Annotated in this window: 218 protein-coding genes, 2 tRNA genes, 1 other RNA gene and 2 pseudogenes (2 of these 223 cut by a window edge); 102 read left to right on the top strand and 121 right to left on the bottom strand. The window is 64.4% G+C overall.

The window, feature by feature from the left end; genetic code table 11:
* The 5 genes from F3H96_RS10275 to F3H96_RS10255 form a co-directional block, all read left to right on the top strand.
* Positions 1-667 carry the 3' portion of an inositol monophosphatase family protein gene (locus F3H96_RS10275; RefSeq protein ID WP_149791821.1) on the top strand. It extends 134 nt beyond the left edge of the window, so 667 of the gene's 801 nt are visible here — the last part of the coding sequence; its start codon lies beyond the left edge, outside the window; it ends in the stop codon at positions 665-667.
* A 142-nt stretch (positions 668-809) separates the two neighbouring features.
* Positions 810-1,502, top strand: a complete 693-nt coding sequence (locus tag F3H96_RS10270; protein WP_149791820.1) for a hemolysin III family protein — start codon at positions 810-812, stop codon at positions 1,500-1,502.
* Positions 1,503-1,624: 122 nt separating this feature from the next.
* Complete coding sequence (locus F3H96_RS10265; RefSeq protein ID WP_149791819.1) at positions 1,625-2,647, top strand: MotA/TolQ/ExbB proton channel family protein; 1,023 nt, start codon at positions 1,625-1,627, stop codon at positions 2,645-2,647.
* A 1-nt stretch (position 2,648) separates the two neighbouring features.
* The gene (locus F3H96_RS10260; RefSeq protein ID WP_149791818.1) at positions 2,649-3,677 is read left to right on the top strand and encodes a peptidoglycan -binding protein; all 1,029 of its coding nucleotides are present in this window, start codon (positions 2,649-2,651) and stop codon (positions 3,675-3,677) included.
* Positions 3,678-3,928: 251 nt separating this feature from the next.
* Positions 3,929-4,354, top strand: coding sequence for a hypothetical protein (locus F3H96_RS10255; protein WP_149791817.1), 426 nt, complete (start codon positions 3,929-3,931; stop codon positions 4,352-4,354).
* A 90-nt stretch (positions 4,355-4,444) separates the two neighbouring features.
* Here F3H96_RS10255 and F3H96_RS10250 read toward each other — a convergent pair whose 3' ends face one another.
* Complete coding sequence (locus tag F3H96_RS10250) at positions 4,445-4,798, bottom strand: DUF1304 domain-containing protein (protein WP_149791816.1); 354 nt, start codon at positions 4,796-4,798, stop codon at positions 4,445-4,447.
* 145 nt (positions 4,799-4,943) lie between these two features.
* Here F3H96_RS10250 and F3H96_RS10245 point away from each other — a divergent pair, with 145 nt between their 5' ends.
* Together F3H96_RS10245 and F3H96_RS10240 are read left to right on the top strand one after the other, a co-directional pair.
* Positions 4,944-6,428, top strand: coding sequence for a carboxypeptidase M32 (locus tag F3H96_RS10245; RefSeq protein WP_149791815.1), 1,485 nt, complete (start codon positions 4,944-4,946; stop codon positions 6,426-6,428).
* Positions 6,429-6,598: 170 nt separating this feature from the next.
* The gene (locus F3H96_RS10240; protein ID WP_188131345.1) at positions 6,599-8,632 is read left to right on the top strand and encodes a DUF3857 domain-containing transglutaminase family protein; all 2,034 of its coding nucleotides are present in this window, start codon (positions 6,599-6,601) and stop codon (positions 8,630-8,632) included.
* A gap of 51 nt (positions 8,633-8,683) precedes the next feature.
* On the opposite strand, the gene F3H96_RS10235 is transcribed toward F3H96_RS10240, so the two are convergent.
* Positions 8,684-10,486 carry an ABC transporter transmembrane domain-containing protein gene (locus F3H96_RS10235; protein WP_149791813.1) on the bottom strand — a complete coding sequence of 601 codons (1,803 nt, stop codon included), beginning with the start codon at positions 10,484-10,486 and terminating at the stop codon, positions 8,684-8,686.
* Positions 10,487-10,691: 205 nt separating this feature from the next.
* Here F3H96_RS10235 and rpmE point away from each other — a divergent pair, with 205 nt between their 5' ends.
* On the top strand, positions 10,692-10,913 hold the full coding sequence (gene rpmE / locus F3H96_RS10230) for a 50S ribosomal protein L31 (RefSeq protein WP_027166741.1): 222 nt from the start codon (positions 10,692-10,694) through the stop codon (positions 10,911-10,913).
* Positions 10,914-11,238: 325 nt separating this feature from the next.
* Here the strand turns inward: rpmE and F3H96_RS10220 are convergent, their stop codons facing one another.
* Positions 11,239-11,880, bottom strand: a complete 642-nt coding sequence (locus tag F3H96_RS10220; protein ID WP_149791811.1) for a TetR/AcrR family transcriptional regulator — start codon at positions 11,878-11,880, stop codon at positions 11,239-11,241.
* A gap of 128 nt (positions 11,881-12,008) precedes the next feature.
* Between F3H96_RS10220 and F3H96_RS10215 the strand changes: the two genes are divergently transcribed.
* The gene (locus tag F3H96_RS10215; protein WP_149791810.1) at positions 12,009-12,485 is read left to right on the top strand and encodes a DUF1772 domain-containing protein; all 477 of its coding nucleotides are present in this window, start codon (positions 12,009-12,011) and stop codon (positions 12,483-12,485) included.
* A gap of 34 nt (positions 12,486-12,519) precedes the next feature.
* Here the strand turns inward: F3H96_RS10215 and F3H96_RS10210 are convergent, their stop codons facing one another.
* The 3 genes from F3H96_RS10210 to F3H96_RS10200 form a co-directional block, all read right to left on the bottom strand.
* Entirely contained in the window at positions 12,520-12,855 is a 336-nt protein-coding gene (locus F3H96_RS10210; RefSeq protein ID WP_149791809.1) for a SelT/SelW/SelH family protein, read from the bottom strand.
* Between the two features lie 12 nt (positions 12,856-12,867).
* A complete protein-coding gene (locus F3H96_RS10205) occupies positions 12,868-13,617 on the bottom strand; it encodes a YebC/PmpR family DNA-binding transcriptional regulator (protein ID WP_149791808.1) in 750 nt (249 codons plus the stop codon).
* A 202-nt stretch (positions 13,618-13,819) separates the two neighbouring features.
* Positions 13,820-14,143, bottom strand: coding sequence for a helix-turn-helix domain-containing protein (locus tag F3H96_RS10200; protein WP_149791807.1), 324 nt, complete (start codon positions 14,141-14,143; stop codon positions 13,820-13,822).
* Between the two features lie 51 nt (positions 14,144-14,194).
* On the opposite strand from F3H96_RS10200, the gene F3H96_RS10195 reads away from it, so the two are divergent.
* The 4 genes from F3H96_RS10195 to F3H96_RS10180 are packed head-to-tail and all read left to right on the top strand — an operon-like array spanning position 14,195 to position 16,010.
* On the top strand, positions 14,195-14,677 hold the full coding sequence (locus F3H96_RS10195; protein WP_149791806.1) for an SRPBCC domain-containing protein: 483 nt from the start codon (positions 14,195-14,197) through the stop codon (positions 14,675-14,677).
* 45 nt (positions 14,678-14,722) lie between these two features.
* Positions 14,723-15,115: a VOC family protein gene (locus tag F3H96_RS10190; protein ID WP_149791805.1), complete on the top strand. Its 393-nt coding sequence runs from the start codon at positions 14,723-14,725 to the stop codon at positions 15,113-15,115.
* A 29-nt stretch (positions 15,116-15,144) separates the two neighbouring features.
* Positions 15,145-15,507, top strand: a complete 363-nt coding sequence (locus F3H96_RS10185; RefSeq protein WP_149791804.1) for a hypothetical protein — start codon at positions 15,145-15,147, stop codon at positions 15,505-15,507.
* 23 nt (positions 15,508-15,530) lie between these two features.
* Positions 15,531-16,010: an SRPBCC family protein gene (locus F3H96_RS10180; protein ID WP_149791803.1), complete on the top strand. Its 480-nt coding sequence runs from the start codon at positions 15,531-15,533 to the stop codon at positions 16,008-16,010.
* 208 nt (positions 16,011-16,218) lie between these two features.
* On the opposite strand, the gene F3H96_RS10175 is transcribed toward F3H96_RS10180, so the two are convergent.
* From F3H96_RS10175 to ssrS, 4 genes are all read right to left on the bottom strand, one after another.
* On the bottom strand, positions 16,219-16,986 hold the full coding sequence (locus F3H96_RS10175; protein ID WP_149791802.1) for a TerC family protein: 768 nt from the start codon (positions 16,984-16,986) through the stop codon (positions 16,219-16,221).
* Positions 16,987-17,056: 70 nt separating this feature from the next.
* Entirely contained in the window at positions 17,057-17,881 is an 825-nt protein-coding gene (locus F3H96_RS10170; protein ID WP_149791801.1) for a YmdB family metallophosphoesterase, read from the bottom strand.
* 77 nt (positions 17,882-17,958) lie between these two features.
* A complete protein-coding gene (locus tag F3H96_RS10165; RefSeq protein WP_149791800.1) occupies positions 17,959-18,546 on the bottom strand; it encodes a 5-formyltetrahydrofolate cyclo-ligase in 588 nt (195 codons plus the stop codon).
* A gap of 82 nt (positions 18,547-18,628) precedes the next feature.
* Positions 18,629-18,784, bottom strand: a non-coding RNA gene (gene ssrS / locus F3H96_RS10160) — 6S RNA.
* A gap of 139 nt (positions 18,785-18,923) precedes the next feature.
* On the opposite strand from ssrS, the gene F3H96_RS10155 reads away from it, so the two are divergent.
* The 4 genes from F3H96_RS10155 (at position 18,924) to msrB (ending at position 22,443) form a co-directional block, all read left to right on the top strand.
* Positions 18,924-19,763, top strand: a complete 840-nt coding sequence (locus F3H96_RS10155) for a MoxR family ATPase (protein WP_149791799.1) — start codon at positions 18,924-18,926, stop codon at positions 19,761-19,763.
* 178 nt (positions 19,764-19,941) lie between these two features.
* Positions 19,942-20,388 carry a GNAT family N-acetyltransferase gene (locus F3H96_RS10150; protein WP_149791798.1) on the top strand — a complete coding sequence of 149 codons (447 nt, stop codon included), beginning with the start codon at positions 19,942-19,944 and terminating at the stop codon, positions 20,386-20,388.
* A 6-nt stretch (positions 20,389-20,394) separates the two neighbouring features.
* The gene (locus tag F3H96_RS10145; RefSeq protein ID WP_149791797.1) at positions 20,395-21,585 is read left to right on the top strand and encodes a VWA domain-containing protein; all 1,191 of its coding nucleotides are present in this window, start codon (positions 20,395-20,397) and stop codon (positions 21,583-21,585) included.
* A 453-nt stretch (positions 21,586-22,038) separates the two neighbouring features.
* The gene (gene msrB, locus F3H96_RS10140) at positions 22,039-22,443 is read left to right on the top strand and encodes a peptide-methionine (R)-S-oxide reductase MsrB (protein ID WP_149791796.1); all 405 of its coding nucleotides are present in this window, start codon (positions 22,039-22,041) and stop codon (positions 22,441-22,443) included.
* Positions 22,444-22,500: 57 nt separating this feature from the next.
* On the opposite strand, the gene F3H96_RS10135 is transcribed toward msrB, so the two are convergent.
* Positions 22,501-22,830, bottom strand: coding sequence for a hypothetical protein (locus F3H96_RS10135; RefSeq protein ID WP_149791795.1), 330 nt, complete (start codon positions 22,828-22,830; stop codon positions 22,501-22,503).
* A 165-nt stretch (positions 22,831-22,995) separates the two neighbouring features.
* Between F3H96_RS10135 and F3H96_RS10130 the strand changes: the two genes are divergently transcribed.
* The gene (locus F3H96_RS10130; protein WP_149791933.1) at positions 22,996-23,505 is read left to right on the top strand and encodes an arsenate reductase ArsC; all 510 of its coding nucleotides are present in this window, start codon (positions 22,996-22,998) and stop codon (positions 23,503-23,505) included.
* Between the two features lie 34 nt (positions 23,506-23,539).
* Here the strand turns inward: F3H96_RS10130 and F3H96_RS10125 are convergent, their stop codons facing one another.
* The 10 genes and pseudogenes from F3H96_RS10125 to F3H96_RS10080 all read right to left on the bottom strand — a co-directional run bounded on the left by F3H96_RS10125 (position 23,540) and on the right by F3H96_RS10080 (position 35,201).
* On the bottom strand, positions 23,540-23,986 hold the full coding sequence (locus F3H96_RS10125) for a hypothetical protein (RefSeq protein ID WP_149791794.1): 447 nt from the start codon (positions 23,984-23,986) through the stop codon (positions 23,540-23,542).
* A 21-nt stretch (positions 23,987-24,007) separates the two neighbouring features.
* Complete coding sequence (locus F3H96_RS10120) at positions 24,008-24,268, bottom strand: DUF2312 domain-containing protein (RefSeq protein WP_095767239.1); 261 nt, start codon at positions 24,266-24,268, stop codon at positions 24,008-24,010.
* Between the two features lie 151 nt (positions 24,269-24,419).
* Positions 24,420-27,878 carry a pyruvate carboxylase gene (pyc, locus tag F3H96_RS10115; protein WP_149791793.1) on the bottom strand — a complete coding sequence of 1,153 codons (3,459 nt, stop codon included), beginning with the start codon at positions 27,876-27,878 and terminating at the stop codon, positions 24,420-24,422.
* A gap of 274 nt (positions 27,879-28,152) precedes the next feature.
* Positions 28,153-29,268 (bottom strand): branched-chain amino acid ABC transporter substrate-binding protein, encoded by a 1,116-nt coding sequence (locus F3H96_RS10110; protein ID WP_149791792.1) that lies wholly within the window; start codon positions 29,266-29,268, stop codon positions 28,153-28,155.
* A gap of 137 nt (positions 29,269-29,405) precedes the next feature.
* Entirely contained in the window at positions 29,406-29,753 is a 348-nt protein-coding gene (locus F3H96_RS10105) for a DUF6867 family protein (RefSeq protein WP_149791791.1), read from the bottom strand.
* Positions 29,754-29,767: 14 nt separating this feature from the next.
* Positions 29,768-30,496, bottom strand: coding sequence for an ABC transporter ATP-binding protein (locus F3H96_RS10100; RefSeq protein WP_149791790.1), 729 nt, complete (start codon positions 30,494-30,496; stop codon positions 29,768-29,770).
* A complete protein-coding gene (locus F3H96_RS10095; RefSeq protein WP_149791789.1) occupies positions 30,496-31,893 on the bottom strand; it encodes an ATP-binding cassette domain-containing protein in 1,398 nt (465 codons plus the stop codon). The genes F3H96_RS10100 and F3H96_RS10095 overlap by 1 nt, the downstream gene beginning before the upstream one ends.
* Positions 31,893-33,425: pseudogene (gene livM, locus F3H96_RS10090) on the bottom strand (high-affinity branched-chain amino acid ABC transporter permease LivM); the annotation flags it as partial. The pseudogene livM and the gene F3H96_RS10095, both read right to left, overlap by 1 nt.
* Positions 33,426-33,493: 68 nt before the next feature.
* Positions 33,494-34,396, bottom strand: coding sequence for a branched-chain amino acid ABC transporter permease LivH (locus F3H96_RS10085; RefSeq protein WP_149791787.1), 903 nt, complete (start codon positions 34,394-34,396; stop codon positions 33,494-33,496).
* A gap of 418 nt (positions 34,397-34,814) precedes the next feature.
* A complete protein-coding gene (locus F3H96_RS10080) occupies positions 34,815-35,201 on the bottom strand; it encodes an ectoine synthase (protein ID WP_149791786.1) in 387 nt (128 codons plus the stop codon).
* Between the two features lie 174 nt (positions 35,202-35,375).
* Between F3H96_RS10080 and F3H96_RS10075 the strand changes: the two genes are divergently transcribed.
* The gene (locus F3H96_RS10075; protein ID WP_149791785.1) at positions 35,376-36,248 is read left to right on the top strand and encodes a LysR substrate-binding domain-containing protein; all 873 of its coding nucleotides are present in this window, start codon (positions 35,376-35,378) and stop codon (positions 36,246-36,248) included.
* Between the two features lie 33 nt (positions 36,249-36,281).
* Here F3H96_RS10075 and F3H96_RS10070 read toward each other — a convergent pair whose 3' ends face one another.
* Genes F3H96_RS10070 through F3H96_RS10060 form a run of 3 tightly spaced genes read right to left on the bottom strand, consistent with a single transcriptional unit; the run spans position 36,282 to position 39,554 of the window.
* On the bottom strand, positions 36,282-37,283 hold the full coding sequence (locus F3H96_RS10070; protein WP_149791784.1) for a 4-hydroxyproline epimerase: 1,002 nt from the start codon (positions 37,281-37,283) through the stop codon (positions 36,282-36,284).
* A gap of 16 nt (positions 37,284-37,299) precedes the next feature.
* Positions 37,300-38,607 carry an FAD-binding oxidoreductase gene (locus F3H96_RS10065; protein ID WP_149791783.1) on the bottom strand — a complete coding sequence of 436 codons (1,308 nt, stop codon included), beginning with the start codon at positions 38,605-38,607 and terminating at the stop codon, positions 37,300-37,302.
* Positions 38,608-38,621: 14 nt separating this feature from the next.
* Positions 38,622-39,554, bottom strand: a complete 933-nt coding sequence (locus tag F3H96_RS10060) for a dihydrodipicolinate synthase family protein (RefSeq protein ID WP_149791782.1) — start codon at positions 39,552-39,554, stop codon at positions 38,622-38,624.
* Between the two features lie 69 nt (positions 39,555-39,623).
* On the opposite strand from F3H96_RS10060, the gene F3H96_RS10055 reads away from it, so the two are divergent.
* Positions 39,624-40,328 carry a GntR family transcriptional regulator gene (locus F3H96_RS10055; protein WP_244619952.1) on the top strand — a complete coding sequence of 235 codons (705 nt, stop codon included), beginning with the start codon at positions 39,624-39,626 and terminating at the stop codon, positions 40,326-40,328.
* A 23-nt stretch (positions 40,329-40,351) separates the two neighbouring features.
* Here F3H96_RS10055 and F3H96_RS10050 read toward each other — a convergent pair whose 3' ends face one another.
* The 3 genes from F3H96_RS10050 to F3H96_RS10040 form a co-directional block, all read right to left on the bottom strand.
* Entirely contained in the window at positions 40,352-40,669 is a 318-nt protein-coding gene (locus tag F3H96_RS10050; protein ID WP_244619951.1) for a hypothetical protein, read from the bottom strand.
* Positions 40,670-40,935: 266 nt separating this feature from the next.
* Positions 40,936-41,238 carry a hypothetical protein gene (locus tag F3H96_RS10045; RefSeq protein ID WP_149791781.1) on the bottom strand — a complete coding sequence of 101 codons (303 nt, stop codon included), beginning with the start codon at positions 41,236-41,238 and terminating at the stop codon, positions 40,936-40,938.
* Between the two features lie 330 nt (positions 41,239-41,568).
* Complete coding sequence (locus F3H96_RS10040) at positions 41,569-43,065, bottom strand: CoA-acylating methylmalonate-semialdehyde dehydrogenase (RefSeq protein WP_149791780.1); 1,497 nt, start codon at positions 43,063-43,065, stop codon at positions 41,569-41,571.
* A gap of 379 nt (positions 43,066-43,444) precedes the next feature.
* Between F3H96_RS10040 and F3H96_RS10030 the strand changes: the two genes are divergently transcribed.
* A complete protein-coding gene (locus F3H96_RS10030) occupies positions 43,445-44,326 on the top strand; it encodes a LysR family transcriptional regulator (protein ID WP_149791779.1) in 882 nt (293 codons plus the stop codon).
* 413 nt (positions 44,327-44,739) lie between these two features.
* On the opposite strand, the gene F3H96_RS10025 is transcribed toward F3H96_RS10030, so the two are convergent.
* A complete protein-coding gene (locus F3H96_RS10025; RefSeq protein ID WP_149791778.1) occupies positions 44,740-45,315 on the bottom strand; it encodes a hypothetical protein in 576 nt (191 codons plus the stop codon).
* Between the two features lie 150 nt (positions 45,316-45,465).
* Between F3H96_RS10025 and F3H96_RS10020 the strand changes: the two genes are divergently transcribed.
* Together F3H96_RS10020 and F3H96_RS10015 are read left to right on the top strand one after the other, a co-directional pair.
* Complete coding sequence (locus tag F3H96_RS10020) at positions 45,466-45,906, top strand: hypothetical protein (protein WP_149791777.1); 441 nt, start codon at positions 45,466-45,468, stop codon at positions 45,904-45,906.
* Positions 45,903-48,056, top strand: a complete 2,154-nt coding sequence (locus F3H96_RS10015; protein ID WP_149791776.1) for a phosphatidylserine/phosphatidylglycerophosphate/cardiolipin synthase family protein — start codon at positions 45,903-45,905, stop codon at positions 48,054-48,056. Before F3H96_RS10020 ends, F3H96_RS10015 begins: the two co-directional genes overlap by 4 nt.
* A gap of 206 nt (positions 48,057-48,262) precedes the next feature.
* On the opposite strand, the gene F3H96_RS10010 is transcribed toward F3H96_RS10015, so the two are convergent.
* From F3H96_RS10010 to rnk, 3 genes are read right to left on the bottom strand one after another with little or no spacing between them, the layout of a single operon-like run.
* Complete coding sequence (locus F3H96_RS10010) at positions 48,263-49,525, bottom strand: D-amino acid dehydrogenase (RefSeq protein WP_149791775.1); 1,263 nt, start codon at positions 49,523-49,525, stop codon at positions 48,263-48,265.
* 21 nt (positions 49,526-49,546) lie between these two features.
* The gene (locus F3H96_RS10005; RefSeq protein ID WP_149791774.1) at positions 49,547-50,083 is read right to left on the bottom strand and encodes a nucleoside-diphosphate kinase; all 537 of its coding nucleotides are present in this window, start codon (positions 50,081-50,083) and stop codon (positions 49,547-49,549) included.
* Positions 50,080-50,499 carry a nucleoside diphosphate kinase regulator gene (gene rnk, locus F3H96_RS10000; RefSeq protein ID WP_149791773.1) on the bottom strand — a complete coding sequence of 140 codons (420 nt, stop codon included), beginning with the start codon at positions 50,497-50,499 and terminating at the stop codon, positions 50,080-50,082. Before rnk ends, F3H96_RS10005 begins: the two co-directional genes overlap by 4 nt.
* A 282-nt stretch (positions 50,500-50,781) precedes the next feature.
* Between rnk and F3H96_RS31035 the strand changes: the two are divergent.
* Together F3H96_RS31035 and F3H96_RS09995 are read left to right on the top strand one after the other, a co-directional pair.
* Positions 50,782-50,977: pseudogene (locus tag F3H96_RS31035) on the top strand (IS1 family transposase); the annotation flags it as partial.
* A gap of 103 nt (positions 50,978-51,080) precedes the next feature.
* Positions 51,081-51,410, top strand: coding sequence for a hypothetical protein (locus F3H96_RS09995; RefSeq protein WP_149791772.1), 330 nt, complete (start codon positions 51,081-51,083; stop codon positions 51,408-51,410).
* A gap of 119 nt (positions 51,411-51,529) precedes the next feature.
* On the opposite strand, the gene alr is transcribed toward F3H96_RS09995, so the two are convergent.
* From alr to rsfS, 7 genes are all read right to left on the bottom strand, one after another.
* Positions 51,530-52,681, bottom strand: coding sequence for an alanine racemase (gene alr / locus F3H96_RS09990; RefSeq protein ID WP_149791771.1), 1,152 nt, complete (start codon positions 52,679-52,681; stop codon positions 51,530-51,532).
* A gap of 403 nt (positions 52,682-53,084) precedes the next feature.
* Positions 53,085-53,603 carry an RNA pyrophosphohydrolase gene (locus F3H96_RS09980; RefSeq protein WP_149791770.1) on the bottom strand — a complete coding sequence of 173 codons (519 nt, stop codon included), beginning with the start codon at positions 53,601-53,603 and terminating at the stop codon, positions 53,085-53,087.
* Between the two features lie 33 nt (positions 53,604-53,636).
* Positions 53,637-54,818, bottom strand: a complete 1,182-nt coding sequence (locus tag F3H96_RS09975; RefSeq protein ID WP_149791769.1) for a divergent polysaccharide deacetylase family protein — start codon at positions 54,816-54,818, stop codon at positions 53,637-53,639.
* A gap of 210 nt (positions 54,819-55,028) precedes the next feature.
* Positions 55,029-56,360 carry a S41 family peptidase gene (locus F3H96_RS09970; protein ID WP_188131344.1) on the bottom strand — a complete coding sequence of 444 codons (1,332 nt, stop codon included), beginning with the start codon at positions 56,358-56,360 and terminating at the stop codon, positions 55,029-55,031.
* Between the two features lies 1 nt (position 56,361).
* Positions 56,362-57,696: a murein hydrolase activator EnvC gene (locus F3H96_RS09965; protein WP_149791768.1), complete on the bottom strand. Its 1,335-nt coding sequence runs from the start codon at positions 57,694-57,696 to the stop codon at positions 56,362-56,364.
* A 144-nt stretch (positions 57,697-57,840) separates the two neighbouring features.
* On the bottom strand, positions 57,841-58,323 hold the full coding sequence (gene rlmH / locus F3H96_RS09960) for a 23S rRNA (pseudouridine(1915)-N(3))-methyltransferase RlmH (protein ID WP_149791767.1): 483 nt from the start codon (positions 58,321-58,323) through the stop codon (positions 57,841-57,843).
* Positions 58,324-58,386: 63 nt separating this feature from the next.
* Positions 58,387-58,764, bottom strand: a complete 378-nt coding sequence (gene rsfS / locus F3H96_RS09955) for a ribosome silencing factor (RefSeq protein WP_149791766.1) — start codon at positions 58,762-58,764, stop codon at positions 58,387-58,389.
* A gap of 245 nt (positions 58,765-59,009) precedes the next feature.
* Here rsfS and F3H96_RS09950 point away from each other — a divergent pair, with 245 nt between their 5' ends.
* Positions 59,010-59,861, top strand: coding sequence for a mechanosensitive ion channel family protein (locus F3H96_RS09950; protein ID WP_149791765.1), 852 nt, complete (start codon positions 59,010-59,012; stop codon positions 59,859-59,861).
* A 60-nt stretch (positions 59,862-59,921) separates the two neighbouring features.
* On the opposite strand, the gene F3H96_RS09945 is transcribed toward F3H96_RS09950, so the two are convergent.
* The 5 genes from F3H96_RS09945 to obgE form a co-directional block, all read right to left on the bottom strand.
* Positions 59,922-61,208 carry an MFS transporter gene (locus F3H96_RS09945; protein WP_149791764.1) on the bottom strand — a complete coding sequence of 429 codons (1,287 nt, stop codon included), beginning with the start codon at positions 61,206-61,208 and terminating at the stop codon, positions 59,922-59,924.
* 94 nt (positions 61,209-61,302) lie between these two features.
* Positions 61,303-61,890, bottom strand: a complete 588-nt coding sequence (locus F3H96_RS09940) for a nicotinate-nucleotide adenylyltransferase (protein ID WP_149791928.1) — start codon at positions 61,888-61,890, stop codon at positions 61,303-61,305.
* 250 nt (positions 61,891-62,140) lie between these two features.
* The gene (locus F3H96_RS09930; protein ID WP_149791762.1) at positions 62,141-63,427 is read right to left on the bottom strand and encodes a glutamate-5-semialdehyde dehydrogenase; all 1,287 of its coding nucleotides are present in this window, start codon (positions 63,425-63,427) and stop codon (positions 62,141-62,143) included.
* A gap of 105 nt (positions 63,428-63,532) precedes the next feature.
* On the bottom strand, positions 63,533-64,672 hold the full coding sequence (gene proB, locus F3H96_RS09925; RefSeq protein WP_149791761.1) for a glutamate 5-kinase: 1,140 nt from the start codon (positions 64,670-64,672) through the stop codon (positions 63,533-63,535).
* 2 nt (positions 64,673-64,674) lie between these two features.
* Positions 64,675-65,706 (bottom strand): GTPase ObgE, encoded by a 1,032-nt coding sequence (gene obgE, locus F3H96_RS09920; protein WP_149791760.1) that lies wholly within the window; start codon positions 65,704-65,706, stop codon positions 64,675-64,677.
* A 362-nt stretch (positions 65,707-66,068) separates the two neighbouring features.
* Between obgE and F3H96_RS09915 the strand changes: the two genes are divergently transcribed.
* Positions 66,069-66,932, top strand: coding sequence for an endonuclease/exonuclease/phosphatase family protein (locus tag F3H96_RS09915; RefSeq protein WP_149791759.1), 864 nt, complete (start codon positions 66,069-66,071; stop codon positions 66,930-66,932).
* Between the two features lie 239 nt (positions 66,933-67,171).
* Here the strand turns inward: F3H96_RS09915 and F3H96_RS09910 are convergent, their stop codons facing one another.
* The 3 genes from F3H96_RS09910 to rplU all read right to left on the bottom strand — a co-directional run bounded on the left by F3H96_RS09910 (position 67,172) and on the right by rplU (position 68,981).
* Positions 67,172-67,759, bottom strand: a complete 588-nt coding sequence (locus F3H96_RS09910) for a GNAT family protein (RefSeq protein WP_188131343.1) — start codon at positions 67,757-67,759, stop codon at positions 67,172-67,174.
* Between the two features lie 123 nt (positions 67,760-67,882).
* Positions 67,883-68,152 (bottom strand): 50S ribosomal protein L27, encoded by a 270-nt coding sequence (gene rpmA, locus F3H96_RS09905; protein WP_149791757.1) that lies wholly within the window; start codon positions 68,150-68,152, stop codon positions 67,883-67,885.
* 118 nt (positions 68,153-68,270) lie between these two features.
* Entirely contained in the window at positions 68,271-68,981 is a 711-nt protein-coding gene (gene rplU, locus F3H96_RS09900) for a 50S ribosomal protein L21 (protein WP_149791756.1), read from the bottom strand.
* Positions 68,982-69,342: 361 nt separating this feature from the next.
* Between rplU and F3H96_RS09895 the strand changes: the two genes are divergently transcribed.
* Positions 69,343-69,432: transfer RNA gene (locus tag F3H96_RS09895), tRNA-Ser, on the top strand.
* A gap of 951 nt (positions 69,433-70,383) precedes the next feature.
* Here F3H96_RS09895 and F3H96_RS09890 read toward each other — a convergent pair.
* Positions 70,384-70,806 (bottom strand): hypothetical protein, encoded by a 423-nt coding sequence (locus F3H96_RS09890; protein ID WP_149791755.1) that lies wholly within the window; start codon positions 70,804-70,806, stop codon positions 70,384-70,386.
* Positions 70,807-71,046: 240 nt separating this feature from the next.
* Positions 71,047-71,394 (bottom strand): hypothetical protein, encoded by a 348-nt coding sequence (locus F3H96_RS09885; protein WP_149791754.1) that lies wholly within the window; start codon positions 71,392-71,394, stop codon positions 71,047-71,049.
* 310 nt (positions 71,395-71,704) lie between these two features.
* On the opposite strand from F3H96_RS09885, the gene F3H96_RS09880 reads away from it, so the two are divergent.
* The 3 genes from F3H96_RS09880 to F3H96_RS31500 all read left to right on the top strand — a co-directional run bounded on the left by F3H96_RS09880 (position 71,705) and on the right by F3H96_RS31500 (position 73,935).
* Complete coding sequence (locus tag F3H96_RS09880; RefSeq protein WP_149791927.1) at positions 71,705-72,379, top strand: peroxiredoxin-like family protein; 675 nt, start codon at positions 71,705-71,707, stop codon at positions 72,377-72,379.
* A 576-nt stretch (positions 72,380-72,955) separates the two neighbouring features.
* Positions 72,956-73,405, top strand: coding sequence for a hypothetical protein (locus F3H96_RS30450; RefSeq protein ID WP_188131351.1), 450 nt, complete (start codon positions 72,956-72,958; stop codon positions 73,403-73,405).
* On the top strand, positions 73,324-73,935 hold the full coding sequence (locus F3H96_RS31500) for a DUF1186 domain-containing protein (RefSeq protein WP_348530054.1): 612 nt from the start codon (positions 73,324-73,326) through the stop codon (positions 73,933-73,935). The genes F3H96_RS30450 and F3H96_RS31500 overlap by 82 nt, the downstream gene beginning before the upstream one ends.
* Before the next feature lie 22 nt (positions 73,936-73,957).
* Here F3H96_RS31500 and recQ read toward each other — a convergent pair whose 3' ends face one another.
* The gene (gene recQ / locus F3H96_RS09870; protein ID WP_149791925.1) at positions 73,958-75,799 is read right to left on the bottom strand and encodes a DNA helicase RecQ; all 1,842 of its coding nucleotides are present in this window, start codon (positions 75,797-75,799) and stop codon (positions 73,958-73,960) included.
* A gap of 251 nt (positions 75,800-76,050) precedes the next feature.
* Between recQ and F3H96_RS09865 the strand changes: the two genes are divergently transcribed.
* Complete coding sequence (locus tag F3H96_RS09865) at positions 76,051-76,677, top strand: LysE family translocator (protein WP_149791753.1); 627 nt, start codon at positions 76,051-76,053, stop codon at positions 76,675-76,677.
* A 160-nt stretch (positions 76,678-76,837) separates the two neighbouring features.
* Here the strand turns inward: F3H96_RS09865 and F3H96_RS09860 are convergent, their stop codons facing one another.
* From F3H96_RS09860 to uxaC, 8 genes are read right to left on the bottom strand one after another with little or no spacing between them, the layout of a single operon-like run.
* On the bottom strand, positions 76,838-77,212 hold the full coding sequence (locus F3H96_RS09860) for a cupin domain-containing protein (RefSeq protein ID WP_149791752.1): 375 nt from the start codon (positions 77,210-77,212) through the stop codon (positions 76,838-76,840).
* Positions 77,213-77,246: 34 nt separating this feature from the next.
* Positions 77,247-78,014 (bottom strand): 2-dehydro-3-deoxy-D-gluconate 5-dehydrogenase KduD, encoded by a 768-nt coding sequence (kduD, locus tag F3H96_RS09855; protein WP_149791751.1) that lies wholly within the window; start codon positions 78,012-78,014, stop codon positions 77,247-77,249.
* Positions 78,011-78,862: a 5-dehydro-4-deoxy-D-glucuronate isomerase gene (gene kduI / locus F3H96_RS09850; protein WP_149791750.1), complete on the bottom strand. Its 852-nt coding sequence runs from the start codon at positions 78,860-78,862 to the stop codon at positions 78,011-78,013. Before kduI ends, kduD begins: the two co-directional genes overlap by 4 nt.
* A 19-nt stretch (positions 78,863-78,881) precedes the next feature.
* Entirely contained in the window at positions 78,882-79,655 is a 774-nt protein-coding gene (locus tag F3H96_RS09845) for a FadR/GntR family transcriptional regulator (RefSeq protein WP_149791749.1), read from the bottom strand.
* A gap of 11 nt (positions 79,656-79,666) precedes the next feature.
* On the bottom strand, positions 79,667-80,947 hold the full coding sequence (locus tag F3H96_RS09840) for a TRAP transporter large permease (protein ID WP_149791748.1): 1,281 nt from the start codon (positions 80,945-80,947) through the stop codon (positions 79,667-79,669).
* Positions 80,948-80,950: 3 nt separating this feature from the next.
* Positions 80,951-81,490: a TRAP transporter small permease gene (locus tag F3H96_RS09835; RefSeq protein ID WP_149791747.1), complete on the bottom strand. Its 540-nt coding sequence runs from the start codon at positions 81,488-81,490 to the stop codon at positions 80,951-80,953.
* Between the two features lie 47 nt (positions 81,491-81,537).
* Complete coding sequence (locus F3H96_RS09830) at positions 81,538-82,515, bottom strand: TRAP transporter substrate-binding protein (RefSeq protein ID WP_149791746.1); 978 nt, start codon at positions 82,513-82,515, stop codon at positions 81,538-81,540.
* A 34-nt stretch (positions 82,516-82,549) separates the two neighbouring features.
* Positions 82,550-83,953 carry a glucuronate isomerase gene (uxaC, locus tag F3H96_RS09825; RefSeq protein WP_149791745.1) on the bottom strand — a complete coding sequence of 468 codons (1,404 nt, stop codon included), beginning with the start codon at positions 83,951-83,953 and terminating at the stop codon, positions 82,550-82,552.
* Positions 83,954-84,130: 177 nt separating this feature from the next.
* On the opposite strand from uxaC, the gene F3H96_RS09820 reads away from it, so the two are divergent.
* Positions 84,131-85,645 (top strand): mannitol dehydrogenase family protein, encoded by a 1,515-nt coding sequence (locus F3H96_RS09820; RefSeq protein ID WP_149791744.1) that lies wholly within the window; start codon positions 84,131-84,133, stop codon positions 85,643-85,645.
* Here F3H96_RS09820 and lepB read toward each other — a convergent pair whose 3' ends face one another.
* The 9 genes from lepB to F3H96_RS09775 form a co-directional block, all read right to left on the bottom strand.
* Positions 85,646-86,620, bottom strand: coding sequence for a signal peptidase I (gene lepB / locus F3H96_RS09815; protein ID WP_348530053.1), 975 nt, complete (start codon positions 86,618-86,620; stop codon positions 85,646-85,648).
* An 86-nt stretch (positions 86,621-86,706) separates the two neighbouring features.
* Positions 86,707-87,114 carry a F0F1 ATP synthase subunit epsilon gene (locus tag F3H96_RS09810; protein WP_149791743.1) on the bottom strand — a complete coding sequence of 136 codons (408 nt, stop codon included), beginning with the start codon at positions 87,112-87,114 and terminating at the stop codon, positions 86,707-86,709.
* A 99-nt stretch (positions 87,115-87,213) separates the two neighbouring features.
* Positions 87,214-88,797, bottom strand: coding sequence for a F0F1 ATP synthase subunit beta (atpD, locus tag F3H96_RS09805; RefSeq protein ID WP_149791742.1), 1,584 nt, complete (start codon positions 88,795-88,797; stop codon positions 87,214-87,216).
* Between the two features lie 64 nt (positions 88,798-88,861).
* Positions 88,862-89,749 carry a F0F1 ATP synthase subunit gamma gene (locus F3H96_RS09800; RefSeq protein ID WP_149791741.1) on the bottom strand — a complete coding sequence of 296 codons (888 nt, stop codon included), beginning with the start codon at positions 89,747-89,749 and terminating at the stop codon, positions 88,862-88,864.
* A 34-nt stretch (positions 89,750-89,783) separates the two neighbouring features.
* Entirely contained in the window at positions 89,784-91,313 is a 1,530-nt protein-coding gene (atpA, locus tag F3H96_RS09795; protein WP_149791740.1) for a F0F1 ATP synthase subunit alpha, read from the bottom strand.
* Positions 91,313-91,873: a F0F1 ATP synthase subunit delta gene (locus F3H96_RS09790; RefSeq protein ID WP_149791739.1), complete on the bottom strand. Its 561-nt coding sequence runs from the start codon at positions 91,871-91,873 to the stop codon at positions 91,313-91,315. The genes atpA and F3H96_RS09790 overlap by 1 nt, the downstream gene beginning before the upstream one ends.
* Positions 91,874-92,119: 246 nt before the next feature.
* Positions 92,120-92,515: a DUF4345 family protein gene (locus tag F3H96_RS09785; RefSeq protein ID WP_149791738.1), complete on the bottom strand. Its 396-nt coding sequence runs from the start codon at positions 92,513-92,515 to the stop codon at positions 92,120-92,122.
* Between the two features lie 94 nt (positions 92,516-92,609).
* Positions 92,610-93,305, bottom strand: a complete 696-nt coding sequence (locus F3H96_RS09780) for an aspartate/glutamate racemase family protein (protein WP_149791737.1) — start codon at positions 93,303-93,305, stop codon at positions 92,610-92,612.
* Positions 93,306-93,338: 33 nt separating this feature from the next.
* Positions 93,339-95,522, bottom strand: a complete 2,184-nt coding sequence (locus F3H96_RS09775; protein ID WP_149791736.1) for a primosomal protein N' — start codon at positions 95,520-95,522, stop codon at positions 93,339-93,341.
* 90 nt (positions 95,523-95,612) lie between these two features.
* Between F3H96_RS09775 and fsa the strand changes: the two genes are divergently transcribed.
* A complete protein-coding gene (fsa, locus tag F3H96_RS09770; protein ID WP_149791735.1) occupies positions 95,613-96,269 on the top strand; it encodes a fructose-6-phosphate aldolase in 657 nt (218 codons plus the stop codon).
* A gap of 85 nt (positions 96,270-96,354) precedes the next feature.
* Here fsa and lptE read toward each other — a convergent pair whose 3' ends face one another.
* Both lptE and leuS read right to left on the bottom strand, forming a co-directional pair.
* Positions 96,355-96,933 carry an LPS assembly lipoprotein LptE gene (lptE, locus tag F3H96_RS09765; RefSeq protein WP_149791734.1) on the bottom strand — a complete coding sequence of 193 codons (579 nt, stop codon included), beginning with the start codon at positions 96,931-96,933 and terminating at the stop codon, positions 96,355-96,357.
* Positions 96,920-99,547 carry a leucine--tRNA ligase gene (leuS, locus tag F3H96_RS09760; RefSeq protein ID WP_149791733.1) on the bottom strand — a complete coding sequence of 876 codons (2,628 nt, stop codon included), beginning with the start codon at positions 99,545-99,547 and terminating at the stop codon, positions 96,920-96,922. The genes lptE and leuS overlap by 14 nt, the downstream gene beginning before the upstream one ends.
* Before the next feature lie 149 nt (positions 99,548-99,696).
* On the opposite strand from leuS, the gene F3H96_RS09755 reads away from it, so the two are divergent.
* The 5 genes from F3H96_RS09755 (at position 99,697) to F3H96_RS09735 (ending at position 102,809) form a co-directional block, all read left to right on the top strand.
* A complete protein-coding gene (locus F3H96_RS09755; RefSeq protein ID WP_149791732.1) occupies positions 99,697-100,359 on the top strand; it encodes a YggS family pyridoxal phosphate-dependent enzyme in 663 nt (220 codons plus the stop codon).
* Between the two features lie 81 nt (positions 100,360-100,440).
* The gene (locus F3H96_RS09750; protein ID WP_149791731.1) at positions 100,441-100,695 is read left to right on the top strand and encodes a type II toxin-antitoxin system Phd/YefM family antitoxin; all 255 of its coding nucleotides are present in this window, start codon (positions 100,441-100,443) and stop codon (positions 100,693-100,695) included.
* Positions 100,695-101,084, top strand: a complete 390-nt coding sequence (locus tag F3H96_RS09745; protein WP_149791730.1) for a type II toxin-antitoxin system VapC family toxin — start codon at positions 100,695-100,697, stop codon at positions 101,082-101,084. Before F3H96_RS09750 ends, F3H96_RS09745 begins: the two co-directional genes overlap by 1 nt.
* A gap of 130 nt (positions 101,085-101,214) precedes the next feature.
* The gene (locus tag F3H96_RS09740) at positions 101,215-101,619 is read left to right on the top strand and encodes a hypothetical protein (protein WP_149791729.1); all 405 of its coding nucleotides are present in this window, start codon (positions 101,215-101,217) and stop codon (positions 101,617-101,619) included.
* 140 nt (positions 101,620-101,759) lie between these two features.
* Complete coding sequence (locus F3H96_RS09735) at positions 101,760-102,809, top strand: aldo/keto reductase (protein ID WP_149791728.1); 1,050 nt, start codon at positions 101,760-101,762, stop codon at positions 102,807-102,809.
* Positions 102,810-102,874: 65 nt separating this feature from the next.
* Here the strand turns inward: F3H96_RS09735 and F3H96_RS09730 are convergent, their stop codons facing one another.
* Complete coding sequence (locus F3H96_RS09730) at positions 102,875-103,780, bottom strand: LysR family transcriptional regulator (protein WP_149791727.1); 906 nt, start codon at positions 103,778-103,780, stop codon at positions 102,875-102,877.
* A 122-nt stretch (positions 103,781-103,902) separates the two neighbouring features.
* On the opposite strand from F3H96_RS09730, the gene F3H96_RS09725 reads away from it, so the two are divergent.
* Both F3H96_RS09725 and F3H96_RS09720 read left to right on the top strand, forming a co-directional pair.
* The gene (locus F3H96_RS09725; RefSeq protein ID WP_149791726.1) at positions 103,903-105,090 is read left to right on the top strand and encodes an MFS transporter; all 1,188 of its coding nucleotides are present in this window, start codon (positions 103,903-103,905) and stop codon (positions 105,088-105,090) included.
* Between the two features lie 39 nt (positions 105,091-105,129).
* Positions 105,130-106,164, top strand: a complete 1,035-nt coding sequence (locus F3H96_RS09720; RefSeq protein ID WP_149791725.1) for an aldo/keto reductase — start codon at positions 105,130-105,132, stop codon at positions 106,162-106,164.
* 275 nt (positions 106,165-106,439) lie between these two features.
* Here the strand turns inward: F3H96_RS09720 and F3H96_RS09715 are convergent, their stop codons facing one another.
* A complete protein-coding gene (locus F3H96_RS09715; RefSeq protein ID WP_149791724.1) occupies positions 106,440-106,712 on the bottom strand; it encodes an usg protein in 273 nt (90 codons plus the stop codon).
* A gap of 304 nt (positions 106,713-107,016) precedes the next feature.
* Between F3H96_RS09715 and acs the strand changes: the two genes are divergently transcribed.
* Positions 107,017-108,972: an acetate--CoA ligase gene (gene acs, locus F3H96_RS09710; protein WP_149791723.1), complete on the top strand. Its 1,956-nt coding sequence runs from the start codon at positions 107,017-107,019 to the stop codon at positions 108,970-108,972.
* Positions 108,972-109,721 carry an MOSC domain-containing protein gene (locus F3H96_RS09705; protein ID WP_149791722.1) on the top strand — a complete coding sequence of 250 codons (750 nt, stop codon included), beginning with the start codon at positions 108,972-108,974 and terminating at the stop codon, positions 109,719-109,721. The genes acs and F3H96_RS09705 overlap by 1 nt, the downstream gene beginning before the upstream one ends.
* Positions 109,722-109,723: 2 nt before the next feature.
* Here F3H96_RS09705 and F3H96_RS09700 read toward each other — a convergent pair whose 3' ends face one another.
* The 3 genes from F3H96_RS09700 to F3H96_RS09690 all read right to left on the bottom strand — a co-directional run bounded on the left by F3H96_RS09700 (position 109,724) and on the right by F3H96_RS09690 (position 113,960).
* A complete protein-coding gene (locus tag F3H96_RS09700) occupies positions 109,724-110,992 on the bottom strand; it encodes a cyclopropane-fatty-acyl-phospholipid synthase family protein (protein WP_149791721.1) in 1,269 nt (422 codons plus the stop codon).
* A 415-nt stretch (positions 110,993-111,407) separates the two neighbouring features.
* The gene (locus F3H96_RS09695) at positions 111,408-112,769 is read right to left on the bottom strand and encodes a pilus assembly protein (protein ID WP_149791720.1); all 1,362 of its coding nucleotides are present in this window, start codon (positions 112,767-112,769) and stop codon (positions 111,408-111,410) included.
* 321 nt (positions 112,770-113,090) lie between these two features.
* Positions 113,091-113,960: a transglutaminase family protein gene (locus F3H96_RS09690; RefSeq protein ID WP_149791719.1), complete on the bottom strand. Its 870-nt coding sequence runs from the start codon at positions 113,958-113,960 to the stop codon at positions 113,091-113,093.
* 170 nt (positions 113,961-114,130) lie between these two features.
* Here F3H96_RS09690 and F3H96_RS09685 point away from each other — a divergent pair, with 170 nt between their 5' ends.
* On the top strand, positions 114,131-114,796 hold the full coding sequence (locus tag F3H96_RS09685) for an HAD-IA family hydrolase (RefSeq protein ID WP_149791718.1): 666 nt from the start codon (positions 114,131-114,133) through the stop codon (positions 114,794-114,796).
* Positions 114,797-115,032: 236 nt separating this feature from the next.
* Here the strand turns inward: F3H96_RS09685 and F3H96_RS09680 are convergent, their stop codons facing one another.
* Positions 115,033-115,245 carry a DUF1674 domain-containing protein gene (locus F3H96_RS09680; RefSeq protein WP_149791717.1) on the bottom strand — a complete coding sequence of 71 codons (213 nt, stop codon included), beginning with the start codon at positions 115,243-115,245 and terminating at the stop codon, positions 115,033-115,035.
* A gap of 113 nt (positions 115,246-115,358) precedes the next feature.
* Between F3H96_RS09680 and htpX the strand changes: the two genes are divergently transcribed.
* On the top strand, positions 115,359-116,393 hold the full coding sequence (htpX, locus tag F3H96_RS09675) for a zinc metalloprotease HtpX (protein ID WP_149791716.1): 1,035 nt from the start codon (positions 115,359-115,361) through the stop codon (positions 116,391-116,393).
* Entirely contained in the window at positions 116,390-117,769 is a 1,380-nt protein-coding gene (locus F3H96_RS09670; RefSeq protein ID WP_244619950.1) for an RsmB/NOP family class I SAM-dependent RNA methyltransferase, read from the top strand. The genes htpX and F3H96_RS09670 overlap by 4 nt, the downstream gene beginning before the upstream one ends.
* A gap of 260 nt (positions 117,770-118,029) precedes the next feature.
* On the opposite strand, the gene F3H96_RS09665 is transcribed toward F3H96_RS09670, so the two are convergent.
* Complete coding sequence (locus tag F3H96_RS09665; RefSeq protein ID WP_244619949.1) at positions 118,030-118,935, bottom strand: phytanoyl-CoA dioxygenase family protein; 906 nt, start codon at positions 118,933-118,935, stop codon at positions 118,030-118,032.
* 123 nt (positions 118,936-119,058) lie between these two features.
* Between F3H96_RS09665 and F3H96_RS09660 the strand changes: the two genes are divergently transcribed.
* The 3 genes from F3H96_RS09660 to purH all read left to right on the top strand — a co-directional run bounded on the left by F3H96_RS09660 (position 119,059) and on the right by purH (position 123,481).
* Positions 119,059-119,883, top strand: coding sequence for an AraC family transcriptional regulator (locus F3H96_RS09660; RefSeq protein WP_149791713.1), 825 nt, complete (start codon positions 119,059-119,061; stop codon positions 119,881-119,883).
* A 160-nt stretch (positions 119,884-120,043) separates the two neighbouring features.
* A complete protein-coding gene (locus F3H96_RS09655) occupies positions 120,044-121,768 on the top strand; it encodes a heparinase II/III family protein (RefSeq protein ID WP_149791712.1) in 1,725 nt (574 codons plus the stop codon).
* A 96-nt stretch (positions 121,769-121,864) separates the two neighbouring features.
* On the top strand, positions 121,865-123,481 hold the full coding sequence (purH, locus tag F3H96_RS09650; RefSeq protein WP_149791711.1) for a bifunctional phosphoribosylaminoimidazolecarboxamide formyltransferase/IMP cyclohydrolase: 1,617 nt from the start codon (positions 121,865-121,867) through the stop codon (positions 123,479-123,481).
* Between the two features lie 44 nt (positions 123,482-123,525).
* Here purH and F3H96_RS09645 read toward each other — a convergent pair whose 3' ends face one another.
* Positions 123,526-124,905 (bottom strand): MFS transporter, encoded by a 1,380-nt coding sequence (locus F3H96_RS09645; protein WP_149791710.1) that lies wholly within the window; start codon positions 124,903-124,905, stop codon positions 123,526-123,528.
* 205 nt (positions 124,906-125,110) lie between these two features.
* Positions 125,111-129,889 (bottom strand): NAD-glutamate dehydrogenase, encoded by a 4,779-nt coding sequence (locus F3H96_RS09640; protein ID WP_149791709.1) that lies wholly within the window; start codon positions 129,887-129,889, stop codon positions 125,111-125,113.
* A 129-nt stretch (positions 129,890-130,018) separates the two neighbouring features.
* Between F3H96_RS09640 and F3H96_RS09635 the strand changes: the two genes are divergently transcribed.
* On the top strand, positions 130,019-130,582 hold the full coding sequence (locus F3H96_RS09635) for a peroxidase-related enzyme (protein ID WP_149791708.1): 564 nt from the start codon (positions 130,019-130,021) through the stop codon (positions 130,580-130,582).
* A gap of 163 nt (positions 130,583-130,745) precedes the next feature.
* A complete protein-coding gene (locus F3H96_RS09630) occupies positions 130,746-131,069 on the top strand; it encodes a hypothetical protein (RefSeq protein WP_149791707.1) in 324 nt (107 codons plus the stop codon).
* A 61-nt stretch (positions 131,070-131,130) separates the two neighbouring features.
* Here the strand turns inward: F3H96_RS09630 and F3H96_RS09625 are convergent, their stop codons facing one another.
* A complete protein-coding gene (locus tag F3H96_RS09625) occupies positions 131,131-131,745 on the bottom strand; it encodes a LysE family translocator (RefSeq protein ID WP_149791706.1) in 615 nt (204 codons plus the stop codon).
* Positions 131,746-132,319: 574 nt separating this feature from the next.
* On the opposite strand from F3H96_RS09625, the gene F3H96_RS09620 reads away from it, so the two are divergent.
* Positions 132,320-132,946 carry a DUF1062 domain-containing protein gene (locus F3H96_RS09620; protein WP_149791705.1) on the top strand — a complete coding sequence of 209 codons (627 nt, stop codon included), beginning with the start codon at positions 132,320-132,322 and terminating at the stop codon, positions 132,944-132,946.
* 50 nt (positions 132,947-132,996) lie between these two features.
* Here F3H96_RS09620 and typA read toward each other — a convergent pair whose 3' ends face one another.
* Complete coding sequence (gene typA / locus F3H96_RS09615; protein ID WP_149791704.1) at positions 132,997-134,826, bottom strand: translational GTPase TypA; 1,830 nt, start codon at positions 134,824-134,826, stop codon at positions 132,997-132,999.
* 212 nt (positions 134,827-135,038) lie between these two features.
* Between typA and F3H96_RS09610 the strand changes: the two genes are divergently transcribed.
* Complete coding sequence (locus F3H96_RS09610; RefSeq protein WP_244619948.1) at positions 135,039-135,308, top strand: hypothetical protein; 270 nt, start codon at positions 135,039-135,041, stop codon at positions 135,306-135,308.
* A 217-nt stretch (positions 135,309-135,525) separates the two neighbouring features.
* Here the strand turns inward: F3H96_RS09610 and F3H96_RS09605 are convergent, their stop codons facing one another.
* Positions 135,526-137,100 carry an alkaline phosphatase gene (locus F3H96_RS09605; protein WP_149791703.1) on the bottom strand — a complete coding sequence of 525 codons (1,575 nt, stop codon included), beginning with the start codon at positions 137,098-137,100 and terminating at the stop codon, positions 135,526-135,528.
* Between the two features lie 290 nt (positions 137,101-137,390).
* Positions 137,391-138,674, bottom strand: coding sequence for an MFS transporter (locus F3H96_RS09600; protein WP_149791702.1), 1,284 nt, complete (start codon positions 138,672-138,674; stop codon positions 137,391-137,393).
* Positions 138,675-138,752: 78 nt separating this feature from the next.
* Between F3H96_RS09600 and F3H96_RS09595 the strand changes: the two genes are divergently transcribed.
* The 7 genes from F3H96_RS09595 to F3H96_RS09560 all read left to right on the top strand — a co-directional run bounded on the left by F3H96_RS09595 (position 138,753) and on the right by F3H96_RS09560 (position 147,619).
* Positions 138,753-139,361, top strand: coding sequence for a TetR/AcrR family transcriptional regulator (locus F3H96_RS09595; RefSeq protein ID WP_149791701.1), 609 nt, complete (start codon positions 138,753-138,755; stop codon positions 139,359-139,361).
* Positions 139,362-139,405: 44 nt separating this feature from the next.
* A complete protein-coding gene (locus F3H96_RS09590; RefSeq protein WP_149791700.1) occupies positions 139,406-139,996 on the top strand; it encodes a hypothetical protein in 591 nt (196 codons plus the stop codon).
* 527 nt (positions 139,997-140,523) lie between these two features.
* Positions 140,524-142,590: a 3-hydroxyacyl-CoA dehydrogenase NAD-binding domain-containing protein gene (locus F3H96_RS09585; RefSeq protein ID WP_188131341.1), complete on the top strand. Its 2,067-nt coding sequence runs from the start codon at positions 140,524-140,526 to the stop codon at positions 142,588-142,590.
* Between the two features lie 326 nt (positions 142,591-142,916).
* On the top strand, positions 142,917-143,942 hold the full coding sequence (locus F3H96_RS09575) for a BMP family protein (protein WP_149791699.1): 1,026 nt from the start codon (positions 142,917-142,919) through the stop codon (positions 143,940-143,942).
* A gap of 169 nt (positions 143,943-144,111) precedes the next feature.
* On the top strand, positions 144,112-145,623 hold the full coding sequence (locus F3H96_RS09570; RefSeq protein ID WP_149791698.1) for an ABC transporter ATP-binding protein: 1,512 nt from the start codon (positions 144,112-144,114) through the stop codon (positions 145,621-145,623).
* Positions 145,623-146,678 carry an ABC transporter permease gene (locus F3H96_RS09565; RefSeq protein WP_149791697.1) on the top strand — a complete coding sequence of 352 codons (1,056 nt, stop codon included), beginning with the start codon at positions 145,623-145,625 and terminating at the stop codon, positions 146,676-146,678. The genes F3H96_RS09570 and F3H96_RS09565 overlap by 1 nt, the downstream gene beginning before the upstream one ends.
* Positions 146,675-147,619 carry an ABC transporter permease gene (locus F3H96_RS09560; protein ID WP_149791696.1) on the top strand — a complete coding sequence of 315 codons (945 nt, stop codon included), beginning with the start codon at positions 146,675-146,677 and terminating at the stop codon, positions 147,617-147,619. Before F3H96_RS09565 ends, F3H96_RS09560 begins: the two co-directional genes overlap by 4 nt.
* A 238-nt stretch (positions 147,620-147,857) precedes the next feature.
* On the opposite strand, the gene F3H96_RS09555 is transcribed toward F3H96_RS09560, so the two are convergent.
* Positions 147,858-148,625 carry an SDR family oxidoreductase gene (locus F3H96_RS09555; protein ID WP_149791695.1) on the bottom strand — a complete coding sequence of 256 codons (768 nt, stop codon included), beginning with the start codon at positions 148,623-148,625 and terminating at the stop codon, positions 147,858-147,860.
* 94 nt (positions 148,626-148,719) lie between these two features.
* Here F3H96_RS09555 and F3H96_RS30445 point away from each other — a divergent pair, with 94 nt between their 5' ends.
* From F3H96_RS30445 to F3H96_RS09545, 3 genes are all read left to right on the top strand, one after another.
* On the top strand, positions 148,720-148,863 hold the full coding sequence (locus F3H96_RS30445) for a hypothetical protein (RefSeq protein ID WP_188131340.1): 144 nt from the start codon (positions 148,720-148,722) through the stop codon (positions 148,861-148,863).
* Positions 148,864-148,918: 55 nt separating this feature from the next.
* Positions 148,919-149,068, top strand: coding sequence for a hypothetical protein (locus F3H96_RS09550; RefSeq protein ID WP_149791694.1), 150 nt, complete (start codon positions 148,919-148,921; stop codon positions 149,066-149,068).
* Positions 149,069-149,214: 146 nt separating this feature from the next.
* Entirely contained in the window at positions 149,215-150,153 is a 939-nt protein-coding gene (locus tag F3H96_RS09545) for an LLM class flavin-dependent oxidoreductase (protein ID WP_149791693.1), read from the top strand.
* 47 nt (positions 150,154-150,200) lie between these two features.
* Here F3H96_RS09545 and F3H96_RS09540 read toward each other — a convergent pair whose 3' ends face one another.
* Complete coding sequence (locus F3H96_RS09540; RefSeq protein WP_244619947.1) at positions 150,201-151,124, bottom strand: sigma-70 family RNA polymerase sigma factor; 924 nt, start codon at positions 151,122-151,124, stop codon at positions 150,201-150,203.
* Entirely contained in the window at positions 151,121-151,447 is a 327-nt protein-coding gene (locus tag F3H96_RS31020) for an antibiotic biosynthesis monooxygenase (RefSeq protein WP_149791691.1), read from the bottom strand. Before F3H96_RS31020 ends, F3H96_RS09540 begins: the two co-directional genes overlap by 4 nt.
* Before the next feature lie 274 nt (positions 151,448-151,721).
* Here F3H96_RS31020 and F3H96_RS09530 point away from each other — a divergent pair, with 274 nt between their 5' ends.
* On the top strand, positions 151,722-151,913 hold the full coding sequence (locus F3H96_RS09530) for a hypothetical protein (protein WP_149791690.1): 192 nt from the start codon (positions 151,722-151,724) through the stop codon (positions 151,911-151,913).
* Here F3H96_RS09530 and F3H96_RS09525 read toward each other — a convergent pair.
* Entirely contained in the window at positions 151,876-152,550 is a 675-nt protein-coding gene (locus F3H96_RS09525) for an isochorismatase family cysteine hydrolase (protein WP_149791689.1), read from the bottom strand. The genes F3H96_RS09530 and F3H96_RS09525 overlap by 38 nt on opposite strands.
* Positions 152,551-152,849: 299 nt before the next feature.
* Here F3H96_RS09525 and exbB point away from each other — a divergent pair, with 299 nt between their 5' ends.
* From exbB to F3H96_RS09500, 5 genes are all read left to right on the top strand, one after another.
* Positions 152,850-153,785, top strand: a complete 936-nt coding sequence (exbB, locus tag F3H96_RS09520; RefSeq protein ID WP_149791688.1) for a tonB-system energizer ExbB — start codon at positions 152,850-152,852, stop codon at positions 153,783-153,785.
* A 5-nt stretch (positions 153,786-153,790) separates the two neighbouring features.
* Complete coding sequence (exbD, locus tag F3H96_RS09515; RefSeq protein ID WP_149791687.1) at positions 153,791-154,264, top strand: TonB system transport protein ExbD; 474 nt, start codon at positions 153,791-153,793, stop codon at positions 154,262-154,264.
* Positions 154,261-155,247 carry an energy transducer TonB gene (locus F3H96_RS09510; protein WP_149791686.1) on the top strand — a complete coding sequence of 329 codons (987 nt, stop codon included), beginning with the start codon at positions 154,261-154,263 and terminating at the stop codon, positions 155,245-155,247. Before exbD ends, F3H96_RS09510 begins: the two co-directional genes overlap by 4 nt.
* Before the next feature lie 221 nt (positions 155,248-155,468).
* Positions 155,469-156,863 (top strand): multicopper oxidase family protein, encoded by a 1,395-nt coding sequence (locus F3H96_RS09505; RefSeq protein ID WP_149791685.1) that lies wholly within the window; start codon positions 155,469-155,471, stop codon positions 156,861-156,863.
* A 111-nt stretch (positions 156,864-156,974) separates the two neighbouring features.
* Positions 156,975-157,463, top strand: a complete 489-nt coding sequence (locus F3H96_RS09500) for a hypothetical protein (RefSeq protein WP_149791684.1) — start codon at positions 156,975-156,977, stop codon at positions 157,461-157,463.
* A 29-nt stretch (positions 157,464-157,492) separates the two neighbouring features.
* Here F3H96_RS09500 and F3H96_RS09495 read toward each other — a convergent pair whose 3' ends face one another.
* Positions 157,493-157,678, bottom strand: a complete 186-nt coding sequence (locus F3H96_RS09495; protein WP_149791683.1) for a hypothetical protein — start codon at positions 157,676-157,678, stop codon at positions 157,493-157,495.
* Between the two features lie 297 nt (positions 157,679-157,975).
* On the opposite strand from F3H96_RS09495, the gene F3H96_RS09490 reads away from it, so the two are divergent.
* Positions 157,976-161,011: an AsmA family protein gene (locus F3H96_RS09490; RefSeq protein WP_188131338.1), complete on the top strand. Its 3,036-nt coding sequence runs from the start codon at positions 157,976-157,978 to the stop codon at positions 161,009-161,011.
* Between the two features lie 205 nt (positions 161,012-161,216).
* Complete coding sequence (locus F3H96_RS09485; protein ID WP_149791681.1) at positions 161,217-161,552, top strand: hypothetical protein; 336 nt, start codon at positions 161,217-161,219, stop codon at positions 161,550-161,552.
* A gap of 204 nt (positions 161,553-161,756) precedes the next feature.
* Here the strand turns inward: F3H96_RS09485 and F3H96_RS09480 are convergent, their stop codons facing one another.
* Entirely contained in the window at positions 161,757-162,200 is a 444-nt protein-coding gene (locus tag F3H96_RS09480; protein ID WP_149791680.1) for a hypothetical protein, read from the bottom strand.
* A gap of 181 nt (positions 162,201-162,381) precedes the next feature.
* Positions 162,382-162,457, bottom strand: a tRNA-Ala gene (locus F3H96_RS09475).
* Between the two features lie 141 nt (positions 162,458-162,598).
* Between F3H96_RS09475 and F3H96_RS09470 the strand changes: the two genes are divergently transcribed.
* A complete protein-coding gene (locus tag F3H96_RS09470; protein ID WP_149791679.1) occupies positions 162,599-162,898 on the top strand; it encodes a YggT family protein in 300 nt (99 codons plus the stop codon).
* Positions 162,898-163,221 (top strand): DUF167 family protein, encoded by a 324-nt coding sequence (locus F3H96_RS09465; protein WP_149791678.1) that lies wholly within the window; start codon positions 162,898-162,900, stop codon positions 163,219-163,221. Before F3H96_RS09470 ends, F3H96_RS09465 begins: the two co-directional genes overlap by 1 nt.
* Positions 163,222-163,444: 223 nt before the next feature.
* Here the strand turns inward: F3H96_RS09465 and F3H96_RS09460 are convergent, their stop codons facing one another.
* From F3H96_RS09460 to F3H96_RS09450, 3 genes are read right to left on the bottom strand one after another with little or no spacing between them, the layout of a single operon-like run.
* Positions 163,445-164,326, bottom strand: a complete 882-nt coding sequence (locus F3H96_RS09460) for a MurR/RpiR family transcriptional regulator (RefSeq protein WP_149791677.1) — start codon at positions 164,324-164,326, stop codon at positions 163,445-163,447.
* 10 nt (positions 164,327-164,336) lie between these two features.
* Positions 164,337-165,404 carry a sn-glycerol-3-phosphate ABC transporter ATP-binding protein UgpC gene (gene ugpC / locus F3H96_RS09455; RefSeq protein WP_149791676.1) on the bottom strand — a complete coding sequence of 356 codons (1,068 nt, stop codon included), beginning with the start codon at positions 165,402-165,404 and terminating at the stop codon, positions 164,337-164,339.
* A 2-nt stretch (positions 165,405-165,406) separates the two neighbouring features.
* Positions 165,407-166,177, bottom strand: coding sequence for an SDR family oxidoreductase (locus F3H96_RS09450; protein WP_149791675.1), 771 nt, complete (start codon positions 166,175-166,177; stop codon positions 165,407-165,409).
* 173 nt (positions 166,178-166,350) lie between these two features.
* Between F3H96_RS09450 and F3H96_RS09445 the strand changes: the two genes are divergently transcribed.
* The 4 genes from F3H96_RS09445 (at position 166,351) to F3H96_RS09425 (ending at position 171,376) form a co-directional block, all read left to right on the top strand.
* On the top strand, positions 166,351-167,583 hold the full coding sequence (locus F3H96_RS09445) for a sugar ABC transporter substrate-binding protein (RefSeq protein ID WP_149791674.1): 1,233 nt from the start codon (positions 166,351-166,353) through the stop codon (positions 167,581-167,583).
* Positions 167,584-168,007: 424 nt separating this feature from the next.
* On the top strand, positions 168,008-168,877 hold the full coding sequence (locus F3H96_RS09435) for a sugar ABC transporter permease (protein ID WP_149791673.1): 870 nt from the start codon (positions 168,008-168,010) through the stop codon (positions 168,875-168,877).
* Positions 168,878-168,888: 11 nt separating this feature from the next.
* Positions 168,889-169,713 carry a carbohydrate ABC transporter permease gene (locus tag F3H96_RS09430; protein WP_149791921.1) on the top strand — a complete coding sequence of 275 codons (825 nt, stop codon included), beginning with the start codon at positions 168,889-168,891 and terminating at the stop codon, positions 169,711-169,713.
* Between the two features lie 82 nt (positions 169,714-169,795).
* Positions 169,796-171,376, top strand: a complete 1,581-nt coding sequence (locus F3H96_RS09425; protein ID WP_244619946.1) for a M81 family metallopeptidase — start codon at positions 169,796-169,798, stop codon at positions 171,374-171,376.
* Between the two features lie 76 nt (positions 171,377-171,452).
* Here the strand turns inward: F3H96_RS09425 and F3H96_RS09420 are convergent, their stop codons facing one another.
* The 6 genes from F3H96_RS09420 to F3H96_RS09395 all read right to left on the bottom strand — a co-directional run bounded on the left by F3H96_RS09420 (position 171,453) and on the right by F3H96_RS09395 (position 176,820).
* Positions 171,453-173,504, bottom strand: a complete 2,052-nt coding sequence (locus F3H96_RS09420; protein WP_149791672.1) for a M3 family metallopeptidase — start codon at positions 173,502-173,504, stop codon at positions 171,453-171,455.
* Between the two features lie 78 nt (positions 173,505-173,582).
* On the bottom strand, positions 173,583-174,002 hold the full coding sequence (locus F3H96_RS09415; protein WP_149791671.1) for a nuclear transport factor 2 family protein: 420 nt from the start codon (positions 174,000-174,002) through the stop codon (positions 173,583-173,585).
* The gene (locus tag F3H96_RS09410; protein WP_149791670.1) at positions 173,999-174,652 is read right to left on the bottom strand and encodes a carbonic anhydrase; all 654 of its coding nucleotides are present in this window, start codon (positions 174,650-174,652) and stop codon (positions 173,999-174,001) included. The genes F3H96_RS09415 and F3H96_RS09410 overlap by 4 nt, the downstream gene beginning before the upstream one ends.
* A gap of 150 nt (positions 174,653-174,802) precedes the next feature.
* A complete protein-coding gene (locus F3H96_RS09405) occupies positions 174,803-175,558 on the bottom strand; it encodes a DUF429 domain-containing protein (protein WP_149791669.1) in 756 nt (251 codons plus the stop codon).
* The gene (gene pdxY, locus F3H96_RS09400; protein ID WP_149791668.1) at positions 175,558-176,442 is read right to left on the bottom strand and encodes a pyridoxal kinase PdxY; all 885 of its coding nucleotides are present in this window, start codon (positions 176,440-176,442) and stop codon (positions 175,558-175,560) included. Before pdxY ends, F3H96_RS09405 begins: the two co-directional genes overlap by 1 nt.
* 126 nt (positions 176,443-176,568) lie before the next feature.
* Positions 176,569-176,820: a hypothetical protein gene (locus tag F3H96_RS09395; RefSeq protein ID WP_149791667.1), complete on the bottom strand. Its 252-nt coding sequence runs from the start codon at positions 176,818-176,820 to the stop codon at positions 176,569-176,571.
* A gap of 152 nt (positions 176,821-176,972) precedes the next feature.
* On the opposite strand from F3H96_RS09395, the gene F3H96_RS09390 reads away from it, so the two are divergent.
* From F3H96_RS09390 to ppa, 5 genes are all read left to right on the top strand, one after another.
* Entirely contained in the window at positions 176,973-177,620 is a 648-nt protein-coding gene (locus F3H96_RS09390) for a LemA family protein (RefSeq protein ID WP_149791666.1), read from the top strand.
* 166 nt (positions 177,621-177,786) lie between these two features.
* Entirely contained in the window at positions 177,787-178,635 is an 849-nt protein-coding gene (locus F3H96_RS09385) for a YgcG family protein (protein ID WP_149791665.1), read from the top strand.
* A gap of 6 nt (positions 178,636-178,641) precedes the next feature.
* The gene (locus F3H96_RS09380; protein ID WP_149791920.1) at positions 178,642-179,280 is read left to right on the top strand and encodes a TPM domain-containing protein; all 639 of its coding nucleotides are present in this window, start codon (positions 178,642-178,644) and stop codon (positions 179,278-179,280) included.
* Between the two features lie 218 nt (positions 179,281-179,498).
* Positions 179,499-180,005, top strand: coding sequence for a GNAT family N-acetyltransferase (locus F3H96_RS09375; RefSeq protein WP_149791664.1), 507 nt, complete (start codon positions 179,499-179,501; stop codon positions 180,003-180,005).
* Positions 180,006-180,197: 192 nt separating this feature from the next.
* On the top strand, positions 180,198-180,731 hold the full coding sequence (gene ppa, locus F3H96_RS09370; RefSeq protein WP_112101830.1) for an inorganic diphosphatase: 534 nt from the start codon (positions 180,198-180,200) through the stop codon (positions 180,729-180,731).
* Positions 180,732-180,733: 2 nt separating this feature from the next.
* Here the strand turns inward: ppa and F3H96_RS09365 are convergent, their stop codons facing one another.
* The 4 genes from F3H96_RS09365 to F3H96_RS09350 are packed head-to-tail and all read right to left on the bottom strand — an operon-like array spanning position 180,734 to position 185,190.
* Complete coding sequence (locus tag F3H96_RS09365) at positions 180,734-181,681, bottom strand: ABC transporter permease (protein ID WP_149791663.1); 948 nt, start codon at positions 181,679-181,681, stop codon at positions 180,734-180,736.
* A 3-nt stretch (positions 181,682-181,684) separates the two neighbouring features.
* Positions 181,685-182,662, bottom strand: a complete 978-nt coding sequence (locus F3H96_RS09360; RefSeq protein WP_149791662.1) for an ABC transporter permease — start codon at positions 182,660-182,662, stop codon at positions 181,685-181,687.
* A gap of 1 nt (position 182,663) precedes the next feature.
* The gene (locus F3H96_RS09355) at positions 182,664-184,127 is read right to left on the bottom strand and encodes a sugar ABC transporter ATP-binding protein (RefSeq protein ID WP_149791661.1); all 1,464 of its coding nucleotides are present in this window, start codon (positions 184,125-184,127) and stop codon (positions 182,664-182,666) included.
* 46 nt (positions 184,128-184,173) lie between these two features.
* On the bottom strand, positions 184,174-185,190 hold the full coding sequence (locus F3H96_RS09350; RefSeq protein WP_149791660.1) for an ABC transporter substrate-binding protein: 1,017 nt from the start codon (positions 185,188-185,190) through the stop codon (positions 184,174-184,176).
* A 195-nt stretch (positions 185,191-185,385) separates the two neighbouring features.
* Here F3H96_RS09350 and F3H96_RS09345 point away from each other — a divergent pair, with 195 nt between their 5' ends.
* The 8 genes from F3H96_RS09345 to F3H96_RS09310 all read left to right on the top strand — a co-directional run bounded on the left by F3H96_RS09345 (position 185,386) and on the right by F3H96_RS09310 (position 196,779).
* Positions 185,386-187,797 carry a glucan 1,4-alpha-glucosidase gene (locus F3H96_RS09345; RefSeq protein WP_149791659.1) on the top strand — a complete coding sequence of 804 codons (2,412 nt, stop codon included), beginning with the start codon at positions 185,386-185,388 and terminating at the stop codon, positions 187,795-187,797.
* A gap of 50 nt (positions 187,798-187,847) precedes the next feature.
* Positions 187,848-188,858 carry a phosphogluconate dehydrogenase (NAD(+)-dependent, decarboxylating) gene (gene gnd / locus F3H96_RS09340; RefSeq protein WP_149791658.1) on the top strand — a complete coding sequence of 337 codons (1,011 nt, stop codon included), beginning with the start codon at positions 187,848-187,850 and terminating at the stop codon, positions 188,856-188,858.
* Positions 188,859-188,871: 13 nt separating this feature from the next.
* Complete coding sequence (gene zwf / locus F3H96_RS09335; protein ID WP_149791657.1) at positions 188,872-190,248, top strand: glucose-6-phosphate dehydrogenase; 1,377 nt, start codon at positions 188,872-188,874, stop codon at positions 190,246-190,248.
* An 18-nt stretch (positions 190,249-190,266) separates the two neighbouring features.
* Positions 190,267-190,971 carry an ROK family protein gene (locus tag F3H96_RS09330; protein WP_149791656.1) on the top strand — a complete coding sequence of 235 codons (705 nt, stop codon included), beginning with the start codon at positions 190,267-190,269 and terminating at the stop codon, positions 190,969-190,971.
* 191 nt (positions 190,972-191,162) lie between these two features.
* Positions 191,163-191,618, top strand: a complete 456-nt coding sequence (locus F3H96_RS09325; RefSeq protein ID WP_149791655.1) for a MucR family transcriptional regulator — start codon at positions 191,163-191,165, stop codon at positions 191,616-191,618.
* Between the two features lie 112 nt (positions 191,619-191,730).
* Positions 191,731-192,831 (top strand): aminotransferase class I/II-fold pyridoxal phosphate-dependent enzyme, encoded by a 1,101-nt coding sequence (locus tag F3H96_RS09320; protein WP_149791654.1) that lies wholly within the window; start codon positions 191,731-191,733, stop codon positions 192,829-192,831.
* A gap of 153 nt (positions 192,832-192,984) precedes the next feature.
* Complete coding sequence (locus F3H96_RS09315; RefSeq protein ID WP_149791653.1) at positions 192,985-194,223, top strand: MFS transporter; 1,239 nt, start codon at positions 192,985-192,987, stop codon at positions 194,221-194,223.
* A gap of 318 nt (positions 194,224-194,541) precedes the next feature.
* Positions 194,542-196,779 (top strand): adenylate/guanylate cyclase domain-containing protein, encoded by a 2,238-nt coding sequence (locus F3H96_RS09310; RefSeq protein WP_149791652.1) that lies wholly within the window; start codon positions 194,542-194,544, stop codon positions 196,777-196,779.
* Between the two features lie 220 nt (positions 196,780-196,999).
* Here the strand turns inward: F3H96_RS09310 and F3H96_RS09305 are convergent, their stop codons facing one another.
* The 7 genes from F3H96_RS09305 to hemC all read right to left on the bottom strand — a co-directional run bounded on the left by F3H96_RS09305 (position 197,000) and on the right by hemC (position 203,399).
* Positions 197,000-197,248, bottom strand: coding sequence for a hypothetical protein (locus tag F3H96_RS09305; RefSeq protein WP_149791651.1), 249 nt, complete (start codon positions 197,246-197,248; stop codon positions 197,000-197,002).
* 96 nt (positions 197,249-197,344) lie between these two features.
* On the bottom strand, positions 197,345-198,061 hold the full coding sequence (locus F3H96_RS09300) for a glutamine amidotransferase (RefSeq protein WP_149791650.1): 717 nt from the start codon (positions 198,059-198,061) through the stop codon (positions 197,345-197,347).
* 14 nt (positions 198,062-198,075) lie between these two features.
* Positions 198,076-198,555: a TerB family tellurite resistance protein gene (locus tag F3H96_RS09295; protein ID WP_149791649.1), complete on the bottom strand. Its 480-nt coding sequence runs from the start codon at positions 198,553-198,555 to the stop codon at positions 198,076-198,078.
* Positions 198,556-198,620: 65 nt separating this feature from the next.
* The gene (locus F3H96_RS09290) at positions 198,621-200,183 is read right to left on the bottom strand and encodes a heme biosynthesis protein HemY (protein WP_149791648.1); all 1,563 of its coding nucleotides are present in this window, start codon (positions 200,181-200,183) and stop codon (positions 198,621-198,623) included.
* Positions 200,184-200,193: 10 nt separating this feature from the next.
* Complete coding sequence (locus F3H96_RS09285) at positions 200,194-201,660, bottom strand: COG4223 family protein (RefSeq protein ID WP_149791647.1); 1,467 nt, start codon at positions 201,658-201,660, stop codon at positions 200,194-200,196.
* Between the two features lie 100 nt (positions 201,661-201,760).
* Positions 201,761-202,474 carry a uroporphyrinogen-III synthase gene (locus tag F3H96_RS09280; protein ID WP_149791646.1) on the bottom strand — a complete coding sequence of 238 codons (714 nt, stop codon included), beginning with the start codon at positions 202,472-202,474 and terminating at the stop codon, positions 201,761-201,763.
* Position 202,475: 1 nt separating this feature from the next.
* On the bottom strand, positions 202,476-203,399 hold the full coding sequence (hemC, locus tag F3H96_RS09275; RefSeq protein ID WP_149791645.1) for a hydroxymethylbilane synthase: 924 nt from the start codon (positions 203,397-203,399) through the stop codon (positions 202,476-202,478).
* 100 nt (positions 203,400-203,499) lie between these two features.
* Between hemC and tsaD the strand changes: the two genes are divergently transcribed.
* The 6 genes from tsaD (at position 203,500) to F3H96_RS09245 (ending at position 207,562) form a co-directional block, all read left to right on the top strand.
* On the top strand, positions 203,500-204,585 hold the full coding sequence (gene tsaD, locus F3H96_RS09270; protein WP_188131346.1) for a tRNA (adenosine(37)-N6)-threonylcarbamoyltransferase complex transferase subunit TsaD: 1,086 nt from the start codon (positions 203,500-203,502) through the stop codon (positions 204,583-204,585).
* Entirely contained in the window at positions 204,582-205,592 is a 1,011-nt protein-coding gene (locus F3H96_RS09265) for an NAD(P)H-dependent glycerol-3-phosphate dehydrogenase (RefSeq protein WP_149791644.1), read from the top strand. Before tsaD ends, F3H96_RS09265 begins: the two co-directional genes overlap by 4 nt.
* Before the next feature lie 18 nt (positions 205,593-205,610).
* Complete coding sequence (locus F3H96_RS09260; RefSeq protein ID WP_149791643.1) at positions 205,611-205,907, top strand: YciI-like protein; 297 nt, start codon at positions 205,611-205,613, stop codon at positions 205,905-205,907.
* Between the two features lie 99 nt (positions 205,908-206,006).
* Entirely contained in the window at positions 206,007-206,432 is a 426-nt protein-coding gene (locus F3H96_RS09255; RefSeq protein WP_149791642.1) for an EVE domain-containing protein, read from the top strand.
* Positions 206,387-207,085, top strand: coding sequence for a methyltransferase (locus F3H96_RS09250; RefSeq protein ID WP_188131337.1), 699 nt, complete (start codon positions 206,387-206,389; stop codon positions 207,083-207,085). The genes F3H96_RS09255 and F3H96_RS09250 overlap by 46 nt, the downstream gene beginning before the upstream one ends.
* A 51-nt stretch (positions 207,086-207,136) precedes the next feature.
* Positions 207,137-207,562 (top strand): DUF1761 domain-containing protein, encoded by a 426-nt coding sequence (locus tag F3H96_RS09245; protein WP_149791640.1) that lies wholly within the window; start codon positions 207,137-207,139, stop codon positions 207,560-207,562.
* A 10-nt stretch (positions 207,563-207,572) separates the two neighbouring features.
* Here F3H96_RS09245 and gcvA read toward each other — a convergent pair whose 3' ends face one another.
* Positions 207,573-208,493 carry a transcriptional regulator GcvA gene (gene gcvA / locus F3H96_RS09240; RefSeq protein ID WP_149791639.1) on the bottom strand — a complete coding sequence of 307 codons (921 nt, stop codon included), beginning with the start codon at positions 208,491-208,493 and terminating at the stop codon, positions 207,573-207,575.
* 130 nt (positions 208,494-208,623) lie between these two features.
* Between gcvA and F3H96_RS09235 the strand changes: the two genes are divergently transcribed.
* Positions 208,624-208,866, top strand: a complete 243-nt coding sequence (locus F3H96_RS09235) for a hypothetical protein (protein ID WP_149791638.1) — start codon at positions 208,624-208,626, stop codon at positions 208,864-208,866.
* Between the two features lie 68 nt (positions 208,867-208,934).
* Here the strand turns inward: F3H96_RS09235 and F3H96_RS09230 are convergent, their stop codons facing one another.
* Positions 208,935-209,531 carry a L,D-transpeptidase gene (locus tag F3H96_RS09230; protein ID WP_149791918.1) on the bottom strand — a complete coding sequence of 199 codons (597 nt, stop codon included), beginning with the start codon at positions 209,529-209,531 and terminating at the stop codon, positions 208,935-208,937.
* An 84-nt stretch (positions 209,532-209,615) separates the two neighbouring features.
* On the opposite strand from F3H96_RS09230, the gene F3H96_RS09225 reads away from it, so the two are divergent.
* On the top strand, positions 209,616-210,299 hold the full coding sequence (locus tag F3H96_RS09225; protein ID WP_149791637.1) for a response regulator transcription factor: 684 nt from the start codon (positions 209,616-209,618) through the stop codon (positions 210,297-210,299).
* A gap of 199 nt (positions 210,300-210,498) precedes the next feature.
* Positions 210,499-210,954: a cyclic nucleotide-binding domain-containing protein gene (locus F3H96_RS09220; protein WP_149791636.1), complete on the top strand. Its 456-nt coding sequence runs from the start codon at positions 210,499-210,501 to the stop codon at positions 210,952-210,954.
* An 81-nt stretch (positions 210,955-211,035) separates the two neighbouring features.
* Here the strand turns inward: F3H96_RS09220 and xth are convergent, their stop codons facing one another.
* The 4 genes from xth to F3H96_RS09200 all read right to left on the bottom strand — a co-directional run bounded on the left by xth (position 211,036) and on the right by F3H96_RS09200 (position 216,163).
* Entirely contained in the window at positions 211,036-211,842 is an 807-nt protein-coding gene (xth, locus tag F3H96_RS09215; protein ID WP_149791635.1) for an exodeoxyribonuclease III, read from the bottom strand.
* Positions 211,843-212,184: 342 nt separating this feature from the next.
* Positions 212,185-212,853 (bottom strand): outer membrane lipoprotein carrier protein LolA, encoded by a 669-nt coding sequence (locus F3H96_RS09210; RefSeq protein ID WP_149791634.1) that lies wholly within the window; start codon positions 212,851-212,853, stop codon positions 212,185-212,187.
* Between the two features lie 168 nt (positions 212,854-213,021).
* Positions 213,022-215,691, bottom strand: coding sequence for a DNA translocase FtsK (locus F3H96_RS09205; RefSeq protein ID WP_149791633.1), 2,670 nt, complete (start codon positions 215,689-215,691; stop codon positions 213,022-213,024).
* 196 nt (positions 215,692-215,887) lie between these two features.
* Positions 215,888-216,163 carry a hypothetical protein gene (locus F3H96_RS09200; protein WP_149791632.1) on the bottom strand — a complete coding sequence of 92 codons (276 nt, stop codon included), beginning with the start codon at positions 216,161-216,163 and terminating at the stop codon, positions 215,888-215,890.
* Between F3H96_RS09200 and F3H96_RS09195 the strand changes: the two genes are divergently transcribed.
* On the top strand, positions 216,153-216,365 hold the full coding sequence (locus F3H96_RS09195) for a hypothetical protein (RefSeq protein ID WP_149791631.1): 213 nt from the start codon (positions 216,153-216,155) through the stop codon (positions 216,363-216,365). The two genes, F3H96_RS09200 and F3H96_RS09195, sit on opposite strands and share 11 nt — an antisense overlap.
* A 135-nt stretch (positions 216,366-216,500) precedes the next feature.
* Here F3H96_RS09195 and F3H96_RS09190 read toward each other — a convergent pair whose 3' ends face one another.
* The 3 genes from F3H96_RS09190 to tesB form a co-directional block, all read right to left on the bottom strand.
* Positions 216,501-217,688: an ammonium transporter gene (locus F3H96_RS09190; protein WP_244619958.1), complete on the bottom strand. Its 1,188-nt coding sequence runs from the start codon at positions 217,686-217,688 to the stop codon at positions 216,501-216,503.
* Between the two features lie 211 nt (positions 217,689-217,899).
* A complete protein-coding gene (locus tag F3H96_RS09185) occupies positions 217,900-218,238 on the bottom strand; it encodes a P-II family nitrogen regulator (protein WP_006327120.1) in 339 nt (112 codons plus the stop codon).
* Between the two features lie 247 nt (positions 218,239-218,485).
* Entirely contained in the window at positions 218,486-219,349 is an 864-nt protein-coding gene (gene tesB / locus F3H96_RS09180) for an acyl-CoA thioesterase II (protein WP_149791629.1), read from the bottom strand.
* Between the two features lie 103 nt (positions 219,350-219,452).
* On the opposite strand from tesB, the gene F3H96_RS09175 reads away from it, so the two are divergent.
* Positions 219,453-220,730 carry a ubiquinone biosynthesis hydroxylase gene (locus F3H96_RS09175; RefSeq protein ID WP_149791917.1) on the top strand — a complete coding sequence of 426 codons (1,278 nt, stop codon included), beginning with the start codon at positions 219,453-219,455 and terminating at the stop codon, positions 220,728-220,730.
* Positions 220,731-221,002: 272 nt separating this feature from the next.
* On the opposite strand, the gene F3H96_RS09170 is transcribed toward F3H96_RS09175, so the two are convergent.
* The 3 genes from F3H96_RS09170 to F3H96_RS09160 form a co-directional block, all read right to left on the bottom strand.
* On the bottom strand, positions 221,003-221,533 hold the full coding sequence (locus tag F3H96_RS09170) for a hypothetical protein (protein WP_149791628.1): 531 nt from the start codon (positions 221,531-221,533) through the stop codon (positions 221,003-221,005).
* Between the two features lie 141 nt (positions 221,534-221,674).
* Entirely contained in the window at positions 221,675-222,031 is a 357-nt protein-coding gene (locus F3H96_RS09165; RefSeq protein ID WP_149791627.1) for a YciI family protein, read from the bottom strand.
* Positions 222,028-222,255, bottom strand: coding sequence for a hypothetical protein (locus tag F3H96_RS09160; protein WP_149791626.1), 228 nt, complete (start codon positions 222,253-222,255; stop codon positions 222,028-222,030). The genes F3H96_RS09165 and F3H96_RS09160 overlap by 4 nt, the downstream gene beginning before the upstream one ends.
* A 216-nt stretch (positions 222,256-222,471) precedes the next feature.
* On the opposite strand from F3H96_RS09160, the gene F3H96_RS09155 reads away from it, so the two are divergent.
* Positions 222,472-222,897 carry an OsmC family protein gene (locus F3H96_RS09155; protein WP_140785513.1) on the top strand — a complete coding sequence of 142 codons (426 nt, stop codon included), beginning with the start codon at positions 222,472-222,474 and terminating at the stop codon, positions 222,895-222,897.
* Positions 222,898-223,112: 215 nt separating this feature from the next.
* Here F3H96_RS09155 and F3H96_RS09145 read toward each other — a convergent pair whose 3' ends face one another.
* Positions 223,113-223,115, bottom strand: the 3' portion of a protein-coding gene (locus F3H96_RS09145; protein ID WP_149791624.1) for a DUF480 domain-containing protein. It continues 627 nt past the right edge of the window; the window shows 3 of its 630 coding nt (coding positions 628-630); its start codon lies beyond the right edge, outside the window; the stop codon is at positions 223,113-223,115.

The raw sequence follows: 223,115 nt of genomic DNA, 5'->3' as shown, positions 1-223,115 counted from the left end.
CGACCGCAAGGCGGAAGAGATCGTCTTTGCCGAGCTTTCCAAGGCGCGGCCGGGCTATGCTTTCCTGATGGAGGAGCGCGGCGCCGTCGAAGGCGAGGACGCCCAGCATCGCTGGCTCGTCGACCCGCTCGACGGCACCACCAACTTCCTGCACGGCATTCCGATCTTTTCGGTCTCGATCGCGCTCGAGCGGCAGGGCCAGATCGTCGCCGGCGTCGTCTACAACCCGGCGATGGACGAGCTCTACACGGCCGAGCGCGGCGGCGGCGCCTTCATGAACGATCGCCGGCTGCGCGTTGCCGGGCGCGCCAAGCTGACCGATGCGGTGATCGGCTGCGGCGTGCCGCATCTCGGCCGCGGCCAGCACGGCAATTTCCTGATCGAGCTGCGCAACGTCATGGCGGAAGTCTCCGGCGTTCGCCGTCTTGGCTCAGCCGCGCTTGATCTTGCCTATGTCGCGGCCGGACGCATGGACGGTTTCTGGGAAACCGGCCTGTCGTCCTGGGATATCGCCGCCGGCCTCCTGCTGGTGCGCGAAGCCGGTGGGTTCGTCTCCGACATGGATGGCGGACAGGACATGCTCGACAGCGGCGAAGTCGTCGCCGGCAACGAGCTCATCCAGCGCGCCCTGCTCAAGGCCGTGAAGAAGCCGCTGGCGTCGCGCTGACAGCAAGGCGCGCCGAAGCGCAAATCAAGTGCTGCAGCGTGCTTCGCGCGTCGAAAAGACGCGGCGACGCAGTCGCAAAACCGCAACCGAAGCTTGAAATACTGATCCGCAACTGCCCAGATTAGGGGTTCCAGGATCATTCATGAACGACGCGCGGCCAGATACAAAGCTTGAGATCCCCTTCGTGGGGCGCTGGCATTATTCGCGCGCCGAGATGATTGCCGACGGTATCGTCCATGCCGTAGGCATCGTGCTGGCGATCGCGGCCGGCTCGGCTTTCCTGGCGCTCGCCGCATTTCATTCCGGCCCGGGCGAGTATGTCGCTGCGGTGTTCTATGTCGTCTCGCTGCTCACCGTGCTCTCGGTTTCGCTGGCTTATAATCTGTGGCCGGTCTCGTGGCCGGCGAAGTGGATCCTGCGCCGCTTCGATCATGCCGCGATCTATCTGCTGATCGCCGCCACCTACACGCCCTTCCTCGCCCAGCTCCAAAACGCGCTGTTGGCGCTGCCGATGATCGTTGTCGTGTGGAGCGCCGCGGCAGCCGGCATCGCCATCAAGATGTTCCTGCCCGGCCGCTACGACCGGCTGGCCATCGTCTTCTACCTCGCCATCGGCTGGAGCGGCGTGGTGCTGGCCGGACCGCTGGTCGAGACGCTGCCGACGACATCGGTCGCTCTGCTTATCGCCGGCGGCATCGTCTATTCCTGCGGCGTCATCTTCTTCGCCTGGAAAGGCCTGCGCTTCCACAACGCCGTCTGGCACGGCTTCGTCGTCGCCGGCGCCGGCTTGCACCTCGCCGCCATGGTCGACTGTCTGGTCGTCAACCGGTTCTGATACGGCTTTCGGCGCTACTTGCTTTAGGCGCGGGCGATATTGCCAAGCGCCATTCAATTTGGTCACAATTCCGTTTAGAGTCGCGGCAATTCTGCGGCGGTGGCATCGGAAACGGGGCACGAATGGCTTTTCTCAGATCCTTCGGCAGGCGGTCGGACGTCCTGGTCTATGATCCGCACAAGCTGTCGAGCCCGCAGGTGTTCCTGCTCACCATGGTGATCTTCCTGATCATCGTCGCTTTCATCGCCGCAATCCTCACCCGCCAAATCTCGAGCGCCTTCTCCAGCAATCCCGGTCTCAACGGATTGATCGTCGGCGTGCTCGCCGTCGGCATCCTGCTGGCCTTCGTCCAGGTCGGGCGGCTGTTCCGCGAGGTGCGCTGGGTCAATTCCTTCCGCGCCGGCTCCGAAACCACCGAGCCGGTGCTGCTGGCGCCAATGAAGGCGATGATCGGCCGCTCGTCCACGGTGGCCTTCTCGACCTCTTCGATGCGCACGATGCTCGATTCCATCGCCACCCGCCTCGACGAAACCCGCGACACCTCGCGCTACCTGGTTGGCCTCCTGGTGTTCCTCGGCCTGCTCGGCACCTTCTGGGGCTTGCTCAACACCATCGCCTCGATCCGCGAGACGATCGAGGCGCTGGACCCGGGCACGGGCGATGCAGCGGCCGTCCTCGATGCGCTGAAGCAGGGGCTGTCGGCGCCGTTGGCCGGCATGGGCACCGCCTTCTCCTCCTCGCTGTTCGGCCTTTCCGGCTCGCTGGTGCTCGGCTTCCTCGACTTGCAGGCCGGCCGCGCCCAGACCCGCTTCTACACCGAGCTGGAAAACTGGCTGTCATCGGTCACCGATCTGTCGTCCGATATTGTCGTCTCCGACACGTCGAAGGCCGCCGAATCCTCGGAGGACATCCGGCTGCTGTCGGAGCGGCTGCGCAGCCTGCAGGAGAATGGCGGCGGCTCCAATCCGCGCGTCGCCACTGCCATGGCCAATCTTGCCGACGGCATCTCGGGGCTGGTCAAGAACATGCGCTCCGAGCAGCAGATCATGCGCGACTGGGTCGAAGCCCAGTCCGACGAGCAGAAGGCCATGCGCAACACGCTGGAAAAGATCGCCGACGCGCTGAAGAAGCAAGGGGTCCACTGACGTGGCGCTGGCAAGACGGCGCACCGACCGCCGCATCGACTACTGGCCGGGCTTCGTCGACGCGCTGTCGACGCTGCTGCTGGCGATCATGTTCCTGCTCACCGTCTTCGTGCTGGCGCAGTTTCTGCTCAGCCGCGAGATCTCCGGCAAGGACACGGTGCTCAACCGCCTCAACTCGCAGATCAACGAACTGACCCAGTTGCTAGCGCTGGAGCGCTCGAACAGCCAGGACAAGGAAGATACGCTCGCCAATCTGCAGGCTTCGCTGGCGGCCACGGAAGCCGAAAAGAGCCGCCTCGAGCAATTGCTTGCACAGGGCGCTGGCGCCGGCGACGCGGCCAACAAGCGCGCCGACGCGCTGTCCGGCGAGCTCAGCAACCAGCGCCAGATCAGCCAGCAGGCGCTGAGCCAGGTCGAGATCCTCAACCAGCAGATCGCGGCACTTCGCAAGCAGATCGGCGCGCTGGAAGACGCGCTCAACGTGTCGGAACAGCGCGACCGCGATTCCAACACCAAGATCGCCGATCTCGGCCGGCGCCTCAACGTAGCACTTGCGCAGCGCGTCCAGGAACTCAACCGCTACCGCTCCGACTTCTTCGGCCGCCTGCGCGAAATTCTCGCCGACCGCGAGAACATCCGTATCGTCGGCGACCGTTTCGTCTTCCAGTCGGAGGTGCTGTTTCCGACCGGCTCCGACGTGATCAACGATGCCGGCAAGATCGAGATGAAGAAGCTCGCCGACGCCATCATCGAATTGCAAAAGGAAATTCCGCCGGAGATCAGCTGGGTGCTGCGCGTCGATGGCCATACCGACAACAAGCCGCTGTCCGGCACCGGCCGCTATCGCGACAATTGGGAATTGTCGACTGCGCGGGCGACTTCCGTCGTGAAGTTCCTGATCGAAAACGGCGTGCCAGCCAACCGGCTGGTGGCCGCCGGTTTCGGCGAGTTCCAGCCGCTCGATCCCGCCGACACCGACGAGGCACGCAGCAAGAACCGCCGTATTGAACTGAAGCTCACCGAACGGTGATCCATTATCACGTAAAGTCACGGGAAGTTGTTTGTCGGCTCAATACTTAGAGCGCTGAGTTCCGGCAGCAAGGCCTGAAAACATTATCTTTTTTTAATTACACACGGCGAAACAACACTCCTATTTTGCTGCGCAGGGCCGGGGACCGCCGGCGATGCTTCCCATCGCGACGCGACGGAACCGGACGGCCCAGAAAGTCGGAAGGTCAAGCGGCACGGCCGCTTCCTTCCCTGGCAGGAGGATGCGCCGCCATGCGCGCTTCAACATCTCTCAAGACGGTAACGCTCGCCGCAGTTCTGATCGCGGCTCCGCTCGCCGGCGCCTACGCGGCCGGACACCACAAGGGGCTTCTCGACGCGACCGCTCCAACCGATTTTACCGGCCCGCGTGTGACCGGTCTGATCGATCAGGTCCGGGGCGTGGATCAGGGCATCACCGACGCCCGCGAGGCGAACAGCATCTCGGCTTCCGAAGCGCAGCAACTGCATATGAGTGCCTCGCATATCAGCCAGGCCGCGGAACATGTCGCCGCCTCGGATCACGGCAGGATACCGTCCGCGCAATATCATGAACTGTTGCGGAGGCTCGACAACGTCGACCAGAGGCTGATGAACGACACCGGCAGCGGCTTCATGATGGGCGACGGCTCCGACGGCGGAAATTACCCGAACGGCTAGAGCATTTGCTCCGAGCAAAGAGGAAGGGACCACCTGGCGCCCGCGGGACCTGGCCCCGAGGGCGTCCTTTTTCGATCACGTCCTGCTCGATCACAGACCGAGCAGGAGCGCGACGATGGCGAGCACCGCCGGCGCCGTCTGGATGTATAGGATCTTGCGGCCGACGGTCGCCGCGCCGTAGAGGCCGGCGATAGCGACGCAGAGCAGGAAGAACATCTTGATCTGAAACCCGGCGGCGCCGAGATAGAGACCCCAGATCAGGCCCGCGGCGAGAAAGCCGTTATAGAGCCCCTGGTTGGCGGCGAGCACCCTCGAAGCGCTGGCGAATTCAGGCGCCAGCTTGAACGCCTTGTGGCCGCGCGGCGTGTCCCACAGCACCATCTCCAGATAGACGATATAGCAATGGATCAGCGCCACCAGCCCGACCAGGATATTGCCGATCATTTATCCCCTCCTGTCGATTGACCGGAGCATTGATCACGCCCCGCCACCCACTGGCAAGACAGCTTGACGACTGGTCGGTCAGGGTTGCCAAGCTCGATGGCTTGGTATCTTTTCGCGCCAGCCAACCTGCACGCTGGGACCCATCATGTCTTTTCAGAAACTCGACGAACTCGGCCACAAGCTCGAAGCGCTGGAGCACGCGCTGGCCATCCTCGGCGCCGACGAGGCGACGCACATGGCCGTCGGCGGCGGCGAGAAGCGCGCCGAGGCGATGTCTTCACTTGCCGGCATGCTGCATCGCCAGGCGACCGCTCCCGGGATCGGCGACTGGATCGCGGCCGCCGAAGTCGAGCCGCTTAGCGAGGAGCAGCAGGCGGCGGTCAGGGAACTCAAACAGCAATACACCAACCTCACCTGCCTGCCGGTCGAATTCGTCGAGCGGCAGACGGTGGCGCGCATGCGTTCCGAGCAGCTCTGGCGCGACCTGCGCGCCAAGAACGACTGGGCGGGCTTCCTGCCGGCGCTGGAAGGCGTCGTCACCCTGGTGCGCGAGGAAGCGGCCTTGCGCGCCGAGGCACTCGGCCTCGCCCCCTATGACGCCCTGATGGAGCAGTATGATCCCGGCAACCGCGCCGCCGACATCACGCCGGTGTTCACCGAGCTGAAGGGCTTTCTCAAGGATTTCCTGCCGCACGCGCTGGCGGTGCAGGATGAGCGGCTGGCGAAGCATCCCCTGAAGCCGCTCTCCGGCAGTTATGCTATCGATCGCCAGCGCGAGCTTGGCCTTGCGATGATGGCGGCCGTCGGCTTCGACCTCACCCATGGCTCGCTCTCGGTGTCGCATCATCCCTTCTGCGGTGGCGTGCCGACGGATGTGCGCATCACCACCCGCTACAAGACCTCCGATTTCCTGTCGGCGCTGATGGGCGTGCTGCACGAGACCGGCCATGCGCTCTACGAGCAGAACCTGCCGAAAGCCTGGTCGCACTGGCCGCTCGGCAAGGCGCGCGGCATGGCCGTGCATGAGAGCCAGAGCCTGTTCGTCGAAAAGCAGATCGGCCGTAATCCCGCCTTCTGGCGCTGGGCGCTGCCGGTGGTCGAAAAGCATCTCGGCGAAGCCTGGTCGCTCGACGACATCCTGCCGCATGTCCACCAGGTGCAACGCGGCTTGATCCGCGTCGACGCCGACGAGGTCACCTATCCGCTGCATGTCATCCTGCGCTACGAGCTCGAGCAGGAGCTTGTCTCCGGCAGGCTGGAAGTCGTCGACCTGCCGGAGGCCTGGGATGCCAAGATGCGCGACTATCTTGGGCTGTCGACCATCGACAACCCGGCTGACGGGCCGATGCAGGACGTACATTGGCCGGGCGCCACCTTTGGCTATTTCCCGTCCTACACGCTGGGCGCCCTGATGGCGGCGCAGCAATGGGCGGCCTTGACCCGGGAACATCCGTCCGCCGACGAGGATCTCGCCAAGGGCGACTTCAGCGCCGTCAACGACTGGCGCCGCAAGAAGATCTGGTCGCAGGGCTCGCGCTGGTCGACGCCGGAATTGCTGGAGCGCGCCACCGGTGAGAAGCTCAACGCGGCGTACTTCACGGAGCACTTGCGCAAGCGATATGGCAGCTGACACGGCCGATGAATGTCGTTGAGCCAGATGACCAAACATGGGCGGCTGGGCTTTACTTTGGCGGGAAAGACACTGACAAAGAGCCTCTTTGCGTCAATGGGCTTGGATTGTTGGTGGGTAACAGTCTTCGCGGGGTCGGGCCTTTCCGCTGCCTCCTCCTCATTTTGGTCTTGCTGGCCGACCTGACCTCGCCTGCCGGCGCGGACGAGAGCGTCCGCACGAGACCGGCGGCGGACTGGATCAAGACGGTTGATATCCCGGCCGCCGATCCTGCGCGCGCCGACCGGATCAAGAACGGCATTTTATGGCTGCTGGCGGACGAGCAGATAATCCATCGCGATCACGGCTACGACGACTATTCGCGCTCGGTGTACAAAATAGTCGACCGCCCCGGCCTGGAGCGGGGCGCCGGCATCGACCTGCAGTTCGATCCCTCGCGCCACAAGGTCACGTTCAATCATCTGCACATCATCCGCGACGGCCAGGTGCTGGACCGGCTGGCCGAAGTCAAGTTCGACATTTTCCGGCAGGAGAAGGATGCCGAAAAAGGCGTCTACGACGGCTGGCTGACCGCTCACGTCAACATCGATGATGTGCGCGTCGGTGATATCATCGATTTTGGCGAGACCTATGAGACCACGCCGCTGATCGGCAAGGATCTGTTCTTCAGTACTTTCTCGACCGAATGGGACGAGCCGGTCGGGTTGATCCGCACCAGTGTCACCTGGCCGGCTGCGCAGCCGCTGGCCATCAAGCCGCGTGGCACAAAGATCCAACCCGTCGTCACCGCCTCAGGGTCGGACACCGTCTATCTCTGGGAGATCGCCAATCCAAAACCGATCAAGGTCGAGGAGAACCTACCGGCGGAGTTTCCTGCATGGGGATCGATTGACGTCTCCTCGACCGCCAGCTGGCAGAGCGTGGCCGGCGCCGTCCAGCCCTACTACAAGCCGGCAACCGCCTTTCCGGCCGCTTTCGCGGCCAAGCTGGATGAGATCGCGGCCAAGTATCCGCAGCCCGGCGATCGCATGATCCAGGCGATGCGCCTCGTCCAGGACGAGATCCGCTATGTCAGCCTGTCGATGGGCTCCGGCTCCTACATTCCGCGCGACCCGGCGACGGTCATCCAGAGCGGGTTCGGCGATTGCAAGGATAAGGCCCTGCTGCTGGCTTCGGCACTTCAGCGGCTGGGCATCTCGGCGCAGGTGGCGTTGGCCGATCTCGACAAGGGCCGGGCGCTGGACCAGCATCTGCCGGCAATTCGCGCTTTCGACCATGCCATCGTCAAGGCAACAATCGGCGCAAGGACTTACTGGATCGACGCCACTAACTATCTGCAAGGCGGCGATGCCAGTGATTTCTGGCAACCGGACTACGGCTTTGCCTTGCCGCTGTTCGGCAACGGTCAATTGGAGAAGATGCCCAGTCCGCAGTTGACCAGCCCGTCGGTCAAGGTCGCCGAGGACTTTTCCTTTCCCGACAAGCCCGACGGCCATCTGACGCTGTCCGTGCTTTCGACCTATGCCGGCGCCGACGCCGACGACATGCGCAGCAGTCTCGCCAGTCGGTCGCTAAGCGACCTGTCGGACTCGTACCTTAAATATTACAGCAAGCGTTATCCTGGCATCGAAAGCGCGGCCAAGCTGGAGATCTTCGACAATCGAGACGGCAACATCATCAATGTGCGGGAGAGCTACCAGTTGCCGGCGCAGGAGCTTGCGGCCAACGACCTCGCCAAGAATTTTCCGATCAAGGCGGCCGCTCTCGGCACCGACCTGCCGACGCCGACAATGGTGGACCGCGCCGGCCCGATCGCGCTGGGGGCGCCAATCTACCGCAGCCACGCCATAACAGTAAGCAATCTGAAGGCAAGGTTTTCCGGCGAGGACATGAAGAATGTCGTGACGCCCTATCTCTCGCTGAGATCGTCGTGGAGCAATACGCCGACCACCTTCGAGGTGAAGTGGGACTTCCGCACGCTGGCGACGCAGGTTCCGGCCAATGCGATCGGCGACTATTTGAAGTCGGTCAAGGACGTCGGCGATAACATCGACTGGTCCTTCAACTTTGCCTATCAGGATGCGCCAGAAGATCTCGCGCCCGTCGCCGCCCCTGACAGATCCAAACAGCAGGTCATCAGCGGGTTGCTGCTGGTCACGGTTTTTGTAGGCATACCGCTTTTCATGGCCTTCCGTCGGTGGTAGCCGCGCGGCGCGATGGGTTGCGTGCCCGGGGGTAAGGCCCTTGAGGTATTGTCACTCAGCCGCGCCCTTGAAGGCGCCGGCTCCTGTCTCGAACTGCAGCTTGGCCAGCCGCGCGTAAATGCCGCCCTTGGCGACCAGGCTTTGGTGGGTGCCCTCCTCGACGATGCGGCCGCCCTCCATGACGAGGATACGGTCGGCCTTCAACACGGTCGCCAGCCGGTGGGCGATGACGATCGTGGTGCGGCCGCGCATCAGCCTCTCCAGCGCCGTTTGCACCAGCGTCTCGCTCTCGGCATCGAGCGCCGAGGTCGCTTCGTCGAGCAGAAGGATCGGCGCATCGCGCAGGATGGCGCGGGCAATCGCGACGCGCTGGCGCTGGCCGCCGGACAGCGTCACGCCGCGCTCCCCGACCTGGCTGTCATAGCCCTTGTCGAGCTTGGCGATGAATTCGTCGGCAAGAGCCGCCTTGGCCGCCGCCTCGATCTCGGCCTGGCTGGCTCCTTGCCGGCCGAAGCCGATATTGTCGCGAACGCTGGCCGCGAAGATGGTGACGTCTTGCGGCACGATTGCGATGCGTTGGCGGACCGCGGCCGGATCGGCCTCGCGCACGTCGACCCCATCGATGACGATGCGCCCGGTCTCGGGATCGTAGAAGCGCAGGATCAGAGAGAAGACCGTGCTCTTGCCCGCGCCGGAAGGCCCGACGATCGCCACCGTCTCGCCGGGCTTCACCTGGAAGCTCAGGTCATGCACCGCGGCGCGGTCAGGGCGCGCCGGGTATGAGAAGGAGACATCGTCGAAGCTGATCGCGCCTTTCGCCTTGGCGGGCAGCGGCTGGGGATCGGCGGGCGAGTGGATGGCCGGCTCCTCGGCCAGGATCTCGGTCAGCCGCTCGGCGGCGCCTGCCGCCTGCGACAGCTCGCTCCAGACCTCCGACAGCGCGCCGAGCGCGCCGGCGGCAAACACCGAATAGAGCAGGAACTGGCCGAGCGTGCCCGGCGACAGCGTGCCGGCAAGCACGTCGCGCGAGCCGAACCACAACACCGCCACCACCGAGGAAAAAATCATGAAGATGGCGAAGAAAGTAAGGAAGGAGCGCGCGAACACCGAGGCGCGCGCCGCCTCGAAGGCAGCGTCGACGGCGCCCGAGAAGTGGCTGGTGACCAGCTTCTCGTTGGTGAAGGCCTGCAGCGTGCGCACCGCGCCGATCTGCTCGCTGGCATAGGCGGTGGCCGCCGCCAGCGTGTCTTGCGCCATCCGCGATTTGCGCCGCACCGAGCGGCCGAAGGCAACTAGCGGCAACACGATCAGCGGGATGGCCACCAGCACGAGGCCGGAGAGTTTCGGGCTGGTGACGACCATCATCGCCACCGCGCCGAGACCGAGGATGACGTTGCGCAGGGCAACGGAAGCGGTAGCGCCGACCGCCGATTTCACCTGCGTGGTGTCGGCGGCGAGCCGCGACACGATCTCGCCGGAATGCGCCTTGTCGAAGAACGCCGGCGACAGCGTCGTGACATGCGAGAAGACGGCGCGGCGTATGTCGGCCACGACCCGCTCGCCAAGCGTGATGACGAAATAGTAGCGGCTGGCCGAGGCGGCCGCCAAGAGTGCCGCCATCGCCACGAGGGCGGCGAAATACTCGGCAATGAAAGTGGAGCCCGATGCCTGAAAACCATGATCGATCATGCGCCGCACGGCCATCGGCAAGGCGAGCGTGGTCACCGCCGCCACGATCAGCGAGACGATCGCGCCGATGGCAAGCTTGCGGTAGTGGGTGACATAGGGAAAAAGGCTGCGGAGCGGCCGGACCGAGCGCCTGCGCCCGTCTCCACTGACACCGATATCCGCCATGAGCGTTTCCTCTGGCCGCTTGCCGGCGCGGCACTTCAATATGCGCCTGCCGCGGCCTTGTGATTCAATTCCGGCTGATGTATAGGCTCGCCGACCGTTTTAGAAGCCGTGGCTTTTCATTAGCTGCGGCTTCGAGTTTTAAAAAGGGGCGCATCGACGCAGGCCATAGGCCCGTCACCAGCGCCGGCAAGCCAGGAAAACGACAATGAAGGCCGATATCCATCCCGACTACCACACCATCAAGGTCGTCATGACCGATGGCACCGAGTACCAGACCCGTTCGACCTGGGGCAAGGAAGGCGACACGATGAACCTCGACATCGACCCGACCACGCACCCGGCCTGGACCGGCGGCCAGCAGACCCTGCTCGACCGCGGCGGCCGCCTGTCGAAGTTCAAGAAGCGTTTTGAAGGTTTCGGCCTCTAAGCCTTTCTCCGCTTTGTCGCAGATCAAAAACCCGCCTTCGAGGCGGGTTTTTTGTTGGCTACAGTCCCCTTCTCCCCGTCACTATACGGGGAGAAGGTGCCGGCAGGCGGATGAGGGGCAGCGCCAGCCTCTGGGATTGGCCGGCCGAAATCCGGTGACGGTGCAAAAACGAATTCGGTGACAGTCCATAAGGCGCCTAATGTCATAAGCTCGCGCCGCCCCTCACCTGCCTGCCGGCATCCTCTCCCCGTATAGTGACGGGGAGAGGGGTGCTCTCGCTGGCGATTTCGCCAATCGCCAATGCTGCGGAAAGCCAAGGCTGTCCCTACCCACCCACCAGTTCCCTCAGCGCCATGCGCTTGTAAGCCGCAACCAGCCTGTCGCCCTCCGCCCGATCGACGGAGATCGCCAACCGCATGGCGGCCTCGCCCATCTGCCAGACGAGGAAAGCCGTGGTCTCCAGTTCTATCGGATCGGCATCGGGTCTGAGCCGCTTCAGCACCGCGACCAGGAATTCGGCATTGGCCCGGCTGTCGGCCAGTTCCAGTTCGCGCAGCGCCTTGTCGGCCTGCGTGCCCGACCAGATGTCGCGCATCACCGGCTCGGCCAGGAACAGCCGGTGGTAGATATCGACCAGTTCCGAAAAAGCCCGCTTGAGGTCGTCCTTGTCGCCGACGCCCTTCAGCGCCGCCGCGATGCAGGCCTGGCTTTCGGCGGTGTAGCGCTCGGCCAGCGCCCAGACGATCGCCCGCTTGTCCGGAAAGAACTGGTAGAGCGATCCGATCGAAACCCCTGCCCGTTCCGCCACTTCACCCATGCGCATGGCGTCGCTGCCTTGCTCGGCAATCAGCGTCGATGCGGCGGCAAGCATGCGCTCGACGCGCTCGCGGCTGCGCTGCTGGCTTGGCGACCTGCGCGGTGAAGCGATGGCGACCTGCTCAGGCCTCGCGGCGGCTTTCTCTTCCATGGCTCTCTCCGGGCATTTCGCGAAACTGGCTTGACTCGCAAAATACGAGGGTTTATCACGTTTTGCAAATGTGAGGATTTCTCACATTTCTCAGGATCGAACGGAACCCGGTGTCTGGAGTGATTGAAATGATGAAACTTCTTCCCGCCCTCACCTTCATCGCCGCGATCGGCTCTGGCGTCGTCGGCGGCGTCTTCTTCGCTTTCTCGAACTTCGTCATGGCGGCGCTTGCCCGGCTGCCCGTCCCAAACGGTATCGCCGCGATGAATTCGATCAACGTCACGGTGATCACTCCGACCTTCATGACGGCGCTGTTCGGCACCGGGCTCATCTGCCTCGTGCTCATTGCTGCCGCTCTCTTCGGCTGGAGCCAGCCGGGCTCATACTGGTTGCTTGCCGGCGCCGTGATCTATCTGGTCGGCAACCCGATCGTCACCATGGTCTTCAACGTGCCGCTCAACGACGCGCTGGCCGCCGTCGATCCGGCGAGCGCCAGCGGCGCCGCCGTGTGGGCGAACCATCTGAGCGAATGGGTGATGTGGAACCACATCCGCACCATCACCGCCATCGTGGCGATGGCCTGCTTCATCATGGCGATTATTTGAGGATCAGCGGCCCGAGAATGCAAAGGACCCCGCCTCAGGGGAGATCCTTCCTGTGAGACTTTCGGTCGGCGTGGCCGAGATCGCGGTCCGGGTCGATGACGTCGCGGACCAGCTGCTTCAATTTCGCTGCATCCGGAAAACCGCCGTCACGCTTGCGGTCCCAGATCAGTATGTCATTGCAGGAAATGGTGAAGATGCCGCCGGTGCCCGGGATCAGCACCACCTCGCCGAGATCGGTGCCGAAGGTCGAGAGCAATTCCTGCGCCATCCAGCCTGCGCGCAACAGCCACAGGCATTGCGTGCAGTAAGTGATGCGAACGCTGTGCAGCGGCTTCTCACTGATGCCGGATTGGGCTTGGGCTCCGCTCATATCCCTAGCCGATCATGCCGCGCTGAGTTTGGCCATCGTCTCGTCGTCGACCTCGAAATTGGCGTAGACGCTCTGCACGTCGTCATCGTCCTCGAGGGTGGCGACCAGCTTCATCAGCGACTGCGCCCGCTCTTCGTCGACCGGGACGTTGTTCTGCGGCTGCCAGATCGGCTTCACCGATTCCGCCTCGCCGAGCGCCGCTTCGAGCGACTTCGACACGTCGCCGAGATTTTCGAAGCTGCAATAGATGGTATGGCCATTTTCGTCCGACTCCACGTCGTCCGCGCCGGCCTCGATCGCGGCTTCCATCACCTTGTCGGCGCTGCCGGCGGAAGCCGGATAGTAGATCTCGCCGACGCGGTTCCACATGAACGACACCGAGCCGGTTTCGCCGAGCGCGCCGCCGGCCTTGGTGAAGGCGGCACGCACATTGGAGGCCGAGCGGTTGCGGTTGTCGGTCAGCGCCTCGACGATCAGCGCGACACCGCCGGGACCATAGCCCTCGTAGCGCACCGCTTCGTAGTTTTCGCCGTCACCCGCGGACGCCTTGTTGATGGCGCGCTGGATGTTGTCCTTCGGCATCGACACCGCCTTGGCGTTCTGCACGGCAAGGCGCAGCCTGGGGTTCATCGCCGGGTCCGGCGTGCCGGTCTTTGCGGCGACGGTGATTTCGCGCGCCAGCTTGGAAAACATTTTTGACCGCACCGCGTCCTGGCGGCCCTTGCGGTGCATGATGTTCTTGAACTGCGAATGGCCAGCCATGGCACCCCTGTCGTCTTCGGCTAGAGCATTTTTCGACCAGGCGGATTAACCCGGCATCGGCAAAATGCTCGAATTCAAATTTTCAGAACGCTCCGGGCATGCCTGCGAAGGCACGCGGCGCTCTATGTCGGAATGGCCGGCTTATAGATAAATCGGCTCAATTCGTCCAGCCGCGCCGTCGCCATGGCGCTGAAGACGCCCGTCACCCCTCCAGATCTGACTTGAGCCGGTCGAGGATGCTGATGGCGTGGCCGGCATACTGGCTGATCCAGCGATCGTGGATCTGCCTGATCGGCAGCGCGTTGAGATGGTTCCAGCGCTCGCGCCCCTCGCGCCTTGCCACCACCAGATCCGCCTCCTCCAGCACTTTCAGATGCATCATCACCGTGCACCGGTCCATGTCCGGGAAGGCCTCGCAAAGCGCGCCGGTGGTCTGCGGCTGATCCTTCAGCCGATCCAGCAATTCGCGCCGGCGCTGATGCGCCAAGGCCTTGAAAACATGGTCGTCCGCGGTTTGACTTGACATGTTATGTTTCTATAACATATCGTTTCGGACGGCAAGGAAGGAGCTGTGGATATGTCTCTTGGATTCAGGATTTCCGGACGCATCGGCAAACCGGTAGCCGAGGTCTTCGACGCCGTCGTCAATCCGACGAAGCTCAGCGGCTATTTCACCACCATCGGCGGCGCTTCCGCTCCGCTGGTCGCCGGCACCACCGTCACCTGGTGGAAGACCGTGCCTGTCGAAGTCGACGAAGTGACGCAGGACAAGCGCATCGTGCTGCGCTGGGACGCCACCGACGCCGACGGCAGACCGGCCTACAAGACCCGCATCGAGATGAATTTCGAGCCGCTGGACGATGGCGGCACTTTCGTCACCATCGCCGAGCAAGGCTGGCATGTAGGCGAGGTCGGGCTGAAGAAGTCCTACCTCAACTGCGAGGGCTGGTCGCAGATGCTGGCCTGCATGAAGGCCTATCTCGAATACGGCATCAACCTGCGCGACGGCTACTACCGCAGCGAGCTGCGCGGCGAACCGGCCAACGAAAGCAACGTCTGAGCGCCGCTATGTTCAGGCTCGGCATTTCAAGCAGGGGAGCTGCCGATGGAGAACGTCACGCCATTCCTGATGTTCGAGGGCAAGGCCGAGGAGGCCATGACCCTCTATTGCCAGACCATTCCCGATAGCCGCGTCATCGCCGCCACGCGCTACGGCTCGGGCGAAGACGGGCCGGAAGGATCGCTCAAGCTGGCACGCGCCGTGATCGGCGGCGTGGAGGTCAAGATCTACAACAGTCCCGTGCGTCACGCCTTCACCTTCACGCCGTCCTTCTCGTTCTTTGTCGACTGCTCGTCCGAAGAGGAACTGGAGCGGATCGTCGACATTCTTTCGAAGGACGGCGGGTTCCTGATGCCGACCGGCAACTACGGCTTCAGCCGGCGATTCGCCTGGCTCAACGACCGCTTCGGCGTCTGCTGGCAGATCAACCTGCCGTGACGGCATCGAACGCAATCAAGGGGTCGGCAATGGACACAGAGATCACCGGCGGCATCAACATCGCCATGAAGGTGCCGTCGCACCAATACGAGGCAACGATCGCCTTCTATCGCGATGTTGTGGGGCTGAAGCCGTTTACGGCCAAGGCGCCGGCGATCGGTTTCGAGCTTGGTCCCAATCGCCTCTGGATCGACGAGGCGCCGATGATGAGCCAGGCCGAAATCTGGCTGGAGCTTTTCACGCCGGACTCCAAGAGCGCGGCCTCCTATCTTGCCCATGCCGGTGTCGTGCGCTGCGACGCGATCGAGCCTTTGGGCGAGGGTTTTCGCGGCGGCTGGATCACCAATCCGGCCAACATCATTCACCTCGTGCGGGAGCCGGATGCTTGGTGATCGTGCCGGGAAAGGAGAATTGCATGGAGCTCAAGGAATCTCCCACCGCCGAAGCGGGCATGCTGATCCGCCGACCCGTCGCCGAGGTCTTCGAGGCGATCGTTGATCCAAGCGTCACCACGAAATTCTGGTTCACGCATTCCAGCGGCCGGCTGGATGAAGGCAAGCCGGTCGAGTGGGAGTGGCGCATGTATGGCGTCTCGACCAGGGTCGAGGTCAGCGAGATCGTCGCCAACGAGAGAATCGTCATGCAATGGGGCGATCCGCCGACCACCGTCGTCTGGTCGTTCACCGAGATGCCGGATGACACGACCTTCCTCGAAGTCCGCAATTTCGGCTTCGCCGGTTCCGGCGACGAACAGGTCAACCAGGCGGTCGGCTCGACCGGCGGCTTCTCGCTGGTGCTCGCCGGCGCCAAGGCATGGCTGGAACAAGGCCTGACGCTGGGCCTGATCGGCGACCGTCACCCCAAGGGCATTTCGGCCGAGGCTGTAAGCGACTAGGCCACCAACTCAGACGGTGTTAGCGTTGGCATGCTTTGGCGATTAGACGAAACGCCTATCGCTTCGTCATTCTATGGCGGAGCAAGGAGCGTAGCGACGCGGCGCAGACCATCGAACCCACGCCGTGACCTTAAGGCGTTGCAACGTTGCAGAATTTTGTTTCGCTGCATTCTTCGGCGCGGGCAACGGCATGGAAGGTGTCCCAGACTCAATGCCCGCCGCCTGACCCCCGCTTCCTGCGATGCCGCGCCAGCATGTTGAGGCCTTCCACCAGGGCGGAAAAACCCATGGCCGCGTAGATGTAGCCCTTGGGCACGTGATAACCCATGCCGTCGGCGATCAGCGTCATGCCGATCATCAACAGGAAGCCCAGCGCCAGCATGACGATGCTTGGGTTCCTGGCGATGAAATTGGCGAGCGGTGTCGCCGCCAGCATCATCACGCTCACCGCCACGATGACGGCGATGTACATGATGGTGATCTCGTCGGTCATGCCGACGGCGGTGATGATGGAATCGATCGAGAAGACGAGGTCGAGCAGCAGGATCTGGAAGATCGCCCCGGCAAGGCTCATCTGCAGCGTGCCGCCCACGATTGAATCCTGGTGGTCCTGCGGGTCGACCGTGTGATGGATTTCCTTGGTCGCTTTCCAGACCAGGAACAGGCCGCCGGCGATCAGGATCAGGTCGCGCCAGGAAAAGCCGTGGCCGAGCGCGGTGAAAACCGGCGTCGTCAGCTGCACGATGATCGAGATGGTGGCGAGCAGGACGAGGCGCATGATCAGCGCGGCCGAGATGCCCAGCCGGCGTGCGCGGGCCCGCTGCGCCTCCGGCAATTTGTTGGTCAGGATCGAGATGAAGATCAGATTGTCGATGCCGAGCACGATCTCGAGCACCACCAAGGTCAAAAGCGCGACCCACGCGGTTGGATCGGAAACAAAGGCAAAATGCGGCGCCAGGAATTCGACAAGCTGCATGGAGGTCGTCCCCTCTACGATCTAGAGCAGTGTTGCCGGCAATTAGGTACTCCGCACGCCTATATCAATGTCACGACCAGAAAGATGGCGCCGTTTCTTCCAGCCGCGGCCCGCGACGAAACGGCGCGATCTTCTCGGCCAGCCCGGTGCGGTCTGAGATAGTGACGCCGACGCCGCACAAGGTCGCCGGACCGTTCGCCGCCTCGAAACGGCCCTTCGGCACCTTCGACAGGAAGCGGTTGAGAGGCTCTTCCTTGTCCATGCCAAGCGAGGAATCATAGTCGCCGCACATGCCGGCATCCGAAATATAGGCGGTGCCGCCGTTGAGGATCTGGTGGTCGGCGGTCGGCTGGTGCGTGTGCGTGCCGACGACCAGGCTGGCGCGGCCGTCGACGAAATGCGCGAAGCACATTTTTTCCGAGGTCGCCTCGGCGTGGAAATCGATCACCGCCGCGTCGGCCTGCTCGCCGAGCGGGCAGGCCGAAAGCTCCCGCTCGCCGGCCTGGAACGGGTCGTCGAGCTCGGGGTGCATGAAGACGCGGCCCATGATGTTGGCGACCAGCACGCGCGCGCCATTGCGGGCGATGTAGACGCCCGAGCCGCGCCCCGGCGTGCCCTTGGGAAAATTGGAAGGCCGCAGGAAGCGCTCCTCGCGCGGCGCGAAGATCAGTGCGTCGCGCTGGTCCCAGACATGGTTGCCGGTGGTGACGACGTCCGCGCCCGCCGCGATCGTCTCGCGAAAGATTTCCTCTGTGATGCCGAAGCCGCCGGCGGCGTTCTCGCCATTGACGATGACGAAGTCGAGCTTGAAGTCGGAAATCAGCCCCGGCAGTTGTTCCCACACCGCCGTGCGTCCCGTCTTGCCCACCATGTCGCCGAGAAAGAGAAGTCTCATACGATCCCGCGCTGAAAGTCCGCCAAGCAATAGCTGCATGACTTTCCGCAAAAGATCATGCGTTTCTCAGTCGCTTTCTACAATTGCGGCGTGAAGCGGCGCAACCCGCTCTCGGTCAGTATTTCCGGAATGATGACGTCATGGTTCTCGTTCGGCACCAGCGGCACTTCCTGGCAGTCGAAGGCAATGCCGACCAGCCTTGGCGTGATGCCCTTGTCGGCAAGCTTGGCGATCGCCCGATCGTAATAGCCGGCGCCGTAGCCGATGCGGTGGCCGCGCGCGTCGAAGGCGGCGAGCGGCACCAGCATGAGTGTGGGGTCGAGCTCTTCCGCCTCCTCATGCGGCCCGACCGTGCCGAAGCCCATCTCGACCATCGGCGCGCCGCGCACCAGCTCGCGGAACACGATCGTGGTCTTGTCGAGGATCGCCGGCAGGCAGAGCCTGGCGCCCTTCTCGCGCAGCGCGAACATCAGCGGCCGCACATCGACCTCCGAGCGCATCGGCCAGAAGCCGGAGACGATCCGGCCCGGCTCGAAGTCGATTTTTTCCTTCGCGGTCTCGGCCATCTCGAGCGCGATTTCCACGCGCCAGAATTCGTCGAGCGCATCGCGGCGCGCCAGCGCTTCCTTGCGAAGCTGTTTTTTCAGGTCTTTTGAAGGGGTCATGCGCAGACGCTAGGAAAGGCCGGGACTCGACGGCGTTGCAGGAACGACGTTTTCTAGCGCATGTCTCGCAAAAACGGGAGAGTGGCGATCCACACGACCGGTGGAGAGGTCGATCCCGGGTGCCTACAAAGTAGGTGGGCGCCGTGTGAGAAAACCCACGGGTCTTCCCAGGGACAGCTCCCTAAGGATCGATAAGGCCCCGGGGATAAGTTTCTCCTGCCGGGAAGCGCAGACCGCCAAGAGCAAATATAGGCCGATGGTTAGCCGAGCGCCAGAGAAACAGACATTGCGGTCGACGTTATTCGCACCCTCGACATCCCGGTCTTGCGCGCATGCGCGTGGCTCCTTACGGTCCGGCCGCACGGACAGGAGAAAAGATGCGTTTCGAAGGCACCTCGGCTTATGTCGCCGACAAGGATCTGATGGTCGCGGTCAACGCCGCGATAGCGCTGGAACGGCCGCTGCTGGTCAAGGGCGAGCCCGGCACCGGCAAGACCGAGCTTGCCCGCCAGGTGGCCTCGGCACTCGGGCTGGAGTTCATCGAATGGAACGTCAAGTCGACCACCAGGGCGCAGCAGGGCCTGTACGAATATGACGCCGTCTCGCGGCTGCGCGACAGCCAGCTCGGCGACGAGCGCTTCAACGACATCAAGAACTACATCAAGCGCGGCAAGCTGTGGGATGCGTTCGCCGCCGGCAAGAAGGTCGTGCTGCTGATCGACGAGATCGACAAGGCCGACATCGAATTCCCCAACGACCTCCTGCAGGAGCTCGACCGCATGGAGTTCTTCGTCTACGAGACCGGCGAGACGATCCGCGCCGAGTTCAGGCCGATCGTCATCATCACCTCGAACAACGAGAAGGAATTGCCGGACGCCTTCCTGCGCCGCTGCTTCTTCCACTATATCCGCTTCCCCGACATCGACACATTGCACCGCATCGTCGATGTGCACTATCCCGGCATCAAGCAGAACCTTGTGCGGGCTGCGCTCACCCAATTCTACGAGATCCGCGACGTGCCCGGGCTGAAGAAGAAGCCGTCGACCTCCGAAGCGCTCGACTGGATCCGCCTGCTGGTCGCCGACGACATCGCGCCGGAGGATCTGCGCGCCGATTCGAAGAATATGCTGCCGAAGCTGCATGGCGCGCTGTTGAAGAACGAGCAGGACGTGCACCTGTTCGAGCGGTTGGCGTTCATGGCGAGACGGCAACAATAATGCATGTCGCCCAGAAGTGTGGGGCGGTTCTGGGACAACGACATGCACAAAACGAGGAGCAAAAGCGCGTCGTGCGACGCGCTTTAAGCCCGCAGCAATAGCGCTTTCCCCGGTTGTGGACCGTTGCCGGTGAGCGGCCGCTGCCGCAGCTTCGCGACAAAGTATTGGAGGAAACGAAATGTCCGAGATCATCGTCCGCCCGCTCGCGCAGTCCGATCACGCCGACTGGCGCCGGCTGTGGACCGCCTATCTGACCTTCTACGAGACGAAGCTGCCGGAAGAGGTCTACGCGATTACCTGGAAGCGGCTGTTCACGCACGGCGAGTTCGAACCAAAGGGTTTCATCGCCATGCTCGACGGCAAGGCCGTCGGCCTCACCCACTATCTCTACCACCGCTCCGGCTGGTCGGAAAAAAACAACTGCTACCTGCAGGACCTGTTCGCCGACCCTGACGTGCGCGGCAAGGGCATCGGCGCGGCGCTCATCAAAGCCGTGCAGAACGAAGCCGGCAAGATCGGCGTCAAGAACGTCTACTGGATGACGCACGAGACCAACGCCACGGCGCGCAGGCTCTATGATCGCGTCGCGCGACGCACGGGCTTCATCGAGTACGATCTGCTATAAGGGCCGATGTTCATCCCCTTCTTCCTCGAGCTGAAAGCCGCGCGGGTTCCTGTTTCTCTCAGGGAATACCTGTCGCTGCTGGAAGGGCTGGAGGCCGGGCTCGTCGACTATGATGTCGAGGGTTTTTACTACCTCGCGCGCTCGGCCCTGGTGAAGGACGAGCGTCATATCGACCGCTTCGACCAGGTGTTCGCGCATGTCTTCAAGGGCGTCGAGGCGCTCGGCGGACCGGACGCCGTCGATGTCGCCAACATCCCCGAGGAGTGGCTGCGCCGTCTCGCCGAAAAACACCTGACGGAGGAAGAGAAGAAGCTGGTCGAGGCTCTCGGCGGTTTCGACAAGCTGATGGAGACGCTGAAGCAGCGGCTGGAAGAGCAGAAGGGCCGCCACCAGGGCGGTTCGAAATGGATCGGCACCGGCGGCACCTCGCCCTTCGGCGCCTATGGCTACAACCCGGAAGGCGTGCGCATCGGCCAGCACGAAAGCCGGCATCGCCGCGCGGTGAAGGTCTGGGACAAGCGCGAGTTCAGGAACTTCGACGACATGGTCGAGCTCGGCACCCGCAACATCAAGGTGGCGTTGAAGCGGCTGCGCCGATGGGTGCGCGAGGGCGCCGATGAAGAGTTCGACCTGCCCGGCACCATCCACGCGACCGCCGAGCACGGCTATCTCGACGTGAAAACCCGGCCCGAGCGGCGCAATGCCGTAAAATTGCTGATGTTTTTCGATGTCGGCGGCTCGATGGACGACCACATCCGCAGCGTCGAGGAGCTGTTCTCGGCTGCCCGCGCCGAGTTCCGCCAGCTCGAATATTTCTACTTCCACAACTGCCTCTACGAGCGCGTCTGGAAGGACAATCGCCGCCGCCTCGCCGAGACGATCCCGACCTTCGACCTCATCCACAAATACGGACCTGACTACAAGGTGATCGTCGTCGGCGACGCCTCGATGAGCCCTTACGAGATCGCGCATCCCGGCGGCTCGGTCGAGCACTGGAACCCGGAAGCCGGCAGCGTCTGGCTCGGGCGGCTGTTGCAGCAATGGCCGAACGCGGTGTGGCTCAACCCGGAAAGCGAGAAGAACTGGCGCTACACCCACTCGATCGCCATGATCGGCGACATCTTCGGCGGCCGCATGTTCCCGCTGACGCTGGCCGGGCTCGAAGCAGCGACCCGACAGTTGTCGCGCAAACATTAGTTCCCCAGTAAAGGGATTTTTGACCGGTCGGTGGCAAGCCTTGGGATTGGCCGAAACGCCCATCGCGATCGTCATTCTAGGGCGGAGCGGGAAGCGAAGCGTACCGCGTAGACCCTAGAATCCATTCCGTTACCTTGATCGAAGGCGCTGCGGAGCAGAATTCTGCACCACAGCAACGCTTCGAAGTCACGGCATGGATTCTATGGTCTGCGCCGCGTCGCTTCGCTCCTTGCTCCGCCATAGAATGACGACGTTGGGGAGGCTTCAACCAATCCCCGGCGTTTGTGCTGACTTCACGGAAATGAACGGAAAATCTTGCGCCAAGACAAACGTCAACCTTTCCCTGTGTCGGGTAACTAGCCTACTTCCGCTGGGCAGGCCTGTAACAAACGCCTATCTTCATGCGAATATCGGCTGCAACCAACAACAAGCCGCCAAGGCCGAGGAGATTTCATGGATACCCACACCTACCCCGTTACCCGTACCGACGCCGAATGGCGCGCCCGGCTGACGCCGGAGCAATATGCCGTCATGCGCAATCACGGCACCGAGCGCCCCGGCAGCTGCGCCCTGCTCTACGAGAAGCGCGCCGGCACTTTCTACTGCGTCGGCTGCGACCAGCCGCTGTTCGAATCCAAGCTGAAGTTCGAGAGCGGCACCGGCTGGCCGAGCTTCAACGACCCGGTTCCGGGCTCGATCGAGACCACCGTCGACCGCGGTTACGGCATGGTGCGCACCGAATGTCACTGCTCGCGTTGCGGCAGCCATCTCGGCCATGTCTTCGAGGACGGCCCGCCGCCGACCGGCTTGCGCTATTGCATCAATGGTGTGGCGCTGCGTTTCGAGCCGTCGGCCTGACCGGTTCCTCGTTCAATTTTGCAAGGGCGGCTTCGGCCGCCCTTTTTTCATGCCGGCTCAAACGACGACCGTGGCGATCAACCAGAGCGCCGAACCCAGCATCATCAGCTGCGCCTTGAACCCGCCAACCTTCTCCGCCCTACGCCAGACGGCGATCGTGAGGAAGATGTTGTAGGGCACGGGCAGCACATGCACCGCCAGCACCAGCCAGAGCGGCAGCTTCAATCCGAGCAGTATCAGCGCCAGCGCCGACGAGGCGATGTTCAGGACAGTGCCGACGAGCAGCATATCGCGCCAGAACAACAGGTCGAGCGCAATCTCACTGCGCCAGCGCGCGCGCAAGAAGCCGCTTTCATGGCCGCTGTTCCCGGGAAGAGAGCTGTCCATCAATCGTGCCTCACCAAGCCGATCGCCAAAGTTTCAGAACCGTCGACGAAGCGAGGAAATCGAACGCCAAGGGTGCAGAAATCGGCCGCAAAACCGTGTACGATCACAGCCTGTGATCCGCATCGTATTCTGTCTTTTGCATGGCAAACACGGGAGGGGTTCGAAATGGCCGATCACGCGTACAACGTCCTCTTTCTCTGCAACGCCAACTCGGCCCGCTCGATCATGGGTGAAGCGATCCTGAACCGGATCGGTGCCGGACGCTTCAAGGCTTATTCCGCCGGCGCGAACCCCAAGGGCACCGTCAACCCCTATGCGCTGCAGCTCCTGGAAAGCCTGAATTACGATACCTCCTTCGCCCGCTCGAAGAGTTGGGACGAGTTTTCCGGACCGGGCGCGCCGGAGATGGATTTCATCTTCACGCTTTGCGACAGCACGGCCAATGAAAGCTGTCCGGTCTGGGTCGGTCATCCGATGACCGCGCTCTGGGCGGTGCCGGATCCTGCCAAAGCCGGCGGTACCGATGCCGAGCGGCATCTTGCCTTCGCCGATGCCTATCGCATGATGAGCAATCGCATTGGCCTGTTCACCAATCTGCCGATAAACGCGCTCGATCACATGGCGCTGCAGCGGCATCTGGATGAGATCGGTCACGATCAGGCGCGAGCAAACTGAAATGGCGACGCTGGGGGCGACGCGGCGTTGATCTTTACGGCCGGGCTTCGCCCAGCACCGCAAGAACGGCTTCCTCGAAGCGCGAGCATTCCGTCACCAGCCAGTCAGCCATGGCCGGCCAATTGTCCTCGGCAAAGCAGTTGACCCGCCACTGCGAATTGATGCCGAGATTCTGTGCGCTCTGTTCGGGCCTGAGCTTCAGCCGTTCCTCGATCGCCGGCTGGAACGGTTTTAGCCGCGCCCAGACGTCCGTGGCGCCAAGCTTCTCGTTGCGGCCGAAGAAGACGCCGACGACATTCTCGCTGGGCGCGACATACATGGAAAGCACCAGCCCGAACTCTGACAGCCCGCGCTGCCAGAACCAGGGCCCGCGCCGCGCCAGCCGGGCCCTTTCTTGCGGGTGCCGCTCGGCGAACAGCGCCCAGAAGCCGCGATGGCGGAACTCGGAAGCGCGGCGACCGCCGAAGTCGAACTCATTCATGGCCGGCCTCGGCCATGCGGCTTACGCCATGCCGAGCGCGGCCTTGTAGAGGTCGAGGATGGACTCCTCCTCCTGGCGCTCGGCCTGGTCCTTCTTGCGCAACCGCACGATGGTGCGGATTGCCTTGGTGTCGAAGCCGGTGCCCTTGGCTTCGGCATAGACATCCTTGATGTCGTCGGAGATCGTCTTCTTCTCTTCCTCGAGCCGCTCGATGCGCTCGATGATGGTGCGCAGCTGGCCGGCGGCTACAGTCTGGCTGGTCTCGGTGATTTCGTCGGCCATTTTTCTCTCCGCGTCTTCTGGAGCCATGGCGATTCCCGCCACGGCAAATTGGAGCGGGTTCCCTGCCCGAGCCGGCGCGGCGGGTCAAGACACTAATCGAGCGGTTGTGGACGGCTGCTGCCAGCCGTCCATTGGGCTTTCGATGTAACCGTCACTTGAAGGCGATCAGCAGGTCCTTGGCATCGATCTGGTCGCCGGCCTTGACCAGCACTTCGGCGATCTCGCCGTCGCGTTCGGCGTGCAGCGCGGTTTCCATCTTCATCGCTTCGATGGACAAGAGCACGTCGCCCGCCTTGACCGCCTGTCCGGGCGCCACGGCAAGCGCCGACACCACGCCGGGCATCGGTGCGCCGACATGGCCCTCATTGCCGGGCTCGGCCTTGCGGCGTGCCTTGGCGGCGGAAGCGCCATGCGCCCTGTCCGGCACCTTGACGCGGCGCGGCTGGCCGTTGAGCTCGAAGAACACGGTGACCATGCCCTTGTCGTCGACATCGCCGAACGCCTGGCAGCGCACCACCAGCGTCTTGCCCTTCTCGATGTCGAGGAAGATCTCGTCTTCCGGCTTCATGCCGTAAAAATAGGTCGGCGTCGGCAGCACGCTTACCGGACCGTAGGTCTCCTGCGCGGCGGCAAAGTCGGTGAACACCTTTGGATACATCAGCCACGAGGCGAATTCGTACTCCGAGAGCTTGCGGTCGAGCTTGCCCTCGATGTCCTTGCGGCTCGCCTTGAGATCGGCTGCTTTCAGCAGCGAGCCGGGCCGCACGGTGATCGGCTTGTCGCCTTTCAATGCCTTCTTCTGCAGCGCCGATGGCCAGCCGCCGGGCGACTGGCCGAGATCGCCGCGCAGCATCGAGATGACCGAATCCGGGAAGGCGATGTCCTTGGACGGGTTCTCGACATCGGCCACGGTGAGATCCTGGCTCACCATCATCAGCGCCATGTCGCCGACGACCTTGGACGACGGCGTCACCTTGACAATGTCGCCGAACATCAGGTTGACGTCATGGTAGGCCTGCGCCACCTCGTGCCAGCGCGTCTCGAGGCCGAGCGAGCGCGCCTGCTCCTTGAGATTGGTGAACTGACCGCCGGGCATCTCGTGCAGGTAGACCTCCGAGGCTGGTCCCTTGAGGTCGCTTTCGAAGGCGGCGTACTGGTTGCGCACCGCCTCCCAGTAGAACGAGATGCGGCGGATCCATTGCGGATCGAGGCCGGGATCGCGCTCGGTGCCCTTCAGCGCCTCGACGATCGATCCCAGGCAGGGCTGCGAGGTGTTGCCGGAGAAGGAATCCATCGCCGCGTCGATGGCGTCGGCGCCGCTCTCCACCGCCGCCAGCACCGTCGCCGCCGAGAGGCCCGACGTATCGTGCGTGTGGAAATGGATCGGCAGGTCGGTCGCCTCGCGCAGCGCCTTGAACAGCACCCGCGCCGCCGCCGGCTTCAGCAGGCCGGCCATGTCCTTGACGGCGATGATATGCGCGCCGGCCGCTTCCAGCTCCTTCGCCAGCCCGACATAATATTTGAGGTCGTACTTGGCGCGCGCCGGATCGAGAATGTCGCCGGTGTAGCACATCGCCGCTTCGACCAGCTTGCCCTCGGCGCCGACCGCATCCATGGCGACGCGCATGTTCTCGACCCAGTTCAGGCAGTCGAAGACGCGGAACAGGTCGACGCCGCCGCTGGCCGCTTGGCGGACGAAGTGCTGCACGACATTGTCGGGATAGTTGGTGTAGCCGACGCCGTTGGCGCCGCGCAAAAGCATCTGCAGCAGAAGGTTGGGCGCCGCCTCGCGCACCCGCGCCAGCCGCTCCCACGGATCCTCGGTGAGGAAGCGCATCGCGACGTCGAAGGTGGCGCCGCCCCAGCATTCCAGCGACAGGAGGCGCGGCAGGGCGCGCGCATAGGTGCCGGCGATGCCGACGATGTCATACGTGCGCATGCGCGTGGCGAGCAGCGACTGGTGGCCGTCGCGCATGGTCGTGTCGGTGACCAGCACCTGGCGCTGTTCGCGCATCCAAGTCGCGAATTTCTCCGGGCCCAGCGCGTCGAGCCTCTGCTTGCTGCCATCCGGGATATGCCCGTTGAGATAGGGCACGACAGGAGCCGCCGCATTGGCCTTCGGCCTCGGCCGGCCGCGCGTCTCGGGGTGGCCGTTGACGCTGACGTCGGCGAGGTAGTTGAGCAGCTTGGTGGCGCGGTCCTGCCGCTTCACCTGCTCGAACAGTTCAGGCGTCGTGTCGATGAACCTGGTGGTGTAGGAATTGTCGGCAAAGCGCGGGTGATTGATGATCGCTTCGAGGAAGGTGAGGTTGGTCGCCACGCCACGGATGCGGAACTCGCGCAGCGCCCTGTTCATGCGCGAAATCGCCTCGCCTGGTGTCGGCGCCCAGGCCGTCACCTTTTCGAGCAGCGGGTCATAGAAGCGGGTGATGACCGCACCCGAATAAGCGGTGCCGCCGTCGAGGCGAATGCCGAAGCCGGCCGCCTCGCGATAGGCGGTGATGCGGCCGTAATCCGGGATGAAATTATGCTCCGGATCCTCGGTGGTGATGCGGCACTGGAGCGCATGGCCGTTGAGCCTGATGTCCTTCTGCGCCGGCACGCCCGATTCCTTCGTGCCGATGGCGAAGCCATCGAGGATATGGATCTGCGCCTTGACGATGTCGATGCCAGTCACCTGCTCGGTGACGGTGTGCTCGACCTGGATGCGCGGATTGACCTCGATGAAATAGAACTTGCCGGTGTCGGCGTCCTGCAGGAACTCGACCGTGCCGGCGCCGATATAGCTGGTCTCGCGCGCGATCTTGAGCGCATAGCCGCAAAGCTCCTGGCGCAGCGCCTCGCTCAGATACGGCGCCGGCGCGCGCTCGACCACCTTCTGGTTGCGGCGCTGGATCGAGCAGTCGCGTTCGTAAAGATGCACGGCATTGCCGTGGGTGTCGCCCAACACCTGCACCTCGACATGGCGGGCGCGCTCGATCAGCTTTTCGAGATAGACCTCGTCCTTGCCGAAGGCGGCCTTGGCTTCGCGCTTGCCCTCCATGACCTCGCGCGCCAGGTCGGCCTCCGCGCGGATGGCGCGCATGCCGCGGCCGCCGCCGCCCCATGAGGCCTTGAGCATCACCGGATAGCCGATTTGCGCGGCGAGTTTCTTCACCTCGTCCATGTCGTCCGGCAGCGGATCGGTCGCCGGCACGACCGGCACGCCGACCTCGATGGCCAGGTTGCGCGCGGCCACCTTGTTGCCCAGCCTGCGCATCGTTTCCGGCTTCGGGCCGATGAAGGTGATGCCGGCCCCGGCGCAGGCCTCGGCGAATTCCGGGCTTTCCGACAGCAGGCCATAGCCGGGATGGATGGCGTCGGCGCCTGACAGCCTGGCGACCCGGATCACCTCCTCGATCGACAGATAGCTCTCGATCGGGCCCATGTCCTTGGCAAGATGCGGACCGCGCCCGACCTGGTAGCTCTCGTCGGCCTTGAAGCGGTGCAGCGAATATTTGTCCTCTTCCGCCCAGATCGCCACGGTTTTGAGGCCGAGCTCATTGGCCGCGCGGAACACGCGGATGGCGATTTCGGACCGGTTGGCGACGAGGATCTTCGTGATTGCCAAGGACTGGGGCTCCAGCAGCGGAAGGAATTGGACCGGCGCAATGATTAGCGTGAAAATGCTGCAGTGCAAACGAATTTGCACGACATCTAAAACGGTTTAAATCGTTTGTTTGCGGCAAACGGATCGCCGCGGTCGCCCCGAAGCTCTGCGGCAGGGTGGTGGAGGCGTCTTCGCGGGCTCGGCGTGGAGCTTTGCGGTGTGCCACGGTCCCGCAAAGAAAAATGCCCGGCGCACGCGCCGGGCATCCGTTGCAAGTCGGCTTGAGTTTGCCGGCTTATTTTTCGAAGTAGCTGTACTTGCCGTCGTCGCCCTTCTTCCATTCGTACACGACGTAGTCCGGACGGGTGATGTCGCCCTTGGCGTCGTAGCCGATGTCGCCGATGGCCGTCTTCCAGGTGTTGGCCTTGATCGTCTCCGCAACCTTCTGCGCGTCGTCAGCCGAGCCGGTCTTGGCGATGGCCTGGGCGATGATCTGCACGGCGGCATAGGAGTAGAGCGTGTAGGCTTCCGGCTCGAAGCCCGCGGCACGGAACTTCTCCACCACTTCCTTGGCGGCCGGATTCTTGCGCGGATCCGGAGCGAAGGTGTTGAGCGTGCCGGCAACCGCGTCGCCGGCGATCGAGGCCAGTTCGTTGGAGACGATGCCGTCGCCCGAGAACAGCGGCGCCTTCAGGCCCTGGTCGGCCGACTGACGGATGATCAGGCCGGCTTCGGTGTGCAGACCGCCCCAGTAGATCAGCGTGACGCCGTTTTCCTTCATCTTGGCGATGAGGGCCGAGAAGTCCTTGTCGCCGACGTTCACGCCTTCATACATCACTTCCTTGGTGCCGTTGGCGTTCAGGTTCTTCTTGGTCTCGTCCGCGAGGCCCTGGCCGTAAGGCGTCTTGTCGTGGATGATGGCGATCTTGGCGTCCTTGAAGTTCTTGGCGATGTAGTCGCCGGCCACCTTGCCCTGCTGGTCGTCACGGCCGCAGGTACGGAAGGTGTTCCACAGGCCACGCTCGGTGAGCTTCGGATTGGTCGCGGCCGGCGTCATAACAAGGATGCCATTCTCGGCGTAGACTTCCGACGCGGGGATGGTCACGCCCGAATTGAAGTGGCCGTCGACGAACTTGACGCCGTCGGCGACGAACTTGTTGGCAACCGAAATGCCCTGCTTGGGGTCGGAGACGTCGTCGCCGATCTCGAGCTTGAGCTGCTGGCCGTTGATGCCGCCCGCCGCGTTGATGTCGGCGACCGCCTGTTCCGCGCCCTTCTGCAGCTGCGCGCCGAAGGCGGCGTTCGGGCCAGTGATCGGACCGGCGACGCCGATCAGGATGTCGGCCCACGCGCTGCCGCTGAACGCGATGAACGCGGTCAGCGCCACGGCGGACAAGAGTGATTTTTTCATTGAAACGCTCCCATTTACGGAGTGGGCGTGGATGATACTTTCATGCGATGCCCACCCTTATCGCAGAAAGCATAGAATGCCGATTTTCAGGCACTTGTCACGCCGATTCATCGCTGAAACGACGTTAATCATGAACCTCAGGCTTTCGGTTTCCAGCTCAATAAGGAAGCTCTTTCGTAGAGCCAATTATACTGTGTGACCATCTGGTTGGTGCGCGTGTATTGATAGCCGAGGAAGCCCAATACCATCAGCACGATGGTGTCGACGACATAGTAGTGCAGCGAGAACATCGTGCCTTCGAACAGCGCATGGTGGATGAACCTCACCCCGATGCCGAGGCCGAGCATGTACAGGAACAGCCGAACGTGAGTGCCCCAAGTCTGGGCCACGGCTTTGCCCGTCATCCATGCGGCCCCGCCGCCGAGCAGCCCGGTGACGAAGAGAAAATGCCAGATCGAGGCTTCTTCGTAGATGATACCCTGCATGATGAAGACCTCTCTCAGTGATGTCCGCCTTCGAGATAGGCGGCGCGCACTTCCGGATTGGCGAGCAGTTCCTTGCCGGTGCCGCTCATCGTCACATTGCCGTTGACCATGACATAGCCGCGCGTGGCGAGCTTGAGCGCCCCGAAGGCGTTCTGCTCGACCAGGAAAACCGTCAGGCCCTGGGTCCTGTTGAGCTCGCGGATGGCGTCGAAGATCTGCTTGACGATCAGCGGCGCGAGACCCAGCGACGGCTCGTCGAGAAGCAGCAGCTTCGGCCGGGCCATCAGCGCGCGCCCGATCGACAGCATCTGCTGCTCGCCGCCCGACAGCGTGCCGCCACGCTGGGCGATGCGCTCTTTCAGTCGCGGAAACAGCGTGAACACCTTTTCGACGTCCTCGTCATAGTGCTTGAGATTGTCGAGGCTGGCGCCCATCTGCAGGTTTTCCATCACCGTCATGCGCGGAAAGATGCGCCGCCCTTCCGGCGATTGCGCGATGCGCAAGCGGGCGATCTCGTGCGTCGGCATCTGGGTGATGTCGTTGCCGGAGAACGTGATGGTTCCGGTGCGCGCGCGGGGGGCGCCGAAAATGGTCATCATCAATGTCGACTTGCCGGCGCCGTTGGCGCCGATCAGCGCCACGATCTCACCTTGGTTGACATGCACGTTGACGCCGTTCAGCGCCCGGATGTTGCCGTAGTAGGTCTCGACGCCCTTGATGTCGAGCAGCGTTGTGCCGGCCATTATTTGCGCCCTCCACGCGTCGCGGGCTTGGCCGCTACTTCCTTCGCCAGCGCCTTCGCCTGGCCGACCCAGTCTTCGCGGGCGATGCGCCCGTCAAAGGCGAGATAGGCTTCCGCGGCTTCTATGTCGGCCTTCTTCCAGGCCGCGATCTGGTCGAAATGGAAGATGCCGTGCTCGTTCAGCTTGCGCTCGTTGACCGGGCCGATGCCCTTGATGCGGATCAGGCTGTCCGCCACGCCTCCACGCGGCGCATCGAGGCGGTTGGAAATGCCGCCGGCTTTTGCGGCCGGAGCCTTCGCGGCTGCCTTTTTTGCCGGCGCCTTGGCCGGTTTCTTCGCCGCCGGCCTTGCCCGTGCCGGAACCGGCTTGCCGGCGGTCGACGCGGCGCGCGCGTCGACCTGCGCGGCCTTCGAAGCGCCCTTCGACACCGTGACCCGTTCGCCTTCATCCGCGTGTTCGACGGTATCGGAAACTGGCCCCGCCATCATCGACGCGGAATTGCCGGGGCCATGCGCCGCATCGGGACCAGTGTCCAGTTGTTCGATGACGTCCTCGTCGCCGACCTCGGTCAGCACCGTCTCGACCTCCTCGTCGTCGACGCCGAGATAGGCGGCGATCACGCGCGGGTCGGTCCTGACCGATTGCGGACTGCCGTCGGAGATCTTGCGGCCATATTCCAGCACCACGACATGGTCGGAGATCTGCATGACCACCGACATGTCGTGCTCGATCAGCAGGATCGACGTGCTGTTCTTGATGTCCATCAAGAGCTCATTGAGCGCCGCCGACTCCCTCGGATTGAGACCGGCCGCCGGCTCGTCCAGGCACAGAAGCTCCGGCCCCGTGCACATGGCGCGCGCGATCTCCAGGCGCCGCTGCGCGCCATAGGGCAGGTCGCCGGCTGGATCGTCGGCGCGGTCGACGAGGTCGGCTTTCTCCAGCCAGTGCTTGGCAAGCTCGATCGATTCCGCCGACGCCTGGCGATAGCTCGGAACGCCGAACAGGCCGAGGATCGTGTAACCCGAAGCCTTCATCAGCTTGTTGTGCTGGGCGACGAGCAGGTTCTCCAGCAGCGTCATGCCCGAGAACAGGCGGATGTTCTGGAAGGTCCGCGCCACCTTGGCGCGCGCCGGGATTTCATGGTTAGGCAGGCGCTCGAGCAGATAGGTCGAGCCGTCGCGCCGGTTCAGCGTGATCATGCCTTCCGACGGCTTGTAGAAGCCGGTGATGCAGTTGAACACCGTCGTCTTGCCGGCGCCGTTCGGCCCGATCAGCGCGGTGATCTCGCCGCGCTTGGCCTGGAAGGACAGGTCGCCGATGGCGACAAGGCCGCCGAACTTCATCGACAGGTGCTCGACCTGCAGGATGAAATCGCTCATGGAAGCTTGCACGTTCATCAGCCGTGGCCCTCCTTGGTGAAGGAGCCCGAGACTGCTTTTCGCTTCCTCAGGAAGGCCGTCGGCTCTCGGCTGCCGACGAAGCCGCGTGGCTTCCACAGCATGACGATCACCATGGCCATGCCGAACAGAAGCATGCGGTAGAGTTCCGGCGTGAAGTCGGGGCCGAAGACCTGCTTCAGGAAATCGAGCTCGCGTAGCGCTTCTGTGCCACCGATCATCACAAGAGCCGCGACCGCGATGCCGGCCAGCGAGCCCATGCCGCCGAGCACCACGATGGCGAGGACGATCGCCGATTCCAGGAAGACGAAGGATTCGGGGCTGACGAAGCCTTGCCGGGCGGCGAAGAACGAGCCGGCGAAGCCGCCGAACATCGCGCCGGTGGCAAAGGCCGTCAGCTTGGTTGTGGTGGTGTTGATGCCGAGCGAACGGCAGGCGATCTCGTCCTCGCGCAACGCCTCCCAGGCGCGTCCGACCGGCAGTCGCCGCAGCCTGACGGTCACAAATGCCGTGAGAAGACAGAGCCCGAGGATGAGATAATAGAGGAAGATCTTGTAATAGGCGCTCGACGTGGCGATGTTCAACACCTTGGCGATGTAGTTCGGGTCCGAAACGTTGAACGTCATCAGGCCGAAGAAGGAGACTTTCGGGATGCCGGAAATGCCGGCCGAGCCGTTGGTCACCTCGCGCCAGTTGATCAGGACGAGACGGATGATCTCGCCGAAGGCCAGCGTCACGATGGCCAGGTAATCACCGCGCAGCCTGAGCACCGGGAAGCCGAGCATGACGCCCCAGAAGGCGGCCATGCAGCCGGCCGCCGGCAGCAGGATCCAGAACGACAGGCCGAAATGCGTGCCGAGCAGCGCATAGGCATAGGCGCCGACCGCATAGAAGGCGACGTAACCGAGATCGAGCAGGCCGGCGAGCCCGATGACGATGTTGAGGCCCCAGGCCAGCATCACATAGATCAGGATCTGGATGCCGAAATTGTCGACCCACTTCAGCGAACCTTGGAACCCCCCAGCTACTGATCCCGAATATAGTGCAAGCGTTATGACGACGATAACCGGATACAACGCCAGCGCGCTGACGCCCAACGCCGAGAAATGATCATGAATGAAGCTGCGGAAGTAAAACATCACCGAAGCTACGGCATAGATAATGGCCAGCGCCCGCAGGAACCGCGCATAACCGGCAAGGTCCGGCCCCAGCAGTCTATCGAGCGAGCCGGCCAACGCCAGCAGCGCAACCGCTATGACGATCGCCGCGAATAGATACGGGAGCCGGAAGAAGCGCGTCGCCAAACTGTCCGGCAGCAGGCCGGTGGCGACATCGGTAACTTTCAGGCTGGCGATAAAGGGTTGGGCGTAGGCGACATAGAGGAAGCGGCCGACGGCGGTGAGGATAACCACCAGCGCAAGCAGGCCCCAACGCCGCACCAGGATCAGTTCGTTGCTGATGTTCTGATCGGTCCTCAAACCGATGAACAGCACGAACAGGCCAAGCGAAATGGCGCCGGCGTAAAGCGCCTCGCGGAAGGCGCGCTGCAAGGGGGAGGCGACGACATCGCGCTCCGGGGACACGGTAACGGCCATGAGGATCAGACCTTCTCGACTTCAGGCCGGCCCAGGATGCCGGAGGGTAGAAAGATCAGCACGATCGCCAGGATCGAGAACGCGGCGACGTCCTTGTAGTCGATCGAGAAATAGGCCGACCACATGCTCTCGATGAAGCCGATCAGCAGCCCGCCGAGCACAGCACCAGGCAGTGAGCCGATGCCGCCGAGCACGGCCGCCGTAAAGGCTTTCACGCCCGGCACGAAGCCGTCGGAGAACACCACGACGCCGTAATACATCAGGAACAGCGTGCCTGCGACGGCGGCAAGGGCTGCACCCATGATGAAGGTGATGGAGATGGTGCGGTCGACGTCGACGCCAAGCAGCGCCGCCATCTTGCGGTCCTGCTCGCAGGCGCGCTGCGCACGCCCAAGCGCCGTTCTGTTGACGAGATACCAGAAGATCGCCAGCAGCACGGCGGTCACGAGCACGATGACGATCTGCTTCAACGAGATGCTGATGCCATTGATGGTATAGACCTGCGAGACCAGCGGCGGGATCGGCTTGTTGCGCGGGCCCTGCGTGACCTGCACGAAGTTGGACAGCGCGATCGACATGCCGATGGCGGTGATCAACGGCGCCAGCCGGAACGAGCCGCGCAATGGCCGGTAGGCCACCTTCTCGATCGTCCAGTTGTAAAGACTGGTCAAAAGCATCGCCACGATCATCATGATCAGGAGCGCCACCACCACCGGCACCGAATAGAACAGCGCGCCGAGGATGAGGAAGACGATGAGGGCAGTGAAGGCGCCGACCATGAAGATGTCGCCATGGGCGAAATTGATCATGCCGATGATGCCGTAGACCATCGTATAGCCGATTGCGATCAGCCCATAGATGGATCCCAGCGTCAGCCCGTTGATAAGCTGCTGGACGAAGTACTGCATATTTACGCGGCTCCCCTGGAATGTCGCCCGTTCCCGGGGCGCACTCCTTTTCGTATTTTCCCTAGTCGTAAAGTTTCGAGCCCGGATTGCAACGTGATTTTTCAATCGCTCCGCGTGGTTTGGAAGCACGCCATCCGATTGCCCGTTTTTTCGCACCCGACCCCTGGACTATCGCGGACCCTATCATTGGCACAACGCAATGTCTTTGACGATTCAAGCCTATGATGAGCCTCCTGTCGAAGAAATCAGCGTCAAAATAAGTTGATGAGGCGATTTCTTGCGCGAGTGAGCATGTTCCGCCTTGGACCGCCGCACATTCCGCTAGGTCAGGATTCTGTCGTGTGTGACGGCCATGTGACGGCGAGGTGTCTTCAGCGGAAAGCACCTCGCCAAAATCGAAAAGCCTTGAAGCGAAGTCTCAGTAGGCAGAGCCTCCGTCCCCATTGAGACTGTGCTTTTCGGTTCCGCTGAGTGGTGGATTGAAGACGCTGACCAGCACCATGTCGCCGGCGCTGTCGGCACGCAGGAAATGGTCGTCATGAGCATCGAGCACGTAGATCGTGCCCGGCTCGACGCGATGGATGATGCCGGTCATGTCCTCGACCTCGCCGCTGCCGGAAATGCAGTAGCAGGCCTCCAGATGCCGCCGGTATTGCAGCCGCGATTCGCTGCCCGCGCGCACCACGGTGTGGCACACCGTGAAGCCCATGCCGTCCTGCCGCGTCAGCAGCCGATGGCTTGTGCCGTTGCCCCAGTCGACGAAGAAGTCAGTTTTTTCTACATCAGCCAATTGTCTGGTGAACATTGTCGCCCTTCCACGAAAGTAGGTTTGCGAAGCGGTGGCGCTTCGAGCTCAGCGGCAGAGATCGACTTTTCGTCGTTTCCGGTTAGATTCTGCGCCGCAGTCCGGATCAATGACGCAGGTCGAACCGCGCTTCAAATGACGGATTTTGGTTTGATCAGTTAGAGAATTTTACAGATGAATTATCTGCCGCTGAACGCGATCCGAGCCTTCGAGGCGACCGCCCGCCACTTGAGCTTCTCCGCAGCCGGCGAAGAGCTGCACGTCACCCATCCCGCCATTAGCCACCAGATCAGGCGGCTGGAGGAATGGCTCGGCGTGGCGCTGTTCCATCGCGATGCGCGCAGGGTCCGGCTGACGGAGGCCGGGCTGACCCTTCAGGCGTCCGCGGGCGCCGCGCTTGCGGAGCTCGACGCCGCCTGCCGGCGAATTCGCAGGAGCGCCGGCCTGCAGTCGCTTTCGGTGGGCTGCATCCCCTCCATCGCCAGCCGGTGGCTGGTACCCCGCCTTGCGGACTTTACGGGCCGCCATCCGGAGATCGCGATCCGCGTCGCCTATGCCAAGGCCGAGGACCGGCTCGACGACAGCGATATCCTGATCACCCTCGGTGCGGATCCATCTCCGAAGACCGCCAGCTTGAAGCTGTTTTCTCGCATAAGCCGGCCGGCTTGCAGTCCGCACTATCTGGCGCGCAAGGGCCGGCTGGATACGCCGGCGGAGATCGCAGCGGCGGATCTTCTGCATGACGAGACGCGCCTGGGCTGGCGGGAGTGGTTCTCGAAGGCCGGGATCGGAAAGACCGACGTCGGCAACGGCCCGGTCTTCGCCGATTTCAACATCCTGGCGACGGCCGTAATCGCCGGCCACGGCGTCGCCCTTTGCCCGATCGAAGTCTTTCGCGAGGAACTCAGGCGCGGTGACCTTGTCGTCGTCTCCGACATTTCGACCGATGACGACAAGGGTTATTTTTTGACCATGTCGGCGCAGCCCTCCGCAGCCGAAACGAAATTCGCCGAATGGTTCCGCGATCAGGTATCGAGCACCACCTAGAACGATGTTTGAGGTGGGTGCCAGCTGAACGCGTCAGGTGACGATGAATCCATGCGCGAACGGATCGCGATCGTCGATGAAGATGGTGTTCAACCCGGTCATGCGCGCCCAGCCGCCGATCGAGGGGATGATCGCCGGCTTGCCGGCAAGGCTGACCTCTTTTTCGACCCTGCCCGTGAACAGCGAACCGATGATCGATTCATGCACGAAGCTGTCGCCGGCCTTGAGCTTGCCCTTGGCGTGAAGCTGCGCCATCCGCGCCGAGGTGCCGGTGCCGCAGGGCGAACGGTCGATGGCCTTGTCGCCATAGAACACGGCGTTGCGGGCATCGGCCTCGGCATGCCTGGGCTTGCCGGTCCACAGCATGTGCGACAACCGGTTGATGCCGGGATTCTCCGGATGGACGAAGGAGTACTTCTCGTTGAGACGCTGCCGCACCACCGGGCTCCAGGCGATGAGGTCGCCGGCCGAATGATCGGCCATGTCCCGGTAGTTCTCCTGCGGCTCGACGATGGCGTAGAAATTGCCGCCATAGGCGACGTCGACGCTGATTTCGCCGAGCACCGGGCATTCCACCGTCAGGCCTTCGGCGTAGAGGAAGGACGGCACATTGGTGATGCGCACCTCCTCGACGTATTCACCGACTTGTTTGTATTCGGCGATGACCAGCCCGGCCGGTGTATCGAGCCTCAGCACGCCCGGCGTCTTCGGCTTCACCAGTCCGTGCTCGATGGCAAAAGTTACCGTGCCGATTGTGCCGTGGCCGCACATCGGTAGGCAGCCCGAGGTCTCGATGAACAGGATGGCAATGTCGCAGTCCTCGCGCGTCGGCGGATAGAGGATCGAACCCGACATCACGTCATGGCCGCGCGGCTCGAACATCAGCCCGGTGCGTATCCAGTCATACTCGGCGAGGAAATGCGCCCGCCGCTCCATCATCGTCGAGCCCTCGAGGAGCGGCCCGCCGCCGGCGACAAGCCGCACTGGATTGCCGCAGGTGTGGCCGTCGATGCAGAAGAAGGATTTCTTGGCCATGATGCATCCCGTAATGTCAGAACCGTCGCGCACGGAAAGGGTTGAGATCGAGCGGCGGAGTCTGCCCGAGAACGAGATCGCGGATCAAGCGAGCTGTCGCCGCCGCCTGGGTCAGGCCGAGATGGCCGTGGCCGAAAGCGTAGAAAACATTCGGCGCCTTGGCTCGACCGATCACCGGCAACGAGTCCGGCAGTGACGGACGAAAACCCATCCACTCGCGCCCGCCGCACGGGTCCAGTCCCGGCAGGAAACGCTTGGCCTTTTCCAGCATCGCCTTCGAGCGCGCGAAATTGGGTGGCCGCTCGATGCCGGCGAGCTCGACCGCGCCGCCGATGCGCAGGCCGGTTTCCAGCGGCGTGATGACGAAGCCATGTCCGGAAAAGATCAGCTGCCGCTTCACGTCGAAGGCCGACACCGGCAATGTCGTGTTGTAGCCGCGCTCGGCTTCGAGCGGGATACGGTCGCCGAGGTTTCTTGCTAGGAGATGCGACCATGCCCCTGCGGCAATCAGCAGCTTCTTTGCCGTCCGCCGGCTGCCGTCGGCCAGAACGATCGTGGCGCCGTTCGCGCCCGCTTCTACGCGCTCGACCCGGGCTTGCTCGAAAGCGGCGCCGAGCCGTTCCGCATGGGCCCAGACCGCCTTTCCAAGCAGCTTCGGATCGGCCACCGTCTTCCAGCCGGGCACGAAGGTACCCTTGACGAAACGCGGCGCCAGACCCGGCTGCAGCGCCGCCATCTGCCCGCTCTCGACATGGCGGAAGTCGATGCCGAAACGTTCGCGCTCGGCCCAGCCGGGCAGCGAGGCGCGGAACTCCGCCTCGCTTTCATAGAGCTCCAGGGAGCCTTCCTCGCGCAGCATCGGCCTCGTGCCGGAGCGGTCGAGCAAGCCCATCCACTCGGCCTCGGCAAGCTTCATCATGCCGGCTTGCGCCGCAAGGCTCGCTTCATAGTGGCCCGCCGCGCCCGCCCGCCAGAAGCGGATCAGCCAGGGCAGCAGCTTCGGCAGATAGGCCGGCGGGATGGCTAACGGCCCGAGCGGGTCGGCGAGCCATTTCGGCAATTGCTTGACCATGCCCTTATGCGCCATCGGCAGCACATCGGAGAAGGCGAAGGCTGCGGCATTGCCCGAGCTCGTTTCCTCGCAAATGCCGGTACGGTCGAAGACGGTGACACTGCGCCCCGCCTCGCAGAGCAGGGTCGCAGCGCAGATGCCGATGATCCCGCCACCGATGATGGCGATGTCCTCCTCTCGCCGTTCACGGCGCGAGGACGACGCGGCGGCGGAACGCCGCTCCTCTTGCGGAGATTTGGAATTGCCTCGCACGTCAGCGCCGTCCCTTATTCGGCCGCCACCATCTTCTCCGCCGATCGAGCGCTCTGCAGCGACGGCAACTTTGGCCGCGCGCCAAGCGCATCCCGCACGATCTTCTCAACCGCCTTGCGGCGTTCGCCCGACAGCGGCTGGCGCGGCATGCGCACGCGGTCATTGGTAGCGATCGCCAGCACTTCGGCAAGCTTGATGTTTTGGACCAGATAGGTGGACACATCGAGATCGAGCAAGGGCCGGAACCAGCGATAGATTGCCAGCGCCTCCTCGCGGCGGCCTTGCTTCATCAGCTGATAGATGGCGACCGTCTCGCGCGGGAAGGCCGTGACCAGGCCCGCCACCCAGCCGATCGCGCCGACCGACAGCGCCTCGAAGGCGAGATTGTCGACGCCGGTGAAGAGATCGTACCGGTCGCCGAGTCGGTTGATGATCTCGGTCGACCGGCGGATGTCGTCGGAGGATTCCTTGATGGCGACGAAGCGCTTGTCCGATGCCAGTTCCTCCATCAGCTCGACGGTGACGTCGACGCGATAGGCCAGCCGGTTCGAATAGATCATGACCGGCAGGTCCGCGGCTTCCGCGACGGCGCGAAGGGCGGCGACGGTCTCTTGCGGGTTGGTGTGGTAGATCGGGCTCGGCACCACCATCAGACCGTCGGCGCCTTCCTTGGCGGCGCGCTTGGCGATGCTTGCCGCCTCACGCGTCCCCGGCTCGTTGACGGTAAGCAGCACCGGCTTGTTGCCGGCAACTTTTTGCGCCGTCTTCAGCACCTCGATCTTCTCGTCATGCGACAGCATCGGGCCCTCGCCGAGCGACCCGCAGACGATGATGCCATCGCAGCCGGCCTCCATCTGCAGTGAGTAGCAGCGCTCCATCTCGGCATGGTCGAGCCGGTCGTCGGCGGTGAATTTGGTCGTGACGGCGGGGAAAACTCCGGTCCACATGGTCGTCTCTCCATCTGATATATCAGTCGTATATCTATTAAGGATTGGCCTGTCAACGCTGAATCTGTTATGATATATGAAAAATATATCAGGAGCCTGCCATTGATATCCCCTCTGATATCCATTGAGCCGAACGCGACCTTCGAGCCGGCGGCGACCAAGGCCTATCGCGCGCTGGAACACATGATCGTCACGCTCGAACTGGCGCCGTCGAGCTTCGTCACCGAAGGCGCGCTGATCGAACGGCTGGGTCTCGGACGCACGCCGGTGCGCGAGGCGATACAGCGGCTGGCCTGGGAAGGACTCCTCGACATAAGACCCCGCGCGGGCATCGCGGTCGCGCCGCTTCACGCCGGCGACTGGCTGCGGGTGCTGGATGCACGGCGCGGCATCGAGGTGGTTCTCGCCCGCTCGGCCGCCCGCTTCGTCACCCGCGAGGCCGCCGACCTGTTCCACGAGGCGGCCTTGGCCATGCAGAAGGCAGTGATCTCGGGCAACGTGCTTGCCTTCATCCAGGCCGACAAGGCGCTCGACGAAGCGTTGGCCATCGCCGCCGACAACCCCTTCGCGGCGCGGGTGGCCGCCCCCCTGCAGACGCACAGCCGCCGCTTCTGGTTCCGCTACAAGGCCGACACCGGCCTCGCCGAGTCAGCCGAGCATCATGTGGCGCTGATCCGTTCCATCCTCGACGGCGACGAGGAAGGCGCGGCCAAGGACGCCAAGAAACTGATGGCGCTGCTGCGCGGCCACGCCGAAGTGGCCGCCACGCGTTGAGCGGTCACCTGCTCGAGGCCGTTTCAGCCGCCCGGCTGCCCGACCGCCGTAGCCAGAGTATCTTCCCACCCGTCACCGGCAGCCAGGATGCAGCTTCGACCCTTGACATCGGTCATCAGGATGGTCCAGGTCCCGCCAGCCGAGACGAACACCTCGAAGATGGCGGCTTCTCCGGCCACGCCGTAGCCCAGCCGCTTCTCCTCGAACGACTCTGCCAGCCTGGCGACCAGATAGTCATGGCCACCGCAGATGAACTGCGCCAGCGCAGGCGACGCCGGAAGCACCATCATGGCGCCGACGACCGCCAGCTTGACCCATCGAAACGAAAAATCGCGTGCCATAGGGCACCTCCTTCGCCTTCGCATTCCGGCAAGGGAGGCACATTCGGCCGCCTCAGTATGCCGGAAGGCTCCAGGCCGGATCGGACGTATTCATCACGTCGCTCCTTCTGGTTTCCGGTCTGTCATAGGGAGATTATGACTCCCTTGAATCGATATGGTGAGGCTTCGCCCGCTAAACAAGCGGTGGCGCATAAAGCGCGTTGGCGCAACTCGGTGCTGCGGCTCCGAGAGCCCTGAAGCGGCGCTCGGCCCGGCTCCCTGGTCGTTCAAGCGCCTGGCATAGCCGCGGTGATCGTTGGGCTGTCCCAGCCCTCACCGACGGACAGGACGCAGCTCTGGCCTTTGGTGTCCGAGGCCAGCACGGTCCAGCTGCCCTGGTCCGAGACGAAGATCTCGAGCACGACGTTCGGGTTGATCAAGCCGCTCCCGGCTTGGCTTTCGTGGAACTTGCTGCCAAGCGCCTTGATGATGTCGGCGCGCGGCGCGCACTGCCCGGCCGCTCTCGTTGGCGTGATTCCGCTGGTCATCGCCGCCGCAACCAACATTGTCGCCAAAAGATATCGTGTCATCTGACACCTCCTCGCGCCAGACGAGAACCCCGGCTTTCACCGGCGCTGTTTGATTGCCTGCGCGCATGGCAGGAATACAGCCTAAGGAAGATGGTGGTCTGTTGGTTCCATCACACGGCAATGGAATTGTTAGAATGAGCGGATGCTCCCTGGACGTGCCCCGCAGAAAATATCCACCCAGAGTTGCGCCGCGCTGTTGCGCACCCGCAGCGCGACAGTTCAAGCTCCGCGTCCGTTGGGCGGATCACCCCATCGCGTTCCTCTGGCGTCCCATAAAAAGAAAGCGCGGTTTGCACCGCGCTTCCTCAATGTTGGTTTGCAGCCGTCCGCTCAGTTCATCGTCGGGATGACGAATTCGGCGCCGTCCTTGATGCCGGACGGCCAGCGCGAGGTGACCGTCTTGGTCTTGGTGTAGAAGCGGAACGCATCCGGACCGTGCTGGTTGAGGTCGCCGAAGGACGACGCCTTCCAGCCGCCGAACGTGTAGTAGGCGATCGGAACCGGGATCGGCACGTTGATGCCGACCATGCCGACCTGAACGCGCGAGGCGAAGTCGCGCGCGGCGTCGCCGTCGCGGGTGAAGATGGCGACGCCATTGCCCATCTCGTGATCGTTGGCGAGCTTGATCGCATCCTCGTAACGCGGCGCGCGCACCACCGAGAGCACCGGCCCGAAGATCTCTTCCTTGTAGATTCGCATGTCGGCCGTGACGTTGTCGAACAGGCAGCCGCCCATGTAGTAGCCGTTCTCGTAGCCCTGCATCTTGAAGCCGCGGCCGTCGACGACGAGCTTTGCGCCTTCCTTGACGCCGATATCGACATAACCCTTCACGCGCTCCAGCGCTTGGCGCGTCACCAGCGGGCCGAAATCGGCGGATGAGTCCGTCGACGGACCGACCTTGAGGCTCTCGACGCGCGGCACCAGCTTCTCCATCAGCCGGTTGGCGGTGTCGTTGCCGACCGGCACGGCCACCGAGATCGCCATGCAGCGTTCGCCGGCCGAGCCGTAGCCGGCGCCGATCAGCGCGTCGACCGTCTGGTCCATATCGGCGTCGGGCATGATGATCATGTGGTTCTTGGCGCCGCCGAAGCACTGCACGCGCTTGCCCGCGGCGGTGCCGCGCGAATAGATATAGTGGGCGATCGGCGTCGAGCCGACGAAGCCGATAGCCTTGATGTCGGGATCGTCGAGGATGGCGTCGACGACTTCCTTGTCGCCGTTGACGACGTTGAGGATGCCAGCCGGCAGGCCGGCCTCGATGAACAGTTCGGCGATGCGGATCGGCACGCCCGGATCGCGCTCCGACGGCTTCAGGATGAAGGCGTTGCCGCAGGCGATAGCCGGGGCGATCTTCCACAGCGGGATCATCGCCGGGAAGTTGAACGGGGTTATGCCGGCGACGACGCCGAGCGGCTGGCGCATCGAATAGACGTCGATGCCCGGACCGGCGCCGTCGGTGAACTCGCCCTTCATCATGTGCGGAGCCCCGATGCAGACCTCGACCACTTCGAGGCCGCGCTGGATGTCGCCCTTGGCATCGGCAATGGTCTTGCCGTGCTCGCGCGCCAGTATGTCGGCCAGCTCTTCATAGTCGCGCTGGACCAGTTCGAGAAACTTCATCAAAACGCGCACGCGGCGCTGCGGGTTGGTGGCGGCCCACTTGGGCTGCGCGGCCTTGGCGTTTTCGACCGCCGCGCGAAGTTCCGCCTGCGAGGCCAGCGCCACCGTGCCGCGCACGGAGCCGTCCATCGGCTGCATCACGTCCTGCTTGCGGCCGCTGGTTCCGGCGACACGCTTGCCGCCGATGAAATGACCGTATTCGATCATGGTTTCTCTCCCTGTCTTGGTGATGGTCTCATTGTCCGCCTTTGTGGCCTCGATGGCAACGCGAGCAGGATAGCAACCGTTGTGCGAAAAATAGACAACGGTGGCCGACTGTGCATTAATTGTCGCAAATGGCGAGATCCGTTCGTTATTGCTGGACCTGTTAAGTTGAGTTCCTTCGCGCCCCCCTCTGTCCTGCCGGACATCTCCCCCACTTGGGGGGAGATTGCGCTCTCATTTTTGCTTTCGCCAATCACCAACGTCGCAACAGAAGAGCCAGCGACGGAACCGCTGATCTCCCCCCTTGTGGGGGAGATGTCCGGCAGGGCAGAGGGGGGCGCGAAGGAACGCGGCTTTGATCGCTGTCACCAAGGCCACTCCCATGAACTGGGATGACGTGCGCATCTTCCTCGCCGTGGCGCGAGCAGGCCAGATCCTGGGCGCGGCGAAGCGCCTGGAGCTCAACCACGCCACCGTCTCGCGCCGGATCGCCGCGCTCGAGGACGCGCTCAGGACAAAGCTCTTCCGCCGCCTGACCACCGGCAGCGAGCTGACGCCGGCCGGCGAGCGCTTCCTCGACATCGCCGAGCGCATGGAGGGCGACATGATCGCCGCGCGCTCGACCATCGCCGGCGAGGGCGACGACGTGTCCGGTACGGTGCGCATCGGCGCGCCGGACGGCTTCGGCGTCGCTTTTCTCGCCAAGCGCCTGGGCGAACTCACCGCCCTTCACCGCGAGCTCACCATCCAGCTGGTGCCGGTGCCGCGTTCCTTCTCGCTGTCGCGGCGCGAGGCCGATATCGCCATCACCGTCGAGCGGCCGACCGAAGGCCGGCTGGTGGCGGGCAAGCTGGTCGACTACACGCTCGGCCTGTTCGCTTCCAGCACCTATGCCGAAGCCAACGGCCTGCCGAAGACGGCGGCCGAACTCGGCCGGCACACGCTGATCGGCTACGTGCCGGATCTCATCGTCAGTCCTTCGCTCGACTATGCCGCCGAATTCAGCCCCGAATGGCGCACCAGCTTCGCGATTTCGTCAGCGCTCGGCCAGGCCGAAGCGGTGCGTTCCGGCGCCGGCATCGGCATCCTCCACACTTTCGTTGCCCGGTCGATGCCCGAGCTTGTGCCGGTCGACATCGTCGCGCCGATCCGCCGCGCCTACTGGCTGGTCTATCATGAATCGGTAAGGCCGCTGCGCCGCGTCCAGCTCGTCGCCAATTTTATTACCAAGGCGGTGGAGCGGGAGCGCGGCCTTTTCCTCTAGGACACGATCTAGGACCGCTTAAGCGAAACGCCCCAGTTCCCCGGCACAGAAAATCTTGACCGGTCGGCTGTGTTCGCGTTGGCAGGTGGCATGCCCTGGCGATTAGTCGAAACCGCCCAACCTCGTCATCCACGGGCGGAGCAAGGAGCGTAGCGACGCGCGCAGACCCGAGGATCCATTCCGTGACGCATGAGCGCTGCTGCGGTGCAGAATTCTGTTCGGCTGCACTCTTCGATCGGGGTCACGGAATGGATCCCAGGGTCTCCGCGACGCCGCTTCGCGGCTGCTCCGCCCAGGGATGACGAGGTTGGGAGGCGTCAGCCAATCTCCAGCGTTGGCGCTGATTTCATGAAGTGAGCGGTGAAAGCCTTGCCGGCCGACCGGCCCGCAACCTTTCAAATCCCTGCAGGAAACTAATCCGCGTCGAGCACGAATGAGCTCACCACTTTCCCAGCCTCGTCGGCAAGCGGTGCCCATTTGCGCGCGGATGCTTCGGCGCTATCGGCCGCGACCCCGCAGTCGACGAAGCCGTAATGCGAGTTGCGCAGCGTAAGCGCAATGCGGGAATGGCCGTAGAAGCTGACATTGTCATCGGCATAGTGGAAATCCATGTCGGCTATCCGCACCGGATAGCCTTCCGGAAAATGCGCCAGCCTGTCCTGGCTGAAATTGGCCGAGTCATAGGCGACGCCGATCATGGTCTGCCAGTTGCTCACCGCCCAATCCTTCTCGATGAACGCCCTGGGATCGGGCGGATTGTCAGGGGCGGTCGGATCGTAGCGATTTTGCGACACCCTGCAGGTGAGGCCTTCTTCGCCGGATTCGACCTTGAGCCGCATCGTATCGCCAAAGGTGGTTTCGCTCGTCCATTCCCCGGGATAGGTCAGCGAAAAACCGTGTTCCTTGTCGTGGACGGTCTTGTCCGCGGCAAGCGCGGCCGATGCCCAGGCCAGGTATATGGTCGCCGTCGCCAAAAGAAAAAGACGCATCTCAGCCCCCTCGCTGCGGCCGATCCTATCACAGGCAGTTGGTCGTCGCCGCCTTGCCTCCGCCACAAATCCGGCGATTTTGGCACCAGCGCGCTTCGCCATGCCATGACGGAGCGTGAGGGGGCCAATCTTCGGAAAGCCGGCGCAGACATGCGAGCCATTCTTGCCATCCTGCCGCTGCTTTTTCTGTCGGACTGCGCCAATCCCTGGACCAAGGTTCCGGAAGCGAAGCTGCCGAGGCCGATCCGCTATGCGATGTCGCGCCCTTCGCCTTTCGTCATCGGCAATTATTGCGGCCCGGGCACGCGCACCGGCGATCTGTCGGCCAGGCCGGTCGACCGCCTCGATGCCGCCTGCCAGGTCCACGACGCCTGCTACATTGCACGGCGCAATCATTGCGACTGCGATGGCGCGCTGGTCGCCTCCGCGAGGAAGATCCGTGACGACAGGACGGCGCCGCGCAAACTGCGCAGCGAGGCCGAATTTTTGATCGCCACCTTCGCGCTTCCCGTCTGCAGGATCTTTCCGCAGGGCTTCTTGCCGCCGCGCGACCCGGTTGAGCTCAAGGCTATGAACAGGGCGGCCGGATGAGCGTCAGGTCGGCGGTCGCCGGGGCGTTGCTTGGACTGGCGCTGACCGCGCTTGCCGGATGCGCGGCCATGCCCGGACATTCGGCCTGCGCCTCCTTTCCGGCTGACGATAACTGCGGCCGCCTGCCCATCTCGGCTGACAGTACCGGCGCGGAGCTTGCCATGGCGCACGACGGCAACAGCGCCTACGAGAAACAATTCCAGGCGCTGCTCGCCCATAGCCGCCTCGATGCGCTCGACCGCGCCAACGGCACCGGCCGCTTCGGGCGCGACTGGCGCGACGTCCAGAACAGCGGCTTCCACGCCACCTACCAGGCGCTGCAGCGGCTGGCGAAAACGCTCGACAAGACGGAGCCGGCGCCGACGCAGGACAAGCCCGGCGAAGGCCATTTCACCGGGCGTTGGCGCTCGTCGCGCCAGACGCTTTATCTCGATGCCGCCGCGCGGCCCTCGGCGCCCAAGACCTTCAGCTTCTCCGGCCTGCAGGCGCGCTCGGTCGAGATCGTGCTACGCCAGGCAGGACAACAGCCCCTCGATATCGGCGGCACCTGCGACGGACCGCTCGCGATCCGTGCATCTGGCCAGTCGACCACCGTCGCCACAGCCTCGCCATTCCATCTGACCCTGCCGGCCGCCGAAACCTCCGTCAGCCTATTTCCGCACGAGACGCTCCGCCGCTGCGATTTGCGCATCCGTTCGAGCCTGGCGCCGGCCGGCGCGCCGCTGACCTTGTTGCGCGAGGAGACAGCCGATCCCTGGATCGCGGAGCTCGACAGCCGCTACGACCGCTGCCCGGTGCCTGATCCGGCGGGACTGGAGGAACTCGACCGCGTCTTTTATGCCAGTCGCTGGCTGTCGCAGACCTGCTCTTTGCCGCTAACGTCGTCGACGCTGCTGCGCAAATCGCGTGACGGTTTCAACGCCAAGGTCGAAGCCCTGCTGGGCAGGACGCTGCCGGACAGCGCCTTCGACAAGGCCGACCCCGAGCTGCCGCTCGATTTCGCCAACGCCCCGAAACTCAGGCTGATCTATCTGTCGTCGCTGGAGTTCAAGGCGGATTTCTCCGGCCGCATCATGGAGCGGCTGATCCGCTATCACGCGGCTGAGGGCACCAAGGTGCGCATCCTGGTGACCGACGTGCTGGAGCGTGAGAAGGACGACGCCATGCTGCGCCGGCTGGCATCGGAATTCCCCAATGTCGAATTGCAGGAATATCGCTGGCGGGCCGATCACGGCGCACCCTTCGACGAGCAGATCTCACAACTGCACAAGACCCACCACGTCAAGATGCTGGCGGCGCTGGCGCAAAAGCCCGGCCGTTCGCGCGTCATCATCGGCGGCCGCAACATCCATGACGGTTTTCTGTTCCACAAGCCGGTCGACCTGAGCCGCTATCCGGGCCTGGAACAATACGGCAAAACCGACGGCTTCTCGCTGAACTACTATTCCAACTGGAGCGACTTCGACATCGAGATCGCCGACCCGGCGACCGTCGAGACGCTGGCCGCGCATCTGTCGACGGTCTGGCTGCGCGATGCCGACAGCAACTTGTCGCGGCCGTTTTCCATTCCGGCGCGCCCAGGCGGCCGCCCCCCGCGGGGCGTGGCACGGCATTTCATTTCCGTGCCCTACGAGGACGGCCATGCGCTGGAAGCCTATTTCGTCGAGCTGATCGACACCGCCGAGCATCGTGTCCAGATCGTCAACCCTTACCTCAACCTGACACCCGACATCGCCCGGGCCTTCGACCGGGCGCTGGCCAGGGGCGTGAAGATCGATGTCGTCGGCCGCATCGACCTCAAGGGCGATATTGGCGGCCGGTTCCTCACTGCGCTCAACAAGCTGTTCGTCGAGAGATACGGCGATCGCATCAACATCCGCGAGTTCAAGGCGCCCGATGTCGTGCTGCATTCCAAGATCATGATGATCGACGAAAGACTGGTCGCCATCTCGTCGGTCAACCTCAACAACCGCAGCTTCTTCCATGACACCGAGAACGGCATGGTCGTGCTCGATCCGGCCTTCTACCGGCGCATGAAGCCGGTCTATGACGATTACCTCGCCCATTCGCGCCCGGTCGCCACCGACGTCACGATTGGCTGGGTCTACCGGCTGCTGTTTAGCGACAACTGGGTCCGTCAGGCGTTCTGACGCCGCCCTCTCGATATGAATTATGCGTGTTGAGATTCAGGTCAGGCCGAGTCGAAGATGACGATCTCCGAGAACCGGCCTACGCCGGCCGTTTATGAGGGCTTCGGCCGGCGAAGGCCGGAGCGGGGCGTACTTGAAGTACGTGAGCACCGGCAGCGCAGGAGATCGGCATTTGCAGGCCGGCATCACCTGAACATCAGTGCACCTTAGATAGGCTTCAGGTATCGTTCCGGGCTCAGGTCGCGCGCGTTGATCTCCGGCACCCGGTTGGACATGATGTCGGCGAGCACCTTGGCCGAGCCGCAGGCCATGGTCCAGCCGAGGGTGCCGTGGCCGGTGTTGAGGTAAAGGTTGGCAAGCTCGCTTAGCCCGACCAGGGGCGGTCCGTCCGGCGTCATCGGCCGCAAACCGCACCAGAAGCTCGCCGCCTTGAGGTCGCCGCCGCCGGGGAACAGATCGCCGACCGAATGCTCGAGCGTGCGGCGGCGCGATTCATGCAGGCGAAGGTCATAGCCCGAAATCTCCGCGGTGCCGCCGACACGGATGCGGTCGCCGAGCCTGGTGATCGCCACCTTGTAGGTCTCGTCCATGACGGTCGAGACCGGCGCCGCATCGGCATTGCTGATCGGCACGGTGATCGAATAGCCCTTCACCGGATAGACCGGAATTGGTCGCCCCAGCGCGCGCATGAACTGCGCCGAATAACTTCCCATCGCCATCACGAAGGCGTCCGCGGATTTCCATCCGCTATCCGTAAGCACATTGGTGAGGCGATTGCGGTTCCTGACCATGCGCCGGATGGTCGAGCCGTATTCGAAGGTCACGCCGCGCGCCACGCAGAGTTCGGCGAGCCTGTCGGTGAACATCTTGCAGTCGCCTGTCTCGTCGCCGGGCAGCCTGAGGCCGCCGACGATTTTTTCACGCACCGCCGCAAGCGCCGGCTCGGCCGCGATACAGCCATCGCGGTCGAGGATCTCGTAGGGCACGCCGTATTTCTTGAGCACCTCGACGTCGCCGCCCGTGCCGTCGAGCTGCTTTTGCTTGCGGAAGAGCTGCAGCGTGCCTTTGGTCCGTTCGTCGTAAGTGATGCCGGTCGCCTCGCGCAGCGCCTTCAGCGTGTCGCGGCTGTATTCGGCAAGCGGCACCATGCGCGACTTGTTGAGCGCGTAGCGCTCGGCCGTGCAGTTGCGCAGCATCTTGATGAGCCACGCCCACATATTCGGATCGAAGGCCGGCCGCACGACCAGCGGGCCGTATTTCATCAGCAGCCATTTGACGGCTTTGACCGGGATGCCGGGCCCGGCCCAGGGCGAGGCATAGCCCGGCGATACTTCGCCGGCATTGGCGAAGCTGGTTTCGAGCGCCGGCCCCGGCTGGCGATCGTAGACGGTCACTTCATGACCGGCCTCCGCGAGGAAGTAAGCGGTGGTGACCCCGATCACACCGCCGCCCAGCACGATGACTTTCATTCTATGCTCCCTCAAAGCCGATCATGCCGCGGAAGGCCCCGGATCGTCCTCTTCTGTCTGCCGGATTTTGCCGCGCCCGCCAAGGGGCCAGTCATCGGCGGGCGCGCTGTAGACCAGCTTGAGACCGTGGCCTCGCCGCTCGGCCGCACGATCCTGTGCCGTTCGCCGCGCCGCCTCCGGCTGGAAGGCCACATACTCGAGAAGGATCGGGCAGGCAGGGCCGTCGGGCCGCTCGGCCAGCGCGGATTGGCCCGCCCTCATGCCAAGCAGGCAGAGGCCGCGCCATGTGGCGACCGGCAGGCCGGAGCCGACGGGAGCGGATGCTTCGGCCTGCACCAGCGTTCGCGTATCGGATGGATCGCCGCCGACGCGGAAAATCACCCGACTGTTGAGCGTGGCAAGATCGGGCCCGACAGCGCCGGCTGCAACGACGCTGCTCTCGGCAAGCTTGCGCTCAAGCATCGGCGTGATCGGATCGGCAAGCGCGCGACCGCGCATCAGCATCGCCTCGAGCACCGCGAAGTCATTGGCCGTGAGGCGGTAGACGGTCCTGGTCATGGCACTCTCCGCGATGACGTTTGCTCGACGGCTTCGATCGTTGCCGAAAGAACCCGGCTGTCGCGGCTTCGCCACGAAACCATGCGGCCCGCCCGGGCGCCGATCAGCGCCGTGCCGAGCGGCGTCAGCACCGATATGCGCCCTTCGGCGATGTCGGCCTCCGCCGGATAGACCAGCGTCACCTTCCGATGACTTCCCTCCGCGTCGTGGAGCGTAACCGTCGAGCCCATCCTCACCACGTCGGTGGGCATGGCCTTGTCGGCGGCGATCCTGGCGCGGTCCATCTCGGCAAGCAGATCCTCGGCCATGTCGGGCACACGGTCGAGAAAAGCCCTGGCAAGACTGCTCAGCCGGCCGTGATCCGCGGCGCTGACGAGGATGGCGTATCGAGAACGCGATTGTGTTGCTGCATGCATGGCATACCTCAAATGCTGGCGCATCGGCGACTGAATGCGCGCAAGCCGCCGGCTCCCAGGCTTGTCCAGGAATAGAGGCGGCGAACAAAACCGGGCCGCAAAGGCCGTCGGCTCGATGAAGATGTCAGGAATTCAAACGCCCCGGTTCACGCGGCCGCCGGCATCGGCGGCCACGCCGGGGCTACGCTCCCGCGATGGGGCAAACCCTGAAGCAGGTTTTTGTATAAGCGAGGTTGCTCATGCGGCGAACCTTGCCGAGAAGCATCGGCTTGTCAAGCAAGGCGCCCGCACATGCGCCGCTTCACCCGCCTGACTAACGGCTTCTCAAAGAAGGTAGAGGCCCACGCCAATACGGTTGCCCTGCATTTCATGTACTACAATCCGTGCGCATCCATGCTTCGCTGCGCATGACCCGGCAATGGCCGCAGGCGCGGCCGACAAGCTTTGGGAGATTGGTGATATCGTCGCGTTGATCGAAGCCAAGGAAGCATAGAAGCCGATGGTGCGCGGCTCCTACAAAAGGCGTCTTGGAGAATGTCGCAGGCATTGGATATTTTATTTCGCCATGCTAATTCATTTAGATGTCCTTTCTGATCTTGTCCTTTGTAGCGGTCGTCATCCCATATGGTCTTGAGCGACTATTTTCTGCGAGAAAGTTTGGATTCTTTGCACTTATATTTTGGCTTTTTGCCTTTCAATGTGGCATTTTGCTCGGGGGTGAAATCATCCTCGAAAATCACCTAGGCCATTCATTGCCCAGTTGGGTTACAACACTCGGCTTTGCGATGGGAGTATTCGCCTACATGACGATTGGCATGACGTCTTTCGCTGCCGTCGCTGCCGCATTAGGATTCGGCACAGTGATCGCAGCCCGCTGGTTCTTGAGAAAGCCAGGGGGAAATTCAAACTGACCCACTACCGCCCTCATCAGAAGCAATCCCAGGAAAAGTGGGCAGCGGTTTGCGTCCGGGATTGCGAAAAGACAAAGCTCTTAGAGCGGGGCGGCGATTCTATAAATCGCTGAACCGCTCTAAATGCCGATGTAGCGGCGGTGAAAGCGCGAACCCAGGCTGGTCAAAATCTCGTAGCCGATGGTGCCGGCGTGGCCGGCCGCGTCGTCGACGCTTTGCGACGGGCCGATGAGCTCTACGAGGTCGCCCTCGCTGAGCCGGCCGGCCGGAAGCGCCGAAATGTCGAGGATGATCGAGTCCATCGACACGCGTCCGATGAAAGGCAACCGCGTGCCCTCGAACCAGGCGGCCGAAGCGGCGCGTCGGTGCCAACCGTCGCCATAGCCCAGCGAAATGGTCGCCAGGCTGAGCGGACCGTCCGCATTATGGCTATGGCCATAGCCGATGCCGGCGCCCGCGCCGACCTCGCGCGTCTGCGCCACCTTGGCTTGCAGTCGGATCACCGGCCGCATCGGGTTGGGTTGGTGAGGCGTCGGGTTGACGCCGTAGAGGGCTGCTCCCGGACGGACAAGGTCGTAGTGCCAAGCCGGCCCCAGAAAGATGCCGGATGAGTTGGCGAGCGAAGCAGGCGCGGCCGGCAGCATTTTGCGCAGGCGGTCGAACTCCAGCCGCTGCTGCTCGTTCGCCCCCTGGCGCGGCTCGTCGGCGCGGGCGAGGTGGCTCATCACGAAACGGATGTCGATGCCGTCGAAGGCGCCGGCCTCCCCGGCGACCGCCTCGACTTCCGCCGGCGCCATGCCAAGCCGGGCCATCCCGCTGTCGACCTGGATGGCGGCGGGCAGGCTCTTGCCCATGCCTCGCGCGGTCTCGCGCCAGGCTTTCAGCTGCGCGGCGCTGTTGATGACGGGGCAAAGCCCGGCTGCCACGGCTTCCGGTTCCGAACCGGGCGGCAAGCCATTCAGCACGAAGATGTCAGACCCGCTGCCGATCGCCTTGCGCAACGCGATGCCCTCGCCGAGCAGCGCGACAAAGAAGATGTCGCAGCCCTCTTTCGCCAGCGCCGAGGCCACTTGCGCGGCGCCAAGCCCATAGCCGTCGGCCTTGAGCACGCCGGCGCAGCGGACGCCGTTCAGCCGCGCCTTCAGCCGGCGGTAGTTTTCCCGAATGGCGCCGAGGTCGATCGTCAGGATCGCGCCGGCCGCCGCCTCGCTCGGCGTAGAGCTACTACCAATGGCAGCCGTTTGCGGCAAAGGCGCTTTGGCGTCGCTCATCGAGGCAATCGCGTCAGACAAAGACTGTTTGCGCCTGTTGGGGAGGCACGCGGTCGTCGAGGTCGGCGCCGCCCCTCATCGCCCTGCCGGGCACTTCTCCCCGTATAGTGACGGGGAGAAGGGGCTGGCCGCAACCCCGGCGCCTTTCTGGCGACCTTGGTGATCGGCGAAACCGGTGACGAGAGCGCCCCTCTCCCCGTCACTATACGGGGAGAGGATGCCGGCAGGCAGGTGAGGGGCGGCGCTGACGCTCCGCCAAAGTGTGCTTGCCATGCGTTCATGTCTGCCTCGTGTTTGCGGCGCAACGGCATCAATAGAGCATGATCCCGAACAGTGCGAACCCGTTTTGCTCGGCCGAACCCGCCTGGGAGGGACCAGAGGCACGCCACCGCACCCAAGACTGTTAAGAGACCAGATGCTGGAACGCCGCCACCACCTGTTCGTAGACATGGCGCTTGAACGGCACGATCAGTTCAGGCAGCTCCCGCATCGGCCGCCAGGCCCACTGATCGAACTCCGCCGCGTGGCCGCCGGGCGGCGGATTGATCTCGATCTCGCTCTCGTCGCCCTCGAAGCGGTAGGCGAACCATTTCTGCGTCTGGCCGCGATAGCGGCCCTTGAAGGCGACGCCGACCAGATGCGGCGGCAGGTCGTAATTGATCCAGCGCGGCGCTTCGGCCAGCAGCGACACGCTGCGCATGCCGGTTTCCTCGTAGAGCTCCCGCCCGGCGGCTTCGATCGGCTCTTCGCCCTTGTCGATGCCGCCTTGCGGCATCTGCCAGAGCTGCGTGGTGCCGGCGAACTCGCTGTCCGGCTCGGCGATCCGATGCCCGACCCAGACCAGGCCTGCCCTGTTGAGGATCATCAGTCCGACGCAAGGGCGATAAGGCAGTGTTTCGGGATCGATCATCTTCTTGGACATTCCTGGATTCCAGCACCGGTGAATATCCGATGACTAGCCTTTCTGGGGGTCTATGGCGACTGCCGAGATCGGCACGATCTCGATGCCGCGCTTCTTCGCTTCGGCAATCCAGGACGTCACCGTGTCGACGGTGATGTCGAAGGCCGAACCGATGCCGACCGCGCTGCCCTTGGCCCGCGCCGTCGCTTCCAGGCTGTCCAGCTTCTTGAGAATTTCGCCGCGGTCCTGCACCGCATCGATCACCATGTCGCCGGCGACGAACGGCACGCCGTCCTTCAGTGCCAGGTCGGAGGCGACGCTGCGCGCGGACGAACCGTCATCGATATAGGCGAGCCCCCGCTTGCCGAGCTCTGCCATGAACGGCTCCATCGCGTTCGGGTCGGCCGAGAAACGCGCCCCCATATAGTTCATGACGCCGGTGTAATTGGTGGTGCGCGACAGCGCCCAGTGCAGGCTCTTCAGGTTGTCGTCCGGGCTGGCCGAGACCGTCAGCGTGTTGCGGCCGGGATTGACGTTGGGATAATCGAACGGCTCGAGCGGCACCTGCATGACGATCTCGTGCCCGCTCTGCCTTGCCGCCTGCATCCAGCGGCCGATGCTGTTGCCCTGCGGCGCGAACGCCAGCGTCACTTCGGCCGGCAGCTTGGCGATCGCCGCCTGGGTGCCGGTCTGCGAGACGGCGAGCCCGCCGATGACGATCGCCACGCGCGCGCCGCGCGCCCCGGACCACGGCCGCGCATAGACGTCGAAGGGCCGCCTGCCGTCAGCGGAGCGCATCGGCAACGGACCGGTGTCGCTGGCCTGGACCAGCGCCTTGTCCGGGATATGGGCGACCTTGAGGTTCTGGCCGATCGTCGACGGGTCGTGGATCACGATCCGGGCTTTCGGCGGGCCGTCGCCCTCTTCGGTCTGAACGTGGATGATCTGCGGGCCACCGCTCTTCATCGGCGTTCCGCCCTGCGGCGTCGCCGCGGCCACGGCGGCCGGCGCCGGCGCGGACGCCGGAGCAGGCGCAGCGGTCGGCGTCGAAACGGCAATCTCTCCGGGTTTGCGGAACGGCTTTTGCCGCAAGGCAATCGCACCGGAAACGCCGATCACCACCAGCACGGCAAGCGTTGCAACAAGCCGGCCGGAGCTCAATCGGAGCGAGGCTTCACGCCGTGGCCGAAGCGTCTGTCCGAGCGGGCGTTCGATGTCCTTACCGGTGTCAGCCAAGTTGTGTTATTCCCCGGAAGCACGCCGCTTCAAGTGAAGGTCACGTTTTCGTGACATCTTGCGTGAAACGTCGCAATCGCCGGCGCGATACCCCAGACGCGTGGCGCCCCAACCGCGGGCCCCGAATCAAACTGCCGGAACCTCGCGGTCCCGGCAGCATTGCATTGCTTTGCTCAGTCGGCCAGAGCATTTGCCCCGGCCGTGCCGGCCTTACTGGTTCAGGACGGCCTTGTCCGGGTTCGGCGGGAACGACGGATCGGTCTTTTCGCCGCGCAGAAGCTGCTCGGCATAGATCAGCTGCAGGTCGTCCTTCGGATCCGGCGGCACATAGGCGGCCGAGCCCGAGCCGGTCGAGCTTTCGTCGGCGCCCTTGATGTGACCCTTGAGGTCGGATTCGCCACGGGTCAGGTCACGGCCCTGCAGATCCGGCGGCAGCGGCTGGTCGACCTTGATGTCGGGCGTGATGCCCTTGCCCTGGATCGACTTGCCGGACGGCGTGTAATAGAGCGCCGTGGTGAGCCTCAGCGCGCCATTCTCGCCGAGCGGAATGATGGTCTGCACCGAACCCTTGCCGAAGGACTGCGTGCCGACCACCGTGACGCGGCGCAGGTCTTGCAGCGCGCCGGCGACGATTTCGGACGCACTCGCCGAACCGCCATTGACCAGCACGATCATCGGCTTGCCGTTGATGTCGTCGACCTGCTTTGGCTTGGCGTCGAAGCGGGTGACATCCTTCGGATCGCGGCCGCGGGTCGAAACGATCTCGCCGCGCTTGAGGAAGGCGTCCGACACGCTCACCGCCTGGTCGAGCAGGCCGCCCGGATTGAGGCGCAGATCGAGCACATAGCCCTTCAGCTTGTCGTTCGGCACCTGCTTCTTGATGTTCTCGATGGCGTTCTCGAGATCGTCATAGGTCTTTTCGGTGAAGGAGGTGATCTTCATGTAGCCGATGTCGTTCTCGACCCGGTACTTCACCGCCTTGACCTTGATGACGTCGCGCACCACCGTCAGCTCGATCGGCTTGTCGGCGCCCTGGCGCAGGATGGTGAGCTTGATCGGCGTGTTGACCGGCCCGCGCATCTTCTCGACTGCATCGTTGAGGGTGAGGCCGCGAACCTCTTCGCCATCGATCTTGGCGATGTAGTCGCCGGCAAGCACGCCCGCCTTGGCGGCCGGCGTATCGTCGATCGGCGTGATCACCTTGACGAGGTCGTTCTCCATGGTGACCTCGATGCCGAGGCCGCCGAACTCGCCCTTGGTCTGCACGCGCATATCCTGCGCCTGCTCGGCGTTCATGTAGGACGAGTGCGGGTCGAGCGAGGCGAGCATGCCGTTGATGGCGTTCTCGACCAGCGACTTGTCGTCCGGCGGCGTCACATAATTGGCGCGCACGCGCTCGAAGATGTCGCCGAAGATCGCCAGTTGCTTGTAGGTTTCCGAACCCGCAGCATTCGCCGCCGAACCCGGTGCGCCGTAGACCAGGCTCATTGCCGATGCGCCCATCAGCGCGCCGGCAAACAGAAGCGACAGTTTCCGCATCATTTCACGTCCTTCCAGAAAATCGGTCCGCCCACCACGGGGCCGGATCGACGGGTTTTCCATCCTTGCGGAACTCGACATAGAGTTCCGACGTCGAATTTTCATTCCGCGAGGCCGAGGTGCTTGCCACCCGGGCCTCTCCCATCGCGCCGATCGGCTCTCCCGCGAGCACCGACTGTCCGGTCGCGACGCTGATTCTGCTCATCCCCGCCAAGACGACATGATACCCGTCACCTGCATTGAGGATCAAGAGTTGACCATAGGAGCGAAACGGCCCCGCATAAAGCACGTTTCCATCCGCCGGTGCGGTGACGATGGCTCCCGATTGTGTCGCAACCATGTCGCCCTGCATCGCCGCGCCGTTGCCGTCGTCGCTGCCGAAACGCCGTTTGATCTTGCCGATGACCGGCAGCGCGATCTGGCCCTGCAATGCCGAAAACGGGGCTGACCCCGTGAGCCTGTTGGCCTCCGGCACCGGCAGCGCGGCAAGCTCGGTCGTCGAGGCCGTCGTGTCGCTGTCGGTCGATTTTCGCTCGCCCGCCTTGACCTGGTCCTGCACGCTGCGCGCCTTGTCGGCTTCGAGCGAGGCGATCAGATCCTTCAGGCTGCTCGCCTTCGCCGCCAGTTGCTGCGAGCGCCGCTGTTCGGCCGCGATCGCCGTTTCGGTGTCGGCCTGCAGCTTCTTTTTGGCCTCGAGCAGCATGGTGAGCCGCTTCTTCTCCGCGGTCTGGTCGGTGACGGCGGTGGCAAGCCTGGCCCGCTCGGCCTCGATCGATGCCGTTACCCGTGTCTGTTCCTTGAGATCGGCCATCAGCCTGTCGGTCTGCTGGCGCAGTTCGGGTACCACCGCGCCGAGCAGGATGGCGCTGCGCACTGACGACAGCGCATCCTCGGGCTTGACCAGGATCGCCGGCGGCGGGTTGAGCCCCATACGCTGCAGCGCCCCGAGCACTTCGGCCAGCACGTCGCGTCGCGCCGCGAGCGAGGCGCGGAGCTTTTTTTGCTCCGCCTTCAGCCCTTCGAGCTTGGCGCCGATGTCCTCGATGTCCTGACCGAGCTTCTGTTCCGTCATCGCCGACTGGATGAGGGCCGCGGTGATCGAGGCATAGTCCTTGCGCACCGAAGCGATGTCGGCGGCAAGCTTGGCCAGCCGCTCCGACGACAGGGTGATCTCCTTGGAGACCTGCTGGTATTCGGCCCGGCTCTGATCGGGGTCGGGCGCAAGGTCGAGGGAGTTTTCGGCCGCCCGGACCGGGCCGAGCACGACCGCAGCGGCGACAAGCGTCAAACCGCAGCGGCTGCGCCAGGCGCGCGTTCTCGAATTCCAGCCTTCAGACATCAGGCCTCGACTCTATCCGCCGCTTCGTTAACGAACCATCAACCATGTTGGAAGCGCCGCTATAGCCCGCTTGCCGCGCGATTGAGGCGGAAATCCTGGCGCAGGCGCGCAATCCCCAGCTTTTCGGCTGATGATAGGCGTCACTCACGAGCGATGGTAGGGGTGGCCGGAAAGGATGGTGGCGATCCGGTAGAGCTGCTCGCCCAGCATCACGCGCACAAGCTGGTGCGGCCAGGTCAGCGCGCCAAACGACAGCACCAGGTCCGCCTGCTCGCGCAACGCCTTGTCATGGCCGTCGGCGCCGCCGATGGCGATGACCAGCGCCTTGCGGCCGCCGTCACGCAACTGGCCCACGCGGGCGGCCAGATCCTGCGAGGAGAGCGACTTGCCGCGCTCGTCGAGCAGGATGAGGACGGCGCCGGACGGCAACTGGGCCTGCAGCTTCTGGGCTTCCTCGCGGCGGCGCTCATCGGCGCTCTGCCCGCGGCTCTCGGGAGTCTCGAGGATGCCGGCGAATTCCAGCCCGACCGCGGGCCCGCTCTTGGCGAAGCGCTCGAAATAGCGGTCGGCGAGTTCTCTCTCGGGGCCGGTCTTCATCCGGCCCACGGCATGAACGGTGATCTTCATCCTCGCCCCGGCGAGCTTGTTTCCAACGCGTACCGTGACGTTTCACGGCACGCGCATCAAGGCTCAGTGCAAGGTCTCGTCCTCGAGATCCGGCGCCTGCCACATCTTTTCGAGATTGTAGAATTCGCGGACTTCGGGGCGGAAGACATGGACGATGATATCGCCCGAATCGATCAGGACCCAGTCGGCGCCGGCCAGCCCCTCGACGCGCGCCGTGCCGAGGCCGGCATCCTTCAGCGCCTTGAGGAGATGATCGGCGACAGCCGAGACATGACGGTGCGACCGGCCCGAGGCGATGACCATATAGTCGCCTAGGCTCGATTTTCCCTGGATGTCGATTGAGACGATGTTTTCGGCCTTGGAGTCTTCCAGACTGGCAAGGACTGTGTCGATGGCGAGGGACGCGGGGTCGTGTCCGCTGATCCCTGCCGGCGAAGGCATGATGTCAGCCTTCTTCCGCAGTGCTGTTCTCAGTGTGTTTCCTTTCCCAACAAGAACAACCAAATCACCATGCAAATCAGGTGACACCACTTAGATAGGCAGAGTTCCGTTGCAGTTTCAAGACGACGGCCCGAAGCTTGATCTCCGCGCCATGGGTCCGGGGAGGCTGCGGGACAGCCCGCAGAAGGCGGGAACTGATCTCCGGCGCATGGGTTATCGGCTCACCGACCAACGGGATACCCGCCATGCCCACCGACCCGCAAAGCGCATTTCTGACCATCCAGGCCGGACTTGCGCAACTCAGCACCTTGATCGTTTCTTATTCCTTCTCGGCCATCGGCGCCATCATTCTTCTGGTCGTCGGCTATTTCGTCGCCGGCCTGGCCGAGCGCTCGGTCTTCGGCGGCCTCGGTCACATCCACGGCTTCGACGCGACCTTGCGGCATTTCTTCTCCAAGATCGTCCGCTACGCCATCCTGATCCTGGTCACCATCATGGTGCTCGGCCAATTCGGGGTGCAGACGGCTTCCATCATCGCCGCCATCGGCGCCATCGGCCTGGCCATCGGGCTGGCTCTGCAGGGCACGCTGCAGAACATCGCCGCCGGCATCATGCTGCTGGCGCTGCGGCCCTTCCGCATCGGCGAATATGTCGAGGTCGGCGCCATCGCTGGCACCGTCGAGGAGATCGGCCTCTTCGCCACCAAGCTGCGCACCGTCGACGGCGTCTATGTGCTGGCGCCCAATTCGACATTGTGGAACCAGCCGGTGCGCAACTTCACCCGCAACGGCGTGCGCCGCACGGACGTCACCTTGAGCATCGGCTCGTGGAACGATATCGACCGCGCGCAAAAGACGCTGCTCGCCATCGCCGGCGGCGAAAAGCGCATCCGGCGCGAACCGGCACCGCTCGCCTTCGTGGCCGGGCTCGGCGACACGTCCGTTTCGCTCACCTTGCGCTATTGGACCTCGGCGGCCGATTACTTCTCCACCCAGGTCGACACCACCAAGCGCGCCAAGCAGGCCTTCGACAGCGAGGGCATCTCGATCCCGTTGCCGCCGCCGGAAGTTCCCGCGCCTGAGGCGCGAAAGCAGTAGGCAATTCCAGGAAAAGCGTGGAGCGGTTTTCCATCCGCAATCGCGAACGGAAAACGGCTATCAGTCCTGTCGTTGCTTTTCATCCGGCGCGAAGGCCAGTTCCACCGGCAAGGGCGTCTGTGCCGACATCGGCGCGAAAGCGCCGCTCGTGGCGGCAGGGGTCGGCCGGCCCGCCATCACGCGCCACAGCACGAACAGGCAGAAGGCCGACGCGATGACGATGCCGACATAGATGAAGGTCGCGGTGCCGAAAACGGCCGAAAGTGCCGTCACGATGCCCGGCACGATGAAACCGGCCAGCGACCAGGCAAACAGCATCGAGCTCGAAAGCGCGAGCAGCTCGTCCTTGCCGGCCCGGTCGGCGGCGTGCGCGCTGGAGAGCGCATAGATCGATTCCGACGCGCCGTCCCAGATCAGGTAGATCACCACCAAAATCATCAGCGCGCCGCCATCGAAGGCGATGGCTAAGGTGCTGGCGACGACCGCGAGCGCGGCCGCCCCCGCCAGCACATAGCGCCTGTCGGTGCGGTCCGAGATCCAGCCAAGCGGGATCTGCAGGATCAACGTGCCGACCGGCATTGCCGACAACAGCAGCGCCACATCGGCCTGGCTGTAGCCCTTGGCGGTGGCATGGATCGGCGCGAAGCCGGAAACGATCATCGACAGGCCGCCGACGGCCAGCATGCCGGCGACGCCGACCGGCGAGATCCGCCAGGCCCGGCGGAGCGCGACTGAAGCCGCCTGCGGCGCGGGCGGCTGGGCCAGCCGCGTCATGCCCACCGGCAGGATGGACAAGGCTGTGAAGGTGATGCCGATCAGCGATGCCGCGGCGCTGTGGATGTCGATGGCGGCAAGCGTCGCGTAGCCGACGCCCAGGCCGGCGATATAGGCGACATAGAACACCGCCATGACCCGGCCGCGGATGGAATTCGGCAAGGCATCGTTGAGCCAGCTTTGCGCCACGATGAACAGGCCGCAAATGGCAAAGCCGTAAAGCGCGCGCGCCGCGATCCACAGCAGTGGGATCGGCCCGGCGCCGATGGCGGCGTTGGAAAGCGCGATCAGCGCCGAAAGCACCATGAAGGCGCGGGCGTGGCCCACGCGTTTGACGAGGGGCCCGGTCAGGATGCAGCCGGCCAGCCCGCCGGCCGAAAGCCCGGTGACGATCAGCCCGGCCCAGGTGGGATCGAAGCCGTCGGCGCCGAGGCGCACCGGGATATAGGCGAACATCAGCCCGTTGCCGATCGCGATCAGCGCCATCGAGACGATGACGCTGGCAATGGCGATCAGCGGCGCCGTTTGCGCGGCGCGGCCCGAATCGGTCGTGGCTTGGTTCTTTTCCAGCATGCTTGCGCAAATTGGCCCGCCGCGGAGCAAAAAGCCGCCGTAAAAGCGACATGGCCGGACTTCCCTTCCCCCCTTGTGGGGGAAGGGAAGCAGCCTACCCCTTCGCTGCCTTGCGGATCGCGGTGGAAGAGAGTGACGAGCGCGGGCCATGGATGAAAGTCCAGGCCGGCGCCCGCATGCGGGCAAGCAGCGGCGCGTCGCCTTCGTCGATACGGGCATAGTCGAAGGTCTTGGCGACCACTGACGACAGGAAGGAGAGCGTGGCGCCCGGACGGTCGATGACCGCGATCGGGAAAGTCAGCACGATCTCGCGCCAGCGCTGCCAGCGGTGGAAATCGCGCAAGCTGTCCGCGCCCATGATCCAGACGAAATCGACGCCCGGATTGCGCGCCTTGACCAAAGCCAATGTGTCGGCGGTATAGCGGACATGCTGCGCCGCCTCGAACGCGGTGACCTTGATCTTGGGATTCCTGGCGATCTTTTCCGACAGCTCGATGCGCTCGGCGAGCGGCGCGAGCTCGCGCACGCTTTTCAGCGGATTGCCAGGCGTCACCATCCACCACAGCTGGTCGAGCGCGAGGCGCCTCAGCGCGATCTCGGCGACCAGCGCATGACCGGCATGCGGCGGATTGAACGAGCCGCCGAACAGCCCGACGGTCAGGCCCTTGGCGGCGTGCGGCATGCGAAGATAGCGGGCGGTTACCGGCTGCTCGGGCTGGGAAAGCATGGTGCTAGGCGCCCCCCTCTGGCCTGCCGGGCATCTCCACCCCAAGGGGGGAGATTGAACGCCTCGTCGACGGCGTAAATCTTGCAGCGTTGGCGATTGGCGAAATCACCCATGACAGCCGATCTCCCCCTGACAGGGGGAGATGTCCGGCAGGACAGAGGGGGGTGCCCAGGCGCAACGGCCTACGCTCTGGCGGCAAACGGCTTCACGGCCTCACCTGTCCCGACCCGCGCACCCGGTATTTGAACGAGGTCAGCTGCTCGACGCCGACCGGCCCGCGCGCATGCATTTTGCCGGTGGCGATGCCGATCTCGGCGCCCATGCCGAACTCGCCGCCATCGGCGAACTGCGTCGAGGCGTTGTGCAACAGGATCGCCGAGTCGATCTCGTTGAAGAATTTTTCGACCGTTTGCGGATCCTCGGCGATGATCGCCTCGGTGTGATGCGAGGAGAAGGTCTCGATATGCTCGATAGCGCCCGCCACGCCATCGACCAGCTTCACCGCGATGATGGCGTCGAGATATTCGGTCACCCAGTCCGCATCGGTCGCCGCGCTGGCGTCGGCGAAAGCCTTCATCACCTCGGCGTCGGCATGGATCTCACAGCCGGCGGCGCGCAGGGCCTCCAGGATCGGCACCAGATGCGTGGCGGCGACCCCGCGGTCGACCAGCAGCGTCTCGGCCGCACCGCACACGCCAGTGCGCCGCATCTTGGCGTTGACGGCGATCTTCACCGCCATGTCTAGCTTGGCCGAGCGGTCGACATAAAGATGGCAGATGCCTTCCAGATGCGCGAAAACCGGCACCCGCGCCTCGGTCTGCACGCGCCCGACCAGGCTCTTGCCGCCGCGCGGGATGATGACGTCGAGATTGCCGGCAAGGCCTTTCAGCATCTCGCCGACCGCGGCGCGATCGGTGGTCGGCACCAGCTGGATGGCATCCTGCGGCAGGCCGGCTGCCTTCAGCCCTTCGACCATGCAGGCATGGATCGCCGACGACGAATTGATCGAATCCGAGCCGCCGCGCAGGATCACCGGATTACCCGCCTTGAGGCAAAGCGCGCCGGCATCCGCCGTCACGTTCGGGCGGCTTTCATAGATGACGCCGATGACGCCGAGCGGCGTGCGCACGCGCTCGATGTGGAGGCCGTTCGGCCGGTCCCACGCGGCAGTGACCTCGCCGACCGGATCCGCGAGCGCCGCGACCTCGCGAATGCCGTCGGCCATCGCCTTGATCCGCGACGGCGTCAGCTTCAGCCGGTCCATGAACGAACCCGACAGGCCGGCTTCCGCGCCATTCGACACGTCGATTTCATTGGCGTCGAGGATGGCTTGCTCGTGACGCAGGATGGCATCGGCCATGGCGACGAGCGCGTCGTTCTTGGCCTTGGTGGAAGCGACGGCCAACGGTCGGGCGGCGGCGCGGGCGCGACGGCCGATATCGGCCATCAGCGCCACGGTGTCTTCGCCGGATTTTTCATGCAGCTTCAGCATGGTTTATCCTCCGCTTCAGAGCGTTTCACGAAAAAAACGCCAAACCGCTCTACCTTCACGCAATTCCGGGCGCAAAACCGTTTTCGCGCTTTTCCTGGAATTGCTTCAGTCGTCGGCCACTACTTGGTCGCCGGCAACGCTTACCACAAGGTCGTCGCGATGGATCATCGCGGAACGTGCCTCGTAGCCGAGCACGTTTTCGATCTCGACCGTCTTCAAGCCAGCGATCCTTACGGCATCGGCGGCATCATAGGCAACCAGCCCGCGCGCGATCTCGCGGCCCTCGGGCGACAGGATCGCCACCGTGTCGCCACGCGAGAAATTGCCGCTGACCAGCTTCACGCCCGCCGGCAGCAGCGACTTGCCCGATTTCAGCGCTCCGACGGCGCCGGCATCGACGGTGAGCCGGCCGGCCGGTTCGAGCTGCCCCGCGATCCAGGTCTTGTAGCCCTTCACCGGATTGGCGCTCGGCTTGAAGAACGTCGCGCGCTCGCCGCGCTCGATCGCCATCAGCGGCGAGAGCCTGGTGCCCGAGGTGATGATCATGGCGGTGCCGGCGGCGTTGGCGATCTTGCCGGCATCGAGCTTCGTGCGCATGCCGCCGCGCGACAGCTCTGAGGCCGCGGCCCCCGCCATCGCTTCGATGTCGGGCGTGATGCGGTCGACCACCGGGATGAATTTTGCTCCCGGATCCTTGGCCGGCGGCGCCGTATAGAGCCCGTCGATGTCTGAGAGCAGCACGAGCAGATCGGCGCCCATCATCGTCGCCACCCGCGCCGCCAGCCGGTCGTTGTCGCCATAGCGGATTTCGGAGGTCGCCACGGTGTCGTTCTCGTTGATGACCGGCACCGCCTTCATCTTGAGCAAGGTCGAGATCGTGGCGCGCGCGTTGAGGTAGCGGCGCCGCTCCTCGGTGTCGCCGAGCGTCAAGAGAATCTGGCCGGATTTCAGTCCGTCCTTGCCGAGCGCGTCGGACCAGGCACCGGCGAGCGCGATCTGCCCGACCGCGGCGGCGGCCTGGCTTTCCTCGAGCTTCAACGCGCGTTTGCCCAAGCCAAGGATGGTGCGGCCGAGCGCGATCGCGCCCGAGGAGACCACCAGCACCTGCGCGCCGGCATTGGCGAGCACCGCGATGTCGTTGGCCAGGGAGGTCAGCCAGTCGCGCTTCAGGCCGGTCGCGCGGTCGACGAGCAGCGCCGAGCCGATCTTCACGGTGATGCGCCGGTATGATTTCAGCGATGTCATGGTCACTTATGCCAGCGCGTCTCGACGGGAGCGGGCACTGCATCGCGGGCCTCGGCCACCACCGCCATCAGCGCCCGCAGCACCGCCTCGACGCCTTCGCCGGTGACGGCCGAGAGAAGCATCGGCGCGCCGCCGGCGGCGCGCTTGAGCGAAGCCGCCTTCTTCTTGCGCTGATCCGCGTCGAGGATATCGACCTGGCTGAGCGCGACGATCTCGACCTTGTCGGTCAGCCCATTGCCATAGGCTTCGAGCTCGGCGCGCACGGTCTTGTAGGCCTTGCCCGGGTTTTCTTCCTGCGCCGAGACGAGGTGGAGAAGCACGCGCGTGCGCTCGACATGGCCGAGGAAGCGGTCGCCGATGCCGACGCCCTCATGCGCGCCCTCGATCAGGCCGGGAATATCGGCCAGTACGAATTCGCGCCCGTCGATACGGGCGACGCCGAGGCCGGGGTGGAGCGTGGTGAAAGGATAGTCGGCGATCTTCGGCTTGGCGGCGGTGACGGCGGCAAGGAAGGTCGACTTGCCGGCATTGGGCAAACCGACCAGTCCGGCGTCGGCGATCAGCTTGAGCCTGAGCCAGATGCTCAGCTCCTCGCCCGGCAGGCCCGGATTGGCGCGCCGCGGCGCCTGGTTGGTCGAAGTCTTGAAATGCTGGTTGCCGAAGCCGCCATTGCCGCCCTTGGCAAGCAGGAAGCGCTGACCGACCACGGTCAGGTCGCAGATCAGCGTCTCATTGTCCTCGGCGAAAATCTGGGTGCCGGCCGGCACTTTGAGCGTGATGTCGGCGCCCTTGGCCCCGGTCATGTTGCGTCCCATGCCGTGCATGCCGGTCTTGGCCTTGAAATGCTGCTGGTAGCGATAGTCGATCAGCGTGTTCAGGCCGTCGACCGCTTCCGCCCAGACATCGCCGCCGCGGCCGCCGTCGCCCCCGTCCGGGCCGCCGAACTCGATGAATTTTTCGCGCCGGAACGACACCGATCCGGCGCCGCCGTCGCCGGAGCGAATGTAAACCTTGGCCTGGTCGAGGAATTTCATCGGAGTTTCAAGTTTCTGCTGATGATCTTGCGGATTGCTCTAAGGAATGTTGAGATTCAGGTTAGGCCGAGCCGAAAATGGCGGGTTCCGAGAACCGGAGCGGAGCGTACTTAAGTACGTGAGCACCGGCCTACGCCGGCCATAGCCTTAATTTTGCTGCCCCGCCACCCATATGTGCTTCGGCCGGCGAAGGCCGGAAGCGCAGGAAGCCGGCATTTGCAGGCCGGCCTCACCTGAATATCAACATGCCTTAAACCAAGGCGGGGCCTAGGGCGAGGCTGTTTTGCGACTAAAGCGCCCGATGCTCTTTGGCAAAGGTCGCAGTAGCACTGTTCGCGAGCCGACGTTGGGGAAATGCTCGAATGAAACTCGTCACCTACAACATCCAGTACGGCATTGGCCTCGACGGCAAATATGATCTCGGCCGCATCGCCGACGCGGTGCGCGGGGCCGACGTCATCGCGCTGCAGGAAGTCACCCGCAACAATCCGCGCAACGGCGGCCGCGACATGGTGGCCGAGATCGGTGAGGCGCTGCCCGACTATTTTGCCGCCTATGGCAGCAATTTCGAGGTCAATATCGGCTCGCGCCTGGAGAACGGCCGCGCCATCTCGACCTCCTTCCAGCTCGGCAACATGGTGCTGTCGAAGACGCCCATTCATCTGTCGCGCAATCTCCTTTTGCCGCGCAGCCGCAGCCTCGAGACCATGAACTTCCAGCGCGGCGCGCTCGAAGCCCTGGTCGAAACATCGCTCGGCTTCATCCGCTTCTATTCCACCCATCTCGACCATCGCAGCCCGGTCGAGCGGCAGAACCAGATCCGCTTCCTGCGCCAACGCCTCTTGAGCTATGCGCTGGAAGGCGGCGGCCTGTCGGGCATTCCCGAAATCGGCCTGCCGGACCTGCCCTATCCGGAAGCCTTCATCGTCATGGGCGACTTCAACATGTTGCCGGGCTCGCCCGAATATGTCGAACTCGCCGGCCGTCCGGACCATGAGTTCGGCATGCCGCTGACCGCCGATCTCGCGGTCGACGTTGCCCAGCGCCTCGCTATCGCCGATCTGGTGACCTGGGTCGATCCCGATCGGCCGCAAGACCAGACCCGCCACAAATGCATCGACTACATCTTCACCAGCGCCTCGCTCGCCAGATCGCTGCAACACCTGTGGTCCGACCGGGACGCCGTCGGTTCCGACCACCTGCCGCTCTGGGCCGAACTGGGCTGAGCCGTTTTGGCCTGGATCCAAGACACCGCACCGAGGTGTGTTGAGATTCAGGTCAGACCGAGCCGAAAACACTGGTTTTCGAGAACCGGAGCGGAGCGTACTCAAGTACGTGAGCACCGGCCTACGCCGGCCGTAGCCTCAACTCCACCGCCGCCGCGCGTGAGCGCTTCGGCCGGCGAAGGCCGGAAGCGCAGAAAATCAGTGTTTGCAAGCCGGTCTCACCTGAATATCGGCACACCTCAAAAATGAACCCAGTTGCGCAGGCTGATCCACGTCTTCCTGTCGAGCCGGTAGCGCTCGACCGGCACCTGGCCGGCGACGATCGAGTTCAGCATGCCCTGGCCGGCATACTGGAAGCCGCATTTGTGGATGACCCGCCGCGAGGCCGGATTGATCACCCGGGTCGAGGCATGCAGCACCTGGATCGAGGTGTTCTGGAAGGCGAGATCGACCAGGGCGTGCGCGGCCTCCGTGGCATAGCCGCGCTTCCAGTAAGGTTCGCCGATCCAGTAGCCGAGCTCCAGTCCGCGATCGGTGGTGTTCAAGCCGGCGCAGCCGACGAAGGTGCCGGTGCCGGCGAGGGTCAGCGCGTAGACGATGCCGGCGCGTCGCGACGCCGCCATGGCAAGGAAGGTGCGGCCCTCGGCTTCGCCGTAGGGATGCGGCATGCGTGCCAGCATTTCGGCGACATGTCGGTTGTCGGCCAAAGCGACGAGTTGTTCCAGATCGCTGTCGCGCGGGGCGCGCATGATCAGCCGCTCGGTCGCGAGCACAGGGCAATCGATCGCGTAACTTTCGTCTTCGGTGTCTTCCGCTTCGGCAACCATTTTAGTCCTCCAGGGCCAGAAAATGAAAAAGGAGAGATGGAAGCCCATCTCTCCTGATCCTTTTCCTGGCCTGGCCAGACACCGGTTCCCGAGATGGGCGCCGGTGTTGTGGTGCGGAACCGGCTACTCCGCTGCTTTGGAAATCGGGTTCACCGATACGTAGGTTCGGCCGTTGGCTTTCTTGTTGAAGGTGACTGCGCCGGCTTCGAGCGCAAAAAGGGTGTGGTCCGTGCCCATGCCAACATTGGTGCCCGGATGCCATTGCGTGCCGCGCTGACGAATGATGATGTTGCCGGCGATGACGGCTTCGCCGCCGAACTTCTTCACGCCGAGCCGCTTGGAATGGGAGTCGCGACCATTGCGCGACGAACCGCCAGCTTTCTTGTGTGCCATTTGACTAACTCCGATGCGCCCTAAGGCGCTTGAATGGTCTTATGAACGCGTTCGCGTTCCGTTTCAAGTGCGTACCGGCGACGATTGCCGCCGGCCCGTCTTAACTCTTCGCTCTGCCTTACTTCTTCGCCAGTTCCTTGGCCTGCTCGCGCCAGTCCTTGATCTGGTCGGCGCTGAACGGCATGTGCTCGTCGATCTTGGCGACATCCTTGTCGCTGAGCTTGGCGAGTTGCGCGAAGGTGACGATGCCCTGCTCGGCCAGATCCTTCGCCGCGACCGGGCCGATGCCCTTGATCACGGTCAGGTCGTCCGGCTCGCCCTTCGGCGCCTTGAACAGCGGCGCGGCAGCGGTCTCGGCCTTGGCTTCCGCCTTGGGAGCGGCCTCTGCCTTGGCTTCCTTCTTGGCCTTGGCCTCCTTCGGCGCGGCCTCGGCCTTCGCCTCGGCGGCGACTTCCGCCTTGGCTTCGGGCGCCTTGGCCTCGGTCTTGGCAGCGGCCTTCTTCGCCGGCTTGGCGCCGCCCAGCAGGATCTCGGAGATCCGCACGGTGGTCAAAAGCTGGCGGTGGCCGATCTTGCGGCGCGAATTCTGGCGGCGGCGCTTCTTGAAAGCGATGACGGTGCGGTTCTTGCCCTGCTCGACGACTTCCGCCGTGACCAGAGCGCCGTCGACGAACGGTGCGCCGAAGGTGACATTGTCGCCCTCGCCATGCGCGAGCACGTTGCCGATCTCGACGATGTCGCCGACCTTGGCTTCGAGTTTCTCGATCTTGAGCAGATCGTTGGCGGCGACGCGATACTGCTTGCCGCCCGTTTTGATGACTGCGAACATTTTTTTGCCTTTCGCTGTTCGGTCGGCCTTGATGAACCGCTTCACGCGGTCCGGCCGTCTTTTTGTCAGTCTGCGGGTTCAAAAAACAAGCGGCGCGGAAGAGCCTCCACGCCGAATGCGGGCTGTCCCTAACCGAAGGTTGCGTTGAAGTCAAGGCAAGCCCCTCGCCGGCGACATCCCTTTTGCCGGCAGCCGCGACGGGCAAGGCCACGGAGGGACCATGAAGGCGCTGCCGAGCCCGCACCGCCGCCTCAACGGTCCTTTTCGAAGAAGCTGGAAATCCGGCGAATAGACCCTTGTAACTGGAGCAGCCAGCCGTTATCTAGTGCGCCGCGCCGGCAACGGCCGACCATGACCTCGCGGAGAGGTGGCAGAGTGGTCGAATGCACCGCACTCGAAATGCGGCATACTCGCAAGGGTATCGGGGGTTCGAATCCCTCCCTCTCCGCCAGACAAGCCCCGAAAAACCCGGATTTCTGCGGTTCTTGCTTAGGAAGCCCTTCCTTTCCCACCAGTTTTCCCACCAGTGCGGTCAAACGCGGCCGTCGCGCACGTCATTCCTTGCCACGTGAAGCGCGTCAGCCACTCGCTCTAACTCTGACATTTTGAAGAGGCGCCGGCCCGCTCCCGTTTGGCAAACAACGTATGGCTCACTGCCGGAGCGCGGGTCCGCCTTTGCGCCGCATAGCCCATGCGCAAGGCAATTTCGGACATCGATAAGCCTCTGCATGTTACTCCGAACCCGCTGGCATGCCTCTGGCTCAACTTCGCGCCAGTGGACCCACAATGATCCCTCGGACAACTGGCGGTCTGGCTCTGCTGCCTCGATGCGCGCGCGGACTTCTTCTTCCAGCCATCCCCAATGCAGGAGCACATATGCGACTGCGGCCATCAAATCGCGCATGTTAGGTTCGGGAGCCGGATCGTCAGCCATGGTTGTCGCTCGACTTTTCTTTGCGCCACCGTTCCGACGCTAGGACCAGCAGCGCGGCGGGAATGGGCGTGGCATGATGTTTGTTTATGCGATTGCCCCTAATCGGCCCGGGAGTTCGCACCAAGCATTCTCCGCACCCCGGTTTCGCACGGAGCAAGACATCGTTGGGGACGTGCCACCTCGCGCCATCGCGATCCGTGGACCAGCCGGACCGGCGCCTGCCGACCCCGCCCCTCGGGCTCGCCAGCCGCACGCTCGGAAACCCTTCTATCCCGCATTGGCAATGCGGCGGTCATTTTCAACTTTCTGACAAACCAGACAAATGAAACAAGGCTAATCCTCCTCCCGGAAGCCAACCGTCACGGAGTTCGAACGCGGCCGCTTCAGCGCGGAGCTGACTGCCCCAGCAGTGGCCTTCGCTGGCGGATTTTGCCGTGCCTGGGCGGCTTCGGAGCTAGTGGATCGAGTCTAACCCTTGGTTCCCGCGTTTGGCGGCGGCAAGGCTTTGAACGCGGCATAGGTCAGGTACAGTCCAAGGACCAGCGTAATCGCGGCATAGACGTAGAAAAGGCTTTCGAAATGAAACATCTCGAAATAGGCCGCCAGCGCTTCCGGTGAAAGGAAGAGCAGGAGCAAGCCACGAATCAGGATTGTCCATCCGATCAGGGTGACGACGACAGGCAGGATTCCGCCCGCCCAGACGTTGTGCCCAAGCACCATGCCGAGACCCGCAACCGTGGCAATCATCCCGATAAACAGGACCAGCGGCGGGTCCTGAATGAGCCTGGGCACGGTCGCAACAAACGACTGCCTGTGCATGAGCATGAACAGCGCGGTGAGAATAAAGAACAGGCCAATTAGTCTGCCGAGAAAAATCGTCCGAGGTAGCATGGTTGCCTCCTGAACTCTTCCAGAGCCACGCGGCGGCCATCTTACACCTCGGCTGGACTCAAGTGTCTGATTTTCACCACTAGGATCATCTGCCCTGGGCCGCTTCTATAGCCGACCAATTCGTAACCTACGCCCTGGTTTGTGTATGCCGGCCGTCCTGCGCCCGACGTCATTCGGATATGATGCTGCGTCCCGCAGGCCATAGCGTTTTGATGCTTCTTAAGGCCGGTCCAGCCCGGGTCAGGTTCGCATCATCGAACGCAAGATTGCCTGCATGTGCACTTCCAGGTCGAGTTCACCCTTGCCCTCAGTGGCCAACAGGTACTCGGCCTTAGCCCAGCGGTCGGCTCGGCTGATCGCCGGATAAGAGCAGATAGCCAGCAGCGCCTCCTGCTCGATCCCGTCGGTCCTATCGCGGTCATCCCTGCTGCTCTCGGCTCGATGAACAACGCGGTGAAACTCGGCATAGGCCGCCTCATGTGCCGCAATCAGAGCCTGTAGCTTCGGCGATGCATTTTCGCCAGCGGGGTCGACGGCAACCGCTGCGCCGGTCAGCGCGAGAAGAGTACGGCGGGTAATCGCGGGCATGGATTACGTCCTCCTCGCTGCCGATCCTGCCGGACCATAGCACCACCTTGGAAGAGGGCAGAGATGGTCAGATGCTGTCTGCTGACAATGGGGTCAGTGGACTGTTCGAACCCAGAAGGAGCGTTCCCCTCCGTAAGAACTAGCGTCCACCCTCTCCGTGTGTGTTATAAATGGATTATCGACGCTCGACCTCGACGCCGTCCTAAGGCCGACCGCCATTTCAGTATGCCCAAGGACGTATGTGCCGCACATGGGCTCAAGTCACCCGCCCGCCCATACGTTGTGGATTGACCCGCGAGGAGGGATCAGCATGTCAGAACGTCTCAACATAGGCCCGCTGCAACCTGGCGAAACGGCGCCCAATGTCGTGCTCGACGCGATTACCCGCGAGGGCAAGATCGCCATCGACGATTTCCGAGGCGAGAAACCAGTGCTGGTTGGGCTGTATCGAGGTCTCCATTGTCCTTTTTGCAGGCGCCATATCGCCATGCTTTCCCAACTCACCCCAGCCCTCAACGAGAAGGGCATCGAAAGCCTGACAGTGGTCAACACGCCCATCGAGCGGGCGCGCCTCTATCTGCGGTACCATCCGATGCTCGGCCTGCTCGCGGCATCCGATCCGGAGCGGACTTCACACCGCGCCTTTGGATTGCCGAATATGCAGATCACCGAAGACGAGAGCGCATGGCCGCAAAAGGTTTCGATGAGCGATGTGAAGTCGATGCGGGTCGACTTGCCGGGCGAGATGCCGGAACCGATGGACCCGTTTGCGGCGCTCGAATATCTGAACAAGAAGGACAGCTACGATATCACGGAAGCGGATCAACAGATTATGGCCACCGGCATTGGGCAGCTCGTCGGCCAATTCCTGCTGGACCGCGATGGCGTCGTTCGCTGGACTTCCAACGAGGTACTCGATGGCGGCCTATTCGGCGCCCCGAACACTCAGGAGCTGATGTCGGCAGCGTCGCAAATCGGAAGGTAAGGCGCAACTGACCGGGCGAGCTTTCGCCGTTGCCATAGCAATCGCTTTTTCCCTTTCGCCTTCCCATGCGCAACCGCAGCATCGTCTACCGAGCGGCTATAAATGGGGCCGCTGCCTGCTCGTCGTTCACGGTGAGACCCGCATCTCCGGAGGATGCTCCTATCAGATCGAGAAGGGCGGCGATTTCAACATCCAGGGGCCCAAGCAGGTTTTCGCAGGCATCGACTATCCCGACACGCATGGCGGGGCCGGTGAGACGTCGAAAGATTACTGGGCGGTCGAGTACAAGGACGGCGATCGTTGGGCAGGCTATGCGAACGCGGACATTCGCGACACGCACGGCGAGGCAGGCGATTGGGGAGAGCTTCGCCGTAAGGGCGCCTGCTATGTCGGGAAGGACGTCCGGGTGTGCCTTTGGCGTTAGCCGGCTCGCGGCGATTGCGGGTTCAAGCAGATCGATTGAGTAAGCGGGTCGCCGCCGTTAATATTGATATTCGCTCATTGTCGCTCTCGGCATTGACACAAGGCATGCGACTGATAGCACGCCGCCGGAACGGCGCTCCATCGAGGCGAGTGATGAAAAAAGAAGAGTTGGAAAAACTCCTCAGCACCGACAGCGAAGACTTCGAGTTGTATCCGATAGATCGCTACCTGCGTGCTCTGGCGAGCGAGCGGCGAATGCCGGATCTCGCAATTGGTGTTTGCACCATCAGGATCGAGGAAGCCGCCCCAGCTTTGCGGGCGGTTCTCGCAAGGGCGGCCAATGGCGAGGTTCTGGCGGAAGACGATGAGAGGCTCCTCTTCCGGGGCTTGCATATTCTGGGTGGCGCGCGTGACACCCAGGCATGTCAGTCCTTGCTGCGTTTGCTGCGCCGTCCGGCCCCGAACTCGACGACCTGCTCGGCGACGCCATCACGGAGACGCTGCCGCGCATCTTCGCAGGCATGTTCGACGGCAATGCCCAGGCTCTGTTCGGCACCATCGCAGACCGCAATGTCGATGAATTCACGCGCGATGTCTTGTTGAGCGCCGCGGCCTTTCTCACCTGGGACGGGCGCATCCAGCGGGACCAGATGCGGCTATTTCTCGAGCGCTTCTATGCCGAGAAGATGGCCGACGACGAGGAACAGGTCTGGGTCGCATGGCTCAAGGCGATTGCCATACTGGGTTGGCGCGATCTCGCGCCGCTGGTCGATAGCGCATGGAATGAAGGGCGCATTCCGGCGGGCCTGCTGGACCGACGCGATTTCGAGGAGGACCTTCAAGCAGCCGAGGAGGCTCCGGACGATATCGAGCGATTCAAGAGCAACAATCTCGGCTACATCGACGATGTGATTGAATCGCTGGATTCGTTCCGCCATTGGGAAAGCGACGATAGCTATGAGGTGGACGATAGCTACGAGGAGGAAGACTGGCAGTCGTCTTCGCCGTTGCCATGGGCTAGCCCGGAGGAACCGACGATAAACCCCTTGCGGCATGTCGGGCGCAACGATCCATGTCCTTGCGGCAGCGGCAAGAAATTCAAGAAATGCTGCCTGCCAGAGCTGGAACAATGACGCGCCGAAAGAGGCGCCTCTCTTAGCTCAACCCGCCCTGATGCGCCGCGATCGCGCTCAGGAAGATCTCCCCGAACTCCTTGAGCTTCGCCGCGCCCACGCCATTCACCTCGGCAAAGGCGTCGAGGTCGCGCGGGCGGCGCTCGGCCATGTCGATCAAGGTGCGGTCGGAGAACACCACATAGGCCGGCACCTGGCGCTCCTTGGCGAGCCGCAACCGCAGCGTCTTGAGCGCGGCCAGCAGAGAAGTGTCGACGCCCTCGCCGCCCATTGCGGGGCCCTGCACGGCACGTTTCCTGCCGCGCGCGAGACGGTCCCTGCCCTCGACCCGATACTCGAACGCAACCTCGCCATGGCCGAGCGCGCGGCCGCTTTCGGAGATGGCGAGGCCGCCATGGCCGTCGGAATCCGGCACCAGGAAGCCACCGGCGACAAGTTGCCGGATGAGCGACAGCCAGACCGGCTTCCTGTGCATGATGCCGGCCTTGAAGCTGGCGAGCTTCTGATGGCCCCTGGCCAGCACCTTTTCGGTCTCGTGGCCGAGCAGGATGTCGATGACATGGGCGGCGCCGAAGCGCTCGCCGCTCTGCTCGACCGCCGCAAGGATGATCCGCGCCTCCGCGGAGCCATCGGCGCGCGGCGCCTGGTCGAGGCAGTTGTCGCAATTGCCGCAGGCCTGCGCGTCCTCGCCGAAATAACCCAGCAGCACCTGGCGCCGGCACTGCGCCGTCTCGCAATAGCCGATCAGCGTATCCAGACGACGGTGCGCCCGCCTTTTGTGCTCGGGCGAAGTATCCTCGTCGTCGATGAACATCCGGCGCGTGCGGATGTCTCCAAGGCCGTAGAGCATATGCGCTTCCGCCGAGCGGCCGTCGCGGCCGGCGCGGCCGATCTCCTGGTAGTAGGCTTCGAGGCTGCCAGGCAGGTCGGTGTGGAAGACGTAGGCGACATCGGGCTTGTCGATGCCCATGCCGAAGGCGATGGTCGCCACGATGACGACGCCGGACAGGCTCATGAAGGCGTTCTGGTTGGCCTCACGCGCCTCCTTGCTCATGCCAGCGTGATAGGCGAGTGCCCGCACGCCATTCTTCTCCAGGAAAGCCGCCATCTCCTCCGTCTTGCGGCGCGACAGGCAATAGATGATGCCGCTCTTGCCGGGGTGACGCTCGATGAAGCGCAGCAGCTGGCGCTTGCTGTCCTGCTTGGGCTCTATCGCCAACTTGATGTTGGGCCGGTTGAACCCCAGCACCAGGGTTTCGGCGCGGCCGGCAAACAGCCGCGCCTCGATATCGGCGCGCGTCGCTTCGTCCGCCGTCGCCGTCAGCGCGATGATCGGCGCTTGCGGAAAAATGGCGCGGAGCCGCGACAGGTCCTCATATTCGCGCCGGAAGGCCGGACCCCACTGCGAAATGCAATGCGCCTCGTCGATGGCGATCAGGCCGACGTCGAGCCGCGACAGCGCTTCGAGCATCCGCTCCGTCATCAGCCGCTCCGGCGCCAGATAGAGCAGCCGCGTCTGCCCGGACGCCACGCGGCGCCAGGCCGCGACATTGGCCTCGCGGTCGAACGCGGAATTGATCGTCTCGGCGGCCACGCCGGCAAGGCGCAAGGCGGCGACCTGATCCTGCATCAGCGCCACCAGCGGCGAAACCACGATGGTGAGCCCGCCCCTGACCAGCGCCGGAACCTGATAGCAGAGCGATTTGCCCGCGCCGGTCGGCATGACCGCCAGCACATGACGCCCGGCGAGCAACGCCTCGATGACGGCGGCCTGTCCGGGGCGAAAATCGTCAAAGCCGAAGACATCCTTCAGCACGCGCCGCTTGTCATCCTCGGCTCGCATGCCGGCCGCCTGCGCCGGCATCAGGCGGACACCGGACGGCAATTCGTTTTCGGGAGCAGACCTGCCAAGTGATTCACCGCGTGATGCCCTGCAGTAGCGCAGCCGTCATCCGCCGACAACGGGCTTTGCGGGAATCCTGCCGCTTCGCGCCAATGTCGTCATCGGAAAGCGTTACCGGCGCGCCGGCTGGAGTGTTCCGCGGGAGCGTTCTGCGGTGCTATAACGCCTCGCCGCCGGATGCAGGCCGGCGATCCACGCAGAGGAACCTTCGCATGATCGACCCCGCCACGCTCATCACCTACATCGCAGTCGTCCTCGGCTTCGTCTTCATCCCGGGACCGGCAACGCTGCTGACCGTGGCGAGGGCGACGAGCTCGGGCACGAAACTCGGCATTGCCACCGGCGCCGGTGTCGCGGCGGGCGATGTCATCCACACCGTTATGGCGATCGTCGGCATCTCGGCCATCATCGCCGCCTCGGCGATGCTGTTCGGCATCATCAAATATATCGGCGCCGCCTATCTCGTTTACCTCGGCATCCGCGCCATCCTCGAAAAAGCGCCGTCCGACCTGGCGGGCAGGTTGCTGCCCATCACCGCCGGCAAGGCCTTCCGCCAGGCCATTTTCACCGAGGTGCTCAACCCGAAGACCGCGCTCTTCTTCCTCGCCTTCCTGCCGCAATTCGTGCACCCGCAAAACGGTTTCGTGGTGCTGCAGCTGATGACGCTGGGCATCGTTTTCGTCCTGCTTGGGCTGTTCAGCACAGTGGTCTTCGCCGTCAGCGCGGGCGGTCTGGGCTCCTTCCTGCGCCGCAACCCGGCAGTGCTGAAATGGCAGGGCAAGGTGGTCGGCGGCATCTATTGCGCGCTTGGCCTGCGCCTTGCGCTGCAGCAGCGCTGAATTGCGTCAGCCGGAGGAGCCAGCCATGTTACAGCGGAATGGGTGGAGCCGGGGGATTCGTTAAACCTATCTTCACCATCTTGCGGCACCGTTGCCCTCCTGCGGAGATGTTTTGAGTACCGCGGCGGCGCCTCGGGCGCTCAGGCAACAAACCCGCGCCTCATGGCGCGGGTTTTCCTTTCAGACGCTCAAAGCTGAGGCCTCGGGCGAGAAAGTCGGCCCTGCAAGGCGCGAAACTGTCGACCAGCCGCCCGGCCTCCAGCGCCTTGACGCCGTGCACGAGGTTGGACGGCACGATGAAGCTGCCGCCTGTTTCGAGAATCTCCGACCGCCCGTCGACGGTGACCTCGAAGCGTCCTTCGGCGACATAGCTTGCCTGCACATGCGGATGCGAATGCAGCACGCCGACACCGCCCTTCTCGAAGGCGAACTCGACCATCATCAATTCGTTCGTGTGCACCAGCACGCGCCGTCGGTTGCCGTCCGGCGTCGGCTCCCAGGCCTTTTCGCCCGCACGGGAAAACATCTCGGTCATCGCTTGGCTTCCGTTCGAAGTAGGCAGGAAACAGTCACCGCGCCAGCCAGCCGCCATCGACCGGCACCACCGCGCCATGCATGTAGTCCGACGCCCGCGCCAGCAGGAATACGGCCGCATCGCCTATGTCGGCGGGCGCGCCCCAGCGCCCGGCCGGGATGCGCCCGAGGATGGCGGCGCTTCGGTCGGGATCGGCGCGCAGCGCCTCGGTGTTGTTGGTCTCGATATAACCCGGCGCGATGCCGTTGACGTTGATGCCTTTCGCCGCCCACTCACAGGCGAGCAACCTTGTGAGGCCGAGCACGCCGTGCTTCGAGGCCGTGTAGGAGGCGACGCGGATGCCGCCCTGGAAGCTCAGCACCGAGGCGATGTTGACGATCTTGCCGCGCCGTCCCGGTTGTGCAAGCACGCGCCTTGCGAAACCCTGGCAGAGGCGAAAGACCGTCTTCAAATTGATGTCGATGACGTCATCCCAATCGGCTTCGCTCAGGTCCACCGCATCGGCGCGGCGGATGATGCCGGCATTGTTGACCAGTCCGTCGAGCGGGCCGCTTTCGTCCCAGACCTTGTCGAGCATGGCGGCGGCCTCGGCCGGATCGCCGAGGTCGGTCCGTATCGCTTCGAAGCTGCCGCCGGCGGCCGCGACTTTTCCGGCCGTGTCATCCATGGCCGAACGGCCGACGCCGATGACGGCGCCGCCGGCGCGCGCGACCGACACGGCGATGCCTTGCCCGATGCCGGTGTTGGCGCCGGTGACGAGGATGCGCTTGCCCGCGAGGCTGAAGGCGGAAAGATCGTTCACCTGAGCTGATCCATCGCCACCAGGTCGACGTCGGTGTAGTCGACATTGTCGCCGGCCATCGCCCAGATGAAGGCGTAATTGGAGGTGCCGGCGCCGCAATGGATCGACCAGCCCGGCGACAGCACCGCCTCCCCTGCGCGCATGACGATGTGGCGCGTCTCGTCCGGCTCGCCCATGAAGTGGAAGACGCGCTGGCCCTCGGCCAGGTCGAAATAGAGATAGGCTTCCATGCGCCGGTCGTGCACATGGCAAGGCATGGTGTTCCACACCGATCCGGGCGCGAGCTGCGTCATGCCGACGACGAGCTGGCAGGTCTTCACGCCCTCGGCATGGATGAACTGGAAGATCGAGCGCTCGTTGCTGGTCGCCTGGCTGCCGAGATCGAGCCGCCTGGCGTCGCCGATGCGAATCAGCCGGCTGGGATGGGCCTGATGCGCCGGCGCGCTCAACAGGTAGAACTTCGCCGGCTTATCCGGGTCCGCCGAGGCGAACGACACCTCCTGCGTGCCCATGCCGAGATAGACCATGTCGCGCGCCGCCAACTCGTAAGGCAGGCCGTCGGCGGAGACGGTTCCCGCGCCGCCGATGTTGACGGCGATCAGCTCGCGGCGGTCGAGGAACGCCTTGGTGCCAGTAGGCTTGATCGCCTCGAGCGGCAGGATTTTATCCACCGGCATGGCGCCGCCGACGATCATGCGGTCGTAATGCGTGTAGGTCAGGCTGACGAGACCGGGCTGGAAAAGCCCCTCGATGTGGAAATGGTGGCGCAGCTCGTCGGTTCCCATGGCCGCTGCGGCGGCGGGATCGATGGCGAAGCGCGACGAAAACTCGGTGTGTCCCTGGTCCATTTCTACCCTTGCAGGATGATCAGTCGGTCGATGCGGCTTTCAGCGAATTGGCATAGTAGGCCTGCCTCGCCTGCAGCCGCTCGCGATAGCGCTGCTGGCTGCGGGTCAGGTGCGCGCGCATCGCCTCGCGCGCGGCGTCGGCATCGCCGGCCGAGATCGCATTGAGGATGACGAGATGCTCGCGCTGCAGGCCGCGCTGATACTCGTCCGACTGGACGAGCTCGGTCGACCAGGGCGAGGTGACGTCGCAGGGGATGGCGCGGCGGCCCAGCACGTCGAGCATCTCGACATAGAACGGGTTGTTGGTGGCGCTGGCGATCGCCCGGTGGAAGGCGAGGTCGGCCGGACCGGTCGGCTGGCTGTCGAGCAAAAGCCGCTCGAATTCGAAGAAGGCTTCCTGGATCGCCGCCTCCTGCGCGGCATTGCGGCGGATGGCGGCGAGCCCGGCCGATTCGATCTCGATGGCAAGCCGCACCTCGAGCACGTTGAGCGCGATCGAATCCTTGCTGCCCATGTCGGCGGCTAGAACGCCGAAGGCGGTCGAGATATGCTCGGTGACGAAGACGCCGGCGCCCTGCCGCGGTTCGACCAGGCCATCGGCGGCTAGCTTGGCCAGCGCCTCGCGGATGACCGTGCGGCTGACCCCGAAAGTCTCCGTCAGTTGGCCCTCGGTCGGCAGCTTCTGCCCGGGCGAAACCTCGCCCGCCAGCAGCTGCTTGCGGATCGCCGCGACCACCGTTTCCGACAGTTTCGGCTTGCGTTCGACCCTGAGATCCGTTGCGCTATCGGCCACCTGGATGACTCCTAATGAAACATGTTCGGCAGCCACAATGATATTGCCGGCACATAGGTGACAAGCATCAACACCGCGAAAGCCGCGCCGTAGAATGGCCAGATCGACCGCATCGCCGTCCAGATCGGAATGCGGCCGATTGCGCAGCTGACGAAAAGCACTGCGCCGACCGGCGGGGTGCAGAGGCCAATGCCGAGATTGAGGATGAGGATGACGCCGAAATGCACCGGGTCGACTCCATATGCCATGACCACCGGCAAGAAGATCGGCGTGGTGATGATAATCAGCGGTGACATGTCCATGAAGGTGCCGAGGATCAAAAGCACGACGTTGATCAACAGCAGGATGACCAGCTTGTCGCCGGAGATCGACTGCAGGAAGGCGACGAGCGCCGCCGGCACACGCAGATAGGCCAGCAGCCAGCCGAAGGCGGCGGCGCAGCCGATGATCATCAACACCATCGCCGTCGTGCGCACCGCCGCGGTGGTCGCCGCGACGAAGTCGCTCCAGCTCATCGAACGGTAGACGATGAGAGTGACCAGGAAGGCGTAGACGATGGCGATGCAGGAGCTTTCGGTCGCCGTGAAAATGCCGGACCGGACGCCGCCGAAGATGATGCCGATCAGGACGAGGCCCGGAATGGCGGCGAAGAGCAGTTGCAGCGCCCGGCCGAAACCGGCGAAGGGCTCGGTCGGATAGCCGCGCCGGCTGGCCACCCAATAGGCGGTGATCATTAGCGCGAGCGCCAATAGCAGCCCCGGTATGACGCCCGCCGTGAACAGGTCGGCGATCGATATGCGGCCGCCGGCCGAGATGGAATAGATGATCATGTTGTGCGACGGCGGGATCAGCAGGGCGATGATGGCGCCGACCGAGGTGATGTTGACGGCATAGTCGATGCCGTAGCCGCGCGCCTTCATCTGCGGGATCATCAGCCCGCCGACGGCGGACGCATCGGCCACGGCAGAGCCTGAAATGCCGCCGAACATCGTCGATGCGGCGATGTTGACTTGGCCCAAGCCGCCGCGCAGATGGCCGACAACCGAGCCGGCAAGCGCTACGAGGCGGGCAGCGATGCCGCCGCGAACCATCAGGTCGCCGGCGAAGATGAAGAACGGGATGGCCATCAGCGAGAAGACGCTGACGCCCGAATTCAGCCGCTGGAACACCACCACCGGCGGCAGGCCGAGCGCGATGACCGTCGCGAAGCTTGCCACGCCGAGGCAGAAAGCGATCGGCGTGCCGATGATCAGCAGAAAGACGAAGGTGCCGAAAAGCACGGTCAGAGCCATGGTTCACACCTCCTCGCCGGTGGCATGGATGTCGGCATCGACGGGCAGGCCGGCAAAGCGCCCCGCGAGCCGCTCGAGCGAGAACAGGCAGACGAGCGCGCCGCCCAGGATGACCGGCAGGAAGGCCACGCCGCCGGGCAGCATGAGCGACGGCATTACGGTGTTCCAGGTGAGCCTTGCCAGTTGGATGCCGTAGACGATCATGCCGGCGCCGAAAGCCAGCACGACGACGTCGGAGACGGTGCGCAGCACCGCCTTGGCCGAAGCGGGCAGAAAATAGAGCAGCACGTCAAAGCCAAGATGGGTGCGCTCGCGCACGCCGACCGCAGCGCCCAGGAAAATGAACCAGCCCATCAGCAGCACCGAGAAGGCCTCGGTCCAGCTCGGCGAGCGGTTGAGAACATAGCGCGAGAAGACCTGCCAGAAGATGATGATCGTCATCAATGTCAGGCCGGCGCCGCTGATCCACAGCGCCAGCGTCGCCAGGCCCGACAGCAGCCGTTCGGCGCGCAGCCAGAATGCGTTCGAGCCCGGCTGCGCCATGGGCGGCGCAGAGGCTCCTGCGCCGCTCGGCCTGTCGTCCATGCTGGTCATTTCGCGGCCTGAATGCGGGCGGCGAGGTCTTTCAGCTCCGGCGTCGACAGATATTTGTCGTAGACCGGCTTCATCGCGTCGATCAGCGGCTGTTTGTCGATCTCGCTGACCTTGACGCCGGCCTTCTCGACGATGTCGCGCGATTTCTTCTCCTGCGCGTCCCACAGCTCGCGCATCTTGACCACGCTGTCCTTGGCCGCCTGGCGCACGATCGCCTGGTCTTCCGGCGACAGCCTGTCCCAGCTCGCCTTCGACATCACCAACACTTCCGGCACGATCTGGTGCTGGTCGAGCGTGTAATGCTTGGCGACCTCGTAATGCTTGGCGGATTCGAAGCTCGGCCAGTTATTCTCGGCGCCGTCGATGACGCCGGTCTGCAGCGCGGAGTAGACCTCGCCATAGGCCATCGGCGTGGCATTGGCGCCGAGCGCATTGACCATGTCGACGAAGACGTCCGACTGGATGACGCGGAACTTCATGCCCTTGAGGTCGGCGATCGAGGCGATGTCCTTCTTGGTGTTGTAGAAGGAGCGTGCGCCGGAATCGTAGAAGGCGAGGCCGACAAGACCATGCGCCTCGAAGGCCTTTAGGATCTGGTCGCCGACCGGTCCGTCCATGACATGGCGCATATGCTCGACCGAGCGGAACATATAGGGCAGCGACGGCACCGCGGTCTCCGGCACGATGCCGTTGAACGGCCCCATCGAAACGCGATCGAGGTCGATGACGCCGGACTGTGTCTGCTCGATCGTGTCCTTCTCCTCGCCGAGCTGCGCCGAATGATAGACCTCGATCGAATAGCGGCCATTGGTCCGCTGCTTGATCAGCTCGCCCATATATTTGACCGCCTCGACGGTCGGATAGCCGTCGGGATGCGTGTCGGACGAGCGCAGCACAGTCTCGGCGTTGGCGATGCCGATCAACAGCGAACCGAAGGCGAATGCCGCCGCGGTCAATCTCGAAAAATGCAACATGACTTCCTCCCTTATAAAATCATGGGCGCCCGGCTCAGAGCCGGTACGCCTTATTGGCAAGCGTGTAGGCAAGCTCCCGCGCCAGCTCATGCGCCTCCTCCTCCCGGAGGCGATGCTCGGCGACCAGCCGCGCCAGAAAGGCGCAGTCGACACGGCGCGCGACGTCGTGGCGCGCCGGGATCGAGGGAAAGGCGCGCGTGTCGTCGTTGAAGCCGACGGTGTTGTAGAAACCGGCCGTCTCGGTGGTCATCTCGCGGAAGCGGCGCATGCCTTCCGGACTGTCGTGGAACCACCAGGCCGGCCCGAGCTTCAGCGCCGGATAGACGCCGGCAAGCGGCGCCAGCTCGCGCGCGTAGCTGGTCTCGTCGAGCGTGAACAGGATGATTGTGAGGTCGCGCTCCAGCCCGACGCAGTCGAGCAGCGGCTTCAGCGCCGTCACATAATCGGTCCTGGTCGGGATATCGAAACCTTTGTCCCTGCCGAACCTCTGGAAAATAGCCGGCGAATGATTGCGCCAGGAGCCGGGATGGATCTGCATCACTAGTCGATCGTCACGGCTCATCTTGGCCATCTCGGTCAGCATCTGGGCGCGGAACAGTTTGCGCTCGCGCTCATCCCCCGAGCCGCGGCGGATGCGGTTGAACAGCTCCTCGGCCGCGGCATCGGACAGATTGGCGGTCTCGGCGGTCGGATGGCCGTGATCGGACGAGGTCGCGCCGAATTCCTTGAAATAGGCGCGGCGCTGCCAGTGCGCCTCGAGATAGCCGGCCCATGTGCCGGTGTCGCATCCGGTGATTTCGCCAAGACGGTCGAGATTGGCCGAAAAACCTTCGAAGTCGGGATCGACGATGGCATCTGGCCGGTAGGCGGTGACGACACGGCCGTGCCAGCCGCTGTCGCGGATCGTCCGGTGCCATCTGAGGTCGTCGAGCGCGCCTTCGGTCGTGGCGATCACCTCGATGTTGAACCGCTCGAACAGCGCGCGCGGGCGATAATCGTCACGGCGCAGCAGCTCGGCGATCGTGTCGTAGCAGTGGTCGGCGGTGTTCGGATTGAGCGGCGTTTCGATGCCGAACAGATGCTCGAGCACATGGTCGAGCCAGAGCCGGGTCGGCGTGCCGCGGAAGAGATAATAATGCTCGGCAAAGCGCCGCCAGATCGTTCGGCCGTCGGTTTCGACGGGGCCGCCGTCAAACGTCGGCACGCCGAGCTCTTCCAGCCGCACGCCCTGACTGAACAGCATACGAAAAATGTAATGGTCCGGCACGATCAGCAATTGCGCCGGATCGGGGAAAGGGTCGTTCAGCGCGTACCAGCGCGGGTCGGTATGGCCGTGCGGGCTGACGATCGGCAGGTCCTTCACGCCCGCGTAGAGGGCGCGGGCCAATGAACGCGTTTCCGGCGCGAACAACAGGTCCGGATCGGTCAATGCGGCCACTCAGCTCCTCCCAGGCTGCGCTATTGGTAGATCGACAGGAGATAATGTCAACATACAAAAATTATATAGTCATATGATGACTTTCGAGCGGGACGCGGCCATTGTGCGCGGTGACGGCGGATGTTACGCCGCTGCCGTCGTTTTCGCCCCGAGCACCCGATCGGAGACTGAGCTTCCATGAACGGCCGCCTGTCCAACGCCACAATTGCAAAGCTGCCCCCTGAAGTACTGGTGCCTCGTTATGACCGAAATTCCGTCACGCCCGGGATCGTCCATCTTGGCGTCGGCGCCTTTCACCGCGCTCACCAGGCCGCCTATGTCGATGCCTCCCTGGCGGAGGGCGAGAGCGACTGGGGCGTCGTCGGCGTCTCGCTGCGCAGCCCCGACACGCGCGATGCGCTGACACCGCAGGACGGGCTCTACACGCTGGCGGTAAGGGACAGCACCGGCCAGCAGTTGCAGGTCGCAGGTTCGATCCTCTCACTCCTGGTGGCACCGGAAGATCCCGGCGCGGTGCTCGCCGCGCTGACCGACCCGCGCACGCGCATCGTCACGCTGACTATCACTGAAAAAGCCTATCTGAGGGCCGCAGACGGCAGCCTCGACAAAAACCATCCCGACATTGTCCACGACCTGACCAACCCCGGATCGCCGAAGACCGCGCATGGTTTTCTCACCGAGGCGCTTGCGCGCCGCCGCGCCGCCGGCATCCTGCCCTTCACCGTGCTTTGCTGCGACAATCTTCCGGCCAACGGCGCTACGCTGCACAGGCTTCTGGTCGAGTTTGCCAAACTGCGCGACGCCCGTGGCAGCGCAGGCGATAGGCCGTTAGCCGGCTATATCGCCGATGAAGTGGCCTTCCCGTCGAGCATGGTCGACCGCATCGTGCCGGCGACCACCGATGCCGACAGGGCGCGCATTGCAAAAGCGCTCGGCCTCGAGGACGCGTGGCCGGTGATGACCGAGCCGTTCCGCCAGTGGGTGATCGAGGATCGTTTTCCGGCCGGGCGGCCGGCCTGGGAGAAATTCGGCGTCACCATGGTCGAGGATGTCGGTCCCTTCGAGGATATGAAGCTGAGACTGCTCAACGGTGCCCATTCGGGCATCGCCTATCTCGGCCTGCTCAGCGGCCACGCCACCGTCGACCGCGCCTTCGCCGATCCGGCGATCCGCCAGTTCGTCGACCGGCTATGGGTCGAGGCGGTCCCGACGCTGCCGCAGGATGCCGGGCTTGATACCAGCGCCTACACAGCCGAGCTTGCCGAGCGCTTCTCCAACACCGCGCTCGCCCACCGCACCGCGCAGATCGCCAATGACGGCAGCCAGAAATTGCCGCAGCGCATCATCGCCTCCGCGCTTGCAAGGCTTGAGGCTGGCGCCCTGCCCGAACATCTGACGTTGGTGGTGGCCGCCTGGATCGCTGCCTGCGCGGCACGCGGCAAGACCTTGCCCGAGGGCCACTTCACCGACCCGCTCGATACTGCCCTCGACGACCTGTTCAGCCGCAACCTGCCGACGGAACGGTTGACGGCGGCCGTGTTCGAGCTCGCCGGTTTTGCCAAGGGCCATCCGGAACAACAGAAATTGATCGAGTTTGTCGCCACGCATCTGGTCCGTTTCAAGCAAGGCGGACCGAAGCTGGTCTTTGCCGCTCTGGGCATCGGCAACGAACCGCCCAGGCTCGCAGAGTAGCTACTCGCCCGCCGACCCGTTCACGATCTGACGCGCGACGTAGTCGACCCCGTTCGAGTTCCAGAACAGGCGCACCGCCTTCCCGACGAGATTCTCATAGGGAACGAAGCCGACTGTAAACCGGCTGTCCGAGGCATTATCGCGATTGTCGCCCAGCACGAAATAATGGCCTTCGGGGACCTCGAACACGCGCGTGTTGTCACCAGTCGAATTGTCCGTCAGGTCGAGGACGAGATGACTGACGCCTCCCGGCAGGGTCTCGCGCTGAAGCCTGGCCGGCTTGCCCTCATACGCGAAAGTACCGGCATCCTCGAGGCCAACAGCCACACCGTTGATAAGCAGCACGCCGTCGACCATCTGGATCTTCTCGCCGGAAAGACCGACGATCCGCTGGATGTAATCCGCGCTTGGATTCGGCGGGAACTTGAACACCGCCACATCCCCTCGTTTCGGCTCCGCGCCGAACATGCGTCCTTCTATCGGCAGCAGTTTGAACGGCACGCTGTAGCGGCTGTAGCCGTATGCCGTTTTGGACACGAAGAGATAGTCGCCTTCCTGCAAGGTCGGCGTCATGCTGCTGGACGAAATCGAAAACGGCTGGAACAGGAACGAACGGACCACCAGCGCGGCCACAGGTGAGGAAAGAAACACCAGCACCAGCACCCCGACGCCGTGCGCATACCATTTGTCCGGCTGGAAGCGGGGTGCGAAGGGCACGACAAGCGCAACCCACAGTATCATCAGACCGAAGCCTGAAAAGTTGGCCAGCCAGGCAAGGTCCTTGCCAGGCAGCACCGGGAACCCGATGTAGGTGATCGCGAAACTGATGGCGCTGAAGACCATCAGGCTTATGACCGCCAGCCTGCCGGCGCCGATCCAGAGGAACCCGCCGAAAGGTCCGCCGAAAGCCGACACCAGCGCTGTCGACCACCTGGATCGCGACGCGGTTTCCCGCTGATCCGATTGCTGCGTCATCGCCCGTCCCCAAGGCAACCGGACTTTCCACCAAAGAAAAAAGCGGGGCAAGCCCGCTTTTGCAATCTCCGCTGGAAGCCTAAATCTCAGGCCGGCAGCAGCGCGCCTTCCAGCGTGGTGAGTTGGCTGAGGAACTGCTCGGCGCGGCTGCGCGCCACGTCGTCCTTGGCGTCGGCGGCGTCTTCCTTGGCGTCCTGGATGCGGCGGGCGAGGTCCGCGCGGTCGATGTCGTTCACATGCACCGCCGATTCAGCGAGCAGCGTGCAGCCGGACGGCAGGATGTCGGCGAAACCGCCGAACACGACATAGCGATCTTCCTTCCCGGACGCGGCCTTTACCGTGACGACGCCGGGCTTGATGGTGGTCATGACCGGCGCGTGCTGCGCCATCACCGTCATTTCGCCTTCGGCGCCCGGGATGACGACGGACTCGACCTGCTCGGAAACGAGCAGCCGCTCCGGCGAGACCAGTTCGAACTTGAAAGCTTCAGCCATGCCAATTTAGCGAGTAGGGAATAGCGAGTAGCGAGTAGTAAAGAAACTCGGCCGGCCCACTGATCCCTATTCACTACTCCCTATTCGCTATTCGCTTCGTTACGCCGCTTCGGCCGCCAGGCGCTGCGCCTTCTCGACCGCTTCCTCGATGCCGCCGACCATGTAGAAGGCGGCTTCCGGCAGGTGGTCGTAATCGCCGGCGCAAAGGCCCTTGAAGCCCTTGATGGTGTCGGCGAGGTCGACCAGCTTGCCCGGCGAGCCGGTAAACACTTCGGCGACGAAGAACGGCTGCGACAGGAAGCGCTCGATCTTGCGGGCGCGGGCAACCGTCTGCTTGTCCTCTTCCGAAAGCTCGTCCATGCCAAGGATGGCGATGATGTCCTGCAGCGACTTGTAGCGCTGCAGGATCGACTGCACCTGGCGGGCGACCTGGTAGTGCTCCTCGCCGACGACCATCGGGTCGAGCATGCGCGAGGTCGAATCCAGCGGATCGACGGCCGGATAGATGCCCTTTTCCGAGATGGCGCGGTTGAGCACGGTGGTGGCGTCGAGGTGGGCGAAGGAAGTCGCCGGCGCCGGGTCGGTCAAGTCGTCGGCCGGAACGTAGATCGCCTGCACCGAGGTGATCGAGCCCTTGGTCGTCGTCGTGATGCGTTCCTGCAGCGCGCCCATGTCGGTGGCCAAAGTCGGCTGATAACCCACGGCCGAAGGAATACGGCCGAGCAGCGCCGACACTTCCGAGCCCGCCTGGGTGAAGCGGAAGATGTTGTCGACGAAGAACAGCACGTCCTGGCCCTGGTCGCGGAAATATTCGGCGACGGTGAGACCGGTCAGGCCGACGCGGGCGCGCGCGCCCGGCGGCTCGTTCATCTGGCCATAGACCAGCGCTGCCTTCGAGCCCTGGCCGCCGCCCTTCTTGTTGACGCCTGATTCGATGAATTCGTGATAGAGGTCGTTGCCTTCGCGGGTGCGCTCGCCGACGCCGGCGAACACCGAGAAGCCGCCGTGGGCCTTGGCGACGTTGTTGATCAGCTCCTGGATCAGCACCGTCTTGCCGACGCCGGCGCCGCCGAACAGGCCGATCTTGCCGCCGCGGGCATAAGGCGCCAAGAGGTCGAGAACCTTGATGCCGGTGACCAGGATCTGCGCTTCCGTCGACTGGTCGACATAGGCCGGAGCCGGCTGGTGGATGGCGCGCTGTTCGATGCCGTCCACCGGGCCTTCCTCGTCGACCGGCTCGCCGATGACGTTGATGATGCGGCCGAGCAAGCCCGGGCCGACCGGAACCGAGATCGGCGCACCGGTGTCATAAACGTCCTGGCCGCGGACGAGACCTTCGGTGGAGTCCATGGCGATGCAGCGCACGGTGTTCTCGCCGAGATGCTGGGCGACCTCGAGAACCAGGCGGTTACCGACATTTTGCGTTTCGAGCGCGTTCAGAATAGCCGGCAGATGATCTTCGAACTGCACGTCGACGACGGCGCCGATGACCTGGCGGACCTTGCCGGCTGCGCCGACCCGCTTCGTCGCGACACTCGCCGCCTTGGCCGGAACCGCAGCCTTGGCCGGAGCGGCCGCCTTCTTCGCCGGAGCGGCGGCCTTCGCGGCTGCTGCCGGGGCCTTTGCTGCCTTGGGGGCCGGTGCCGCCTTGGCGGCGGTCTTCGGGGTAGCTGCTTTCGCCATCGTCTTTGCCCTTCTCGTCTATCCGTTGTTCACGCTGCCCGCCGGGAGATCCCGCGCGGCGCGCCTAGAGCGCCTCGGCGCCCGAAATGATTTCGATCAGTTCCTTGGTGATCTGCGCCTGCCGCTGGCGGTTGTAGGTGATCGACAGTTTGTTGATCATGTCGCCGGCATTGCGCGTCGCATTGTCCATCGCGCTCATCTTGGCACCCATCTCGCCGGCCGCGTTTTCCAGCAGCGCGCGGAAGATCTGCACGGCGATGTTGCGCGGGATGAGGTCGGAGAGGATTTCGCCCGGCTCCGGCTCGTATTCGTAGACCGCGCCGCCGGCGCCGTTGCCGGTCTCTGTCGCCGCGGAAGCCTGCCCCGCCGGGATGATCTGCTGCGCCGTCGGGATCTGGCTGATCACTGACTTGAACTGCGAATAGAACAGCGTGCAGATGTCGAAGCTGCCCTCGTTGAACAGGTGAATGACCTTGCGCGCGATCGCATCGGCATTGACGAAGCCGAGCGTCTTGACCTCGCGCAGATCGACGCGCTCGAGGATCAGCGAGCCGTAGTCGCGGCGCAGGATGTCAAAACCCTTCTTGCCGACGCAGATGATCTTGACCTGCTTGCCGTCGGCCAGCAGCCTGCGGATGTGATCGCGGGCGAGGCGCGCGATCTGCGAGTTGAAGCCGCCGCACAGGCCGCGCTCGGCGGTGCAGACGATGAGCAGATGCACGTCGTCCCTGCCGGTGCCGGTCATCAGCGCCGGGGCATCGCCGCCACCGCCGATTGCCTGGGTGATGTTGGCCAGAACCGCGCCCATGCGCTCGGAATAGGGACGCGCCGCTTCCGCCGCTTCCTGCGCGCGGCGCAGCTTCGCCGCGGCGACCATCTGCATCGCCTTGGTGATCTTCTGCGTCGCCTTGACCGAGGCGATACGGTTACGAAGGTCTTTTAATGAAGGCATGCTTCAAACCTGATCCCGTGCGTCCGGCTTCTTGTTAGGCGAAGGTCTTGGCAAAAGCGTCGATCTCGGCCTTGAGCTTGGCGCGCAGGTCGTCCGACAGCGCCTTCTCCTTGCGGATGCCGTCGAGCACGTCCTTGCCGGCCGAGCGCATGTGGCTGAGCAGGCCATGCTCGAACCTGCTGACCTGGTTGAGCGCCAGCTTGTCGAGATAGCCGTTGACGCCGGCGAAGATCACCGCGACTTGTTCTTCCGTCTTCAGCGGTGAGAACTGCGGCTGCTTGAGCAGCTCGGTCAGGCGCGAACCGCGGTTCAAGAGGCGCTGCGTGGCGGCGTCGAGGTCCGAGCCGAACTGCGCGAAGGCCGCCATTTCACGGTACTGCGCGAGCTCGCCCTTGATCGAGCCGGCGACCTGCTTCATCGCCTTGACCTGCGCCGAGGAGCCGACACGCGACACCGACAGGCCGACGTTGACCGCCGGACGGATGCCCTGGAAAAACAGGTTGGTCTCGAGGAAGATCTGGCCGTCGGTGATCGAGATCACGTTGGTCGGAATGTAGGCCGACACGTCGTTGGCCTGCGTCTCGATGATCGGCAGTGCGGTCAGCGAACCATTGCCGTTGTCGTCGTTGAGCTTGGCGGCGCGCTCGAGCAGGCGCGAGTGGAGATAGAAGACGTCGCCCGGATAGGCTTCGCGGCCCGGCGGGCGGCGTAGCAGGAGCGACATCTGGCGGTAGGCGACGGCCTGCTTCGACAGATCGTCATAGCTGATCAGCGCGTGCATGCCGTTGTCGCGGAAATACTCGCCCATGGTGCAGCCGGCGAACGGCGCCAAGAACTGCATCGGCGCCGGATCGGACGCGGTGGCGGCGATGATGATGGAGTAGTCGAGCGCGCCGCGCTCTTCCAGCACCTTGACGAACTGCGCGACGGTCGAGCGCTTCTGGCCGACGGCGACGTAGACGCAGTAGAGCTTTTCCTTCTCCGGGCCGTTGTCGTGCACCGACTTCTGGTTCAGCATCGTGTCGAGGATGATGGCGGTCTTGCCGGTCTGGCGGTCGCCGATGACCAGCTCGCGCTGGCCGCGGCCAACCGGGATCAGCGCGTCGATGGCTTTGAGGCCCGTCGACATCGGCTCATGCACCGACTTGCGCGGAATGATGCCGGGCGCTTTGACGTCGACGCGCTTGCGTTCGGTCGCCTTGATCGGGCCCTTGCCGTCGATCGGGTTGCCGAGCGCGTCGACCACGCGGCCGAGCAGGCCCGGGCCGACCGGAACGTCGACGATGGCGCCGGTGCGCTTGACGGTGTCGCCTTCCTTGATGTCGCGGTCGGCGCCGAAGATGACGACGCCGACATTGTCGGCTTCGAGGTTCAGCGCCATGCCGCGGATGCCGCCGGGGAATTCGACCATCTCGCCGGCCTGGACGTTGTCGAGGCCGTAGACGCGGGCGATGCCGTCACCGACGGACAGAACCTGACCGACTTCGGAGACCTCGGCCTCCTTGCCGAAATTCTTGATCTGGTCTTTCAGAATTGCGGAAATTTCCGCGGCGCGGATGTCCATCAGCCGACCTCTTTCAGTGCAAGCTTGAGCGAATTGAGTTTGGTTTTGAGCGACGTATCGATCTGGCGCGAGCCCATCTTGACGATCAGGCCGCCGAGCAGCGACGGATCGACGGTCATGGCGATGGCCACATCCTTGCCGGCGATGCCCTTCAGCGCCGCCTTGAGTTCAGTCTGCTGCGCGGTCGTCAGCGCGTGCGCCGACGTGACCTCGGCCGCGGCCTCGCCGCGATGATCGGCGGCGATCTGGCGGAACGCCTTGATCATGCCGGGCACGGCGAACAGTCGGCGGTTCTTGGCCACGACGCGCAGGAAATTGCCGACCAGGCCGGTGATCTTGGCCTTGTCGGCGATGGCGGCGATGGCCCTTGCCTGGTCCTCGCTGGAGAACACCGGGCTGTTGATCAGCCGGGAAAGATCCGCGCTGTCGTTGAGCATCGTCTCGAAGCTGGTCAGATCCGTCTCGACATTGGCGACCGACTTTTCCTGCAACGCAAGCTCGAACAGCGAGCCTGCGTAGCGTTCTGCGACAGCTGAGATTGGCGATGACGATTGGGCCACGGACCGTCTTTTCTCTTGTCTGAGAGGCCGCAGATTGTTGGCGCGAGCAAAAACTCTGGCTAAATCTTTGACCTTACTGCGATTTTTCCAAGCACGGAGGGATGGCTTCCGCTATCCCCGGCCGAAAGTCGATTGCCGTCTAGCACAGGCCTTTTAAGACCGCAATGCATCGTCCGGCATGCTTTTCAGGCACTTTTGTCGCATCGGGCGGCAGAGTCCAGCGGAAGTGCCGCATTAGTCGCGAATTCACGGCGCAAAGCCGAAGGCGAAGGCCAGCGGCAACGCCGCCAGCACCAGTTCTACGACGATGGAGGCCCAGTTGAACGGAGTGTTGGCGCCGTCGGACATCATGGACAGCAGCCGGCCGAAAGCAGTGAACAGCCAGGAGAAGCCCAGCGCCATATAAAGCAGCGGCTGCGCCAAAAGGATGCAGCACAGGCTGACGCCGAGATAGAAGCCCGCCATGCGGCCGCGCCCCTCGGCGATCGCCGCCGCCTTGTCCGGCCTTGGCTGCAGACGCAGCACGCGAAAGGCAAGCCCCGGCGCCAGAAACAGGAACAGTCCCAGAGCCAACGTCACGACGGCGCTCGACCAGGCCAGCCATTCGCCCTGGCTCGCGGGCCACGGAAACGCAAAGTCCATATGATCCCCCTCGTATTTCTTGTCTGAATGTGAGGCATTCTAGCGAGGGAAAAGCGGCGCGCCAGATAGCGGCCGGCACATTAGGAAGGGCGCATCAGCCGAGCGCGAAATCGATCGCGGCCTCGGCATGGATGCGCGTGGTGTCGAACACCGGAATGTCGAAGTCGCCCTGGCCGATCAGCATGGTGATTTCGGTGCAGCCCATGATGACGCTGTCCACCCGGTCGTCACGTTGCATGCGGCCGACTTCATCGAGATAAGCAGATCTCGATTCGGGCCTGACGATGCCCTGGCAGAGCTCGTCATAGATTACCTTGTGCACCATGTCGCGGCCGGCCTTGTTCGGCACGATCGGCCGCAAGCCGTATTCGCCGGCGAGCCGCCCTTTGTAGAAATCCTGCTCCATGGTGAAGCGCGTCGCGAGCAGCGCCGGTCGTTTGCCGCCTGCGCCGACGACGGCACGACCCGTCGCGTCGGCGATGTGGATGAGCGGGATCGAGACGGCCGCCTGCACGGCATCGGCGAGCTTGTGCATGGTGTTGGTGCAGATCACCAACGCTTCGGCGCCACCCGACTCCAGCTTGCGCGCGGCCTCCACGAGAAGAACGCCGGCGCCTTTCCAATCGCCCGCATGCTGCCGTTCGGCGATCTCGGCGAAATCGAACGACCACAGGAGCAGCTTCGCGGAATGCAGGCCGCCGAGCCGCTCGCGCACGATCTCATTGAGCAGGCGATAATAGATCGCGGTCGATTCCCAGCTCATGCCGCCGATAAGGCCAAGGGTTTTCATAAGCGGGCACTCCGTTGGGACTGTCTCTCTCGCTTATAGGAAGCTCTGCGGGTCGATGTCGACCTGCACGCGCACCGAGCCCCTCAGCTTCGGCCCCTCGGCCAGCATGGCGCGGATGAAGCCTTGCATGTCCGCACGTCGCTCGCCCTGCACCAGCAGGCGGAAGCGGTGGCGGCCGCCGATGAGCGACAGCGGCGCCTCAGCCGGGCCCAGCACGAATAGATCCGAGGCCGTCGGCGCCGCGCGCCTTAAGGCCCTCGCGTGGCCCTCGGCTTCGCCCCGTGTCGCGGCGCTGACGATGATGCCGGCGAGCCGTCCGAAGGGCGGCAAAGCCGCGCGTTCGCGCTCGGCGATCTCGCGCTCGTAAAAGGCTTCCGAATCGCCGGAAACGATCGCCCGCATCACCGGATGGTCGGGCTGGTACGTCTGTAAGAGGCCAAGGCTCTTCTTGCCGGTGCGGCCGGCGCGCCCCGTCACCTGGCTGAGCAGTTGGAAGGTGCGCTCGGCGGCGCGCGGATCGCCATTGGCAAGCCCGAGATCGGCGTCGACCACCCCGACCAATGTCATGCCCGGGAAGTTATGTCCCTTTGCGACCAGTTGCGTGCCGATGACGATGTCGGCCTCGCCATTAGCGACGGCCTCCAGCTCGAGTCGAAGCCGACGCACGCCGCCCAGAAGGTCCGAGGAAAGCACGATGGTGCGGGCATCCGGAAAATGCCCCACCACTTCCTCCGCGATGCGCTCGACGCCCGGCCCGCAGGCGACGAGGTGATCAAGCGTGCCGCATTCCGGGCAGGCTTCCGGCCGCCGCTCATTGTGGCCGCAATGATGGCAGACGAGCTGGCCGCGAAACCGATGCTCGACCAGCCAGGCCGAGCAGACCGGGCAGCCGAAGCGGTGGCCGCAGACGCGGCACAACGTCAGCGGCGCATAGCCGCGCCGGTTGAGGAAAAGCAGCGACTGCTCTTTTTTCTCCAGCGTGCGCTGCATCTGCTGCAAAAGCAGAGGCGACAGGAAGCCGCCACGCGCCGGGGGCGAACGCCGCATGTCGATCGACTTGAGGTCGGGAAGCGCCGCCTCGGCGAAGCGCGACGACAGCACGGCCCGCTCGTATCGACCATGGCTGGCGTTGACCCGGCTTTCCACCGACGGCGTCGCCGAGGCCAGCACGACGGGAAAGCCGCCGATATGGCCGCGCACCACCGCCATGTCGCGCGCATTGTAAAAGACGCGGTCCTCCTGCTTGTAGGCGGGATCATGCTCCTCGTCGACGACGATCAGGCCGAGGTCCTTGAACGGCAGGAACAGCGCCGAGCGCGCGCCGGCGACGACGCGCACGCCGCCTTCGGCCACCTGCCGCCAGACGCGTTCACGCATCCGGGGCGGCAGGTCGGAATGCCACTCCGCCGGCTTGGCCCCGAACCGGTCCTGGAAGCGTTCGAGGAAGGCATGGGTGAGCGCGATTTCCGGCAAGAGGATCAGCACCTGCTTGCCCCGGTCGAGCGCCGCCGCCACCGCTTCGAAATAGACTTCCGTCTTGCCTGACCCGGTGACGCCGTCGAGCAGGGTGACGTTGAAGGCATCGGCCGTGATTGCCGCGCGCATTTTCTCGGCCGCGGCTTTCTGGTCGGGCATCAGCTCCGGCATCGCGTGGCTCGGATCGGGCGCCGCCACCACGAGCCGCGGCGGGATCTTCACCGTCTCGAACACGCCCTGCGCCCGCAAGCCGTCGATGACGGTGGAGGACACGCCCGCCGCATGCGCCAGCCCCGAGCGCGTCCAGGCAAGTCCGCCTTGCGCCGTCTCCAGCACGCGCCGCCGCGCATCCGTCAACCGATCGGGCGCTGCCAGCGTGCGCTGCAATCCTTCGATCCACGGCTCCGGATCGAAAGCCTCGGGAGCTCTGAGCAGCATGCGCGCAACCATGCCGGGGGCCGACAATGTGTAATGCGCGATCCAGTCGACGAAGCGGCGCATCGCCTTGTCGATCGGCGGGCAATCGAAGACCTCTTCGATCGGCCGCAGTTTCTTGGCATCGACCGTCTCGACCGCGCCGTCCCAGACGATGCCCGCAACCTGGCGCGGCCCGAGCGGCACGCGCACGATCGAGCCCGGCACCACGCGCATGCCAGCCGGCACGGCATAGGTGTAGGGCCGTTCGGCGGGCATCGGCACCAGCACCGGCGCGGCCGCGACAAAGGGCGAATCTTCCATCATCAGGCGTGACCTTGCCCTGACTTTGGTCTAGATCAAAGGGGACCCTCGCATGTGCCTGGCCGACGCCAGGCGATCCCCAAGGAGACAGCCATGAAGTTTTTTGTCGACACCGCTGACATCAAGGAAATTAAGGAACTGAACGATCTGGGGCTTCTCGACGGCGTCACCACCAATCCCTCGCTGATCCTGAAATCGGGCGGCAAGATTTCCGAGGTCACCAGGCAGATCTGCGACATCGTCGAAGGCCCTGTGTCGGCCGAGGTCGTCGCGACCGAATACAAGGACATGATGGCCGAGGCCAAGGTGCTGGCCAAGATCGCGCCGAACGTCGCCATCAAGGTACCGCTGACGCTGGACGGCCTGAAGGCCTGCAAGACGATCCGCACCGAGATGAACCGCATGGTCAACGTGACGCTGTGCTTTTCGGCCAACCAGGCGCTGCTTGCCGCCAAGGCCGGCGCCTCGTTCATCTCGCCCTTCGTCGGCCGCATCGACGACACCGGCTCGGACGGCATGGAGCTGATCCAGGAGATCCGCCAGATCTATGACAATTACGATTTCAAGACCGAGATCCTGACCGCCTCGGTGCGCACGGTGAACCACGTCAAGCAGGCCGCCCTGATCGGCGCCGATATCGTCACCGCGCCGCCGGCGACGCTGAAGGCGCTGGTCAACCATCCGCTCACCGACAAGGGCCTTGCCGCCTTCCTGGCCGACTGGGCCAAGACCGGCCAGAAGATCGACTGAGATCGGTCTCCGTCAGAAACGAAAAAAGGCCGGGTGACCGGCCTTTTTTGTGGATGCAACGCGCCAAGCCGCGTCGAGCTTCAACTCAGGCTTTTTTGCCGTGCTTGACCAGGTCCTGGGCGATCGAGAGACGCAGCAGGTCGGCCAGTTCGCGCGCCGCGCGGTTCTCGGCGTCGATCTGCGCGCGGTAGGCCGCGTATTCCTGGCGCGGCCGGTCGAAAGACGACGGTATGGAGCGCTTGCCGACGGCGATCACCGTGCCGGTGGCGTCCCTCAGCACATAGTTGGCGGTCAGCGTCACCGTGCCCGCCGTCGGCTCGTCTTCCTCGGTCTGCACCTGCACGATGGCCGCCGATTCGACCAGCTCGGTAACGCCGAGATCGAGCGTATAAGCCGGCGAGGCCGGCTCGCCCGAGCCTTGCCCGAAGGCGAAGATCAGATTGTTGCGCACCTGCTGCGCGTAACGGGTGTTGACCGGCTTGATCGAGATCGAGGCGAGCTCGGCGGACGCGCTGAGCTGCGATCCGGGCGCCAGCGCCTGGCTGGAATAGAGCGGCCGCACCGTGCAGGCCGAGACCAGCGCCAGCGCGGCGACCATGCCGCAAACCGCCAAGCGGCCGCGCAGGCGGGCCGCTTCTGACTTCACCGGATCAGGCAACGACATTGACGATCCTCTGCGGGACGATGATCACCTTGCGCGGGGCCTTACCTTCCAGTGCTTTTTGCACGAAGTCGAGAGCCAGCACCGCTTTTTCGACGGCACCTTGATCCGCGTCGCGGGCAATTGTCAAATCCCCGCGCTTCTTGCCGTTGACCTGCACCGGCAGCACGATCTCGTTGTCGACGACAAGCGCCGGATCGTATACGGGCCAAGGCCGTTTGGCGACCATCTCGGCGCCGCCCAGCGCCTGCCAGCACTCTTCCGCCAGGTGCGGCATGACCGGCGCAATGATGTGCACCAGGATCTCCACCGCCTCGCGGCAAGCGCCTTTCAGCACGGTGTCGGCCTTGCCCTCGGCAACGTCGTTGAGCGGCGTCGCCAGCACGTTGGCGAGCTCGTAGATGCGGGCGATCGCGCGGTTGAAGCCAAGCTTCTCGATGTCCTCGCCGACCGCCTTCAAGATCTTGTGCGCGGCCTTGGAAACGGCGCCCGCATCGCCATCCTTCGCCGCCGCCGGCTTCACGCCGGACAGTGATTCGGCCGCGATCTGCACCAGGCGCCAGATGCGCTGCACGAAGCGGTGCGCGCCCGCGGCGCCGTCGTCGGTCCATTCGACGTCGCGCTCCGGCGGCGAGTCCGACAGCATGAACCAGCGCGCCGTGTCGGCGCCGTAGCCGTCGGTGATCTCTTCCGGGCTCACCGTGTTCTTCTTCGACTTCGACATTTTTTCGAGCGCGCCGATGCTCGCCTCCTCGCCGGTGGCGATCTCGATGGCGCGGCGCTTGCCGCCTACGTCCTCGATCCTGACCTCGCTCGGCGACAGCCAGCGTCCATTCGTCGACGGGCCGCCGACCCGGTAGGTCTCGTGCACCACCATGCCTTGCGTGAACAGGCCCTTGAACGGCTCGGCGAGGTTCAGGTGACCGGTCGCGCGCATGGCGCGGGTGAAGAAGCGCGAATAGAGCAGATGCAGGATCGCGTGCTCGATGCCGCCGATATATTGATCGACCGCCAGCCATTCGTCGGCCGCTTTCGGCTCGGTCGGCTCGTTGGCCCAGGGCGCGGTGAAGCGGGCGAAATACCACGACGAATCGACGAAGGTGTCCATCGTGTCGGTCTCGCGCCGCGCATCGCGGCCGCATTGCGGGCACTTCACATGCCGCCAGGTCGGATGCCGGTCGAGCGGATTGCCCGGACGGTCGAACTCGATGTCGTCCGGCAGCTTGACCGGCAGTTCGGCCTTCGGCACCGGCACCACGCCGCAGGCCTCGCAATGGATCATCGGGATCGGGCAGCCCCAGTAGCGCTGGCGCGAAATGCCCCAGTCGCGCAGGCGGAAATTCACCTTGCGCTCGGCCATCGGCCGGCCGCCGATCGACTTTTCCTCCAGGAGCCTCGCCACTTCGTCGAAGGCCTTCTCGGGCTTCATGCCGTCGAGGAAGCGCGAATTGACCATCACGCCGTCGTCGACATAGGCCTCCTCGATGATCTGGAAGGTCTTCGCGTCGGCGCCTTCCGGCATCACCACCGGGATCACCGGCAGGCCGTATTTGTTGGCGAAATCGAGGTCGCGCTGGTCGCCCGACGGGCAGCCGAAGATGGCGCCGGTGCCATATTCCATCAGCACGAAATTGGCGACATAGACCGGCAGCGTCCAGTTCTCGTCGAACGGATGGACGACGCGGATGCCGGTGTCGAAACCCTTCTTCTCGGCCGTCTCGAGTGCTGCCACCGAGGTGCCCATGTGGCGCACCTCGTCGATGAACTTGGCCAGCTCGACATTGCTCTCAGCAGCCTTCCGCGCCAGCGGGTGGTCGGCGGCGACCGCCATGAAGGAGGCGCCGAAAATGGTGTCGGGCCGGGTCGTGTAGACCTCCAGCTCATGCGTATCGCCAACCGGCGCGGCCAGCGGCCAGCGGATCAACAGCCCTTCAGAGCGGCCGATCCAGTTGTACTGCATCAGCTTGACCTTTTCCGGCCACTCGTCGAGGCCGTCGAGCGAATCCAGCAGGTCCTGCGCATAGTCGGTGATCTTGAAGAACCACTGCGTCAGTTCGCGCTGCTCGACCAGCGCGCCCGAGCGCCAGCCGCGGCCGTCGATGACCTGCTCGTTGGCGAGCACCGTCATGTCCTCCGGGTCCCAGTTGACCTTGGAGGATTTGCGCGTCACCAGCCCCTTTTCGACGAAGTCGAGGAACAGCATCTGCTGGCGGTGGTAGTAGTCGACGTCGCAGGTGGCGAACTCGCGCGCCCAGTCGAGCGACAGGCCCATCATCTTGAGCTGCTCGCGCATGACGGCGATGTTTTCGTAGGTCCAGTCCTTGGGATGGACCTTGTTCTGCATGGCGGCGTTTTCGGCCGGCATGCCGAAAGCGTCCCAGCCCATCGGGTGCAGGACGTTGAAGCCCTTGGCGCGCTTGTAGCGCGCCACCACGTCGCCCATCGTGTAGTTGCGGGTGTGGCCGATATGGATCTTGCCCGACGGATAGGGGAACATCTCGAGCACGTAATATTTCGGCTTCGGGTCGTCGTTCCTGGCTTCGAACAGCTTCTTTTCGGCCCAGGCCTTCTGCCATTTGGGCTCTGACGTTCGCGGATTGTATCGTTCAGTTGCCATCGGGTGTTTTTCACTTAAAAGCAGGCACGAGGCGGCGGACAATGCCCGGCGGCTCAGGAAAATGTCGTCGCGGTGTTCACCATGGATTGCCGGACCCGTCAACTGCGGCGATCCGGCGCCGGCGTTAAAACCATAGGCAGGATATAGGCATGACGAGCGCCGTAGAGCAGCTTCACGCGGTCAAGGCGAAGATCGCAAGCGCCGAACGCGAGGCGGGGCGCAGCCCCGGCGCCGTCACGCTGGTGGCTGTATCGAAGACCTTCGCCGCCGGGGATATCCGCCCGGTCATCGAGGCGGGCCAGCGGGTTTTCGGCGAGAACCGCGTGCAGGAGGCACAGGCCAAGTGGCCGGCGCTGAAAGAGGCCTTTCCCGATATCGAGCTGCATTTGATCGGCCCGCTGCAGTCGAACAAGGCGAAGGAAGCGGTGGCGCTTTTCGACGTCATCGAGACGGTCGACCGCGAGAAGATCGCCGCCGAACTCGCCAAGGAGATCGGCAGGCAGGGCCGGACGCCCAAGCTTTACGTCCAGGTCAATACGGGCTCGGAACCGCAAAAGGCCGGCATCGAGCCGCGCGAGGCGGTTACCTTCGTCAAGCGCTGCCGCGAGGTGCACGGTCTCGCCATCGAAGGCCTGATGTGCATTCCGCCGGTCGACGAGAACCCCGGCCCGCATTTCGCGTTGCTCGAAAAGCTGGCGCGGGAGGCGGGCGTCGAAAAACTCTCGATGGGCATGTCCGGCGACTACGAGACAGCGATCGCCTTCGGCGCGACCAGCGTCAGGGTCGGCTCGGCGATCTTCGGCAGCCGCTGATCTGCCAGGGCACGCCGCCTCCGTGCTATATCCGGGGACGATTGCCCTATATCTAGCCAAGCTAGCTAGGAGTCTCCGCCCATGAACTGGCATCTTCAGGACGCGAAGAACAATTTTTCGAAGGTGGTCCAGCGGGCGCGAACCGAGGGACCGCAGACCGTGACGCTTCGCGGCGAGCGCGCTGTAATCGTGCTTTCCGCCGAGGACTACGACCGCTTGGCCGGGAAAAAGAAGTCGCTCGCCGAGTATCTTTTGAGCGGTCCTGGTTGGGACGATGAATTTGATAAGGAAATCACCCGCCGCGCAAATGCGATGATCCGGGATATTGACCTCTGATGTATCTGCTGGACACGAACGTCGTGTCGGACGTGCAGAGGCGCTTGCCAAAGCCTATTGCCTGGCTTGCTTCGGTCGAGCCGGTAAGCGTTATCACTCTTGGCGAGATCGAGCGGGGGATCTTCAAGCAGCGCAAAGCGGACCCTGAAAGAGCGGCGCGACTCAATGTCTGGCTGCGAGAGTTGCGGAGGGACAACGCCGATCGCATTCTTGCGATCACGGAAGAGATTGCTCTTGCCTGGGGTCGCATCACGGCTGGTCGGACACGAGGCGGCGCCGACTCTCTCATTGCCGCCACGGCGCTGGTCCACGACCTTATTCTGGTTACTCGCAACGTTGCGGACTTCGAAGGTATCGGCCTGACTATCATAAATCCTAGGCAAACCTGACCTCGAGGCTCGCCGGACCGCAGCGGTAAAGGCGGACGCGTCATACCACCGCATTGTCGCGCTGAATCACTTCACTAGCTGCGAGTGAAGTAAAGAGCGAGTGGCTCCTTTCAAGTCAAAGGAGGTTCCAATGACTGCCACACGCCAAGATCGTCGGACCACAAGCGGCCGGCCGGTTTCACGCAAGCTGCATGGCTGGGTTTATTTCGCCATGGCGGGGCTCGCGGCCTGCTATGCGTTGTCTGCCTGGGTCGGCTTCGCAGGCAGCGGCTATGCCGACTACCTGCTTTTCATCGTGACCGGATTCATCATGATGTCGGTGGCGCTGCCGGCCATCGCCAGTTGCGTCTGGCGCCGGCATCGGGTCGGCAATTCCTTCAAAACCGCGGCTTTCGCCGATTGGATGGCCGGCGAATTCGACACCGGCGACCGTCCGGTGAAGGCCAGCACGGCAACGATCGAAATTCTGCTGCCGCTGGCGGCCGTCGCCTTCGGCATGACGGCATTTGCCATCCTCGCAATCGTTGAAAATTGACTGATCCGGCCACAGCCACGTTGTCACGATCCCGTTACCAGCCCCTGCCAAAGCCGCCAACAGTGCTTCGCAGCGCTTGAAACGAAACGGGCCGTTCCTATTTGCCTGATGTCGTTCAAATCTCTTTGGGGAATCCCACCATGCGCTACAACCAACTCGGTAACACCGGCCTCTTCGTCTCGGAACTCTGCCTTGGCACCATGACCTTCGGCGCCGCCGGCGAGAACGCCCAATGGGGCCTCATCGCCAGCCTCGACCAGAAGGGGGTGAATGAGATCGTCGCCCGTTCGATTGCCGCCGGCGTCAATTTCTTCGACACGGCGGACGTCTATTCCTTCGGCCAGTCGGAGCAGTTGCTGGGACAGTCGCTCAAGGATCTCGGCATCAAGCGCTCGGACGTCATCATCGCCACCAAGGTGCATGGCGCCATGGGCAATGGTCCGAACGAACGCGGCTCCTCGCGCGGCCACATCATGGATTCGGTCGACGGCAGCCTCAAGCGGCTGCAGCTCGACCATATCGACCTCTACCAGTTGCACGGCACCGATACGGTGACGCCGATCGACGAGACGCTGCGGGCCCTCGACGATCTCGTCACCAGCGGCAAGGTGCGCTATATCGGCGTCTCCAACTGGCAGGCCTGGCGCATCGCCAAGGCGCTGGGCATCGCGGAGCGCAAGGGCCTTGCCCGCTTCGAGACCATTCAGTCCTATTACTCGATCGCCGGTCGCGATCTCGAACGCGAGATCGTGCCGCTCATCAATGAAGAGAAGCTCGGGCTCATGGTCTGGTCGCCGATGGCGGGCGGGCTGCTCTCAGGCAAATACGGTCCCGGCGCCCCCGGCAATGGCGAAGGCCGCCGCGCCTCCTTCAACTTCCCGCCGGTGAACGAGGATCGCGCCTGGGCGGCGGTTGCCGTCATGCGCGAGGTCGCCAGCAAGCACGCTGTCAGTGTCGCCACGGTGGCGCTGGGCTACGTGCTGGCCAAGCCTTTCGTGATGAGCGTCATCATCGGCGCCAGCCGCATGGACCAGCTCGAGCAGAACCTCGCCGCGACCGGTTTGAAGCTCGATGCCGACGACCTCGCCAAGCTCGATGAAGTGAGCGCGCTGCCTGCCGAATATCCCGGCTGGATGCTGGAGCGGCAGGGCGCCGGTCGGCGGCCGGCACCGTTCGTGCCGAAGGCGTAATCCGTCTTCGGAATAGGCTGACTTTTCGGAAGCCGCGTGTCCTTGGAGACGCGGCTTTTCCTTTTTCAAAGACGAACGGCCTCCGCAAGAAAGTCGAGGAAGGCCCTGACGCGCGCCGGCAAATGCTTGCCCTGGCCGACATAGACGGCATGCGTCGGCTCCTCGTCGCCCGGGTTGAAGTCCTCCAGCAGTTGCACGAGTCGCCCGGCGGCGATGTCAGGCTCGACGTGCCAGCGCGCCAGCCTTGCGACGCCTGCACCCGCCAGTGTCGTCAGCCGCATCGCTTCGCCGTCGCTGACCGTCGCGTTGCCGGCAATCGGAACCATGACCGGCGCGCCTGTCGCATCGACAAAAGGCATGCCGTCGATATGCCGCACGAAGCCGAAGGCGAGCAGGTTGTGACTGGTCAGATCGGCCGGCGTCCGCGGCGTGCCGCGTTCTTCGAGATAGGCGGGGGACGCCACCACCACCATCCGGCTCTGGCCGAGCTTGCGGGCCACCAGCCGCGACTCGCGCAGCGGGCCGGCGCGGATCGCAACGTCGGCGCGCTCCTCCATCAGGTCGATGACGCTGTCGGTCAGCACCGCCTCGACGGAGATTTCCGGGTAGCGCTCCAGGAAACGCGGCAGCAGCGGCATCAGCCGGTGCTGGCCGAACGGCACGTAGCTGTTGACCCTGAGCCTGCCGCGCGGCGCCGCGCCCGCCGCGGCCTCACGCTCGGCCGCGTCGAGGTCGGCGAGGATGCGCATGCCGCTGTCGTGGAAGGCCGCGCCTTCCGGTGTCAGCTGCAGCCGGCGTGTCGAGCGGCTGATCAGCCGCGCGCCAAGCCGCGTCTCCAGCCGCGCGATCAGCTTGCTTACCGCCGACGGCGTCATGCGCAACGCCCGAGCCGCGGCCGAGAAGCTGCCCGCCTCGACGACGCGGACGAACACTTCGATCTCGCCGGAGCGGTTGATTTCGGGCCTCGCCATTCGTGAATCTATTTCACAGAAAATATGCCCGATGCAAGGCTGGTTCACAGCTCGCCGGATCACGATTTTTCAGGCCGGGGCGCGGGACTGGGGCGCCCTTCAGATCGAATGGAACCATCGCCATGCCTCTTGCACTTTATGCCCTTACCGCCGGCGCCTTCGGCATCGGCGTCACCGAATTCGTCATCATGGGCCTGCTGCTCGACGTCAGCGCCGATCTCGGCGTCTCGATCTCGGGCGCGGGCTTGCTCATTTCCGCTTATGCGCTGGGCGTCGTCGCCGGCGCGCCGCTGCTCGGAGCCTTGACCAGCCGCCTGCCGCGCAAGACATTGCTGCTTGCCTTGATGGTCGTGTTCACCATCGGCAACCTCGCCTGTGCGCTGGCGCCCGACTATTGGACGCTGATGGCGGCGCGCGTGCTCACCGCTTTCGCCCATGCCTCCTTCTTCGGCGTCGGCTCGGTTGTCGCCACCAGCCTCGTCGCTCCCAACAGAAAGGCGTCGGCCATCGCCCTGATGTTCACCGGCCTCACCGTCGCCAACATCCTCGGCGTGCCCTTCGGCACCTGGCTCGGCCAGACCTATGGCTGGCGCTCGGCCTTCCTTGCCGTCACGCTGGTCGGCGCCATCGCCTTTGTCGTGATCGCGCTGCTGGTGCCGCGCGACGAGCCGGCCGCGGCGGACGAGGAGGCGAGTTCGGAAGGCACGCTCGCCGTGCTCGGCCGCGGCCCTGTGCTGCTCGGCCTTTTGACCACGGTGCTGAGTTGGGTCGGCGTTTTTGCCGCTTTCACCTATCTGGCGCCGATCCTCACCCGCGTCACCGGCTTTTCCGAGGCAGCAGTGTCGCCGATCCTGCTTGTCTTCGGCGGCGGGTTGGTCGCGGGCAACCTGCTTGGCGGACGCCTCGCCGACCGGCATCTGGTGCCGACGGTCGTCGGCACGCTGGTCGCGCTGTCGGCGGTGTTGTTCGTCATGACCGCGGCGATCCATCAGCCGACCGCCGCCATCATCGCCGTCGGCCTGCTGGGTGCTGCTGCCTTTGCCACCGTCGCGCCGCTGCAGATGTGGGTGCTGGATAAGGCCGAAGGCGCCGGCCAGGGCCTCGCCTCCTCGTTCAACATCGCCGCCTTCAATCTCGGCAACGCCATCGGCGCATGGCTCGGCGGCTTCGTCATCGACCACGGCCCGGGCCTCGGCGCGGTCACGCTCGTCGCCGGCCTGGTGCCGCTGGCCGCGCTCGGCGTGGTGCTGACGGCGCTGCGTCTCGAACGCGGCCGCGCGATCGGCAAGCCGGTCACGGCGCAGTGCTGATCGGCCGAATTCCGCCTTCGACATCCCAAGGAGAAAATCATGGAATATAGACGTCTTGGCGCGTCCGGCCTGAAGGTGCCCGCGCTTTCCTTCGGCGCCGGAACCTTCGGCGGCTCCGGCCCGCTGTTCGGTCACTGGGGCAACAGCGACGCCAGGGAGGCGCGCCGCCTCGTCGACATCTGCCTGGAAGCGGGCGTCAATCTCTTCGACACGGCGGATGTCTATTCGAACGGCGCGTCGGAGGAGGTGCTCGGCGAGGCGATCAAGGGCCGCCGCGACGCCGTGCTGATATCGACCAAGACCGCGCTGCCGATGGGCGACGGCCCGGCCGACTGGGGTTCGTCCCGATCGCGGCTGATCCGCTCCGTCGATGCGGCGCTGAAGCGCCTCGGCACCGACTATATCGACCTCTTGCAGCTTCATGCCTTCGACGCCTCGACGCCGATCGAAGAGGTGCTGTCGACGCTGGACGACCTCGTGCGCTCGGGCAAGCTGCGCTATGTCGGCGTCTCCAACTTCTCCGGCTGGCAGGTGATGAAGTCGCTCGGCCTGGCCGAAAGGCATGGCTATTCGCGCTACGTCGCGCATCAGGTCTATTATTCGCTGGTCGGCCGCGACTATGAATGGGAGCTGATGCCGCTCGGTCTCGACCAGGGCGTCGGCGCCCTGGTGTGGAGCCCGCTCGGCTGGGGCCGGCTGACCGGCAAGATCCGCCGTGGACAGCCCTTGCCGGAAAAGAGCCGGCTGCACGGCACCGCCGACTTCGGCCCGCCGGTCGAGGACGAGCATCTTTTCAATGTGGTCGACGCACTGGAAGCGGTCGCTGACGAGACCAGGAAGACCGTGCCGCAGGTCGCCATCAACTGGCTCTTGCAGCGGCCGACCGTGTCGTCGGTCATCATCGGCGCGCGCAACGAGGAGCAGTTGCGCCAGAACCTCGGCGCCGTTGGCTGGGCACTGACGCCCGGGCAGATCAAGGCGCTCGATGAGGCGAGCGAGGTCACAGCGCCCTACCCATATTTCCCTTATCGCCGCCAGGAAGGCTTTGCCCAGCTGAACCCGCCGGCGGTGTGACTAATGCATGTCGCCCAGAAGTGTGCAGCGGTTCTGGGATGACGACATGCATCAAAACAAAGACTTAAAAGCGCGTCGCCTGATTCCGCTTCAGCGCGACGCGCTTTATGTCGCAACCGGAGGGCGAGCGTGAACGTTTGCGATTGGCCGCAGCCCTCCGACCTTCGTCATCCACGGGCGAAGCAGCCGCGAAGCGGCGTCGCGAAGACCCGAGGATGACGAATTGATGGACGCTTCCGCCAAACATTCGACGTCCAGAGAACCTCTGCGACGCCTCAATGCACCAGAAACTCCCCATCCACCTTCCGCCACTCGTTCGGCGCAATCAGCTTCTGATGCGTATACGTCACCGAATGCAGCGGTCCGTCGAGTTTCGTCTTCCAGAACTCGATGAAGCGGATCAGCACCGGAAACTTCGGTGCGATGTCGTAGTCCTGCCAGATATAGCTTTGCAAGAGATGCGGGTGGTCGGGGAAGTGGTAGAGAATCTTGGCAGTGGTCAGCCCATAGCCCCGGAGCATCAGGTCCATTTCGGAATTGTCGCGCATTTCCCTGTTCCCTGGTCGGTTCTCCTTTCCTCCCAACGTGGATTCTGCGCCCGGGTTGCTTAACTGTCTATTGATTTCTGCTGGCGCAGTCGGAATTTTCGCCGCCAAAACAGTTGGTTAGCAGCGACAAGCCGCGAGTGCTGACAGCATTTCGCTCCTGCCCTGCGTCATCCCGCCACGCGAATCCAACGTCTAATGTTGCCGTCGCGGCGGAACTGTTAATAATGCCGGCGAATTCGCGGCCGCTTCGCCGCGATACCGCCGGTCGTCAAGCCGGCGGAACGGTTTGGGAGGAAAGCAAGGAATGTCCGAGGTCCATGTCCACCGCGTCCAGCCGGCGTGGAAGAAAAACGCGTTGATCGACAACGACACCTATCTCAAATGGTATGCCGATAGCGTGAAGAACCCGGACAAGTTCTGGGCCAAGCACGGCAAGCGCATCGACTGGTTCAAGCCCTTCAGCAAGGTCAAGAACACCTCCTTCGACGGCAAGGTTTCGATCAAGTGGTTCGAGGACGGTCAGACCAACGTCTCCTACAACTGCATCGACCGGCACTTGAAGAAACGCGGCGACCAGACCGCCATCATCTGGGAAGGCGACAACCCCTACGACGATCGCAGGATCACCTATAACGAGCTCTACGCCCATGTCTGCCGCTTCGCCAATGTGCTGAAGAAGCACGGCGTCAAGAAGGGCGACCGCGTCACCATCTACATGCCGATGATCCCGGAGACGGCCTATGCGATGCTTGCCTGCACGCGCATCGGCGCCATCCACTCGGTCGTCTTCGGCGGCTTTTCGCCCGACGCGCTGGCCGGCCGCATCGACGACTGCAAGTCGACCATCGTCATCACCGCCGACGAGGGTCTGCGCGGCGGCAAGCCCATCCCGCTCAAGGACAACACCGACAAGGCGGTCGACATAGCCGCCAAGGCCGGCACCAGGGTCGAGACGGTCGTGGTCGTGCGCCGCACCGGCGGCAAGACCGGCTGGGTGCCGGGACGCGACGTCTGGTACCACGACGAGGCGGCGACCGTTAAGGCCGACTGCAAGCCGGAGAAGATGAAGGCGGAAGACCCGCTGTTCATCCTCTACACCTCGGGCTCGACCGGCAAGCCGAAGGGCGTGCTGCACACCACCGCCGGCTATCTCGTCTATGTCTCGATGACGCACCAATATGTTTTCGACTATCATGACGGCGACATCTACTGGTGCACCGCCGATGTCGGCTGGGTCACCGGCCACAGCTACATCGTCTACGGGCCGCTGGCCAACGGCGCCACCACGCTGATGTTCGAAGGCGTGCCGAACTATCCTTCGCAGTCGCGCTTCTGGCAAGTCATCGACAAGCACAAGGTCAACATCTTCTACACCGCGCCGACGGCGCTGCGCGCCCTGATGGGCGCCGGCGACAGCCACGTGAAGAAGACCTCGCGCAAGTCGCTGCGCGTGCTGGGCACTGTCGGCGAGCCGATCAATCCGGAAGCCTGGGAGTGGTATTTCAACGTCATCGGCAACGCCAAGGTGCCGATCGTCGACACCTGGTGGCAGACCGAGACCGGCGGCATCCTCATCACGCCGCTGCCGGGCGCCACCGACCTCAAGGCGGGCTCGGCGACGCGACCCTTCTTCGGCGTCAAGCCGCAGCTGGTCGACGGCGAAGGCAAGGTGCTGGAAGGGGCGGCCGACGGCAATCTCTGCATTACCGATTCCTGGCCCGGCCAGATGCGCACCGTCTATGGCGACCACGATCGCTTCGTGCAGACCTATTTCTCGACCTACAAGGGCAGGTACTTCACCGGCGACGGCTGTCGCCGCGACGCCGACGGCTACTACTGGATCACTGGCCGGGTCGACGACGTCATCAACGTTTCCGGCCACCGCATGGGCACGGCGGAGGTGGAATCGGCGCTGGTCAGCCATGACAAGGTCTCGGAGGCCGCCGTCGTCGGCTACCCGCACGACATCAAGGGCCAGGGCATCTACAGCTACGTCACCTTGATGAAGGGAGAGGAGCCGAGCGAGGACCTGCGCAAGGAGCTGATCGCCCATGTGCGCAAGGAGATCGGCGCCATCGCCACGCCCGACAAGATCCAGTTCGCGCCGGGCCTGCCGAAGACCCGCTCGGGCAAGATCATGCGGCGCATCCTGCGCAAGATCGCCGAGGACGATTTCTCGGCGCTCGGCGACACCTCGACCCTCGCCGATCCGGCAGTCGTCGACGACCTCGTCGCCAACCGGCAGAACAAGAAAGGCTGATGGCCGGCGAGGCAATCCTCGGCGCCGTCAGCCAGCTCTGGCGCTATCCGGCGAGCTCGCTCGCCGGCGAGCGTCTTGACGCCATCTCCGTCGGCCTGAAAACCGTCGACGGCGACCGGCTGTTTGGGCTTGTCGATACCGCCAGCGGCGAGATCGCCAGACCCGATCGCGAAGCCAAATGGCACAAGGTGCCGCTGATCCGCACCAGGCTCACCGAGGAGCGGCGGCTCGAAGTGGCCGTGCCCGGCGGCGGCTGGCTGCCGGCGCCCGATCCTCGAAGCGACCGCGCCGTATCCGCCTTTCTCGGCTTCGAGGCCTCGATCCGACCTTTCGGCGCTGAGATCGCGGCGCCTTTCTATGCCGGCCCGCTGACCGAGGCCCGCTACGCCAAGGCGCCCATCCATCTGCTCACCACCGCCTCGCTGGCCAGGTTGAAGGCGCTGCATCCCGGGGGTGCGCCCGATCCGCGCCGCTTCCGGCCCAACATCGTCGTCGACATGGACCCCGTCGAAGGCGCCTTTCCGGAGACGGAATGGATCGGCAGGAAACTCGCGGTCGGCGATCTGCTGCTCACCGTCTCCGAACCCTGCCGCCGCTGCGGCTTCACCATCATCGCCCAGGACGGCTTCGACACCGATCCCGGCATCCTGCGCAATCTGGTGCGCCACAACGCCCACAATCTCGGCGTCTACTGCACCGTCGACCGGCCGGCGCGCGTCGGGATCGGCGCGCCGATGCGCTTCGTTTAGGGCTATCGATACAGATCCGCCCGGGTCAGCGGCAGGCCGCTCGGGCCGCGCGCGCGTTTGGTGGCGACAGTCTGGAAAATCTGCGCCGACGCGCGCTCGAAGGTGATCGAGCAGCCCGTGAGATAGAGCAGCCACAGCCGCGCCTTGGCCTCGCCCACCTCGGCGATCGCCTCGTCGAAACGCGCGTGCAGACGCTCGGCCCACAGCCGACAGGTGCGCCCGTAGTGCTCGCGCAGATTCTCGACGTCATAGACCAGGAAGCCGTGCGCCTCGAGATTGCCCAGCGTCATGCCGATCGTGTCGAGCTCGCCGCCGGGAAAGATGTATTTGATCAGCGCTTTGTACTCCGGTCCCTTGCGCAAGGTCTTCCTGGCGTCGCCCTTGCTGCGCCTGGTGATGGCATGGTGCAAATAGATGCCGCCGGGCTTCAGCAGGCGGTGGACGGCCGAAAAATAGGCCGCGTGGTTGGCGAGCCCCAGATGCTCGAACATGCCGATCGACGAGATCTTGTCGAAGGAGCCGGAGAGTTCGGCATAGGACTTTATCTCGATGGTGATGCGGTCCTGCAGCCCCTCGGCGCGAATGCGCTCGCGGGCGAGCTCGGTCTGAGCTTGCGACAGCGACACGCCGTGGCCGACGACACCGTAGTTCTTCGCCGCATGGATGAGCATCGCGCCCCAGCCGCAGCCGATGTCGAGCAGCCTTTCGCCGGGCTTCAGCCTGAGCTTGCGGCAGATGTGGTCGAGCTTGTCGAATTGCGCCTGGTCGATGCCATTGGCGAAATCCTTGAAGTAGCCGCAGCTATAGACCATGCGCTCGTCGAGGAAGAGGCGGTAGAAGGCGTTCGATATGTCGTAGTGATGCTGGATCGCTTCCTGGCTCGAACCGCTGACATAAGGGTTGCGACCGGAAAGGTCGCTGCGCGCCGTCATCTGTTTTCGCGACAACAGCACCGCCGGCAGGTCGCGCAGGATCGCCAGTTTCGGCAAGGATTTGAGCTTCGTCCTGAGCTTGCCCTGCGAGGGCAGCGCGTAGAAGTCGAACAGCGTCCCGTCCTCGATGTCGACGGTCTTGGAAATCCACATCTCGACCAGCGTCGAGAAGGTCGGACGGCGCACCAGCTGCCAGACGATGTCCTGATCGTTGATGGTAAGCACCGGGCCGTTGGCGGGACCGATACGCTCGCCGGTCCACAGCTTGACCGCGAAACCCGGCTGCAGCGTCTCGATGATCGTCCGCACGATCCGGGCGGCCCTGTCGGCGGCGTTCATTCCCACCTCCCGATGCATCGAATCCGCTCCAGGACGACACTGTCGTCCAATCGGCCCGCGGACCGCAATCCCAATTCTGTTGCGAAAAAGCACCGCGGCGGCGGATTTCCCATCTCCCGTCCGGCCATTCCGCAACGGCATCTTGTCATTTGCGGATCGCCACCCCATCATGAGGCAGTGTTCAACAAACCGAAAGGAGGTGATCCGATGTCGAGTGATTTCGTTTTCCAGAACGTGAGCTCAGCGGATTGCACTTCCGGGAAGCAGTCTTCCCGTTAAGGCGCGAGACGCGCGGCAGGTAGCCCGAAGGGCTGCCGCCAGGAGCCGCGTCATGGACGGAAACACGGAAGGCCGCCGGCTTCGTGAAGAAGCGGCGGCCTTTTCCTTTTTGGTGTCGGCTTTCAGTCGGCGACCGCTACCTGGTCACCGTGAGGTTGTCGATGGTGAGCACGATATCCTGGAAGGCCTTGTCGAGCTCGGTGCCGTTGGCCGCCTGGTAGAAATGCCTGCTGTTGCCTGTATCGGGACTGGCCCAAGACTGCAGCGTCGACTTGGCGTTCTTCTCGGTGAGGGCAAAGCCGATGGTGAAGATCTCTATGCCGTTGTCGCGCATTGCCGCGCAGAGCGTCGTTGCCGCGGTCCGCGTCTGTACCTTGCCGGCATTGTCATAGACCTGATTCGGATCGTTGGCGTCGAAATAGGACAGGTTGAATTCGCCGTCGGTCATCAGGATCACGTATTTCGCCACCTTCTTGGGATCCATTTTGGCCGGCCGCTGCGAGGCCTTCATGACGCTGCCCCAGTTTTCCGAAAGCATGTACCATGCCCATTGCACGCCGATATGGCCTGCGGTGCCGCCGGAGGCCTCAAGGTCCTTGATGACATTGTTCAGAGCTGACGCATCTGTGGTCAGCGGCTGTATTGTTGCGACGGGGCAGGCTCGTGTGTGGCTCGACCTGGCAAAGTCGGACAAATAGAGGTCCCGGTTGACCATGCTGACATTCGGGCCGGCATCGGAATATTGGTAGGCGCCCTTGCGCTCGGTGGCGCAGTTGTCCGGCCGCGTCGATGCCGAGACATATTTCGGGTCGTCATTGCCCGGCGCCTGCTTGCGCTCGCTGGCCTTGGTCTCGACGAACACGGTGCTTGCGGCAAGCGAGCCTGCATTGACCGAATTGGCATAAGGCACGATCGCCACCCGCACCCGCGGGTTGGAGGCGTTCTGGCCGGTGAGGAACGAATCGACCGCGTTGCCCGCCGCAGTCCGCAGGTCCTTTATCTTCTGGCCTGCCATCGAACCGGTGACGTCGAGCATCATCGCCACCTCGACCGTCTTGTCGGAATAAAGCGCAGTGGTCGAGGCGGTCACGCGTCGCATGCTGCTGGTGCTGAACAGCGGGAAATAAAGGCCGACATCGACATGTGCATCCGCCTGCACGGTTTTGGCCGACCTGTCGACGGTAAGCTTGTCAAGAACGATCTGATCGGCTTGCAGAATCCCGGCGGTACTGTTGGCCTCGAGGAACACCTGGACCATTTTGTTGGCATCGGCCTCCTCGATGACGCCGAGGGTGAGATCGCGGGCCGTCGAGGTCACGGCGGCGTCGACGACGCCCTGCAGGCTCGACCTCGCATTGTAGAGCTGCGAGATATTGACCGCGAATCCCACCCCCAGCGCGAGGACCGATGCGGCAGCCCCGAACAGGACCGCGAAGTTGCCTTCGCGATTCCGGACAAAGCCGTCCACCCCACGAACGACACCTCTGAACCACCGCATACCTTCCGCCCCCACTGCCTCCGGCCTCGTGCCGCTCGGATAAGGCGTTGCAGGAATGTGGCCAGAGGCGGCGGGCAGCCGCCGAGAGATGCTTAACGGGCGGTTAATCCGTTGTTTTTGCTGGCTTTCGGATAATCTGAGGGTGAACGGGAAGTAAACGAAAATGCGCTGGCAAGTCAGACGTTCATGAAGCGCTTACCATGTCCTTGACGGCTATCGTGGCCGTTCCCTCTTCGGCACAATCCGGCTGTGCCGAAGCGGGTCGGCGGCCGTGATGAAGCAGACAGCCGCCCGGGGGCTCTTGAGATCCAGCAATAGACCCTAGGCCAGCATCTGCGCGCTGACCGTCCGGTCGATGCCATGGTGCGGAGGATTGAAGCGATTGCCTTCCTGCTCGTAGGTCCAGACCTTGAACAGGGTGAGCCGGTGCGGACCGAAACTGTGCAGCAGCGGCACGTCGGTGGCGTCGCGGCCGCGCGCGATGACGACCCGGCCGATGCGCGGCCGGTTATGGCGCGGATCGAACGTGTACCATTTGCCGTCGAGCAGAACTTCTATCCAGGCAGAGAAGTCCATCGGCGCCGGATCGGCCGGCACGCCAATGTCGCCGAGATAGCCGTTCACGTAGCGCGCCGGAATGTTCATGCATCGGCACAGCGCGATCGCCAGATGCGCGAAATCGCGGCAGACGCCCACCCGCTCCTCATGCGCCTGGGCGGCCGTGCGGGTCGCGCGGGCATAACCGTAGCCGAAGGAGAGCCGGCCGTTGACGTAGTCGACGATCGCCTGGACACGCGCCCAGCCGGCGGGAAGGTGGCCGAAAAGCTGCCAGGCGACGTCGCTGAGGTGATCCGTCTCGCAGTAGCGGCTGCCGAGCAGATAGACCAGCACCTCGTCCGGCAGGTCCGCAACAGGCGTTTCGCGCGCCAGCACGTTGACCGTATCGGTCTCGCCGCTGTCCTCGATTGCCGCATCGTAAAGGATGCGGAAGCTCCCGGCGGGCGCGGTGAAGCGGCGACAGATATTGCCGTGGCGGTCGCGATAGGTCCTGGTCGGCACCGAAGGCGAGGTGAGAACCCGCGTCTGCCGCGCGATGTCGGCATGTCGGTCGGGATGAATGTCGAGAAGCGAGATGATCGGCGTCGCCGCCGCGCATTCAATGGCGATCTCATAGCCGACCCGGATCAGCATCGCGTTCCCCCTTTGGTGATTTTGGAAGACTGGCTGTTCAACGCCTCGAAACGGCGGTGGTTCCAGCGGCGTGCCGAATTGCCGGCCATCTCGCCTTCTCAGGAGGTGCCGGCCGGTCTAAACTGGGGTCGCGTTTCGCCCTCCCCGAAAACCATTCTCCAGGACACCCGATGTTTGCAGGCTCAAGATTCGCCGCCTTCCTGTTCGACATGGACGGCACGGTGCTCAACTCCATCGCCGCGGCGGAGCGGGTATGGACGACATGGGCAACCCGGCAGGGCCTCGATGTGACGGCCTTCCTGCCGACGATCCACGGTAAGCGCGCGATCGAGACGATTGCCGCGCTGAAGCTTCCGGGCATCGATCCGGTGGTGGAGGCGGATTTGCTGCTCAAGGCCGAAGCCGAGGACCTTGAAGGCATCGGCCCGATTCCCGGCGCCGTTGCGTTTTTGCAATCGCTGCCGCCGCAGCGCTGGGCGATCGTCACCTCGGCGCCGCGCGAACTGGCGCTGCTGCGCATCAAGGCGGCCGGCATTCCGGTTCCCGCCATGATGGTGACGGCGGAAGACGTCACCCGCGGCAAGCCGGCGCCGGACTGCTTCCTTTTGGCCGCAAAACGTCTCGGCGTCGAGGCCCGCGATTGCCTCGTCTTCGAGGATGCGCCAGCGGGCATCGCGGCCGGCGAGGCATCCGGCGCGTCGGTGATGGTGATCAGCGCCACGCACATCCATCCGCTCGTCACGCCGCACCCGACAATCCGGTCTTATGACGAAGTCGCCATTGCGACGGACGATACCGGTTTCATCGCTTTGTCGCCGACACGGGCTGCGGCCTAGTCCCTCGTACATACAGGGATTTGACGGATTGCAGGCTTGTCGGCAGGCGAGATTTTCACCTTTCGTTTCGCCGAATCAGCCAAACCTTCGAGATTGGCCGAAGCCTACGAACTTCGTCATCCACGGGCGGAGCGACGCGCAGCGGAGCGCAGACCCGACGATGACGAAGCGATGGGCGTTCGGCCAATCGCCAACGCATGCAATCTGCGTGACCGCCGATCAAGAACCGGCTCTCGTCAAAAATCGCTGGTCAGCCCTTTCACCTCCCAGTCGCCGTAACGCCCGGGCTCCTTGCCGCCGCGGCCGCCGATTTCTTTCTGCGCCGCGGCCTCCGCCTCGCGATAGAGCTTGCGCCGCGCTTCGGCCTCGGCCAATGCCCGCTGCGCCGCTGACGGCAGCACTTTTTTCGGCTCGGCGGAGGCTTCGGTTTTGCCTGGCTCTTCGGTCATGCGATACTCCAGCCGATTGAAACGAAGAACGGCCTTTCCCATCATATAGCCATGATGCCAGCAGGATCGACCCCTATTCGCCCCCTCCGACACCAAGTCAGACGGATGAAACGATGAACACGCTTCGCACCGCCATGCTTCTTGCCGCTATGACGGCGCTGTTCATGGCCGTCGGCTATCTGATCGGCGGCTCGGGCGGCATGATAATCGCGCTTTTGATCGCCGCCGGCACCAATCTGTTCAGCTACTGGAACGCCGACAAGATGGTGCTGTCGATGAACCGCGCCGTCGAGGTCGACGAAAAGAACGCGCCCGAATATTATGCGATCGTCCAGGCATTGGCGAAGCGGGCCGGCTTGCCGATGCCCAGGACCTATCTGATCGACAGCCCGCAGCCCAACGCCTTCGCCACCGGCCGTAACCCCGAGAACGCCGCCGTTGCCGCCTCCACCGGCTTGCTCGAGCGGCTCTCCCACGAGGAGGTCGCGGCGGTGATGGCGCACGAGCTTGCCCATGTGCAGCATCGCGACACGCTGACCATGACGATCGTCGCGACGCTTGCCGGCGCCATCTCGATGCTAGGCAATTTCGCTTTCTTTTTCGGCAGCAGCCGCGACAACAACAACCCGTTCGGCTTCGTCGGCGTGCTGGTGGCCATGCTGGTCGCGCCCTTCGCCGCCATGATCGTGCAGATGGCGGTGAGCCGCACCCGCGAATACGAAGCCGACCGGCGCGGCGCCGAAATCTGCGGCAACCCGCTGTGGCTGGCTTCGGCGCTGGACAAGATCGCACGAGGCGCCGAGCGCATCCCCAACCCGGACGCCGAGCGCAATCCGGCGATGGCGCATCTCTTCATCATCAACCCGCTCTCCGGCGAGCGCATGGACAACCTGTTCTCGACCCATCCGAGCACCGAGAACCGCATCGCGGCGCTGCAGGATATGGCGCGCGAGATGGGCGGCGCATCGCCGGCCAATCGGCGCGAGGCTTCTTCGCCCCCCATCCAGCCAGAGGAGCCATCGGCAGGGCCGTGGGGTAAGCCGGCAGACCCGGCCCAAGAAGCCGAGCGGGCGCCACCAAAGCCTAATCCCTGGGGCCGCAACCCGACCGGACCGCGCAATGTCCGGTCGAGGGGTCCCTGGTCGTGACGCCGCCGAGGCGCGAGCACTCAGCCAATGCGCGGGATAGGGCCAGCGACGAGAACGTCGCCGGCCTTGCCGCGCGCAAGGCGACGGCTCGGCTGCTTGCCGCCGTCATCGATGCCCGCACGCCGTTGGACGGGCTGACCGACAACGAGCATGGCCATCCGCAATACAAGGCGCTCGACGGCCGCGATCGCGCTTTGGTGCGCGCCATCCTGGTCACGGCGCTGCGCCATCGCATGACCATTGCCGGGCTGCTGGCCAGGCGGCTGGAAAAGCCGCTGCCGCCCAATGCCACCGCGCTCTCGCACATCCTGCACGTCGCCGCCGCGCAGATCCTGTTTCTCGACGTTCCCGACAGCGCCGCCGTCGACCTTGCCGTCACCCACGCCAAATCCGATCCGCGCACCGTGCGCTTCTCCGGTCTCGTCAACGGCGTGCTGCGGTCGCTTGCCCGCGCCAAGGACGCCGAGCTAGCGCCGGCGCTAGCCGCCACCAGCGAGGCGCCACCATGGTTTTCCGGGCGGCTGACCGCTGCCTACGGAGCCGACAAGGCGCGCGCCATCCTTGCCGCGCATCGCCACGAGGCGCCGGTCGATTTCACGGTCAAATCCGACCAGGCGCTCTGGGCAGGGAAGCTGGGCGGCATCGTGCTGCCGACCGGCACGGTGCGCGTCGAGAAGCTCTCGGCCAACGTCACCGACCTGCCGGGTTTTGCTGAGGGCGCCTGGTGGGTGCAGGACGCAGCCGCGAGCCTGCCCGCGCGCCTGTTCGGCGACGTCAGGGGCCAGCGTGTCGCCGACCTTTGCGCCGCGCCCGGCGGCAAGACGGCGCAGCTTATCCTGGCCGGCGCCAACGTCACCGCTATCGACCCGTCGAAGAGCCGGCTGGCGCGGCTCAAGCAGAATCTCGACCGCCTCGGCCTGACGGCCGAACTGGTCCAGACCGATCTGCTCGACTACAAGCCTTCGCAACTCTTTGACGCCGTGCTGCTCGATGCGCCCTGCTCCTCGACCGGCACGGTGCGCCGCCATCCCGACGTGCCGTGGACCAAGACCATGGCCGATGTCGAAAAGCTCGCCGCCCTCCAGCACCGGATGCTTGCCCAGGCCGTCGGTCTCGTCAGGCCTGGCGGCCGCATCGTCTTTTCCAACTGCTCGCTCGACCCGATCGAAGGCGAGGAGCTCTATCGCAATTTCCTGGCAGAAACGCCCGGCGTGGCCGCTGACCCGATCCGGCCTGGCGAATTCGCCAGCATCGGTCCGTTCCTGACCCCAGAAGGCACGTTGCGCACGACGCCTGCCGACATGGCGCTGGACTCGCCCGCGATCTCCGGCCTTGACGGCTTCTTCGCAGCGCGGATGAAGCGGGCTGGCAGCTAGGATCTCGTCATTCTATGGCGGAGCAAGGAGCGAAGCGACGCGGCGCAGACCATAGAATCCATTCCGTGACTTCAAAGCGTTGCGACGCCGTGGAATTCTGCTCCGCTGCGCCCTTCGGCGAAGGTCACGGAATGGATCCTTGGGTCTGCGCTCCGCTTCGCGTCGCTGCGCCCAAGGATGACGACGTCAGGGGCTTCTATGCCGCGCCCCACGCCGGAAGCCGCCATTTGCAGATCGGCCTCACCTGAATATCGACATGCCTAAAGCATGTCGTCGAGGCTCCAGTGGTTCGCCCAGCGGGCGTCGATTTCGTCATCGACATTTTGGTAGCGGATGTCCGTCGACAGCCTGATGAGACCATCGACGCTCCGGTTGGTCGTGGAAGCATGGATCATGAAGGGCGAGTGCAGTACGACGTCGCCAGCCTCGTAGTCCGCCACCAGCCAGCGCCTGTCGAACCGCTCGGCCATCGCGGGCAGGTCCTTCGACACCCAGCCGCCTTCGCTCATGTTGCGGTTGTAGGCGCTGATGCGCTCTTGCGGGCTGAGACCCGCATTATCCTCGCTGAACCGGGCCTCCATCTCGGCCCCGACGGCGTGCGATCCCTCCAGGTAGATAAGCCCGCCCATGTCGAGGGAGGTATCGCCGATCGGGATCCATGCCGTCACCACGCGGCTCGTGCCGCCGCGCAGATAGACGAGGTCGTAATGCGCCGGCGTGGCGGTCGCCGTTCCGGGCATGGTGAAGCGCATGATCTTTCGCTTGTGCAGATAGGACAGGCCACCCACAAACGCGTCCATCAGCCTGGACAGACGGGGCTGTGCGCAAAAGCCTTCATAGGCGCTCGAGCGGACCAAAGACATCAGCCGGCGATCGGCGAGCTGGCGATCGAACGCGCCGGATGACGCAACGCCGAGCGCAGGATCGGTCCCCTGCTTCAGCAACCCGCTTTCGGCAAGATGCGAAAGCGCGAAGCCGCGAAAATCGATCACGTCGCGGCGCGGCAAAAGACCCTTCAGCCAGACATAGCCTTGCGTTGCATAGAGACGGCGAATGGTCTCGACGCCGGCCGAGGGGTCGGTTGGCGAGAGATATCCCAGCCTGTCCGGTGCCGCGGACAGCGCCTTGCCGTTGGCCGTCAAGGCAACCGAGGAAACATCATCCATCGAAGCTTTCCCGAAGGAAGATATCGACATTTCAATCATCCGGCATTCTTCAATTGCCGCGGACAATGACTTAGTCTCGCCGTGCCTCCCATGGACAGAAATTCCAACCTGGACTTTTCGCTCATGCCGGAATCTTCCTATGCGCTGTATCGATCGCCGCCGGCCGCCATGGGCGGGCTGTCGGTAAGAGGAATAGGCCGGCATCGTGTCAGCCGGGCCATCATCAGGCGAAAGCTGCCGGATTTTGCCGTTGTCCTGGTTGAAGAAGGCCATGGCTGGCTGGAAACCAGGGCTGCCGGCAGGCAGGCGATCGTCGCGCCTAGCCTTTTCTGGCTGTTCCCGGACACGATCCATTCCTATGGACCCGACGGTCCGGGCTGGAGCGAACGCTGGGCGCTTTTCGCCGGCGCCCTGACGCGAGACTTCACGCGCATGCGGCTCATCGTCGAGCCGGCCCCGGTCGTTCCCTTGTCCGACCTCGGCGGCATGCGCCTTCTGTTCGACCGGCTCCACGCCGAGCTTTCCCCCGACACGCCGCTCAGCCAGGCGGAGGCCGCCGCCACCCTGTATCGGCTGGTCGTGCAGGCCGCCCGCCAGGCAGCGGGCCGAAGCAGCGGCGACTTCCATCCCGACTTCCGCAACGCCATCGACGACTTGCGCGACCGCGCCGCCGAGCCGATCGATTTCAGCGCGTTTGCCGCCAGGTTTGGCATGTCGCCGGCGACGTTGCGGCGCAGGTTCGCGCTGCACACCGGCCAATCGCCAAAGTCATTCCAGTTGCGCATCCGGCTCGACCACGCCAAGCAACTGCTGGCCGCGACCGATTCGCCCGTCGATGCGGTGGCGGAGGCGGTAGGCTTTCGCGATGCCTTCTACTTTTCCCGGCTTTTTCGGAGCCGGGAAGATTGTACGCCGAGCGAGTTCCGCCGCCGCCACAGGAGGACATGAGCCGCGGCACTACCGGCGGCATGCCCCGGAAAGCCATGAATTTTTAGGGACGACCCCGCTGCGGCGGCGTGAACTCTTTCACTTCTGCGAAATCCGCCTTCGCATAAGTTCTTGAATCGCATAAGCTTGTGCTCGGGTAGCGGACGGACCAGGAGGGGTTTTGGCACTTGTTGCCGGCAGCACGACGCGTCTATGGACGCTCGTCGCGAAGGAGTTTTGGCGCAAGACGCGCCGGCGCCTGCGCGCCGGCCCGGTTTATCGCTGGCGCTATTCCGGCCGCACGCCCGAACGCGTCCTGATCGCCCCACCGGATTTGCGGCTCGCCGATCCGCAGATCGCGCTGGAGATCTATTACGGCCGCTATCCTCTCTCCGGCCATCTGGTCGAGACCGGCGGCAAGTCGCCGTTTCAGCTCGACGTGCCCAATCGCGGCTGGCAGAAGTCGCTGCATGGCTTCCGCTGGCTGCGCCACATGCGCGCCACCGGCACCGAACTCGCCGCCGCCAATGCGAGAGCGCTGGTGACCGACTGGATCGCCATGCACGGCAACCAGATCTCCGGCGTCGCCTGGGATCCGGGCACGACGGCCAAGCGGGTGATCGCCTGGCTGCAACATTCCTCGGTGGTGCTGCAAGGCGCCGAATTCCCCTTCTATCGCGCCTTCCTCAAATCGCTGGCGGTGCAAATCCGCTATCTCCGCTCGATGGCGCGTGAGATGCCGGATGGCGAGGCCAGGCTGCGCGCCCGCGTCGCGCTCGCCTTCGCCGCGCTGTCCTTGCCGGCGCCGGCCTCGGCGCTGCGCGCCGCGACGCGCAACCTGGCCGAAGAGCTGGAGCACCAGATCCTGCCCGACGGCGGCCACATATCGCGCAACCCGATGGCGGTGCTGGAACTGCTGGCCGACCTTCTGCCGCTGCGCCAGACCTATGCCAACCAGGCCGAGGCGCCGCCGCCGGCATTGATCGGCGCCATCGATCGTATGTTGCCGGCGCTGCGCTTCTTCCGCCACCAGGACGGCAGCCTTGCCCGCTTCAACGGCATGGGCGCCACCATCCATGACCGCATCGCCACCATCATGCGCCACGACGACACTGCGGGCGCGCCGCTGCTGCACGCGCCGCATTCCGGCTATGAGCGCCTGTCGATGGGCGGCGTGACGGTGATCGCCGATACGGGCCTGCCGCCGCCGGTCGACGTCTCCAACGCCGCGCATGCCAGCTGCCTCGCCTTCGAGCTCTCCTCCGGGCGTCAGCACTTCATCGTCAATGCCGGCATCGACACTTACGGCGCCCCGGAGTTCCGGCCATTGGCGCGCGCCACCGCCGCGCATTCGACCGCCACCGTCAACGATACGTCGTCGGCGCGCTTCAGCCACTCGCTGCGCGTCAGCGACCTGCTGGGCTCGCCGCTGATCGGCGGCCCGCAGCATGTGCCTTGCAAGCGCCTCGATCAGAAGGGCGTGCACGGCTTCGTCGCCCGCCACGACGGCTATGTCCCGCAATTCGGCTTCCTGCATGAGCGTGAGCTGAAGCTGACCACCAACGGCAACGTGCTCGCCGGCCGCGACCGTTTCCTGCGCCCGGGCAATGCGGCGTTCCGCAACAATGGCCGTGACTTCGTCACGGTGCGCTTCCACGTCCACCCCGACATCAGCCTGCTGCAGGACGATCACGACCGCCTGACGCTGGCGGCCGCGCAAGGCGACACCTGGGTTTTCACCTGCGCCGAAGTGGTGCCTGAGGTCGAGGAATCGATCTATTTCGCCGGACTTGGCGGCCCGCGACGCAGCCGGCAGATCGTTCTCGCCTTCAAGGCCTCGGAAGTTGCCGAGGTGCACTGGCAGCTGACGCGTACCGATATCGCCGGCTATCCCGAAAACAACTGAACCTATCCGGCATACCAGCTCCGCGCTTGATTTCCGGGGCTCATATGCTAGGGCCGGCCAAGGTCCCTTCCAACAGCTTTGAAAGGCCGCCCGCCCATGGCCGTGCCAACCAAGAACATTCCCGCGCCCGACCTCGTTCCGGTGCGCCGGGCTCTGCTTTCCGTCTTCGACAAGACCGGCTTGGTCGATTTCGCCAAGGCGCTCGCCGCCGCCGGCGTCGAGCTGGTTTCGACGGGCGGCACGGCAAAGGCCATCGCCGAGGCCGGCCTTGCGGTGCGCGATGTCTCCGAACTCACCGGCTTTCCCGAGATCATGGACGGCCGAGTGAAGACCTTGCATCCTTCGGTGCATGGCGCGCTGCTCGGCATCCGCGACGATGCCGACCACGCCAAGGCCATGCGCGACCATCACATCGAGCCGATCGACCTCGTCGTCTCCAACCTCTACCCGTTCGAGGATGTCCGCCGCTCCGGCGCCGGCTATGCCTCGATCGTCGAGAATATCGACATCGGCGGGCCGGCGATGATTCGCGCCTCGGCCAAGAACCACGCCTACGTCGCCATCGTCACCGATCCGGCCGACTACGCTTCCGTCGTCAACGCCCTGGAGATGAACCTCGGCTCGCTGTCGCTCGACTTCCGCAAGAAGCTGGCAGCCAAGGCCTTTGCCCGCACCGCCACCTATGACGCGGCGATTTCCGGCTGGTTCGCCGAAGCGCTGGAGATCGAGCATCCGACTTGGCGCGCTTTCGGCGGCCGCCTCGATCAGGTGATGCGCTATGGCGAGAACCCGCATCAGGGCGCCGGCTTCTACCTGTCGGGCGACAGGCGGCCGGGTGTTGCGACCGCCAGGCAGCTGCAGGGCAAGCAGCTTTCCTACAACAACATCAACGACACCGACGCCGCCTTCGAGCTGGTCGGCGAGTTCGATCCCGCCCGCTCGGCGGCGATCGCCATCATCAAGCACGCCAATCCCTGCGGCGTCGCCGAAGGCTCCTCGCTGAAGGCGGCCTATGCCAGGGCGCTCGCCTGCGATCCTGTCTCGGCCTTCGGCGGCATCGTCGCCATGAACCGCATTCTCGACGCCGAGGCGGCGGAAGAAATCGTGAAGACCTTCACCGAGGTCATCATCGCGCCCGACACCACCGACGAGGCCGCCGCGATCGTCGCTGCCAAGAAGAACCTGCGTCTGCTGGTCACCGGCGGCCTGCCCGACCCGCGCGCCGGCGGCACAATGGTGAAATCCGTCGCCGGCGGGATGCTGGTGCAAAGCCGCGACAATGCGGTCGTCGACGACCTCGAATTGAAGGTGGTGACGAAGCGCGCGCCGACGCCGTCCGAGATGGCCGACCTCAAATTCGCCTTCCGCGTCGCCAAGCACGTCAAGTCGAACGCAATCGTCTATGCGAAGGACGGCGCGACGGTCGGCATCGGCGCCGGCCAGATGAGCCGCGTCGATTCCTCGCGCATCGCCGCCCGCAAGGCGCTGGATGCCGCGGAAGCCGCTGGATTGGCCGAACCCCTGACCGAGGGCTCGGTGGTTGCCTCAGACGCCTTCTTCCCTTTCGCCGACGGCCTGCTGTCGGCGATCGAGGCCGGCGCCACGGCCGTCATCCAGCCCGGCGGCTCGATGCGCGATGACGACGTTATCGCCGCCGCCGACGAGCATGGCATCGCCATGGTGTTCACCGGCGTGCGGCACTTCCGGCATTGAGCGCCTCTTTTCCTTCTCCCCTTGTGGGAGAAGCGAATGTCGCGCTACCCCTTCGGCTTGTCCGCCGGGTAGGGCGTTCCCACCAGGATCGCCATCCCAAGCGCCAGGAACAGGATGATCACCGCCATACCGAGTCGCGCCGAGCCGCTGATGGTGGTGATGCTTGCGACCAGGAACGGCGCCAGGAAGCTGGTTGCGCGCCCCGCCAGCGCGTAGATGCCGAAATAGCGGCCGGATTCGGCGGCGGTCACGCTGCGCGCCATGTAGGATCGCGACGACGCCTGCACCGGACCGAAGGCAAGTCCGATCAGCAGACCGTAGAGGATGTAGGCTTTTTCGGCCGCAGTGCCGAACAAGCCCCCGGAATCGGTGGTCGAAAGCGGGATCAGGCCGAGCAGCGTGAAACCTGGGCCGGTCGAGATGACGCCGATCGTGGCGATTGAAAGCATCACCAGCGCGATCATCACCACGGCCTTCGAACCGAGCGCGGTATCGAGCCGTGCGGCGATCCAGCAGCCGAAGATGGCGACGACGTTGAGGATGATGCCGAACATGCCGATCTCGGTAATCGACCACTGGAACATGCCGGCCGCGAACGTGCCGCCGAGCGCAAGCAGCGCGTTGACGCCGTCCTGATAGATCATGCGGGCGAGCAGGAAGCGCAGGATGCCGCCGCGCCGGCGCACCTCCACAAGGGTCGATTTCAGTTCGGACAGGCCTTCGCGCACCGCAGGCCCGATCGGGATGCCCTTGATGGCGTCTGGCGTGAAGAAGAACATCGGCAGGATGAACAGGAAATACCAGCCGGCGGACATCGGCCCGGTGAAGCGCGCGTCTTCGCCGAGTTTCGGGTCGAGCCGGAACAATGGATCGAGACCGATGATCGTCTTGCCGGTTTCCAGATTGCCGGCCAGGAACAGCACGACGAAGATCAGCGCCACCATGCCGCCGAGATAGCCGAGACCCCAGGCGACATTGGAGATCCTGCCGATCTCCTCCTTCGGCACCAGCCGCGGCATCATGGAATCGTTGAACACGGTGGAGAATTCGGCCGCCACCGAGGCCAGCGAGAACAACAGCACGACCAGGAACAGGTTCGAGCCCGGCGCTGCGAACCACAAAAGCGTGAGGCTGACGATCTTGATCGTGGCGAAGAAGGCGATCCAGGGCTTGCGCGGCCCCGTCTGGTCGGCGATCGAGCCGAGCACTGGCGACAGCACCGCGATGACCAGGCCTGCCGCGGCGATGCCGTAGCCCCAGGCGGCCTGTCCCGCGGTCGGATCGCTCGCCATGCGCGAGACGAAATATGGCCCGAAGATGAAGGTGGTGACGACGGTGAAGAAAGGCTGCGCCGCCCAGTCGAAGAACATCCAACCCCAGATGCCGCGCCCCGATGCCCGCTGCATTGTCTCTACCGCCGCCATGCTGATTCCTTCGGCCCCGCCCGCGTCGGGCGCCATGTCTGCATGTTTTGAGGCAGCGATGCAAATGAACAAGCGTGGCGCGGCTGAGCGCCCGCCTCCACTTCCCGCTTGTGGCGAGGTCGCAGCGCAGGTCCGGGTGGGGGTCGGTGCCTCACCTCCGCCCCGCCGCTATGCGGCGACCCTCCCCACAGGGGGAAGGGTTAGCTCACATCCCCGTCAGGTCGCTCATCAGGCCGGACGCCACCGATAGCCGCGACACGGTGATGTCGCCGCCTTCGGTCAGCGCCTGCAGCCGCTCGCGGATGCGCGCGACGCGTTCGCCGCCGGCCTCCAGCCAGGCCGCGACGGGATCCGCCGCCGTGCCGTGACCGGTTAGCGCCGCCACCGCTATGCCGCGGCGCGCCACGCCGATCGTGTCGGTGGCGCGCGACAGCGCCAGCTGGTCGTAATAATCAGGCGGCATGATCGAGCGCGCCGCTTCCTCGACGCGCGGGATGCGGAAGGCATCGCTGACCGCAAAGAAGGCCTTGGCCGCGCTGACGATGTCGGCATTGGCGGTGCGCGCGGTGAGCGCGACATCCGGGATCAGTTCGGCCACCTCGGCCAGAGCGAGCTTCTCGGCCAGCTTTTCCGGCGCGCCGCCCTTGAACAGGCCATGCCGCCGCTCCTCGATGCGCTCGCGCGAGAAGGCCGGCAGCAGCGAGGCCAGCTTGGGCTCGAGCGCCTTGCGGGCCTCCTGCAATTCGGCGATGCGCTGGCCGAGCGGCACGGCGCCCGCTTCGTTCTTCAGATACCAGCCGCTGGTCACGAAGATGAGCCGGCTGACCGCCTGATAGAGATCGAGCTGCATCTGGCCGTCGATCTGGTTGTCGAGCGCGTCGATCTCCTTATAGAGCGCCGGCAGGGCGAAACCGTCGCGGACCATGGCGAAGGTGCGCATGACATCGGCCGCCGTGCGGCCCGTGGCTTCCTGCAGCCGGTTGACGAAGGACGGACCGCCGCGGTTGACGAGATCGTTGGCAAGCACGCGCGTGATGATCTCGCGCCGCAGCCGGTGGTCGCGGATCTCGCCGGCGAATTTCTTCGTCATCCGTTCAGGGAAATAACCCATCAGGTCGCGATCGAAATGCGCGTCGTCCGGCACGTCGCTGGCGACGATGTCGGAAAACAGCACGATCTTGGCATAGGCGAGCAGCACGCCGAGCTCGGCCCTGGTCAGCGGTTCGCCGCGCGCCTCGCGCTCGGCAAGCGCCGCCGGCGAAGGCAGCGTCTCGACCGCGCGGTCGAGCAGGCCGCGCGCTTCCAGCGCGGCCATGAAGCGCGCCTGATGCGCGATGTCGGCCAGTCCGCGCTTGCGCGCCAGCGACAGCGCCAACGTCTGCTGGTAGTTGTTGGAGAGCACCAGCGCGCTCACCTCGTCGGTCATCTCGGCGAGCAGCTTGTTGCGCGCCGGTCTGGTCAGCGAGCCTTTGCGCATCGCCGAGGCCAGCGCGATCTTGATGTTGACCTCGACGTCGGAGCAGTTGACGCCACCCGAATTGTCGATGGCGTCCGAATTGCAGCGGCCGCCATTCATACCGAACTCGATGCGCGCCCGCTGCGTGACGCCGAGATTGGCGCCCTCGCCGATGACCTTGGCGCGCAGATCGAGCGCGGTGACGCGGATGGCGTCGTTGGCACGGTCGCCGACATCGGCGTTGCTCTCGCCGGAAGCCCGGACATAGGTGCCGATGCCGCCGAACCACAGAAGGTCGACCGGCGCCTTGAGGATGGCGTTCATGATCTCGACCGGCGTCGCCGTCGTCTTGGCGAGCCCGATCGCGACTGCCGCCGCCTGCGGCAGCGTGATCGATTTCTGGTTGCGCGAGACGATGACGCCGCCTGCCGACAGCTTCGACTTGTCATAGTCCTGCCAGGACGAGCGCGGCAGCGCGAACATGCGCACCCGCTCGGCCATCGAGGCCGCCATGTCCGGGTCGGGATCGATGAAGATGTCGCGGTGGTCGAAGGCGGCGATCAGCCTGGTCTGCGGCGACAACAGCATGCCGTTGCCGAACACGTCGCCCGACATGTCGCCGACGCCGACGACCGTGAAGGGCGAGGTCTGGATGTCGCGGTTGATCTCGCGGAAATGCCGCTTCACCGCCTCCCAGGCGCCCTTGGCGGTGATGCCCATCTTCTTATGGTCGTAGCCGGCCGAGCCACCGCTGGCGAAGGCATCGTCCAGCCAGAAATTGTGCTTTTCGGAAATGGCGTTGGCGGTATCTGAGAAGGTCGCCGTGCCCTTGTCGGCGGCGACGACGAAATAGGGATCGTCCTGGTCGCGCCGCACCACGCCGGCCGGCGGAATGACGCCGTCGACGCCGATATTGTCGGTGATCGAGAGCAGGCTGGAGACAAAGTTCTTGTAGGCCGACGTGCCGGCCTCGAAGATGGCGTCGCGGCCGGCGCTCATTGGCAGCTTCTTCGGATAGAAGCCGCCCTTGGCGCCGACAGGCACGATGACCGCGTTCTTGACCTGCTGCGCCTTGACGAGGCCCAGCACCTCGGTGCGGTAATCCTGGGCGCGGTCCGACCAGCGCAGGCCGCCGCGCGCCACCGGGCCGAACCGCAGATGCACGCCCTCGACCTCGGATCCATAGACGAAGATCTCGCGCCATGGCCGCGGCGCCGGCAGGCCCTCGACCGCCTGCGAGTCGAGCTTGATCGCCAGCGACTGCCCTTTCGCTTTCGTATCGGCTACGAAATGATTGGTGCGCAGCGAGGCTTCGATCAAATTGAGGTAGCGCCGGATGATGGTGTCGTCGTCGATATTGGGCACCTCTTCCAGCGCGTCCTTGATCTTGGCCTTGAGGTGCTTTGCGGCGACCACGCCTTCGGCTTCCGCCGTCGGCCCGAGGCGGGCGACGAACAGCGCATGCAGGCCGCGCGCGATCTCGGGATAACGGTTGAGCGCGGCGGCGATGAAATCCTGGCTCTGCGCAATGCCGGCCTGCTGCAGGTAGCGGCCGTAGGCGCGCAGGATGGTGATCTCGCCAGACCACAGGCCGGCGGTCTGGGCCAGCCCGTTATAGCCGTCATTGTCGACATCGCCACGCCAGACGGAGAGGAAGGCGTCCTCGAACAGCGCGCCGCCGTCGGTGAGATCGATCGGCTTGCCATAGCTGTTCTCCAGTTCCATGTCGTGGATGAAGACTTTGCCGGAAACATCGTCGCCGATCTCGAAGGTGCGCTCGCTGATGACGCGGAAGCCGATATTCTCCAGCACCGGCACGCGGCGCGACAGCGCCACCGGGCTGCCGAAGTGATAGATCTTCAGCGCCGCCTGCTGCAGCTTCTGGTCCCCATGGCGGTAATAGTCGATGGCGATCGGATTTTCGGCGCTGATCCTGGCGATGCGCCCGGCATCTGCCAGCGCCACGGCAGCCGAGAAAGTATCGCGATAGCTTTCCGGGAAGCGCGCCGCGATCGCCTTCAGCGCCGGATCGCTGCCGGCCGCTTCCGCGGCTTCGGAGAGCGCGTCTTCCCACGTGCGCACGATGTCGCGGATCGTCGCTTCAACCGTGGACTGCTCGACCTTCGGCGTCTTGCCGCCCGAGCGGCCGATGATGAAATGCACGCGCGCCAGCCCGCCTTCCGGGAAGGCCGGATAGTAGGCCGACAGCCGGCCCTCGAACACGGTCTTGAGATACGTGCCGACTTTCTCGCGCACGACGCTGTCATAGCGGTCGCGCGGCACGAAGACGATGATGGACACGAACCGGTCGAACTGATCGACGCGCACCAGCGCCCGCACGCGCGGCCGCTCGATGAGTCCCAGAATAGCCATGGCATGCTTGCGCAGAATGGGAATGGGAACCTGGAACAACTCGTCGCGCGGGTAGCTTTCCAGGATGTTGATCAGCGCCTTGCCGGAGTGATCGTGCGGATCGAAACCGGATTTCGAGATCACGGTTTCGGCCTTCGAGCGCAGATAAGGGATCTTCATTACCGAACGCGTGTAGGCGGTCGAGGTGAACAGGCCGACAATGCGCAATTCACCCGCGAGCGCGCCTTTCGAGGTGTAGGTCTTGATGCCGATGTAATCGAGATAGATGCGTCGGTGCACCGACGACTTGGCGTTGGCCTTGGTGACGATCAGCGGTTCCGGCCCATGCAGGAAGGCACGGATTTCGGGCGTCGTCGTCACCGCCTCCGTGCCGCGCCGCAGCACCAGCACATCCGGGTCGGACAGGATACCGAGGCCGGGCTTCTCGGCGCGCTCCAGCGAGCCGCTTTCTTCGCCGCCGACATATTTGAACTCGCGCATGCCGAGGAAGGTGAAATTGTCGTCGCGCAGCCATTCGAGGAAAGCGATCGCCTCGGCGACGCTCTTCTTGTCGAGCGGCACCGCCGAATAGCGGAATTCGGAAATCGCCTGATCGAGCCGGGCAAGCATGCGCTTCCAGTCGACGACGGCGGCGCGGACCTGGGAAAGCGTCTTGCGCAGCCGCTCGGTGAGGCTCTTTGCCTGGTCGGCGGTCAGCCGCGGGATATGGACGTGTACGACGCTCAGCCGGTCGCGCCCGTCATCCTCCTTGCCGCTGTCGCCAAGGACCTCGACGACACCGCTCTTGCCGTGGCGCACGGTGACGATCGGATGGGTGACCAGCGTCGGCTCGCCGCTGGTCTCGGTGATTTCACCGAGGATGGAATCGAAAAGGAACGGCATGTTGTCGTTGACGACGGTGACGACCGTAACCGGCCGGCCGTTGCAGGAAACGCCCGAATCGGCCTCGACGGCAACGACGCTTTCGCCCTTCCTGTGGCCTGCGACCGCCCGGCCAGCGAGCTCGCCTGCCCGTTCGAGGTCGGCCACGTCATAGGCCGCGACATCTTCGGCAGGCGCCCGGGCCAGGAGGTAATCGGCAAGCCTTGCGGGTTTCTCCTCCGCTTTCGCGGCGGCAGCGGCCTTCTTCTTTGGCTTGGATTTCACGCTGGCCATGATGCTTATTCCCTCCCGTCAAATGCTTTTGCGACTATCGTAGCAGATGACCGCCGTTTCGCGACAAAGGTTTGACGACGTATTAAAAAATTCGAACCGACGCCGGGCCTTGCAAAGGGAGAACGACCCATGACCGACAAGATTACCGCGCTCGACCTGGTTCAGGCGGAGCTGAGCGAGGCGACGAAAGCCTATTTCGCCAAATGCGAGGAGAAGCTCGGCCTCGTGCCCAACGTGCTCCTTGCCTATGCCTTCGACGAGAAGAAGCTGCGTGCCTTCACCGACATGTACAACGATCTGATGCTGGGCGAGTCCGGCCTGTCGAAACTGGAGCGCGAGATGATCGCCGTGGTCGTCTCCTCGATCAACAACTGCTTCTACTGCCTGACCGCGCATGGCGCCGCGGTGCGCCAGCTGTCAGGCGAGCCGGCGCTAGGCGAGATGATGGTGATGAATTTTCGCGCCGCCGGGCTGCCGGACCGCCAGCAGGCCATGCTGGAATTCGCCGTGAAGCTGACGGAAGAGCCGGCCAAGATCGTCGAGGCCGACCGCGCAGCCTTGCGTCGGGCCGGCTTCTCCGACCGCGACATCTGGGACATCGCTTCGACCGCCGCCTTCTTCAACATGTCGAATAGGGTGGCGTCCGCCGTCGACATGCGGCCGAACCCCGAATACCACGCCATGGCGCGGTGAGGCTCGCAGGCTTTACATTAGCAACATCGAATTTTTCATTGCCCGCCCAGCCGTTTGGTCCGATGATCAGGATTGCGGCGTAGCCGCGTATCGGATTGCGGCGTGGCCGCGTCCTGCGGCGTGGCCGCATGCCGGTTCGACGCCGCCGACAAGGGAGGAGAACATGGCGAAATTTCTCTATGTCTATCATGGCTCCGGCAAGATGCCGACCGACGAAGCTGAACGAAAGGCGGCGATGGATGCCTGGACCGGCTGGTATGGCAAGCTCGGCTCGGCCGTGGTCGACGGCGGCAATCCGGTGGGCATGTCGAAGACGGTGCTACCCAGCGGGAAGGTCGAGAACAATGGCGGCGCCAATCCGGCAGCCGGCTATACGATCGTGGAGGCCAAGGACATCGACGATGCCGTCGCCAAGGCGAAGGATTGCCCGATCCTGATGGACCCGGCCTTCAGCGTCGAGATTGCCCCTATCATCGAAGTGATGTGAGGCAAGAGGCGTGTTCGGATTAAAGTGAGGCCAGCCGGTCTCACCTGAACAATAATGCAGGTCAAGAACGTGCGGCGATAGCGGCGGCAGCGCCTGCCATCGTCGTCGCGTTGACGCGGTTGGCGATCTTCATGGCGCGCTTGCTCTTCAGCAGCCGGCGCGCCTGGGCAGCGGCCAGCACCCAGGCGAGGTTGATGACGACCAGCACAACGGCCATGGTCAGCGTCAGCTCGACCCAGCCGACCACGCTCACCGAGGCAAGATCGATGATGGTCGGCAGCAGCGCCAGATAGAACATCATGATCTTGGGGTTGCCGAGCGTCACTGCCATGCCGGCAAAGAACAGTTTCACGGCCGAATCCTCGCGCGGCATCTCGCCTTCCTTCGCCTCGACCGGCGCCGTCCACATCTTGAACGCCAGCCAGGCGAGATAGGCCACGCCCACCCACTTCACGACGACGAAGGCGTAGTGGAAGGTCTGCGCCACGGCCGCGAGCCCGAACACCGCCAGCGACAGCCAGATGCCCTCGCCGATCCACATGGCCAGCAGGAACGGGAAGACGTCGCGGAACCTCTTCGAGATCACGCGCGCCACAAGGGCTGCGATCGACGGGCCGGGCGAGCCGGCGGCGACGAACAGGGCAGCGGCGAAGATCAGCAGCGAGGCGAGATGCATGGCGGACCTCTTCGATTGGGGCTGGCTGCCATACTAGCCAGCGAAAGCAACATTGGCAAAGATGCGGCAATCGCTGATGCTGGCGCCGCCCCTCATCTGGCTGCCGCCATCTTCTCCCCGTAACGGGGCGAAGGGCGATGTCGCCACCGGCTTCGCCAATCATCAGCGTTGCAGGAAAGCGCCTACGCCGCGATCAGGTCCTTTCTCCCCGTTCACGGGGAGAAACGCCCGGCAGGGCAATGAGGGGCAGCGCCTACCTCGGCCGTTAAGCCTTGTCCCTTCGTCATCCTGCCGCTAGAAGAGCCGACCCTTTATCCATTTCGAGCATCACTTTGCCTCAGTAACCACCGGTCTCGCCAACTCCCCTGAATGCACCGCAGGCGCAGCTTTAGCCGCCCTGCACCTTATTCACGTGTTCTTCAGGCGGCGGTTCGAGACCGGTTTGGCATTGCTGAGCCGCGCGTCATCCACGCCGACGCCTGATTTAAACACGCAGTCTTCGCCACGCCGTGCCCTTGGGGCATCTCGGACATTGCCGGCCTGACGGACTTCCCGATGGGAAGGGCCTACCGGCATGTCTCGAACTTTGCGTATCCGTTGGACGATCGCGCCCGCGATCGCACCTCGACCTCTTATCAACTGCAACCGCTGCGGCGGCGTCAGGCCCTATCAGTGCGGCGAGAAATTTCGCGTCAACGCCAACGGCAAGCGCATCGACGCGTGGCTGATCTACCGCTGCACGGGCTGCGAGAACTCCTGGAATTTCACCATCCTGGAACGGCGAAACCGCCGCGACATCGAGCCTTCGCTGCTCACCGCGCTTGAAGGCAACGATCCGGCGCTTGTCCGGCGCTACGCTTTCGACAGCGCCACACTGCGCAACCGGGCCGGTCGGATCGAGGAATTCGCCGACATCACGGTCGGGAAGAAGCTTCTGGACGGAGAGCCGGAACACGCGGCCGCGCTGGAGCTCGGGCTTCGGCTCGAGGGCACGACGCCTTTGCGGCTGGATCGCCTGCTTGCCGGCGAACTCGGCCTTTCGCGATCAAGGCTACAGGCCCTGGAGGACCGGGAGCGGCTGACTGTCGAGCCCGACGGCGCCAGGGCCTTGCGCAAGCCCGTGCGCGACGGCCTGGCGGTGCGCATCGATCTGGCCGACGAGGCGGATTGCAGCGCTGTCCTGTCGGCCGCGAGCGGCTGAAACGAAAAGAGGGAGCAATGCCCCCTCTTTTGAACCCTTCCCTGGAAGGCTTACGCCGCGCCCATCACCTTGGCCGCCTTCTCGGAGCGCTTGCGCTCGTTCGGGTCGAGATAGAGCTTGCGCAGACGGATGGTCTTCGGCGTCACCTCGACCAGCTCGTCGTCCTGGATCCAGGCCAGCGCGCGCTCCAGCGTCATGCGGACCGGCGGCGTCAGCTTCACCGCTTCGTCCTTGCCGGCGGCGCGGATGTTGGTGAGCTTCTTGCCCTTGAGCACGTTCACCTCGAGGTCGTTGTCGCGCGAATGGATGCCGATGATCATGCCCTGATAGACCTTGACGCCGGGGTCGATGATCATCGGGCCGCGGTCTTCCAGGTTCCACATCGCATAGGCGACCGACTCGCCCTGCTCGTTGGCGATCAGCACGCCGTTGGTGCGGCCGGGCAGTTCGCCCTTGTAGGGCTCATAGGCAAAGAACAGCCGGTTCATCACCGCGGTGCCGCGCGTATCGGTCAACAGCTCCGACTGGTAGCCGATCAGGCCGCGCGTCGGGGCGTGGAAGACCAGGCGCTGGCGGTTGCCGCCCGATGGACGCAGCTCGACCATCTCGGCCTTGCGCTCCGACATTTTCTGCACGACGACGCCGGCATGCTCCTCGTCGACGTCGATGACGACTTCCTCGACCGGCTCCAGCAGCTGGCCGTCATCGCCCTTCTGCATGACGACGCGCGGGCGCGACACGGCGAGTTCGAAGCCCTCGCGGCGCATCGTCTCGATCAGCACCGCCAGCTGCAATTCGCCGCGGCCCGAGACGAAGAAGGAATCCTTCTCCGCCGATTCCTCGATCTTGAGCGCCACATTGCCCTCGGCCTCGCGCAGCAGGCGGTCGCGGATGACGCGGCTGGTCACCTTGTCGCCCTCGGTGCCGGCAAGCGGGCTGTCGTTGACGAGGAAGGACATGGTCACGGTCGGCGGGTCGATCGGCTGTGCATGCAGCGGCTCGCTCACCGCCGGGTCGCAGAACGTGTCGGCGACGGTGCCCTTCGACAGGCCGGCGATTGCAACGATGTCGCCCGCTTGGGCTTCCTCGATCGGCTGGCGCTCGAGGCCACGGAAGGCGAGAATCTTGGAAATGCGGCCCGTCTCGATCTGCGCGCCGTCGTGGTGCAGCACCTTGACCGCCTGATTGGCCTTCAGCGTGCCGGATTCGATGCGGCCAGTGATGATGCGGCCGAGGAACGGATTGGCTTCGAGAATGGTGCCGATCATGCGGAAAGGACCGGGATGGACGGTCGGCGCCGGCACATGCTTGACGACGAGGTCGAACAGCGGCGCCAGCCCCTGGTCCTTCGGGCCTTCCGGATTTTCCGAGACCCAGCCGTCGCGGCCCGAACCGTAGAGGATCGGGAAGTCGAGCTGCTCGTCGGTGGCGTCGAGCGCGGCGAAGAGGTCGAACACCTCGTTGACCACTTCGATATGGCGGGCGTCCGGACGGTCGATCTTGTTGATGACGACGATCGGCTTGAGGCCCACCTTGAGCGCCTTGCCGACAACGAACTTGGTCTGCGGCATCGGGCCTTCGGCGGCGTCGACGAGCACGATCGCCGAATCCACCATCGACAGGATGCGCTCGACCTCGCCGCCAAAATCGGCGTGTCCGGGCGTGTCGACGATGTTGATGCGGGTGCCATGCCAGTCGACCGAGGTCGCCTTGGCCAGGATGGTGATGCCGCGTTCCTTTTCGAGGTCGTTGGAGTCCATGGCGCGCTCGGCGACGCGCTGGTTGTCGCGGAAGGCGCCGGACTGTTTCAGGAGCTGGTCGACGAGGGTGGTTTTGCCATGGTCGACATGCGCGATGATCGCGATATTGCGGAGGTTCATTGTCTGGTCTCGGGAGTGTTGCAGGCAGCAGGCCCAAAGGCGCCGCCATTTTCGATTGGGCGGCTCATACAAGGTTTTTCGCAATTGCGAAAGGGGAGGCCCCGCCCCAAATAGATGGTCACTGATTCTTAAACGTCTTGGTGTGAAGTGATTTTGTTAACCAAGGCGGAACCTTTGAGGGGCCGGGCAGTTCGATGTTCATGACCGATCAGATGTCCAGATTGCGTCCGGTTTTTGCGTGGGCGTCGCTTGCCGGGCTGGTCGCGGCGGGGGCCGCGCAGTCGGCTGCCGTGCTGCGCGAAGCCAATCCGGCGCGTCCGGACGACGCCAAGACCGTCGAACAGATGTTCGCCGATGCTCCCGACGGCGTCGACCCCGTCGTCACCGGCCCGGTCAGGGCCGCCTTCAAGCAACGCCAGAAGGATGCCAGCTGCGACACGGCGGTATGGCCGAACATTCCGAGAGCCTGTTATCCGGATTGAGCTTCGCGGCGGCTGTCTGACTAGGATAGCACTCCGGCGCACCCCCTCTGCCCTACCGGGCATCTCCCCCGCAAGGGGGAGATTAGATGTCACGCCGGCTTTCGCCAATCGCCGACGTCGCAGAAAAAGCGCCGGCGACGGAGCTGCCGATCTCCCCCCTTGCGGGCCCCAAGGGGGAGAATGTCCGGCAGGACAGAGGGGGTGCCTCGCGCCGACCTTACGCCGACCGCACCGGGTCCAGCGTAACCTTGTAGAGCTCGTTGTCGTCGCGATCCATCAGCCGCACGGTGAGCTGTTCGGTCGCGCCGGAAATATCGACCAGCCCGAAGAACTGCAGGCCGGCTGATGGCGGCAGGTTCTGGCCTTGTTCGGCAGTCGGCGCCTTGATGAACTTCAGCTCGGGCCCGAAAGTCATGTCGAGGTCGTTGGGGCCGAAGGTGCCGGCGTGGATCGGGCCGGAGACGAACTCCCAGAACGGGTTGAAATCCTGGAACTGCGCCTTGTCGGGGTTGTAGTAATGCGCCGCCGTGTAGTGAACGTCGGCCGTGAGCCACACCGTATCGGTAATGCCGGCATTCTTGATGAAACGCAGCACGTCGGCGAATTCGAGCTCGCGGCCCTTTGGCGCGCCATTGTCGTTGTTGCTGACGGCCTCGAAGCCGGCCTTCTTGGCCGCGTCGTCCCAGACGACGAGGCCGAGTGGCATGTCTGCGGCGATGATCTTCCACGTCGCCTTGGAATTGGCGAGCTCACGCTTCAGCCACTTGGACTGCTCCTCGCCGATCATGCGCGACTTCGGCGTCAGCGTTTCCTGCAGGTTGGGGCCGTTGGGGCCACGATAGGAGCGCATGTCGAGGAAGAAGACGTCGAGCAGCGGCCCGTGCGAGATCTTGCGATAGACGCGGCCCGGCTCCGACGGCTCGTAGCGGATGGTCGTCATTTCATGGAAGGCGCGCGCCGCGCGCGCCGCCAGCACATGGATGGACTTTTCCTTGTAGCGGTCGTCGGCGGTCAGGTTCTTCGAGTCCGACCAGTTGTTCAGCACCTCGTGGTCGTCCCACTGGTAGAAGGTCGGGCAGATGGCGCTAAGCGCGAGCACGTGCTTGTCCATCATGTTGTATTTCCACTGGTCGCGGTACTCGTCCAGCGTCTCGGCCACCTTGCGCTTGCCGTCGATCATGACGACGTTCTTCCACTTGCCGCCGCCGGGCAGGTCGACCTCATCCTTCATGGCGCCGTCGGCATAGATCGTGTCGCCGGAATGCAGGAAGAAGTCCGGGGTGTGCTTGGCGATGGTCGAGTAGGTCTTCATGCCGGTCTCGTCGATGCCCCAGCCCTGGCCGGCGGTGTCGCCCGACCAGGCGAAGCGCACGTCGCGCTTCGAGGCCGGGGCCGTGCGGAATCGGCCGACGATCGGCTCGGAGAGCATGTTGACGTCGGAGAGGTCGGCCGCCGTCATGCGGTAGAAGATGTCCTGGTCCGCGGCGAGGTCGGTGAGCAGCCGCTTCACCGTGTAGTCGCTGGCCGGAGAGGTATCGAGCGGCGCGAGCCTCGCCGCATTGGCGAAGCTTTCGGTGGTCGACACTTCATACATCACGCGCGCCGGACGGTCGGTGCGGGTCCACACCATGCCGGAGGTGGCGTCGACGTCGCCGGACTGGACGCCGTGGGTGAAGGCCGGGCGCTGGCTGGCGCGGGAATAATAGGGCAGAGCGAGACCGGAGGCGCCGACCAGGCCAAAGGCGCTGGCTGAAGTGACGAAAGCGCGGCGGGTCAACGAGAGCTTGTTCATGGCTGTCTCCGGATGGCATTGAACGGGACCGCCAAGCTGCTGCGTCAATGTTTCAGGCGCATATCGGAACCATGAAGTTTTGATAACAGTGAACAGGGCGCTCTTCCCCTTCTCCCCTTTTGGGAGAAGGTGGATCGGCGCCCAGCGCCGAGACGGATGAGGGGTGTTCCAGCGGAGTGAGTCGTTGATGTTCCGGCTGAGCGAAGCGCTGGCGTTACCTGGAGCACCCCTCATCCGACCGAGCTTCGCTCAGCCACCTTCTCCCCACAGGGGAGAAGGTGAAGGGCGGCTCAAACCGCCTGCGGCTCCGGCTCGAAGGCCGGCCGGCTCGTATTGATCAAGAGCGAGATACAGGCCGCCGCGATACCCGTCATGCCGGCAATCAGGAACGCCAGTTCGTAATTGCCCTGCAGCTCGCGCATGGTGCCGCCGAAGGCAGCGGCTGCCGCCGCGCCCACCTGGTGGCCGGCGACGATCCAGCCGAACACGATCGGACCGCTGCGGTCGCCGAAGGCTTCGTTGGCAAGCCGCAGCGTCGGCGGCACCGTGGCGATCCAGTCGAGCCCGTAGAGCACGGCGAAGATGATCAGGCTGGTCGCCGAGAAGCCGGAATAGGGCAGATAGATCAACGACAGGCCGCGCACGGCATAATAGACGCCGAGCAGCTTGCGCGGATCGAAACGATCGGTGAGCCAGCCTGACAGGGTCGTGCCGATCAGGTCGAAGATGCCCATCATCGACAAGAGGCCTGCCGCCTGCACCTCGCCGATGCCCATGTCGCCGCAGAAGGCGATGAGATGCGTGCCGACGAGGCCGTTGGTGGTGAAGCCGCAGATGAAGAAGGTGGCGAACAGATACCAGAACACGCGGGTGCCGGCGGCGCGGCGGAGCGTATTGAGCGTATGCGCCAGGAAATTGCCCTGCGAAGCCGGCGAGGCCGGCGGCACGTCGTCGGCGTCGGCGCCAAAACGCACCTGACCGATCGAGGCGGGGCGTTCCGGCACCAGCAGCCAGACCAGCGGCAGAAGGCAGGCGGTGGCGATGGAAATCGCGATAGCGACCGGCTTCCAGCCGCCCGACTGCGCGAGCGCGGCGAGCAGCGGCAGGAACACCAAGAGGCCGGTGGCGCTGGAGGCCGACATCAGCCCCATCACCAGGCCGCGATTGGTCTTGAACCAGCGATTGACGATGGTGGCGCCGAGCACGGTGGCGACCGCACCCGAGCCGATGCCGGAAAACACCCCCCATGTGATCAGCAGATGCCACGGCTTGGTCATCAAAAGGCTGAGCGCCGTCGAGCCCGACATGATAAGCAATGAGGCCAGCAGCGTCCGGCGCAGACCTATCCGCTCCATCAGCGCCGCGGCAAATGGTCCGGTCAGGCCATAGAGGAAAATACCGGTCGCAGCGGCCAGCGAAACGACATCGCGCCGCCAGCCGAAACTATTTTCCAGCGGCACCATCATGACGGCAGGCGCCGAACGAAGCCCGGCCGCGATCAGCAGGCAGAGGAAGATGACGGCAACGACGACGAAGGCGTAGCGCTGGCCAAACGGACGGGACTGGGTTATCATGTTACTGACCGGTACGTTGCAATGGAATGAAGCCATACATACGTACCGGTCAGTAACATTGTCAAGCGAGTTGTTTGCATGCCATCGGACAATAAAACTGATGCATCGTTGAGCGGGGCCCCGGTCCCGAAGGCGGCGGACAAAATCCTGGACGTGGCGCGCGACCTTTTTTATCGCGAGGGCATCCGGGCGATTGGCGTCGACGAGATCGTCAGGCGCGCGGGCGTCACCAAGCCAAGCCTCTATCGCAGCTTCCCGTCAAAGGACGAACTCGCTGCCTCCTATCTGCGCAAATATGATCTCGAATTCTGGGAACGCTTCGACGAAGCCGTCGACGCGCATCCGGGCAATCCGCGCGCCCAGATCATCGCGTTCCTGACCCGCGTCGGCAAACGCACGCAGAAGCCCGACTATCGCGGCTGCGGCATGACCAACGCGGCGGTGGAATATCCCGAGCGCGGGCATCCCGCGCGGGTGGTGAGCGAGAACAACAAAGTGGAACTGCGCCGGCGCCTGCGCGCCATGGCGGCCGCGATGGGCGCGAGCGATTCCGACACGCTCGGCGACGGGCTGCTGCTCCTTATCGAAGGCGCTTACATCAGCGGGCAGCTTTTCGGCCTGGGCGGGCCGGCGGCGGCGGTGGCCCGCAACGCCGACCTGCTGATCGAAGCGAGCTTGAAGAAATAGCGATTGACGTTACGCTCATGGCAACCTCCACCGGGGACGTGCCCATGCGTGCTGTTCTGATCCCGCTCGCCCTCGCCGGGTCCTGCCAGGCAGCCGTTTCCGGCGACATCTCCAGCGCCTACACCGATCTCGACTGGAAGAAGGACTGCGTCACCTATGCCCAGGCCGCGGAAGGCGACGGCGACTGGGCGAGCCTCGTCTGCTCGGGCTATCGCGGCTACCCCGTCCTGATCGGTTACGATGATGCGCGCGAATCCGTCTATTACGGCTTTCCATCGGACGACATGACCGCGGTCTGGGAAAGCTTCACCGCCTTCAACGGTTCCGGCCCGAAGGTGGAATGGCGGATCGAGACGAACGGCGATGTCGCCGTCCCGTTCGCCGCCATTCATCGCCGCTCCGTCAGCAACCCCGAAGACGAGAAGAAGTCGATCGAGGTGCTGGTTGTCGCCAAGGTCGCTCAGCCGGAAGAGCACCAGGGCTGCACGATTGGACTGGTGCTCGCCACCGGCAACGCACAGGCCAACGACCAGGCGCGCAAGCTCGCCGACGACAAGGCGAAGACCTTCGCCTGCGGCAAGGACAAGCGCGAAGTCGTCGGCGACGTGCCGCCGTTCGGCCGGGTGGATAACTAGTGGCACTGCACAGGGATTTTGACCGGTCGACTCTGTTTGCGTTGGCGGGTGGCATGCCTTGGAGATTGGCCGAAACGCCCATCGCGATCGTCATTCTAGGGCGGAGCAGGAGCGAAGCTCCGTCGCGAAGACCCTAGAATCCATGCCGTTACCTTCGCCAAGGCGTGCAACAGAGCAAAATTCTGCATCGCAGCAACGCTTCGAAGTCACGGCATGGATTCTATGGTCTGCGCCGCGTCGCTGCGCTCCTTGCTCCGCCATAGAATGACGACGTTTGCGCTGTTTTCAAATGAACGGGAAAACCTTACACCAAGACAAAATGGCAATCTTTCAAAATCCCCGTGTCGGGGAACTAGGTGACCGGCGCCCCTGGTATTTGTTCGGCCCCCTCAACCGGAAAGCCTTGCGACCGAAGCAGAGGCCGGCGCTAGTCTTCGATCAATTAGGCCATGGCCGGATCGGGTTCCCTTTCGCCGGCCGGCCAAGTAAAGCGTTGCGCGATCGCAGCCGGTCTCGGGAGGTTCCGCTTGTCCAGTTCTGTCAGCGTCGCGAACCAGCACGGCATGGCGGTGGTCACCATCGACAACCCGCCGGTCAATGCGCTGAGTTTTCACGTCCGCAAACCGCTTTATGAGGCGCTCACCGCGCTGCGCGACGATCCAGCCACCAGGGCCATCGTCATCGCCTGCGCCGGGCGCACTTTCGCGGCCGGCGCCGACATCACCGAATTCGGCAAGCCGGTCGAGCAGCCAGAGCTGCGCGCCATCGTCGCCCTGCTGGAAACCATCGCCAAGCCGACGGTCGCCGCCATCCACGGCACGGCGCTGGGCGGCGGGCTGGAACTGGCGCTCGGCTGCCATTTTCGTGTCGCCGACCTGGGCGCCAAGCTTGGCCTGCCGGAAGTGAAGCTCGGTCTGCTGCCCGGCGGCGGCGGCACGGTGCGCCTGCCGCGCCTGGTGGGTGCCGCCAAAGCGCTCGGCATGATCGTTTCCGGAGCTCCGATCTCGGCCGAAGAGGCGAAGGCGGCCGGTCTTGCCGATGCGGTCGTCGACGGCGATCTGTTGGCGGAGGCGGTTCGTTTCGCAGGCGAAATGGCTCGTCGAGGCGGCCCGTTCGTGCCGGTGCGCAACCGCAACGACCGCCTTGCCGGAACCGATCTTTCCACTTTCGACGCCCAGGCGGCAGAGCTCGCCAGGAAGGCGCGCGGACTGGAAGCGCCGCTGGCCTGCGCCGAGGCGGTGCACAATGCGATCACCTTGCCGTTCGACGAGGCGCTTGCCGCCGAGCGGCAACTGTTCCTGAGGCTCGTTTCCGGCGACCAGTCGCGCGCGCAGCGGCATCTGTTCTTCGCCGAACGCGAGGCGGCGAAGATACCTGGCAAGGATCTGCAGAAGCGCCGGATTGTCCGCGTCGGCATCATCGGCGCCGGCACGATGGGCGGCGGCATCGCCATGGCTTTCGCCAATGGCGGGTTTCCGGTCACCTTGCTGGAGACCGGCGACGAGGCGTTGCAGCGCGGTCTGGCCATGATCGAGAAGAATTATGCCGTCTCGGTCAGCCGCGGTACGCTGACGGAGGAGGCAAGGCAGCAGCGGCTCAGCCTGTTCAAGGGCAGCACCGATCATGCCGATCTCGCCGATTGCGATTTGATCATCGAGGCCGTGTTCGAGGACATGGCGGTGAAGAAGCAGGTCTTCGGCAAGCTCGATGCCGTCGCCAAACCCGGCGCGATCCTCGCCACCAACACTTCCTATCTCGACGTCGATGCGATCGCCGACTCGACGTCGCGGCCGCGGGACGTGCTCGGCATGCATTTCTTTTCGCCGGCAAATGTCATGAAGCTCTTGGAAATCGTTCGCGCCGAGAAAACGGCGCCCGAGGTGCTGGCCACGGTCGCCGATCTCGCCCGGCGCATCGGCAAGGTGGCGGTCGTCGTCGGCGTCTGCCACGGCTTCGTCGGCAACCGCATGCTGTCCGCGCGTGGCGCGGAAAACGAGTTCCTGCTGCTCGAAGGCGCGACACCCGCCCAGGTCGACAAGGCGTTCACCGATTTCGGCTGGCCGATGGGTCCGTTCCAGATGGGCGATCTCGCCGGCCTCGACATCGGCTGGCGCAACCGCAAGGCGCGCGGCCAGACGGCGGTCATTGCCGACACGCTTTGCGAACAGGGCCGCTTCGGCCAGAAGACCGGGCGTGGCTGGTATCGCTATGACAGCGGCTCGCGTGATCCGGTCGCGGACCCGGAAATCGACGCGTTGATCCGCGCCAAGGCGGCAGAACTGGGGGTTGCGCAACGCGAGATTGGCGCTGACGAAATCATCGAGCGCACGCTCTATCCGCTGGTCAACGAGGGCGCGAAAATCCTCGAGGAAGGTATTGCGGCCCGCGCCTCCGACATCGATGTCGTCTGGGTCAACGGCTACGGCTTCCCGATCGGCAAGGGCGGGCCGATGTTCTGGGCCGGGCTTGAAGGGGCGGGCAGGATCGTCGAGCGGCTGGAGTATTGGCATGCGCAAACCGGCCGGGCGATCTTCGAGCCGGCGCCGCTATTGAAAAGGTTTGCCGAGACGGGGAGTTGGATTGCGAGCGGATAGGGCAGACGCCGAGATCCTTCGCGCCCCCCTCTGCCCTGCCGGGCATCTCCCCCACAAGGGGGGAGATTGGCAGCTTGGGCGCCTCGCTCTTCCTGCCACGCTGATAATTGGCGAAAGCAGGCGCAACGTCTGATCTCCCCCCAAGTGGGGGAGATGGCCGGCAGGCCAGAGGGGGGCGCTGTCCCGCCTGCGCTTCCAGGCTCCCACTGTCCCTATCCATCAAATTTGACCATGTGGACAAAACTCAGACGCCGTTCCATAGTCCTCGCGTCTGACATTCTTGAACGGCCGGCTCGACACGGCCGTCGAACAGAGGGGAATTCCAAATGGAAAACGAACGTAGCAAAACGCAACGCGCGGGCCTGTCGCGGCGCAACGTGCTGGAACTCGGTGCGCTTGGCCTCGCCGCTTCCGTCCTGCCGGGCGCCGCCTTCGCCAAGGACAAGAAGCTCAAGGTGGCGGCGATCTTCGCCACGCCGATCGAGGAGCCGTGGGACAACCAGATCCATGTCGCCCTGCAGAAGGCCGAGAAGGAACTGGGCATCGAATACAAATGGTCGGAGAAGGTGCAGACCGCCGACTTCAGCCGCGTGATGCGCGAATATGCGCAGGGCGGCTATCAGCTGGTGTTGGGCGACGCCTTCGCCGCCGAGCGCGAGTCGCGCCGCACGGCAAAGCAGTTCCCGAAGACGGCCTGGCTGTTCGGCTCCGGCGCCGGCCCGGCCGAACCGAATTTCGGGGTCTTCGACAACTGGATCCATGAGCCCGCCTACCTCTCCGGCATGATCGCGGGAAAAATGTCGAAGTCGGGCACGGTCGGCGCGGTCGCGGCGATGGGCATTCCGGAAGTGAACCGGCTGGTCAACGCCTTCTTCGCCGGCGCCAAGGAGGTCAATCCGAACGTCAAGAAGAAGGTCGCCTTCATCGGCTCCTTCTTCGATCCGCCCAAGGCCAAGGAAGCGGCGGTGGCGCAGATCGATGCCGGCGTCGACGTCATCTATGCCGAGCGCTTCGGCGTCATCGAGGCCGCGGTGGAAAAGAAGATCTACGCCATCTCCAACATGTCCGACCAGTCGAGCCTCGGCCCGGACACGGTCATCACCGGCCCGGTGTGGGATATGTATCCGACGGTCGAGCAGGCGATCAAACTGGTCAAGGCCGGCGTCTTCACTGCGCAGGACTATGGCGACTTCTCGCGCATGGCCAAGGGCGGCTCCTATCTGGCGCCTTACCACAAGTTCGACAAGACGCTGCCGGCGGATGTGAAGGACCTTGTCGAGAAGAAGAAGGCCGAGATCCTCGAAGGCAATTTCCGCGTCGACGTGGATGAGAACACGCCGGTTTCGGATTAGAGCCAGCGTTCCCCTCCCCCTTGAGGGGAGGGTGGCCCGCAGGGCCGGGAGGGGTCGCACGCGACGCGCTCCATCTCGCTAGATCATAGGTCGAGGCGGTTGAGGTGACCCCTCCCGCCTCGCTTCGCTCGGCACCCTCCCCTCAAGGGGGGGATACCAGGAGTATCCCTTGTCCGCCCCACTCATCGAAATGCGCGGCATCACCAAGAGCTTCGGCGCCGTCAAGGCGAACGAGGCCGTCGATCTCAGCGTCGCGCCCGGCGAGATCCTCGGCCTGCTCGGCGAGAATGGCGCCGGCAAGACCACGCTGATGAACGTGCTGTTTGGCGCCTATGCTCCGGATGCCGGCGAGATCCTGGTCGAGGGCAGGCCGGTCGCAATCCACAATTCGGCCGATGCGCTGGCTGCCGGCATCGGCATGGTGCACCAGCATTTTCACCTGGCGCCGCGGCTGACGGTGCTGGAGAACCTGCTGATCGGCATTCCCGGCAAATCCGGCCGCATCGACCGCGCCGGCGGGCTGGCGCGGCTGAAGGAGATCGGCCGCCAGCATGGCTTGAGCCTCGATCCGAACCTGCCGGTCTCGGCTTTGTCGGTCGGCGAGCAGCAACGGCTGGAAATCATCAAGGCGCTGTTTCGCGGCGCCAGGCTCTTGATCCTCGACGAGCCGACCGCGGTGCTGGCGCCGTCCGAAGTCGATGGCCTGTTCGCCGCCTTGCGCTCCATGGCGGCGCAAGGTCTCGGCATCATCTTCATCTCGCACAAGCTCAACGAGGTGCGCGCGCTCACCCATCGCTGCGTCGTGCTGCGTCTCGGCAAGGTCGCCGGCCGCGTCGACCAGCCGGCACAAACGACCTCGGCCGAAATGGCGAAGCTGATGTGCGGCCACGAGATCGTGCCGCCCACCAGGGAGGCTTCGACGCCCGGCGCTTCCGTGCTGGCGCTCGACAATATTTCCACTTCCGGCCATGCCGGCACGCCACTGCGCGACGTCTCGCTTTCCGTCCGCTCGGGCGAGATCCTCGGCATCGCCGGCGTTTCCGGCAACGGCCAGCGCGCGCTGGCCGACGTCATTTCCGGCATGCTGGCGCCCAGGGCCGGCGCGATGACGATAGCCGGCAAAGCGGTTGAGCAATTCTCGCCGCGCGAGCTGCAGGCGCTCGGCCTCGGCCGCATCCCGGAAGACCGCATGACGACCGGGCTTGTCACCAACCTGCCTTTAGCCGACTCCATGGTGCTGCCGCGCATCGGCACCGAGGCCTTCAGCCGCAAGGGCCTGCTCAATCCCGGCGCCATCCGCGCCTTCGCTGAGGCGCAGATCAGGGCCTATGACATTCGTTGCCCGGGGCCGATGACGCGCGCCGGCGCGCTGTCCGGCGGCAATCTGCAGAAGGCGCTTCTGGCGCGCGAGCTGGCTTTCGACCCGAAGGTGCTGATCGTCTCGCAGCCGACGCGCGGCCTCGACATCGGCGCCGCCCGCTTCATCCATGAAAAGTTCCTCGCCATGCGCGCCAGGGGCTGCGGCATCATCGTCATCGGCGAGGACCTCGAGGAATTGCTGATGCTCTCGGACCGCATCGCGGTGATGTATGAGGGCCGCATCGCCGGCACGGTTTCGGGCGCGGACGCCACGGTCGCGAGGCTTGGCCTCATGATGACCGGCGCGGAGGGTCATGCCTGATGTTTCGCCTGGAAGCGCGCACGTCGACGCCCGCCTGGTTCAATCTCGCGCTGCCGCTCATCGCGATCGCCGCGACGCTCATCCTGTGCAGCGGCCTGATCGCGGTGGCCGGCGCCGGCGTCGTCGAGGCTTATGGCGTCATGCTGTCGGCTTCGCTCGGCGACAGCTACGCCATCACCGAGACGCTGGTGCGCGCGGCACCCATGATCTTTACCGGACTTGCCGTGGCCATCGCCTTCCGCGCCAAATTCTGGAACATCGGCGCCGAGGGCCAGCTGCTGGCCGGCGCGGTAGCTAGCTGCTTCGTCGGCGCGATCCCGATGCCTGGCTATCTCGCCATGCTGTTGATGGCGCTTGTCGGCGCGGCTGCCGGCGCGCTCGTCGCGCTGGTGCCGGCGACGCTGCGTGTGAAATTCAAGGTCGACGATGTGGTCTCCTCACTGTTGCTCAACTCGGTCATCTATTATGCGCTTATGGCGCTGATCGAAGGGCCGTGGAAGGACACGTTCAGCGGCTACCCGATCTCGCCGCCGATCGAAGATTCCGCCAACTTCCCGGTGCTGGTCGAAGGCACAAGGCTGCATCTCGGCGTCATCGTGGCGCTGGTCGCGGCGCCGCTGTGCTGGTTCCTGATCGCGCGCACCACGCTCGGCTTCCGCATCCGCGTCACCGGCGAGAATCCGGAAGCCGCGCGCTATGGCGGCATCAACGTGCGGCGTGTGCTGCTCTCCACCGCGCTGCTCTCCGGCGCGCTGGCCGGGCTCGCCGGCGTCGGCGAGGTCGGCGGCGTCCACTTCCAGGTGATGAGCGACATCTCGCCGGGCTATGGCTATTCCGGCATCGTCGTCGCGATGCTGGCTAGGCTCAACCCGCTGGGCGTGGTGCCGGCGGCGATTTTCCTGGCCGCGGTCATGACCGGCGCCGAGGCGATGTCGCGGGCGACCGGCGTGCCGGCTTTCCTCAGCGACGTCATCCAGGGCACGGCGCTGCTTGCCATGCTGGTGGCGCTGCTCTTCACCGCCTACCGCGTCCGCCGCGTGGGAGCTCTGTCATGAGCGCGGTGTTCGAGCAGATTTTCCAGGTCGGCTTCCTCGCCGCCATCATCCGCATCGCCACGCCTCTGGCCTTCGCCACGCTCGGCGAGATGTTTTCCGAACGCGCCGGCGTGCTCAACCTCGGCATCGAAGGCATCATGCTGCTCTCGGCGATGGCCGGCTTCACCGCCGCCAGCCTGAGCGGCAGCCTATGGTTGGGCGTGCTGGCGGCCGTGCTCACCGGCGCGTTGATGGGCGCGCTGCATGCGCTGTTCACGGTGGCTTTGGGGCTCAGCCAGCATGTCTGCGGCATCGGCGTGACTTTGTTCTGCTCGGGCCTTGCCTATTTCCTCTACCGGCTGATCTTCGGCCAGCAATCGGTGCCGCCCAGCATCGACGGCTTCAAGCCCGTGCCGATCCCGCTGCTGTCCAACATACCGGTGCTTGGCCCAGCGGTGTTCAACCAGTTCGCGCTGGTCTATCTCGCCGTCGTCGCCGTCCCGCTCGCCGCCTTCGTGCTCTACCGCACGCCTTGGGGCTTGTCGGTGCGCATGGTCGGCGAGAACCCGCGCGCGGCCGATTCAGCCGGCGTCAGCGTCATCGCCACGCGCTTCCAGGCGGTCATCCTCGGCGGCGCGCTGATGGGCCTTGCCGGCGCCTTCCTGACCATGGCGCAGTTCAACGCCTTCACCTTCGGCGTCGTCTCCGGCCGCGGCTGGGTGGCGATCGCGCTGGTCGTGTTCGGCCGCTGGGACCCGTGGCGCTCGGCGGGAGCGGCGCTGCTCTTCGCCTTCGTCGACGCGTTGCAGCTCAGGATGCAGGCAAGCGGCCTCGGCCATATTCCCTATGAAGCATTCCTGATGCTGCCCTTCATCTTCACCATCGTCGCCATGGCCTTCATGTCGCGCAACGCAGTCGCGCCTTCGGCGCTGCTGAAGCCGTTTCGACGGGAGGAACGGTAATGCCCTTTTCCTCTCCCTCCGGAGGGGGGAGAGGTGGCGCTGCGAAGCAGCGACGGAGTGGGGGAACCACCTGGCAACCGTCACCAACGGACGTTTGAAAGCGCGCGAATCTCCCAGCACTGCGCCAAGGGTCGACCCCCACTCCGTCGAGCTGCGCTCGACACCTCTCCCCGATCGACGGGATAGAGGAAGGGCACCAAGCTGTTCCCAGGACGAAGAACCTAGAGCTTGGGACGCCTCACGCCGCCGTAAAGCCGTTATCGACAAACAGATGCGCGCCGTTGACGAAGCTGGATTCGTCGCTCGCCAGGAACAGCGCCGCCTTGGCCACCTCCTCCGGCTCGCCGATGCGGCCCTGCTGCGCGGCCATCGCCGCGTCCGAGACATCGACGCCGAGCTTGCCGAGATCGGCCACCTCGCGCAGCCCGTGCGGCGTGCGGATGAAGCCGGGACACACGGCGTTGCAGCGGATGTTGCGGTCGCGGAATTCCACCGCGATGGCGCGCGCGAACATGTGGCAGGCGCCCTTGGTGGTGTCATAGAGCACTTCGTTCGGCGTCGCCGCCACCGCCGAGATCGACGAGGTGCAGACGATCGAGCCGCCGCCGGCGGCAATCATGCCGGGCAGCACCGCGCGCGTCATCAGAAACATCGAGCGCACGTTGACGGCGTGCAGCCAGTCCCATTCCTGCAAGGTCGTCTCCAGGAAAGGTTTTATGACGATGGTGCCGGCGTGGTTGAACAGCACGGTGACCGGGCCGAGCTTTGCGGTCGCCGCCTTCACCGCCGCTTCGACCTGCGCCTCGTCCGAAACGTCGGCCACGAAATGCTCGGCTACATGGCCCCTCGCCCGGATCGCTGCTGCCGTCTTACCGGCCGCCTCGCCGTTGCGGTCGATGATCGCCACCTTGGCGCCTTCGGCGGCAAACAGCTCGGAAGCCGCCCCGCCCATGCCCGTCGCGCCACCCGAAATGATCGCGACCTTGCCCGCCAGCCTTCCGCCCATGTTTTTCCTCCCAACGCTGCTGATATTGGTCAGGCGATGCTATCCGTCATGCGTGAGATGGCCAAGGTCGCTCGATCGATCGGATATTATGCCCGTGGAACGCCTGAAACGCAGGATTTTCAGGCGCTTTGGCCAGATGCCCGGCTTGGATGCCGGCTGCGTCACATGGATTTCGGGTATGAGAAACCCCGATCCGCCGAATTTTGAAAACGCATTTCCACAAATCGTCAAAAAATAGCAATCGACAAAGTCTACTAACTTTATAGATTAATGGTCGCGACGGAGGATCGACCATGTCCTACATTCAGAACGCCCAACGCAAAGGCCAAAGGTTTGCCGCCGACCGGAGCTGGCGGCCCGCTTATGGTGGCACCTTCGCCTACCTCGTCTTTGCGCTGGCCTTTGTGTTCACCGGCGCGGTCGTGTTCGGGATCATCCCCTGACTGAGCTGGGGCCAAGGCCCCGCCGTCCAAAAAATCTGAGTTGAGTGATCGGAGTTGAAGGTTGGCCGATGCGTTGTCGCGCGTCGACGCATGGCTGTTATTCGGGTTCGGAGCGGGGCGACCACAACGTGATGGAGGCGATGGCAATGCCGATCGAGTTCACGCATGTTCCCGGGAAATCTGCCAATGGCAGCTTCTTCTACGATTTCGCCGAGACCGCGACCAAGCTGTCGCTGATCGAGGACGCCGGTTTCCGGAAGCTGGTGGTCGACGATCCGGCCGGCTTGCTCACCAATATGGACATCGCGGCGCAGACGCTCGACCGCACCGGCTCGCTGGAGGTGGTGCTGACGCATTGGGCCGGCGTGATCGAGCCTACGGTGGCGGCAAGGCAGCTTGCGGCGCTCGATCGCAGAGGTGGCGGCCGCCTGTCGCTTCGCATGCTGAGCGAGCCGCTGGAAGACAGCGATGCGGACGCGCGGCCCTTCGGCCACAGCGTGGTGTGGCAGCGCATTGACGAATATCTGGTACTGTTGAAACGGCTATGGTCGAACGAAAGGCCCTTCGATCATGAAGGCGCCTTCTACAGCGTCAGGGGTGGCTTCGTGCCGCGCAAGGGCCCGCACGGCGCCGACATTGTGATCCGCCTCGGGGGCCAATCGGGTACGGCGCTGAAGGTCGCCGGCAAGCATGCCGATGTCTTCGAGCTCGCCGCCGGCTCACCCGACGAGGTGCGGCGGTTGATCGAGCGCGTGCGCAGCGCCGCCGCCGAGCATGGCCGCGCCGGCAGGCTCCGCTTCGCGCTTCCGGTGCGCATCCATGCCGACGGCTGGACAGGCACTCCCGAGCACAAGGCGGTCGAGCTTGCCGGACCCCCGGCGCGGCTCGCTTTGGCGCTTTTGCCCTATGCCACGCTGGGCATCGAGGAGTTCATGATCGGCGGCATCGACCGTCCAAGTGAGATCGCCCGGATCGGGCGCGAGACGATCACGCTGGTCGCGAATTCGCTGGCGCGTCGCGAGACGGAGGTTCCGCAGCCAGGCACGTTTGCCTCGCATCCCTTCGCGCAACATCGCGCGGGTTAATGCATGTCGCCCGGAAGCGTGCAGCGGTTCTGGGACGACGACATGCATCAAAACAAAGACGGCGCGACGGAGTAGTCCAGGCCGTCCATCACATAATCCGCGAACAGGAAGTCGCGGATGCCGGCGATCAGCCCGTTCTCCCAGCGGATGAGGATGAAATAGCGCGGCGGCCCGTCCGGACGGTCCGGACTGGTGACCAGGATGGCGGGCCGGCCTTCGACGAATCCGGTCGTGAAATGCCAATGCGTTTCGTCGGCATAGCGGCCGAAGTAATTGCCGACAAATTCCTTGCCGTCGGCGCGCAGGCGGTTGACCAGCTCCAGCTTGACGTCGTGCGCCAGGAGCCCCCGCAAGGCATCAAAGTCCCTGGCGTTGAAGGCGGCGACATAGTCGCCGAGGCGGCGCATGTCCTGCTGGTTGAGGGTCGGACGGGGTGAAGCCGCCCGGGGTGACGCCGCAAGCTTGCGCAGGCTCTCGCGACCCCGCTGCAGCGCGCCCTTGATCGCTACGTCGGAGGTTTCGAGAATTTCGCCAATCTCCTCCAGGCTGTGGCCGAGCACGTCCTTCAGCACGACCGTGCATCGTTGCGCGGGCGGCAATTGCATCAGCTCGGCCAGGCTTGCCTCGGCGGCAATCCGCGCATCCAGCGCCGAGTTCTCGTCGGCAATCGTGTCGAGCTCGACCTCGCTTTCGCGCCCGCGCGAACGAGCCCGCTTGCGCAGGAAATCGAGTGCCGCGTTATGCGCGATGCGAAACAGCCAGGGTTCGGTCTTGTCGGGCATATCGCCATTCCTGATCGCCACGAAGCCTTTGGCCAAAGCCTCCTGGACGATGTCTTCGCCATCGATGACCGATCCAACCATCCGCGAGCAGTAGCGGTGCAGCTTGGCTCTCGAACCGGCGGCTTCGCGCTCGAAGGCGCGAAGCCTGCTCTCGGTCGACGCAACGGAATGATCCTGCGAACCGGTCACACTTCCTCCTGCCTCTCGATGCCGCCCGTGTGGGAATAGGTGGTGTGGCCCATCATTGTCTCGCCCGCTCCCAGCGCGATGATCGTCTTCATGTAATCGGCGAAGCGAGGATCGTTGCGGAAGGCCGCGATGTCGTCGACCGAACGCCATTGCGAGATGTTGGCGACCTTGCTGCCGTCGCCGCCGACAACCACCGATGACGAAATCGAGCCCGGCTGCTTGCTGAAGAAGGTCCTGGTGCCTTCGGCGAGAGTCCTGGCCATTGCCTGCTGCTTGCCGGGCTTGGCGGTGAAGACGTTGATCAAGGTTACCGTGGTCGACATGGCTTGGCTCCGTTTGTCCTTTCGGCGGAGGCCGTCGCGGCATCCGCACTCGTCACGACCCTCAAGACGAATCCGACGCCGGCAACGGAACGGCGCAGGCAAAAAGTTTTCGCGATCGACGACGATGACCCGGAGCCGCCTTTCGCGGCACCGGGTTGATCGGCGAACGCACCGTCGCGGAAAAAATTCGCCTCACCGTTCCGAAAGGCGGCTGCCGTTCGTCTTGATGGGTGCCGGGGCTTGCGATGCCGGCGTCAACCAAGGGAGAAGCAAAATGTCGATCCTGTCGTCGATCGGTCGCATCGCGACCGAATATGCAGCTACCCATGCCCGCCATCGTGCGGCACGGACACTTTATCTGCTGCCGATGGATATTCGCAAGGATATCGGCTGGCCGCAGGTCGGCGACCCGGGCGGTCCCGAAGCCGTCAACGCGCACCGCCCGCGAGTCGTGATAGCGCGGTGATGACAGCTTCCGAGTCCGCCAGCGCGCCGAAGACGCCGTCCTCGACCGTCACCATATGCAGTGCCGCTTCATGCGCATATTGGTCGCCGCTGGCGCAGGCGTCCGCGATCGTCAGGCACTGGAAGTTGCGGTCGCAGGCCTCGCGCAATGTGGTGTGCACGCACACATCGGTCGTGCATCCGCTGAACAGGAGATGTGTGATGCCTCGTGCCCGCAGCACCAGCTCCAGATCCGTATAGGTGAAGGCGCCGTTGCAGGTCTTGTCGACGACGATGTCTTGCGGTTTGACCTCGATATCGGAAACGATCTGGAAGCCCGCGCTGGACCGCAGCAGGATATCGGTGCCGTCGAGCCCTGCCCGCTGGCGCCGCCATTTCTCGTAAGGCGTCATATCCGCCATGTCGGCGCGATAGCCCTGCCTGGTGTGGACAATGGTCAGGCCGGCGGCGCGGGCGGCGGCGATCAGCCGGTTCACCGCCGGCAGGATGGCTCTCAGTGGCGATGGATCATAGCCCTTCCTGGCGAAGTAGCCGTTCGGCGACAGGAAATCCTCCTGCAGGTCGATCACCAGCAGCGCCGTGTGTTGCGGCTCCAGCCTGCCGTCATAGGGAAAGTCGAAGGGTATCGCCTTGATCATGGGCCGCTTGCTTTGGTTGCTGTGCGCCCATCGTGCCCAGCAACCGCCTTGCCGTCCAGATCTCGCCGCGCGTTCAGGTCGGGAGCGCCATGTAAATTGTTGATCCCGGCAGTCACCTTTATAGTTGACTCGTTAAGTCATGTTTCATAGTCAATCGACACCGCTCGGCACTTGCCATGAATGGTGGCCGCCGCTTTGGGGTGGATGTTGGCCGGAGCCGGGACAGCCTTTCATGTCGACGCCGCGCCGAAGCATCCGCTCACGATCGGATACGTGCAATGAACAAGCGAGGACGAGCCTTGTCCCGAAACGGTCTTTTCGCGGCGCTGGCCGCATCTCTCATTCTGTCGGCCGGCTTAATCCTTCCGGCCGCTATCGCCGTGGCGCAGGAACAACCGGCGACGCAGACGCCTGCCGCTCCATTGCCCCAGACACCCCAGACAAAGGCGCCCGCCCCCACACCGGCGAAGCCAGGCATCCAGGCGGCTGCGAACGGGCCCATCGGCGAAGAACCCCCGATCTCGCTGACGCTGCCGCATGACCTGTCGCCCTGGGGCATGTTCATGAATGCCGACATCGTCGTGAAGGCGGTCATGGTCGGGCTGGCCCTCGCTTCTCTGGTCACCTGGACCATCTGGCTCGCCAAGTCGCTGGAGGTCTTCGGCGGCAAGCTGGGGGCCCGTCGCGCCGCCGATGCGATCGGCAACGCCGCGACGCTGATGCAGGCTGGGCGGGAACTGGGCCACAGCGGCGGTCCGGGCGCGCTTCTGGTGCGGGCGGCGGAAGAAGAGCGCGCGCTTTCGGCCGGCGCGCTCGACCATGCTTCCGGCGACGGCCTTAAGGAACGCGTCGCCTCCAGGCTTTCGCGCATCGAGGCGGCGGCGGCGCGGCGCATGTCGCGCGGCACCGGCCTGCTCGCCACCATCGGCTCTACGGCGCCCTTCGTCGGACTGTTCGGCACCGTCTGGGGCATCATGAACGCCTTCATCGGCATCTCGCAGGCGCAGACCACCAAGCTCGCGGTGGTGGCGCCCGGCATCGCCGAGGCGTTGCTCGCCACCGCAATGGGCCTGGTCGCGGCCATTCCGGCGGTGGTCATCTACAACGTCTTCGCGCGCTCGATAGCCGGCTACAGGCAGATCCTCGCCGATGCCTCCGCCGGCGTCGAGCGGCTGGTCAGCCGCGACCTCGATTTCCGCACGGTGCCGCCGGCAACGGCCATGGCGGCGGAGTAACGGCGATGGCGGCGCGGCTTCGCGAAACTTCCGGCGACGATCTCGAGGAAAGCCACGACATTAACGTCACGCCGTTCATCGACGTCATCCTGGTGCTGTTGATCATCTTCATGGTCGCCGCCCCCCTCGCCACCGTCGACGTCAATGTCGACCTGCCGGGTTCAACGGCGACGCCGGCGCCGCGCCCCGAAACGCCGCTCTTCCTGACGCTGAAGAGTGATCTCACGCTGGCGATCGGCAATGACGGCGCACCGCGTCCGGCCTTCGCCACGGTGCTCGACTCCAGGACCAAGGGCGACAAGCAGACGCGTATCTTCCTGCGCGCCGACAGAAACGTCGGCTATGGCGACTTGATGGAAGTCATGAACCTGCTGCGTGGCGCCGGCTATCTGAAGGTCGCGCTGGTGGGCCTGGAGACGGCGTCCGGCGCAGGCGACCCCGCCTCGAGCTCCGCGCCGGGCGGAGGCGCGGCGCCATGACGGTCGCCGCCCATTCGCGGATTTCCCAGCCGCGCTTCGGCCCGCGTGAAGCCGGGCTGTGGACGAGCGCCGCCGCAATCGTCCTGGCCGCGCATGTGGCTGTTGCCTACGCCGTGCAGAATTTGAGCTTCGCCGACACGCCGGATGGGGGACCGCCGCCGGCGCTGGCGGTCGAGATGGCGCCGCTGGCGCCAGCCGTTCCGGAGACGGCGGCCCCGCTGGACATGGTGACGCCGGCGCCGCCCGATGCGGCCGAGGAGACGGAAAAGCCCGTCGACATGAAACCGGTGACCGATCCGGCGCCGGTGGCGGAACCGGCAGAGCCCGTCGCCGAACAGCCCCTCGATATCGACAGCATCCAAGAAACGGAGCGGGCCGCTCCGGCAAAGCAGGCCGTTGCGGCGCTGAGCGATCAGCCACCGCTGGACGAGGTCGTGCCCGACCCTGTCGAGGCGATCGCGCCCGACGTCGTCATTCCGCTGCCCGAGCCGAAACCCGTGGAAGCGCAGGTAAAGGCGCAGAAGCCGGTCGAGCCCAAGAAGAAGGCCGAGAAGAAACCGGTCGAAAAGCCGAAAGAACGGGTCAAGAAGGAAAAGGCCCCACCCGCCAGGGTGACGACAACCGCCAGCATCGACGCCAAGGCGGCGGCAGAGGCGGCAGCGCCGCAGTCGTCCGACGCGGCGCCGCGATCGAGCGTCGGGCCGTCGCGCTGGAACTCCAGCCTGGCGGCGTGGATCAGGCGGCACACGCGCTATCCGAGCGCGGCGAGCTCCAGGCGGGCCGAGGGCACGCCGAGCGTGACCTTCACCGTCGACACCTCCGGCAGGGTGGTCACGGCCCGGCTGGCGCGATCCTCGGGCGATGGCGATCTCGACCGCGCGGCGCTCGCGGCATTGCAGGGTGCTTCCGTGCCGGCGCCGCCGGCCGAGCTCGGCGCGCGTGTCACCCGCACCGCTCCATTCGTGTTCAGCCTGCGGGATTAGGGCAGTCCCAGGAAAAGTGTGGGCGGTTGGACTCGGCGACTTCGCCGTAGCCGCCCGTCCGGAATTGCGTCAAAACAAGGAGATAGAGCGGCTCGCCGTTTCCGCCTGCCACGTTCGGCCTGGGATTTGATTTGCGCTTGCGGGGCGGCGAAGTGCCCGTATCGGGACTGCCGCGATGATGGTAAACCCTGACGCAATCACTCATCTATTGCGGAATTACAATGACGGTCCTCACACGCCGCAAACTTCTGCAGGGCGCCACGGCAGCCGGCGCAGCCGGTATCGGCCTCTCGGCCATGGGCAGGTTTGCCGGCCGGGCGGTGGCGAAACCCGAGCCGCTGGTCCTCAAGACCGCAAGCATCGAGGCGCAGCTGATGGACGGCGCGCCGACGAGGAATGTGCTGACCTATGGCGAGGCCGGCATGCCGCCGGTCGTCAGGATGAGGAAGGGCGAGCTATTCGCCGCGCGGCTGGTCAACGGCATCGACGACCCGACGACCATCCACTGGCACGGCATCCGCGTTCCCAACAAGATGGACGGCGTGCCGTTCCTGGTGCAGCCCTATGTCTATCAGCGCGACCATTTCGACTACGCCTTCACCCCGCCGGACGCAGGCACGTTCTGGTATCATCCGCACTGCAACACGCTTGAGCAGATGGGCCATGGGCTGACCGGCGTGATCGTGGTGGAGAACCCGAACGACCCGAAATTCGATGCCGAGGTGGTGATCAACTTGCGCGATTGGCGCCTGGGCGACGACGGCCAGTTCATCGAGCAGTTCCGGCCCCGCGACGCGGCAAAGACCGGCACCTATGGAACGGTGCGCACCGCCAACTGGCTCGATCAGCCGCAATTCGACGCGCCGGCCGGTGGACTGGTGCGGCTGCGGGCCGCCATCACCGACGTCACCCGCATCTACGCCTTCCGCGTCGAGGGCGCCGAGGCGGCGGTCATCGCGCTCGACGGCAATCCGGTGCCGCAACGCTTTGTGCCGGATGCCCTGCAGCTCGGACCCGGCCAGCGGCTGGAGCTTGCCATCCGCATGCCCGACGAGGAAGGCGCGGTCGTCAGCCTGCGCGACGTCCGCGGCACCAAGCCGAAAATCCTGGCGACGCTGCGTTCGGTCGGCGGATCGCTCGAGCGCGATCTTCGCGATCTCGGCCCGCTCGAAGCCAATCCGGTGGCGGAGCTGGATGTAGCCGGCGCCAGGCGCATCCCGCTGGCGCTGAGCGCGACCGCCGAAAACGTGCCAAGCGACGGTATTTGCGGTTCCCTCGGCTACAGTTTCTGGGCGATCAACAAGGTGCCGTGGCCAGGCGACACGCGGGACCCGACGGCGCCTCTGGCCGAACTGAAGCTCGGCCAGAGCTATGTCATCGACATGGAAAACCTCACCCCGCACTCGCACCCGATCCATCTACACGGCATGAGTTTCAAGGTCCTGTCGTCCTCGACGCGGCAGGTGCAGACGCTCGTCTCCGACACCTATCTCATCCAGCCCAATGAAAAGGTCCAGCTGGGCTTCGTCGCCGACAATCCCGGCGACTGGCTGCTGCATTGCCACATCATCGAGCACCAGAAGACGGGCATGACGAGCTACTTGCGGGTAGTGTGAGGGAGCCTCGCGACAAACATTTTCGTGAGGCCTTTGCGGGTTGACCCGGCTGTCCGACTGCCTACCTAGCCAACTGGGCGGGCGGGGCGACACGCAACTCCGACCGACGGCATGACATCTTCGCGCATTCGAAAACTTGCCCTTGCTGCGTCAGGCATCCCCATCCTGTCATCCTGCGTTATTCCCGATGATACGTCTCGGGTCGCGAAAGAGGACGTCACCACGGCCGCCGCCCGCAAGGAGATGGTCGGTCTCAGCGAGGCCGACATTCGCATGTGCGCGGGCTTTCCGACCGCGACGGCGGACGTGGGATCATCCGGCCAGATCTGGCAGCGCACCGTGCAGCGTGGCAATCTCAACATCGTGGTGCCGACCTTGGCCGTGGGTGCGGTTCCCGCCGTCGGCGGGTCCGTCAATGTCGCGCCCGGCGGCTATTGCAACACGCAGATTCGCATGCTCAACGGCCACGTCGCCGAGGTTGCCTATGCCGGCGACAACAACCTGCCCAACAGCCGCAACGCGCTCTGCGCCAGCACGGTGGACGCCTGCGTGGCCTATGCGCGCCAACGCCTTTACAAAGCGCCGGCGGTCTCCAGATGAGTGGAGTCGGCGGGCCAGGCCGAGCCGCGTCAGCGTCCGCCGGTGTGAGGGGATCGAGCGCCGGACTCTTTTTCAGGAGCGCCAGTGGAAGCTTGCCGACCCAAGCCTTTGCGGGTTTCGTGCGGCGCCGCATCCATCAGGTTCCTCACCTTGGCATTGTTGTGGGCCTGGATGACCGCGCGGCTGAAATGGAGCAGGATTCCGAGCACTGACATTGGCACTTCCTCCATTGAAATGGCTGATATGTCGGCGGCGGATGCCGGAAAATGCGCCTGGTCTGTTTCACGGGAATGGCTCGGAAAACGGCTAATCGTTTCCAAACCCTTTGGTCTGGAAACACTTGCGTGCAAATGGCCTTGATCGCGATGGCGCCGGCGAAAGGGCCGACAAGCTCCGTGGAGCAGTTCGAAATTCGCCCGGCGCGGAGCCCGTGGTGCGGCAGGATTCAGTCGGGCGCCAGAAGCATGTATGTTTAGCGATACTGATTCTTGCGATCATTTTGGCTGGTCGATGTGAGAAAAATCGTCGCTGCACTCACCGTAGCTGTTGTTCTTGTCGTCGGGCTGCTCTTCCTTCTGCCCGCTCTTGTTTCAATCGACTGGGTTCGTGCCGAGTTGAGCCGGCAACTGTCATCCGCAACCGGAATGACAATTCGGCTGGACGGACCTGTCAGACTATCGCTGCTGCCCAAGCTGGCGGTGGTCGCGGGCGATATCTCGCTCTCGACCGGCACGGGCGACATCGCGATATCCGCCCCGCGGTTCTCGACTTCGATAACGCTGTCGTCGCTATGGTCGAAAAAGCTTGAGATACAGTCCGTCGCGCTGGCGGATCCGACAATCGCGCTCAAGGCTTCGGCAAACGCGTCGTCACCTGCCGAACCGAAGGATGTTCAGGCCGATCCGTTCGCGCCGATTGTCGATACGCTCGAGCGGCTGGCGATCAACCAAGTGACGATAACGAATGGCACCCTTATCTCGGGCGCGTCGACCGACAACGCCACGGTGACGGCAATCGACGCCGATCTGAGGGTTCCGGACCTCGACCGGGAGGTCTCGTTTTCATTGGCCGGCACCAGCGGCGGCCGTCGCCTTGAAATGAGCGGGAGCCTTTCCGCCTTGAGGCCTATCCTGAAACGGCAGCCGGCCCAGATCGCCATCGAGGCGCGGCTAGACCCGGCGCCCGTTGCCAAATTCTCTTCATTGCATGCGAGTGGAGAAATCCAGCTCAACGGGAACGGCGGTTATCAGATCAGGAGCGGAAAGTTCGATATCGGCGACCAGAGCTTCCAGATGGATGCGCTCTTTCAGCCCGGGGCGCGGCATCGCTTCTTCGCCGACCTGGCGGCGAAGCGCGTCGATATCGACGCCTTGAGCGATATTGGAAAGGGCGGTTCCAGCGCGGGCAAGGCTCCAGCCGGCTCAGGAGAGTCCGACCTCGCGATGCTCTCTGCTTTCGACGCAGACATCAGCGTTGCCATCGATGAACTGGTCGGCGGCAAGATACGGGCTTCCGATGTCCAGCTCGCCGCAACACTGCGTGATGGCCATCTCGAGGCAAAGCTGGGGCACTTCGGGCTCGACGCGGGAAGCGTCACCGCGAAAGCCTCGACGAATGTCGGTGAAACGCCGCCGACCATACGGGGCAATATTGCGAGTTCGGGGCTGGACATCGGCTCGATAGCGAAACTGGCCGGACAATCCGTGCCGTTGTCCGGCAAGCTGACCGCCGATATGGGGTTCGCTTTTCGTGGACTCACCGCGGAACGTATACGCAGCAGCGTCAATCTGCAGGGAACGGTCGGGATCAGGCAAGGCAAGCTTCCGCTTGCAGCACTTGCCGATGCCCGAACGGCCGACGACATCACCGGGCTCAATCTCGACGCGAAGGTCCACGATGTCGGCAAGCCGGTCGATTTGACGGGCAAGCTCGCCTGGCGGGGACAGGCCGTGACGTTCAAGTCCCAAGTCGCGCCTGCAACTTTTCTGGCCAGTGGTTCCATTGCCGATGCCTCCGGGCCGATCAGCCTTTCGGTTTCCTCCAAATACCTTGAGGGCAGCATAAGCGGCACTGCCGGGGTTGGCGGCACGTTCAAAGGTCAGGCTTCGGTCACGTCGGCCTCGGTCGACAAGCTCATGCAATGGCTGGGGCAGAGCACTTCCCGCGGTCTGCGGGATTTTGCCTTCAAAGGTGACGTGGACGCCGGGCCAGGGCAGCTTTCCTTTCAAAAAGCCGCTGTTGCCCTGAACGGCGTCAAGGCGTCGGGCCAGGGCTCGATCAAACTTGGGGAGCCGCTCAACATCCGGACGTCGCTCGAATTCGCGAAACTTGACTTCGCGGCGTTCGCCGGCGGCGGCGAGGCCGCGGCGGGCGGAAAGCAGAAGGCGAACGGCGCCACCGACGCGCTGATCGATCTCTCCTTCCTCAAGGGAATTGATGCCAAGGTGGATATCCAGGCCGACAAGCTCGGCTATGGAAAGGTCTTGGCCGGGCCCGTGGCGACCGCCCTGACGGTGGCGGATGGGAAGGCTCACCTGAGCGTGCCGCAAAGCCCCTTCTACGGCGGCACGATTGCCGCGGAAATGACAGCCGACGGCTCCCGCGACGCCGCTTCCCTGGAATTGAACACTGCGATCGCCGGCGCGGCCGCCGCTCCCTTGCTTCATGATGCGGCGGATTTCGACCGCATCGAAGGAACGCTCAATGCGACGGTCGCGGTTTCAGGCTCGGGAAGGACCACGAAATCGCTTGCCCGTTCCCTCGGCGGCAAGGCGGCGGCAAAATTCAGCGACGGCGCCTTCCGCGGCATCGACATAGCGGCGGTCTACAACAACTTGGTCGGGCTGCTTTCTAGCGGCTTCAAGCAAGATCAGACCAAGAAGACGACGTTCACCGAACTCGGCGCCTCATTTGCAATCGAGAACGGCGTCGCCCAGACGACGGACATCAGCCTGCTGGGCCCGCTGGTGCGAATGGACGGCTCGGGCAAGATAGACTTCGCCGACCAAACACTCGACATCCGTCTCAACCCCCGTGTCGTTGCCTCGCTTGCCGGACAGGGAGGCGACATCGCGGTGAAGGGCATCGGGGTGCCGATCGTGGTTCAAGGCCCGCTGTTTGCGCCTCGGGCCTATCCGGACCTGAGCGCATTGGCCAAAGACCCGCAAGGCGCGCTGGACATGTTGAGCCGCCTTGGGCTGCCAACCGGAAAACTGAATCTCGACAAGCTGATCCCGGGCCAAATGGGCTCGAACGGCGACGGCTCCGGCAAGGGAGCGGCGGATCTGATCGGCGATCTTCTGGGCAACGCCGCGCCCCGGCCCAAAGCCCCGCCCGCCCCTCCGAAAGCAGCCGTGGCGCCCGACAGCGGCAATACGGAAAACGCGGCACCGCCACCAACAAGTTCGGACGCCAGTGGCGAGACCGAAGCCGAGGCCGCCGCGCCGGCGGCCGAACCCGCCCCGGTCGACCCGCACGCTGCCCCTGATTCACCCGAAATGCCGAAGAAAGGGGAAATAGACACGCTTCTCGATCACCTGGCGAATTAGAGCTAGGGATGCGCTCGGTTCGCGGGGAGGGCGTGAAGACAGCGGTCGCTCTCGTGACCTCGGCCTGACGGCTTTGGGCGTGCCGGCGCGATACATCATCTAACGCTCATATGTGCGGCCGAAAATCAAAGTGATCTCGGCCGCCGCAAATCGCCCCCAATCAGGACGTTCTTCCGGCCTTAATCTGGAAACGTTGGAGAGGCCGATGAAATTATCCGTTCTTGCCCTTGCCGGGGCCATGCTGGCAGCGATGCCAGCGGTCGAGGCAGCGCCGATGATTGGCGCGCCGGCCAGAAATGGCCTGGTGCAGGAGGCGCATGTCACATGCGCTTATTTGACCGAGGACGGCTATTGTGTGCGGCCGCACAAGAAGCACAAATACTGGAAGCGCCACCACTACTACCGCCCCGCTTACCGCACCTATGAACCGCAACCCCCGGACGAGTATTACTGGCGCTATCAGCGCCCACGGCCGATTATCCGGGTCGTTCCCGACTACCCACCGGCGGACGAAGACAATTGGGATAATTGGGACGATTGAGGCGAGCTGCGCTTCGTTGCCGAGCTGCATGCTTGCGAGCCCGCCTGCTCATTCAGAGCGGACGCATCCCGCCATTGGTCTGGCGGGGTCGACGGAGAGGTCGAACAAACTGTGGCCCGCCCCGGCGCGATCTTGTCGCTGCCATTGCGCGCCCGGTCAGCGCCTGATCCGGCCGATCCAGGGTTACGGAAGGAGCCGCGGCCCCTACTTCTTCAGCGCGATGCTCATGCCGCTGAGATCGGCGTTGACCTGCAGGCCGACCTGCCTGCCGCTGAGCTGGAGCTGGGCGCCCTTGTCGTTGGTCATGACGATCACCTGGGCACCCTTGCCGAGCGTGCCGCCGCCGCCGGCCGCGCCGTAGACTCCCGTCACATCGCTGACGCGGCGAATGTGGCGCACGGTGCCCTGGAAATAGGTCTTGGAAGCCCCGAAGGCGAGGCCGCCCGAAATGCCACCGACGGAGATCGGATAGTGGCGACCATGGAAGGTCAGTGTGCCCTCGCCGCCGGAGCCGCCAATGAAGAAGGCCGCCTTGTAGACGGAGAAACGGATCGTGCCGCTGTCGGCATGCGCGGCGCTGGCAATGCTCACGCCCGCGGCGGCGATGGCGGCGAGCGCGACTGAACGGAACCTGGACGAAATCATCATGATCGGGAACTCCTCAAGGATCGCCGCTTACCCACCCGGCCGGGCAACGTCAGCTTCGGATCAAAGTATAATTGAACAGTCTCGACCCATCATTGGTTCCAAGCACAGGGCCTGAATCCGGTCGCGAGGAGACGTCACCACAAGGGTTGGTTTGGGGGAAAATGCGCGTCGGTGTGCCGGCTGGTGGAGCTGAGGGGGATCGAACCCCTGACCTCATCATTGCGAACGATGCGCTCTCCCAGCTGAGCTACAGCCCCGTTCCAGCGGATGGGCTTGTATCGGTCGCGGCGGTTTGATGTCAAGGCGAAACGGTTGGCCTGACGCGATGCGCCGTGGCTGGCGGGCCTTGCCGGTTCGGCGCGCAATGGCTACATGTCGGCGACAATTCGGAGACCGGCATGATCGCCCTCATTCAGACCATCGTCATGGCGCTTGATATCTACTGGTGGATCATCATCGCCTCGGCGATCTTTTCGTGGCTCTACGCCTTTAACGTCGTCAACTCGCGCAACCAGTTCGTCGGCACCGTCGGCAACATGCTCTATCGGCTGACCGAGCCGCCACTGCGCCCGATCCGCCGCTTCATGCCCGATCTCGGCGGCATCGACATTTCGCCGATCATCCTCCTGCTGGTCATCTTCTTCATCCGGCAGTTCATCGTCACCACGGTTTGGTCCTGGGTCGTAACCGGCGCTTGATGAGCCCGTCGTTTCGGCTGCGCGAGAACGGCATCGACCTTTACGTGCGGCTGACGCCGAAAGCGGCACTCGATCGCATCGATGGCGTCGAGGTCACCGCCGACGGGCGCAGTCATCTCAAGGCGCGCGTGCGCGCCGTGCCGGAGAACGGCGCCGCCAATGCGGCGTTGGAACGGCTGATGGCCAAGGCGCTGGGCGTGCCGGCGTCGGCCGTTTCTGTGGTTGCCGGCGGCACGTCGCGGCTGAAGACGCTGCGGATATTGGGGGATGGGGTTGAGTTGGCCAAGATCGTCGAGACTCTTTCCAAGCAATCGAGGATCTGACACGCAGGCGGGACAGCGCCCCCCTCTGTCCTGCCGGACATCTCCCCACTTGGGGGGAGATCAGCTGTCACGCCGGCTTTCGCCAACATCCAACGTCGCGGGAAGAGCGGGGCGCGGAAGCGGCCAATCTCCCCCTTGTGGGCCCTTGTGGGGGAGATGGCCGGCAGGCCAGAGGCGGGCGCGAAGGATCGCCAACTTCGACGGCGCAAGCCGCTGCAACCGCTCAATCGCCCAGCGGCAGCCTCGGATCGTCCACCTTCAGCGTGTTCACGCTCTGCTTGATGCGACGCAAATTCTCCAGCACTTTCGGCCCGCGCGATTCCGCCACCGTGGTGGCGATCATGTCGAGGATGGCGAGCAGGGCGTAGCGTGACGAGGTCGGTTTGTAGATGTTGCCGTCCTCGACGGACTGCAGCAGGATGACCGTGTCGGCGACCTTGGCAAGGGCCGAATCCGGCGCGGTGATAGCAACCGTCGCCGCCCCATATTGTTGCGCGACTTCGACTGCCTCGATCACCGAACGAGCATAGCCCGACACCGAGAAGGCGACCAGCGTCGTTTCCGGCGTCGCCACCGCGGCATACATGCGCTGCAACTGACCGTCGATCTGGGCCAGCGCCGAGAGGCCGAGCCGGAACAGCCGGTTCTGCATCTCCGTCGCCATCATCGAGGAGATGCCGCCGGAGCCGATGCATAATATGTTGCCGGAAGCGGCAATGCGGGCGGCGACCTCCATCAGCGTCGTCATGTCCAGGTTCTCGCTGGCGCGCTGGATGGCGGCGATCGCGGCCTCGGTGATGGCGGAGGCGACGCGCTGCTCGCGCGCGTCGCGGCTGAGCGGCTCCGGCGACAGATACTGACCGCCGATGGCGATCGCCTGCGCCAGATAAAACTTGAAATCGCGCAGGCCTTCGCAGCCGAGGTTGCGGCAAAAGCGGGTGACGGTTGGCTCGCTGACCCCAACGCGCGCGGCGATCTCGGAGATCGCCGCCTTGGAGGCGAAATCGAGATCGGACAGCACGAGCCCGGCCAGCCGCCGGTCCGACTTGGTGCCGTCCTGCGACATCAGTTGCAGGCGCGTGATGATGTCGGCGGGGGTCTTCATCGTCTAGCCTTCACAGCGGCAGGCCCGTCGCCTTGTCGAAGAGGTGGATGTTGCGTGGGTCGACGGTGACCGGCAGGCGGTCGCCGGGCTTCACCTGCAGCCGGTCGCGGAACACGGCGCGCACCGTGTCGTCGCCGACCGAGCCGTAGACATGCGTTTCCGAGCCGGTCGGCTCGACGACGTCGACCTTGATGTCGATGGCGTCGTCGCTGGCGCCGGCAACGAAATGTTCGGGCCTGATGCCCGCCTCGACCGTCTCGCTGCCGGAAGCGGTTTTGCCGGACAGAGCCAGGCGACCGCCGCCGGTGGTCTCGAACCAGGATTTGCTTTCGGCGGTCCTCAACGCGCCGGAAACGAAGCTCATCGACGGCGAGCCGATGAAGCTGGCGACGAACTTGTTGGCCGGCCGGTCATAGAGCTCCAGCGGCTGCCCGACTTGCTGGATGCGGCCGCGGTCCATCACCACGATGCGGTCGGCCATGGTCATGGCCTCGATCTGGTCATGGGTGACGTAGACGATGGTCGATTTGAGCCGCTGGTGCAGCGCCTTGATCTCGACGCGCATCTGCACGCGCAGCTGCGCGTCGAGATTGGAGAGCGGCTCGTCGAACAGGAACACCGAAGGCTCGCGCACGATGGCGCGGCCCATGGCGACGCGCTGGCGCTGGCCGCCCGACAATTGCCGCGGATAGCGATCGAGATAGGAGAAGAGGTTGAGCACGCCGGAGGCCTTCTTCACCTTGTCGTCGATCGCGGCGCGGTTCTCGCCGCGGATCTTCGGACCGAAGCCGATATTGTCGGCCGCCTTCAAATGCGGAAACAGTGCGTAGGACTGGAACACCATGGCGATGTTGCGCTTCTGCGGCGGCAGGTCGTTGGCGCGCGTGCCGCCGATGACGAGGTCGCCGGAGGTGATCGCTTCCAGCCCGGCCAGCATGCGCAGCAGGGTCGACTTGCCGCAGCCGGACGGCCCGACCAGCACGACGAACTCGCCGCTTTCGATGTCGAGATTGATATCCTCGAGGATCTTATGCTGGCCGAAGGATTTCGAAAGGTTGCGGAACTGGACGTCGGTCATGGTCACGCTCCCAGAATATCGTCGATGAAAGGCAGGTAGCCGGCTGTCAGTCCGGCGTCCACCGGCACCACCGCGCCAGTTATGCCGGAAGCGCGGTCGGAGGCAAGGAAAGCCACGGCCTCCGCCACTTCCGAAGCATCGACGATGCGGCCGAGCGGGTAGAGCCGTTGCAGCCGGCCGAGAATTTCGGGATCCTTGGCCAGGCGATGGTCCCAGGCGGCAGTGCGGATCGAGCCTGGGCAGACGACATTGGCGCGCAACCCGCTGCGGCCAAGCTCGACCGCGATCGATTTTGCATAGGCGTTGATGCCGGCCTTGGCGGCGGCATAGGCGGGATTGCCGAAATGCGCGATGGCGTTGACCGAGGAGATGAAGACGACGCTGCCCGAGCCGCGCGCGGCCATCGCTTTGATCAGCGGATCGGCGAAAGTCATCACGCCGGTCAGGTTGAGGTCGAGCTCCTGCTTTATTCTGTCGGCCGTCAGCGCCTTCAACGTTTCGGCGCGCGTCCAGCCGGCATTGTTGATCAGGATGTCGGGAACGCCGTCCCTGCCGAGCAGCGCTTGGATCGCCGCTTCGATCGAGGTCCGGTCGAGCAGGTCGAAGACGTGGCGCGAGGCGATCTGTGGACTGGCCAGCGCTTCCCCCGATTGGTCGCAGCCGACGATGCGCGCGCCGCGCTCGGCCAGGAGCGCCACGATCGCCGAGCCGAGGCCTCCCCCGGCGCCGGTGACGACAACGGTCCTGCCCTCGAAATCGGCCTTCGAAACCACGATGCGCGCTCCCTCCGCAAGCCAGACAGGGAGTCGAGGCTACTCAATGAAATGTAAATAAGCAACATAATTAATCGCTTGCGCAGGGTCAAATGATGGATAATGTAGGAAAGTCACATAAATCCTGTGCCCATAAGGGCCAGGCGCGAATGCGCATCAATGGGAGAGATCAGATGAGCCTTGCGAAATGGACTGTCGGCCTGTTGGCCGGAATGAGCATGCTGGCGCTGGCGGCACCGGCCGATGCGGGCGAGGTGCGTGTCACTGTCGCCGAATACAGCGCCAAGACCGGCCCTTATTTCGAAGCGGTGAAGAAGGAGTTCGAAGCGGCCAATCCCGGCATCACCATCAAGTATGAAGTCGTGCCGTGGGATGTGCTCTTGCAGAAACTCACCACCGACATCACCGCCGGTACCAATGCGGACCTGTCGATCATCGGCACGCGCTGGCTGATCGACTTCGTGCAGCAGGATGTCGCCGAGCCGCTCGACAGCTACATCACGCCCGAGTTCAAGGACCGCTTCATCGACACCTTCCTGCAGCCTTCGATCATGGACGGCCACACCTATGGCCTGCCGATCGCCGCCTCGGCGCGCGCCATGTATTACAACAAGGAGCTGTTCGAGAAGGCCGGCATCGCCAAGCCGCCGGCGACCTGGACCGAGCTGCAGGAAGACGCCCGCAAGATCAAGGCGGTCGGCGCCTTCGGCTACGGCTTGCAGGGCAAGGAGATCGAGACCGACGTCTATTACTACTACGCGATGTGGTCCTTCGGCACCGAGATCCTCAACAAGGACGGCACCTCCGGTTTGAGCACGCCCGGCGCGCTCGAAGCCGCCAAGCTCTATAAGTCGATGATCGACGAGGGCCTGACCGAACCGGGCGCCACCTCCAACAGCCGCGAGGACGTGCAGAACCTGTTCAAGCAGGGCAAGGTCGGCATGATGATCACCGCGCCCTTCCTGTCCAACCAGATCAAGGAAGAAGCGCCGAACCTGAAATACGGCGTCGCCGCGATCCCGGCCGGCCCGACCGGCGCGCGCGGCACCTATGGCGTGACCGACTCCATCATCATGTTCAAGAACTCCAAGAACAAGGATGAGGCCTGGAAACTGCTCGACTTCCTGTTCACCAAGGAACAGCGCGCCAAGTTCACGCAAGGCGAAGGGTTCCTGCCGGTGAACAAGGAAGAGGCCAAGATGGACTATTACGTCAACAATGCCGACCTTGCCGCCTTCACCGCGCTCTTGCCCGATGCCCGTTTCGCGCCGGTCATCCCGGGCTGGGAAGAGATCGCCCAGATCACGTCCGATGCCATGCAGAAGATCTATCTCGGAAGCGCCGAGCCGGAGGCGGCCCTGAAGGACGCGGCGGCCAAGGCCGACGCCGTGCTGAAGAAGAAATAAGGGCGTATCTCCCTGCGCCCCGTGGCGCGCTCCACCCCGTCGGGGCGCGCCACATCTTTCAAAAGAAGCATGTAGCGACCCCGCCGCAATGCGGAAGGTGAGACCCCAGGCATCGCTCCGACAAAGGTCAAATCGCCGGCGTCAGCGCTGCCCCTCACCTGCCTGCCGGCATCCTCTCCCCGTATAGTGACGGGGAGATCTCGCCGGTGATTTCGCCAATCGCCAACGGAGCAGAACGTGCGCCGGCGTGCCGCCAGCCCTTTCTCCCCGTCACTATACGGGGAGAAATGCCCGGCAGGGCAATGAGGGGCAGCGCTGACGCCGGGAAAAGAATTTGGACTGAACGCCTGGGACGAACAGGCGAGGATTATTCAAGCTGGCAAACCAGCACAGCAATGCTACCTAACGCGGTACAAACCAGCCGATGCAAAGCCGGACCCTGCCCTATCTGCTGACCCTGCCCAGCCTTTTCCTGGCGGCGGTGGTGATCTTCTGGCCGGTCTGGGACCTTGCCCAGATTTCGACGCATGACGTGAACCGTTTTGGCCAGCTGCGCGACTTCAGCGGCCTGGCCAATTTCTGGGCGCTTGCCGCCGATCCGGATTTCATGGCCGCGCTCTGGCGCACCGGGCTGTGGACCGTGCTGGTGGTCGGTGGCGCGCTATTGCTGTCGATCCCGGTGGCGATGATCCTCAACACGGATTTCTACGGCCGCGGCCTCGCACGCGTCATCATCATGCTGCCCTGGGCGGTGTCGCTGACCATGACCGCCGTGGTCTGGCGCTGGGCGCTCAACGGCGAGAGCGGCATGCTGAATTCGGCGCTGATGAAGCTCGGCATCATCAGCCAGAACATCCAGTGGCTGGCGAGCGCCGAGACCGCTTTCCCGATGCAGGTGCTGATCGGCATCCTGGTGACGGTGCCGTTCACCACCACGATCTTCCTCGGTGGCCTGTCCTCGATCCCCGACGATCTTTACGAGGCGGCGGCGCTTGAAGGCGCAACCCTCTTCCAGCAGTTCCGCGAGATCACCTTTCCGCTGCTGAGACCCTTCATCAACATCGCGATCGTGCTCAACACCATCTACGTCTTCAACTCCTTCCCGATCATCTGGGTGATGACGCAAGGCGGACCTGCGAACTCCACCGACATCCTGGTGACCCATCTCTACAAGCTTGCCTTCCGCATCGGCAAACTCGGCGAGGCGTCGGCGGTGTCGCTGGTGATGTTCGCCATCCTGCTCGTCTTCACCATGATCTATGTCCGCCTCGCCATGCGGGAGCAGCGCACATGACCAGCACGCTTATGACGGGCAAGCTCAAACGCACCATCATCGCCTGGCTGCTGCTGGCCCCACTGATCGCCGTCACGATCTTCCCCTTCGCGGTTATGTTCCTCACCGCCGTCAAGCCGCGGACGGAGGTGCTGACCCCCACCTGGTGGCCGAGCGAGTTCCGCTGGTCGAATTTCGCCGACATGTGGGTGGCGACCGGGTTCGGCCAGGCGCTGCTCAACTCGCTCTATGTCTCGGCGCTGGCCACAGTTGGCGCCATACTGATCTCGGTGCCGGCGGCCTATGCCATGTCGCGCTTCCGCTTCGCCGGCTATGGCGCCTTCCGCCAGTTCCTTTTGATCTCGCAGATGATCTCGCCGATCGTGCTGGTGCTCGGCCTATTCAGGCTGATGGCCGCCTGGGGGCTGGTCGAATCGACCACCGCGCTCGGCTTCATCTACATGGCCTTCAACGTCGCCTTCACGGTGTGGATGCTGCAGAGCTATTTCGACACCATCCCGCGCGACCTCGAGGAGGCGGCATGGATGGAAGGCGCCGGCCGCTGGCTGACGCTGCGCAAGGTGTTCCTGCCGCTCTGCCTGCCGGCGATCGCCGTGACCGCGATCTTCACCTTCATCAACGCCTGGAACGAATTCGTCGTGGCGCTGACAATGCTGCGCAGCCAGGAAAGCTATACTCTGCCGATCCAGGTCTTCTCGCTGGTCGCCGGCCGCTATACGATCGAATGGCACCACGTCATGGCGGCCACGTTGCTGGCGACGCTGCCGGTGGCGATCCTGTTCACATGGCTGCAGCGCTACCTGGTCAGGGGCCTTGCGCTCGGGGCCGTCAAATAGCAATCCCAGCAATTCCGAGAAGAGTGCGTAGCGGTTTTCCGGCCGGAATTGCAGAAAACAAAAAGTCCACCACGGAGCGTTCATGCGCATCTTCACCGCCTCGCTGGCGACGGAAACCAACACCTTCTCGCCGGTGCCGACCGACCGGGCCTCGTTCGAGATGGCCTTCTATGCGGGTCCTGGCAAACATCCGGAGACGCCGACGCTCTGCTCCTCGCCCATCGTGGCGCTGCGCAAGCGCGCGGCGGTCGAGAACCTGACCGTCATCGAAGGCACCGCCACCTGGGCGGAGCCCGGCGGGTTGGTGCAGCGGCAGACCTACGAGGCGCTGCGCGACGAGATCCTCGACCAGCTCAGGGCCGCCTTGCCGGTCGATGCCGTCATCCTCGGCCTGCACGGCGCAATGGTGGCGCAAGGCTATGACGACTGCGAGGGCGACCTGCTGCAGCGTGTGCGCGCGATCGTCGGCCCGAAGGTCGTCATCGCCTCGGAATTCGATCCGCACAGCCACCTGACGCCGAAGCGCGTGGCGGCTTGCGATGTCATGGCCTATTTCCTCGAATTCCCGCACACCGATTTCTACGAGCGCGGCGAACACGTCGTCGAGCTCGGCCTCGCGGCGGCGCGCGGCGAGATCAAGCCTGTGATCTCGACCTTCGACTGCCGCATGATCCAGGTGCTGCCGACCAGCCGCGAGCCGATGCGTTCCTTCGTCGACAAGATCAAGGCGCTGCATGGCAAGGACGGCGTGCTGTCGGTCTCCGTCATCCACGGCTTCATGGCCGCCGACGTGCCCGAGATGGGCACGCGCATCCTGGTCGTCACCGACAACGACAAGGCCAAAGGCGACAAGCTCGCCGAAACGCTGGGACACGAACTCTACGCCTTGCGCGAAAAGACGGCGATGACGATGCTCTCCGCCTCGGCCGGCATCGACCAGGCGCTTGCCGTGCGCTCGACGCGCAAGGACAAGCCGGCGGTGATTGCCGACATCTGGGACAATCCGGGCGGCGGCGTGCCGGGCGACGGCACCATCGTGCTGCGCGAGTTGCTGGCGCGCGGCGCCAAGAGTGTCGGCGTGGCGACGATCTGGGATCCGATCGCCGTGACCTTCTGCCATGCGGCCGGCGAGGGCGCCGTCATCGACCTGCGCTTCGGCGGCAAGGCCGGCCCGCAGGCCGGCGAGCCGATCGACGCGCGTGTCACGGTGCTGAAGGCGGTCAGCGAAGGCTGGCAGAGTTTCGGGCCGAGCCGGGTGACGCTGGGACCGGCGGCGGTGGTGCGCATCGAGGGCACGGAAGTCGACGTCATCTTGAACACCAACCGCACCCAGACCTTCGAGCCGGATATCTTCTCCAACATCGGCATCGATCCGCTGTCGAAGGACATCCTCTTAATCAAGTCGACCAACCATTTCTACGCCGGCTTCGAACCGATCGCCGCCGAAATCATCTATGTGGCGGCGCCGAGTTCGTATCCGAGCAATCCGGCGAAGACGGATTACAAGAAACTGAAGCGGCCGATCTGGCCGAGGGTGAAGGATCCGTGGAAGCTGCCAATCTCCCCCCTTGTGGGGGAGATGCCCGGCAGGGCAGAGAGGGGCGCGAAGGATCGCCTTGCTGGTTCTGGCGGCCAGGAGTCCACCGAAGATCGTCAATCGTGATCACGGACAGGCCGGCGGGACAGCGCCCCCCTCTGGCCTGCCGGCCATCTCCCCCACAAGGGGGGAGATTGGCTAATCACACCAGCCCGCGCTTCACCATCATCGCCTCAGGCGACGGCATCTTGCCGCGAAACGCCGTGTAAAGCTCTTCCGGATCCTTCGAGCCGCCGGCGGCGTAGATGTTCTTCCTCAGCCGCTCGGCGAGCTCCGGATTGAAGGGATCGCCCGTTTCCTCGAATGCCGAGAAGGCGTCCGCGTCGAGCACTTCCGACCACATGTAGGAATAATAGCCGGCTGAATATCCGTCGCCGGCGAAGATATGGCCGAAATGCGGGGTCCGGTGACGCATGGCGATCGTGTCCGGCATATGCAGCTTTTCGAGCGTCTCCGCCTCGTACCGAAGCGGCTCGTCTGGCGCGTCCGGCCGCGCATGATAGGCCATGTCGATCAGCGCCGATGCGGTGAATTCGACCGTGGCGAAGCCGGCTCCAAATGTGCGGGCGGCAAGCATCTTGTCGAGCAGCGCCTTCGGCATCGGCTTGCCGGTCTTGACGTGCAGCGCATGCTTTTCCAGCACCGCCGGCACCGTCAGCCAGTGCTCGTAGAGCTGCGAGGGCAGCTCGACGAAATCACGGCTGACGGACGTGCCGGAGACCGACGGCCAGGTCACGTCGGTCAGCATGCCGTGCAGCGCGTGGCCGAATTCGTGGAACAAAGTCTTGGCCTCGTCGACCGACAGCAGCGCCGCCTCGCCGGCCGGCGGCTTGGCGAAGTTCATGATGTTGTAGATGACCGGCTTCGCGCCGTTGCCCAGCTTGTAGCCGGACTTCAACGAGCTCATCCAGGCGCCGGAACGCTTCGAGGGCCGCGCGAAATAGTCGGCCAGGAACAGGCCGCGCTCGCTGCCGTCGGCATTCTTGACCACGAAGACCCGGGCATCGGGATGCCAGGCGGCGATCCCCCTCTTCTCCTCGAAGGTGATGCCGAACAGCCGTGCCGCCACGTCAAAGCAGGCGTCGATGACGCGCTCGAGCTGCAGGTATGGCTTGAGCTCCGCCTCGTCGAAGGCGAATTTCTCGGCGCGCAGCTTCTCCTGGTAGAAGCGCCAGTCCCAGGCGGCGAATTTCTCGTTGCTGCCGGCTTCCGCCGCCAGCCGCTCCAGTTGCTTCTGGTCGGCGGCTGCCTTCTCCAGCGCCTTTTCCCAGACCGGATCGAGCAGGTAGTGCACCGCCTTCGGCGTCTTCGCCATCGTGTCGTCGAGCTTGAGCGCCGCGAAGGAGCCATATCCAAGCAGCTTGGCCTTCTCGGCGCGCAGCTTCAGCATGTCGCGCACGACATCGGTGTTGTCGGTGGCGCCGCCGTTCTGGCCGCGCATGGTGAAAGCGCGAAAGGCAGTCTCGCGCAGGTCGCGGCGCTCTGAGAAGGTCGAGAACGGCTCGTAGATCGAACGCGACAGCGTTACCGCATAGCGGCCCTTCTGGCCGCGCATCTCGGCGGCCTCGGCCATGGCGCTCCTTAGGAAGTCCGGCAGGCCAGCGAGGTCGGCCTCGTCGAGGAACAGCGCCCAGTCGCGCTCGTCGGCGAGCACATTCTGGCCAAACTTGGTGCCGAGCGAAGACAGCTCCTCGTTGATTGCCGCCAGCCGTTCCTTGCCTTCGGCATCGAGCTTGGCGCCGGATCGGACAAAGCCTTTCCAGGTTTTTTCCAGCACGCGCAGCGTCTCGGCGTCGAGGTTCAGGCTGTCGCGCCGCTGGTAGAGGTCGTCGATGCGCGCAAACAGCTTCTCGTTCATCGAGATCGCCGAGAAATGCCGCGACATCTTTGGCGAGATGTCGCGCTCCATCGCCTGGATCGTGTCGTTGGTGTGGGCGCCGGCGCGGCACCAGAAGATCGAAGAGACGTGGTCGAGCGGCTCGCCGGCGAGTTCCAGCGCGGCCAGCGTGTTTTCAACCGTCGGCGCCTCGCTGTTGCCGGCGATCGCGTCGATCTCGGCCTCGTGGGCCTCGAGCACGGCGTCGAAGACCGGTCCGAAATCATTGTCGCCGATGCGCGCGAAATCAGGCAGGCCGAGCGGACCCTGCCAGACGGTCAGCGGATGGGCAGCGAGGTCGACGGTTTTCGATGACATGACGATTCCGGTGAATGGGGATGAGGTGGGTTGGCTCCGATGTAGGGCGCTGGCTCACATCGCGCAACAACAGGTGCCTCAGTATGCGCTGCAATCCGGCGCGACCGCAGTCTGGGTGCTGGCGGTGATGCGGCCGCCGGCCACGGTGAACGTCTCGCGCATCAGCGTGTCGTTGCTGGGGAAGTCGTAGCAGGCAAGCACGGTGATCTGCCCGTTCTCGCTCTTTTCAATCCGATGACGGATCGCCGCGCCTGCAACCGCGCCCTGCCATTCGTCGATCGAGGCGATGAAGTCCTGCTTGGTCTGAACGACGCCGATGTCGTCCAGTTTCATGCGCACGTCGTCGGCCAGCAGGTCGGACAATTCGCTGCGATCGGCGACCAAGAGCGCCGAATACCAGCGATCGATGACGGCGCCGTCATCGGCGCTCGCCCGCACGATCGTGCACGCCAGCAACATCGCCGCGAGAAAGAACCTCCGCCAGCTCCGGCGCATCATTCCTCCGCTTGCAGCTCCGGCCGCTCGAAATCGCCGGTGTCCTTGTTCATGACCCAGAGTTCGCCGGTCGAGATGTCGAACCAGGCGCCGTGCAGCGACAGCCGCCCCTTGCCTTCGAGGATCGAGACGCAAGGGAAGGTCCTCAGATTGGCGATGGAATAGCGGATCGAGATGCGCTCCAGCGCGGTCTGACGCTCGGTAGCGGTCATCATCGTGCTGGCGGCCACCGTCTCGGCGGCGGGCGCGATCAGGCTCATCCACTTGCCGATGAAATCGCCGGGCGACAGCGGCGCCGCATTGGGGTCGAGCGCTGCGCGGATGCCGCCGCAGCGGCCATGGCCCATCACCACGATGTTCTTCACCTTCAGGCTCTGCACGGCGAATTCGAGCGCGGCCGAGGTGGAATGGAACTCGCCGTCCGGCTCATAGGGCGGCACCAGATTGCCGACATTGCGCAGTACGAAGAGCTCGCCGGGGCCGGCATCGAAGATCGCTTCGGGTGCCGAGCGGGAATCGCAGCAGGCGACGATCATCGTCTCCGGTGCTTGGCCCTCGCGCGCCAGCGACCGATAGCGTCCGCTCTCGGCAGGGTAGCGGCCGGTCATGAAGTTGCGGTAGCCGGCGAGAAGATGCTCGGGGAGGTGAGGCATGGGCGGCCAGAGCCTTTCCGGGGTTGGAGACGGCAGCTCGTTGCGATCGAAAAAGGCTCTAGCGGCAAAAGCCGGTCGCGAGCAATGCCGAATTGCGGATGGCTCCGTTGCAATCGCATGCCGCCAAAAGCTGCGCAGCCGATTTTGGCCTCAGGCCCAGATCGCGACCGGGATGCCGAAACGGTCGGTCAGCGGCGGATCGGGATAAGGCCGCGCCGCGCCGCTGGCAATGCGGCCGGCGATCAGCATCATCGCTGCCGCATCGAGGAAATCGTCGCTCGTGGCGCCGCTTGGCGGCGACCGGTCGAGAAAGCCTCTCTCGTAGCCGTGCTGGCAAAGCAATGCCTTGCGCTCTTCCATGCCGGCCGGGTTGACCGCTCCCTTGATCTTTTTCGGCAGCGCCATCGCCTTGCCGCCGTTCAGCTGGCAAAAGGCGACTTCCGGATGCGATTCGAAGACGCGGCCGTGCAGTTCGGGACGCGCGATCAGCAGGGCATCGATCTCGCGGATCTTGGCAAAGATGCCGAAAGCCTGGATGGAAACGCCGCGCGGCGGATCGGAGGTAGCTATCGCCACCGCGCTCGCCTTCCGGTGCGCCGCGTACCAGGCCTCGACCGTGGTGAAGGCGCTGGTGTCGGCATAGAGCGCCGCTCTGGAGGGGATGGCGAACACGCTCGATTGCCGCGCCCCGAGCTGCGGCCGCACCAGCGCTTCCGGTCCTCGCCCGCCCTTGCTCGAAAGATCCGGCAGGCCGATCGGCATGTCGACCGCTATCGTCGCCTCGGGCAGGGCGTCGAGCAGCGCCTGGAAGCTCGGGAAGACCGAGACCGATGGCGGCGTACCCAACGCGCAATGGACGGCGATCCAGCCGGCCTTGCAGCCGTCGATCCCGGCCAGCACCGGCATTACGCGCGCTTGTCCCGTCCGGGATGGAGGAGATGGCGCAGTTGCACCATGGCCATGGGATGAGACAGGCTCTGCGCGTCGGTTTCGAGCTGCAGTTCGTCGCCGCCGCGCTTTGCCGTTCGCGCCAGGATCTCGTAGACCGCAGCCGTGGTCGATTGCAGCGCCTTGACCGGCGGCTGGCCCGACAGCACGCGCGCCAGATAGACGGCGGCCGTCAGGTCTCCGAGCCCGTTCGGCGGCTTCTCGATCACGCGGTGTTCGGCCAGCAATGCCTGGCTGCCGTCGAGCAGAAAGTTGCCGGTGCCGCCGGCCATCATCGCCGGCGCCGACGTCACCAGCATGGTGGAGGGACCGGCATGAAGGGCGGCCGCCGTCACCGCCTTGATGTCGGGCAGCGGCGCGCCGGCCATCCATTCCAGCTCATAGCGGTTGGGCGTCGCGATATCCGCGATCGGCATCAATTTGTCGCGCATGGCGGCGGCCGTCGGCTCCGGCACGTAGAGCCCGCCGGCATCGCCCATCACCGGGTCGCAGATGTAGAGCGCGTTCGGCGTCCTGGCCTTGACCGCGGCGACCAGCGAGGCGACCGCTTCGGCCTGGCCTGCCTCGCCGAGATAACCCGAAAGCACCGCCCGGACTTCACCCAGCCAGGGTGCGCGCTCGAGATCGGCCATCAGCGCCTTGAACTGGTCGAGCGGCGGCACGATGCGCGTGGCCCGGCTGTGGCCCGGATGCCAGGGCAGGATGACGGTCGGCACCGCCCACACCGGGAAGCCCAGCGTCTCCAGCGCGAAGACCGCGGCGCGGTTGCCGACCGACCCGCGCGCGACATGGCTGGAGATGACGATGACCGCGCTTGGCGCGTCAGTTTTTTCTGCGTTCATGAAATTCGATTCCTAGAGCGTAATGCCGGAAAGAGTGAAGCGGTTTTCGGACGACATCATGCTCTATCTCTTTGATTTAGCGCCGAATTCAGATTGCACGTCGACCAGACCCGATATCATCCGACCCTAGCCGCCACGCGTGACGGCATACACCAGCCAGACCAAGAGCCCAATGGCGATGAAGAAGCCGAGCGTTCGGCCAATGCGGGTCCCCCAATATTCGATAGGGTCGGCGCGGTCGGCGTCGGCGGCGGTCATATGGTCGCGTGCGTCCTTCGCCGTGCGGGCGATGAACGAAGCGCCGCCCGGCGCCGTCTCGCGCGCCACGCGTTCGAGGATGCGGCGCGATTCGATCTCTTCGTCCCGGCGCTCAGCCATCGCAATTGCCCTTTCCTACCCGGACCTTAGCCTGTTCGCGCGGCTATTCACAGGGGCAACGGCCGAACCCGAATCGGCGTCATCGGCCGGACATTTTCTTGCGCGTGGATTGTGGTAATGCTTCGCATGCAACTTCTGTCGAGGGACCAATCATGATTGCCGAGCGCCTCTCACTAGCCTCTGCCTTCCGCAACCTGCCTGCCTTCCTGATGATGGCTTTCGTGCTGCCGCTGCTTGCCGGCTGCGGCTACAACACCATCCCGACGGCGGAGGAGAACGCCAAGGCGGCCTGGAGCGAGGTGCTCAATCAGTATCAGCGCCGCACCGACCTGATCCCGAACCTGGTCGAGACGGTGAAGGGCTATGCCTCGCACGAGAAGGACACGCTCGACGCCGTCGTCGAGGCGCGCGCCAAGGCAACCCAGATCACGGTCACGCCGGAGACGCTTAAGGATCCCGACGCCCTCAAGAAGTTCCAGGATGCGCAGGCCGGCTTGACCAGCGCGCTGTCACGGCTGATCGCCGTGTCGGAAGCCTATCCCGACCTCAAGGCCAACCAGAATTTCCTGGCCCTGCAGGCGCAACTCGAAGGCACCGAGAACCGCATCGCGGTGGCCCGCCGCGACTACATCCAGGCGGTCAGGGACTACAATCTGACGCTGAGGACCTTCCCGTCCCTGCTGTGGGCGACCTTCTGGTTCCGCGGCAACGAACCGTTCGCCAACTTCACCGTCGAGGAAGACAAGATGCAGGTGCCAAAGGTCGATTTCGGCACGAGCACCACCAAGCAGGGCGGGTGAGCGGCGAACCAGTATACCGAGCTTACCAGCCTTGCGTTCCTTCGCGCCCCCCTCTGTCCTGCCGGACATCTCCCCCACGAGGGGGGAGATCGGACGTCATCTCCGCTTTCGCCAATTTTCAGCGTTTGAAAGAGATGTCCGACAGCGAAACTATCAATCTCCCCCCTTGTGGGGGAGATGGCCGGCAGGCCAGAGGGGGGCGCGACAGAACGCATACCTCATCCTTCTTGGCCTGCTTTTCTCGTTCCTCCTCCCCTTCGCCGCCCTCGCCGCCGACCTGCCCGCCCTCACCGGCCGCGTGGTCGACAATGCCGGCATCATCGATCCCGGCACGCGCGCCGCGCTGACGCAAAAGCTCGCCGACTTCGAGACGAAAGGCTCCGACCAGATCGTCGTCGCCACCATTCCCAGCCTCGGCGGCGAGGAGATCGAGCCTTTTGCCAACCGCCTGTTCCGCTTCTGGAAGCTCGGCCAGGCCAGGGAAAACAACGGCGTGCTGTTGCTGGTCGCGCCCAACGACCGCAAGATGCGCATCGAGGTCGGCTACGGGCTGGAAGGCACGCTGACCGACCTGCACACCAAGCTGATCATCCAGAACGACATGGTGCCGGCCTTCCGCGCCGGCGACTTCTCCGGCGGCATCAGCAAGGCCGTCGACGACATGATCATGGTGCTGGAGGGCAATCCGGAAGAGCTGGAGGCGCGCGGCAAGCGCAACGAGCAGGCGCCGTTCAATTCCGACGACCTTTTCTTCGCCATCTTCATCACCATCTGGGTGCTGATCTTCTTCGGCGGCATCGCCATGACGGTGCTGCCGCCGATTTTCGGCCAGAAAATCGGACCTGGCCGCTATCGCTGGCTCGGCATGACATTCGAGCCCGGGCGGCGATCCTCCTCGTCCGGCGGTGGCGGCTGGTCTTCAGGCGGGGGAGGCTGGTCTTCCGGTGGCGGCGGTGGCGGGTTTTCCGGCGGCGGCGGCTCGTCGGGCGGCGGCGGTTCCTCGGGAAGCTGGTGAGGCATGATGGCAACGCGACCGATCAGCGCCGAGGATCATGACCGCATCGCCGGGGCGATCCGCGCGGCCGAGTTGAAGACCGACGGCGAAATCTATTGCGTCGTCGCCCACGCGAGCGGCGGCTACTTCTTCCCGGCCGCGTTCACGGCGACGATCGGCCTGTTCATCGCCAGCCTCGCCGTCGCCTACGGGCTGGAGGCCTGGTGGCTGACCATCCGGGTGCCGCATTTCGTGCTGGCGCAACTCTTGGCGCTGATATCCGTGCTCGTCGTGCTTTGGCTGCTGCCGGGCTTGCGCATCCATTTCGTGCCGAGAAGATTGCGCTACCAGGCGGCGCACGCCAATGCGATGAAGCAGTTCCTGGCGCGCAACGTCCACCGCACGAGCGCCCGCACCGGCGTGCTCGTCTTCGTCTCCATCGCCGAGCGCTATGCCGAGGTCGTCGCCGACGCGGGGATCAATGCCAAGGTCGACCAGCAAGTCTGGGACGGCGTGGTGCGCGACCTGACCAAACACGCCGGCGACGACCGGCTGGCCGACGGCTTCGTCAAGGCGATCGATTCGGTCGGCGCGGTGCTCGCTGAACATTTCCCGGTCACCGAAGGCGACACCAACGAGCTCGACGATCACCTCGTCGAAATCTGACTAGAGCATGATGCCGAAAAGTGTGAAGCGGTTTTCGGGCGACATCATGCTCTATCTCTTGGATTTAGAGACGGATTCAGATTTCAGGTCGATTCGACCTGAAATCATCCGGCTCTAGGGGCTCGTCCGCCAACACGCCTTTCGCCTGTGCGAAAGCGTCGAAGGGTGGTGGGGGGACTCTTTGCAATCGGGCGAGGCGGGTTTATGGTTAACAAATCATGAACACGTTGACGATCGACATCCGGAAAGCCGACCCGCGCGACGCGAGCGCCATCGCCGAGGTGCATCAGCAGGCCTGGCGCGGCGCCTATTCCGGCATCATCCCGCACCGCACGCTGACCTCAATGATCAATCGCCGCGGCCCCGACTGGTGGGCGAACGCGATTCGCAAGGCGGCGACGGTGCTGGTTGTCGAGATCGGCGGCACGGTCGCCGGTTATGCCACGATCGGCAAGAACCGCGCCCGCGAGCTTCGGCAGCAGGGCGAAATCTATGAGCTTTACCTGCGCCCGGAATATCAGGGCATCGGGCTCGGCAGCCGGCTGTTCAAGGCGGCGAAGACCCGTCTCGCCGACCACGGCCTGCGCGGCCTCGTGGTGTGGGCGCTCGAAGACAATCACAACGCTCTGGCCTTCTATGCCGGCAATGGCGGCCGCGATGTCGCCGAGGGCGTCGAGGTCTTCGAGCACAAGGCACTGAAGAAGGTCGCTTTCGTCTGGGAATGACGGGCACCGCCTCCGTTGTTTTGATACGCGTCGTCCCCCCAAAGCAGCCGCGCACCGCTGGTCGACATGCAAGAGGTGGTTACAAGCGATCACAAAGTGTGTGCGGTTCCATTAGCGCCCCGCCCTATTCGACGCATTGCACCACGGCGCGTCCCCCGCTATCGGTCTTGGAAATCGAGAGAGGGATTTGCCATGCGTATCGAAGCCATAGCCACCGGAAAGAACCCGCCTGACGACGTCAACGTCATCATCGAGGTGCCGATCGGCGGCGAACCGATCAAGTACGAGATGGACAAGGAAGCCGGCACGCTGTTCGTCGACCGCTTCCTGCACACCTCGATGCGCTATCCCGGCAATTACGGCTTCGTGCCGCACACGCTGTCGGGCGACGGCGATCCGATCGACGTGCTGGTCTGCAACACGCGCGCGCTGGTGCCGGGCTGCGTCATCAATGTGCGGCCGATCGGCGTGCTGATCATGGAAGACAATGCCGGCCAGGACGAGAAGGTGATTGCCGTTCCGTCGCCGAAGCTGACGCTGCGCTACGAAAACGTCACCGAATACACCCACCTGCCCGAGATCACCCGCCAGCAGGTGCAGCACTTCTTCGAGCACTACAAGGATCTCGAGCCCGGCAAATGGGTCAAGATCGAGGGCTGGCACGATTCCAAATATGCCAAGAAGATGATCGTCGACGCGATCGCGCGGGCCAAGGCCGCCAAGTAAGGTTACCGCACGGCCTTCTCGCCGCCGGCCGCTGTGATGACGCCGACGATGATCAGCCCGGTCAGCACCAGCCGCACACCGGCACTGACGCCGAAGGTGTTGAGCATGGTGAGCAAAAGCACCAGGAACAGGCCGGCGCCCCAGACGCCGGGCACGTTCGCCTTGCCGCCGGCGACCGAGGTGCCGCCGATGACCACGACCGCGATCGAGGCCAGCAGATATTCGTTGCCGATGTCGACATTGGCGCCGCGGAAATAGCCGGCAAGCAGCGCCCCGTCGATGCCGCCCAGCGCGCCGCACAGCGTGTAGGTGAGAAAGCGGATGCGGCCGACATCGACGCCGGCGAGCCAGGCGGCACGAATGTTCTGGCCGATAGCCAGGACCGAGCGTCCGTAGATCATACGCTGCAGCGCCAGTGCGGCGCCGACGGTGAAGATCACCGTCAGCATCGCCAGCACCGGTATGCCCAGCGCCTGCCAGTTGGCGAAGTCGGCAAAGCCCGGCGGGGGCTTGATCTGCAAGCCGCGGCCGTAGCTGATGTCGACCGACTGGATGATGAAACTCGCCGACAGCGTCGCGATGATCGGCGGGATGCGCAGCGCCCAGATCAGCAGGTAGTTGATGGCGCCGATGGCCGCTCCGCAAGCAAGTGCTGCAAGCAGGCCGACGACGATCATGGCATCGTTGCCGCCCATTACCTTCATGGCGACAGCGCTGGCCAGCCCAATATTGGCCGGCAGCGACAGGTCGACATTGCCCGGTCCGAGGGTGATGACGAACATCTGGCCGATGCCGACGATGACGGTGAACACGGCAAGCGAAAGTGCCGCCGTGACCATGCCGCCGGCGCCGTACCCGCCGGTGAAGGCGATGGTCGCCAACCAGACGACGAGCGCGCCGACGAAGGACCAGATCCAGGGTTTTTCAAGCAGTGTCCGTACCGAGACCATGGCTCAACGTTCCCTGCGGCTGATCAGCACCCGCGCCGCTAGCACGATGATCAGGATGGCGCCGTTGGCGGCCACCTGCCAGTCCGGCGGGATGTGCATGAAGGTGAGCAGCGGCGAAGCCGCAAGAGCCAGTGTCAGCGCGCCGATGACGGCGCCGATCGGCGACACCCGGCCGCCGACGAACTCGCCGCCGCCGAGGATGACGCCGGCGATCGACAGCAGCGTGTAGCCATTGCCGATATTGGCGTCGGCCGAGGTGGTGATGCCGATCAGCGCCAAGCCGGAGAGCACGCCGAACAGCCCTGTCAGGGCGAAGAGCACGATCTTGGTGCGGAGCAGCGACCAGCCGGCGCGCCGAAGTGCCGCCGCATTGCCGCCCGAGCCGCGCAGGATCGCGCCATAGGAGGTGCGCATCAGGCCGAAATGCACCACGGCCGCGATCAGCAGCGCCGCCAGGATCGGAAACGGAATATAGGGCGGTTTGAAGGACACAATTGCCAGCAGCCAGTCCGGTGCCTTGCCGCCTGGCTTGGGCAGAACCAGGATTGCAAGCCCCTGCCAGACGAAGCTCATGCCGAGCGTCACCACGATCGACGGCAGGTTGCGCAGATAGATCAGCGCGCCGAGCAGCGCATAGACGCCGATAGAGCCCAGCAGCACGAGAATGCCGAGCAGCGGCGCATCCCTCAGCCAGGTCGCGGTAACGCAGCCGACAAAGCCGACGAACGTACCGATCGACAGGTCGAGCTCGTTGCCGGCGATAACGAACATCTGCGCGATCGTCGCCAGAGCGATCGGGATCGCCAGGTTGAGCATCAGGTTGAAGCCGAAATAGCTGATGGCGCGCGGGTTCAGCCAGGCGATCGCGATCAGCACCAGGGCAAGCGACAAGGCCGGCAACAGGCCGCGCAGTAGGCGCGCCCGGGCCGCGCTGCCGCGCGGTGCCGATTTCGGAAGCGTGCCGGGAGCGATCGCCGTCATCTCAGACCGCGTCGCCGAACGAGGACTGGATGATCTTTTCCTCCGTCAGTTCGTCGCGCCGCAGATTGGCGACGATCCGGCCGTTCTTGAAGACATAGACGTGGTCGCAGTTGTCGAGCTCTTCGGTCTCGGTGGTGTACCAGAGGAAGGTACGGCCCTTGGCGGCCTCCTCCCGCACGAGGTCGTAGACTTCCAGCTTGGTGCCAATATCGACGCCGCGCATCGGATCGTCCATCAGCACGATCCCGGCATCGGAGCCGAGCGCGCGAGCGAACAGTGCCTTCTGCTGGTTGCCGCCCGACAGCGAATAGATATTGTTGTTCATGTCCGGCGTGCGGATGCCGATTTTCTTCTTCCAGAATTCGGCGAGCTCCGCCTCGCGCTGCGGTGAAATCAGCAGGCCGTTGCGCAGGCGGGTCAGCGAGCGGATGCCGATGTTTTGCGCGATCGACCATTGCGCGAAGATGCCATCCGATTGGCGGTCGCCGGCAACCAGGGCCACAGGCGCGGTCACCTCGATGCCGGCTTTGGCGCGGGACGCGGCGGCGAAGATCGCCAGCAGCAGATCCGTCTGGCCGTGCCCGGCAAGCCCGGCCAGGCCGATGATCTCGCCCGCGCGGGCGACAAGTTCCTTGCCGTCCTGCTGGCGCGCCGGACGCGCCCGCACCCTGAGCGCACCAGGCTCGGTCTTACGGGTTTCGGCCATAGCCTTCTGGTGTCCTTCGGCGCCGCCCATTGCCGCGACCAGCTTGTCGCGGTCGAAGGCGCTTGCGGCATCGGCCGCGACGACCTTGCCGTCGCGCATCACCACGATCCGGTCGGCGTTCTGCAGCACCTCGCCCAGCACATGCGAGATCAGGATGCAGCTGCCGCCTGAAGCCACGAAGCGGCGCACAAAGGAAAGCAGCTGTCCCGCCGTATGCGCGTCGAGCGACGAGGTCGGCTCGTCGAGGATGACCAGATGCAGCGGCTCGCGGGTCAGCGTGAAGGCACGTGCCACCTCGACCATCTGCCTGCGGCCGATAGAGAGGTCGCCAGCTATGTCGTCGGCCGAAATGCCGTGGCCCGGAAAGATCTCGTCGAGCTTGGCGCGGATGAGGTCCGCCGCCCTGCGGCGCCAGCCGAAACCGGTGAGCGAGGGATGGTTGATGCGGGTGTTCTCGGCGATGCTGAGGTTGGGGCAGAGCGACAGTTCCTGAAAGACGCAGCGTATGCCGAGCGCGAGCGCGCGCGCCACGGAATAGCTCGCTTCCTGATTGCCGCGCACGGCGATCTGCCCGCCATCCGGTCGCAGCGTGCCGGCCACCATGTGCATCAGCGTCGACTTGCCGGCACCGTTGTGGCCGACCAGCCCGACGCATTCGCCGGCGCCGACATGGAAGTCGACGCCATTGAGGGCTCGAACGGCGCCGAAATGCTTCTCGGCGCCGTCCAGTCTGACAATGTCCGCAATAGCCTGGAGCATCCGCAACGATATCCGGTTGGCGATGCGGCTGGCAAATTTCGCGCCGCTATTGCTTGATGTTGGCCTTGATGGCCGCGATGGCGTCTTCCTGCGTGTATTCGTGGGTGGCGACGCCGCCCTCCTTGATTTTCGGCAGCGCGGCTTCGAAATCGTCCTGGGTGAAGGCGAGATAGGGCACCAAGAGATCGTGCGGGATGTCCTTGCGGCCGTCGAGCACCTGCTGCGCCACCCAGAAGGCGAGCGTCGACACGCCGGGCGCGATCGAGGCCGACCAGGTCTGATAGCCGTCCTTTTCCTTCTGCTCCTTCCACCACTTCAACTCGTCCTGCCGGTTGCCCATGATGATGGTCGGACGCGGCTTGCCGGCGGCGGCGAAGGCTTGCGCGGCGCCGTAGCCGTCACCGCCCTGGTCGACGATGCCGACGACATCCGGCAGCGACGGCAGGATGGTCGCCACCGCCTTCTGCGCCGTGGTCTGGTCCCAGTCGCCGGTGACCGAGCCGACGATCTTGAATTCGGGATGGGCAGCGACGCCTTCGAGGATGCCAGCATGGATGGCATCGTCGATCGAGGTGCCGGCCAGGCCGCGGATTTCCAGCAGGTTGCCGCCCTTGGGCTGGAACTTGGCCATCTGCTCGACTTCCTGCTTGCCCATGTCCTTGAAGTCGACGACGACGCGGTAGGCGCAGGGCTCGGTGACGGTGCCGTCGAAGGAGACGACGACTATGCCGGCATCGCAGGCCTGCTTGATGGCGCCGTTCAGCGCATCCGGCGAAGCGGCATTGATGACGATGGCATCATAACCCTGCAGGATCAGGTTCTGCACCTGCGCTGCCTGGGTCGGCACTTCCTTGTCTGCGGTGGTGAAGACGTCGGCTGCGGCAACGACTTTGTCGTCGACCGCTTTCTTGGTGACGATGCCGTAGCTGTCGAGCATCGCCTGGCGCCAGGAATTGCCGGCATAATTGTTTGAGAAGGCGATCTTCTTGCCGCTGGTGTCGGCCAGCGCGGTGCCCGAGGCGAGCATCGCCGCGAATGCACTCAGTACGAGCAGTTTCTTCATATGGCTTCCTCCCGAGGTTGCTGGTCTTAACGGATGGTCGTAGCGTGTATTCCTGTTTTTTATCTATTGTCAGACAAATTCATAGGAACCGCAAGCCGTCAACTGCAAAGCGCTGGTGCTGCTCGATCAACTTGCGGTGCGGCGATTGAAAAGACGGCGACTCCTGGTCTAGGTACGCGGCAAGGAGAGAATCTGATGGCAGTGACGCCGACCGTTGCTCAGGGCGCTCCGGGGATTCCGGCGCGCTGGACGTCAAGCGCCAAGAGCGGCGTCGGCACCGCGCTTTCGGCAAGAAGCCCGCTCTGGTTCACAATCAGCCACGGCATATTGAACGAAATCTATTACCCGCGCCTCGACGGCGCCTGCACGCGCGACCTGGGACTGATCGTCACCGGCCGCAGCGGCTATTTCTCCGAAGAGAAGCGCGACGCCGCGCATGCCATCGAACCATTCGAGGACGGTGTCCCCGGCTACCGACTGACCAACACCGCTGCTGATGGCGCATACCGGATCGAAAAGCGCATCGTTACGGATTCGAAACGACCGGTTCTGCTCCAGGAAACCAGCTTCACCGCCCTCAGGGGCCAGGCGGCCGATTATCGCGTCTACGCGCTGCTCGCGCCGCATCTCGTCAATGCCGGCATGGGCAACACCGCCTGGATCGGCGAGCACAAGGGGCAGCGCATCCTCTTTGCCACCGGACGCGGCGTCTCGCTCGCGCTCGCCTCCTCGTTGCCCTGGGGCGCCTGTTCGGCCGGCTATGTCGGCTTTTCCGATGGCTGGCAGCAGTTGCACAACAACGGCGCGCTCGATCCTTCCTGCCAGGCGGCGCAAGACGGCAATGTCGCGCTGACCGGCGAGATCGGCTTTTCGGCCGGCAAGACGGTTGCCTTGCTGGCGCTCGGCTTCGGCGCTTCGCCGCAAGAAGCTGCCGACCTCGCCCTGGCGAGCCTGAAACAAGGTTTCGAGGCCGCCGCGGAAACCTATGCCGAGCGCTGGCGGAAATTCCAGGCCGGGCTTGAAAACCTCGACCGCCATCCGGTTTCCGGTCTGAACACATACCGTGCCAGCACCGCGGTGCTGGCCTCGCATCTGTCGCTCGCCAGGCCCGGGGCCGCGGTTGCCAGCCTGTCGATTCCTTGGGGTTTCAACAAGGGCGATGACGATCTCGGCGGCTATCATCTGGTCTGGCCGCGCGACCTGGTCGAGACGGCGGGCGGTTTCCTGGCGGCCGGCGACTCCAGGCAGGCGCTGCAGATCCTCACCTATCTGCGCTCGATCCAGCAGCCGGACGGCCACTGGCCGCAAAACTGCTGGTCCGACGGCACCCCTTATTGGCCCGGCATCCAGATGGACGAATGCGCCTTTCCGCTGCTGCTTGCCGATGCCTTGCGCCGCGCCGGCCACCTACCGCGCGCCAAGCTGATCGACTTCCTGGCCATGATCGAGAACGCCGCCGCCTATGTCGTGCGCAACGGTCCAGTCACCGGCGAGGATCGCTGGGAAGAGGATGCCGGCTACAGCCCGTTCACGCTTGCCGTGGAGATCGCGGCTCTGCTCGCCGCCGCCGACATGCTGGACGACTGCGATAAAAATGAGCCGGCAAAATATCTGCGCGAGACCGCCGATTGCTGGAACGACCAGATCGAACGCTGGACCTATGTCAGCGGAACCGAACTCTGTGCCAGCGAAGGCCTCGACGGCTACTACGTGCGCATCGCGCCGCCCGACGGTGCAGGCGCTGCCTCGCCAAAGCACGGCTTCGTGCCGATCAAGAACCGGCCGCCCGGCGACACGGACAGACCAGCGCAAGCCATCATCAGCCCGGACGCCCTGGCGCTGGTCCGTTTTGGCCTGAGGGCAGCGGACGATCCGCGCATCGTGGATACGGTCAAAGCCATCGACGCGCTATTGCGCTGCGAGTTGCCGCAAGGCCCGCTCTGGTACCGCTACACCGGCGACGGCTATGGCGAGCATGAAGACGGATCGCCTTTCGACGGCACCGGACGGGGACGGCCGTGGCCGCTGCTCGCTGGCGAGCGCGCCCATTACGAGTTGGCCGCCGGCCGCAAGGACAGGGCGGCGCAGTTGCTTGAGACATTCGAACGCTCGGCGGGCGTGGGCGGCCTTCTGCCGGAACAGGTCTGGGATCGTCCCGACATGCCGGACCGCGAATTGCGGCTGGGCGCCCCTTCCGGCAGCGCCATGCCGCTGGTCTGGGCGCATGCCGAGCACATCAAGCTGTTGCGCTCGCTGCGCGACGGCGCTGTCTTCGACCTGCCGCCGCAAGGCGTCGCGCGCTATGTCAAGGGCAAGACGGTGTCGCCTTTCCGGATATGGCGCTTCAACGCCAAGATCCGCTCCATCCCCGCCGGCAAGGCGCTGCGCGTCGAGCTGTCGGCGCCCGGCGTCGTCCATTGGAGCAGCGACAAATGGCTGACGGTGCGCGACGACCATACCGCCGAGAACGCCTTCGGCGTTCATCTCGTCGATCTGCCGGTGGCCGGCCTGCAGCCTGGAAGCACCATCGTCTTCACTTTTTTCTGGCCCGAGGCGATGCGTTGGGAGAATGTCGACTTCAGCGTCGGCATCGACGTCCAATCGTGATCCGGTAGGGCCATTATACTTCTCCTTCCTCAAGCAATCGGGATGAAACCATGCAGATCGGGATGATGGGACTGGGCAGGATGGGCGCCAACATGGTGCGGCGCCTGATGCGCGACGGCCATGAATGCGTCGTCTACGACATCAATTCGGCAAGCGTCGCCGGCATGGTCAAGGACGGCGCCGTCGGCGCTGCCTCGCTGGAAGAATTCGTCGCCAAGCTCGCCAAGCCGCGCTGTGCCTGGCTGATGCTGCCGGCGGCGATCACCGGCAGGATCGTCGACCAGGTGGCGGCGCTGATGGAGCCGGGCGACATCATCATCGACGGCGGCAATTCCTACTATCACGACGCCGTCGACCAGGCGGCGAAGCTGGCGGTGAAGGGCATCAATTTCGTCGATGTCGGCACCAGCGGCGGCGTATGGGGCCTCGAGCGCGGCTACTGCCTGATGATCGGCGGCCCCGACGAGGCGGTGAGGCACCTCGATTCGGTTTTCGCCACGCTGGCGCCGGGCGCCGACCCCGGCGCCAATCCGCCCAAGGATGCCGGAACGGCGCCTTTCGGCTACCTGCATTGCGGCCCCAGCGGCGCCGGCCATTTCGTCAAGATGGTGCACAACGGCATCGAATATGGCGTCATGGCCGCTTACGCCGAGGGCATGAACATCTTGAAATCGGCCAACGCCGGCAAACGCGATCGGACGGCCGATGCGGAAACCAGCCCGCTGGAAAATCCGCAATATTATCAATTCGACATCAACCTGCCCGCCGTCGCCGAGGTCTGGCGGCATGGCAGCGTCATCGGCTCCTGGCTGCTCGATCTCACCGCCGGGGCGCTCAGTAACGATCCGACGCTTGCCCAGTTCGGCGGCCGCGTCTCCGATTCCGGTGAAGGCCGCTGGACGCTGAAGGCGGCGATCGACACCGGCGTCCCGGCGCCGGTGCTATCCTCGGCGCTGTTCGACCGCTTCTCCTCGCAGGGCGAATCCCAATTCGCCGACAAGCTGTTGTCCGCCATGCGCTATGCCTTCGGCGGCCATCTCGAAAAGAAGACCGGCGCGTGAGGGGAGAGAATCCATGAGCCAGGAGAGGTCCGACACGCTGGTGCTTTTCGGAGCGACCGGCGACCTTGCGCATAAGAAGATCTTCCCGGCGCTCTACCAGATGGTCGCCAAGGGGACGCTGACCGAGCCGGTGATCGGCGTCGCTTTCGACCCCTGGGATCTCCCGAAATTGACCGACCGCGCCCGCGACGGCATCATCAATACGCTGGGCGCCGTCGATGACGAGGTCTTCGCCAGGCTCGCTTCGCTGCTGCGCTATGTCAGCGGCGATTATCGCGATGGCGCCACCTTCGAGAAATTGAAGGCGGCGCTGGGTTCCGCGCAGCGGCCGCTGCACTACATGGCCGTGCCGCCGACGATGTTCGAGATCGTCGTCCAGGGTCTCGAACAATCCGGCACCGCGCATGGCGCGCGGCTGATGGTGGAAAAGCCGTTCGGCCACGATTTGCAGTCGGCCCGCTGGCTGAACCGTGTGCTGCACCTGGTGTTCGACGAGCAGTCGATCTTCCGCATCGACCACTATCTCGGCAAGGAAGCGATCCAGAACCTGCTCTATTTCCGCTTCGCCAACTCCTTCCTCGAGCCGATCTGGAACCGCAACTTCGTCGAGAGCGTGCAGATCACCATGGCCGAGGATTTCGGCGTCGAGGGCCGCGGCCGCTTCTATGACGAGGTCGGCTGCATCCGCGACGTCATCGAGAACCATCTTCTCAACATCCTTCTGCTTTTGGCCATGGAGCCGCCGGTTGGCCGCTCGGCCGACGACCTGATCGACGAGAAGGTTCAGGTGCTGCGCGCCATCCGCACGCTGAGCAAGGACGATGTCGTGCGCGGCCAGTTCGACGGCTATCTCGCCGAGCCGGGCGTGCGGCCGAACTCGCCGGTCGAGACCTTCGCCGCGGTGCGCTTCTTCGTCGACACCTGGCGCTGGCAGGACGTGCCCTTCTTCATCCGCGCCGGCAAGAACATGCCGGTGCATGCCACCGAGGTTATCGTGCGGCTGAAGCGGCCGCCGCTCGACGTCTTCGATCCGATCAAGCCGGGCGACGCCAATTACGTGCGTTTCCGCATCGATCCGCAGGTGGCGATCTCGATCGGCGCGCAGCGCAAGAGGGCCGGCGACGACATGGTCGGCGAGCAGGTGGAACTTACCGCGCTCGACGACTCCAAGGGCGACATGCCGCCCTATGAGCGGTTGATCGGCGACGCCATGAACGGCAACGGCCAGCTGTTCACGCGCCAGGACGCGGCGGAGCTTGCCTGGCGGATCGTCGGCCCGGTGCTCGGCGACACCACCACGCCGCAGACTTACGCGCCCAAGACCTGGGGGCCGGCCGATGCCATGAACGGCTTCGGTCCGCCCAACGGCTGGATCAATCCGACCAAGTAACTTTGCCGGGAGGACGGGATGGCGAAGGCAGCAAAAACGGCCGCGGCAAGCGGCGATCCGATCGTGCTCACCATCGATGTCGGCGGCTCGCATGTGAAGATCCTCACCAGTGCCGGCGGCGAGATGCGCCGCGCCGCTTCCGGGCCGAACCTGACCCCGGACCAGGTCGTTGCTTCGGTCAAGAAACTGGCCGAGGGCCTGACCTACGACGTGATCTCGATGGGTTATCCCGGCCCCGTGCGGGACAACAAGCCTTCGCTCGATCCCTTCAATCTCGGCAAGGGCTGGAACGGCTACGACTTCACCGCCGCTTTCGGCAAGCCGGTGAAGCTCGTCAACGATGCGCTGATGCAGGCGATCGGCAGCTATGACGGCGGCCGCATGCTGTTCCTCGGGCTTGGCACGGGCCTGGGCGCCGCCATGATCATCAAGAATGTCGGCCAGCCCATGGAACTTGCTCACCTTCCCTACAAAAAGGGCGCGAGTTTCGAGGATTATGTCGGCGAGCGCGGCCTGGAAAAGCACGGGAAGAAAAAATGGCGCAAATACGTTTTCGACGTCGTCGGCAGGCTTCGCGCCGCCTTGCAGCCGGACTATGTCGTGATTGGCGGCGGCAATGTCGACAAGCTCGATGAATTGCCTGAAAAATCCCGGCGCGGCGACAACACTCGCGCCTTCGAGGGTGGATTTCGACTATGGCGCGACAAGGCGCTGATCGTCTGATATTGTTACATTTCAGTATAGTTGTTCAAAACAGCGTGTAATGTCGCGACAGATCATTGCGTCGCGCAGGTTTGCCGACTAGGAATTCGCCGGCCTGCGGCTTTCCGGATTCGCAAACAACGCTCGCAGCGCCTTTGCACACCGCGAAACGTGATCGTTTTCGCCACCTGCGGCACAAATGGAGGGACTACGTGGACGAGGACACCAGCACAGCCAGGGACGTCGATCTGCTCGAGCTCACCGCTCACATCGTATCGGCTTATGTCGCGAAAAACCGCCTGCCAGCGTCGGGTCTGGGCGAGCTGATCGCCAGCGTCGCTTCCTCGATCGGCGGGCTCAGCCAGCCGGCGGAGCCGGCCGCGCCGCCGCCGACCCCCGCCGTCAATCCCAGGCGCTCGGTGACGCCGGACTACATCATCTGCCTCGAGGACGGGAAGAAGTTCAAATCGCTGAAGCGCCATATCGGCGTGCATTTCGGCCTGACGCCAGAGGCTTACCGAACCAAATGGGGCCTCCCCGTCGACTACCCGATGGTCGCTCCCAACTATGCGGCGTCGCGCTCGCAGCTCGCCAAGTCGATCGGACTTGGACGCAAGGCGGAACCGGTCAAGCCGGCCAGGGGCCGCAAGGCCAAGGCGACGGCCTGAAGACGGCATCTGCCTGCACCAATGATTTCGCGAAGCCTGCCGGGGAATCCGCCTTGGCAGGCTTCCTGCTTTTATGGCTTTGATTACACCAGACAGCCGGGGGAGCATGGCCATGAACTACGCCAGGATGGTGATCGAGAAAGAGGCGCCGGAGGAATACGGTTACGACCGCATCCGCTATAACCTCTCCGAGAGCTCGATCGCCGACCAGAAGCTCTCCGACATCGGTCTGACGCTGCCCGACCTCACCCTGTTCTATGGCGAGCATCGCGGCGACAAGGACTTGCGCGCGCTGATCGCGGCGCAGGACAAGGGCCTTTCTCCCGATGACGTGCTGGTGACCGCGGGGGCGGCCGGCGCGCTGTTCATCGTCGCCACCTCGCTGCTGTCGGCCAACGACCATCTCGTCGTCGTGCGGCCGAACTACGCCACCAACATCGAGACGCCGAAAGCGATCGGCTGCGCCATCTCCTATGTCGATCTTGATTTCGACCGGGGTTTTGCCATCGACATCGACCACGTGAAGGCACAAATGCGGCCAAACACGAAGCTGATCAGCGTCACCTGCCCGCACAACCCGACCGGCACGATGATGGCGCGCGCCGATCTCGAGGCGCTGATTGCCCTTGCCGAGAGACACCGCTGCCGCCTGCTGGTCGACGAAACCTACCGCGATCTCTGCTATGGCGAGCGCCTGCCCCCGGCGGCCTCGCTCAGCCCAAGCGCGATCAGCGTCTGTTCGCTGTCGAAGGCCTTTGGCATCCCAGGCATCCGCATCGGCTGGCTGGTGACCCGGGATCCGCAATTGCAGGAGACGTTCCTCGCCGCCAAGGAGCAGATCGGCATCTGCGGCAGCGTCATCGACGAGGCGATCGCCCGCGCCACGCTCGAGCGTCGCGAAGCCTTCCTGGCGGCGCTGCTGCCGGAGATGTCCAGGCGCCGCGACATCGTCCAGGCCTGGATCGACGACGAGAAGCTGGTCGACTGGGTGCGGCCGCAGGGCGGCGTCGTCGGTTTCCCGCGGCTCGAGGTCGATGCCGGCTTCGATCTGGACAGGTTCTACACCAGGCTGCTGGAGGAACACGGCACCTATGTCGGTCCCGGCCACTGGTTCGAGATGCCGAAGCGCTTCTTCCGCCTCGGCTTCGGCTGGCCGACGGAAGCGGCGCTGCGCGGTGGGCTGGCGGCCATCTCGGCCGCTTTGAGGGGGTGAACCCCTTGTCGGAGCAGAGAATTTCGATTTTCCTCGATTCAGCGCGGATTTTTTGCGCGCGCGGCATGACGAACTGAGCTAAAGGGTTGCGGCCGGACCAGCGCCCACCGTGGAAGTGCCCCGCCGGCCATTGTCACAACGGGGCCTCAGATCATGACCGTCGAAGCAACTTCACCTGACCAGCGCTACGCCGCGTTCCGCCATCGGCCGTTCCTCAGCTACTGGACGGCGCGCTTCCTCACCACTTTCGCCACCATGATCGTGTCGGTCGCCGTCGGCTGGCAGGTCTATGACCTGACCCGCGACCCGTTCGACCTCGGCATTGTCGGTATCGTCCAGTTCCTGCCCTCGCTGCTTCTGGTGCTGGTCACCGGTGTCGTTGCCGACCGCTTCGGCCGCCGGCTGATCATGACCTTGGCGACGCTGATCGAGGCCGGTTGCGCGTTGGTTCTGCTGCTTTTGACCCTGCGCATCCTGACCGGCCCGCTGCCGATCTTCGCCGTGCTGGCGATGTTCGGCATTGCCCGCGCCTTCTACGGACCGGCCTCGTCCTCGCTGTTCGCCAACCTGGTGCCGCAGGAGGATTTCGCCAACGCGATTGCTTGGAATTCGTCCGCCTGGCAGACGGCGACCATTGTCGGCCCGGTCGCCGGCGGCCTGCTCTACGGCGTCTCGGCCGAGGTGGCCTACGCCACCGCCGCCATTCTGATGCTGGCCGCGGCGGTGCTCGTCCTCACCATTCCCAAGCCGGGGCAGCGGACGGCCACCGACAAGCCGACGATGCAGACGCTGTTTGCCGGCTTCGGCTATATCTGGGGCGAGAAGATCGTGCTTGGCGCGATCTCGCTCGACCTGTTCGCCGTGCTCCTGTCGGGCGCCTCGGCGCTGCTACCGGTCTACGCGCGCGACATCCTGGAACTCGGACCGTGGGGGCTCGGCCTGCTGCGCTCCGCACCCGGCATCGGCGCCATCTGCGTCGCCGTCTGGCTCGCCGGCCACCCGATCCGCGACCATGCCGGCAGGATCATGCTGGGCTTCGTCGCCTTGTTCGGCGCCTTCACGGTGCTGTTCGGCCTCTCGACCATCACCTGGCTGTCGATCGTGGCGCTGGCTCTGCTCGGCGCCACCGACATGTTCAGCGTCTACATTCGCGAGACGCTGATCCAGCTTTGGACGCCCGACGAGGTGCGCGGCCGCGTCAACGCCGTCAACCAGGTCTTCGTCGGCGCCTCCAACGAGGTCGGCGAATTCCGCGCCGGCACCATGGCGGCGCTGATCGGCACGGTTCCTGCTGTGGTGGTCGGCGGCATCGGCGCCGTCGCGGTCGCCGGCCTGTGGGCCTATCTGTTCCCGGCGCTGCGGCGGGTCCGGCATCTGAACAGCCGCAACTGATTGGGCGCCGGACCTAACCCGCTGGAGAGGCGATCGGCCTTCGCCGACGACGACTGAGATGGGGCCGAGTGCGGACTGGCAGCTTGGGGCTGGGATACAAGAGAGCAGACATTCAGGTCGTCGCGAACATCGTCGTGACCTGACCCAAACGAGCCATTCCGGCAGGCAAGCTCTAATGTCTCGAATGTGGTGACTACGACATTGGTTACACCTCGCCGTATCAGCGGTCCATCAAACGTGCGGAAGAAGGGATTTGCTGGTGAGGTCGGTTTCCTTTCAGAACAACCAATACTATGATCCGCTGGGGCGAGGCCGACAATGGATCGCAAGCTTTCCGCGATTTTAGCCGCAGATGTAGTGGGCTATTCGGCTCTGATGGAGCGCGATGAGGCCGGTACATTCGAACGCCTTCGTGCCGGGCGCAAAGAACTGTTCGAACCCGAAATTGCTCGCCACCACGGCCATATCTTCAAGCTGATGGGCGATGGGATGCTGGCCGAATTCGGCAGTGTCGTCGATGCCGTCGAATGTGCAGTGTCGCTGCAACGCGGCCTGTCCGAGCGCAACGCCTCGCTTCCCGAAGCGGAACAGATTCAGGTGCGGATCGGGATCAACCTCGGCGAGGTGATCGTTGACGGCGACGACCGGTATGGCGATGGGGTCAACATCGCGGCCAGACTTCAGCAGTTGGCGGAGCCAGGCGGCATCTGCGTCTCGGGAAAAGTGGCCAAGGAGGTCGAGAGGAAGCTGGCGTTCACATTTGAGTCAATGGGCGAACAGAGGGTCAAGAATATCACCGAAACAGTTCGGGCCTATCGCGTACTGCTCAATCCAGCGGCAGCGGGCAAGGCCCTCCATGCTCCCCGCCAGCCGCGCGGCTGGCGTTTTCCGGCCGCGGCGGGAATTCTCGTCCTGGCTCTCGGCCTTGCAGCAGCATGGTGGCAGCGATGGGAGAGGCCTGCACAGCCTGCCGTTCCGACCGTCAGCGAGGCAGCCGACGCTCGGCCCTCGCTAGTCGTCCTGCCCTTCGACAATCTCAGCGACGACAAGGAACAAGAATATCTCGCCGACGGCTTCACTGAGGATCTGACGACCGCACTGGCGCGTGTGCCGGGTCTTTTCGTCTTCTCCCCCAACGCGGCCTCCGCTTACAAGGACAAGGACCCGAAGCCGGAGGAGATAGCGGCGGCATTGGGCGTCCGGTACCTGCTGAAAGGCTCGATTCGCCGCGTAGGCGACGACATGCGCATCAATGCGCAGCTAATCGATGGCGGGACTTCCAGACATCTCTGGGCGGAGCGTTTCGACGGCCGGTGGGCGGACGTATTCGCGCTGCAGGACAGGGTTGTCAGCAGCATCGCGGGTGCGCTCCAGCTCCGCCTGGTGAGCGGCGCGCCGGCTACCCGGGCCGGAGGCACCAGTAATCCCGAGGCCTATGAGGCCTATCTCAAGGGGATGGACATCTACAACCGTATCAACACGCCCGAGGAGTTTGCGCAGGCTGTGAAGTATTTCCAGCAAGCCGTGCAACTCGACCCCGATTTCGGCGCGGCGTACGCCCAGCTCGCCTGGGCCTATTGGGACGCGGATGTCGCTCGGGTCGTAGTAATGGGGCTTACGACCGACGTGGCCCAGGGCAAGATCTATGAAACCCTGGAAGCGGCGGCCAGGGATCCTTCGCCGGGCTACTATCAGCTCGTCGCCGAGTTGATGGTCCGCGAGCACGACTCGGACGACGCAGTTACCGTTCTTCTGAAGTCGGTGGCGCTCGATCCCAGCGATACTTGGAATTATCTCTCGCTGGCCAATGCTCTGAATTTCAACGGCAGGCCGAAGCAAGTGCTTAGCTATCTCGATGCGGCTGCGCGCGTCGACCCAAACTCGTGGATGGACTACAGGCGCTACCAAGCCGGACTGGCCGAGTTCGGCCAGGAGAAGTTTGAGGACGCGGTTCGCTCTATCGAGAAGATGGACCTTATATCGGCCGATCCACGGGCGAAATTTTATGCCCTGCAGGTCCTTATTTCGGCTTATGGGCATCTTGGGCGCACAGACCAGGCCGCGGCGGCTTTGGAAACGCTTAGGAAGGTTGTTGCGCGGAGATGGGAATGGGAGCCGAGCCAGTTGATGACCCAGGATTCCATGGTGTTCAAGAATACGGCCGATATCGAACGCCTTTTGGCCGGGCTGACCAAGGCAGGTGTGCCAGAGCTGTCGGCATTGGCAAAGGCAGGCATGAATCCGAAGGACCGGCTCACAGGGGCGGAAATAAAGTCTCTCATGTTCGGGCACGAAACGCGCGGAAAATTGGTAATGCCCACGTTCCTGCCGATGCAGCGCACAACCTCGGTCGACGGCGCCGTCAGCGAAACAGTTGGCCAGAGAACCCGCTCAGGAACCTCCTGGGTGCAAGGCAATTTCCTGTGCAATGCCTTTCCCAGAGAGCTGACAAGCTGTGGAGCAATTTATCGCAATGTGTTCAGGACGCCGGGGCGCGACGACGAATACAAGGCCGTTTACCGCTGGGACCAGTTCGAGTTTTCGGTCGTCAGGTGAACTCCCAAATGCCGCAAGGCCGTAAGTCTGCTTGCCGAGTAGACGCGACGTTGTTGGCATAACTGCAAACGTCGACAATTGGCGCTACAGCGACCAACAACTTCCCGCTGATAACGTCCGCTCTGAGGTAACGGCGAATTCCAACAGAGCGACCGCAGTTGGGCGCAGTCCCGACGTCAAGATGGCTAACCGCCAGACCGGCCGACCAGCGCGCTTGAGATCACCCGCGCGGGCTCTTCCACTCCGAAAAACTCACGCTAACGCCGCGCTGCCGAAAATAGGCCTGCATCAGCTTGCGACCGGAGCGGTTGTTCTGCGCCAACCTAGTCGGATCGAACACCGCCTGTTTTTTCCCCTCTCTCGTCAGCGCTGCCTTGAGTGTCGCAATATGGGCGTCGATGTCGGCATTGTCCGCTCGGAGTGAGGCATAGATATTTTCGGTCGCGTCGGCCACGGTGGGTTCGCTCACAGGTGTCGTCCTTCGATTGATTGGGCGGCGGCTTAGCACAGATTCGCGGCTCCGCCGATACCGACGAGACTGCCGCTCAGGGCAACGGCTTTTGTCCTATCCCACAGCCGGCCTGCCGAAGATCAGCTGTAGGAATTCGCCGAGCCAGCGCTTGAGGTGCAGGTCCCAGATCAGCCGTCCGCCGAGATGGTCGCGGCCGGGCTGCGCGCCGGGCAGTTCGAAGCGATGCGCGCCGCGCACCACCCAGCGCTGCATCATCGCGCGAGTCAGCTCGCCATGGAACTGGATGCCCCATGCGTTCTCGCCATAGCGGAAGGCCTGGTTGGGATAGGTTTCCGCCGTCGCCAGCAGCGTCGCTTCCTTCGGCAGCGAAAAGCCCTCGCGGTGGAACTGGTAGACCATCTCCGGCCAATGCAGCAATTTCCTGCCGGCGTCGGTCGCCTTGAGCGGATACCAGCCGATCTCGACCAGTCCCTCGCCATGGCCCTCGACCTTGCCGCCGAGATGGTTGGCGAGCATCTGCGCGCCGAGGCAGATGCCGAGAAAGGGGCGGTTCTCCCGGAGCGGGATTTCGAGCCAATCGGTCTCGCGGCGGACGAAATCGTCCTCGTCATTGGCGCTCATCGGGCCGCCGAAGATAACGGCGCCGGCATGATCGTCCAGCGTGCAGGGCAGCGCGTCGCCTAATGGCGGCCGGCGGATGTCGAGATCAAAACCCTCTTCCAGAAGCATATGGCCGACGCGGCCGGGGCTCGAAGTCTCCTGATGCAGCACGATCAGGATTTTTGGTCTCGGCCTCGGTCTGGGTGGCATGGGCCGGCGAATTCCTATTCGTCGCTCGACGTTCCGCGCGCGCCCGGCGCCTCGGCCGCGGCCTTGCGGCGCGCCTCGATACGGTCCCGGCGCTCGACGCCGATCAGTTCGGCGACCCGCCAGACGGTGTTGTCCTCGAGCTCGTCCAACTCGCCGTCCGCATAGACGATTTCCCACATCAGGCCGATGAAGGCCTTGCGCGCTTCCGCGTCGAGGTCGCGCTTGAGCACGCTGGTGAAGGCATAGAGGTCGATCGCCTCATTGTCGGCGCGCTCGCCGGCCGCGGCCAGCGCATCGAGCTCCTCGCCGCTCACCGAATAGGTCTCGGCCAGGATCTGCTTGAACCGCTCCCATTCGACATCCTGGCGCACGCCGTCGGCGTTCATCACATGGTAGAGCAGCGCCGAGGCCGCGACGCGCGGATCGTCGGGGCTCGGCTTGGCCTCGCCGCGGGCCGGCAGATCCCTCAGGAAGGACAATACACGCTCGAACATCGATACCTTTTCCCTGCCCGCCAAATCTCTGTCCGCCGAGTCTTCTCTGGCCGTCAAGTCCGGCCTCAAAACAAACGAAACCGGCGCGGCGATTTTTCCGCTTGCTCTTCCGGCGCGACGCCCGGATCGTCCGGCAAACGCGGCAACTCCGAACCCTGCTCAACGGCTTGCGCCTCGCCGGCCGCGTCGGCAACCGCCACATCCTTCTCGCCGCCATTCGCCGGCGCCGGCTTCTCGGCCGGGCCATCGGCGACGATGTCGATCGCCTTTGCCTCCGCCGCGGGAGCGGCGGCGATCACGGGCACCGGGAGATCCGCCTCGCTGTCGATCAGATGGCCAAGCCGCTCCATCGGCGCGCGCCAGGTGAAGGCGTCGAGCTTGCCGGTGACCGGCGACACCGGCGCCCAGCGCTCGGAGACGACGCCATCCGCCACCCAAGCCGGATCGCGCGGCGCACGCACCGCCTTCGACAGCAGCTGCCGCACCTTGCCCTGGTCGCCGGTCTCGGCCTCCTCGACATCGGCGAGCAGAAGGTAGGCGCCTTCGCGGCGGTCCATGCGGATCGCGGCTTCCGCTTCGCGGCGCGCGGTGGCGAAATCCCGCGCATCGAGCGCCGCGCGCGCCACGGCCATGGACGACTCGGCGTGGTTCTTCTTCAATTCCTGCAGCTTCTTCGCCCGGTTGAGCCGGTCGAGCACGGCATCGCCCGACCTTGCATGGGTGTAGAGTTCGGCGATGTCCGGATGCGGTTCGGCCTTCCAGGCAGTTTCCAGGATCTTGGAACCCTTGCGCACATCGCTTTGCCGGAAAACCATATCGGCGGCGATGACCGCCGCCGGCGCGAACTCGGGCGCCAGCTTGTTGGCTTCGATCGCCGCGGCGCGGGCCGCGGTCGGGTCGCTGTCGACCAGCGCCTGCGCCTTGGCGGTGAGCAGAACGGCGCGGCGGCGGTTGGCGGCATCGCGCTCGATCTGCTTTGTCGATTTCTGCGCCTCGACCAATTTCAGCGCGCCGTCCCAGTCGCCGCGCTCGGTCAGTTCCTCGAGCGTCGATTCCGCTGCCCAGGCAAGCTGCGGCGCCACGGCCGCCGCGCGGCCGGCATAGTGGCGCGCGGCGTTGCGGTCGCCGAGGCGCTCGGCCTCCAGATAAAGGCCGCGCAGGCCGAGCAGCCGCATCTCCGGGTCGTCGAGCATGCGCTCGAATTTCTCGCGCGCGCTTTCATGATCGCCCTCGAGCAGGGAGGCTTGCGCGTCGAGCAGGTTGATCAGCGGCTCCTGATCCGATCTGATCAGCTTCGCCGCTTCCTTGGTCTTCTTGCGCGCCAGCGCGCCGTCGCCGGCCCCGGCCGCGATCATGCCTGTCGACAGCGCCTGGTAGCCGCGGTCGCGGCGGCGCACCCGGAAATAGCGCGAGATCGTGTGGGGGCTGTTCCACAGCGACTTGATCAGCCACCAGACGATCATCACCGCGGCGACGACCGCCACGACCGCCACCGCCGCCACCATCAGCGAGACCTGGTATTGGTAGCCGTCGAAGGTGACGACCATGTCGCCCGGACGATCCGCCAGCCAGGCAAAGCCAAGTCCCAGCGCGAAGACCACGGCGAGGAAGACGAGGATGCGGATCATCGAGCGGTCCTCATGCCTTCATCGCACTGGCAACCAGCGCGTCGATCTGCTTTTCGACGTCGAGCCGTGCCTTCAGTTTGCCGGCAAAATCAGCGCCGGCGGCCTTTACGGCGTCCGGCAGCGTGTCGTATTCGCCGAGCGCCTTGGCGTAATCGCCCTGGTTGACCGCCACTTCCATGCGGGCGACGGTTTCCGGCGCTCCCTTGCCTTCGACGGCGCCGACCGGCCGCACCTGAACCAACGATTTCGCGCTCGACACCAGGCTCTGGAAGAAGCCGGCATTCTGGTCGACCGGGGTCGCCGCCTCGACCATGGCATTGGCGGCGGCATCGGCCTCCGAAGCGATGGTGGCGCGTGTCGGGACGCCTTTCTCGGCATAGGACCGCAGCGCCGAAAGTTCGGGCGCGTCCGGTGCGATGGCGGCGAAAGTATTGAGCTCGGTCGCGAACGGCGCGCCGCGATCGAGCGCTGCCTTCAGTGCCGAGGCGGCGATCGCCAGCGCGATCTTGGGCTGCGACGCCTGCGCCTCGACCTTGCCCGAGAGCTGCGCCACGGATTGCTCCAGCGCCGCCACCCGGCCGTCCTCGGCCTTGACCGCGTCGCCCGTCGATTTCGCCAGCGCGTCGAGCCCCGCAAGTTTCTCATTGAGCGGAGCGAGATCGACCGGGGCGGCATTGCCGGTCTTCTGCAGATTGGCAACGCTCGTCTCGATCTGGCCGACCTTGTCGCTCAGCGCCTTCAGCGCCGCGCCGTCGCCGCCTTGCCCGGCCGAGGATTTCAGCGCGGCCACATCGGCCTTGACCTGCTCTAGCGCCGACGAAAGCCCGTCGACCTTGGCGGAGGCGCCGGTATCGTCGCTTTCCTTCAGCGCCGCGACCTCGCTCTTCAACGAAGCGATCTCGCCATTGACGCCATCGAGCGATCCTCCGTTCGATCCCGGCGCGCCGAGCAGGCCGACCGCCTGCAGCAGGCCGCCGCCGGCAAGGGCGATCACGCCGCCGATGACGCCGGCGGCGATGGCGTTGACGCCGGCTTTGCGCGATGGCTGCGGCACGCGATCTTCGCTCCGTGTCTCGCTAGCCTTCGACGTCGAGGCGCTGGCGCCGGCCGCGGATGCGTCCTCGAAATTGTAGCCGAAACCCTGGGGCTGGCTCTTCGGCGCGTCGGACCCGCCGGGATACGGCGCCTCCGGCTCGTCCTTGCTGTGGGCTTCAGGCTTGTCGGCCCCTGCCCGCGAAGCATCGCTATGCTCCCACGGCTCGATATCGGCCTGCTCGGCATGGATCGGCTCTTCCGGAGCCTCCGGTTGCGAAGCGGCGACGGCTTCTTCCGCCTTTGCCTCGTCGGTCTGCCCGGCATTGGCCTCGGCCTTGGCGGCTTCCTCGTCGTTGATTCGAGAGACGGCGCCGGGCTCGAGTTCGATAGTGGCCGGCTCGCGCCGGGTTTTCGAATGTCGCATCTTCGGCGTCTTCACCATGCTTTGGGCTCCGCGAACTGACTTGAGGATGGTTCAAAGGGTCCAGGGGATGCTCTAGCACATCACCAAGCGGTGAAAAGGGGCGGTGTGATGACGCGGCTCAGCCGGGCAGCGACAAAAGCGCCAGCAGCGCCTCTTCCTCGGGTCGCGGTGCGATGCGGATCGATTGAGGAACAACCCCGTCCAGCGGCTTGGCGACACGCCCCGAAAGCGACAAGAATTGGGTCTTTTCAAAGACATGCCGCAGGGCTGGCCGTGCAACCAGGCCGACCAGCTCCATGCTTGCCTTGGCCGAATAAAGCAACACCGCCTCGACCGGCCGGCCCGACAGGCGGGCGAGCACGTCGGCATCGCGATAGTCGATTGCGGTCGTGTCGTAGGTCTCGATCGCCTGGACGCGCACGCCTGCCGCCGCCAGTCGCTGCTCGAACACCGGGAAGCGGACGCGGCCGCACAAATAGACGATTGCCTTGCCGGCAAGGCCACCGGCGATGGCCCCAGCCAGGGCTTCGGCGTCGCCCTGACCCGTCTGGACCGTGGAAAATCCGGCCGCACGGCAGGCCTCGGCCGTTCTCTTTCCCACCGCGTGGCAAGGCAGGCTCACAAGCGGTGCTATCAGCGCGCTCGACGCATGACGCACCGCATTGGCGCTGGTGACGGCGACCGCGACGGCATCGGCCGCGATGGTCGCCTCGACGGACAATGCGCTCGTTTCGGTCAAAGGCAGCAGGATCGGCTGAAATCCCAAGGCTTCGAGGCGTCGTGCCGTGCGCGACGCGCCAGGCTCCGGCCTCGTCACCAGGACGCGGACCATGTCAGGCCCAGCCGTCGAAAAATTTCGCGCCGGCCCGGGCGCGCACCGCCCGCGCGGCATCCGCGCCGATTTCCGCCGCGTAAGCGGCTTCGCCTTCCAGCCCGACCTCATGCGATTCCGTGCCGTCAGGCGAAATGATCAGGCCGGCGAAGGACAGTCTTTCGCCCGATACCGTCGCATGGCCGGCGATCGGCGTGCGGCACGAGCCGTCGAGCGCGGCGAGAAAGGCGCGTTCGCAGGCCAAGGCCTGGCCGGTCGGCACGTGATGGATCGCGTTAAGCATTCTCTCGACGTCGCGGTCACCGATGCGGGTTTCGATGCCGATCGCGCCCTGCCCCGGCGCCGGCGGGAAAGCGTCCAGCGGCATCAGGTCGGTGACGACATTTTCGAGCCCGAGCCGTTTCAGCCCGGCATAGGCGAGGATGGTGCCTTCGGCGACGCCCTCGTCCAGCTTGCGCAGCCTCGTCTGCACGTTGCCGCGGAAGATCACCACGTTGAGGTCCGGCCGCGTGCGGCGGATCAGCGCCTGGCGTCGCAGCGATGACGAGCCGACGATGGCTCCATGCGGCAGGTCGACGATCCGCTTCACCCTCTTGCCGATGAAAGCGTCGCGCGCGTCCTCGCGCGGCAGGAAGGTGGCAAGCTCCAGTCCCTCGGGGAGCACCGTCGGCATGTCCTTCGACGAATGCACGGCGATGTCGATGCGGCCGTCGAGCAGCGCCTCCTCGATCTCCTTGGTGAACAGGCCCTTGCCGCCGGCCTCCGACAGCGGCCGGTCCTGGATGCGGTCGCCGCTGGTCGAGATGGGCACCACTTCGAACGCATGCTCGGGCAAGCCATGCGCCTTCATCAGCCGCGCCCGCGTCTCATGTGCCTGGGCAAGCGCCAGCGGGCTGCCGCGTGTTCCGATTTTCAAAGTTTGCATGGCGCGCGGTCCGTGATAACCCCCGGCAGGCAAAGCCTGGCCGGCCTTGTCCTATATAGGAAAGACCGACGACACAATCTTCGAGGACAGCGACGAATTGATCCGCGTTCTGGGCATAGAGACGAGCTGCGACGAGACGGCGGCCAGCGTCGTGGCGCTGGATGGCGATTCCGCGCCCGAAATCCTGTCCAACGTGGTGCTGAGCCAGATCGAGGAACACGCCGCCTTTGGCGGCGTCGTGCCCGAGATTGCCGCGCGCGCCCATGTCGAGGCGCTGGACGGCATCGTTGAGGCGGCGCTTGGCGATTCGGCCGTCTCGCTAGATGAGATCGACGCCATCGCCGCGACCGCCGGGCCGGGCCTCGTCGGCGGTCTGATCGTCGGACTGATGACTGCCAAGGCGATCGCCGCCGCCGCGAACAAGCCGATGATTGCCATCAACCACCTCGAAGGCCACGCGCTCACCGCGCGGCTGACCGACGGTCTCGACTTTCCCTACCTTCTTCTGCTCGTCTCCGGTGGCCACACCCAGATCGTCGCGGTACGCGGCGTCGGCGATTACCAGCGATGGGCAACCACCATCGACGATGCGCTCGGCGAAGCCTTCGACAAGACGGCCAAGATGCTTGGCCTGCCCTATCCGGGCGGACCGAATGTCGAGAAGGTGGCGGCCAAGGGCGACGCGAGCCGCTTTGCCTTCCCGCGCCCGATGAAAGGCTCGGCGCAGCCGGATTTCTCCTTCTCGGGGCTGAAGACGGCGGTGCGGCAGGCTGCGACGGCAATCGCGCCGCTCAGCGACCGGGATGTCGCCGACATCTGCGCCTCCTTCCAGGCAGCGGTGGCCGACGCGCTGGGCGACCGCGTCGCGCGAGCGCTCGCCCGCTTCGGCCAGGAGTTCCCGGACCAGGCGAATCCGGCACTGGTCGTCGCCGGTGGCGTTGCCGCAAATCGCACGATCAAGGCAACGCTCGAAGCGCTCTGTTCCGAAGCCGGCTTTCAATTCGTCGCGCCGCCGCAAAAGCTTTGCACCGACAACGCGGCGATGATCGCCTGGGCTGGCATCGAGCGGCTGCGCGCCGGCATGGCGGGGGAGAATGGCGCCGACTTCGTCCCGCGCTCGCGCTGGCCGCTGGACAGTGTTTCTGCTCCTTTGGTCGGCTCCGGCCGGCGCGGTGCCAAGGCATGACCGGGAACGGCAAGAAGCCTGCGAGCGGATGGCGCGTCGCCGTGCTGGGCGGCGGCGCCTGGGGCACGGCGCTGGCGCTCGCCATGCTGCGTGCCGGCCATTTCGTACGGCTTTACGCGCGCGACGACGAGACCGTGGCCGCCATCGATCGCGGCGAGAACCCGCGCTACCTGCCCGGCATCGCGATCGAGCCGGGCATCGTCGCCACGAGCAATATTGGCGCCGCGCTCGGCGGCGCCGACTGCGTCCTGGCGGTGACGCCGGCACAGTCGCTGCGTGCGGTGCTTGCCTCAGCCGCTGGCCATGTGCCTCAAGGCGTCCCGCTGGTGCTTTGCGCCAAGGGCATCGAGCGCGACACAGGCGCCTTGCTGTCGACGATCGTCGCGGAAAGCCTGCCGAGCAATCCGGTGGCCGCGTTGTCCGGACCGAGCTTTGCCAGCGACGTCGCGCGCGGCCTGCCGACCGCCGTGGTGGTCGCCGCTCGCGAGGCGGAATTGGCGGCCGAGCTTGCCGTCCGCTTTTCGGCGCAGAACCTGCGCTGCTATTCCAGCGACGACCTGATTGGCGTCGAGATCGGCGGCGCGCTGAAGAACGTCTTTGCCATTGCCGCCGGCGCCGTCACCGGCGCCGGGCTCGGCGCCAGCGCCCAGGCCGCCATGGTGACGCGCGGCTTCGTCGAATTGCGCCGCATCGGCGCCGCCTTCGGCGCCCGGCCGGAGACGCTGATGGGGCTTTCCGGCCTCGGCGACCTGCTGCTTACCTGTTCCTCGGCGCAGTCGCGCAACTTCGCCTATGGCCTGGCGCTCGGCCAGGGCAAGCCGCTTGCCGGCATGCCCCTGGCCGAAGGCGTGCCGACGGCGGCCATTGCCGCCCGCATCGCCGCCGAGCGCCAGATCGAGGCGCCGATCATTTCCGCCGTCGCCGCCATCCTCGACGGCAAGGTGACCATCGGCCAGGCCGTGACCGCGCTGATGACGAGGCCGCTGAAAACCGAAACCGACATCTGAACCATCGGAGTTTCCAAGATGCTGTTTGCGTTGATTTGCAAGGACAAGCCGGGCAGCCTGCAGCTGCGTATCGACACGCGGCCGGCGCACGCGGCGTTCCTGGAGGGCCTGATCGGCGAAGGCAGGCTTGCCTTTGCGGGCCCCTTCCTCGACGCCGACGGCAAGCCCGACGGCAGCCTGGTGATGGTCGAGGCACCGGATATGGCCGGGGCGCAAGCTCTGGCCGCCGCCGATCCCTATGCCAGGGCCGGCCTGTTCGAAAGCGTCGAAATCCGGGCATGGAACTGGGTGTTCCAGAAGCCTGTCGGCGCATGATCGTTGGCTGCTCTCGCCGTTGGAACGGCGAGAGGGTAAGGGTAATGTCGACCGGGACACCGTGCGTGGCGCATCGATAATGGCAATGGGACAACTGATATGAACTACTGGCTGTTCAAGTCCGAACCCTCGGTCTTTTCCTTCGAGGCGCTGAAGGCCAAGGGCAAGGCCGGCACGCAGTGGGACGGCGTGCGCAACTATGCCGCGCGCAACAACATGAAGGCGATGCAGATCGGCGATCTCGGCTTCTTCTATCACTCCAATGAAGGCCTCGACATCGTCGGTATCGCCGAGGTCTGCGCCCTCGCCCATCCCGACACCACGACCGACGATCCGCGCTGGGAATGCGTCGACATCCGCGCGTTCAAGGACGTGCCGAAGCCGGTGACGCTGGAACAGGTCAAGGCCAACCCGAAGCTCGTCGAGATGGCGCTGGTCCGGCTCGGCCGGCTTTCCGTGCAGCCGGTGACGCCGGCCGAATGGAAAGAAGTCTGCCGCATGGCCGAGCTCAACCCGGCGCCGTGAAAAGGCTCACGCCCAAGACCGCGAAGAAATTCATCCTCGACAACACGGCGCTGATGGCGCCGCCGCATGTGCCGGAAGTGCTTCTGCATCTCGCCGACGAGGCGCATGACCTTTGGCTGCGCACCGAGGAGGAGCTGGCCGAGATCGGCCTGCCGCCGCCTTTCTGGGCTTTTGCCTGGGCCGGCGGCCAGGGCCTCGCCCGCTATGTGCTCGACCATCCCGCAACCGTGCGCGGCAGGCGCGTGCTCGATTTCGCCTCCGGCTCGGGCCTCGTGGCGATCGCGGCGATGAAGGCCGGCGCGGCCGAAGTGGTCGCCGCCGACATCGACCCGTTCTGCGCGACGGCAATCGCGCTCAATCTCGCGGCCAACGCCGTCGAAGCGCAATTCCGCGGCACGGACTGTGTCGGTTCCGACGATGGCTGGGACGTCGTGCTGGCCGGCGACGTCTTCTACGACAAGACATTCGCCGACAGGCTGCTGCCATGGTTCGCCAGCCTGCGGGCGCGCGGCGCCGAGATCCTCGTCGGCGATCCAGGTCGCGCCTACCTCCCCAGGACCGGGCTGGAATCGCTTGCCGTTTACCAGGTCCCGGTGACGCGCGTGCTGGAAGATGCCGAGGTCAAGCGAACGACTGTCTGGCGCCTTGCTTGACGGGATGAGCGAACAAGCGTTCCATCGCATTTCGAATTGGAGGGGAAAAGCATGGATTTTTCGGTCGTGAACTGGCTGGCGGTGATCGCCGCCGCGGTGATCGCATGGTTGTTCGGCGCTGCCTGGTACGTGGGCTTGAGCAAGCCCTGGCTGAAGGCGGCGAAGCTCGACCCGGCGACCATGAAGCGCTCGGCCGTCCCGTTCGTCGTCAGCTTCATCGCCGAGCTGATCATGGCGCTGGTCCTGACACTTGTGGTGGGCGCCATAACCGGCGGCGAGCCGAACCCGGTCGCGGGGCTGCTGTTCGGCTTTGTGCTCTGGCTCGGCTTCATCGCCACCACGCTGAGCGTCAACCATCGCTATGAAGGCTTCAGCTGGGCCTTGACGCTGATCGATGCCGGCCACTGGCTGGGCGTGATGCTGATCATCGGCGCCGTCATCGGCTGGTTCGGCGCACCGGCGGCGCCGGCGGGCTGATCATCCGGCCTTACGTCGGCGTCTTCGCCGCCTCATCGATAAGCCAGTCACGGAAGGCGACGATGCGGGCGTCGTCCTTCGCGGCTTCCGGATAGACCAGGAAATAGGCGAATTCCGGCGCAACCTTGATGCCGAGCTCGAAAGGCCGCACCAGGCGCCCTTGCGAAAGATCGTTGGCGACCATGGCGAAATCGGCAAGCGCCACCGCGTTGCCGTCGAGCGCCGCTTGCGTGGCATCGGTCGAGGACCCGAACACCAGCGTGCGGCTGTCGTCGAAATCGTCGACGCCGGCAGCCTGCATCCACATGCTCCAATTCGGCCAGGTCACGCCCTGCCGCGACCAGTCGATGTGGGCGAGCGTGTGATGGAAGAGATCGCGCGGCTCCCGCAGCGGCGGGCCTGACGCCAGCAGCGCCGGGCTGCACACCGGGATGATGATGTTATCAAACAGGCGATGGGAGTGAAGCCCGGGATATCTGCCCGTGCCGAAACGAATGCCGACATCGACATCGTCCAGGTCGAAATCCCTGAGGTCGTAGGTGATGTCGAAACGCAGCTCGATGCCCGGTTTTTGCTTGCGGAAATCGTCGACCCGCCGCATCAGCCATTTCGTCGCGAACTGCGCGTCGAGCGTTACCTTCAGCAGCGCCGTGCCGCGCGCCATCTTGCGGGCGCGGCTGACGGCGCGGTTGAGCAGGTCGAGCGCATCGACCGAGGCGTCGAGCAGGACGTTTCCTGCCTCCGTCAGTCGGATCGTGCGGCTGGTGCGCGTGAACAGCACGAGGTCGAGCTGGTCCTCGATCTCCTTGATCTGATGGCTGACGGCCGCCGGCGTCAGGCCGAGCTCGTCGGCGGCGCGGGTGAAGTTCAAATGCCGGGCCGCAGCCTCGAAGGTCCTCAACGCACGCGTTCCGGGCAGCAGGCGAGCCATTCGATCTCCAAATAGAACTTGATGATCAAGAAAGAACTACTCGTTTCCCGTTTGTTTTTCAATCCAGCATGATGGCTTTATCGAAACACCATAAAACCGGATTTGATATCCGGAGAACACGGATCGAGCCATGTCTGAGATCGTTTTGAAGTCTCACGCCACCCTGAAATCGTCCCTCCCGAAGCGGCTGCGCGCAGTGTTCGACTGGCTGCGTCAAGCCCGCGTCGCCGCGCGGCTCCCACTCGAGTCGGTCGAGGATCTTTCGGACAGCCAGTTGCGCGATATAGGCGGCGAGCGCCGCGACATCGCCAAGGCGATGGCTCGGGAGCTTAGCGAAATTGGACTGCTGGGTACGGGTTGGCAGCGGCACTGAGGCAGTAGGAAATAGGCGGCAGGCAGTGGGGAAGAGCACCTACTGCCTACTGCCTACTGCCTACTGCGTTACCGCACCACCTTCACCACCGTCCTATTTGACAACATCGGAAGCAGCCTCGCCATCGTACGCGCCGTCACCGCCACGCAGCCTTGCGTCGGCGTGAAGCCCGGCCGGGCCAGATGGAAGAAGATCGCGCTGCCGCGCCCGCGCCGGCGCGGCGCGATGTTCCAGTCGAGCACCAGACAGACATCGTAGAGCCGGTCGTCGCGCCGCATCCGCTCATGGCTCGCGCCATAGGGAATCTTCACCGCGCGATTGTAGTTGCGATCGTCCGGCACCTCGCACCAGCCGAGATCCGGGCCGATCGGGGCCATTGGCACCCTTGTCCTGCGCCCGCCCGGAAAATGATCGTTGCGGAAATAGCCCGACAGGACGCGCATCGACGCCAATGGCGTCGCGCCGTCCCCCTCATGCTTGTTGGCGGAGATGCCGCTGCGGCCCAGCGCGCAGGGAAACACCGCTCTGCCGGCCTGCAGGAACCCCTGCGCGGGATTGCCGGGGCGTGCGCGCACGACCAAAACACTCAAGGCTTTCGGCAAAAATGCGCGCGCCGCATTGCGACCGCGTTTTTTCTTGTATGATTGTTTCACGGAACAAATCACTGTGATCGGCTGTTGCCCCGGTGAGCTTCCGCATAAATGGGGGGAGGTCAACTGAATATTCATTTTAAAACAACGGATTGATCCATGACATCACGCACCATTCTGATCGTTGACGACGACGACGACCTGCGCGCCACCCTGGTCGAGCAGCTGGCGCTTTACGAGGAATTCGACGTCCAGCAGGAAGCGACCGCCGCGAAGGGCGTCGCAGCGGCGCGCGGCGGCGTTGTCGATCTGCTCATCATGGATGTCGGCCTGCCCGACATGGACGGCCGCGAGGCGGTGAAGATCCTGCGCAAGGGCGGCTACAAGGCGCCGATCATCATGCTGACCGGCCACGACACCGATTCCGACACGATCCTGGGTCTCGAGGCGGGCGCCAACGACTATGTGACGAAACCCTTCCGCTTCGCCGTGCTGCTTGCGCGCATCCGCGCCCAGCTTCGCCAGCACGAGCAGAGCGAGGATGCCACTTTTTCGGTCGGCCCCTATACGTTCAAGCCCAGCCAGAAGCTGCTGATCGATCCGCGCGGCGCAAAAGTACGGCTGACGGAGAAGGAAGCCTCGATCATCAAATACCTCTACCGCGCCGACCAGAAAGTGGTGACGCGCGACGTCCTCCTGGAAGAGGTATGGGGTTACAATTCCGGCGTCACCACGCACACGTTGGAGACCCATGTCTACCGGTTGCGGCAGAAGATCGAGCGCGATCCTTCCAATGCCGAAATTCTTGTGACAGAAAGCGGCGGCTACAAGCTGGTTCCTTAAACATTTCATGATCGAAATGAGCGGTCGGGGCGGGGCCGCTTCGGGTACGATCCTGGTGCTGGAGGGTGTGATGGATCGGCTCGATAGATGCCTCGCATGGTGTGCAGGGCTGCTAGTGTTGGAGCGTTTCTTGCGCGTCCTTTAAGAACGCGCCGCTCCAAAGGAGGGACTGGACTGACCGCTCGGGGACACAGCTAGGATGGCGCTGGATGACGACATCCGCATCCTGTCCGGTGTGAAGCTTTTCCAGGGCTTCACGCAGGAACAACTGCGCCTGCTCGCCTTCGGCGCCGAGACCACCTTCCTGCAGGCCGACCATAAGCTCTACCGCGAGGACGATATGGCAGATTCGGCCTACATCGTCGTCAGCGGGCGCATCGTGCTCTACCGCGAGCAGAATGGCGACCGCATCCCGATCAGCACGGTTGGCCCGGGCACCATGCTGAGCGAACTGGCGCTAATTGCCGACACCAACCGGCTGACCAGCGCCTCGGCCGCGATTGATTCGGAGGTGATCCGGCTCAGCCGCAAGATGTTTCGCCGCATCCTCGAGGAATATCCGGAGCTGGCGGTGCAGCTGCACGCGCGCATCCTGGAGGAATTCCAGCAGATGATTGCCCGTATCGAAGAGCTGGCGCCGCGGTTTTCGGGTTGAAGCGCAGGAGACGGCGAAGCGACGCGCGCAGACCCTAGATGACGACTGGAAAGGCAGGCGCCCTCTTCCTCCGCCAGCGCTTCAATCCAAATCAAACCGCGCAATCACCGGCACATGGTCTGACGGTTTTTCCCAGCCACGCGCTGCCTGCAGGATCTCGTAGCCGGCGAAATTCTGCACCAGATTGGCGGACGACCAGACATGGTCGAGGCGGCGGCCGCGGTTCGAGGCTTGCCAGTCCTTCGCGCGATAGCTCCACCAGGTGTAGAGTTTTTGGTCGGCCGGCACGTTGAGCCGCATCAGGTCGACCCAGCCGCCGGCCTTGCGCATCGCCTCGAAGTTTTGCGTCTCGACGGGCGTGTGGCTGACGACGTTGAGCAATTGCTTGTGCGACCAGACGTCATGCTCCTGCGGCGCGATGTTCAAATCGCCGACCAGGATCGATGCGGATGAACCGTCCTCGCTCGCCGGCACGCCGTTCATCTCATGGACGAAGTCGAGCTTGTGCCTGAACTTGCGGTTGATCTCGGGGTCCGGTTCGTCGCCGCCGGCCGGCACGTAGAAATTATGCACCAGCACCGACCTGCCGCCCGCGCGCACCCTGACCGACAGATGCCGGCTGTCGTCGATCTCGCAGAAACGCCGCTTCTCGACCAGCTCGATCGGGCGGCGGGCGACGGTGGCGACGCCGTGATAGCCCTTCTGGCCGTGGAACAGGATGTGTTCGTAGCCCGCTTTGCGGAAGGCCTTTTCCGGGAACAGCTCGTCGGGGACCTTGGTTTCCTGCAGGCACAGCACGTCGGGCGCGTGTTCCTTCAAAAGCCGCTCGACGATCGGCATGCGCAGGCGCACGGAGTTGATGTTCCAGGTGGCGATGGTGAAAGGCATTCAGGCGAGTGTCCGGGACGGCTAAGGTCGCCGAACTAGTGCCAGTGAGCGCGGGCGAAGACAAGCCGAAGCATGTCGCAGGCCTTCGAGATTGGCCAAAGTGTTCTCAACTTCGTCATTCCAGGGCGGAGCAAGGAGCGAAGCGACGCGCGCAGACCCTGGATCCATGCCGTGACGTGCGAGCGCTGCACGGTGCAGACCCCGGCACTGAACGCCGGCACAGGATAATGTCATTCTGCACCGTATCGTTCTTCGGCAAGCGGAACGGCATGGATCCCAGGGTCTGTGCTCCGCTTCGCCCTAGGAAGACGAAAGCTACTGATAGGCCCGCAAGTTGGCAATTTAGCGGGTCTTCGTGTTCAGCTCGCGGTTGGCCGTATAGTCGATGGCGAAAGTGTCGGCCGGGAAGCTGCCGCCTTCCTTGACGTTGAAGATCATCACCGTCGTGTCCTTGCCCTGCGCGTCGGTGATCGTCCACTGGCGCAGTTCGTAGGTCTTCGGATCGAACATCATGGTGATCATCGCATTGCCGAAGACCGACTTGTCCGAGAGCTTGATGGTGGTCAGGTCGTCCTCTTCCTTGATCGCCTTGACGCGGCCGCCGGAGAGATCGATCCGGTCGTCGAGCAGCAGTTTCAACGGCGTCTTCGACAGCGGGTAGAGGTCGGAGGTGTTGAGCTTCTTGTTGAGGATCACAACCGACTTGCCGTCGGAGATCACGCGGAAGTTCGAGGAGCCGTCATAGTTGAAGCGTATCTTGCCCGGGCGTTCGAGGAAGAACTTGCCGCCGGTCTGCTCGCCTTTCGGACCGAATTGCACGAACTCGCCGCTCATCGACTTCACCGAGGAGAAATGGTCGGCGATCTTCTGCGCCGCCGGCGGCACCGCGGCCTGCGCGGCGGCCACCAGCTGGTAGCCGGGCACGAGGTTGAGAGCGGCAGCGCCGCCAAGCATCAGGCCGAGGCCGAGGAGCTGGCGGCGGGTGAGGGCGAATTCGGTCTGGGTCTTCATGCCGGTCACTTCCTGTGATTCGTATGGTGGCAGTATTTGGACTCCCACTGGGGCCTAAGTTTGGCGGGTGCGCGACAGCTTCCTCGTATGTGAGCGGGCGACAGCCCGTCGCGCAAACGCGGCCAGACGATTTCCGCTTGGCTGCGGCTGCCAGCCGGAGCTGCCGGCCTAGAACTTATCCTCTTCGGTCGGCACCAGGATCTCACGTTTGCCGGCGTGGTTGGCTGGGCCGACAATGCCTTCCTTCTCCATCTTCTCGATGATCGAGGCGGCGCGGTTGTAGCCGATGCCGAGCCGGCGCTGGATGTAGCTGGTCGAAGCCTTGCCGTCGCGCAGCACCACCGCCACCGCTTGGTCGTAAGGGTCGTCGGAATCCTCGAAATTGCCACCGCCGCCCGAGCCGCCCCTGCCCGAGCCGCCGTCCTCGTCGTCGTCCTCGTCGTCCTCGGTGATGGCGTCGAGATATTCCGGCACGCCCTGCAGCTTCAGGTGCGCGACGATCCTCTCGACCTCGTCGTCGGAGACGAACGGGCCGTGCACGCGCTGGATGCGGCCGCCGCCGGCCATGTAGAGCATGTCGCCCATGCCGAGCAGCTGCTCGGCGCCCTGCTCGCCCAGGATCGTGCGGCTGTCGATCTTCGACGTCACCTGGAATGAGATGCGGGTCGGGAAATTGGCCTTGATGGTGCCGGTGATGACGTCGACCGACGGGCGTTGCGTGGCCATGATGACATGGATACCGGCCGCGCGCGCCATCTGCGCCAGGCGCTGCACCGCGCCCTCGATGTCCTTGCCGGCGACCATCATCAGATCGGCCATCTCGTCGATGATGACCACGATATAGGGCATCGGCTCGAGATCGAGATCCTCGGTTTCATAGATCGCCTCGCCGGTCTGGCGGTCGAAGCCGGTCTGCACCGTGCGCGAGATTTTTTCGCCCTTCTTCTCGGCCTGTTGGACGCGTGCGTTGAAACCGTCGATGTTGCGCACGCCGACCTTGGACATCTTGCGGTAGCGGTCCTCCATCTCGCGCACGGTCCATTTCAGCGCCACCACCGCCTTCTTCGGATCGGTGACGACCGGCGTCAGCAGATGCGGAATGCCGTCATAGACCGAAAGTTCGAGCATCTTCGGGTCGATCATGATGAGCCGGCATTCCTGCGGCGTCAGCCGGTAGAGCAGCGACAGGATCATGGTGTTGATGGCGACCGACTTGCCCGAGCCGGTGGTGCCGGCGACCAGCACGTGCGGCATCTTGGCGATGTCGACGATGACCGCCTCGCCATTGATGGTCTTGCCCAGCGCCAGCGCGAGCTTCGCCTTCGTCGTCTCGAAATCGCGGCTCGCCATGATCTCGCGCAGATAGACGGTCTCGCGCTTGGCGTTGGGCAGCTCGATGCCGATGGCATTGCGGCCCGGCACGACCGCGACACGGCAGGCGATCGCGCTCATCGAGCGGGCGATGTCGTCTGAAAGACCGATGACGCGCGAGGATTTGATGCCCGGCGCCGGCTCCAGCTCGTAGAGCGTGACCACGGGACCGGGGCGGACATGGATGATCTCGCCCTTGACGCCGAAATCCTCAAGCACGCCCTCGAGCAGGCGCGCGTTCTGCTCCAGCGCGTCCTTCGACAGACTTGGGTCTCTTGCGATGTTCTTCGGCTCGGACAGGAAATGCAGCGACGGCATCTCGAACGTGTCGGAGCCGATCAGCGAGGTCTGCGCCTCGCGCTGGACGCGCGCGCCGGGCACCGGGCGTGCCGCCGGTGCCGCGACGCGGGTCGCGGCGTCGGAGCGGAAATTCTGCACCCTGGCGGTCGGCCCGGCGCGCCGCTGGGCGGGCGCCTCGTCGTCGAAGTCGTCAAGGTCGACGTCCTCGTCCTCGTCGTCGCCGAAAATGTCCTCATCGACCGGGTCGACCGAGACGTTGCGGTCATTGACCATGGCGGCGAAGAATTCCGGCTCGACGCGGGCGCGGCCGCCGGGGCTCATCCGGGCCTCGGCGAACTCGGCCGATTCGACCCGCTCGGCAGCGCGCCGCCAGGCGCTCGCCTTCGGCTCCATCGGCGGTTCGAACTCGTCGCGCTCCTGCTTGCGGCGCACGGCGCGGCGATGCATCCACGCGCGGAACGATAGCCACCAATGGGTGATGGCGCCGAGCGCCAATATGCCTTCGTCGCCTTCGTCCTCATCCTCGTCGAACAGCATCTCGTCCTGTTCGCGCGGATCGGGCGCGGCGCGCTCCATGACGGCAAAGCCGTTCTTGCGGGCAATCAGCGCCGAGCCATAGGCAAACAGCCACAAGGCGGGCGCGACCAGGATGACCGCTATGACGCTGGCGAAAAGGCCCTTCGGATAGCCGCCGACCGCGATGCCGGGGATTTTCAGCACCATGTCGCCGAAGACGCCGCCAAGCCCGGTCGGCAACGGCCAGGTGTGGGGCGGCGTCACGCAGCCAGCGATGGCCGCGGCAGTGAGCGCGAAGCCGAACCAGGCAAAGCCGCGCTTCGGCAATTTGTCGACGCCGCGCGCGGAAAACAGCAGAAAGCCCCAGATCACCGCCGGCACCAGGCCGGCGACGGCGGCAAGGCCGAAGAACTGCATGGCGAGATCGGAGAACACCGCGCCGGCATAGCCCATGGCGTTGCTCACGACATTGCTGGTGGCGTGCGAGAAGCTCGGATCGGCAACGTTCCACGTGGCCAGCGCCGCAACGCCGAAGGCGGTGAACAGGAACAGACCGGCGCCGACCAGCCGCCCGACCTGGCGCCGCGCGAATGCCTGGATGCCGTGCCTTGTATCGGTCAGCGCGAGCGGTGCTGAAGCGCCTGAACGCATGCCTCTTCCCCGTGATCGTTGCCTGGCCGGGCGCATGGCGCACTCCGGCAGATTCGACCGCCAGACTATCGGGGGGAAGGTTAAGGCCGCATTAACCATGGCCTTTCACGGGCACGAAGGTGGCAGGTTTCGCAACCAGCCACCTTCTCCTGAATGACGAAACGATCAGGTCCATGCCGACCCGATCTTCGGCAAATCACTTGTGACCGGCATACATCATCAGATTGGCGCAGAACTCGGCGTGGGGCTTGCTCATCGCGGCATCCTGGCACTCCTTCATCATGGAGTCCTGCTTGTCCTTCGGCATCGAAGCCCAGGCGGCCTTGAAACCGGCCTCCGGCTTCATGGTCTTCATGCTGGAATCGGTGAAGAACGGAGCCATGTTGTCCGGCTCATCGAGAGCACCGGCAAGTGCAACGCCGCTGATCATCGAAAGAGCCATTGCTCCAAGGAAGATGTTCTTGACGTTCATCGGTTGGTTCCTTCCCTTTGGTGTTTACGAGCGCCGGAACGGCGGCCGCAATCCCAGTACGGAACCGCAAAGCCCGATGTTTCTTCCCACCGAGCCATCACGCCAAGGTGATCTTGCCGAAAAACGATTTCTCCGCTCGGCCGCCAACACGAACGGTTTTGCAAAAAAGGAGGCCCGGATCGCTCCGGGCCTCAAGGCGTGAGCCCCTTTCGAGAGCATCACGACGGGATCTTGGCGGTAAATACGGGCCGGCGGGAGGAGGATCCGCCGGCCCTTGGGGCATTCCGGGAAAGTGTGAAACTCGTCCGGAATTGCCACAGCAAGAGCAGAGCTGGCCTTACGGCACCACTTCGCCGTGCTGGGTAACGTCGAGACCCTCGACTTCTTCCTGGGTCGACGGACGCAGGCCAACCAGCGCCTTGACGATATAGAGGATCACGAAGGTTGCGATCGCCGTCCACAGGATGGTGAAGGCGATGCCGTAGAGCTGCTTGGCCACCGAGGCATCCTTGCCGAGGGCGTTGATCGCCGGATCGGCGAGCGCGCCGGTGAGCAGCGCGCCGACCACGCCGCCGACGCCATGGACGCCGAAGGCGTCGAGCGAGTCGTCATAGCCGAACGCATGCTTGAGCTTGACCGCCGAGAGGTAGCAGATGACGCCGGCGAGAATGCCGACGATGAAGGCGCCGGTCGGGTTGACGAAGCCGGAGGCCGGCGTCACGGCAACGAGGCCGGCGACGGCGCCCGAGATGACGCCGAGCACCGAAGGCTTCTTGGCGACGATCCATTCGGCGAACATCCAGGCCAGCGCCGCGGCGGCGGTGGCAACCTGCGTGTTCATCATCGCAGCGCCCGCGAGGCCGTCGGCTGCCAGTTCCGAACCGGCATTGAAGCCGAACCAGCCGACCCACAGCAGCGAGGCGCCGATCACCGAATAGACGAGGTTATGCGGCGCCATGTTGGTCGAGCCGTAGCCCTCGCGCTTGCCGAGCACCAGCGCGCAGACCAGGCCCGCGACACCGGCGTTGATGTGGACGACCGTGCCGCCGGCGAAGTCGAGCACGCCGGCTGTGCCGAGGAAGCCGCCGCCCCACACCCAATGCGCGATCGGCGCATAGACGAAGACCAGCCACAGCCCCATGAAGATCAGCAGCGCCGAGAACTTCATGCGCTCGGCAAAAGCGCCGGCGATCAGCGCCGGCGTGATGATGGCGAAGGTCATCTGGAACATCGAGAAGACGAATTCGGGAATGTTCGCCACGCCCGGCAGCCACAGCGTCGAGACGGTGATGCCGTGGTGGAAGAACCTCGAGAACCCGCCGATATAGCTGTTCATCGAGGCGGAATCATTGGTGGTGAAGGCGAGCGAATAGCCGAACATGAACCACAGCACCGTCACCAGGCAGGTAATGGCGAAGCTCTGCATGATGGTGGCGAGCACGTTCTTCTTGCGCACCATGCCGCCGTAGAACAGCGCCAGGCCGGGAATGGTCATCATCAGCACCAGCGCCGTCGAGGTCAGCATCCAGGCGGTGTTGCCGGTGTCCAGCACCGGGGTCGGCGCGGCGGGTGCGGCCGGCGCCGCCGCAGCGGCGGCCGGGGCCGCTTCCTGCGCGAAGGCGGCTACCGTGCCGAATACTGCTAGCGCGAGCGCGCCGAGCGCGACCGCGCGCCCCGTCGTCTTCAAGGTGGAAGGAATATTCATTGAACTCTCCGTTGGAATGGCTGGTCGCGGCTTAGAGCGCGTCGGTGTCTGTTTCGCCGGTACGGATGCGCACCGCCTGGTCGATGCCGAAGACGAAGATCTTGCCGTCGCCGATCTGCCCGGTCTTGGCCGCCGCGGTGATGGCTTCGACGGCCTTGTCGACCATGTCGGCCCCGACGGCGACCTCGATCTTGATCTTGGGCAGGAAGCTGACCGCGTATTCCGCGCCGCGATAGATTTCCGTGTGCCCTTTCTGACGCCCGTAGCCTTTGACTTCGGTGACGGTCAGGCCCTGGATGCCGACGGCCGTGAGCGCTTCGCGCACCTCGTCGAGCTTGAACGGCTTGATGATTGCCATCACGATCTTCATAAGGTTTCACCCTTTGCTGTTGCGGTCCCCCGCGTTTGCACACCTTCACCGATCCCGAGGAGCCGGAGAGTGCCCGACAGGATTCAAGCTCCGTGCCAATTGCCGAAGCAGCGTGTTAACCTATTGTAAACAAAGGGAACAGGCGGACAGCGCCCAACAATTGTGCGCAGGCGCGCCGAGCCACCAGATTAAAAAATAGGCAAAATTTCAGAAATGCCTACTTATTAGGCTCAAGCCGGAAGCCGGCTCAGCGTTTCAGCCGGATCAGGCCTTCCTGGGCCACGGAGGCGATCAAGGTCCCGTCGCGCGCGAACAGCGAGCCGCGGGTGAAGCCGCGCGAGCCTTGCGTGGACGGACTGTCCTGATTGTAGAGGATCCAGTCGTCCAGCGAATGGCTGCGGTGGAACCACATAGCGTGGTCGAGGCTGGCGGCCTGGATGTCGCGGTCGAAAATGGCGCGGCCATGTGCGAAGGTCGAGGTGTCGAGCAGCGTCATGTCGGAGAGGTAGGCGAGCACCGCCGCCTGAATGGCGCGGTTTTCCGGCACCGGGCCGGTGGTGCGTATCCAGATGTTCTGCTGCGGCTCGAGCTTCTCGCGGCTGGTATAGTGTTTGAGCATCACCGGCTTCATCTCGATCGGCCGGTCGCGCTCCCAGTAGCGCCTGATGCCCTCCGGCACCGCCTCGCCGAATTTTCCCAAGAGCTCGCGCTGCGACAGCAAAGTATCGGGCGCCGGCACGTCGCGCGGCATCGGCAGCTGATGTTCCAGCCCCACCTCGTCCTGCTGGAACGAAGCCTCCAGCGAGAAGATCGCCTGGCCATGCTGGATCGCCACGACCCGGCGCGTGGTGAAGGAGCCGCCATCGCGGATGCGGTCGACCTCGTAGACGATCGGCAGCTTGGTGTCGCCCGGCCGCATGAAATAGCCGTGCAGCGAATGCACGTGGCGTTCGGGCTCGACGGTGCGCTGGGCCGCGACCAGCGCCTGGGCGATCGTCTGGCCGCCGAACACGCGCTGCCAGTCGACCTTGGGGCTGCGACCACGATACAGATTGTGTTCGAGCTGCTCGAGGTCGAGAATGTCGAGGAGCTCGTCCATGGCCGCCGTCATGTTTGAAATCCTTCGAAGATGTGCCATGGCCGGTTTCGGACAGGACGTGCAGGCAGTCAAGGCCGCAAACGGCAGCCGGCCGAAGCCGCGAAAGGATGATGCCATGGTCGACCGCAAGCCGGATGGAGCAGGGGCCGATGGAAATCGCGAGGCCCCGCTCGACGTGCTCATCGCCGGCGCCGGCTATGTCGGCCTCACCACGGCCGTGTCGCTGAAGCAGGCGCGGCCTGGCCTCGCCATCGCCATCGTCGATGCCGCGCCTGCCGGCGTCTGGAAGCGCGACGGCCGCGCCTCGGCGATCGCTGCCGCCGCCAGCCGCATGCTGGAGCAGCTCGGCGTCTGGGAAGAGATCGCGCCACAGGCACAGGCGATCACCGAAATGATCATCACCGACTCGCGCGCCGCCGATCCGGTGCGGCCGGTGTTTTTGACCTTTGACGGCGAGATGGCGCCTGGCGAACCTTTCGCCCATATGGTGGCAAACCGGGAGCTCAACGGTGCCTTGCGCCGGCGCGCCGAAAAGCTCGGCATCGACATCATCGAAGGCATGGCGGTCAGCACCTTCGACACCAACGGCGCCGGCATCACCGTGCATCTGGCCGACGGCGCGACGCTGAAGGCGCGGCTGCTGGTCGCCGCCGACGGCGTCAACTCGAAGCTGCGCGACATGGCCGGCATCAAGACGGTCAAATGGGAATACGGCCAGTCCGGCATCGTCTGCACCGTGGCGCATGAGCGCCCGCACAATGGCCGCGCCGAGGAACATTTTTTGCCGGCCGGTCCCTTCGCCACGCTGCCGCTGAAGCCCGGCAAGGACGGGACCAATCGCTCCTCGATCGTCTGGGTCGAGCGCACGGAGGACGCCAAGGCGCTGGTCGAGGGCGACGAGTTTGTTTTCGAACACGATCTGGAGCAGCGCTTCGGCCTGAAGCTCGGCGAGATCCGCGTCGCCGACAAGCCGCGCGCCTGGCCGCTGGGCCTCACCCTTGCGCGCGCCTTCGTCGCGCCGCGCATCGCGCTTGCCGGCGATGCGGCCCACGGCATCCACCCGATCGCCGGCCAGGGCCTCAATCTCGGCTTCAAGGATGTCGCGGCCTTGGCCGAAGTCGTCGTCGAGGCCGACCGGCTCGGCCAGGACATCGGCGCGCTCGACGTGCTCGAGCGCTACCAGCAGTGGCGCCGCTTCGACACGCTGCAGATGGGCATCACCACCGACGTTCTCAACAGGTTGTTCTCCAACGACATCGGTCCGCTGCGCGCCGTTCGTGATGTGGGCCTTGGCCTCGTCGAGCGCATGCCCAGGCTGAAAGAGTTCTTTATCCGCCAGGCCTCGGGCTTGTCGGGCGACACCCCGCGGCTGCTCAAGGGCGAGGCGATCTAGAGCCTCGCAACTGGCCGAGGCCTACACGACCTCGTCATCCACGGGCGGAGCGGGAGCGAAGCGGACGCGAAGACCCGAGGATCCATTCCGTGACTTTAATCGTAGGGTGCTGCGAAGCAGAATTCTGGACCGCTGCAACGCTTACAGGTGACGGAATGGATTCTATGGTCCGCGCCCGCGTCGCTTCGCTCCTTGCTTCGTCATAGAATGACGACGCGAGAGGCGTTTCGGCCAATCACGAAGGCAGGTGATCCGGCCGCCGCAGCTTCGGCTCAGTTCACCTCGAATCCCAGCTTCTGCCGCAGCCTCAGCATCCGCTGGTCGGCTACCCTGAGGCTCTGCTCGCCGCCTTGAGCCACCCGGTTCAGCATCCTCAGCAGATCGTCCCGCTCATGCGGGTCGAGCCGCTCGCGCAGGAACGGCGCCAGCTTGTCGATGACGATCGTCGTGTCGTCGACCTGTGAGGCTGCCCATTTGGCGTAGACGACGGCCTCGTCGGTCTTCTTTCGACTGTCCGCGATCTGCGAGATCACCTCGCGAATGACCGCCTCGCGCTGCGGCAGGACCGGACCGTGCTCGGCAACGATCGCGGTGATCAGCGTCGCCGCCGCCACCACCGGATCGTCGATCGCGGTCAGCGGCGACAGCGCCGCCTGCTTGCGCAATTTCTTGCGGCGGATGTTGCCCTGAACGCGGCCAACGACGTCGGCAACCTCACGCGCGGCGTCGCTCATATATTTCAGCCGGTACCACCAGATGGCGGCCGCTCCGAGCAGGCCAAGGATAGCGATCAGGAAAGGCATGGCGAATTCCCCCGAAACCGCGGCGACGATAAGAGAAGCGCGGCTTTGCTTCAACACGCAACGGTTGCGGTGGCGAAGAAACACTGAAGATGTTTCCCGGGAGAGACAGCTTTGGCCGTGGCGCAATCACCTGGCCGCCGGTCATGATCCCGGTATGTCGTAGATCGCCCGGACCTCGACCGTGCCGAGTTCGGCCAGCGGAATGCCGTCGGCGATCGCCAGCGCCTCGTCGAGATCCGCCGCTTCGACCATGACGAAGCCGAGCAGCTGCTCCTTGGTCTCGGCGAAGGGCCCGTCGGTCACCAGGCGCTTGCCCTGGCGTCGCCGCAGCGATTTCGATGTCTTCACCGACTGCAGCGCCTGCGCGATGATCAGCTTGCCTTGCCGGTCGAGTTCCCGGTCATAGGCGAGCGAATCGGCGTCGAGCCGGGCCGCGCGTTCACGCGTCAGCGCATGAAGGTCCGTTTCCTCGCCATAGACCAGCAGGACATATTTCATTTCGAGCTCCCTTGTTCCGGCAGACGATAGGGTGAAGCGACAACGCTGTCAGCGCCGGCTCTGGCTGCCGCCACATGGTCGAGAAGCCATGCCGCAGCACTGACGATGGCGACCGCCGCGAGAAGCCGGCCGAAGCCGGAAGCCGGCGGGTCCAGCCAGAAATCTTCCTGTCGTTGTTCCTTGCGGCCCGGCCGCTTCCAGATTGCGAAAAACAGGTTGTCCATATTGACCTCCATCCGGCCGTATGGCCGCCCAAAGGACGGTCGAGGCCGACGGAAGTCGACATTTTTGCAAGGCGATTGTTTGCTGAATTTTTTCGCGAGCACAGCCGACGGCCGACACAATCGCTTCAAGCCATGGATGGCCTTCCGGCGCGCCCGCGCTATAGTTCGGGAGGCCGCCGGCGCCCGCCGGCGAGAACCCGACAGCAGGAGGACTTCATGGACCGCACCGCAAACGCCGTCTGGAAAGGCAATCTGAAGGAAGGCAAGGGCACGCTCGACACGCAGAGCGGCACCTTGAAGGGCACACCCTATTCCTTCAAGGCGCGCTTCGAGGACGAGAGCGGCAAATCCGGCACCAATCCCGAAGAGCTGATCGCGGCCGCGCATGCCGGCTGCTACGCCATGCAGCTGTCCCATTTCCTGGCCGAGAACGGCACGCCCGCGGCCGAGCTCGACGCCAAGGCGGTGGTGACCCTGGTGCCCGGCACCGGCATCACCGGCAGCGCCATCACCCTGGTCGGCAAGGTGCCGGGCATCGATGCGGCGAAGTTCAAGGAACTGGCCGAGAAGGCCAAGGCCGAATGCCCGGTGTCGAAAGCGCTCGGCGCCATCAAGGTGTCGCTGGATGCGAAATTGGGGTGATTGGTTTAGGAGGGCAGCGATCCTTCGCGCCCCCCTCTGGCCTGCCGGCCATCTCCCCCACTTGGGGGGAGATCAGATGTCGCGCCGGCTTTCGCCAATCATCGTTGTTAAAAGAAGAGCGCCAGCGCCGGAACTGCCAATCTCCCCCCTTGTGGGGGAGATGTCCGGCAGGACAGAGGGGGCGCTGTCCCGCCGATGTTTCCCCGCTAAGCGAGCTA

Source organism: Mesorhizobium sp. NFR06 (assembly GCF_900115245.1).
In the GTDB taxonomy this organism is placed as follows: Bacteria; Pseudomonadota; Alphaproteobacteria; order Rhizobiales; family Rhizobiaceae; genus Mesorhizobium.
This window is presented reverse-complemented; position numbering and strand designations above follow the sequence as displayed.

Coding starts and splice junctions, on each gene's coding strand:
- F3H96_RS09255 (WP_149791642.1), top strand. CDS start 206,007: ATGAACTACTGGCTGTTCAAGTCCGAACCCTCGGTCTTTTCCTTCGAG.
- rpmA (WP_149791757.1), bottom strand. CDS start 68,152: ATGGCACACAAGAAAGCTGGCGGTTCGTCGCGCAATGGTCGCGACTCC.
- F3H96_RS10255 (WP_149791817.1), top strand. CDS start 3,929: ATGCGCGCTTCAACATCTCTCAAGACGGTAACGCTCGCCGCAGTTCTG.
- F3H96_RS09250 (WP_188131337.1), top strand. CDS start 206,387: ATGGAAAGAAGTCTGCCGCATGGCCGAGCTCAACCCGGCGCCGTGAAA.
- F3H96_RS09220 (WP_149791636.1), top strand. CDS start 210,499: ATGGCGCTGGATGACGACATCCGCATCCTGTCCGGTGTGAAGCTTTTC.
- F3H96_RS10205 (WP_149791808.1), bottom strand. CDS start 13,617: ATGGCTGGCCATTCGCAGTTCAAGAACATCATGCACCGCAAGGGCCGC.
- F3H96_RS09545 (WP_149791693.1), top strand. CDS start 149,215: ATGCCGATCGAGTTCACGCATGTTCCCGGGAAATCTGCCAATGGCAGC.
- F3H96_RS09910 (WP_188131343.1), bottom strand. CDS start 67,759: ATGGTTGCCGAAGCGGAAGACACCGAAGACGAAAGTTACGCGATCGAT.
- F3H96_RS09290 (WP_149791648.1), bottom strand. CDS start 200,183: ATGATCCGCATCCTCGTCTTCCTCGCCGTGGTCTTCGCGCTGGGACTT.
- F3H96_RS10200 (WP_149791807.1), bottom strand. CDS start 14,143: ATGTCAAGTCAAACCGCGGACGACCATGTTTTCAAGGCCTTGGCGCAT.
- F3H96_RS10220 (WP_149791811.1), bottom strand. CDS start 11,880: ATGGAAGAGAAAGCCGCCGCGAGGCCTGAGCAGGTCGCCATCGCTTCA.
- htpX (WP_149791716.1), top strand. CDS start 115,359: ATGAACACGCTTCGCACCGCCATGCTTCTTGCCGCTATGACGGCGCTG.
- F3H96_RS09300 (WP_149791650.1), bottom strand. CDS start 198,061: ATGCCACCCAGACCGAGGCCGAGACCAAAAATCCTGATCGTGCTGCAT.
- F3H96_RS09785 (WP_149791738.1), bottom strand. CDS start 92,515: ATGGACTTTGCGTTTCCGTGGCCCGCGAGCCAGGGCGAATGGCTGGCC.
- F3H96_RS09605 (WP_149791703.1), bottom strand. CDS start 137,100: ATGAACAAGCTCTCGTTGACCCGCCGCGCTTTCGTCACTTCAGCCAGC.
- F3H96_RS09235 (WP_149791638.1), top strand. CDS start 208,624: ATGTCTGAGATCGTTTTGAAGTCTCACGCCACCCTGAAATCGTCCCTC.
- F3H96_RS09170 (WP_149791628.1), bottom strand. CDS start 221,533: ATGCCTTTCCTGATCGCTATCCTTGGCCTGCTCGGAGCGGCCGCCATC.
- F3H96_RS09730 (WP_149791727.1), bottom strand. CDS start 103,780: ATGGCGAGGCCCGAAATCAACCGCTCCGGCGAGATCGAAGTGTTCGTC.
- F3H96_RS09160 (WP_149791626.1), bottom strand. CDS start 222,255: ATGGACAACCTGTTTTTCGCAATCTGGAAGCGGCCGGGCCGCAAGGAA.
- F3H96_RS09725 (WP_149791726.1), top strand. CDS start 103,903: ATGCCTCTTGCACTTTATGCCCTTACCGCCGGCGCCTTCGGCATCGGC.
- F3H96_RS09620 (WP_149791705.1), top strand. CDS start 132,320: ATGTCTCGAACTTTGCGTATCCGTTGGACGATCGCGCCCGCGATCGCA.
- F3H96_RS10170 (WP_149791801.1), bottom strand. CDS start 17,881: ATGAGACTTCTCTTTCTCGGCGACATGGTGGGCAAGACGGGACGCACG.
- F3H96_RS10005 (WP_149791774.1), bottom strand. CDS start 50,083: ATGACCAGGACCGTCTACCGCCTCACGGCCAATGACTTCGCGGTGCTC.
- F3H96_RS09165 (WP_149791627.1), bottom strand. CDS start 222,031: ATGAAATATGTCCTGCTGGTCTATGGCGAGGAAACGGACCTTCATGCG.
- lptE (WP_149791734.1), bottom strand. CDS start 96,933: ATGTCGTTGCCTGATCCGGTGAAGTCAGAAGCGGCCCGCCTGCGCGGC.
- F3H96_RS09360 (WP_149791662.1), bottom strand. CDS start 182,662: ATGACGGCGATCGCTCCCGGCACGCTTCCGAAATCGGCACCGCGCGGC.
- F3H96_RS09285 (WP_149791647.1), bottom strand. CDS start 201,660: ATGGTGAAGACGCCGAAGATGCGACATTCGAAAACCCGGCGCGAGCCG.
- F3H96_RS09465 (WP_149791678.1), top strand. CDS start 162,898: ATGAGCCCGTCGTTTCGGCTGCGCGAGAACGGCATCGACCTTTACGTG.
- F3H96_RS09430 (WP_149791921.1), top strand. CDS start 168,889: ATGACGGGCAAGCTCAAACGCACCATCATCGCCTGGCTGCTGCTGGCC.
- F3H96_RS09375 (WP_149791664.1), top strand. CDS start 179,499: ATGAACACGTTGACGATCGACATCCGGAAAGCCGACCCGCGCGACGCG.
- F3H96_RS09530 (WP_149791690.1), top strand. CDS start 151,722: ATGTCGATCCTGTCGTCGATCGGTCGCATCGCGACCGAATATGCAGCT.
- F3H96_RS09410 (WP_149791670.1), bottom strand. CDS start 174,652: ATGCCTCACCTCCCCGAGCATCTTCTCGCCGGCTACCGCAACTTCATG.
- F3H96_RS09690 (WP_149791719.1), bottom strand. CDS start 113,960: ATGCTGATCCGGGTCGGCTATGAGATCGCCATTGAATGCGCGGCGGCG.
- leuS (WP_149791733.1), bottom strand. CDS start 99,547: ATGGCAACTGAACGATACAATCCGCGAACGTCAGAGCCCAAATGGCAG.
- F3H96_RS10245 (WP_149791815.1), top strand. CDS start 4,944: ATGTCTTTTCAGAAACTCGACGAACTCGGCCACAAGCTCGAAGCGCTG.
- F3H96_RS10020 (WP_149791777.1), top strand. CDS start 45,466: ATGCGAGCCATTCTTGCCATCCTGCCGCTGCTTTTTCTGTCGGACTGC.
- F3H96_RS09865 (WP_149791753.1), top strand. CDS start 76,051: ATGATCGACCCCGCCACGCTCATCACCTACATCGCAGTCGTCCTCGGC.
- exbD (WP_149791687.1), top strand. CDS start 153,791: ATGGCGGCGCGGCTTCGCGAAACTTCCGGCGACGATCTCGAGGAAAGC.
- F3H96_RS10145 (WP_149791797.1), top strand. CDS start 20,395: ATGTTCATCCCCTTCTTCCTCGAGCTGAAAGCCGCGCGGGTTCCTGTT.
- F3H96_RS10100 (WP_149791790.1), bottom strand. CDS start 30,496: ATGGCCGGCACAACGCTGCTCGACATCAAGGGCGTCGAGACCTACTAC.
- F3H96_RS09425 (WP_244619946.1), top strand. CDS start 169,796: ATGCGCATCTTCACCGCCTCGCTGGCGACGGAAACCAACACCTTCTCG.
- F3H96_RS31500 (WP_348530054.1), top strand. CDS start 73,324: ATGTTCGACGGCAATGCCCAGGCTCTGTTCGGCACCATCGCAGACCGC.
- F3H96_RS10080 (WP_149791786.1), bottom strand. CDS start 35,201: ATGTTCACCAGACAATTGGCTGATGTAGAAAAAACTGACTTCTTCGTC.
- ppa (WP_112101830.1), top strand. CDS start 180,198: ATGCGTATCGAAGCCATAGCCACCGGAAAGAACCCGCCTGACGACGTC.
- F3H96_RS09445 (WP_149791674.1), top strand. CDS start 166,351: ATGAGCCTTGCGAAATGGACTGTCGGCCTGTTGGCCGGAATGAGCATG.
- F3H96_RS09365 (WP_149791663.1), bottom strand. CDS start 181,681: ATGGTCTCGGTACGGACACTGCTTGAAAAACCCTGGATCTGGTCCTTC.
- F3H96_RS09185 (WP_006327120.1), bottom strand. CDS start 218,238: ATGAAGATCGTGATGGCAATCATCAAGCCGTTCAAGCTCGACGAGGTG.
- F3H96_RS09780 (WP_149791737.1), bottom strand. CDS start 93,305: ATGAAAACCCTTGGCCTTATCGGCGGCATGAGCTGGGAATCGACCGCG.
- F3H96_RS09640 (WP_149791709.1), bottom strand. CDS start 129,889: ATGGCCAGCGTGAAATCCAAGCCAAAGAAGAAGGCCGCTGCCGCCGCG.
- F3H96_RS09350 (WP_149791660.1), bottom strand. CDS start 185,190: ATGAAGAAACTGCTCGTACTGAGTGCATTCGCGGCGATGCTCGCCTCG.
- F3H96_RS09500 (WP_149791684.1), top strand. CDS start 156,975: ATGACATCTTCGCGCATTCGAAAACTTGCCCTTGCTGCGTCAGGCATC.
- F3H96_RS10150 (WP_149791798.1), top strand. CDS start 19,942: ATGTCCGAGATCATCGTCCGCCCGCTCGCGCAGTCCGATCACGCCGAC.
- F3H96_RS09880 (WP_149791927.1), top strand. CDS start 71,705: ATGTCAGAACGTCTCAACATAGGCCCGCTGCAACCTGGCGAAACGGCG.
- F3H96_RS09390 (WP_149791666.1), top strand. CDS start 176,973: ATGATTGCCGAGCGCCTCTCACTAGCCTCTGCCTTCCGCAACCTGCCT.
- F3H96_RS10180 (WP_149791803.1), top strand. CDS start 15,531: ATGGAGCTCAAGGAATCTCCCACCGCCGAAGCGGGCATGCTGATCCGC.
- F3H96_RS09720 (WP_149791725.1), top strand. CDS start 105,130: ATGGAATATAGACGTCTTGGCGCGTCCGGCCTGAAGGTGCCCGCGCTT.
- F3H96_RS09940 (WP_149791928.1), bottom strand. CDS start 61,890: ATGCCGCACGCCGCCAAGGGCCTGACCGTCGGGCTGTTCGGCGGCTCG.
- F3H96_RS10235 (WP_149791813.1), bottom strand. CDS start 10,486: ATGGCGGATATCGGTGTCAGTGGAGACGGGCGCAGGCGCTCGGTCCGG.
- F3H96_RS09835 (WP_149791747.1), bottom strand. CDS start 81,490: ATGGCGCAGCCGGGCTCGAACGCATTCTGGCTGCGCGCCGAACGGCTG.
- F3H96_RS09625 (WP_149791706.1), bottom strand. CDS start 131,745: ATGCATCTCGCCTCGCTGCTGATCTTCGCCGCTGCCCTGTTCGTCGCC.
- kduI (WP_149791750.1), bottom strand. CDS start 78,862: ATGGACCAGGGACACACCGAGTTTTCGTCGCGCTTCGCCATCGATCCC.
- F3H96_RS10135 (WP_149791795.1), bottom strand. CDS start 22,830: ATGGACAGCTCTCTTCCCGGGAACAGCGGCCATGAAAGCGGCTTCTTG.
- F3H96_RS09510 (WP_149791686.1), top strand. CDS start 154,261: ATGACGGTCGCCGCCCATTCGCGGATTTCCCAGCCGCGCTTCGGCCCG.
- F3H96_RS10125 (WP_149791794.1), bottom strand. CDS start 23,986: ATGAATGAGTTCGACTTCGGCGGTCGCCGCGCTTCCGAGTTCCGCCAT.
- F3H96_RS10060 (WP_149791782.1), bottom strand. CDS start 39,554: ATGTGGACCGGAGTTTTCCCCGCCGTCACGACCAAATTCACCGCCGAC.
- F3H96_RS09190 (WP_244619958.1), bottom strand. CDS start 217,688: ATGCTGACCTCGACGGCGCTGGTGCTGATGATGACCATTCCCGGCCTG.
- F3H96_RS09740 (WP_149791729.1), top strand. CDS start 101,215: ATGACTGCCACACGCCAAGATCGTCGGACCACAAGCGGCCGGCCGGTT.
- F3H96_RS10055 (WP_244619952.1), top strand. CDS start 39,624: ATGATATATGAAAAATATATCAGGAGCCTGCCATTGATATCCCCTCTG.
- F3H96_RS09745 (WP_149791730.1), top strand. CDS start 100,695: ATGTATCTGCTGGACACGAACGTCGTGTCGGACGTGCAGAGGCGCTTG.
- F3H96_RS09665 (WP_244619949.1), bottom strand. CDS start 118,935: ATGGATGATGTTTCCTCGGTTGCCTTGACGGCCAACGGCAAGGCGCTG.
- F3H96_RS09660 (WP_149791713.1), top strand. CDS start 119,059: ATGCCGGAATCTTCCTATGCGCTGTATCGATCGCCGCCGGCCGCCATG.
- F3H96_RS10075 (WP_149791785.1), top strand. CDS start 35,376: ATGAATTATCTGCCGCTGAACGCGATCCGAGCCTTCGAGGCGACCGCC.
- F3H96_RS09890 (WP_149791755.1), bottom strand. CDS start 70,806: ATGCTACCTCGGACGATTTTTCTCGGCAGACTAATTGGCCTGTTCTTT.
- F3H96_RS10270 (WP_149791820.1), top strand. CDS start 810: ATGAACGACGCGCGGCCAGATACAAAGCTTGAGATCCCCTTCGTGGGG.
- F3H96_RS09945 (WP_149791764.1), bottom strand. CDS start 61,208: ATGCTGGAAAAGAACCAAGCCACGACCGATTCGGGCCGCGCCGCGCAA.
- purH (WP_149791711.1), top strand. CDS start 121,865: ATGGCCGTGCCAACCAAGAACATTCCCGCGCCCGACCTCGTTCCGGTG.
- F3H96_RS09175 (WP_149791917.1), top strand. CDS start 219,453: ATGGTCGACCGCAAGCCGGATGGAGCAGGGGCCGATGGAAATCGCGAG.
- F3H96_RS10070 (WP_149791784.1), bottom strand. CDS start 37,283: ATGGCCAAGAAATCCTTCTTCTGCATCGACGGCCACACCTGCGGCAAT.
- F3H96_RS09505 (WP_149791685.1), top strand. CDS start 155,469: ATGACGGTCCTCACACGCCGCAAACTTCTGCAGGGCGCCACGGCAGCC.
- F3H96_RS09295 (WP_149791649.1), bottom strand. CDS start 198,555: ATGTTCGAGCGTGTATTGTCCTTCCTGAGGGATCTGCCGGCCCGCGGC.
- rsfS (WP_149791766.1), bottom strand. CDS start 58,764: ATGCCTTCGCCGGCAGGGATCAGCGGACACGACCCCGCGTCCCTCGCC.
- F3H96_RS10215 (WP_149791810.1), top strand. CDS start 12,009: ATGATGAAACTTCTTCCCGCCCTCACCTTCATCGCCGCGATCGGCTCT.
- F3H96_RS10250 (WP_149791816.1), bottom strand. CDS start 4,798: ATGATCGGCAATATCCTGGTCGGGCTGGTGGCGCTGATCCATTGCTAT.
- fsa (WP_149791735.1), top strand. CDS start 95,613: ATGAAGTTTTTTGTCGACACCGCTGACATCAAGGAAATTAAGGAACTG.
- F3H96_RS09915 (WP_149791759.1), top strand. CDS start 66,069: ATGAAACTCGTCACCTACAACATCCAGTACGGCATTGGCCTCGACGGC.
- F3H96_RS09715 (WP_149791724.1), bottom strand. CDS start 106,712: ATGCGCGACAATTCCGAAATGGACCTGATGCTCCGGGGCTATGGGCTG.
- msrB (WP_149791796.1), top strand. CDS start 22,039: ATGGATACCCACACCTACCCCGTTACCCGTACCGACGCCGAATGGCGC.
- F3H96_RS10210 (WP_149791809.1), bottom strand. CDS start 12,855: ATGAGCGGAGCCCAAGCCCAATCCGGCATCAGTGAGAAGCCGCTGCAC.
- F3H96_RS09820 (WP_149791744.1), top strand. CDS start 84,131: ATGAACGGCCGCCTGTCCAACGCCACAATTGCAAAGCTGCCCCCTGAA.
- F3H96_RS10015 (WP_149791776.1), top strand. CDS start 45,903: ATGAGCGTCAGGTCGGCGGTCGCCGGGGCGTTGCTTGGACTGGCGCTG.
- ugpC (WP_149791676.1), bottom strand. CDS start 165,404: ATGACCGACGTCCAGTTCCGCAACCTTTCGAAATCCTTCGGCCAGCAT.
- F3H96_RS10120 (WP_095767239.1), bottom strand. CDS start 24,268: ATGGCCGACGAAATCACCGAGACCAGCCAGACTGTAGCCGCCGGCCAG.
- F3H96_RS09260 (WP_149791643.1), top strand. CDS start 205,611: ATGCTGTTTGCGTTGATTTGCAAGGACAAGCCGGGCAGCCTGCAGCTG.
- atpA (WP_149791740.1), bottom strand. CDS start 91,313: ATGGACATCCGCGCCGCGGAAATTTCCGCAATTCTGAAAGACCAGATC.
- F3H96_RS09210 (WP_149791634.1), bottom strand. CDS start 212,853: ATGAAGACCCAGACCGAATTCGCCCTCACCCGCCGCCAGCTCCTCGGC.
- F3H96_RS09755 (WP_149791732.1), top strand. CDS start 99,697: ATGACGAGCGCCGTAGAGCAGCTTCACGCGGTCAAGGCGAAGATCGCA.
- F3H96_RS09380 (WP_149791920.1), top strand. CDS start 178,642: ATGGCAACGCGACCGATCAGCGCCGAGGATCATGACCGCATCGCCGGG.
- F3H96_RS09560 (WP_149791696.1), top strand. CDS start 146,675: ATGAGCGCGGTGTTCGAGCAGATTTTCCAGGTCGGCTTCCTCGCCGCC.
- F3H96_RS09950 (WP_149791765.1), top strand. CDS start 59,010: ATGCCCACCGACCCGCAAAGCGCATTTCTGACCATCCAGGCCGGACTT.
- F3H96_RS10010 (WP_149791775.1), bottom strand. CDS start 49,525: ATGAAAGTCATCGTGCTGGGCGGCGGTGTGATCGGGGTCACCACCGCT.
- F3H96_RS09995 (WP_149791772.1), top strand. CDS start 51,081: ATGTCCTTTCTGATCTTGTCCTTTGTAGCGGTCGTCATCCCATATGGT.
- F3H96_RS10030 (WP_149791779.1), top strand. CDS start 43,445: ATGAACTGGGATGACGTGCGCATCTTCCTCGCCGTGGCGCGAGCAGGC.
- F3H96_RS10195 (WP_149791806.1), top strand. CDS start 14,195: ATGTCTCTTGGATTCAGGATTTCCGGACGCATCGGCAAACCGGTAGCC.
- F3H96_RS30450 (WP_188131351.1), top strand. CDS start 72,956: ATGAAAAAAGAAGAGTTGGAAAAACTCCTCAGCACCGACAGCGAAGAC.
- F3H96_RS09930 (WP_149791762.1), bottom strand. CDS start 63,427: ATGCTGAAGCTGCATGAAAAATCCGGCGAAGACACCGTGGCGCTGATG.
- F3H96_RS10165 (WP_149791800.1), bottom strand. CDS start 18,546: ATGACCCCTTCAAAAGACCTGAAAAAACAGCTTCGCAAGGAAGCGCTG.
- F3H96_RS09550 (WP_149791694.1), top strand. CDS start 148,919: ATGTCCTACATTCAGAACGCCCAACGCAAAGGCCAAAGGTTTGCCGCC.
- F3H96_RS09345 (WP_149791659.1), top strand. CDS start 185,386: ATGGCAGTGACGCCGACCGTTGCTCAGGGCGCTCCGGGGATTCCGGCG.
- F3H96_RS10040 (WP_149791780.1), bottom strand. CDS start 43,065: ATGATCGAATACGGTCATTTCATCGGCGGCAAGCGTGTCGCCGGAACC.
- F3H96_RS09800 (WP_149791741.1), bottom strand. CDS start 89,749: ATGCCTTCATTAAAAGACCTTCGTAACCGTATCGCCTCGGTCAAGGCG.
- F3H96_RS10085 (WP_149791787.1), bottom strand. CDS start 34,396: ATGCAGTACTTCGTCCAGCAGCTTATCAACGGGCTGACGCTGGGATCC.
- F3H96_RS10185 (WP_149791804.1), top strand. CDS start 15,145: ATGGACACAGAGATCACCGGCGGCATCAACATCGCCATGAAGGTGCCG.
- F3H96_RS09205 (WP_149791633.1), bottom strand. CDS start 215,691: ATGCGTTCAGGCGCTTCAGCACCGCTCGCGCTGACCGATACAAGGCAC.
- F3H96_RS10175 (WP_149791802.1), bottom strand. CDS start 16,986: ATGCAGCTTGTCGAATTCCTGGCGCCGCATTTTGCCTTTGTTTCCGAT.
- F3H96_RS09775 (WP_149791736.1), bottom strand. CDS start 95,522: ATGATGGAAGATTCGCCCTTTGTCGCGGCCGCGCCGGTGCTGGTGCCG.
- F3H96_RS09970 (WP_188131344.1), bottom strand. CDS start 56,360: ATGATGCGGAAACTGTCGCTTCTGTTTGCCGGCGCGCTGATGGGCGCA.
- gnd (WP_149791658.1), top strand. CDS start 187,848: ATGCAGATCGGGATGATGGGACTGGGCAGGATGGGCGCCAACATGGTG.
- F3H96_RS09280 (WP_149791646.1), bottom strand. CDS start 202,474: ATGGTCCGCGTCCTGGTGACGAGGCCGGAGCCTGGCGCGTCGCGCACG.
- F3H96_RS09480 (WP_149791680.1), bottom strand. CDS start 162,200: ATGATGATTTCGTCCAGGTTCCGTTCAGTCGCGCTCGCCGCCATCGCC.
- recQ (WP_149791925.1), bottom strand. CDS start 75,799: ATGCCGGCGCAGGCGGCCGGCATGCGAGCCGAGGATGACAAGCGGCGC.
- F3H96_RS09265 (WP_149791644.1), top strand. CDS start 204,582: ATGACCGGGAACGGCAAGAAGCCTGCGAGCGGATGGCGCGTCGCCGTG.
- F3H96_RS10045 (WP_149791781.1), bottom strand. CDS start 41,238: ATGACACGATATCTTTTGGCGACAATGTTGGTTGCGGCGGCGATGACC.
- F3H96_RS10155 (WP_149791799.1), top strand. CDS start 18,924: ATGCGTTTCGAAGGCACCTCGGCTTATGTCGCCGACAAGGATCTGATG.
- F3H96_RS09525 (WP_149791689.1), bottom strand. CDS start 152,550: ATGATCAAGGCGATACCCTTCGACTTTCCCTATGACGGCAGGCTGGAG.
- F3H96_RS09735 (WP_149791728.1), top strand. CDS start 101,760: ATGCGCTACAACCAACTCGGTAACACCGGCCTCTTCGTCTCGGAACTC.
- F3H96_RS10190 (WP_149791805.1), top strand. CDS start 14,723: ATGGAGAACGTCACGCCATTCCTGATGTTCGAGGGCAAGGCCGAGGAG.
- alr (WP_149791771.1), bottom strand. CDS start 52,681: ATGAGCGACGCCAAAGCGCCTTTGCCGCAAACGGCTGCCATTGGTAGT.
- F3H96_RS09460 (WP_149791677.1), bottom strand. CDS start 164,326: ATGAAGACCCCCGCCGACATCATCACGCGCCTGCAACTGATGTCGCAG.
- F3H96_RS09320 (WP_149791654.1), top strand. CDS start 191,731: ATGAACTACGCCAGGATGGTGATCGAGAAAGAGGCGCCGGAGGAATAC.
- F3H96_RS09705 (WP_149791722.1), top strand. CDS start 108,972: ATGGCCGGCGAGGCAATCCTCGGCGCCGTCAGCCAGCTCTGGCGCTAT.
- F3H96_RS10095 (WP_149791789.1), bottom strand. CDS start 31,893: ATGAACGTGCAAGCTTCCATGAGCGATTTCATCCTGCAGGTCGAGCAC.
- F3H96_RS10130 (WP_149791933.1), top strand. CDS start 22,996: ATGGCCGATCACGCGTACAACGTCCTCTTTCTCTGCAACGCCAACTCG.
- acs (WP_149791723.1), top strand. CDS start 107,017: ATGTCCGAGGTCCATGTCCACCGCGTCCAGCCGGCGTGGAAGAAAAAC.
- rplU (WP_149791756.1), bottom strand. CDS start 68,981: ATGTTCGCAGTCATCAAAACGGGCGGCAAGCAGTATCGCGTCGCCGCC.
- F3H96_RS09470 (WP_149791679.1), top strand. CDS start 162,599: ATGATCGCCCTCATTCAGACCATCGTCATGGCGCTTGATATCTACTGG.
- F3H96_RS10110 (WP_149791792.1), bottom strand. CDS start 29,268: ATGAAAAAATCACTCTTGTCCGCCGTGGCGCTGACCGCGTTCATCGCG.
- F3H96_RS09225 (WP_149791637.1), top strand. CDS start 209,616: ATGACATCACGCACCATTCTGATCGTTGACGACGACGACGACCTGCGC.
- F3H96_RS09155 (WP_140785513.1), top strand. CDS start 222,472: ATGGACCGCACCGCAAACGCCGTCTGGAAAGGCAATCTGAAGGAAGGC.
- pdxY (WP_149791668.1), bottom strand. CDS start 176,442: ATGAACGCAGAAAAAACTGACGCGCCAAGCGCGGTCATCGTCATCTCC.
- F3H96_RS09245 (WP_149791640.1), top strand. CDS start 207,137: ATGGATTTTTCGGTCGTGAACTGGCTGGCGGTGATCGCCGCCGCGGTG.
- F3H96_RS09750 (WP_149791731.1), top strand. CDS start 100,441: ATGAACTGGCATCTTCAGGACGCGAAGAACAATTTTTCGAAGGTGGTC.
- F3H96_RS09420 (WP_149791672.1), bottom strand. CDS start 173,504: ATGTCATCGAAAACCGTCGACCTCGCTGCCCATCCGCTGACCGTCTGG.
- F3H96_RS09495 (WP_149791683.1), bottom strand. CDS start 157,678: ATGTCAGTGCTCGGAATCCTGCTCCATTTCAGCCGCGCGGTCATCCAG.
- F3H96_RS09635 (WP_149791708.1), top strand. CDS start 130,019: ATGACCGACAAGATTACCGCGCTCGACCTGGTTCAGGCGGAGCTGAGC.
- F3H96_RS09485 (WP_149791681.1), top strand. CDS start 161,217: ATGAAATTATCCGTTCTTGCCCTTGCCGGGGCCATGCTGGCAGCGATG.
- F3H96_RS09590 (WP_149791700.1), top strand. CDS start 139,406: ATGCGTGCTGTTCTGATCCCGCTCGCCCTCGCCGGGTCCTGCCAGGCA.
- F3H96_RS31020 (WP_149791691.1), bottom strand. CDS start 151,447: ATGTCGACCACGGTAACCTTGATCAACGTCTTCACCGCCAAGCCCGGC.
- F3H96_RS09330 (WP_149791656.1), top strand. CDS start 190,267: ATGGCGAAGGCAGCAAAAACGGCCGCGGCAAGCGGCGATCCGATCGTG.
- F3H96_RS09860 (WP_149791752.1), bottom strand. CDS start 77,212: ATGACCGAGATGTTTTCCCGTGCGGGCGAAAAGGCCTGGGAGCCGACG.
- F3H96_RS10050 (WP_244619951.1), bottom strand. CDS start 40,669: ATGGCACGCGATTTTTCGTTTCGATGGGTCAAGCTGGCGGTCGTCGGC.
- xth (WP_149791635.1), bottom strand. CDS start 211,842: ATGCCTTTCACCATCGCCACCTGGAACATCAACTCCGTGCGCCTGCGC.
- F3H96_RS09810 (WP_149791743.1), bottom strand. CDS start 87,114: ATGGCTGAAGCTTTCAAGTTCGAACTGGTCTCGCCGGAGCGGCTGCTC.
- F3H96_RS09405 (WP_149791669.1), bottom strand. CDS start 175,558: ATGCCGGTGCTGGCCGGGATCGACGGCTGCAAGGCCGGCTGGATCGCC.
- F3H96_RS09200 (WP_149791632.1), bottom strand. CDS start 216,163: ATGAACGTCAAGAACATCTTCCTTGGAGCAATGGCTCTTTCGATGATC.
- zwf (WP_149791657.1), top strand. CDS start 188,872: ATGAGCCAGGAGAGGTCCGACACGCTGGTGCTTTTCGGAGCGACCGGC.
- proB (WP_149791761.1), bottom strand. CDS start 64,672: ATGACATCGCTGAAATCATACCGGCGCATCACCGTGAAGATCGGCTCG.
- F3H96_RS09395 (WP_149791667.1), bottom strand. CDS start 176,820: ATGGCTGAGCGCCGGGACGAAGAGATCGAATCGCGCCGCATCCTCGAA.
- F3H96_RS10105 (WP_149791791.1), bottom strand. CDS start 29,753: ATGCAGGGTATCATCTACGAAGAAGCCTCGATCTGGCATTTTCTCTTC.
- gcvA (WP_149791639.1), bottom strand. CDS start 208,493: ATGGCTCGCCTGCTGCCCGGAACGCGTGCGTTGAGGACCTTCGAGGCT.
- F3H96_RS09415 (WP_149791671.1), bottom strand. CDS start 174,002: ATGATGCGCCGGAGCTGGCGGAGGTTCTTTCTCGCGGCGATGTTGCTG.
- F3H96_RS10025 (WP_149791778.1), bottom strand. CDS start 45,315: ATGCGTCTTTTTCTTTTGGCGACGGCGACCATATACCTGGCCTGGGCA.
- F3H96_RS09555 (WP_149791695.1), bottom strand. CDS start 148,625: ATGGGCGGAAGGCTGGCGGGCAAGGTCGCGATCATTTCGGGTGGCGCG.
- F3H96_RS09695 (WP_149791720.1), bottom strand. CDS start 112,769: ATGCGGTGGTTCAGAGGTGTCGTTCGTGGGGTGGACGGCTTTGTCCGG.
- F3H96_RS09965 (WP_149791768.1), bottom strand. CDS start 57,696: ATGTCTGAAGGCTGGAATTCGAGAACGCGCGCCTGGCGCAGCCGCTGC.
- F3H96_RS09610 (WP_244619948.1), top strand. CDS start 135,039: ATGTCCAGATTGCGTCCGGTTTTTGCGTGGGCGTCGCTTGCCGGGCTG.
- F3H96_RS09595 (WP_149791701.1), top strand. CDS start 138,753: ATGCCATCGGACAATAAAACTGATGCATCGTTGAGCGGGGCCCCGGTC.
- F3H96_RS09700 (WP_149791721.1), bottom strand. CDS start 110,992: ATGAACGCCGCCGACAGGGCCGCCCGGATCGTGCGGACGATCATCGAG.
- F3H96_RS09980 (WP_149791770.1), bottom strand. CDS start 53,603: ATGTCCAAGAAGATGATCGATCCCGAAACACTGCCTTATCGCCCTTGC.
- F3H96_RS09355 (WP_149791661.1), bottom strand. CDS start 184,127: ATGCTCCAGGCTATTGCGGACATTGTCAGACTGGACGGCGCCGAGAAG.
- rlmH (WP_149791767.1), bottom strand. CDS start 58,323: ATGAAGATCACCGTTCATGCCGTGGGCCGGATGAAGACCGGCCCCGAG.
- F3H96_RS09830 (WP_149791746.1), bottom strand. CDS start 82,515: ATGTTGCATTTTTCGAGATTGACCGCGGCGGCATTCGCCTTCGGTTCG.
- obgE (WP_149791760.1), bottom strand. CDS start 65,706: ATGAAATTCCTCGACCAGGCCAAGGTTTACATTCGCTCCGGCGACGGC.
- F3H96_RS09685 (WP_149791718.1), top strand. CDS start 114,131: ATGTTTGCAGGCTCAAGATTCGCCGCCTTCCTGTTCGACATGGACGGC.
- F3H96_RS09435 (WP_149791673.1), top strand. CDS start 168,008: ATGCAAAGCCGGACCCTGCCCTATCTGCTGACCCTGCCCAGCCTTTTC.
- lepB (WP_348530053.1), bottom strand. CDS start 86,620: ATGACGCAGCAATCGGATCAGCGGGAAACCGCGTCGCGATCCAGGTGG.
- F3H96_RS10265 (WP_149791819.1), top strand. CDS start 1,625: ATGGCTTTTCTCAGATCCTTCGGCAGGCGGTCGGACGTCCTGGTCTAT.
- typA (WP_149791704.1), bottom strand. CDS start 134,826: ATGAACCTCCGCAATATCGCGATCATCGCGCATGTCGACCATGGCAAA.
- rnk (WP_149791773.1), bottom strand. CDS start 50,499: ATGCATGCAGCAACACAATCGCGTTCTCGATACGCCATCCTCGTCAGC.
- F3H96_RS09310 (WP_149791652.1), top strand. CDS start 194,542: ATGGATCGCAAGCTTTCCGCGATTTTAGCCGCAGATGTAGTGGGCTAT.
- F3H96_RS09315 (WP_149791653.1), top strand. CDS start 192,985: ATGACCGTCGAAGCAACTTCACCTGACCAGCGCTACGCCGCGTTCCGC.
- F3H96_RS09630 (WP_149791707.1), top strand. CDS start 130,746: ATGGCGAAATTTCTCTATGTCTATCATGGCTCCGGCAAGATGCCGACC.
- F3H96_RS09600 (WP_149791702.1), bottom strand. CDS start 138,674: ATGATAACCCAGTCCCGTCCGTTTGGCCAGCGCTACGCCTTCGTCGTC.
- F3H96_RS09565 (WP_149791697.1), top strand. CDS start 145,623: ATGTTTCGCCTGGAAGCGCGCACGTCGACGCCCGCCTGGTTCAATCTC.
- F3H96_RS09885 (WP_149791754.1), bottom strand. CDS start 71,394: ATGCCCGCGATTACCCGCCGTACTCTTCTCGCGCTGACCGGCGCAGCG.
- hemC (WP_149791645.1), bottom strand. CDS start 203,399: ATGCAAACTTTGAAAATCGGAACACGCGGCAGCCCGCTGGCGCTTGCC.
- F3H96_RS09680 (WP_149791717.1), bottom strand. CDS start 115,245: ATGACCGAAGAGCCAGGCAAAACCGAAGCCTCCGCCGAGCCGAAAAAA.
- F3H96_RS09840 (WP_149791748.1), bottom strand. CDS start 80,947: ATGGCTCTGACCGTGCTTTTCGGCACCTTCGTCTTTCTGCTGATCATC.
- F3H96_RS09575 (WP_149791699.1), top strand. CDS start 142,917: ATGGAAAACGAACGTAGCAAAACGCAACGCGCGGGCCTGTCGCGGCGC.
- atpD (WP_149791742.1), bottom strand. CDS start 88,797: ATGGCGAAAGCAGCTACCCCGAAGACCGCCGCCAAGGCGGCACCGGCC.
- tesB (WP_149791629.1), bottom strand. CDS start 219,349: ATGACGGCGGCCATGGACGAGCTCCTCGACATTCTCGACCTCGAGCAG.
- rpmE (WP_027166741.1), top strand. CDS start 10,692: ATGAAGGCCGATATCCATCCCGACTACCACACCATCAAGGTCGTCATG.
- F3H96_RS09645 (WP_149791710.1), bottom strand. CDS start 124,905: ATGGCGGCGGTAGAGACAATGCAGCGGGCATCGGGGCGCGGCATCTGG.